The sequence below is a fragment of the Phaeobacter sp. CC-HEC084 genome, assembly GCF_059429255.1.
Genome location: NZ_JCAIJQ010000009.1, coordinates 1,067,505 through 1,242,689, shown reverse-complemented (window position 1 = coordinate 1,242,689; position 175,185 = coordinate 1,067,505). Strand labels below are relative to the sequence as shown.

Genomic DNA, 175,185 nt, shown 5'->3' with positions numbered 1-175,185 from the left:
TAAGGGCCGGAGGGCGCAAGCAGAAATTTTCGATTCCGGGCGGTTTTTTCAAAAAACCTTCATGCGCCCATGTTTTAAGCGATTTGATGGGCCTGAGGCACGATCAGGTGGTGGCTTTTCTGCGGATTACGGGCAGGCGCAGGGCCAGAAGTGTAAGAATCACGGCCAGATAGGCCAGCGGTTCGATCTGAAACCCTTTGACCAACATCACATAGTGCAGCGCCCCAAGGGCAATGGCCGGATACGTCAGGCGATGCAGAATGCGCCAGCGCGGACCGAGTCGGCGCACAGAGGCATTGTTCGATGTCACCGCGAGCGGCAGGAGCAGCACAAAGGCCGCCATGCCGATGCTGATATAGGGACGTTTCAGGATATCAGCGAGAATCTGGGATGGGATCTGCACATCCAGCAGCAGCCACACCAAAAGGTGGCACAGCACATATATAAAGGAGAGGACCCCCAGCGCCCGGCGGAACCGCATCAGGTTCAGCCCGGCGTAACGGCGCAAGGGGGTCACCGCCAGCACCGCCACCAGCAACTTCAGCGCCAGTTCGCCATATTCGTGCTCCAGCGCCTTGACCGGCTCAACACCAAGGCCGCCGGTCAGCCCCAGAAAGAACAGCGCCGGCACCGGCAGGAGGCCCAGAAGATAGACACTCCAAACCGGAACACGGCGCAGCAGCTGGTTCAGGCCATCCATCAGAAGTGTTTGGCCAGATCCATCCCCTCGTAAAGAGAGGCGACCTCTTTTTCATAGCCATTGAACATCAGTGTCGGCTCCCGGCCTGCAAAAAGACCGCCGCCGATACGCCGTTCGGTGGCCTGGCTCCAGCGGGGGTGATCCACCTTTGGGTTCACGTTGCTGTAGAACCCGTATTCGCGGGCATTGGCCATGTTCCAGCTGGTCGGCGGTTCCTGATCCGTCACGGTGATGCGCACCACCGATTTGATCGACTTGAAACCGTATTTCCACGGCACCACCAGACGCAGGGGGGCGCCGTTCTGGTTTGGCAGCGGTTTGCCGAAGATGCCGGTGGCCATCAGGGTCAGCGGATGCATGGCCTCATCAAGGCGCAGGCCCTCGCGGTAGGGCCAGTCCAGAACCCGATAGGCGGTGCCCGGCATTTCCGAGGGGCGATAGAGCGTTTCGAAGGCCACGTATTTCGCCCCTTCCTGCACACCCGCCATATTCAGAAGATCCGCCAGTTCGAATCCGTTCCAGGGCACCACCATCGACCAGGCCTCGACACAGCGGAAGCGGTAGATGCGTTCCTCGATCGTCATCTCACTGAGGATCTGCTGAAAGTCATAGGCGCCGGGCCGGTCAACCAGGCCATCGATCCGGACGCTCCAGGGTTCGGTCGTCATCTGTCCGGCATAGGCTGCGGGATCGCCCTTGCCGGTGCCGAATTCGTAGAAGTTGCAATAGCTGGTCACGTCGTCCCAGCTGTTGGGCTCCAGCGTCTCGGCCTTGGCGCCGCCCGCCAGCGTGCTCAGCCCAAGCCCGGCCATGCCCGCCATGATCTGGCGGCGGTTCCAGAAGGCCGCTTCGGGGGTGATATCAGCCTCGGTCAGGGTATTGGTCCAGCGACGTGCCATTGCGGGCTCCTTTTTTCATGTTCGCTACCAGAGCTAGCGCGGGAGAGGCCACGGACCAAAACATATCCTGTCACGACTCCGCGATAGCACTGTAACCTGGCATGATCTCGTTCATCGGACGGGAGGTGCCATCCCCCTGTACGATGCGCACGTGGCGCCGCCGCAGCTGACGCGGCTCGGCCACCCCCACGGAATGGGCGATGGTTTCGACCTCGTTGATCACCTCGCGGGCAAACCGGGCCACGCGCTTGTCCTTATCCTCGACCACCAGACCCTTTTGCAGGCGCGGATCATGGGTGGTGATACCGGTGGGGCAGGTGTTCTTGTTGCATTTGAGCGCCTGAATGCAGCCAAGGGAAAACATGAAGCCGCGCGCCGAGGTCACGAAATCGGCCCCTGCGGCCAACGCCCAAGCCACATCGCCCGGATTGACCAGCTTACCACTGGCGATCAGGCGGATGCGCTCCTTCATCCCGTATTCATCGCGCAGGTTACAGACCATCGGCAGCGCCTCGCGCACCGACATACCGACCAGATCGATCAGCGGCATGGGGGCTGCGCCGGTGCCACCTTCGCCGCCATCGATGGTGATGAAGTCCGGCGCATCATCCGGGCGCGAGGCGATGTTCATGAACATTTCCCGCATCACCGCTTCGGAGCCGACCACCGTTTTGATCCCGACCGGTTTGCCCGTGACCTCGCGCACATGAGAAATCATGTCGAGAAGGTCATCGAACGTTCCGATCTCGGGGTGGCGGTTGGGAGATATACTCGCCTTGCCTTCGGGGATGCCGCGGATCTCGGCAATCTCGGCGTTGACCTTGGCCGCAGGCAGGATGCCGCCCTTACCCGGTTTGGCCCCTTGCGACAGCTTCAGTTCGAACATCCGCACGTTCGGATGTTCGGCCACCTTGCACAGCTTTTCGTCACTCAGGTTGCCGTGTTCATCGCGCACACCGTATTTCGCGGTGCCGATCTGGAAAACAATGTCGCAGCCGCCCTCAAGGTGAAACGGGCTGAGCCCGCCTTCACCGGTGTTCATCCAGACGCCCGCCTCACGCGCGCCGCGACTGAGCGCCCGGACAGCGGGGCGTGACAGGGCGCCGTAGCTCATCCCGGAAATATTGTAAAAGGAGGGCGCCAGATAGGGCACCCGTGCCCCTGCCCCGATCACCATGGGTTCGGAACTGGCGTATTGGTCATCAAGGGGCGGGAAAGGTGCGTTGACGAAGATCGCCGTGCCCGGCACCGAGGTATTGCGGGTCGAGCCGAAGGCGACCGTGTTTCCCTTGCCCTCACTGGCCCGGCTCACCCAGTCGCGCTGCGCCCGGTTGAACGGCAGTTCTTCGCGATCCATGGCAAAGAAATACTGACGGAAGAATTCGCCTAGCGTGCTGAACAGATGCCGGAAGCGTCCGATGACAGGGTAGTTGCGCCGGATCGCATCCTCGGTCTGAAGCCTGTCCACAAGAAACAGGACCAGCAAAAGCAGCCCGACCGCCCCCAGCGCAAAAACAAATGCAAGCGCCAGGAATTCTATGGCATTCGCCGCAATACCCATGCAAAAACTCCTATGTACCTATATATTCAGTGAGGCGCGCGGCCCAGACACCGCCTGCCCTGCCCCAGACTGAGGGGGAACGCCGGGGCGGGCAAGCGAGCTTTGCTCACAAAAGGGAGATATATCATGAATTTTTTCGCAGCCACCGTTGCCGCCACGGCCACCGCCCTGACCCTCGGCGCCAGCGCCCAGGCCGAAGGCATGGTCAGCTACAAAACCACGCTGTCCTTTGACGACGTGACCTTTGGCCTGGAAAGCGCCATCACCGACCGCGGTCTGGTGGTCGATCACATCAGCCACGTGGGCGATATGCTGGAACGCACCCGCGCCGATGTCGGCTCTGACGTCGTTCTGTTCGAAAAGGCTGACGTCTATTCCTTCTGCTCGGCGCAGCTGTCGCGGCAGGTGATGGAAGCCGACCCGATGAACATCATGTTCTGCCCCTATGACATCTTCGTCGCCCAGATCCCCGGCGAGGAAGAGATCACCATCGGCTTCCGTGCCTTCCCCGAGGGCGAGATGCAGGTGATTCAGGAACTGCTGGACGGCATCGCCCGCGAAGCAATCGAGGAATAAGGCGCGGCCCCGTCGCACACATATATATATGTGTGTGTGCGGTCAGCACAGAGATTGCCCGGGACCGGGATTACCGGTTCCGGGCGGGACGCTGCTGTCGGCGGCCCTCGATAAGTCACTAAATTTCATGCTAAATTAATACCGCGAAAATATCTCTTCTTCATCCCGCCTGCCGGGAAATGCATTGCTGAAGAAGAGGTCCAATGTTTTTCAAATTCAAGTCTGCAGAACGCACACAAGAACAAGACGATTTGCTGGGTACATTGGCAGCCATAGAGAAGACACAAGCAGTCATCGAATTCACACCTGACGGAACGATCCTGCGCGCAAACGAGAATTTTCTCTCTTCCCTCGGCTATACCGAACAGGAAATCACCGGCAAGGCCCACAGAATGCTTGTCTCCGCAGACTATGCCAGTGGCCCTCAGTTCCGGGAGTTGTGGCAGGCGCTTGGACAGGGGCAGCATTTCACCGACCAGTTCCCCATGCGGTCCAAATCAGGCGCCGAAGTCTGGATCCAGGCGACCTTTGCACCGGTTCTGGACGCGGCGGGGCAGGTGCGCAAGATCATCAAGCTGGGCACCGACATCACCTACCGCCGCAAGGCGATCCAGGATATTTCGCACGGGCTGGTCGCACTGCGCGACGGCGCGCTGGATCACCGTATTCCAGTCTCTGACATTCCCGACCTTGGCGCCGTGGCCGGAAATTTCAACGCGGCGGTCACGCAGCTGGAAACGGTCATCTCGGCGGTCAAATCCGTGTCGGAAACTGTAGAGCACGCAGCGACTGGCATCAGCCAGTCTTCGGCAGAACTGTCACAGCGCACTGAAACCCAGGCGGCAACCCTGGAACAGACCGCAGCCGCCATTGAAGAGCTGACCACAACCGTCAAATCCGCTGCGCAGGGCGCGCAGGATGTGGAGCGAATCGTGACAGAGGCGCAGACCACCGCCGAGGGCAGCAGCACCGTCGTGCAGGAAGCCATTGATGCGATGGATCAGATCCGCGCCTCCTCGGAAAAGATCTCAACCATTCTGACCGTCATCGACGACATTTCCTTCCAGACCAGCCTGCTGGCGCTCAACGCTGGGGTCGAAGCCGCCCGGGCAGGCGAAGCAGGCCGTGGCTTTGCCGTGGTTGCCTCCGAGGTGCGGGCGCTGGCGAAACGGTCGACCGATGCCGCCGGAGAGATCAAGCTGCTGATCACCGAAAGCTCGGGCCATGTGGTAACGGGCGTCGATCTGGTCGGCCGCGCCGGCGGGGAGCTGAAATCGATCATCCAAAGCGTCAGCACGATTTCCGGCCACGTCAGCGACATCGCACGGGGAACGCAGGAGCAATCCGCGACCCTGTCCGAAATCAACATGGGCATGGGACAGCTGGACGAAGTCACCCAAAGCAATGCCGCAATGGTTGAAGACGCCTCCGGCGCCAGCCAGATCATGGCCAACAACGCTAAAAACCTGTCACAACAAGTGGCTCAGTTCAGAACCGGCCGCGGTGCCGGAGCCGAACGCCGGACCAACGTGGTGCGGTTCAACGCCGCCCAGCGCAGTCAGGCCCCGGTCGCCACACCTTCGGCGGCTACAATCAACGCGACAGCGCAGTCAGCCACACCAGGGAATGTGGAGACCTGGGAAGATTTCTGAACACCTCCCTGACCACATACTAAAGAAAGGCCCGCCAGAGATGGCGGGCCTTCTGTGTTTCTTCCATCAGGACAGACCGGGTGCTTAGTGCACCACGGCATCGTCCGGCTTGGGCCGGTCGGTGGTTCCGATCCGGTCGCCGATGATCAGACCATCCGCCCCGGCAGAAACCGGTACGGTGTCCCCGTCACGAATATCGCCAGCCAGCAGCAATTCGGCCAGCGGGTTCTGCAAGGCACGCTGGATCACGCGCTTCAGCGGGCGGGCACCGAACACCGGATCATAGCCTTCGTCGGCCAGCCAGGTCTGCGCACCTTCATCCAGTTGCAGGGTGATCTTGCGATCGGCCAGACGCTTCTCAAGCCGCTTGAGCTGGATCTTGACGATGCCGTCCATATCGGCGCGGGCCAGACGGTCAAAGATGATCGTCTCGTCCAGACGGTTCAGGAATTCGGGGCGGAAATGCGCCCGCACCGCATCCATAACGTCGCGCTTGGCATCCGATGCATCGGCGCCTTCGGGCAACTGGCTCAGCGCCTGCGCGCCAAGGTTCGACGTCAGGATGATCAGCGTCTGCTTGAAGTCCACGGTGCGACCCTGACCATCGGTCAGCATACCGTCATCCAGAACCTGCAAGAGCACGTTGAACACATCCGGATGCGCCTTTTCGACCTCGTCGAACAGAACCACCTGATAAGGACGCCGCCGCACGGCCTCGGTCAGCACGCCGCCTTCCTCATATCCGACATAGCCCGGAGGAGCACCGATCAGACGCGCAACCGCGTGTTTCTCCATGAACTCGGACATGTCGATGCGCACCATCGCATTGTCGTCATCAAAGAGGAACTCAGCCACGGCCTTGGTCAGTTCGGTCTTACCGACACCGGTCGGCCCGAGGAACAGGAAGCTGCCCAGCGGACGGTTCTCATCGTTGAGCCCCGCACGTGCCCGGCGCACCGCATTGGCCACCGCCGTCACGGCAGAGTTCTGACCAATCACGCGAGCATGCAGGTCGTCTTCCATCCGCAGCAGTTTCTCGCGCTCACCTTCCAGCATCTTGGAGGTCGGGATCCCGGTCCAGCGCTCGACAACACCGGCGATCTGCTCGGGGCGGACGGCCTCTTCGACCATCAGACCCTGCTGTTCCTTCTCCTCGGCCTCGGCCAGCTGTTTTTCCAGCCCCGGGATGACGCCATAGGACAGTTCACCCGCACGGGCGAGGTTGCCTTCGCGTTTGGCGATATCCAGTTCAGCGCGCGCCTTGTCGAGCTGCTCTTTCAGATCACGGGCGCCGGCCAGCTTGTCACGTTCGGCCTGCCACTGGGCGGTCATCTCTGCGGATTGCTCCTGCAGGTTCGACAGCTCTTTCTGCAGCGTTTCCAAACGATCACGCGAGGCGGCATCGTCTTCCAGCTTCAGCGCCTCTTCCTCGATCTGCATCTGCAGGATCTGGCGGTCAAGCGCGTCCAGCTCTTCGGGCTTGCTGTCCACCTGCATGCGCAGACGGCTGGCAGCTTCGTCCATCAGGTCGATGGCCTTGTCCGGCAGGAAACGGTCGGTGATATAACGATTCGACAGGGTCGCCGCCGCCACCAGGGCCGCATCGGCGATGCGCACACCGTGGTGCAACTCATACTTTTCCTTGATACCGCGCAGGATCGAAATGGTGTCCTCCACCGTCGGTTCAGAGACCATCACAGGCTGGAACCGGCGGGCAAGGGCCGCGTCCTTTTCGACATACTTGCGGTATTCATCCAGAGTGGTTGCGCCGATGCAGTGCAGCTCACCCCGTGCAAGCGCAGGCTTGATCAGGTTGGCCGCATCCATTGCACCATCGGATTTGCCCGCCCCCACAAGAGTGTGCATCTCGTCGATGAACAGGATGATCTCACCGGCGGCTTCAGTCACTTCGGTCAGAACAGCCTTCAGGCGTTCTTCAAACTCACCGCGGTACTTCGCACCGGCGATCAGCGCCCCCATGTCCAGCGCCAGAAGCTGCTTGTCGCGCAGGCTCTCAGGCACATCGCCATTGACGATGCGCAGCGCCATGCCCTCGGCGATGGCAGTCTTACCGACGCCCGGCTCACCGATCAGCACCGGGTTGTTCTTGGTGCGGCGGCTCAGCACCTGCATGGCGCGGCGGATTTCCTCGTCCCGGCCAATGATCGGGTCGATCTTCCCCTCGCGGGCGGCTTCGGTCAGGTCGCGGGCGTATTTCTTCAGCGCGTCATAGCCTTCTTCGGCCGTGGCGCTGTCGGCGGTGCGGCCCTTGCGAATGTCGTTGATCGCCTCGTTCAGCTTCTGGGCAGAAACATTGCCTGCCTCCAGCGCGTCCTTGGCCTTGGATTTCACCATGCAAAGCGCCATCAGGACACGCTCGACCGGGACAAAACTGTCGCCTGCCTTGTCTGCAATCTTGGCGGCTTCATCCAGCACCTTGGCGGTCTGCTGATCCAGATACATCTGGCTGCCGTCGCCGCTGACCTTGGGCAACTTGGCAACAGCCGCATCCGCAGATCCGGCAACCTGGGTGGCATCGCCGCCCGCGCGGGTGATCAGGTTGGCAGCAAGCCCCTGATCGTCATCCATCAAAGCTTTCAAAAGGTGCTCGGGCACCATGCGCTGGTGCTCTTCGCGCAGTGCAATTGTCTGCGCCGCCTGCACGAAACCGCGTGCACGCTCAGTGAACTTGGTCAAGTCCATCTCTCTCTCCTTTTACAAGCGCCCGATCAATATGGCAGCGCCCGCTTTGCGGCACGCCCCGGTCCGGGCCTCACACTCCAATTTGGGAGGTCTCGCCCCCTCTTCAAGAGCATATTGACCGCAAAGAGATGCAAAATCTCTGACCTCAATCAAATTCTCATGGGCAGGCGCTGCGCCAAATGCCTTGTTTTTTAGGCTTTCCCAACCGCCCCGTGCGGATTAGGAAAGCGCAATTCCGCATCCCCTGTCACGTTTTCACAAAACCGGAGACCCGCCATGTCTGCCACTGCCCCGATTGCCGACGACCGCCTGATCGTTGCCATGGACGTTCCCAACGCAATCGAAGGATTGAAACTGGCCGAGCGGCTTGGCGATGCGGTGTCCTTTTACAAGATCGGTCTTGGCATGCTGACCGGCGGCGGGCTGGCGCTGGCGAATGAGATGAAGCAGGAGCTGGGCAAGCGGATCTTCCTCGATATGAAACTGTTCGACATCGGCGCCACGGTGGAAAACGCCGTGCGCGGGCTGGCGCAGTTCGATCTGGATTTCCTGACAGTGCATGGCGACCCCTATGTGGTGCGCGCGGCCAAGGAAGGCGCGGCAGGCAAGGACATGAAGATCCTCGCCGTCACCATCCTGACCTCGCTGGATCGCGATGACCTTGATGGGGCGCTGATCAAACCCGGAGAAATCCGCGATCTGGTGCAGGAGCGTGCAGGAAATGCCTTTGCCGCCGGAGCCGACGGGGTGATCGCCAGCCCGCAGGAAGCCGCCCTGATCCGCGCCCTGCCCGAGGCAGCGGGCAAGCTGATCGTCACCCCCGGCGTGCGCCCGGCCGGTGCGGATCTGGGAGACCAGAAACGCGTTGCCACCCCGGCCAGCGCCATTGCCGATGGCGCCGATCACATCGTTGTCGGTCGCCCGATCTGGAAGGCAGCAGACCCGCGCAAGGCCGCCGAAGACATTCTGTCCGAGCTGCGCAGTCTGTAATTCAGCGAGCCGCATTGCGGCTGAACGCAGTCCCAATAACCGTATCAGGGGTGGCGGTCAGTGCGTCCGTCTTGGCCGCCGCGCCCATCCGGCAAACCTTACCACTGCGGTTTGCCCAATTTTCAGGCAGAATTTGCACGACATGGTCGGCAAAATATTTCCCGCTGAAATTTCCTGAAAACTGCCCTGACCCTACGTCAACCTCATAATATTTAACTAGAATACCAAAACTGGCCTCCCCAGAGCCGCCACACAGCTGTGCCCGGAAAAGCACAGGCTGTGGCAGAGCGTCCATTTCGGGGAAGCGCAAAATTTGCGTCAGGGAGTCGGATCGGCGATTCTGGTCTCAACACTCCCCAGACGAACTCTTCTTCCTGAGGTTCGTCACCTGCCCCCGCCGTTTCGCGCGGGGGATTTTTCTTGAAAAACCTCCACAGCGCCCGACGCTAAGCTCTGGCCTCGCTCAGATAGCCCTGCAGCTGTTCGGCGAAATGCGGCACAGCAAGGGGATGTTCGCAATACTCCCGCGGATCCATCAGAGCCCACCGCTGCCCTTCCGAACCCAATCGGATGTCCGACACCAATCCCGCAGGCTGATGGGAGACAAAGAACCAGACATATCCGCGCGGTCGACTGTAGCGGCGCGACCAGACCAGATCAGACGGGGCCAGTTGCAGCCCGATCTCTTCCTCGGTTTCTCTCAGCGCGCAAACCTCGGGGCTTTCCTCTTGCTCCCGTCCGCCGCCGGGCAGATCCCAATGACCGGGATAGGGAATGTCGGGCTTATCATCGCGCAGGATGACCACGATTTTCTGGCCCAGAAACAAAGCCAGTTTTGCACCTGAAAATGTCATGACATGAACATGGCCCCGCGATGGCCTAAAGACAATATTGCCGGGCCGGAGTAAACTCATCCTGCACCGTTTCAACGAAGCCCCCTACCCGCCTGCCATGCCCGCCTCATCCACATCTTCGCAGTCTTCCGCCCTGTGCCGAGACTGCCTGCGCCAGATCGCACCGCCGCAGCGGCGCCCACTGCGTTGCCCGGCCTGCGGCAGTCCGCGCGTCAAGGTGCATGACGAGCTGTTTTCGCTGACCATCGCCCATATGGATTGCGATGCCTTCTATGCCAGCGTTGAGAAACGCAATGACCCGGCACTGGCCGACAAGCCGGTGATCATCGGCGGCGGGCGGCGCGGGGTGGTCTCCACCGCCTGCTATGTGGCGCGTATCCGCGGCGTCAAATCCGCGATGCCGATGTTTCAGGCGCTGAAGCTCTGCCCCGACGCGGTGGTGATCAAACCCCGGATGCAGGTCTATGCCGAGGTGAGCCGCGCCGTACGCGAAATGATGAACGAGTTGACGCCGGATGTGGAACCGCTGTCACTGGACGAAGCCTTCATGGATCTGTCCGGCACCGAAAAACTGCACGGGGCGCCGCCCGCCGTGATGCTGGCGCGGTTGGTCAAACGCATGAAGGACGAGTTGGGAATCACCGGCTCGATCGGCCTCAGCCACAACAAGTTCCTGGCCAAGGTTGCCTCAGATCTGGACAAGCCGCGCGGATTTTCGGTGATCGGCAAGGCAGAGACCGCAGATTTCCTGCACGACAAACCGGTGCGGCTGATCTGGGGCATTGGTCCTGCGGCGCAGGCTTCGCTGGACAAGGCGGGGATTCGCACTTTTGCCGATCTTCTGCGCTGGGAGCGGCAGGATCTGCACGCCCGCTTCGGCTCGATGGGCGACCGCTTGTGGCATCTGGCCCGGGGCGAGGACCGGCGCCGGGTGTCGGCCAATGCACCGGTGAAATCGATCTCCAAGGAAACAACGTTTTTTGAGGATACAGCCAATACCGAAGTTCTGGACGGCCACCTATGGCGGCTGGCGACGCAGGTCTCGGACCGGGCCAAGGCCAAGGAAAAAGCGGGACGCGTGGTAACGCTGAAACTGAAACGGGCCAATCATTCGGCCCTGACCCGCCGCATCGCCCTGCGCAGCCCCACCCAGATGGCCGATACGATCTATCGCACCGCGCGCGCCCTGTTGGATCAGGTGGGCGATCAGGGTCCCTATCGCCTGCTTGGCTGCGGCATTTCCGATCTGGTGCCCGCCGATCAGGCCGATGTCACCGGCGACCTTCTGGACCCGCAGGCCAGCCAGCGCGCCGGAGCCGAACGGGCCAGCGACGCCATCCGCAAACGGTTTGGAGATGGCGCCATCCTGAAAGGGCGCGCCCTGCGCTAGAATCGGTCCTGCCCGGATCCGCAGCGGTTCTTATTCAGCGGCAAGCGGGCGCTGTTCCTGCACCGAATCTGTCATCGCGGCGATGACACCGCGCAGCGCGTCCTGAAGGATGGCGAAATTGCCATTGGGCCGGATCGTGGCCTCATCCATATAAAGGGAACGGTCGATTTCCACCTGGATCGCGTGCTGATTGCGCGACGGGCGGCCATAGGCCTGGGTGATATAGGCCCCGGCAAAGGGCGCATTGCGGGCCACCCGCAAACCGACACTGGTAAAGGCGGCTTCGACGCGATCAACGATCTCACCCGCCGCCGCAGCCCCAAACCGATCCCCCAGTACCACGTCCGGCATCTGCCCCGACCGGGTGGGCATGGTTTCCAGCGCTTCGTGCGGCATCGAGTGACAATCGATCAGAATCGCATGGCCAAACCCGATATGGGCCTGATCCAGCAATCCCTGCAGCGCCCGATGATAGGGCCGCCAGTAGCTGTCGATGCGCCTGCGGGCCTCGGTCAGGGGCAGTTTACCCCGGTAGATCGCCTGCCCGCCCGCAACGACCCGGGGAATCACCCCCAGTCCCGAGGCCACGCGGGGATTCTGGCCGCGCCGCATCACCCCTTCGATCAGCGCCGGGTCCAACTCCTCCGGAGAGCGGTTCAAATCCAGATAGGCGCGCGGCTTTACCGCTCTTAGGAGCGGCGCACCATATTCAGGCGCTGCAGCAAAAAGCCGGTCGACAAAGGCATCTTCGGAACTGCGGATCCGATGCGGATCGAGAATCGATTGCTCAAGGAACTGCGGCGGGTAATCGGCGCCACTATGAGGCGATGCAAAAACGATTGCTGACCGCAGATTTTGCGGCGACATGACAGAAAATGCTGCGTCGGACATCCCGGCTCCGGCCCCTTAGATCTAAAAACAGCATAGACTGGAAATTTCTGGGGTCAAAAGCTCTTGCACCCCTCCGCGACTCTTATTATAGACCCCTTCACCGGCGCGGCATCCCGCGCCCCGTTTGTTTCTGGGGCAGGATGTTGCAAGGGTTTCATGGGCGATTAGCTCAGCGGTAGAGCACTTCGTTGACATCGAAGGGGTCACAAGTTCGAACCTTGTATCGCCCACCATGAATTCATTGTTTTGGCCCACGGGTCGGAACACCCGCTAACCCAGGCGCTGGTTCGCGCCGCAGAACAGGAGAAGGACCATGAAGGTCAAGAACTCGCTCCGCTCGCTCAAGAACCGGCACCGTGACTGCCGCGTTGTGCGTCGCAAGGGCCGCGTCTACGTGATCAACAAGACCCAGCGCCGCTTCAAAGCGCGTCAGGGCTAAGATCCACCAGACCGGATCTGGGACTGCACGACAGTCACAGCGTATTTTGAAAACCGCATCTTAGGATGCGGTTTTTTGCGTTTTAGCGGCGGCGCTTACCGAAACGAGCCGATACGACCTTGCCCACTGACCCGCAGCCAACCTGTAAATTTTCTCCAAGTAAAATTGTCAGTTTTTGTTTTCTTCCGCTTCGGAATCCTATAATCGACTAAATCAGTCGGAAAGACATACCGAAGCTTGATGGGAGTAACCATGTTGAAAGCGACCACGATACTGGCAGGCGCTCTGGCCGCCACCATTGCAACCTCTGCCGCCGCCGAGGGAGAGGTGAACCTCTATTCCTCGCGCCATTACGACACCGATGAACGCCTTTATTCGGACTTCGAAGAGGCAACCGGCATCCGCATCAACCGGATCGAAGGTAAGGCGGATGAGCTGATTGCCCGCATGCAGGCCGAGGGCGAGAATTCCCCTGCCGATATCCTGCTGACCGTCGACACCTCGCGTCTGGCCCGCGCCAAGGATGCAGGCGTGCTGCAATCCATCGACAGCGACGTGCTGGAGGCGCGCGTGCCCGGTTACCTGCAGGACGCAGACAACCAGTGGTTCGGCTTTTCCCAGCGCGCCCGGATCATCTTCTACGACAAGGCTGACGTGGCCAACCCGCCGCAGACCTACCTTGATCTGGCCGATCCGGCGTACAAGGGGCTGGTCTGTATCCGCTCCTCGACCAACACCTACAACCAGACCCTGCTGGCCTCGATCATCACCCATCAGGGCAGCGATGTTGCCAAATCCTGGGCCGAAGGCGTGGTTGCCAACATGGCGCGTGATCCGCAAGGTGGTGACACCGACCAGCTGCGCGGCATCGTTTCGGGCGAATGCGAAATTTCCGTGGCGAACAGCTATTACTTTGCCCGCTCGATCCGCAAAGACGTCAAAGGCCTCTCCGATTCGCGTGACATGATCGGCTGGATCTTCCCGGCGCAGAACGAACAAGGCGCGCATATGAACCTGTCCGGTGGCGGCGTTGCGGCACATGCCCCGAACCGCGATAACGCGATCAAGTTCCTCGAGTATCTCGCCTCGGATCAGGCGCAGCAATATTTCTCGGCGGGCAACGACGAATACCCGGCCGTGCCGGGCGTGGGCCTCGCCCCCAGCATCGCTGCCCTTGGCCATTTCAAACCCGACGACATCAACCTGTCCGACGTGGCCAAGAACATCCCCGAAGCACAGAAGATCTTTGATGCGGTAGGCTGGAAATAATCCACCTCAGGATGATTCGAATTTTAAAAAAGGCGCGAGGCCCCCTCGCGCCTTTTTGTCCTTTTTGAGAGTCGCAGATGGTCAGAATGTCTCAACTCAAGACCCGGATTTTCAGAATCGGCCATTGCCCGCTCCCAAAATGATCCTTTAGCGCCTTTACGCCTGCAATCCGGCAACTTTGTTGCTGAATTTCTGGACCTGCACCCTACTGCCGCCTATAGATTTGCGGAATTTTCAAGTGAGGGGTTAAAGGCACATGCAGGGTTTCCGGGATATCGCACGACAAGGAACCATGCTGTGAAAAGGGTGCCTGTCACGATTATCAGCGGTTACCTCGGCGCAGGTAAAACCAGCCTCATCAATCGCATCCTCGCCGAGTCGCACGGGCTGGACTTGGCCGTCATCGTCAACGATTTCGGCGCCATCAACATCGACGCCGATCTGATCCGCGATACGGAAAACGGCACCATCGCCCTGACCAATGGTTGCATCTGTTGCACCATGGGAACGGATCTGGCACTGACGCTACGGCAAATCCTGGATCGGCCGGAACAGCCGGGCCATCTGGTGATCGAGGCCAGCGGCATCTCCGATCCAGTCGCCATCGCAAATACCGTCATGGGCGAAAGCGGCTTTAGCTATGCCGGCATTGTCACCGTGGTGGATGGGCTCAATGCCGATACCCTTCTGCAGGATGAAGAGATTGCCCCCCAGGTGCTGCAGCAAATCCGCGCCGCTGACCTGGTTCTGGTCTCCAAATGCGAAGATATTGATGCGGATCTGGCTGACCAATTGAAGGCCGCGGGGGCGCGCACGCCTACGGTTCTGGATGGTGCGCCAGTTTCTGATCTCCTGTTTGACGTCGTGCCCCTGCCCAAAGGCCGCTCCGTGGCCGCGCATCCCGCCTATGCCACTTGGCAACATCAAAGCCGCGACGTTCTGGATCGCCGCGCATTGGGCGACAAACTGGCCAGCCGCCCCGACGGTCTTTACCGCATGAAAGGCTACGTACTGACCACTGGCGGTGCCTATGAGCTGCATATCGTCGGCCGCCATGTCGAAGCCCGTCACTGCGATGCCGACGAAACCCTTCTGGTCGGGCTTGGGCCTGCCGGGCGGATTTCCCCTGAACAAATCGAGGCCTGGTGGACGGGCCAGCCTGACGCTCAGAGCCAGACAGGTGGGCACGCCTAACGGCGGCGTCCAACCTGTCGGCAGATCAGGATCACCGGCAGTAACCCCACCGCCATGATGACCAGCGACGGCACCGCAGCGCCCTCCAGCCGCTCGTCCGAGGCCAGCCGGTAGGCCTGCACCGCCAGCGTATCGTAATTGAATGGCCGCATGATCAGCGTTGCGGGCAGTTCCTTCATCACGTCGACGAAAACGATCAGTAGCGCGGTCAGCAGGCTTGGCGTCAGGATCGGCAGATGCACCCGGCGCAGCATGCCCAGCGGGCTTTGTCCCAGCGACCGGGCAGCCGCATCCATATTGGCGTGTACGGTGGACTGGCCACTCTCATAGGCACCAAGAGCCGCCGCGAGAAACCGCACCATATAGGCGGCCACCAAGAGCCAGATGGATCCGGTGATCAGCAAGCCGGTGCGAATATCAAAGGTCGCCCGCATCCAGGCATCGAGAGCGTTGTCAAAGGCCGCGAAAGGTACCATCAGCCCCACCGCGATCACCCCGCCCGGCACCGCATAGCCCAGCCGTGACATATAGGCCGCGAGTGCAGAACTGCGTCCCGGACGCAGTCGCTGATAAAAGCCAAGGATCACCGCCGCCAGCACGGTGATCACCGCTGCGGTCGAGGCCAGAAGCAAAGAGTTCTGGATGAACCCGATATAACGGCGGCTGAACAGGTCCTGCTCGGATTGCAGCCCCATATTGCACAGGATCACCACCGGCAGCACAAAGCCCAAAACCACCGGAATCGCGCAGAGCACCCAAGCCGCAACGGCGCGCAAACCGGTCAGATCGGCAGGCGGCATTTCAGCGTGATGCTTGCCCGCCTGATGATAGCGCGCCTTGCCGCGGGTGGAGCGTTCCACTACCGCCAGCATCAGCGCAAAGCTGAGAAGGCAGAGCGCCAGCTGCGCCGCCCCGGCGCGATCCGCGAGCGAGAACCAGCTGGTGTAGATCCCTGTGGCAAAGGTCTGCACCCCGAAATAGGACACGGTACCGAAATCGGCGATGGTCTCCATCACCGCCAACAGCACGCCCGAGGCAATCGCCGGCCGCGCCATCGGCAGGCTGACACGCCAGAAGGCCTCCCAGGCACTTTTCCCCAGTGCCCGGGCCGCCAGGAAGGCGCCAGCGCTTTGCTGCAGGAAGGCCGCCCGCGCCAGCAGATAGACATAGGGATAAAGGACGAAGATCAGCATCACCGCCGCCCCACCCGGAGAGCGGATCTCCGGGAACCAGTAATCGCGCGGGCCCCAGCCCGTCACCTGTCGCAGGGTGGTCTGCACGATGCCGGGGTGATCCAGAACAAAGGTATAGGCATAGGCCAGCACATAAGCCGGGAAGGCCAGCGGCAGGACCAACGCGACCTCGAACAGGCGCACGCCAGGAAAACGGGTCATGGTGACAAGCCAGGCCGCCCCGACACCCAGCAACAGGGTTCCAAGTGAGACCAGAACCACCAGCACCACCGTCGTGATCAGGTAGCGTGGCAGCACCGTCCCGGCCAGATGCGCGATGGTATCCGTGCCGCCAACCATCCCCGCCAGCGCCACGGCCAGCATCGGCAGGACGCAAGCCAGCGCCACGACCCAGCCCAGCACGGCAAAGACGCGTGTCCCGGCCTTGCGCCCAAGGCGGCTTCCCTTTGGGGCGTAGTCTGGAGTGTGGCTGGCTTCAGTCATCGGTTGCTCATCGCTTTGGTGGATCCCACTGCGGGTCGGAACACCCCTCTATTTCGATCATTTTTGTCGGAAACTCCAGCAGGAAACTGGCAAGCGCCCTGCCCTGCGGCGAATACGCCCGGCCCCGGTTTCGGATAGAAAAAAGCCGGGCGTCCTTACGGGGCCCGGCTCTCCATGTCTGTGTAAGGCTGCGGATCAGTCGTAGCTGCGCTGATCCTCGATCACCAGCCCGTCCTTGGGCAGGGCACCGGGGGCAACCACTTCGATCTTGCCTTTCAGCTTCAGCACTTCGATCACCGATTTGCCAAACCCGACCTCATCGCCGCCGGTGGCTTCGATCTGAACGGTCATCGCGTCCATTTCGCCGTCACGGGTGGCAATGACGCGCGCCTTGACGATCTCGTCATGCTTGTCGACCAGCGCTGCCACCTGTTCCGGGCGCACGAACATGCCCTTAATCTTGGTGGTCTGATCCGCGCGGCCCATCCAGCCCTTGATCCGCATGTTGGTGCGGCCGCAAGGCGACATCCCGGGCAGAACCGCAGACAGATCGCCAGTGGCAAAACGGATCAGCGGATAATCGGGGTTGAGCGTCGTCACCACGACCTCGCCCACCTCGCCCGGCGCAACAGGGGTGCCCGTGCCGGGTGTCACAATCTCAACGATGACACGCTCGTCAACGATCATGCCTTCCATCGCGGCGCTCTCGTAGGCGATGTTGCCGAGATCAGCCGTTGCATAGCTTTGCAGGCAGGTGATGCCCCGGTCGGCGTATTCCTGACGCAGCGAGGGGAACAGCGCGCCGCCCCCGACCGCCGCCTTGGTATAGCCCAGCTTCACGCCCATGGCATCGGCCTTGTCCAGGATCACCTTGAGGAAATCCGGAGTGCCCGCATAGGCGGTCGCCCCCACATCGCGGGCGGCTGTGACCTGCAATTCGGTCTGACCGGTGCCTGCGGGCAGAACCGCGGCGCCAACGGCGCGGGCGCCGCTTTCGAAGATCATGCCAGCCGGAGTCAGGTGGTAGCCGAAACAGTTTTGCACCACATCGCCAGCGCCAATGCCTGCCGCGTGCAGGAAGCGGCCCATGCGCCACCAGTCATGTTCGCTGCCGCCCGGTTCATAAATCGGACCCGGCGACTGGAAGATATGCGCGAACCCATGCGCCGGTTTCACCGTGAAGCCACCAAAGGGGGCATTCTCGGCCTGGGCGCGGCTCAGCTCGGATTTGCGTAGCACCGGAAGCGCGGCCAGATCCGCAGCCGAGGTGATCGCCGCAGGATCCACATCGGCCAGCGCCGATCCATATCCCGGCGCGGTTTTGGCGCGGGCGATCTGCTCCGGCAGCGCCTTGGCGATATCCGCGGCACGTTCATCCGCCGAGCGGGTTTCAAGAATGTCAAAAAAACTCATGTCCTCATCACCCCGCATCAGCTCAGCCACCGTTTGCGGCGGCGGTAGGACCGCACATCGCGGAAGCTCTTGCGCCCTTCGTCCGACATGCCGAGATAGAATTCCTTCACGTCCGGGTTTTCGCGCAGTTCGGCGGCAGGTCCATCCATCACCACGCGGCCGGATTCCAGGATGTAGCCATAATGCGCAAAGCGCAGCGCCACGTTGGTATTCTGTTCCGCGAGCAGGAAGGTCACGCCTTCGTTTTCGTTGATCGATTTCACGATGCCGAAAATCTGCTCCACCAGCTGCGGCGCCAGACCCATCGAAGGTTCGTCCAGCAGGATGGTTTCCGGGCGGCTCATCAGAGCGCGGCCCATGGCCACCATCTGCTGCTCACCCCCGGAGGTATAGCCAGCCTGGGATTTGCGGCGTTCCTTCAGGCGCGGGAAATAGCTGTAGACCATCTCCAGATCGCGCTGGATATCGCCCTTGCCATCGGCGCGGGTATAGGCGCCGGTCATCAGGTTTTCCTCAACGGTGAGGTGTTCGAAACAATGGCGGCCTTCCATCACCTGGATGACGCCCTTGCGGACCACTTCGGCGGGATCCTGATCGTGCATCACCTCGCCGCGGTATTTGATCGACCCTTTGGTCACTTCACCGCGTTCGGAATGCAGCAGGTTCGAAACCGCCTTCAGTGTCGTTGTCTTGCCGGCGCCATTGCCGCCCAGCAGCGCGGTGATACCGCCTTTTGGAACCTTCAGGCTGACGCCTTTCAGCACGAGGATCACGTGGTTGTAGATCACCTCGATATTGTTGACCTCAAGCAGGGTTTCGGCCTGCACATCGGTGGTGTTTGCTGCGTCGAGCATCAAAGTTTGTCCTCATGCGGTCACGGCCTGTTGCGGCCTGGTCCGGGGCGAGCCGTATTCATTCGCAGGCGCCCGGATCGGTGTCTCTTCGGAGGTGGTGTGGCGGCTGACCGCCACACCGGTTTTGAGTCCGGTCCCGCCCCAAAAGGCGGGACCACGAGCACTATCAGTTGCAGCGCGGTTCGATGTTGTTTTCCGCCGCATAGGAAGCGGAGTCAGCTTCGATCAGCGGCTGGATTACAGCGGTATCGGTCTTCTGGAAGTCCGAGATCAGGCTCCAGGTCTTGGTCTCTGCGTTCCACTGGGTCATGCCGACGAGGCCGGGGCCACCGTGGTTTTCACAGGAAACGTTGAAAGACGGACCGAAGTAGGGCATGCCAAGCGCCGACATACGGGCTTCGGGCATTTCCAGGGCTTCCATGCCATCGCGCATCATCGCCGGGGTGATGTCCTTGGTGCCGTGCATTTCCTGGGCGGTCTTGGCCGCTTCGACAGCCAGCATCGCCGCGTACATGCCACGGTTATAAAGCACATTACCGATCTGATCGCCTGCACCGGCAGCCAGGCCCTTGTCGACAACATATTTCTGCATGTCATCAAACACCGGGAAGTCGCGACCAACGTTGTGGAAGGTCACAGCCTTGTAGCCATTGGCCTTTGCACCGGCGGACAGGACGTCATGCTCGGCACCGGACCACCAAACGCCGATGAAGTTTTCCATCGGGTAGCGGACGTTTGCGGCTTCCTGAATGGCAACCTGGTTCATCACGCCCCAGCCCCACATAACGACATAGTCGGGACGGTCACGGCGGATCTGCAGCCACTGGGACTTCTGCTCCTGACCGGGGTGGTCAACAGGCAGGGTCGACAGTTCGAAACCATGCTTTTTGGACAGCTCTTCCAGGGTGCGGATAGGTTCCTTGCCGTAGGCGGAGTTGTGATACAGCAGGGCGATCTTCTTGCCTTTGATGTCACCACCGTTTTCGTCCAGCAGGTAGGTGATGATACCCGATGCGCCATCCCAGTAGTTTGCCGGGTAGTTGAACACGTTGCCAAAGACCTTGCCGTTGGCAGCCGAGGTCCGGCCATAGCCCATGGTGTGGAGCGGGATGCCGTCAGCAGCGGTTTTGGGGATCAGCTGGTAGGTGATACCGGTGGACAGCGGCTGATACACCAGCGCGCCTTCGCCCTTGGTGGATTCGTAGCATTCCACACCTTTTTCGGTGTTATAGCCGGTCTCGCATTCGATCACCTTCGCCTTGACGCCGCCGATGCCGCCGTCACGCTCGTTCACCAGGGTGAAATAGTCGGCATAGCCATCCGCGAAGGGGATGCCACCTGCGGCGTAGGGGCCGGTGCGGTAGCTCAGCGACGGGAATACGAGATCCGCCATGGCTGGCCCTGCGGCCATCAGCGCGCCCAGCGCCAGAGTGGTCAGTTTAAGTTTCATCGGGTTCATTCCTCCCATTGGTCTCATCCGATTTTTTGATGCGGGGCCCGTGAGTTGGCTCTTGCTGTTGTCCCCGCGATGGTCTGCCGTCCCCGCGTCAGTGCGGGAAGGGCCAGAGTCTCAGTTTTTCTTTGGCAACACGCCACAGCTGCGCCAGCCCGTGCGGTTCTGCGATCAGGAAGAACACGATCAGCCCCCCAACGATCACCAGCTGGAAATGCGCCACGATATCAGTCGGCCAGCCCATCACGTCGACGCCCAGAACCTTCAGTACCACCGGCAGCAGCACCAGGAAGGCCGCGCCCGCGAAGGAGCCGAAGATCGAGCCCAGACCGCCGATGATCACCATGAACAGCACCAGGAACGACTTGTTGATGCCAAAGGCCTCGCCGACCTCAACCGCGCCAAGGTAGACCGAGAAGAACAGCGCCCCGGAGATACCGATCAGGAAGCCGGAGACGGCAAAGGCTGTCAGTTTCGCCTTCAGCGGGTTCACCCCGATGATCTCGGCAGCGATGTCCATGTCGCGGATCGCCATCCAGGTCCGGCCCGTTGTGCCGCGCGTCAGGTTGCGGGCGACGATGGCGCAGAACGTCAGGAAGATCAGGCAGAAGAAATAGGTCGCCCAGGCCGGTGCATTGGGACCGGTGATCACGATGCCAAAGACATCCCGCTCAGGCGCGTTGATCTGGCCCGAGGCTGAGTAGTTGTAGAACCACGGCACACGGTTGAACAGCCAGACCAGGAAGAACTGCGCCGCCAGCGTGGCCACCGCTAGGTAAAAGCCCTTGATGCGCAAGGACGGCAGGCCGAAGGCCACACAAACCAGCGCGGTCACCCCCCCCGCCAAAAGAACATGCACGAACATGCTGACTTCGGGGAAGGCGGTCATGAACTTGTAGACCGCATAGGCACCCACAGCCATGAAACCGCCGGTCCCGAGGCTGACCTGACCGCAATATCCGACCAGAATGTTAAGGCCGATGGCCGCGATCGAATAGATCAGGAATGGCAGCAGGATGGCATTCGCCCAGTAGTCGTTGATGACAAAGGGGATGACCAGAAAGGCCACGGCCAGCACCGCGTAGTAACGATAGCGATCGAACTTGATCGGAAACGTCTGGCTGTCATCCTGGTAAGAGACCTTAAAGTCCCCGGCTTCACGGTAGAACATGCTTCAGATGCTCCCTTTTTCCTGCGCGCGGTTGCGGGCCGCTGCGTCCAGTTGATTTGTCTTCTTCGCGTATCCGCTGGCCTCGGCCAGGCGGGCCAGTCGCAGATAGGCGAGGATCCCTGTGAAAAGACCGACAGCAGCCAGAAGAGCGGAGATCACGACCTGGGTGTCGGAAAAATCTCCGGAGGTCAGCGCCAGATAGCCAAAGGCCCAAAATCCAGACCAGGCGATCACATTGACGATGGCAATGAGCTTTCTCATGCGTCTTTCCTCCCTCTTATGTTGCGTTCAGTCTCTTGCGGCGCGGCCCCATCCCTCCCCGAATGGAACCGGCCTTGATGTCATTGGGCTGCGTCAGACCCTTTCGATGATCTTCTCCCCAAAGAGGCCTTGCGGACGGAACACCAGGAACAGCAGCGCCAGTACGTATGCGAACCAGTTTTCAGTCGCGCCGCCGACCATCGGGCCGATAGCAAATTCAAACAGTTTCTCACCCACACCGATGATCAGGCCGCCGACGATGGCGCCCGGGATCGAGGTGAAACCGCCCAGCATCAGAACCGGCAGCGCCTTCAGCGCGATCAGCGACAGCGAGAACTGCACGCCCGACTTGGTGCCCCACATGATACCTGCGACCAGCGCCACGAACCCGGCAACCGACCAGACCAGAACCCAGATGAAGTTCAGCGAGATACCCACAGACAGCGCCGCCTGGTGATCATCCGCCACGGCGCGCATGGCGCGGCCCTGCTTGGTGTATTGGGCAAAGATCACAAGACCGGTCACCAGCAGCGCCGCCACAACGGTCGCCACGATATCAAGGTTGTCGATGAAGAAGCCGTAGCCAAAGATGTTGTAGGTGGTCTCATCAATCCACAGGTTGATGCCCTGCGGGATGCCCACATCCAGCGTCTTGATCTCGGAGCCCCACATCAGGTCAGCCACGCCTTCCAGGAAGTAGGCCAGACCGATGGTGGCCATGAACAGGATGATCGGCTCCTGCCCGACCAGATGCTTCATCACCAGAACCTGCACCAGCCAGGCCAGCAAAACCATGACCGCCACTGTCAGGATCACCGCCAGGAAGGACGGGATCGTCCAACCGAAATGGGTGATATGGCCGCCGAAGACCGCGTTGATCAGATGCGCAAAGGGCACCTGACCATTCATGATCCCCACCAGGGTCATCGCCGCGAACAGCGCCATGACGCCCTGGGCGTAGTTAAAGATGCCGGATGCCTTGTAGATCAGGACAAATCCGAGCGCGACAAGCGCATAGAGCACGCCGGCCATCAGACCGTTGAGCGTGACTTCCATCGCAAAAATCAGTTGTTCAGGCATGTTTCGCCTCCCTCAAGCCGGTCTGATGGTCAGTCATGCGCAACGCCAAGATAGGCGTCGATCACATCCTGGTTGTTGCGGACTTCGTCCGGCGTGCCATCGCCGATCTTCTTGCCGTAATCCATCACGACCACCCGGTCGGACAGATCCATCACCACGCCCATGTCGTGTTCGATCAGAGCGATCGTGGTGCCGAATTCGTCATTCACATCAAGGATAAAGCGGGACATGTCCTCTTTTTCCTCGACGTTCATGCCAGCCATAGGTTCATCCAGCAGCAGCAGGCTCGGCTCGGCCGCAAGGGCGCGGGCCAGTTCCACCCGTTTCTTCAGACCATAGGGCAGACGCGCCACCGGGGTCTTGCGGATGTGTTGGATTTCCAAAAAGTCGATGACCTTCTCCACCGCTTCGCGGTTCTCGGTCTCTTCCTTCTCGGCCTTGCCCTTCCACAGCGCCTGGCTCAGCAGTCCGGTCTTCATGTAGTTGAGCCGTCCGGTCATCACGTTGTCCAGAACACTCATCCCTTCGAAAAGCGCGATGTTCTGGAAGGTCCGGGCGATACCCTGACGCGCCACCTCGTAGGGGCGCATCTGCGGACGCGGCTTGCCCTGATAGAGAACCTGACCTTCCTGCGGGACGTAGAACCCCGAGATCACGTTCAGCATCGAGGACTTGCCCGCACCGTTGGGGCCGATGATCGCGCGGATCTCACCCTGACGGATGTCGAACGAGATGTCCTTGATCGCCACCACACCGCCGAACCGCAGGGTGATGTTCTTCATTTCCATCACCACGCCGCCAATCTTGCGGCCGTCTTCGGTGACGTATCCTTCTTCCATGTCTTTCACGTGCCCAGCCCCTTTTTCTGGCTGCCTGTCTTTGTCGCGCGGATCATTCTGCGGCCACCTGCTGCGGTGTCACCGGAACCACCTTGGCATCGACGATGCTCAGCGTGGCGCTGATGGCGCCCTTGCGGCCGTCCTCATAGGTAACTTCGGTGGTGGTCGAGACCTGATCCGAGCCGTCATAAAGCGCGGTGATGATGTCGGCGAACTTGTCCTCGACGATGCGGCGACGCACCTTGCGGGTGCGGGTCATCTCACCGTCATCCGCGTCCAGCTCCTTGTGCAGCACGACAAAGCGATGCACCTGACAGCCAGACAGCATTTCGTCGGCGGCAACGGATTTGTTCACCTCTTCCACATGCTCCCGGATGCTCTCCAGAACCTTCGGGTGGCCCGCCAGTTCCTGATAAGAGGCATAGGCGATGTTGTTGCGCTCGGCCCAGTTGCCTACGGCAGTCAGGTCGATGTTGATGAAAGCCACGCAACGATCCTTGCCATTACCAAAGAGCACGGCCTCAAGGATGTCGGGGTAGAACTTCAGTTTGTTCTCGACATATTTCGGAGCAAACATTGCACCGCTGGCCATTTTGCCAACATCCTTGGCCCGGTCGATGATGCGCAGGTGGCCCGTATCGTTTTCGATAAAGCCCGCATCGCCAGTCGCGACCCAGCCTTCAGGATCCTTGGTCGAGGCTGTGGATTCCGCGTTCTTGTAATACTCCACGAAAACGCCGGGCGAGCGGTAGAAGATCTCGCCATTGTCGTCGATGCGGATCTCCACATCCGGCGCCGGAACGCCAACCGTATCGGCCCGCACTTCGCCATCGGGCTGCACGGTGATGAAAACGGTGGCCTCGGTCTGACCATAAAGCTGTTTGAGGTTGATCCCCAGCGAGCGATAGAAATCGAAGATTTCCGGGCCGATGGCTTCACCGGCGGTGTATCCGACACGGATGCGGCCATAGCCAAGGGTATCTTTCAGCGGACCGTAGACCAGAATGTCACCCAGCTTGTACTTCAGCCGGTCCATCAGCCCCACGGGCCTGCCGTCCAGGATGTCGCCGCCGACCTTCTTGGCGTGGGCCAGGAAGTGGTGGAACATCTTGCGCTTCAGCGGACCTGCATCTTCCATCCGGATCATGACGCTGGTCAGCTGACCTTCGAAGACGCGCGGCGGAGCAAAGAAATAAGTCGGACCGATTTCCCGCAGGTCCGTCATCATGGTGTCCTGGCTTTCCGGGCAGTTCACGCAGAAGCCGCACCAGTAGGCCTGACCGATCGAGAAAATGAAGTCCCCAACCCAGGCCATCGGCAGGTAGGAAAGGATGTTCTCGTTGCGGGTCAGCTTATCGAAATCAGCCGAGTTCTTGGCGCTTTCGATCACGTTGCGGTTGGACAGGACAACGCCTTTTGGCTTGCCCGTCGTCCCGGAAGTATAAAGCATCACGCAGGTGCTGTCGTAGGTCAGCTTGGCCTTGCGCGCCTTCAGATCCGGGATCCATTCGTCATAGGCGGCGCGGCCCTGCTCCTGCACGTGGCTGTACTGGTGCAAGGCATGGTGGTCGTATTTCCGCATGCCGCGCGGATCCAGATAGATCACATGCTCCAGCTGGTGCAGCTGCTCCTGAATCTCGATCACCTTGTCGACCTGTTCCTGGTCTTCGGCGATCACATAGCGGGCGCCGCAATGATCCAGCACATAGGCCAGTTCCTCGGCGGCAGAGTCGTTGTAGACCGGCACCGGAATGGCGCCGACGGACTGCGCCGCAACCATCGACCAGTAAAGGTAGGGGCGGTTGCGCCCAATGATGGCGATGAAATCGCCTTCCTTGATGCCTAGGTTGATCAGGCCAAGCGCCAGCGCTTCGATCTCCTTGGCGATTTCCGCCCAGGTCCAGCACTGCCAGATTCCGAATTCCTTTTCCCGGTAAGCCGGCTGATTAGCGAATTCCGTGGCGTTACGTTCAAGCAGCGCCGGCAGAGACAATAGTCCTGCGGCGCCCGACTGCGTCTGAGCCAATTTTATCTCCTCCCTTTCCGGCCTCCCCTGGCCGGATGATCGCTGTTCCGCGATTCTGATCCCGATTAGGACCTGTCTGATGGTAGTGCGTCAACTTTTTCCTGATGTTTTCCCAATTCTTACGAATTGTAACAGGATCACAGGAATGTGTTCCGGCCTGTTTCACATCCCCTCAACCACCGCAGATTTACCGCGACACCGAGACCCGCAAAATGCGCCACGCGCCCTCACGCCGCAGCAGACCACCTCTTTGCCGCGCCGCCGCACAGTGGTAGCCATAGCGCGGGAGAACATATGAAACAGTCAGACAAACAACGCGCCGCTATGACGACCGCCGGGCTCAACCTGATCGCTCAGGCGCTGTCGATCTACGATAGCGATCTGCGGCTGGCAGTTTGCAATCGCCGGTTCAAGGAGATGTTCGCCCTGCCGGACAGGCTGGTAACCCCCGGCGCGCGCTTTGACGAAACCATCCGGTATATCGCCGAAAGCGGCGAATACGGCCCGATCGAGGATATCGACGAATTTGTCGACTCCCGCGTCGAACAAGCGCTTGCCTTTGTTCCACATTATCTGGAACGCACCCGCGCCAACGGGCAGGTGATCTCGATCGAAGGGGCGCCACTTTCGCAGGGGGGCTGGGTGTCGGTCTATACCGATATCACCCGGACAAAACGGGTCGAACTATTGCTGCGGGCCCGGTCCGAGGAAATGTCGGACCGTCTGATCGCCCATACCGAAGAACTGTCGGCAGCAAACCGCGAACTGGCCGCCACTAACAGCGCCTTGGAAGAAGCCAAACGCCAGCTCACCGAGATCGAGGCCCGCACCCGTCTGACGACGGAAATGATGCCGGCCCATATCGCCCACGTGGATGGCGAAGGCTATTACACCTTCACCAACCGGCGGCTCAGCTCGGTCTTTCCGGGCCGTCCCTCGGACATTCTGGGGATGCATATCTCGGATGCGCTGGGGCCATCTGCGTTTGCCCGGATCGAACCACATCTGATGGCGGCCTACAAAGGTGGCAGCCCGGTCTTTGAGTTTACCGAGGAGCACGGCAGCCGCCGCATCCGCGTCGCCTTTACCCCGGACAACAGCGGCGGCGTCTTTATCCTGTCGATGGATGTGACCGAGGAAACCCAGGCCCGCGTCGCCCTGCAACAGGCCCGCCGCCGCGAAATGGCGGCGCAGATGACCTCCGGCCTTGCGCATGACTTTTCCAACCTTCTGACCATCATCCTCGGCATGCAGGGCAAACTGGCCAAGATGGATCTGCACCCCGAAGCGGATGAGCTAATCCAGGGCACCCTTTCAGCGGCACGGCGGGGTGGGCGGCTTCTGAACCGCATCGGGGAAATGACAGGCCAGCGCACCCTGCGCCCGCAGGCCACCGACATGCATGTGCTGCTCAATGAGCTGAAGATCCTCGCCTCGCCCTCGCTGCCGCAGGGCATCGGCCTCAGCATTCTCGACAATACGCCCGACGTGATGCTGCTGCTGGATGCGGGCAAATTGCAGGACGCGCTGCTGAACCTTATTTTCAACGCCCGCGACGCCTGCGGCACCACCGGGCAGATCACCGTCAGCGTCCATGCGGTCGGGGAAACCTGGCTGGAAATCAGCGTCAGCGACACTGGTCCCGGCTTTTCCCCCGAGGCGCTGAAACAGGCGCTGAACCCGTTTTTCACCACCAAGGGCAGCGAAGGCTCGGGCCTGGGTCTGCCGACCGTTTATGACATGGCGAAATCCACAGGCGGCGACATGCGCATCGCCAATACGGTCTCAGGCGCCAGCGTCACCCTGCGCCTGCCCTACCGGCTGGCGCCGGATGCCTCGGGCGGGATCGCGCTGCTCGTCGAAGACAGCGAAAGCCTACGCGCCACCTTTCGCGACATGCTGATCGACCTTGGCTATTCCGTGATTGAGGCCACCAGCGTAGACGAAGCCTCGGCCCTGACCGCTGACATTCCGGACATGGCGCTGGTGCTGTCCGACATCCGGCTGGAAGGTGAGGCCACCGGGATCGATCTGGTCGACCGGCTGGCCGGATCCTCCCTGCCCTGCATCCTGATGACGTCGCTGCCCCCGGGCGATGCCATGCATCGGGAGGCTTTGAAACGCGGGCCTGTTCTGCAAAAACCCTTTACCACGCAGCAGCTGTCGGCGCTGATCACACCGGAGACCCCTTCATGACCGCGCCTCTTGTCACCATTCTGGACGATGAACCCGAAATCCGCCGGATCCTGACCGAGACCCTGGAAGAGGCCGGTTTCCGCACCCAGAGTTTTTCCCGGGCGCGCGAATTCGAAGCTTCCTTGAAACGGGTGACGCCAGATGTCTGCCTCGTTGACCTGTCGCTGCCCGACACCGATGGGCTGACACTTGTGCACAGGCTGGCGCTGGAGCAGGGCGCGGCGGTGATCATCATTTCCGGTCGCGCGCAGGTGCAGGACCGGGTGACCGGGTTGGAGCTGGGCGCTGATGATTACATCACCAAACCCTTTGATCCCACCGAAGTCGTCGCCCGTATCCGCGCCCGTCTGCGCGGCGGCCCCCGCGCCCAGGTGCAAAGCGGGAATTCGGCGCAGTTCTCTGGCTGGACGGCTCATTTCGATCGCTATGTTCTGGAGGATGAAACCGGCGGCGAAACGCCCTTTTCCCATGCCGAGGGCGAAGTGCTGCGGCTGTTTCTGGACAGTCCCAAAAGGCTGATCTCCCGCGCCCAGATGCAAGAGGCGCTTGGCGGCGCAGCCGGGGACAGTTTCGACCGGGCCATGGATGTGCGTGTGTCACGCCTGCGCACCAAATTGCGCGAAGATCCCAAGAACCCACGGCTGATCAAGACCATCTACGGCGCAGGCTATATTTTCCTCGGCGATGTGAACTGGCTCTGAGGCTGATCATCGGCTGTCGGCATCGGGCGGCAGGATGCCCGGAACAAACCAGCGGTGCAAAAGTGATCCCGGCCCGTGCGGGTTCACCATCCTTTCTCTTGCCGACCCGAATCACCGCGATTAGAATCGCCTCATGGCTACCTGTCTTCTCTATCGTGAAACATCATCCCGGCCCTCCCGGTTTTACCGGATCGAACTGGCGATGAACCTGTTTTCCGAGGTCTCTGTCCTTCGGGAATGGGGCGTCGCAGGGCGCGATGGGCAAAGCGTGATCAACATCTATGGCAACCTGCGCGAGGCGTCGGTTGCCGCTGACAGCCACCGCAACCGCATGATCAAACGCGGCTATAACCGCGACGGACTGGCATCGCAGGCCACCGCCGACTGATCACGCAGCACGCTCCGGCGACCCGTAGGCCGCCGGTTTCTGCATTTAATTTCTGTTCACAGGGTCGCGGCCGCCCGGGCCAAAACTTCCAGCCCCAGCGTCAGATCGGCTTCGTCCGTGTCCTCGTCAAAGGCGTGGCTGATGCCGCCGATTGACGGTACAAAGAGCATCCCGGTTGGCATGACCCGCGCCACATTGGCCGCATCGTGCAGCGCCCCCGACGGCATATCACGCCATTGCTGCGGCGCCAGATCTTCGGCCGCCGTGCGTAGGGCCGCCTGAATGCGGTCATCCATGGCAACGGGTTCGATGCCCATCACCGGTCCCATCTCCACCTCCACGTCGCGTTCCGCTGCGATCTCGTCACAGGTCTGACGGATAATCTGTTCCATCTCCAACAGCCGCGCGGCCTCCGCATCACGCCACTGCATGGAGAAGGTCACCCTGCCCGGCACCACCGAAGACGCATTGGGGTGCAGCGCCACATGGCCAAGGGTCCAGACGGTTGCCGGGGTGACGATCTCGGCAAAACGTTCGTTCAGGCGGGTGTTGAAGGCCGAAAGCGCCTGAAAGGCATCCTGCCGCAGATGCATCGGCGTCGTGCCCGCATGGTTCTGACGACCGGTAAAGGTGATCCGCATATCCCGGATGCCAACGATATTGGTGACAACACCGATCTTTTCGCCGGTGGTGTCCAGGGTAGGCCCCTGTTCGATATGCATTTCCAGAAAGCCAGTGAACAGATCCGTCGGCACGGGTTTTTCCGTCCCTTCTTTCATCCGCTGCCGCGCGGCCCGCAGCGTCTGCCCCTCGTTATCGGTCTGCTGATCCGCATCCGCCATCGACAGCCGCCCGGTCCAGACGTCCGATCCGGTCAGAACACCGAAACGCCCCTCTTCATCCTGAAAGCTGACAACGGAAATCGGCGGCCCTCCGGCCTCTTTGCTGGCGCGGGCGATTTCCAAGCCGGCAATGACGCCCAGCGCCCCGTCGAGCCATCCGCCTTCGGGTTGGCTGTCGCTGTGCGAACCGATCAGCAAGGATTTCTCCCCGGCAATGCCAAAAAGATTGCCAAGCCGGTCAAACCGAACCTCAAGCCCCGCTTCCTGCATGCGGCTCGCCAGCCAGCGGCGCGCGGCGATGTCCACCGCGGTATAGGCCGGACGAACCACACCTTTCCCGACCCCGGAGGCCCCGAACGAGCGCAGAGTATGCAGATCCGCCAAGAATCTCTGGGGGTTGATCTTCATTCCGGGTTCTCCCTTGGTCACGGTCTTGTGTACGGCCCGTCAGTTCCAACGGGTGTTAACCTACATCTTCCATCATTTGCGTTATGTCCACATTTTGTTAACCTTTTTCCGGAACGTCGTTCCTGCATTTTTTTCACGCGTGCCAAATCGGCACCCGGTAAATTTCACGCCATCCCTGAAACCTTCCTTCCATGTCGCGGGCTGCTCACCTAAGAGTCAGGCCAAAGATCAGAGGAACGGAAGCGATGTCTCATATCACGCTGATCCGCCACGGGCAGGCAAACACCGAGGCCCGCGACGAGCACAGCTATGACCGGCTCAGCGATCTGGGCCATCAGCAGGCGGCCTGGCTGGGTGAGCATCTGCGCGCCAGCGGCGCCAGCCATCCCCGTATCTATTGCGGCACCCTGACCCGGCACATCGAAACCGCTGCGGGTATGGGATATACCGAAGAGGTGGTGCAGGATCCCCGTCTCAACGAGATGGAGTATTTCACCCTCGCCCAGGCGATGGAGAAACAGCACGGGCTGGCCATCCCGCAGGAACGCGAAGGCTTCATTGCCCACCTGCCGCAGGTGCTGGCCGCCTGGGCAGAAGGTGAAATCGATGATGCCCCCGAAAGCTGGAACGATTTTGAAACCCGCACCCAAGCGGCCCTGTCCGAAATCGCGGCGGGAGAAGGTCCGGCATTGGTGGTGACCTCGGGCGGTCTGATCTCCATGGCGATGCGTCAGGCGATGATGCTCGAAATCACCGGCATGGCCCGGATGGCGCTCGCGATCATGAATACCTCGATGCACCGTCTGTTCCCCATTGGCGGGCACTGGTCGCCGGTACTGTTCAACGCGGTACCCCATCTGGAAACACCCGACCGCCATTTTGCACAGACCCATCTTTGACCGCAGGTTTGACCACCATTTGACCATGGGGCAGACCGCCCGCGACAGAATTGAAGGACGAAACAGATGCAGCTTTATTACGCCCCCGGCACGATCTCGATTGCAGTGGCCATCGCGCTTGAGGAAGCCGGTATCACCTATGAAGCGGTCAAGGTCGATTTTGCCTGCGCCGAGCAGACAAAACCCGCCTATGGGCAGATCAATCCCAAGGGCCGCGTGCCCGCGCTGGCGGTCGAGGGCGGCATCCTGACCGAAACCGGTGCGCTGCTGGACTATATCGCCGATCTTGCACCCGACGCAGACCTGCGCCCCGAAGACCCGGTTCTGAAGGCCCGCATGCGCGAGGTGATGTACTACCTTGCCTCGACCATGCACGTGAACCACGCCCACAAGATGCGCGGCAGCCGTTGGGCCAGTCAGCAATCCTCGTTTGAGGACATGACAGCGAAAGTGCCAGAAACCATGGCCGCCTCTGCCGCCTACATCAGCGAAAACGGCCTTAAAGGGCCCTTTGTGCTGGGTGATGAGATCAGTATCGCCGATTGTTATCTGTTTGTGGTGTGCAGCTGGCTCGAAGGGGACGGGGTTTCGGTTGCGGATTATCCCAAGATCCGGGATTTCATGGCGACAATGGATCAGCGCCCCTCGGTGCGCGCAGTCCGCGCCAAGGGCATGCTTTGATATTTGAGTGAAGGACGACAAGAGAATGACTCATCTCTGGGTACGGGCCGAGCAGCGCCCGAATGAAGAACGGGTCGGGCTGACCCCCGAAGGCGCCAAGGCGCTGATCGATGCAGGCATCAAGGTCACGGTCGAGAAAAGCTCGGTCCGGGCGATCCCCTTGCAGGGCTATGTGGATGCAGGCTGCGATATCGCCGCCGAAAACAGCTGGCCCACGGCCCCGGCAGAGGCAATCATCTTTGGCCTGAAAGAACTTCCCGAGGACGGCACGCCTCTGCCGCACCGCCACATCATGTTCGGCCATGCCTTCAAGGGTCAGCACTCGGGCAAGGCGTTGCTGGAGCGGTTCCGCCAGGGTGGCGGCACGCTTTATGACCTGGAATATCTGGTGGACGAAAGCGGCCGACGGGTTGCGGCCTTTGGCTATTGGGCCGGCTATGCAGGTGCGGCGGTGACGCTGAAATGCTGGGCCGCCCAGCAGCGCGGCGATATCTGCGGCCCGGTTGGTGTCTTCAAAGACAAGGATTCGCTGATTGCCGATCTGTCCTCCGAGCTGTTCGCGCTGAAAGCCCCCCGCCCCACCGCCATCGTGATTGGAGCCCTCGGGCGTGTTGGCACTGGCGCGGCGGATCTGCTGGAGACCATGGGCGTCATCGTTACCAAATGGGACATGGCGGAAACCGCCAATGGCGGTCCCTTCCCGGAAATCCTGGAGCACGATCTGTTCCTCAACTGCATCTTTGCGCGCCCCGGCACGCCTGTGTTTGTACCGCAATCTGCTCTGACCGAGCCGCGCAAGCTGACCGCCATCGGCGATGTCGCTTGCGATCCGGACAGCGATTACAACCCGGTGCCGGTCTATGACCGCGCCACCACCTGGGATGCCCCTGCCCTGCGCGTGGCCAAGGATCCGGTTCTGGACGTGATGGCCATCGACAACCTGCCCTCAATGCTGCCCGCCGAAAGCTCGGTCGATTACGCCGAGCAGCTTTTGCCCTCGCTTCTGACGCTGGGCGATCTCGGCAGCGGTGTCTGGGGCCGGGCCAAAGCAACCTTTGATGAAAACATGGGCAACTGATGGAACTTTACATCGGATATCTGGCCGGCACGATGGGCACGATCTGCTGGATCCCCCAGGCCTGGCGCGCGTGGAGCACGCGGGACACCTCGGGCCTGTCGCTAGCGGCCAACCTGATGTTCCTTCTCACCGTCTCGCTCTGGCTCATCTACGGGCTTATGGTGGGCGACATGCCTTTGATCCTGGCCAACTTCTGTGCCTTGCTGATCGTGATCAGCATCGTTCTGGCCAAACTGAAATACAAATAAGGGAGTACCACTCATGACCATCCACTGGTGCGGAACCGGCCTGTCGGCCATCCCCGGCCTGCGCCGCCTTCTGGAGGCGGGCCATGACGTTGCGGTGTGGAACCGCACCCCCGAAAAGGCGCGCGAAGCGGTGGGCGATCTGACCACCAACATTCACGCCTTTTCCATCGCCAACCTGGCCCAGATGCTGAGCCCGGAGGACGTTGTTGTCTCCATGCTGCCCGGCGACTGGCACGTGGAGCTGGCCGAACTGGCGATCTCCAAAGGCGCGCATTTCGTGTCCTCCTCCTACATTGCGCCGGAAATGCGCGCGCTGGATGACAAGGCGCGCGAAGCAGGCGTGGCCCTGGTGAACGAGGTCGGCCTTGATCCCGGCATCGACCACCTGATGGCCCACGCGCTTGTGCAGGATTACAAGGCATCGGACGCCTATGATGCCGAGAACCACATCAGCTTTATCTCTTACTGCGGTGGCATTCCGAAGACCCCGAACCCGTTCCGCTATAAATTCAGCTGGTCGCCGCTTGGCGTGCTGAAGGCGCTGCGTTCACCCTCGCGGTCGGTGCGGGATTATTCCGAGCTGCGCGTGGACCGGCCATGGGATGCGATCAGCAGCTATGACGCGCCGCTGCCCACCCCGGAAAGCTTTGAGGTCTACCCGAACCGCGACTCGCTGCCCTTCATGGCGCAATACGAGTTCGAAGAGGCCTGGCCGGTGAAGGAATTCGTGCGCGGCACCCTGCGCCTCAACGGCTGGTCCGAGGCCTGGGCCGATGTCTTCAAGGAAGTAGAGACCCTGGAAGGCGAAGCAGGCGATGCCCGCCTGAAAGAGATGTCCGACCAGTTCTGGGACGAAAATGCCTATGACGAAGGTGAAGCGGACCGGGTCGTGCTCTGCGTCAGCCTGAAGGCGGAAAAGGACGGCAAGGTCGTTTGGCACAAGACCTATGTGATGGATGCCTGGGGCGACGAGCGCGGCACCGCCATGGCGCGCCTTGTGTCCTATCCGGTCAGCTTCGCCATCGAGGCGGTGATGAACCGACAGATCCCGGCCGGCGTACACGCCGCCCCCAGCGATCCCAAGCTGATCGAGAAATGGATGGGCGAGATCGGCAAGCTGGCCCAGCATCTGGAAGTCATCAACCACGCAGGCTGAACCAAAACGGCTCTGCCAACACAAAGACCCGCTCAGGCGGGTCTTTATTTTTTGTGAGGCGCCCTTCAGCGACCGATCACATCGTCTTCTATATCCCCGACATCCACACCGATGGCCTCCAGCCCGGCCTCGATATTGTCGGCCAGATGCGGCGTTCCGATAAGGTAATCGGCGGTCGGGGTGGTGGCTTCGCTGCGAGCCGTCGCAAGCGCCTCTGACAGCTCTTCCGCCTCGAAACTGCCGCGACCGATCCACATGATCGCGGTCAGCTCGGCCTGCTCATCGACGCTCATCCGGTCGATAAAGGCGCGCAGCTCCCCTTCGGCCCGGTCCAGTTCCCGGGCCATCATCGCCACCTGGGCGACCTTGCGGGCGGAAATCTCCAACATCGTTCGTCTCCTGCTGTTCGCGGTTCTCCCGGTATCAGACAGCAGTGTCCTCTCCGGGTCTTTGATCTGGGGCAAAGCCGCCTTGTCCCCATCCGAAGATGTCGAGCCCGCTGCTACGCCCGCGCAGATGCACCGGTGGCAGGGCAATCCAGCCGTCGCGCGCGGGCTTTGCTCCGGCGGCGTCAAACAGGGCGGCAGAGGCTATGATCCGGGCATCTTCCTGCCGTGTTAGCTGCTCCAGCCGCGCCGCGATATTCACTGTATCGCCAAAGACGCTGTATTCCAAACGCTCGGCATTGCCGACCACGCCGGAGAAGACCTCGCCCCAGTGCAGGCCGATCCCCGCCTCGACAGGCCCTTCCCCCGCCTCCAGGCGCAAGGCCGTCCAGCGCTGCAGTTCTTCATCCAGCGCCCCGGCGCAATCGAGCGCTCGCTGCGCCCCGTCCTCACCTTCGAACAGGATCATCGCGGCATCGCCGATGTATTTGTCGATCAGCCCCTCGCTGCGCGCCGCCGCCAGCTGCACCCGGCGGCGGAACTCGGTTACATAGGCGCTGACCTCATGCGGATCACGATCTTCGGACCAGCTGGTAAAGCCGCGGATATCGATGAACAGAACCGCCATCTGCTGCCGCTGCCCCTGCCGCAACTCCTCCAGCCCACCGCCCGCCAGCCGCCCGGCCAGCTGCGCCGGCAGGTAGCGGGTCAGGTTGGTGCGCGCCTGCGCCTCGGTGATCGAGCGGTGCAGCAGCAGCCGCATGCGGTAGGCCGCCACCACCAGAACCAGACCGGCCAGACCGATCATCGCGATGCGGATGATATTTGGCGGCATCGCCAGCAGAAAGGTCGCCCGCTCTGCCGCATCGGACGTGACCTGTTCCGGCTGCCACAACACCATCCACCCCAGCCCCACCGCGATCAGTGCCACGGTATAGGCCTGCAGATAGGGATTGAACCGCAGCACGGCAAAGGACAGCACAGCTGGCACCAGCCAGATCGGCGGCAGCAGAAAGGTGACGCCCCCCGGCAAGGCGGTGTTTTCAAGCCCCACCCAGACATTCACCAGCATGAAGGCACAGTCCAGCGTCACGCCGGGCCAGACCATCCAGCCGCGGAACCGGCCACTTTGCGCCAGCCACAGGGTAAACACCCCGACAAGCAAGTAGGAAAACATCGTCGCCAGCGCAAAAAGCCACTGACGGCGCAAATAGTCTTCCACCGTATCAACAGTTTCCCAGACCGTCGCAAAGAACACCCCGAACAGACCCAGCGACACCGCAATCCGCAACAGGGCCACCACCCGTTCGGCATCCACCTCGGCCTGTTTCAGCAGCCCCCGGTCCGGTGTCAGAGACGTCATCTCTCCGGATGCTCCAGCGGCACCACGGTCCCGGTTGGATCCGCCCCCTGGTCGATCTCTTCAAAGTCGAAGTTGTCGAGCCGCTGCGCCCGGCGCCCGGCCTTGTCCGCGCTGATCTTGATCTCGGCAACATCCTTGGCCGCTTGAGTGAAATGCCGGTCCAGATTGCCGACGCGCTCGCCCAGCCGTTCCACATCGCGGTGCAAAAGGCCCAGCTCACTGCGGATGGCCCCCGCCTGTTCGCGCATGCGAGCGTCCTTCAGGATCGCGCGCATGGTGTTCAGCGTCGCCATGCAGGTGGTGGGCGAGACGATCCAGACCTTCGCCGCAAACCCTTCGCGCACCACGCCGGTGAAATTGGCGTGCAGCTCGGCATAGACCGCTTCGGAGGGCAGGAACAGGATCGCACCATCAGCGGTTTCGCCCTCAATGATGTACTTCTCGGATATTGCCCGAATATGCGCCCGCAAGGCCGTTTTCATCTGCCGCGCCGCATAGGCCAGCTCATCCTGGGTTTCGGCCCGGCGCAGTGCCTCATAGGGTTCCAGCGGGAATTTGCTGTCGATCACGATCGGCCCCGGCGGGTTCGGCAGATGCACCAGACAATCGGCGCGCTTGCCGTTGCTGAGCGTCGCCTGCAGCGTATAGGCATCCGCAGGCAGTGCCTTTGAGACGATGTCGTTCAGCTGGATCTCCCCAAAGGCGCCCCGGGTCTGCTTGTTCGACAGAATATCCTGAAGGCTCAGCACATCGCCCGACAGTTTGGTGATATTGTCCTGCGCCTTGTCGATGGTCGCCAGCCGCTCCTGCAGCTGCGTCAGAGAGGTCACCGTGCGTTTGGCGCTGCCGTGCAGGCTTTCCTGCATGCGCTCCTGCATTTCGGCCATAGCGCGGGACTGACGCAGGGCATTGTCGGCCAGCCTATCGTTCATATGCTGCTGCACATCCGTCAGCCGTGCCTCGACCGTCTGCACCATCTGCACCTGCGCGTTGGCCTGCATATCCGACACATGCTGCAAACCGCCGCGCAGCTGCTGTACGGACTGGCCCAGATATTCCATTTGCTGCGCCAAGGGCGCCACCGCCGAGGCCGCCCGCGCCGAAGCGCGCATGGAGAGGAACAGCAGCAGGATCAGCAGCGCCGCAAAGCCGCCCGCCATCAGGGCCAGCGGCCCGACCTGATCCATGGCTGCCAAGGCCTCCTCCACGCTGTCCATCACGTGCGTCCGAACAGACGTTCGATATCCGCCAGTTTCAGCTCCACATAGGTGGGGCGGCCATGGTTGCACTGGCCGGAATGGGGCGTCGCCTCCATTTCCCGCAGTAGCGCATTCATCTCTTCGCCGCGCATCCGCCGCCCGGAACGGATCGAACCATGGCAGGCCACCCGGCTCAGGATCGCCTCCAGCCGCGCCTGCACCAGCTGACTTTCGCCCTGATCGTCCAGCTCATCAAGGATGTCCTTCACCATGGCCTCGGCGTTGACCTCGCCGAGGATCGCGGGGGTTTCCCGCACCGCCACGGCGTTGCCGCCAAAGGCCTCGATGCCAAGACCGAATTTACCCAGCTCATCCGCCACCGCCAGCAAGCGGGCGCAGTCATTGTCGGAGAGTTCGACGATTTCCGGGATCAGCAGCGCCTGCGCCGCGACACCGTTTTCACCCATCTGACGCTTCAGCTTTTCATAGACCAGCCGCTCGTGGGCGGCGTGCTGATCGACGATCACCATGCCATCGGCAGTCTGGGCGATGATGTAGTTTTCATGCACCTGACCGCGCGCTGCGCCCAATGGCAGGGCCTCGGCCTGCGCCTCCTGCACGCCCGGTTCCGCGGGCTGCACGGGCTCTTCGATGGTCTGGCCGCTGAAGGCGCTGCGCATCTCGGCAAAGCCTTCGCTCTGCGGCGGCGGAGAGGGTTGATAAGGCGGCACCGGCACGTAATCCGGGCGCTGCGCGCTATAGGCGGCCGCGCGGGCCCCCATCGAGGGGCGGTCCATCTGGTAGACATGCGGCGCGGACTGCCGGGTGGCCTGTTCCGGGCGCATGGCGCCCAGCGTCGCCCCGGCCACGGTAGTCGATGCACGGTGCCCGGCCTCGGCCAGCGCATGCCGCAGGGCCGAGACGATCAGCCCGCGCGCAAGCCCCGGATCGCGGAAGCGGACCTCGGATTTGGCGGGGTGCACGTTCACATCGACCAGGGTCGGATCGCAATCGATGAACAGCGCCGCCACCGGATGGCGGTCCCGGCTGAGGAAATCGAAATAGGCCGCACGCAGGGCGCCGGTCAGCATCTTGTCCTTCACCGGACGCGTGTTCACAAAGAGGAACTGCGCCACAGCTGCGCCGCGGGAATAAGTCGGCAGCGCCGCGTAGCCATAAAGCCGCAAACCTTCGCGGGTGGCGTCGATCTTCAGCGCGTTTTCGGCAAACTCCCGCCCCAGCACCGAGCCGAGCCGCCCGTGCAGCGCATCGAACAGATCGCCAGACAGGGGATCGGCGCGGAAGGTGACGCGCCCCTCGCCGCCGCCGGACACATCCCGCAGGGTGAAGCCAACAGAGGGTTCGGCCATGGCGAGGCGCTTGATCACATCGCCGATCGCCTGCGCCTCGGCCCGGTCGGTACGCATGAATTTGAGCCGCGCCGGGGTCGCATAGAACAGATCGCGCAGCTCGACCACGGTACCCGCGCGCAGGGCTCCGGGCTTCACCGGCTCCATGCCGCCGCCCGCCACGCGGATCTGCGCCGCATCATTGCCTGCGGCGCGGCTGGTGATCGTGAGGCGCCCTACAGCGCCAAGGCTGGGCAGTGCCTCGCCCCGGAAGCCGAAGGTATGGATGTTGAGCAGGTCCGATCCGTCGATCTTCGAGGTGGCATGGCGCGACAGCGCCAGCGGTAGATCCTCCGGCGTCATGCCACAGCCATCATCGGTGACCCGGATCAGGGTCTTGCCACCATCAGCGATCTCCACCGTGATCCGCGTGGCGCCTGCGTCGATGGCGTTCTCCACCAGTTCCTTCACGGCCGAAGCGGGGCGTTCAATCACCTCACCCGCCGCGATCCGGTTGATGGCGCTGTCCTCCAGCTGCCGGATGACGGGGCGGGAATTGTCGCGGATTTGGGGGTCTGGGCTGCTCATACCGCAAAATTTAGCATGGAGCCCTTCGATTCTGCCACCCGCAAAGCGCGCGAGGCAGCGGCGGATTACCCTCCGGCAGGCGCCCCCGCGCGACGGCGACAAGGGCCGAACCGGGCCGTCACCGCCAGGATCATGCCCGAGACGGCAGCGATCATGCCCGCCGCGCTGACCGCATCCGTACCGCCCAGCCACAGCGGCCCATAGCCCGCCAGAACATAGCCAAGCACCGCCGACAGCACCGCAAAGACGACGCTCCAGCCGACCTGCGCCTCCAGCCGGTTGGTCATCATCCGCGCGGCCGCAGGCGGGCAGATGAACATGGCGATGACGATGATCGACCCCACCGCATCAAAGGCGGCGACCGCCGCCACCGCAGCGGTGACCACCAGCGCCAGTCCCAGCAGATTGGTGCGGATCCCCAGCGTGCGGGCGAAGCCTTCGTCGAAGGTCGAGATTTTCAGCGCCCGCCAGAACAGCGCGATGAAGGCCACCACGCCCAGCAGCGTCAGCCCCATGCGCGGCAACTCCGGTGGCAGATAGCGCAGCGCCTCGGCATCCCAGAGAGAGGACCAGCCGGTAGCATCCAGCCAGATCAGACTTTCGAGGTTACCATAAAGCGCATGTTCCACGTCCAGATGCACGGTGGAGGTATCGGTCTGTTCCAGCAGCAGCACACCGGCGGCAAACATGGTGGTAAAGATCACCCCCATGGCCGCGCCCGGCTCAATCCGGCCCAGACGGCGCACCGCCTCGATCAGGATGACAGCGGTGACGGCTGCGCCCGCCGCGCCCAGCAGCATCGGCCCGGCTGCAATCGCTCCGGTCAGTAGGAAGGCCACCACGATGCCCGGCAACACCACATGGCTGATGGCGTCTCCGATCAGGGCCTGTCGGCGCAGCAGCAGGAAATTGCCCGGCAGCGCGCAGGCCACGGCGGCAAACGTACCGATCAGCAGCGGCGTCAGCGACAGGGGAACGAATTCAGAGCCCATCATCCTGCGGGAACCTCCTGCGGGCCGCCGATGCGGCGGTCGATTTCGCTGATCTGATCGCGGGTCAGCACGGTTTCAATCTCGCGAAGCCCGTCATAGAGCGCGGCGGCGGCCTCATGCGCCAGATCGCTGCGCACCAGTTCCCAGCGTTTTTCGTCGCGCAAGGCCTTGGCGGCGCGGGCGCGCCCCTTGTCGGTGGCCACTCCGTCAGCGCGCACCAGCCCGGCACGGCGCAACAGCCGCAGGGTCAGCGGTTCGTAGATCGGTTGCCCCTGTGCCAGCGCCAGCAATCCCTGCCGCAGATGCACCCGGCGCTGGAACCGCTGGTGGCGCAGCACCGCTGCCAACACGCCGCGCCCGGGCGCAAAAAGCAAGGACAGGGCAAAGAGCACAAAACTGACCAGAACGATGATCGGCCCGGTTGGCAGGTTGGGCGCCGAGGCGGAAATCGCCGCGCCGACATAGGCAGAGACACCGCCTGCCAGCCCCGCATAGACCACGACACGGTCCGACCGCTCGGTCCAGAAACGCGCGGTGACGGCGGGAATGATCAGCAGGGCGACGATCAGGATCAGGCCGACGATCTTTAGCCCCACCACGGTTACAGCCATGACGAGCCCCATCATCAACAGATCGATGCGGTGCACCGGCAGGCCGCGCGCAGCGGCATATTCGGGGTCAAAAGCCACCATCATCATCGGTCGCCGCGTCAGGAGGATCACCAGCAGGGCCGCTGCACTGCCTGCGGCGATGATCATCGCATCGCTGAACAGCATGCCGGCGGTCGATCCCAGAAGGAAGCCCTCAAGCCCCGCCTGCCGTCCAACGCCCAGCGTCTGGATCACCGTCAACAGCACGATCCCCAACCCGAAGAACACAGACAGGACCGCGCCGATGGCTGCATCCTCGGCCAGACGGGTGTTGCGGGTCAGCCAGTTCATGCACCAGAGGCCCAGCGCCGCCGACAGGGCAGACCCCAGCAGCAGCCCCGCCAAGTTGCGCCCGTCACCGCCCAGGAACACCATCACCAAAAAGGCAATGGCAACACCGGGCAGGGTTGCATGGCTGACCGCATCGCTGACCAGCGCCCGTTTGCGCAGGAACAGGAAGGTGCCGGTAATCCCAGCGGCGCCGCCCAAAAGGGCCGCCCCAAGGGAGACCAGCGTGGCGTTGTAGCCCAATTGCAGGAAAAGCGCGTCCATCAACATGGGATCAAACCTTTGCCGCCGCCAGCTGATCGATCTGCGCCGTCGCGAGGCGCCCGCCATAGGCGGCCTGTAGGGTTTCCGCGGTAAAGGCCTCGGCGACCGGGCCTTCGGCAACCTTTCGGGTGTTGATCAGAAAGACATTGTCGAAATATTCCGCGACGGTGGCCAGATCGTGGTGCACCACCACAACCGTCTTACCCGCAGCACGCAGGGATTTCAGGACGGTGATGATGGCCTTTTCTGTCGCGGCATCCACCCCGGCAAAGGGTTCGTCCAGCAGGTACAGGTCCGCATCCTGCGCCAGTGCGCGGGCCAGGAACACCCGCTGCTGCTGGCCACCCGAAAGCTGGCCGATCTGGCGGTCGGCGAAATCGCCCATGCCGACCCGATCCAGACAATCGCGCGCCACGGTCCGGTGATGACCCCGGATCCGGCCCAGCAGCCCCAGTTCTCGATAGAGCCCCATCATTACTACGTCGATGACACGGGTCGGGAAGTCCCAGTCGATGCTGGCGCGCTGCGGCACATAGGCGATGCGGGCGCGCATTGCCTCCAATGGGCGGCCAAAGACCTGCACCCGGCCGGACACCGGCGGCACGATCCCAAGTGCGGATTTCAAAAGGGTCGATTTACCCGCCCCGTTGGGTCCGATGATGGCCGTCATCTTGCCCGGCTCGACCGTCATGTCGACACTGAAGACAGCGGGTTTCTCTCCGTAGGTAACGGTGAGGCCGCGAATGGCCAGCGGGCTGTTTTCCGGGGAAGTCGATGCGATGTCTGCCCCGGCATCGCGCACAAGTTCAACCGTCTGTGTCATGATCAAAGCCCCGCCGACAGTTTGCCATCCATGCCGCGCTCTGGCACATCTGCGCCCAGCGCCCCGGCGATGGTGGTCACGTTGTGGTCCAGCATGCCTAGATAGGTGCCCTCATAGCTGCCATCGGCGCCCATCGCGTCCGAGAACAGCTCGCCCCCGATCTGCACCTCGTGGCCCTGCGCCGCCGCACCTTCGATCAGGGCGCGCATGGAACGGTCCGACACCGAACTTTCGACAAAGACCGCCGAGATTTTGCGCTCAACCAGTAGATCGACCAGTTCACCGATCCGATTCAGCCCCGCTTCGGATTGGGTCGAGATGCCTTGAATGCCCAGCACCTCGAAGCCGAAATCGCGGCCAAAATAGCCAAAGGCATCATGTGCGGTGACCAGCACCCGGTTGTTTTCCGGCACGGTTGCCAGCGTTTTGCTTGCGTAGGCGATCAACCGGTCCAGATCCGCCAGATGTGCCTGAGCATTGGCCGCAAAGATTTGCGCCTCGGCAGGGCGGGCTTCGCTCAGCACCGCAGCGATATCCATCACCACCCGTTTCCACAGGTTCGGCGTCATCCAGACATGCGGATCGAACTTGTTCTCGTAATCGTCATGGGCCCGCAAGAGATCCTTTGGCAGACCTTCGGCCACCGCGACCACATTCCGCTTGCGGGACAGATCGTGCAGGAAGCTTTCCATCTGCGCCTCAAGGTAGAGACCGTGATACAGCACCAGATCCGCCCGGGTCATCGCGACGATATCCGACCGGGTCTGCCGGTAGGCGTGGGGATCGACCCCCGGCCCCATCAGGGCGCGCACCTCAACCGCATCACCGCCGACCTGACGCGCGGCATCCGCGATCATGCCCGTGGTAGCTACGATCTTCAGCGGTGCCTCGGCCACGGCGCGACCCGCCGCAAAGGCCAGTATCAGCGGCAGTACCAGCAACAGCGCAAGCCGCATCAGGCCATTGAGCGAAACTCTCATCCTCGTTCTCCTTCATGCCGGTTTTCAGGCCGGTGTTGAAGGCAATATGAGAACGATTCTCAAAACTGTCAATGTAAATGCGAATTATTCTCAACAAAGAGAGCTGGTTTTTCCAAACGGTCAATTTACTGCACGGAAAGCAGGCGGCTTGCTTGCCAAGATGCCGCACCCGTGCGACTTTCGCGCAGAACTTTGGTGAGGATCCCCGCAATGGAAAGCCACATCTCCGCGCAAAGCACTCAGGCCAATGCCGCGGGCGACGCGCAGCTGCCGCAGGTCGGTGAGCCGCGCAATCCCGGCATGGAGCTGGATCTGGACTGGGCGCTTGGCCTGCAGGCCAATACTTCGGCGATTGAGCGGCGTTGTGCGACGCTGCCCGGACGCCGTAGCGTCAAGAAAGACTATCAGGCTGCGTGGCTGCTGAAGGCGATCACCTGCATCGACCTGACCACGCTTTCCGGCGATGATACCGCGGGGCGGGTGCGCCGCCTGTGCGCCAAGGCGCGCCAGCCAGTGCGCGCGGACATTCTACAGGCGCTTGGCACCCCGGATATCACCACCGGCGCCGTTTGCGTCTACCACGACATGATCGCCCCGGCGGTTACCGCGCTCAAGGGCACCGGTATTCCGGTCGCAGCGGTCTCCACCGGGTTTCCAGCTGGGCTGTCGCCCTTCCATCTGCGCGTTGCCGAGATCGAGGAAAGCGTCAAGGCAGGCGCCCATGAGATCGATATCGTGATCTCGCGCCGCCACGTTCTGAGTGGCAACTGGCAGGCACTCTATGATGAGATGAAAGCCTTCCGCGCCGCTTGCGGCGATGCCCATGTGAAGGCGATCCTCGCCACCGGTGAACTGGGATCCTTGCGCAACGTCGCGCGCGCCTCGATGATCTGCATGATGGCGGGCGCCGATTTCATCAAGACCTCTACCGGCAAAGAAAGCGTCAATGCCACCCTGCCGGTCAGCCTTGTGATGATCCGCGCCATCCGCGACTATCACGAACGCACCGGTTACCGCGTCGGCTATAAACCCGCCGGCGGTATTTCCAAGGCCAAGGATGCGCTGGTCTACCTGTCGCTGATCAAGGAGGAGTTGGGCGACCGCTGGCTGCAGCCCGACCTGTTCCGCTTTGGCGCCTCTTCCCTGCTGGGAGATATCGAACGCCAGCTAGAACACCATGTCACCGGCGCCTATTCCGCGGGCTACCGCCACGCGATGGGCTGAGGAGTGCTGAAATGACCGTGAAAGAGATCTTTGACACCATGAGTTATGGCCCCGCTCCCGAAAGCGCCGCCGAGGCACTCGCCTGGCTTGTCGATCAGGGCGACCGCTTCGGCCATTTCATCAATGGCACCTTCACCGCGCCAGGCGATGGCTTCAACAGCCAGAACCCCGCCACCGGAGAGGTGCTTGCGACCCTGACCCAGGCGACGCAGGCCGACGTGGACACCGCCGTCGCCGCCGCGCGCAGCGCCCAGCCCAAGTGGGAAAAACTGGGCGGGCCGGGTCGCGCCAAATATCTTTATGCCATCGCGCGCCTGCTCCAAAAACACAGCCGCCTGTTTGCCGTGCTTGAAACCATGGACAACGGCAAACCGATCCGCGAAAGCCGGGACATCGATATCCCGCTGGCGCAGCGGCATTTCTACTATCACGCGGGCATGGCCCAGCTGATGGAGAGCGAACTGCCGGACCGCGCCGCCCTTGGGGTCTGCGGTCAGATCATCCCGTGGAATTTCCCACTGTTGATGCTTGCGTGGAAAGTGGCGCCCGCCATTGCCATGGGCAATACCGTGGTGTTGAAACCGGCGGAGTATACTTCTCTCACCGCGCTTCTGTTTGCCGACATCTGCCGTCAGGCGGGCCTGCCGAAGGGTGTTGTGAACATCGTTACCGGCGACGGCGCCGTGGGCGAGATGATCGTGGCCGCCGACGTGGACAAGATCGCCTTTACCGGCTCCACCGCCGTGGGCCGCCGCATCCGCGAAGCCACTGCAGGCAGCGGCAAGGCGCTGACACTCGAACTGGGTGGTAAGTCGCCCTACATCGTCTTTGACGATGCCGACATCGACAGCGCTGTCGAAGGGCTGGTGGATGCGATCTGGTTCAACCAGGGGCAGGTTTGCTGCGCCGGTTCGCGCCTGTTGGTGCAGGAAAGCATCTCGGAACGCTTCCACGCCAAACTGCGCGCCCGCATGGACAAGCTGCGCCTTGGCGATCCGCTGGACAAATGCATCGACGTGGGCGCCGTGGTTGACCCGGTGCAGCTGAAGACGATCACCGATCTGGTCGCCTCAAATGACGCAGGCGCAACCTATCAGGCGCAGGTGGACATGCCCGAGGAAGGCTGTTTCTTCCGCCCAACTCTGATCGAGGGGCTGACCCCCGCCGACCGGCTGATGCAGGAAGAAATCTTTGGCCCTGTGCTGGTCTCCTGCACCTTCCGCACCCCGGCCGAGGCGGTCGAGCTGGCCAACAACACCCGTTACGGGCTTGCCGCAAGTGTCTGGAGCGAGAACGTCAACCTCGCCCTTGATATCGCGCCGAAACTGGCCTGCGGCTTGGTCTGGGTGAATGGCACCAATATGTTCGATGCCGCTGCCGGGTTTGGCGGCGTGCGCGAAAGCGGTTTTGGCCGCGAAGGAGGCTGGGAAGGACTGTCGGCCTATACCAAACCCCGCGGCAAACCCAAGGCGCTGGCGCAGGTCAAAGGCTTCACCGGTCAGGGCAGCGGCGCCGATCCCATCGACCGCACCGCCAAGATGTATATCGGCGGCAAGCAGGCCCGCCCCGACAGCGGTTATTCCCGCGCGGTGCATGACAAATCGGGCGCCATTCTCGGCTATGTCGGCCTTGGCAGCCGCAAGGATGTGCGCAACGCGGTCGAGGCCGCCGCCGGGGCCAAGGGCTGGTCCAAGACCACCAGCCATCTGCGGGCGCAAATCCTCTATTACATCGGAGAGAACCTCTCTGCCCGGGCCGAGGAATTCGCCCATCGCATCGACCACATGACCGGGCGGCGCAGTGGCGCCAAGGAGGTCGAGGCCTCGATCCAGCGCCTTTTCACCGCAGCGGCCTGGGCCGACAAATACGACGGTCAGGTGCATGGCGTACCGATCCGCGGCGTGGCGCTGGCGATGAAGGAACCCGTTGGCGTGATCGGCGCGCTCTGTGCGGATGAGGCGCCGCTTCTGGGGTTGGTCTCGGTGATGGCGCCCGCCATCGCCATGGGCAACCGGGTGGTGCTGACCGCCTCCGAGCCCTTCCCGCTGGCGGCAACTGATTTCTATCAGGTGCTGGACACCTCGGATGTGCCCGCAGGTGTGGTCAATATCCTGACCGGTAGTCATGTCGATCTGGCAGGGCCGCTGGCATCGCATATGAACGTCGATGCGGTCTGGAGCTTTTCCTCCACCGATCTGTCGGCAGAGATCGAAAAGGCGTCCGCCAGCAATCTCAAACGCACATGGGTCAACAATGGCACCGCGCTGGATTGGGACACGGACCACAGCCACCGGTTCCTGGAGGCGGCGACAGAGATCAAGAACATCTGGGTGCCCTACGGCGAATAACGCCGGATAGCATGCCGAAACAAAACGGGCCGGAGATCTCTCTCCGGCCCGTTGTCATTTCAGGGAAAGTGCAAGGCTCAGCCGCCGGTTTTCAATCCATCCGGCCGCCCCACAACCACAAAATGCAGATTGTCCGGTTGCAGCACTTCCGAGGCGACGCGGTTGATCTCTTCCAGAGTGACCGCGTTGATCTTGTCATTGCGGGTGCGCACGTAGTCGATCGGCATGCCGTCCAGCTGCATCCCCACCAGGATAGAGGCAATGCGGCCGTTGCCATCAAAACGCAACGGATAAGCCCCGGTCAGATAGGTCTTGGCATCCTGCAATTCCTTCTCGGTAACGCCTTCCCTTGCCAGACGGCTCCATTCTTCGCGGATCACCGCAACCGCTTCGGCCATCTTGGAATTGGCCGAGGCGAGCGAGCCCATGTAGACAGAGCCCAGATCACGCGGCAGCAGATAGGAATAGACCCCGTAGGTCAGGCCGCGCTTTTCGCGCACTTCGGTCATCAGGCGGCTTTCGAAGGAACCGCCGCCCAGGATCTGGTTCATGATATAGGCCGCAAAGAACCGCGGATCTTCCCGGTCGATCCCCACATGCCCGAACAGCGCAACGGATTGCGGCGTGTCATAGTCGATCACGGTGGTTCCGCCCTCGATCGTGACCGCTGCCGGACCCGGCTGCGGTGCGCCAGTCTCTGGCAGGTCCCCCAGAAGCGTGTCGAGCAAGGCGCCCAGCGCGGCCTCGTCGATATCCCCCACGGCGCTGACAAACAGCCTGTCGCGGGCAAAGACCGCATCATGTGCATCGAACATGTCCTGCCGCGTCAGGGTGGACACGGTATCGATGGTGCCCGAGCCGTCCGAACCATAGGGGTGATCGCCAAAGGCCATCTTGGAAAAGGCACGCCCGGCGATGTCATTGGGGTTCTCAGCGTCCGACCGCAGGCCGGACAGAACCTGCGCTCGCACCCGGTCCAGAGCGTCCTGATCAAACCGTGGCGCCACCAGGGTCTGGTGTAGCAAGTCGATGGCCTTATCCCGGTTCTCGGTCAGGAAGCGGGCAGAGACCGACACCGCCTCCTTATCCGCGTCATAAGAGAAACTGGCCGCAAGGCTTTCAACTGCACGGGCATAGTCCTGCGCCGGCATCTCGCCGGAGCCTTCTTCCAGAAGGCCCGTCATCAGGTTGATGGCGCCACGCTTGCCCGGGGCATCCAGCGAGGTGCCGCCGCGAAACCGCAGCTCAAGCGCGGTGAAGGGAATCGTATGATCCTCGACCAGCCAGGCAGTAATGCCCCCGGGCGAGGTGACTTCCTTGATGCGGATCTCGGCGCTGACCGGCAGCACAGAGATCAGAAGGGCAAAACAGGCGACCAGCCCGGCACGTATCATGGCAAATCCCGTCATTGGGTGACCTCCTCATCTGCGCGCACCATCCAGCCAGTGACCGACGCCTCGGGCTGCAGCACTTCACGGGCGACGGCGATGATTTCATCCGCGGTGACCGATTGCAGGATATGGGGCCACTCCTGCACGTCCTCCACCGTCAACCCGGAGGTCAGCGCCTGACCATAACGATTGGCGATCCCATCCACATTGTCGCGCGCATAGATTTCCGCCGCGCGCAGTTGCAGTTTGATCCGCTCCAGCTGATCGGGGTCGACACCCTCTTCAAGGAAGCGCGCAAAGGTTGCGTCAAGCGCATCCTCAGCCTCCTGCATCCCAACACCCTCGGCCGGGACGACAAGGAAGGAAAAACTGGTCTTGTCCAGCGACACCCCCGAATAGAAGGCACCGGTATAGACCGCCAGCTGCTGATCGAATTGCAGCGCATTGGCCAGATAGGAGGTATTGCCGCCCCCCAGCAGTTCAGCCAGAAGATAAAGTGCCGCCGCCTTTTCCTGCGCGCCGCTGTTGCGTTCCGGCGCCAGATAAGAGCGCTGCACATAGGGCTGTGCCACGCGTGGATCGCGATAGACCATGCGCCGCTCTGCCGTCTGCGGTGGCTCCTGGCTGCGGAACCGTTCCGGCAGGTCGGGGTTCGCCGGGATCACACCGTAGTATTTTTCGGCCAGCTGGCGGACTTCTTCGGGTTCCACATCACCCGAGACCACCAGAATGGCGTTGTTGGGCGCATAGTAAGTTCCGTAAAAGGACAGCGCGTCCTCCCTGTCCAGCGTCTCCATTTCATGGCGCCAGCCGATCACCGGCTGACCATAACGGTGGTTCAGATACTGTGCCGCACTCAGCTGTTCTCGGAACAGGGACCGCGGATCGCTGTCGGTGCGCTGGTTGCGCTCTTCCAGGATCACCTCACGCTCGGTGACGATCTCCTCCTCGCTGAGGCGCAGATTGACCATACGGTCGCTTTCCATCTGCATCATCAGTTCAAGCCGGTCCGCCGCAATGCGCTGAAAATAGGCGGTGTAATCATAGCTGGTGAAAGCATTGTCCCGCCCGCCATTGGCTGCCACCGTCGCCGATAGCTCTCCCGGCTCCATCTTGTCGGTGCCCTTGAACAGAAGGTGCTCCAGAAAATGCGCGACCCCGGACTGACCCGGCGGCTCATCCGCGGATCCGGCGCGGTACCAGACCATATGCTGAACCACTGGCGCGCGGTGATCCTCGATCACCACAACGTCCATGCCATTTTCAAGGGTAAAGGCCGTCACCATGTCCTCAGCCGGTTCTGCAGCGCGCAGCGGCGCGGCAAGAACGGCTGTTACAGCGATGGCGGCCAGTGCGATCCGTCGGATCATGCGGCGTCCTCCAATAGATTTCTCCAAAGACATGCTGCCTCTGTCCGTCACATCCGGGGCCTGTCCGGCTGTGCAAAGACAGCCACCAGCGCACCCGGCATAGTCCTACCCATATTGGGGATGTCTTGACGAACCGCAACCTAAGCCAAGGTCGCAGGGAGACAAGGCGCCCTGTCACGATAGCGAATTGTCAAAATTGTGAACGTGCTAACCCGCCCGGCGGACGGCCATCCAGTCAAGCTGCGCAGCAGAGGCGCGGTTCACTCTCCGCTTGGCGGCGGCGCAGAAGGGGTTGCCACACCCGCGCGGCGGAACTGTTCGGTTGTCTCGAACGGGTCCAGCGTCTGCTTGGCGTAGATCTGCTCATAGCGGTCGACAGGGAACAGGCGGATCCGCCCGGTGATACGCTTTTTCTTCAGGAACTTGGCGTCTTCCTCGGCCAGTTCCTGACGCACCGTTGGCGACACGCCATAGCGGCTGGAGGCGCTGACCAGCGCCAGATCCGAGGAGGAGACACCCTGTCCAGGAACCAGCGCAGAGGGCTTGCCGCCCAGCGCCGCGACCGCATCGGCTTGAGGGGTCGGATCAGCGATATTGCCTGCGCCCGGCGTTGGTTCCGGCAGACTGCTGTAATCTGCGGGCTCGTTCAGCGGCTTGTTCGGTAGCACAAGGAATTCATCCGGCCCGGTCCCGGTCTTGCGAATATCACGCAGACCTTTTTGCGAGCAGCCCGCGACGGCCACCGCGCCTACCAGAACAATCATGCCGAAAGGGATCCGCATTCCCAGTTACTCCTGCCAGTTTCCCTGCGCTTTTAACGCATATTGCACCCGAGGTCACGCGGGCTTTTTTGCGCTCCGGTCGAACAGGATCAGCCCGATGGCACCGGCAAAGATGAACACATCGGCGATATTGAACACGAAGGGATTGTTGATTCCGCAGCAGGACATGTTGAGGAAATCCAGCACATAGCCATAGAGCAGCCGATCCGCGACATTGCCCAGCGCGCCGCCGATCACCAGCCCCGCCGCCAACGCCATCCAGCGCGCGCGGCGATGCGAGCGGCGAATCCAGATGGCCAGCACGGCACAGATCAGCAGCGAGAGGCCGATCAACACCCAGCGCGCCGTATCCTCGCCGCCATCGAACAGGCCAAAGTTAATGCCGGTGTTCTCGCCATAGCGGAAATTCAACAGCGGCGGCAGCACGTCGATGCTCTGGCGCTGGGACAGGCCCATCCAGTGAATCACCAGATATTTGCTGGCCTGATCCAGAAGAAAGGCCCAGAACGCGCCCCAGAACATCATACGCACTGCCATTTTCCGCTTGGTTCCCGCTGATCAGTGACGGAAGTGGCGCATGCCGGTAAAGACCATGGCAAGCCCGGCGTCATTGGCCGCCTTGATCACCTCATCGTCCCGCATCGAACCGCCCGGCTGGATCACGCAGGTGGCGCCAGCAGCCGCAGCCTCCAAGAGGCCGTCGGGGAAGGGGAAGAAGGCATCGGACGCCACGGCAGAGCCTTTGGCCAGGCTTGCATCCAGACCCAGCTCATCCGCCATGCGCTGCGCCTTGGCGGCGGCGACATTGGCGCTGTCCAGACGGCTCATCTGACCGGCGCCGACACCCACGGTGGCGCTGCCTTTGACATAAACGATGGCGTTGGATTTCACGTGTTTGGCCACTTTCCAGGCGAACAGCAGGTCCTGCATCTGCTCATCCGTGGGGGCCTTTTCGGTGACGACTTTCAAATCGTCCATGCCGATGTAACCCACGTCCTTGTCCTGCACCAGAACACCGCCGGAGACCTGTTTGTAGGCGGTGATCGCCTTGCGCGGATCGGGCAACGCGTCGGTCAGCAAGAGGCGCAGGTTCTTCTTGGCGGCAAAGATCTCTTTCGCCTCATCCGAGGCACCCGGTGCGATCACCACCTCGGTGAAGATCTCGGTGATCTTGGCGGCTGTTTCTGCGTCCAGCGGCTGGTTCAGCGCCACGATGCCACCAAAGGCAGAGGTGCGGTCGCAATCGAATGCCTTCTGGTAAGCCTCGGCCAGGGTAGCTCCACGCGCCACACCGCAGGGGTTGGCGTGCTTGATGATGGCGACGGCAGCGGTTTCCGCCGGATCGAACTCGGCCACCAGCTCATAGGCCGCATCGGTGTCGTTGATGTTGTTGTAGGACAGTTCCTTGCCCTGCAACTGCTCTGCGGTGGCCACACCCGGACGGTTCGAACCATCGGTGTAGAAGGCCGCTTTCTGGTGGCTGTTTTCGCCATAGCGCAGAGTCTGCTTCAACTCACCGGCAAAGGCGCGGCGACGCGGTGCTTCCAGCTCCAGCGCACCTGCCATCCAGTTGGAGACAGCAGCGTCATAGGCCGCAGTGCGAGCATAGGCGATCTGCGCCAGACGCTGGCGGAAAACATAAGAGGTCTGACCATCGTTTGCGTCCAGCTCGGCCAGCAGGGCGTCGTAATCTTCGACATCTGTGACTACGTTGACGAACAGGTGGTTCTTGGAGGCCGCGCGGATCATCGCCGGGCCACCGATGTCGATGTTCTCGATCATCTCATCGTAATCCGCACCACGGGCCAGTGCCGCCTCGAACGGGTAGAGGTTCACCACCAGAAGATCGATGGCGCCAATGCCGTGTTCGTTCATCGCCGCCACATGGGCGTCATTGTCGCGCAGCGCCAGCAACCCGCCATGCACCATCGGGTGCAGGGTCTTCACGCGGCCGTCCATCATTTCCGGGAAACCGGTGACGTCCGAGACGTCTTTGACGTCCAGCCCCGCATCGCGCAGCGCCTTAGCGGTGCCGCCGGTGGACAGCAGCTCGACGCCACGCTCGGCCAGCGATTTGCCAAGGTCAATCAGACCGGACTTGTCGGATACGGAAAGCAGCGCACGGCGTACGGGGTGAAGATCGGTCATGGCAGGGCGGTCCTTTGCAGGCTCAATCAAAAATCTCGGGGTCGTCCCGGTTCAGGTCGCGCACGGCTTCGGCAGTTTCCTGTGCCTTGCTGAGCGTCCACCGGACGCGGGTTGCATAGTCGATGACCCGGCCAGATAGAACGATCTGTTTTGACGCACGCGGCTTCAAGCGGGTCTTTTCCAGGTAAACGCCCGGCTCCAGCTTCAATTCGCAGGTGCCGTCATGGCGGAAAACCCAGATTTCGCCGCTCTTGAGCGCCATGGATACCGCCGCGCCGCCCAAGTCAAGGGTTGCATCCACTTCCGGGTGCAGATGCAGGCGGATATCAAAGCCGATCCCGCGTTCTCCATGGCTGTCCAGCGCCTTTGAACAGCGCCGCTCGGCCGCCTCATCCAGCGCTACCAGCATGTCCTCGCCCGCTAGCGCGCGCCCGTCAAAGCCCAGATCCAGCGTGCGCGCATGGGTCAGACCGAATTCGCGCGCGTATCCGTCATGGCCGCCCTGAAACCGGCTGCCATCGCTGAGCTGCTCCAGCTGAATCTGCACGTCGGTGGGGCCGCCAACCAGTTCCTCCTGACCGGTGCCGCGACTGGGCGGTGCCAGCCGGGCGCTGGAATGGCCCTCCAGGCACAGGGTCGAATGCGATGGTGTGGCCCGCCCGGCGCGGCGCCATTCCAGACCAAAGGTTTCCCCAGAGCCGCAATTGACGATCAAAGGCCGCCGCCCCGAGGTCAGTTCAAAGGCAAGGGTGGAGGCATGACCGTTAGCCGAGGCCCGCCCCTGCGGTGGCAAGGCCGCGTCAATCACCACCGAGGTCCGGCGTGCCGACAAGCGAGCATAGCCCATCGCCAACCCTTCGACCGGGCGCGCCGATACGTGGCTGGCCGCCAGCGCATGATCCAGCCAGCCTTCCAGCCCCCGGCCGCCACCGTGGAACCGTGCCAGCCCGCCATCGCTGTGGCGCAGGGTGCGCAGCGTCGGTGCAATCCGCTCAATGGCCGCGGTCTGCGCCGCTGGCACGCTGCGCCCGGCTTCGTGCAAGGCGGCGGCAGTCCAGGTTAGCAGGGTAAAGACCTCCAGCAGTTCTTCGGGATTGCGGGTCGGCAATCCGCCCTGCGCGTCGATCTGCCGGTCGCATTCTGCGCTCAGGGCACGGATGGCGGGATCAGCCAGCGCCTCCTGCCCCTGAAGGGCAAGCCCCGCATAGATCAGCCCCGCCAGCGCCTCGAATCGTGGCAGGCCAGGCGTGGCCCCCTGCCAGCGATGGGCCAGGAACCATGTCTGTTGCGATAGTGAGCGAAAGAAGGCCTCAGATTCCGCACGTTCCTTGCCGTTCAGTAGGAAAATCGCGTGGTTGATCCATCGAATCACGCGCCGTCCCGTCAAATCCGGCGACCAACCGGGTCCCGAGCCGCGCCCATGCGCCTTGATCCAGCCCCAGACCCAGTTCTGCGCCTTGACGCGGGCCTTGATATCGCCGACCGCCGCCAGATCGTCGAGCCAGGCAAAACCGTGCCGCTCGGCGTCAAAGGCGGCGTCCGGCGCCGTCACTTCCCAAAGCCCGGTGGTTGTCGATTCGACCAGATACCCCGCCAGCAGCAGGTTCCCCGCCACCAGCTGCCGCCCGCGGGCAAAGCTGCCAATGGTGCGGGGTTCAGGCTGCGATACGAATCCCGTGGCCGCAGGCTGCTTGCGCGCCCGCAAGGCATATAACCGGTTCAGCAGGCGGGTGCTGCGCCCCGCCATTCTATCGTATCTGGACATGCTCTTTTGCCTCACGCCGTTGGCGTTTTGGGCGCAGCATAACCCGGGGAAGGGTTCAAGTCACCGACGAATGCGACACCCTCCGGCGGCACCGGCGGAATTGCCCCGCCGGGCAGAATCAGTGTGCGTTCTGGTGGGCTAAAGATCAGCCCGCCTTGCGCAAGAGCGCCATGTAAAACCCGTCCATGCTGCCCCGTTCCGCCCAGTAATCCGGACGCAGGCGCAAGCCGCCTTCCTCGGTGATCCAGGCCGGATCGGTGCCCAGACCGTCAAAACACTCACGGTCGGCTGTCATGTCCGGAAACATCTCAAGCGCCTCTTCGACCTGGCATTCGCCCTCATCCGGCAACAGGGAGCAGGTGCAGAACACCATGCGCCCGCCGGGTTTGACCAGATCCCAGGCATGGGCCAGCATCTGCGCCTGCAATTCAATGAGCCCGCCGAATTCGCTGCCATCCTTGGCATGGGGCAGATCCAGGTGGCGCCGGATCGTTCCGGTGGCCGAACAGGGTGCATCCAGCAGCACCGCATCGAATTGCCCGGTCTGCTCCAGTGCATCACCCACAATCAGATCCGCACTCAGCCTGGTGCGGGCAAGGTTTTCGCGTAGGCGCTCCATCCGTCCGGCAGAGGCATCGACGGCGGTCACCTGCGCCCCGGCTGCCGCCATCTGCATGGTCTTGCCGCCCGGTGCGGCGCAAAGATCCAACACCCGTTCGCCGGGCTGCACATCCAGCATCTGCGCGGGCAGCGCTGCGGCTGCATCCTGCACCCACCAGTCCCCGGCCTCATACCCCGGCAAGGCCGAAACCTGACCGGCATCGGACAGGCGCCTCGATCCGGTGGGCAGGAGTTCCCCGCCCAGCGCCGACAGGTCCGCACCGGGTTTGGCGGTGATATCCAGCGGCACGCCTGCAAAATGCGCAGCCTCCATGCCCAGCACCGCCTCAGCGCCCCAGGCCTGCACCAGCGGCTTGCGCAGCCAGTTCGGCAGGCGGGGAATGCGCAGCTTGGCCCATTCCGCAGGCCCCTGATCGGCAACCTTGCGCAGCACCGCGTTGACCATGCCCTTCAGCTGACCGTGGCGGCGGTGTTTCGACACGATGGTCACCATGGCATTGACCACCCCGTGGGCGGCCCCGCCCGAGCACAGCTCGACCGTGCCAAGGCGCAGCGCGTTCATCACCGTCAGCGGCGGTTTCTTTTTCAAGTGCTTCTGCAGGATCCGATCGGCACGCTCCAGGCTGCGTAACACTTCCAACGCCAGCCGCTGGGTGCGGGCGCGGTCCTGCGGCTGCAGTTTTTCAAGGGCGCCCGCCGCAAAACATTCAGCCAGAAGCCGCCCTTCGCCCAGCACCTGATCCAGAAGATAGATCGTGGTTCTGCGGGCCTGCAGCGCATCGGGGGCTTTGTCGGACATCGGGTCTCGGCTTTCTATGGCGGCGTAGAGCCAGCATGGGATCAGAAGGGCTTTGCGTCTCGGCGGCTTGTTCCCGCCGGACAGGGGCGTATATCATGGCCCAAGCATAAAGGAACCCGCGATGAGCGACGAGACCACGCCGGAAGGCCCCGCAGAAAAAGACCTGCCCCCCGCAGCCAAACGCGCCCTGGCCGAAGCCGAAGAGCGCCGCAAGGCCGAAGCTGCCAAGGCACCACCCCCGACCGAGCTTGGCGGACGCGACGGCCCCGACCCCGCCCGCTATGGCGACTGGGAAAAGAAAGGCATCGCCATCGATTTCTAATCGGCAGCGTTCCTTCACCGCCCCCTGTTCAGGTTGGGGCGGCCCCGTGCCAGCTAAAAAGTGACTGCTTAAAGCCCCAGCACGTCGATCATGTCGTATTCACCGGGGGATTTGTCCTGCCCCCACAGCGCCGCCTTTAGCGCGCCACGGGCGAACAGGGCGCGGTCGGTGGCCATGTGGCGCAACACGATGCGCTCTCCGGCACCGGCGAACAGCACGTCATGCTCCCCGACGATGTCACCACCGCGAATCGCGGTGAAGCCGATATCGCCGCGTTTACGCGCACCGGTAATACCGTCGCGGCCCCGGTCCGAGACATCCGCCAGATTGACTCCGCGCCCTTCGGCGGCGGCTTCGCCCAGCATCAGCGCAGTGCCGGAAGGCGCGTCGACCTTGTGGTGATGGTGCGCCTCGATCACCTCGATATCGAAATCCTCGTCCAGCGCAGCGGCGACCTTCTTGGTCAGCTGCACTAGAAGGTTCACGCCCAGGGACATATTGCCCGCACGTACGATCACCGCGTGACGCGCGGCGGGCGCCAGCTGGGCGATCTGTTCATCCGTCATGCCGGTGGTGCCGATCACATGCACGGCGCGGGCCTGTGCAGCAAGGGCGGCAAATTCCAGCGTGGCCTCGGGCGCGGTGAAATCGATCACCGCCTGCGCCTTGGAAAAAGCCTCAAGCGCGTCATCCGTGACGGTGACACCCACAGGTACGCCGCCCATCGCCTCACCCACGTCACGGCCGACCCATTCGTGGCCGCCGCGCTCCACCGCGCCCACAAGGGTCGCCTTGTCGCTGTCCAGAACCGTCTTGATCAGCATCTGCCCCATACGCCCGGATGCTCCGGTAATCACGATTCCCGGTTTATGAGTCATTGGCCCGATCCTTTTCGCTGGCTGGCGCTTCGTTCTTTTGCTGGTTTTGTCCTACCGTCTTGCGCACGTCTTGGCAAAGGGCAGCTTTCGGCATAGATCGAAGATATGGCAAAGAACAAATTCCACGATGGCCCCGGCCCCTCTCAACGTCAGCTGCGCGTCGGCGAACTGATCCGCCGCACCCTGTCCGAGGTGCTGGCGCGCGGTGATGTGCATGACCCCGAACTCAACCGCATGTCGATCACGGTGGGCGAGGTGCGCATTTCACCCGACCTGAAGATCGCCACCGCCTATGTGCTGCCGCTCGGTGGCAAGGGGCAGGACGAGGTGCTGAAGCTGCTGGCCCGCAACAAGGGTGAGCTGCGCCGCATGGCGGGCAAGAAGCTCGGCCTCAAATACGCGCCGGATCTGCGGTTCCAGCTGGATCAGACCTTTGATCAGATGGATGACACCCGCCGGATGCTGAACCAGGACGCGGTGCGCCGCGATATCGACGATTGATCCTGCGGGCGGCAGTTGCGCTTGCCGCCTTTTGCCTGGGGTTGTCGGCCTCGGTCGCCGCAGCCGTCGAATGCCGTGACGCCTCTTATGATGGCAGCCGCTACACCATCTGCGAAGTGGACGCGGGCCAGGAAGAGTTGCGGCTGTTCCTGCGCAATGCGGAGGGGAAACCCTACGGCCATTTTGCCGCCATCGATGCCGACCTCGGCAAAGAGGGAAAGTCCCTCTCCTTTGCCACCAACGCCGGAATGTATCACGCCGACCGCTCTCCGGTGGGGCTTTATGTCGAGGATGGCCAGCAGAAAATGCGGCTTGTCCCCAATGCGGGCCCCGGCAATTTCGGCCTGCTGCCCAATGGTGTCTTCTGCATCAATGAGACCCGCGCCGATGTGATCGAAACGCTGAAATTTCGCGACAGCGGCGCCAGCTGCCGCGATGCCACCCAGTCGGGGCCGATGCTGGTGATCGACGGAGAGCTGCACCCGCGGTTCCTGCCGGATTCGACCTCCTACTACGTGCGCAACGGTGTCGGCACCTCGGCAGACGGGCAGCGCGCGGTCTTTGTCATCTCGCGCAATGCGGTGACGTTTCACCAATTCGGCAGCCTATTCCGCGACTACCTGAAGCTGCCCAATGCGCTGTACTTTGACGGTAATATTTCACGCCTGCACGCACCCCAGATGGGCCGGTCGGATGCCGGTTTCTCGATGGGGCCAGTGGTGGGCGTCGTCGAATAGCCGCCGTGCAGCCCGCCTGAGCATAAACTGGGCATAGAAATGGCGCCACAACAGACCCGGCACAATTGACAGGCTGTTCTGGCTGCGCTACCCCGCGCGCCTCTTTCAGCATCATCGAGGAACAGGCATGGCACGCAAACGCAAGGGGCGCGATATTTCCGGCTGGCTGGTGGTGGACAAGCCCGCAGGGCTGACCTCGACCGCTGTCGTGAACAAGGTGCGCTGGGCGCTTGAGGCCAAGAAGGCCGGCCATGCGGGCACGCTCGACCCCGAGGCGACGGGTGTTCTGGCCGTGGCCCTGGGTGAGGCAACCAAGACGGTTCCCTATATCACCGACGCGCTGAAGGCCTATACCTTTACCGTGCGGCTGGGGCAGGCGACCAACACCGACGATGCCGAAGGCGAGGTGATCGCGACAAGCGACGCGCGCCCTTCCGACGAGGAAATCAAGGCCGCGCTGGGTCAATTCATCGGTGAGATCATGCAGGTGCCGCCGAAATTCTCGGCCGTGAAGATCGACGGGCAGCGTGCCTATAAACTTGCCCGCGATGGCGACGAGGATTTCGAGATCGCCGCCCGCCCTCTGTGGGTCGAGGAACTGGTGCTGGTGGACCGCCCCGATCCCGATCATGTGGTGCTGGAAATGACCTGTGGCAAGGGGGGCTATGTCCGCTCCATCGCGCGCGATTTGGGCGCCGCGCTTGGCTGTCATGGCCATGTGAAGGAGTTGCGCCGGATCTGGTCGGGACCGTTTGACGCCGCCGATGGTCTGTCATTGGCAGAGATCGAACGGATGCAGCGCACCCCAGAGCTCGACACCCATCTGCGCCCGCTGGAGGAAGGTCTGGCCGACCTGCCCGAGCTGAAATGCACGCCCGAGGGCGCCACCCGCCTGCGCAACGGAAACCCTGGCATGGTATTGGCCTCGGATGTGGAGTACGGCGATGAAGCCTGGGCCTCGATTGACGGAAAGGCCGTCGCCGTCGGCATCTACAAGGCGGGTGAGCTGCACCCGAGCCGCGTCTTCAACCAGTAACGCCCGCGCTTGCCCCTCTGGGGGCAGCGTGGCATCCCTGCCCCATGATCACCCGCAGCCATACCAAGGGCGATGCGCCCTCCACCGCCGTCTATTCGGATTGCGAGACCTATCGCTATAGCCTGACCCGCGTCTGGGATCCAAAGGGGGCAAAGGTGATGTTCGTGATGCTGAACCCCTCGACCGCGACCGAGGTACAGAACGACCCGACCATCGAACGCTGCGAAAGACGGGCGCGCACGTTGGGGTTTGGCGGCTTCCGGGCCACCAATATCTTTGCCATCCGCGCCACTGACCCGCGGGTGATGCGGGCCGCCAAGGATCCCGAAGGGCCGGAGAATGAGGCCGCGATCCTGTCCGGCGCAGAGTGGGCCGATCAGATCATCTGCGCCTGGGGCACCCATGGCGCCCACCGCGATCAAGGTCCCCGCATTGAGAATGCGTTAAGGGCGACCGGACAGCCTCTGTTTCACCTTGGCCTCAGCAAACACGGCCATCCGAAACACCCGCTTTACATCGCCTACAGCCAGCAGCCACAACCCTGGGCATGATCCCAAAGGCGCCGACCCCGGTATTATTTCGTTAACCGATGTTCCCGGTTTGTTTTGAGGCAAATCCTTAATTGTGCGAGAGTATACTCAGGGATAGAAATTTGTTGCGTAAGGAGTGGGGCCGATGCTCTGGTTGGCCGGCCTTTTTGGTCTTGTGGCTGTTGGCGGGGCCATGTTTGTGGATTTCAGCGGCGGTGACGACGATCTGAACGACACCGACGACGCGGATGAGGCAGCGGGCGAAGGCTCCGGTGAGGACACCGGAGCCGTCATTGTGCCGCCTTCCGAATTTCTGAACCCCGACGATCCGGACAGCACCGCTACAGATGACGGCTCTGCCAGTGGCAGCGGCGACACCGGGACGTCCACCGATGGCGAAACCGGTGACGGCACCGACAGTGCCACGGATGGGCTCAACCTGTCCGGTACCGAAGAACCCGAACTGCTGACCGGCAGCGATTGGGCCGATATTCTGTTCGGTGGCGATGGCGATGACACGCTTGCGGGTGGCTGGGGACGTGATCTGCTGCATGGTGAAGACGGCGACGATCACATTGCTGGCGAGGATGGCGATGACACGCTGTATGGTCACTTCGGCAATGACATCCTGACCGGCGGCGGCGCCGAGGATGTGGCCCACGGTGGCCAGGGTCACGACGTGCTGAGCGGCGGCGAAGGCAGCGACGCGCTGCATGGCAACGATGGCAATGACACGCTGAGCGGCGGCACCCAGAACGACACGCTGTTCGGTGGCCGGGGCAACGATCTCGTCTGGGGCGCCGATGACGATGACACCAGCGATTTCCTGAACGGGGGCGATGGCGATGACACATTGGTTGCCGGAGCCGGGGATATCGTCACTGCGGGCAGCGGCGCCGATCTGATCATGGCCGGAGATATCGGCGGAGCCCCGGATGGCGACCAGCCCCCTGTCGAACTGGTCGATTATGATCCCGAAGAGGACCAACTCATGGTTCTCTGGTCCCCCGGCAGCGAACCGGAACCGGAGATCACCGTGGAACAGGATCCCGATGCCCCGGACGAGCAGGTAATCCGCGTGAACGGCACCGAGGCCTTGCGCGTGAGTGGTGCCGCGCCGCTATCAGCCTCGGACATTCAACTGGTCGATGTGAACGATCCGACCTTCGCCGACCTGCTGCCCAGCTGACCGATCAGATTGCTGCCTGAACCGGCACGGATAGACGGCTTGCAGGGTTGCGCCTTTGCTTCTCTCGTGATTGTTATGTCATAACATAACATTTGGAGCAAACCATGCAGGATTCTCGCCTTCCCGTCACAGTGCTGTCCGGATTTCTCGGTGCGGGCAAAACCACCTTGCTGAACCGGGTGCTGAACAACCGCGACGGGCGCCGCGTCGCCGTGATTGTCAACGATATGTCAGAGGTGAACATCGACGCCGATCTGGTCCGCGCCAATACGCCCGAGCTGAGCAAGACCGAAGAAACCCTCGTGGAACTGTCCAACGGCTGCATCTGCTGCACCCTGCGCGACGATCTGCTGACCGAGGTACGCCGCCTCGCGGAAACGGGCCGGTACGATTACCTGCTGATCGAATCCACCGGCATATCCGAACCGCTGCCGGTGGCGACCACCTTTGATTTCCGCGATGAGGCTGGCGTCAGCCTGTCCGACGTTGCGCGGCTGGATACCATGGTCACCGTGGTCGATGCGGTGAACCTGCCGGATGACTTCTCCAGCCACGATCAGCTTGGCGACCGGGGTGAGACGATGGGCGAAGCGGATACCCGCAGCCTTGTCCACCTGCTGACCGATCAGATGGAATTTGCCGATGTGGTGATCCTCAACAAGGTGTCCGACGCAGGCCCAGCCCGCACCGATGCCGCGCGCAAGATCATCCGCAGCCTCAACGCCGATGCCCGCATTATCGAGGTGGATCACAGCCAGGTCGCGCCCGACGATATCCTCGATACCCACCTGTTCGATTTTGAAACCGCGCATGAGCACCCGATGTGGGCCAAGGAGCTTTATGGTTTTGCCGACCACACGCCCGAAAGCGATGAATATGATATCCAGTCCTTCGTCTTCCGCGCCCGCGCGCCCTTTGATCCGGTGGCGATCCACCGGGTTCTGAATGCGGATCTGCCCGGCGTGATCCGCGCCAAGGGGCATTTCTGGATTGCCACCCGCCCCGATTGGGTGGCGGAATTCTCGCTTGCCGGTGCCCTGTCCAGCGTTGCGCCGCTGGGGACATGGTGGGCCACAGTTCCCGAAGAACGCAGGCCCACTCATGCCCAGGCGCAGGAATACCTGCAGGCGCATTGGCAGGACCCCTTCGGTGATCGCAGGCAGGAACTGGTATTCATCGGCAGCGGGATCGACTGGCCATCCCTGAAGGCACAGCTGGAGGCCTGCCTGATGGCGGTTCCCGATCTCAATGCGCTGGAGAGGCTGACGGATCTGCCCGATCCTTTCCCACGCTGGCGCCGGGCCTGAACGCCCAAGGGCGAAAAACCGGGAACCGGCGACATCTCCTTTGCTTTTTGCCGCAAAACCGCCTATACGCCCGCATCTGCCGTGGAATCGCGGCGGACTTCTCCATGGGCCTGTGCTGGACGACATCCCGGCCTGCGCCATTTCTCTAACCTTTTCAAAGGAGACCCCGATGTCGATTACTGCTGAAGAAAAAGCACGCCTGATGAAAGAATTCGCAACCAAGGAAGGCGACACCGGTTCGCCCGAAGTCCAGGTTGCCATTCTGACCTCGCGCATCAACACCCTGACCGAGCACTTCAAGACCCACAAGAAAGACAACCACGGTCGTCGTGGTCTGCTGAAGATGGTTGCTCAGCGTCGTAAGCTGCTGGACTACACCAAAGGCAAGGATGAGGCCCGTTACCAGGACCTGATCAAGCGCCTGGGCATCCGCCGCTAAGCGCGACATTTGCATTTCGATGCATGCGCCCGTTCCGAAAGGAGCGGGCGTTTTTTATTGGCGGGAACCGGACGGGATCTGGTCGGTCCACAGCCAGCCCTCGTTTACCGGCTGCCGACCTATGATGTAGGGTTTCACTGCGTGTGAAGCGCGCTCTCCCAGCTCAGACAATGAAAGAGCAGAAATATGGAACACCTGACCTCGGGAAGCTGCTTGGGAAGCTGTTTGTGCGGTGCTGTAAGGTTTCACATCCACGGCGCATTCGAAAGCTTCTTCCTGTGCCACTGCGCGCGCTGCCGCAAGGACAGCGGGTCCGCGCATGCGGCCAATCTGTTTTCCACCCAGGCAGAGATTGAATGGCTAACCGGGCGGGACAGGGTCAAGAGTTTCCAGTTGCCTGAAACACAGCACGTCAAAAGCTTTTGCACCGACTGCGGATCAGCGCTGCCGACGCTTCAGATGGATGGCGCCCTGCTGGTCGTTCCCGCAGGTGCACTGGACAGTGAGATCCCTATCCGGCCCACGGCCCGCATCTGCTACGCCAGCCGCGCGGCCTGGACCGATGCGATTGAGACTGTGAAAACCATCGATGGGCTTCTCGGCTAACCGATCCCCTCCATTCACCTAGCGCAGTAGATCCAGCCGGGACAGGGTCAGCCGTGATTGTCGGCACAGCGCCTCATTCTTGCCGCCACGATAGAAACTGAGGGCAATGACCGCACAATAGAGCGCCCAGCCGCTGGCCCGTACCCACGCGCGGTCCTGCAGTTCCAGCCGGTCGCAAAACGCGGTGCGGGCCGCCGGGGCCACCCAGGTCCAGGCCGCCGCGTAATCGACGGCGGGATCGCCAACTGCCGACAGGCCCCAGTCGATCACCCCCCGCAAGACACCATCCCGGGCAATCAGATTGTCGGCCTTCAGATCCCCGTGCAGCCAGACGGGTCGGTCCTGAACCCCGGCAGCGCAGGCGATTTCCCACAGGCAGCGTGCGCGCGGTGCGTCGATCTCATCTTTGAGGAGGTCGATGGCCCGATGCACCACTTGGGCCAGGTCCTGCAGCGCGACGCCGCGCCGGTTGTTGGACTCCCCCGCAACGGGTGCGCCCTCCGTGTCCGTCCGGTGCAGCGCCGTCAGAAAATCTGCAAGGCTTTGCGCCGCTGCAACCGGGTCCGCAATCTTTGCGGGGTTTGCGAGATCCCCTTCGATCCAGTCGAATATGCCAAAGGGCAGATCATCCCGCAGACAGCCGCGGTGCCGCAGCACCGGAACCGCAAGCGGCAGCCCCTGCAGATGCGGCAGCCAGTCCAACTCCTTGGCCAGATACTGAGTCGCCGACCACCGGCGCGGCACCCTCAGAACCATCTGCTCCCCGATCCGGAGCATGCAATTGTCCGTCCCTGACGATTCGATGCGCCGCCGGGGAAGCCCCGCCCATTGCGGCGCATCGGTCGCAAGGATATCGCCGACCATCGCGTCGCTGATTGCAATGTCATCCGTGTCTTTGCTCATCAGGCGAAGCTAGCCGTCCGATGGCCCCACCGGCAAGGAAAGGGCGCGATCCGGGACCGGGCGTATCGGCAGCTTGCCGCTTCAATTTGATATGTTATTACATACCAAAGCAGCATTTCGAAGGACACCCATGCCACACCCGCGACGCCGCAATCTGGGCGCCACCGGCCTGCCCATCCGCAAACGTACCGGAAATGCGATGACGGAGTATGACCGCTTACCGCCCAGCCTGCGGGCCTGGATGCAAGAGGCCGCCCTGCCGTGGTCGCCGCGCTCTTGCCGCAGCATCTGGATGAAGGTGAAACAGGATGGAGGAACCGACCGGCAGGCCATTGCACGCCTTGCCGCTGTTGAGGCCGCAATGCTGAAACGGGCGGCAGAGGCGTGAACCAGCCTTCCATTGACCTCTGCGCGCTGTTTTTCTTTCATTCTGGGCCAAAGTGATGTAAGGGCCGGGCATCTGAGACGTTGCGCCATGGCCCCGGCGCTCGAAAGAAAGATGGAGGGGGCCGGCGGCAATGGGGCCGCCATGACAACGGGAGACCCGGGATACGCCTGGGAGTGCTCCCACTTAGGATGCTGACATGTTCAACGTTACGAAGAAATCAATGCAGTGGGGCGAGGAAACGCTCACACTGGAAACCGGCAAGGTTGCCCGCCAGGCAGATGGCTCTGTGATTGCCACCCTCGGCGAAACCTCGGTTATGGCAAACGTCACCTTTGCCCGCCAGCAAAAGCCCGGCCAGGACTTCTTTCCCCTGACCGTGCACTACCAGGAAAAATACTACGCCGCGGGTAAAGTGCCCGGCGGCTTCTTCAAGCGTGAGGCCCGCCCCACCGAGAAGGAAACCCTGACCGCCCGTCTGATCGACCGTCCGATCCGCCCGCTGTTCGTCCCCGGCTTCAAGAACGAAGTTCTGGTGATGTGCACCGTGCTGTCCCACGATCTGGTCAATGACCCCGACATCGTCGCAATGATCGCTGCCTCGGCTGCGCTGACCATTTCCGGCGCCCCCTTCATGGGCCCGATCGCCGGCTGCCGCGTTGGTTTCGAGGACGGCGAATACGTCCTGAACCCGACCGTGGACGACATGCAGGACCTGCGCCTGAACCCCGATCAGCGTCTCGACCTGGTTGTTGCCGGCACCAAGAACGCCGTGATGATGGTGGAATCCGAAGCTTACGAGCTGTCCGAAGCAGAAATGCTGGGCGCCGTGAACTTTGCCCACGAGCAGATCCAGCCGGTTCTGGATCTGATCATCTCCCTGGCCGAAGAAGCCGCCAAAGAGCCGTTCGACTTTGCCGCACCGGATTACTCCGAGCTGTATGAAGCGGTCAAAGCCGCTGGCGAAGAGCAGATGCGCGCCGCCTTTGCGATCTCGGACAAGCAGGAGCGCACCGCCGCTGTTGCCGCAGCACGCGAAGCCATCAAGGAAGCGCTGAGCGAAGAACAGCTGGAAGATTCCAACCTCGGTTCTGCTCTGAAGAAACTGGAAGCCGGCATTCTGCGCGGTGACGTTGTCAAAACCGGCAAGCGTATCGACGGCCGCAAGACCGACGAGATCCGCGAAATCGTTTCGGAAACCGGCCTGCTGCCGCGGACCCACGGTTCTGCCCTGTTCACCCGTGGTGAAACCCAGGGTCTGGTCGTGACCACGCTGGGCACCGGCGATGATGAACAGTTCATCGACGCCCTGCACGGCAACTTCAAATCCAACTTCCTGCTGCACTACAACTTCCCGCCCTATTCGGTTGGTGAAGTTGGCCGCGTGGGTGGCCCCGGCCGCCGCGAAATCGGTCACGGCAAGCTGGCATGGCGCGCGCTGCAGGCGGTTCTGCCCGCGGCAACCGACTTCCCCTACACCATCCGGATCGTCTCCGAGATCACCGAATCGAACGGCTCCTCCTCGATGGCGTCGGTCTGCGGTGGTTCGCTGTCGATGATGGACGCAGGCGTTCCGCTGAAAGCACCGGTCGCCGGTGTGGCCATGGGTCTGATCCTCGAAGACGACGGCTCCTACGCAATCCTGTCCGACATCCTGGGTGACGAAGACCACCTCGGCGACATGGACTTCAAGGTTGCGGGTACCGAGAACGGCATCACCTCGCTGCAGATGGACATCAAGGTCGCAGGCATCACGCCCGAGATCATGGAAAAAGCCCTGGCCCAGGCCAAGGACGGCCGGATGCACATCCTTGGTGAGATGTCCAAGGCCCTGTCGGAAACCAACGCGTTCTCCGTCCACGCGCCGCGCATCGAGACCATGAACATCCCGACCGACAAGATCCGTGAAGTGATCGGCTCGGGCGGCAAGGTCATCCGCGAAATCGTGGAAACCTCTGGTGCCAAGGTCGACATCAACGACGACGGCGTGATCAAGATCGCTTCCTCCAACGGTGACGCGATCCAGAAGGCCTATGACATGATCCACGCGATCGTGGCAGAGCCGGAAGAAGGCGCCATCTACAAAGGCAAGGTCGTGAAAATCGTCGATTTCGGCGCCTTCGTGAACTTCTTTGGCAAGCGCGATGGCCTGGTGCACGTCAGCCAGATCGAGAACCGCCGCCTGAACCATCCTTCGGATGTTCTGAAGGAAGGCCAGGAAGTCTGGGTCAAGCTGCTGGGCTTTGACGACCGCGGCAAGGTCCGTCTGTCGATGAAAGTCGTCGATCAGGAAACCGGCGAGCCCGCCGCGCCTGAAAAGAAAGAAGAAGCCGCGGACTGATCCGCAGCCTCGCTTCGAACAAGAAAGGCCCCGCTGGCAACGGCGGGGCCTTTTCTGTCAGCGCCGTTCAAGGAACTGCGGCCTTCCCCCCCGGCGCGTTCCCCGATATGGATCTGACCATGCACACCCTGATCATCCACATGTCCGGCAACAGCAAACGCGGCGCAAATGTCGAACATCTGCTTTATACACTGCCGAATGCCGAGGTGGCAGAAGCGGTGAATGGCCGGACTGCGGTGAGTCACCATGTGCATCCGACGCGTCACGGCGATGTGCATGATCCGCGCTACCCCTTTCCCCTGTCACCCGGAGAGGTCGGCTGCTTCCTGTCACACCGTAGCTGCTGGCAGAGGATCGTGGATGCGGGCTGGGAGTATGCTTTGATCGTCGAGGATGATCTCTCGGTCGATCCGGAGGCATGGCAGACGGCCCTGTCGCTGGTCGAGGCCCACGCGGATGCGGACAGCTTCATCCGCCTGCCCGCCAAACGGCGCGAAAGCCCCGCCATCATTATCGACCAGACGGGCGAGAGCAAACTGTTCCTGCCCCGCGTCATCGGCCTTCAGACCGTCGCGCAGGTGGTGGGGCGCAACGCGGCGGCGAACCTTCTTGCCGCCAGCACCACCATCGACCGGCCTGTCGATACCTTCCTGCAGATGCACTGGATCCACGGGCAGCAGATCCAGACTATCCTGCCCAATGGCGTCAGCGAGCTGACCGAGGCACTAGGCGGATCGACCATCCAGAAAAAGAAACAGGGCAGCAAGCTTGCGCGTGAATTCAAGCGCACGCTTTACCGGGCTCAGGTCGCAGCACGCCCGCAAACTGCCTGAGGGTCCAGCAGACTGGACCTAACCCCGGGACTGTGCGATGAGACACAGCATGACACCCCTTGTTCAGACATTCCCCCTGCCGCGCTGCGCGCGAATTACCGTCCCGGCCTGACAGTCGGGCCGGGTGGTCGAACGCTGAACAACATATGCGCGCCACATAGAACCTGCGCGCGCCTTCAAGGGTTTCTGAAATGTCTCAAACACTTCCGACGCTGCACATGCTGTGCGGCAAGATCGCCTCTGGCAAATCCACTCTCGCCGATCACCTGACGCGCGAAGACAAGGCCGTACGCATTGCCGAGGACCAATGGCTGAACACTCTCTTCCTCGGCGAGATAGAAACCGGGGCCGATTACCTGCGTTGTACCGGGCGGCTACGCGAGACCGTGGCGCCTCATGTCATCGACCTGCTCAACGCAGGGGTTTCCGTGGTGCTGGATTTCGCCGCAAATACGATCCAGCAACGCGCCTGGATGCGCGGCATTCTCGACAGGACTTGTGCAGACCATCAACTGCATGTGCTGGATGTCCCGGATGAAGTCTGCCTTGCCCGGCTGCGTGCGCGAAATGCCAGTGGCGATCATCCGTTCTCGGCAACCGAAGAACAGTTTCACCAGTTCTCGAAACACTTTGCCCTGCCCACGCCGCAGGAAGGGTTCAATATTGTGTTTCACACCACACCCGAAAAGGCACAGCCGACGAAATGACAAAGGGGCCAAACGGCCCCTTTGCTGAACTTCAAAATGGTCTTCCGACTTATTCCGGCGCTTTGGTCTTGCGCAGGTAGGGGAAGATGGTTTCGAACTCACCGAACTTGGCCTTGGCGTCTTCGTTCGACACGGTCGGCGGGATGATCACATCCTGACCCGGCACCCAGTCGGCAGGGGTGGCAACGCCGTGGCCGGTGGTCATCTGCAGACCGTCCAGCGCGCGCAGGATCTCGGCAAAGTTGCGGCCCACCGACATCGGGTAGGTCATCGACAGTTTCAGCTGCTTGTCCGGGCCGATGATGAAGACCGAGCGCACGGTGGCGCTGTCGGCCGGCGTGCGGCCATCGGGCAGGTAGGCTTCGGCGGGCAGCATGTCAAAGGCCTTGGACACGGCGAGCCCTTCGTCCGCGATGATCGGGAAGCCTGCCGGAGTTTTGGCATAGCTTTCAATGTCGCCCTTCCACTTCTTGTGGTCCTCGACACCGTCAACGGACACGCCGATCACCTTGGTGTTGCGCTTGGCCCATTCTTCGGACAGCTGCGCCACGGCACCAAATTCAGTGGTGCAGACCGGGGTGAAATCCTTGGGGTGGGAAAACAGGATCGCCCAGCTGTCCCCGATCCAGTCGTGGAAGGTGATGGTGCCCTGATCGGTCTCGGCGGTGAAATTCGGAACCACATCGTTGATGCGCAAACCCATGACGGTCTCCTCTCTGCGTTCACATTCAGTTTTCAATACGTATCTTGCTACGCAAGGTAATCAATCGCAGCGCAGGTTAAACCCCTGCGGCGTCAAGACCAGCACAAAAGTGCCAATCACCTGCGACAAAACGGAAAACCCTGGGTTTATCCGCGAAAATCCGCCTCACATAATTTGATCAAATTATGTGAATGTGGTCTTGCCCAAGGGTCAAGGCAGTGACACAGTGGCGCGCGAAAGCGCCGGTACAAACTGGCGAAACGTCTGACTTGGGAGATCTGGACATGATCGAGAAACGCGACTTTTACATCAATGGCCAATGGGTTGCTCCTGCGGCAGCCAAGGATCACAATGTCATCGATCCTTCCACCGAAGAACCCTGCGCAGTGATTTCCCTGGGATCCGAAGCCGATACCAATGCCGCCGTTGCCGCTGCCAAGGCCGCCCTGCCCGGCTGGATGGCGACCCCGGTAGAAGAGCGGATCGCGCTGGTGGAAAAGCTGATTGAGGTCTACCAGGCCCGCGGCGAAGATCTGGCGCAGGCGATGTCCACCGAGATGGGCGCCCCGATCGAGATGTCCCGCACCCAGCAGGTTGGCGCCGGCATCTTCCACCTGAAGAATTTTGTGCGCGCGGCCAAGGCGTTTGAATTTGAACGCCCCCTGAGCGACCGCTTCCAGAACGACCGCATCATCTACGAAGCCGTCGGTGTTGCCGCCCTGATCACGCCCTGGAACTGGCCGATGAACCAGATCACCCTCAAGGTGGGCGCCGCGGCCATCGCGGGCTGCACCATGGTTCTGAAGCCTTCCGAGGAAAGCCCGCTGGATGCGATGATCTTTGCCGAACTGATGGACGAGGCAGGTTTCCCCGCCGGTGTCTTCAACCTGGTGAACGGCGATGGCGTCGGCGTCGGCTCGCAGCTGTCGGCGCACCCGGATGTGGACATGGTCTCCTTCACCGGCTCGACCCGCGCAGGCACCGCGATCTCCAAGGCGGCCGCCGACACCCTGAAGAAGGTGCATCTGGAACTGGGCGGCAAAGGCGCCAACGTGATCTTTGACGATGCTGACGAAAAAGCGGTCAAGCGTGGCGTGCTGCACATGATGAACAACACCGGCCAAAGCTGCAACGCGCCTTCGCGGATGCTGGTTCAAAAAGGCATCTACGATCAGGCCGTGGCCACCGCTGCCGAAGTTGCCGCCAAGGTCACCGTCGGCCCGGCGTCCGAGGAAGGTCGCCACATCGGCCCCGTGGTCAATGAAACCCAGTGGAACAAGACTCAGGACCTGATCCAGAAGGGCATCGACGAAGGCGCGCGCCTTGTCGCCGGTGGCACCGGTCGCCCTGAAGGCTTCAACAAGGGCTTTTACGTCAAACCGACCGTCTTTGCCGATGTGAACAACCAGATGACCATCGCCCGTGAAGAGATCTTTGGCCCGGTCCTGTCGATCATCCCCTTCGAGACCGAGGAAGAAGCCGTCGAGATCGCCAACGACACTCCCTATGGTCTGACCAACTACGTGCAGACCCAGGACGGCGCCAAGGCCAACCGTATGGCCCGCGTGCTGCGGTCCGGCATGGTGGAAATGAACGGCCAGTCCCGCTCCCCCGGTGCGCCCTTCGGTGGCATGAAGCAGTCCGGCAACGGTCGTGAAGGCGGTATCTTCGGGATTGAGGATTTCCTGGAAATCAAGGCCGTCGGCGGCTGGTCCACCGACTGATTTTCAACCTCTATAAGACTAAAAAAAGCCGCTCCTATCCGGGGCGGCTTTTCTTTTGCCTGTGCGGTGCACAGGGTCTTGCAGCTCCCCGTTACGCCCAGACCTGATCGGGATCGGGCAGCGGGATAGCGGACAGCAGCTCTTGCGTGTAGGGCGCAGTCGGCGCAGCGAACAGGTCCGCCGTGGCGGCGTTTTCAACGATTTCGCCCTGATAGAGCACCAGAATGCGGCTGCACAGGCGGCGGATCACCGACAGATCGTGGCTGATGAAGGCCAGCGTCAGGCCCAGCTCGCGCACCAATTCTTCGAGCAGGTTCAGCACCTGCGCCTGGCTTGAGACATCCAGCCCCGAGACGATCTCATCCGCGAGGATGAAATCGGGGCGCAGGGCGATGGCTCGGGCGATACCGACGCGCTGACGCTGCCCACCGGACAATTCATGCGGGTAGCGGCTGGCAAAGCTGCGTGGCAGGCCCACCATATCCAGCGCCTCATTCACGCGGGCATCGATCCCCTCCAACCCATGCAGGCGCAAGGGACCGGCGATGATCCCCCCCACCCGGCGGCGCGGGTTGAGCGAGGACAGGGGATCCTGAAAGATCATCTGGAACCGCCGCCGCAGCGGGCGCAGGGCCTCCTCTGACATATGGGTGATGTCTGTCCCCTCAAACGAAATCTGCCCACTGTCCGGTTCAATCAACCGGATCAGCGCCCGCCCCAACGTGGATTTACCGGACCCAGAGCCGCCAACGATGCCCAAAACCTCACCCTTGGGGATCTGGAAGGTCAGCCCCTTGAGGATCTCGATCCGCGGCGCAGGACCCAGCAGTGGCTTGCGCGACATGTCCGGAAAGCTGAGCCGCAGATCCTTCACATCATAGATCACATCACTCATGCCGAGCCCTCCATCTGTCGGTCAAATGCCGCAACCTCTTCCTCCACCGCGCGGATCACCGCATCGGGGACCGGGGTCAGACTGCCGTCCGGATCGGTGTATTTCGGCGTCGCCGCCAATAAGGCCGCCGAATAGGGATGCCCCGGGTTGGCGAAGAAGTCGCGCACCTTGGTGTCCTCGACCACCTTGCCGGAGTAGAGTACGGTCATGGTCTGGCAGACCTTGGAGACCACGCCCAGATCATGGGTCACGAACAACAGCGCGGTACCATGGCGTTGCTGCATGTCCGAGATCAGCCGCAGGATCTGCTTCTGCACGGTGACATCCAGCGCGGTCGTCGGCTCATCCGCGATGATCAGCTTCGGCTCTGCCGCAAAGGCGGAGGCAATGAGGATCCGCTGGCGCATTCCCCCCGACAGCTCGTGCGGGTAGGCGCGCATGACGCGGGCGGGATCGGGTATATGGACCTCTTCCAGCAGCTCCAGCGCCCGGGCCTCGGCGGCCTTGCGCGACCAGCCAAGGATATCCACCAGCCGGTTGGTGATCTGCGGCCCCACCCGGCGCGAAGGGTTGAGCGCGGTCAGCGGATCCTGTGGGATCAGGGCGACCTTGGCGCCAATCCTCTGGCGGCGCGCGCGCGGTGACAGCTGGCCCAGATCCTCGCCTTCCAGGATGATCTGCCCGCCGGTGATTCCCAGCGCCTGCGGCAGGGTGCCCAGCACCGATTTGCCGATCATGGATTTGCCTGCGCCGCTTTCGCCGACAAGGGCGCGGGATTCACCCGCCGCCACATCGAGCGACACACGCCGCAAGATCGGCACATTGCCCCTGAGGCGCACGGTCAGGTCTTGAATGGACAGAAAGCTCATCGCAGCACCGGATCGAAATGGTCCTTCAGACCCTCGCCAAGCTGCGAGAAGCTGAGAACGGTGAAAAACAGGGCGACCAGCGGGAACACCAGCACCCACCAGGCCTGATGGACCGAGGTGCGCCCCTCGGCGATCATCCCGCCCCAGGTCGGCGCATCGGTGGAGATCGACAGGTTTACAAAGCTGAGGATCGCCTCGACGATGATTGCAATGCCCATCTCCAGCGTCAGCAGCGCCACGATGGTCGGCAGCACGTTGGGCAGGATTTCCGTCAGCGCAGTGCCGAACCGGGTGCGCCCCACAACCTGTGCCGAGGCGACGTAATCCATCTTGCCCTGGCTCATCGCTTCGGCCCGGATCACCCGGGCAAAACGGGTCCAGTCAATCACCACGATGGCGATGATAATCGAAGTCATGCCAGTGCCCAGAACCGCGATCAGCAAGATCGCGAACAGAACCGGCGGGAAGGCCATCCAGATGTCCACAAGGCGTGAGATCAACAGATCCGCCCAGCCGCCATAGTAGCCAGCGATCAGGCCCAGCGTGGCCCCAATCAGACAGGTCAGCACCCCGGCGATCAGCGCGACGCTCAGCGCCAGACGGGCGCCGTGCAGAATGCGGCTCAGGACATCGCGGCCCAGGGAATCGGTACCCAGCCAGTAATTTGGATCGGCGCCCGTCTCCCAGAAGGGCGGCATTCGGCCTGCGAACAGATCCTGCGCCAGTGGGTCGTGCGGGCTGATCCAGGGCGCCAGCAGGGCGGCTAGCACCAGGAGGCTGATCCAGCCCCCGGACAGCCACAGGCGCAGGCCCGGTTTGCGGGTATGTGCTCTTGTATCACGCATGGCGGAGCCTCGGGTTCAGGGCGGCATAGGTCATGTCGACGACCAGATTGACCACGGTGAAAATCAGGGCGAACAGGATCACGATCCCCTGGATCAGTGGCAGATCGCGGTTGATCACCGCATCAATGGCCATGTTGCCCAGCCCCTCGTAAGAAAACAGCCGCTCCACGATGACCGTGCCGCCAATCAGAAAGGTGAATTGCACGCCGACCAGGGTCAGCGTCGGCAGAATCGCATTGGGCAGCGCCTCGCGAGTGATGATGCTGGTCTCCGCGTAGCCCTTGGTGCGCGCCAGGGTCACGTAATCCAGATGCATGGTTTCCTTCAGCGACTGTTTCAGCAGCTGCGAGATGATCGCCGCCAGCGGGATCGCCAGCGCCAGCGCGGGCATGAACATATGGGCGACGATATCGGCCCAGACATCAAACCGCAGGCGGATGAAACTTTCCCAGAGATAGAAATTCGACTGGAACTCGAACCCCAGCGAGGGCGACACCCGGCCCGAGATATGAAACAGCGGCCAAAGCACGCCAAAGAGCAGGATCAGCACCAGCCCCCACAGGAAGTCGGGCACCGACAGGGCCATGCCCCCGGCCACATCGATCGCACCTTCGACGCGCGTGCCCCGGTAAAGCGTCGCGGTCAGCGCCATGGTACCGCCCAGGAATACCGCGATTACCAGCGCCATCACTGATAATTCCAACGTGGCGGGCAGACGGCCCAGCACCAGTTCGGACACCGGCTGGCGCAGGGAAATCGAGGTTCCGAAATCCCCCTGAAGCACGCCAGAGGCCCAGATCAGGAATTGTTCGGGGATCGATTTGTCGAACCCGTAAAGCGCCTGAAGCCGCTGGATATCCGCATCGGTGGCCCCCGGCGGCAGCATCATGGCAATCGGATTGCCCGGCACCACGCGGATAACCACAAAGACGATGATCGCCACCCCGACCAGCGTCACCATAGTGGCCGCCAGCCGCGCGATCATTCTGCGCAGGATCTGCATTGTCTACCTTCGTTCTGTGAGGTCGTGAAAAAGGGCTGCGGGGCACCGGCACAATCAGACCGATGCCCCGCAACCAAGGGAGAGAGGGATCAGGCCCGTGTCATCAGATGCGGCAACAGCGCGCCCGAGGCATGCGGCACCACCTTCACCTGATCGCTGTGCAGGATCGGCTGCACATATTGCAGCAGCGGGATCACCAGCGCGTTCTCGGCGATGAAACGGTCCACGTCCTTCCAGCCCGCAATCCGCTTGTCCTCGTCCGATTCACCCCAGAGCGGCAGGATCTTCTGCATAAGCTCCTCACCGTCCCAGACCGAATGCGGCGAGGGGCCGAACATGGCAAAGCCGGTCGAAGTGGTGGGATCACCAATCGAGTTGCCCCAGTTGTAGAAGGCCGCAGGCGCCAATGTATCCGCCGCGCGCAACTCGTAGTGTTTGGCAATCTCGTAGACTTCGATCTCGGCCTCGATACCGACCCGGCGCCACAGGCCAACGATGGCCTGGATGATCTCGTAATCCTTGGGTTTGAACCCGCGGGTGGTCTGGATAGTGAATTTCACCGGATTGTCGGGACCATAGCCAGAGGCCGCCAGCAGCTCCTTGGACTTCTCCGGATCATAGGCGACCTTGATCGTCTCGTCATAGCCCACGTAATCGGGCGTCTGCAGCGTGTCGATCGCCACGCCATAGCCGGACAGCAGCCGGTCGATGATCAGCTGTTTGTCGATGGCATGGGCCATGGCCATGCGCACGTTGGGATCGGTCATCACTTCGATATCGTTGATGAAGATCATGCCGATATCCGACACCGGTGCGGCAGTGCCCATGATGCCCGATTTTTCCTTCAGGCGGTCGAATTCCTCATAGGGCATTTCCAGCGTCACATGGGCGTTGCCCGATTCCACCTCGGCCACGCGGCTGGCGGCATCGGTCACGAACTTGATGGTGACGGATTTGAACTCGGGCGCGCCGCCCCAGTAATTCTCGTTCGCCTTCAGGCGCACGAATGCGTTCCGCTCGAACTTTTCGACCATATAGGGACCGGTGCCCACAGGCGCGGCTTCAAAGCCATCGGCGCCGACTTCCTCGTAGTATTTCTTGGGCAGGATATAGCCGGTGAGGAAGCTCATCCATTTGAAAATCGTCGGCTCATAGGCCAGCACGTCAGCGGTGACGCGGTTCCCCTCGATGGAGAAATTGCCGATCTTGCCCCAAATGAACTGGATCGGGTTGCCGGTCTCGGGGTTGCCCGCGCGTTCAAGCGACCAGACCACGTCTTCGGGGGTCAGGGGATCGCCATTGTGCCAGGTGACGCCTTCGCGCACATCCATCCAGACCTTGGTCTTGTCATCGTTCCAGCCATAATCGGTGATGATCCCCGAGCCGAAGGACAGATCCGGGTTCTGCGGGATGAACAGATCGAACACCGATTGGTAGATGCCCTGAATGGTGGGGTTCACCGCCGAGGGACCAACGGTCGGATCCCAGCTGGGCAGGTTCACGTTATAGGCAATCACCAGCTCTTCGATCCCGGCAGCAAAGCTGGGCAGGCTGGCTCCGGCAAGCGCCACGCTGGCGGCAGTGCTTTGAAGTAACGTTCGTCTTGTCAATTTCATTTTGCTTTTCCCTGTTGGTTGGAAGGCCGACATGTTGTTGTGATTAGGTGCCGGCCAGTTTTTGCCCGAGGAGGTATCCCGCCCCGGCTCCGGTTCCCGCTCCGGGCCAGACAGCCGCCCCGGTGTGATAAAGATCACCGATCGGGGTGGAGCCATCCGCAAACCCGCGCAGGGGCCGGAACATGAAATGCTGGTTGAGCTGGTGACTGCCACAGACCTGATCCCCGCCCACAAGGTTGGGGTTATCGGCCTCCAGCATGGTGGGCGTCACGATATGCTGGCCAAGGATCTTTGCCCTTGTACCGGGCGCATAGGTTTCAAGGATATCGAGCGCGCGCTCTGCCATGGGCTGCGCTGCCTCTGTCCAGTCGGTGGCGGTGATCTGTCCGGCGGCATCGCCCTTGATCTGACCGGGCACCATGCGCACCTGCAACCACAGAACATGTTTGCCCTCGGGCGCGCGACTGGGGTCGATGACGGTGGGCTGACCGCAGACGATCACCGGCTCATCCGGCAACAGCCCCGCCTTGGCCTGCGCATAGGTGCGCGCCATCTGGTCAAGCTCGGGCGCCATATGCACATAGGCAAAGCGTTTCAGACCATCCCCCGCCGCCCAGTCCGGCAGATCCTCCATCGCCAGATGGATCATCATGGTCCCCGGCGCATGGGCGAATTTCTCCATCCCGCGATCATACCGTTTGTCGGCTGTGCCCCCGGTCAGCCGCAGCATCGCGGCAGGGGCGACATTGGCGATCACTGCCCGTTTTGCCTGCACCTGTGTCCCGTCCGACAGCTCGATTCCCGTGGCCCGTCCGCCCGCGTGCAGAATCCGCGACACTTCGGCGCCGCAGGTTACCGATCCGCCGCGCGCCTCGATCATGGCGATCATGGCCTTGATGATGCCATCGGCGCCGCCCTGCCCCAGTACCATGCCAAAGGCCTGATTCACCTGCCCTTCGAGGTAGGGAAACAGCGCACCGCCCGCGATGTCCGGGGCAAAATCCAGATGCATCCCCCAGGCCGCCAGAAGGGCACGCACCTTTGACGATTCGAATGTCTCTTCCAGCCAGCTGCGCGGCGAAGAGGCCAGAAACTGCCCCAGGTCCATTAGCCCGGCAGCGCCCATCTTGCGCCAGGATTTCCAGCCTAAAGATGCAAATGCACGTTTATTGATCGGACTGCCCAGCAAAGCGAACAAAGTTTCAGCACGCTCAGGAAACGCGGCGCTCAACGCCTCCCAGGCTTTTGCATCAGCCGCATTCTCGGCTGCGATTCGCGCCACATTGGCCGCCGCATCATTGCCGATCCCCAACCAGGTCTGATCCGGAAAAACCGAGGCAAAACAATCCGCCGCGGGGGCGAATCCAAGTCCGTGCCCGGCCAATTCCCCGGCATATTTCTGATGAAAGGCGGACCCTGCAAAGAGCGACAGATTCATCGCGGCCCAGTCATGGCGAAAGCCCGGAAGCGTATATTCCCCGGTTTTTACTGCCCCGCCGGGCGTTTCGGCGCGCTCGTATACGGCCACGCTCCAGCCCTTTGCCGCCAGATGCGCAGCACAGGCCAAAGAGTTGTGACCGCTTCCGATTATGACTGCGTCCGGCGCCGCTGACATGGGCAGATTCCTTTATCCTTTACATATTGATATTTGCAAATGCATGTAATTATGTCTAGCATGGATTTGTCATCGCAAAAAGCGGCACCTTCAGACCGCGCACAACACGGGAGGCGATAATGACCGCAACAACCGCATTGGACGGGCTTGGCGCCAAGCTTTTGACCGGGGAAATCGAAGTGGTGGACTGCACCGGGGTTCTGGGGCCGAACACTCCGATCCTGCAGCTGCCGGAAGATTTCGCGAAAAACACACCCAAGGTCGAAATCCACAAGATCAGCGAATACGACGAAGACGGCCCCTTCTTTGCCTGGAACTGGATGAAGCTGGGCGAACACACCGGCACCCACTTTGATGCGCCGCATCACTGGATTACCGGCAAGGATTTCGAAGAAGGCTACACCGACACGCTGGACGTGCAGCGCCTGATCGCGCCGGTGAACGTGCTCGACTTCTCCAAGGAGTGCGGCGAAGATTCCGACTTCCTGCTGACCATCGACCACGTGAAGGCCTGGGAGGCCGAGCACGGCGAGATCAAGGCCGGTGAATGGGTCGTCCTGCGCAGCGACTGGGATCAATACGCCGACGATGAGGCCAAGTTCCTCAACGCTGACGAAACCGGTCCGCACACCCCCGGACCGACCGCCGAGGTGATCCAGTATCTGGTCGACAAGGGCATCGTTGGCTGGGGCAGCCAGTGCATCGGCACCGACGCAGGCATGGCCGGCGGCATGACCCCGCCGTTCCCGGCGCATAACCTGCTGCACGCCAACAACCGCTTTGGTCTGGCCTCGCTGGCCAATCTGGACAAGCTGCCCGCAAAGGGCGCCATCCTGATTGCCGCACCGCTGAAGATCCAGCGCGGCACCGGCAGCCCGATCCGCGCGCTGGCGCTGGTCCCCAAAGGATAAGAGCAGATGGCCGCCGCCCCTCACATCATCATCGGCACCGGGATCAATTCACTGGTCGCCGCAGCGCTGTTGTCCCGCAAGGGCAAACCGGTTCTGATGCTCGAACGCTCGGACCGCATCGGAGGCTGCCTGCGCACCGATGAGATCACGCTGCCCGGGTATTCCCATGATGTAATGGCGGCGACCTTCGTCCTGTTCCTCACCTCGCCCGCCTATGCAGAACTGGCGGGCGATCTGGCGGAACATGGGCTTGAATTCTGTCACACGGACCGTCCCACGGCGGTCCTGCGCCCCAATGGCCGCGCCACCGTGCTGACCATGGACCGCGCGGCCAATATCGCCGCCTTTGACGGGCTCAGCCCCGGCGACGGCGCGCAACATGGCCGCGACGTGGGCGGCATCGAAGCCGACGCCGACTTCCTTTTTGCCTTGCTGGGCGGGCCACTCTGGTCTGCTGGCACCGCGAAACTGCTGGCAAAACAGGCCTGGAAACGCGGCCTTAACGGGCTCAAATCCTGGGTCGGCGCAGCGCTGCAACCGGCGCGCGGCTGGCTGGAAAGCTCTTATGGCTCCGAAGACCTTCAGGCGCTTTGGGCACCCTGGGTCCTGCATTGCGGCCTCACCCCCGAAAGCACTTATTCCGGCCAGATGGGCCGCGTCATCGCCTTTGCGCTAGAGGCCGCCGGGGCGCCGGTGGTCAAAGGTGGCGCCGGGGCTGCCGCCGAAGCCTTTGAACGGCTGATCACCGCCAATGGCGGCGAGATCCGTACCGGCACCGATGTGACGCGTATCCTTACCGAAAACGGCCGCGCCACCGGTGTCGAAACCGCCGACGGAGAGGTCATCCGCGGCGCCTCGGTCATCGCTTCGGTCACGCCGTCGCAACTCTATGGCCGCCTGATGCCGCAGGAAACGGCGCCGGAGGCCGCGAAGAACTACCGCCACGGGCGTGGCAATTTCCAGCTGCACTATGCGCTGGATGCCGTCCCTGAATGGCTCAGCGAGGGGCTGGAAGACGTCGCCCTGATCCATCTTTCGGACGGGGTCGACAGCGTTTCGAAATCTGCCAACGAGGCCGAACGCGGCATGCTGCCGGAAACGCCCACGATCTGCGTGGGCCAGCCCCACCGCATGGATCCAAGCCGATGCCCCGATGGTAAGGCAATCCTGTGGCTGCAGATCCCCGACGCCCCCCGCGTGATCAAAGGCGACGCCGCAAAAGAGATCGACAGTGGACCCGAGTGGGATGAACCCACCCGCGAAGCCTTTGCCGACCGGATCGAGGCGATCCTGTCCCGCCACATCAAGGATTTCGACAAGATCAAACTGGCCCGCCGCGCTTATTCCCCTGCCGATCTTCAGGATCTGAACATGAACCTGGTGGGCGGCGATCCCTATGGCGGATCCTGCACGCTGGACCAGTTCTTTGTCTGGCGCCCCTTCCCGCAATCGGTCAATAACGCCACCGCAGTGAAGGACCTGCATCTGATTGGGGCCGCGACCCACCCCGGACCCGGTCTGGGCGGAGGGTCCGGCTACAACCTTGCAAAAAGGATGGGCGCATGAGCACGGACGACACCACCACGGCCACGGCAGACCAACCGGAGGCGGACACACCGCTGCCCCGTCTGGGCGAAATCGGGCTGGAAAACTTCCCCCCTTACCTGATGAACCGCATCATGGGCCGCTACAACGCATCACTGCGCGAAGAGATGGCGGCACTCGGCCTCAACACGGCCAAGATGCGCGCCCTCGCCGTACTGTCGGTGCTCGATGGGCTGCTGATCCGTGAACTCGCCGTTTATGCGGTGGTCGAACAATCCACGCTGAGCCGGTCGCTGGACAAGCTGGAACAGGACGAGCTGATCATCCGCCGTCCCGACCCCGACGACAGCCGCGCCACCCGGATCTTCATGGCCCCCAAGGGCCGAGAGACGCAGGAAAAGCTCTGGCCGCATATCGCCGAGGCCTATGCCCAAATGTTCACCGGCATCAGTGCCGAAGAGCAGCGTCAGTTCGTGACCACCCTGCAAACCATCCTGCGCAACGTGCGCGTACACCAGATTTAACCTGACCGTCTTCCACGACGGTCCCCCAGAACGATATCCAAGGAGGCGCCAATGGCCGAAAGGTCGTTCAAGGCAGAAGTAGAGCACCTGCGCAAAGGTGCCGGGACCAGCTTTACCGGCGAAGGCATTCTGGCCATCACCAAGGCCCTGCTGGAAAACGGAGTCGGCTATGTCGGCGGTTATCAGGGCGCGCCGATCTCGCACCTGATGGACGTGCTGGCCGATGCCGAGGACCTGCTCGGCGAACTTGGCGTGCGCTACGAGGCAAACGCGTCCGAAGCGGCAGCGGCGGCGATGCTGGCAGCCTCGGTCCATTATCCCATCCGCGGCGCGGTTACCTTCAAGGGATCGGTCGGGGTCAACGTGGCCTCGGATGCGCTGGCCAACCTCGCCTCCTCGGGCGTCACCGGCGGCGCTCTTGTGGTGGTGGGCGAAGACTACGGCGAAGGCTCCTCGATCATGCAGGAGCGGTCCTATGCCTTTGCGATGAAATCGCAGTTCTGGCTCTTGGACCCGCGCCCGAACCTGCCGTCGATCGTGAAATCCGTGGGCGATGGCTTTGGCCTGTCGGAGGCGTCGAACACGCCGGTGATGCTGATGGTGCGGATCCGGTCCTGCCACGTGACCGGCACCTTTGAATGCCGCGACAACCAGCGCCCCGATCTGACCGTGCGCGATGCGTTGGCCAACCCGCAGCGGGATTTCTCCCGCGTTGTGCTGCCGCCGATGTCTTATCAGCATGAACACGACAAGATCGACAACCGCTGGCCCGCCGCCGAGAAATACATTCTCGACAATGGCCTCAACGAACGCTTTGGCCCGAAAGAGGGCAAGGTTGGTCTGATTTGTCTGGGCGGCATGTACAACAGCGTCATCCGCGCCCTGCAACGCCTTGGCCTTGCGGACCTGTCGGGCAACACCGACGTGCCGCTTTACGTGATGAACGTGACCTACCCGCTGGTGCAAAGCGACCTTCTCGATTTCTGCGAGGACAAGGACGCCGTCCTGATGATCGAGGAAGGCCAGCCCGAGTTCATCGAACAGCAGCTTGGCGCCATGCTTTACAAGGCAGGCAGCAGCACCAAGCTTGAAGGCAAGGGCACCTTCCCCAAGGCGGGCGAATATACCGGCCAGGTGATGAAGGACGGCATCGACGATTTCCTGCGCACCTATGCCGCGCACCTGCTGCCCGGACAGGTTCTGGCCCCGAACGAACCGGCGCCCGAAATTCCCGACCTCAGCCAGACCGTGCCGATCCGCCCGCCGGGGTTCTGCACCGGCTGCCCCGAGCGCCCCATCTTTGCCTCGATGAAACTGGTAGAGCAGGAGCTGGGCAAGCATCAGATCTCGGCCGATATCGGCTGCCACCTGTTTGCCGCCCTGCCGCCTTTCGAAATCGGTGGGCAGACCATGGGCTATGGCCTTGGTCCGGCCTCCAACGCGGCCTTTGACGGCGGCGGCGAGAAACGCGCGATCTCGATCCTTGGCGACGGGGGCTTCTGGCACAACGGCCTCAGCTCTTCGATCGGCAACATGGTGTTCAATAAATCGGACAGCGTCGCGATCATCGTCGACAACTACTATTCCGCAGCGACCGGTGGGCAGGACATCCCATCCAGCCGCGCCAAGAACCCCAGCAAGGCGACCAACAACCCGATCACCAAGGCGCTGGAGGGTGCTGGCGTCAAATGGATCCGGCAGATCGACCGCACCTATGATGTCACCCAGATGCGCGCCACCATCCGCGAGGCGCTGACCACCGATTACGATGGGCCAAAGGTGATCGTGGCCTCCTCGGAATGCATGCTGAACCGGCAGCGGCGGGAGAAACCCCAGCGCAATGCCGCGATCAAGGACGGTACCCGCGTCGAGGTGCCCCGCTTTGGCGTGGATGAGGATATCTGCACCGGCGATCACGCCTGTATCCGCCTGTCGGGCTGCCCCTCACTGTCGCTGAAGAAACTGGACGACCCGCTGCGCGACGATCCCGTCGCCCATATCGACCAGACCTGCGTCGGCTGCGGCAACTGCGGCGAGGTCGCTGATGCTGCGATCCTCTGCCCGTCCTTCTACGAGGCCCGCGTGGTGCATAACCCGACCGGCTTTGAACGCTGGACCGCAGGGTTGCGCAACCGGATGATTTCCTGGCTGCAGAACCGCCGCGCAGCGCGACGCCTGACCTTTTCCACCGACCTGAGCGAAGGAGCCGCGTGATGTCCATCGAACTGCCAATCGCATCTGGCGGAGACGCCACCCATCTGGACGGCGTCATCAAGGTCGCGATCCTTGCCGTGGGCGGACAGGGCGGCGGCGTCCTGACCAACTGGATCGAATCCCTGGCCCGCGCCGAAGGCTATTCCGCGCAGGCGACCAGCGTCGCGGGCGTGGCGCAGCGAACCGGCGCCACCATCTATTACATCGAAATGGCGCCTGCATCGGTCGCAACGCCTGTCTTCTCCCTCGCACCGGCGCAGGGCGACATCGACGTGATGATTGCCGCCGAAATGATGGAAGCCGGGCGCGCCATCATGCGCGGCTTTGTCACCCCGGATCGTACCACTCTGATCGCATCGACCCACCGGGCGCTGGCAGTCTCTGAGAAAATGGTGCCGGGTGACGGCATGGCCGATGCCGCCGAAGTGCGCGCCGCCGCCGAAACCGCCGCGCGGCAGCTGGTCATGGCCGATATGGAGCAGGCCGCTGTCGGTGTCGGCTCAGTGATCTCCGCGTCGCTGTTCGGTGCACTGGCCGGATCCGGCGCCCTGCCGTTCAAACGTGCTGCCTTTGAAGAGGCGATCCGCGCGGGAGGTAAGGGCGTCGAGGCCAGCCTGCGTGCCTTTGCCGCCGGATATGATCTGGCCCAGGGCGGGAAAGAGGCCCCGGCTGCAGCCGCCTCCACCCCCGCCGAAGCGCCGAAACCGGCGGGATCCGCCGGAAAGCTACGGGCCTATGGCGCGCTGCTGGACCGGATCAATGCCCTGCCGACTACGGTGCAGGAACTGGCGCTGCCGGGCCTGCGCAAGGTGGTGGATTTTCAGGACATCGCCTATGGCGCCGAATATCTGGACCGGCTCGAAGGCATCCTAGGCCGCGACAGCGCGGACCGGGGCCATGTCCTGTCGCGAGAGGCGGCGAAATACATTGCCAATGCCATGGCCTATGACGATGTGATCCGGGTGGCGGATCTGAAAACCCGCGCCAGCCGGTTCCACCGGATCGAGGATCAGGTTGGTAGCGCTGACAAGCTGATGACCCTGACCGACTACCTGCATCCGCGTGCCGAAGAAATCGCCGGGCTGCTGCCTGCGGGCCTTGGCGCCCGGATCGAGGCCAGCCCGGTCTGGATGAAACGTCTCGACCGGCTGTTCAACAAGGGCCGCCGCATCCGCACCGACCGCTTCCGTGGCTTTGCCCTGCTTTATGTGATGGGCGGCATGCGCGGCTGGCGCCGCAAGAGCCGCCGCCACGCGCTGGAACAGGCGCATCTGGACGACTGGTTGAACCGCGCGATCGGCTATCTGCCCAGCAGCTATGACATGGCGGTGGAAGTGCTGCGCTGTCGGCGCCTGATCAAGGGCTATTCCGACACCCACACACGGGGCCTGTCGAAATTCGACCGGGTTCTGGACGGCGCGCGTCTGGTCGAAACCCGCGACGACGGTCCCGAATGGGTCGCCCGCCTTCGCGAAGCGGCGCTGCAGGACGAAAAAGGTGAAGCCTTGGACGGCGCGCTAAAGACCATCCGCAGCTTTATCTGACCCCTTAAAGACAGAACCTCCCGCGCCCAAAGGCTGCCGTGGCCGTGCCACGACAGCCTTTGCGGCCTTGGGCCCGGCGCCGGACCCAGATCGGATCATCCTATCCCTATCGACCTTCCAATGTGGCTGCGGCACCGATATGCAGGGGTATCGGATCCTCCCCTTTGCAAGGACAGACAGCCGCGATGATCACCGCCCGCCTGCACGGCCGCCTTGGCAATCAGATGTTTCAATACGCCGCCGCCCGCGCGCTGGCCGAGCGCCTTGGCGTGGCTGTCGCTCTCGATAGCCGCGAAGCGGTGCGGCGCGGCGAAGGCGTGTTGACCCGGGTCTTTGATCTCGATCTGACCGACCCCGCACCACTGCCGCCGCTGAAAAAGGAAGCACCGCTGCGCTATGCGCTGTGGCGCGCCTTTGGCTCCGCTCCAACTTTCCGACGCGAACGCGGCCTTGGCTACAACGCCGATTTCGCGACCTGGGGCGATGGCAGCTACCTGCATGGCTACTGGCAAAGCGAGAAATACTTTGCCGCGATCGCCGACCGCATCCGGGCCGATTTCAGCTTCCCGAAGTTCACCAACACGCAGAACGCCGACATGGCCGCCCGCATCCAAGGCAGCAATGCCATCTCACTGCACGTGCGGCGCGGCGATTACGTGGCGCTTGCCGCCCATGTGCTTTGCGATCAGGCCTATTACGAGGCCGCCCTCGCCCGCGTTCTGGAGGGGCTGGAGGGTACGCCAACCGTCTTTGTCTTCTCCGACGATCCGGACTGGGCCAAGGAAAACCTGCCCCTGCCCTGCGAAAAGGTGGTAGTGGATTTCAACGGCCCGGACACCGATTTCGAGGACATGCGGCTGATGACCCTGTGCCAGCACAATATCATCGCCAACAGTTCATTTTCCTGGTGGGCGGCCTGGCTGAACCAGAACCCGGAGAAACGCGTCACCGGTCCGGCGCAGTGGTTCGGAGATCCGAAACTCCACAACCCAGATATCCTGCCGGATAGCTGGCACCGGATCGACGCCTGATCAGAAGGGCGCCTTGGCCCGGAACTTCATCGACTGTTCGCTATCGGGGTGTTTGATCCGCAGCTCTTCGGAATGCAGCATCATGCGGGGGAAATCCCGCGCCGCGCCTTCGGCATACAGCGGATCGCCCAGAATGGCGTGCCCCAGCGACAGCATATGCACCCGCAGCTGGTGCGACCGGCCCGTCTTGGGCGTCAGCCGCACGCGGGTCTCCCCTTCGCCGTATTTCATCACCCGCCAGTCGGTCACCGCAGGTTTACCCGTCTCATGGCAGACCATCTGGCGCGGACGGTTCGGCCAGTCGACGATCAACGGCAGATCCACCGTGCCCGCCTTCGGCTCCAGCCGCCCGGTGACGCGGGCCACATAGACCTTGCGCGTGCTGCGTTTCTCGAACTGCATCGACAGGTGCCGCTGCGCATGGGGCGTCAGCGCAAAGACCATCACCCCCGAGGTATCGCGGTCCAGCCGATGCACAAGCAGCGCCTCGGGAAAGGCAAGCTGCACCCGCGACAACAGGCAATCGGCGAGATGTTCACCCCGGCCCGGCACGCTCAGCAATCCCGCAGGTTTGTTCACCGCAAGGATCTGCGCATCATGATGCAGGATCTCCAGCGGGTCCTGCGGCGGGGTGTAATCGCTCGATACCGTCATGGCCGCCTGCCTACTGCCTTGCTGCCGCCGGAGCAAGTTCCCGCCACGTCCGTCTTGCCCGGCCCGCCGCCGCAAGGGCAGGATCGCATCAACAAAGGGAGAGAGACCATGCATCCAACCATCACCCGCATGCAGGAGGTCGTCGCCAAGGGCGATGAGGCGCTGATCGCAGAGCTGCTGTCCGAGGACGTGAAATTCCTGCCCCCCACCTATTGGAAAACCTGGACCGGCCGCGCGCCGGTGGCGGCGGTGCTGGGCCATGTGGGGCAAGTGTTCTCGGACTTCCGCTATCGCAGGATCATGGGAGAGGGCAACGACTGGGCGCTGGAGTTCCAGTGCAAGATCGGCGAATTCGACGCCGTGGGCGTAGATCTGATAACCTTGGGTGATGACGGGCTGATCGAGACCTTCGAGGTGGTCATGCGCCCGTATAAATCCGTCGGCGCCCTGCGCGATGCGATGAATGCACGGGTGCAGACCGATGCCCGCTTCCTGAAATTCCGTGAGGCACTCAGCTGAAATCCCCCATCTTAGAGCCACATATTGGCAGATAACCCATGATCGCAGCCGACCAGATCCTGCGCCTGCCGCTGCTCCCGCTGTTGATTGCGCAGGGGCTGCACCTCCGGCGCCGGGCCTTGCGGCTGCCTGAGCCGGAGGGAGCGCGACAGGGAACTGCGGGTTCCGGTGCGCCGCTACGGCTGCTGATTGCCGGGGACAGTTCCGCCGCCGGTGTGGGCGCCGCGCATCAGGATCAGGCGCTTGCCGGGCAACTGGTACAGCGGCTGGCACCCCGTTGGCAGGTTAACTGGCGTCTTGAAGCCACCACCGGGCATCGTACGGCAGATACGTTGCAGCGGCTGATGGCCCTGCCCGCGCAGCCCTTTGACGTAGCCGTATTGGCGCTGGGGGTGAACGATGTGACCGGAGCCGTCCCACAAGGGCGGTTTGAACGGCAGCAACGCGATCTGGCACGGCTTCTAACGGATCGCTTTGGTGTGCAAAGAACCCTTGTCTGCGGGGTGCCACAGATGGAGTATTTCCCCGCCCTGCCGCAGCCGCTTGCCTGGGCGCTGGGGTGTCAGGCACGGCGGTTGGATTGCAGGCTTGCAGACCTCTCCGGGCAGATCGACGGGTTTCACCATCTGCCGTTTGAATTGCCCAGTGACCCGGCGCTGGCCGCCGAGGATGGCTATCACCCGAACCCGCACGCCTATGCGCTTTGGGCGGACCGGCTGGCGAAAGAGATAGGAAACCCCTTGATCAGAACCTGATTCAGGTGACCTTCTGCACCTTCGGCTTGCGCCGCATCTGACGGATCAGGGGAATAGAATAGATCACCAGCGCCGCCCAGATCATCGGGAAGGCGATCATGCGGGCGTGGCCGAACTCCTCACCAAAGACAAAGACGGCGACCAGAAAGATCAGCGTCGGCGCGATATATTGCAGGATACCGATGGTCGATAGCCGCAGCAGCTTGGCACCATTGGCGTAGATGATCAGCGGCACCGCCGTCACCACGCCGCACCCCATCAGCAGCAGGCTTTGCCCCCAGCTGATGCCAAAGCTGCCCGTGCCCGTCGCGGTCAGATAGGACAGATAGGCCAGCGCGGGTACCGACAGGATCAGCACCTCCAGAAGGAACCCCTGATTGGGGCCGACCGGCAGCCATTTCTTGAAGAAGGCATAAAACCCCCAGCTGAGCGTCAGGCCGACAGCGGCCCAGGGCAGGCTGCCGGTTTCCACCGTCAGAACCACAACCGCAGCGGCCGCCAAGATAATCGCCAGAAGCTGCGTCCGGCTGGGCCGCTCGCCCAGCAGCAAGGCGCCCAATGCGACACTAAACAAGGGGTTTATGTAATATCCAAGTGCCGCATCCAGCGCGTGATCGGTGGCGATGGACCAGACATAGATGCCCCAGTTCACCGAAATCAACACCGCCGTGATACAGGCCATCAGCAGGGTGCGCGGGCTGCGCAGGGCCGCGCGCAGATCGCCGGTGCGGCGCAGAACGATCAGCAGCGCTCCCGCCAAAGGCACCGACCAGATCACCCGATGGGCCACCACCTCGGCCGCGGGGATGTGCGACACCGCCTTCATGTAGAGCGGCAGGAACCCCCACAGTAGATAGGCCGTAATGGCAAAGGCCAGCCCCTGAGGGGTGTCGACGTTCTCGCGCGTATGGGTGGTCATGGCAGCTCTCCTACGCGGCCTTTATGGCAGCTTTGCAGGCGGAGGGAATGCCCAAAACGCACAGGAATTGATCACGAAACAGATCACGCCGCACTATGGCCTGCATCGTCCCCCAGACGGAAATGTGGCAAATATCCCTGTATCAGAGCCTGTTTCAGACCTTCACCCGCTCCGATTTCGGGTCATACATCGGCTTTAACGAAGCCTCTGCCTGCACCCGTGTCCCCATCACGTCGATCTGGTAAGAAGAGGCCAGAACCTCGGCAGCGCTTTCCCCTTCACACGGCACATAGCCCATGCCGATGGCAGCACCCAACGTATGACCATAGGCACCCGAAGAGAGATAACCGACGATCTCTCCATCGCGCAGCAGGGGTTCGTTGTGATAAAGCAGCGGTTCAGGGTCAGTCAGGCGGAATTGCAGCATCCGGGCCTTTGGGCCGCTCTCCTTGCGCGCGGCAACGGCCGCCTTGCCGATGAAATCTGACTTGTTCAGGTCCACTGCGAATCCCAGCCCCGCGTCGATCACGTGATCCTCACAGGTGATGTCATGGCCGAAGTGGCGAAAGCCCTTCTCGATCCGGCAGCTGTCCATCATATGCATGCCGCAGAGCTTCAGATCCATGTCCCGCCCGGCATCCTGCAGCACCTCGAAAACGTGCCCTGCCATATCGGACGAAACATAGATCTCCCAACCGAGCTCACCGACATAGGACACCCGATGCGCGCGGGCCAGCCCCATGCCGATCTCGATCTCCTGCGCGGTGCCAAAAGGGTTCACCGCGTTGCTGAAATCATTGGGAGAGACCCTCTGCAGCAACTCGCGCGAGCGTGGCCCCATGACCGCCAGGACGCCCTCCCCCGCGGTCACATCGGTAATGGTCACGCGGTAATCCCCGACCAGCCGCCGCATGCGGGTCTCATCCGCCAGCCGGGTCAGGGCAGGCGTCACAACCAAGTATACAGTCTCTGACAGGCGTGTGACTGTCACATCCGCCTCGATTCCGCCGCGCGCGTTCAGGAACTGGGTGTAGACAATCTTGCCCACCGGAACGGACATATTCGCGCCGCAGATTTGGTTCAGGAAACTTTCGGCATCCGGTCCTTCCACACGGATTTTCCCGAAGGAGGACATATCATACGTACCAATGTTTTCGCGCACCGCACGGTGTTCGGCGGCGGAGTTCTGGAACCAGTTCTGCCGCTTCCAGCTATAGCGGTATTCCCGTTCCTGCCCCGCCTCGGCAAACCAGTTGGCGCGCTCCCAGCCCGCCAGTTCGCCAAAGACCGCTCCCGCCTCAGTCAGTTGGTGATGGAAAGGAGAGCGCCGCACCCCGCGCGCGGTTGCCTTTTGCCGGTAGGGGAAGTGGTCGGCATAAAGCAGGCCCAGCGTTTCCTTGGAGCGTTCGAACAGGTAGTGTTTGTTGCCCTGAAAGGGATGCATGCGGGTGATATCCACATCGCCCAGGTCAAAGGGCTTCTCTCCATCCTGCATCCATTGCGCCAGCGCCATGCCCGCGCCACCCGCCGACTGGATCCCGATCGAATTGAATCCCGCAGCGACCCAGACGTTGTCCATCTCGGGCGCCAGTCCCAGGTGATAGGCATCGTCGGGGGTGAAGCTTTCGGGGCCGTTAAAGAAGGTATGAATCCCGGCATCGGCCAGCATCGGCATCCGGTTGCAGGCGGCCTCCAGGATGGGCTCGAAGTGGTCGAAATCCTCGGGCAGCTGGTCGAATTCGAAACTGTCGGGAATGCCCTTCATCCCCCAGGGTTTCGCCTTGGGTTCAAAGGCGCCCAGCATGATCTTGCCCGCGTCTTCCTTGTAATAGGCGCATTCATCCGGCACCCGCAGCACCGGCATCTGGCTGAGCCCCTGGATCGGTTCCGAGACGATGTAGAAATGCTCGCAGGCATGCAGCGGCACGTTGACGCCCGCCATGCGCCCCACCTCATGTCCCCACATGCCAGCGCAGTTCACCACCATGTCACAAGCGATATGCCCTATATCAGAGCCTGAATCGGACACCCAGTCCACTCCCGTCACCCGGCGTCCTTCGCGGGCAATGCCGGTGACCTTGATCCTCTCCTTGACCAGTGCACCGCGCTGGCGGGCACCCTTGGCCAGGGCGAGCGCGATATTCCCCGGATCCGCCTGACCGTCGGTCGGCAGCCAGACACCACCGGTGACGCCATCGAGGTTGATATGGTCGTAGCGCGCTTTCACTTCTGCCGGGGAGAGCTCCTCGACCGGCACGCCAAAGGCACGCGCCATGGCGGCATTTCGGTACAGCTCCTCCAGCCGTTCATCGGTCAGCGCGACCGAGACAGACCCCACCTGCCGCATACCGGTGGCAACGCCGGTTTCTTCCTCCAGCCCAAGGTACAGATCGGCGGAATAGCGCGCCAGCTTCGTCATGTTGGAGGATGCCCGCAATTGCCCGATCAGCCCGGCCGCATGCCATGTGGTGCCAGAGGTCAGCTGTTTGCGCTCCAGCAGGACCACATCCTGCCAGCCGAGTTTCGTCAGGTGATAGGCCACCGAACAGCCCACCACGCCGCCGCCGATGATGACCACGCGGGCCGACTTTGGAAGATCGCTCATCTCATGCTCTCCGAACCGATTTACGGATCAGAGTGGCACAGACTTGCGTCAGAAAATGCATCAAAAACGTCAAACGCGGGAATGTCTTATCCCCGGCCCGTTTTTTCAAACCGGCCTTGGCGCCCCAGAATGCGCACTGTGGGCGGTTTCAGACACCGGGCGGGTGCGGCGCTGTTTGCGCAGGGCAAAGGGGGTGATCCCGAAAACGGATTTGTAGAGCGAGGAAAACCCGTTAGGAAACCCGCAGGCCAGGCCGATCTCACGCACGCTGAGCGTGGTGTTCAGCAGCAAGTTGTTCGCCTTGCTGAGCCGCATTTCCCGATAGAACCCGTTGGGCGTGGTTCCGAAAAACGTCCGGAACTTGCGCTCTAGCGAGCGGTTGGACAGGCCCAGTTCGGTGACGATACCGCGGATTGGCATCGGCTCTTCGATATTGGCCTGCATCAGGCGGATGCAATCGTCCAGATCCCGGTCGCCCGATGTCGTGGGCGCATGACCCGCAAAGGGTTGCAACGAGGCGAAATCGCGGATGTGGTCGTGCAGCAGGATATTGGCCACCGTGACCTGCGCCGCCGCCGAGGTCAGCTGCCCGACCAGGGCCAGAACCACATCAGTAGTGGCGCCCATCCCGGCGCAGGTCACCACCGGACCGTCCTGACGGGCCAGCGCATGGGCACCAAGATCCAGCCCAAGCTGTTCGCGCAGCAGGTCCGAGTTCTCCCAATGGGTGGTGTGCGCCCCCGCCCCGCCGGACTGGCTGCGGATATGGCGGGCGGCGGCTTCGGCCAGCAGATAGACCTGCGCGCCGCGGCTGGTGTAGCTCTGGACCACCCGGCCCAGCGACAGGCCCGGATGCGCCGGATCGGAATTGCCAAGGACAAAGGCAAAATCGGCTTCTGGCTTTGCGGCGAAACACTGGGTTTCGACACTCAACCCCGACCGGCAGGTGATCTGCCCGCCAGAGGCAGAGCGCACCGTCCAGTCGAACAGAGGGCGCGCCAGCACCCGGTTGGCAATGCGCAGCGTGTCGGTGACTGCGGCCATTTCCGTCAGTACGAACCCATCGCAGACCAGAATGTCGAAATGCCAGCCTTGCGATGGTCCTTTCTGCTCTGAAACCTTCCGATCCATTCCGCGCCCCCTCGTTCAGCCAAGGCGCGCTGCGGCCCTAGGCCCGCAGGCGCGCGTTTTCCGGATCCCAGAGCGGTTCATCCTTCTGGACCACGGCCCGGTGCATCTGGCCGTAAATCTCCACCTCCAACTCGGTGCCGGGCGTGGCTAGATCACTGCGCACCATGCCCAGCGCGACAGAAGCGCCGACGCGGTATCCCCAATCGCCCGAGGTGGTCTCGCCCACGATCTCGCCATCCTTCCAGATGCAGGACATATAGGGCGCGTCCGCCTCACCCGCCTCGACAATCAGCGTGACAAACCGTTTGGCCGGGCCATCCTGCGTCTCTGCCGCCAGTACTGCCTTGCCGGGGAAATCATGCGGCTTGTTCAGTCGAATGAACCGGTCGAGGCCCCCTTCGATGGCCGAATAGTCAGTGGATAGGTCGCCCTTCCACGCGCGATACCCCTTCTCGATCCGCAGGGAATTCAGCGCGTACATGCCAAAGGGTTTCGCGCCTGCCGCCAGAACTGCCTCATAAAGCGCGGGAATATCCTCTGGCGCGGCGTGGATTTCCCAGCCCAGCTCCCCGGCAAAGGACACGCGCGCCAACCCGCAGTCGCGTCCGGCAATCCGCGCGCTCTGCACTGAAAGCCACGGCAGCGACAGATCCGCCTCGGTTCCGATGGTGGTGAAGATCTCGCGCGCGGCAGGGCCGGTGACGATCAGAGTCGAGAAATCTTTCGTCCTGTCGCTGAGGGTGATCCATTCCGGCAGGTCATGTGCCAGAACATCGTAATCGTGCCATTGCGCCGTGGCGGCGGTGATCAGCATGTAGTGATCCTCGCCATGCCACATCACGCTCATCTCGGTCAGGATACGGCCGCGGGTATCGGTGAAATAGGCCAGCCCCATACGCCCCGGTCCGGGCAAGCCGCCGGTGATCTTGCCCAAGAGCCAGTCGCGCGCGCCGGGACCCTTGACCTCGAACCGGGAAAATCCGGGCAGATCGAGCACACCACAATGATCGCGCACCGCCTCGCATTCCTCGCGGATGCGCGCCTCCCAGGGACCGGAACGGCCCCAGGTCCGGGTGGCTTCCTCGGAGGTGTCATCGTCGTCTTTCGCGAACCAGTTGGCACGCTCCCAGCCGTTGTAGGCCCCCATCTGACCGCCCAGCGCCTTGACCCTGTCATGAACCGGCGACAGTTTCCGGTCGCGTCCGGCAGGCCATTCGTGGCGGGGGAAGTGCATGGCGTATTCGTGGCCGTAGACCTCCATCCCCTTGTCGACGCAGTACTGGTGGTCGGTGTAATCGGTGTAGCGGCGCGGATCGCAGGACCACATGTCCCATTCGGTCTGCCCATCGACAATCCATTCCGCCAACACCTTGCCCGCGCCGCCGCCCTGCGCGATGCCAAAGGTAAAGACGCAGGCCTCAAAGGCGTTCTTCACGCCCGGCATGGGGCCAAGCAGCGGCAGCCCGTCGGGCGCATAGGGGATCGGCCCGTTGATTACGCGGGAAACGCCCGAGGTCGCCAGCGCAGGCACCCGCTCCATAGCGTCGGTGACGATTTCCTCGATCCGGTCCAAATCGTCGTTCCACAGCTGGAAGGAGAAATCCTCAGGCATGGGATCGGCGTCGGTATCCCAATGGGCGCGGCAGTTCGGTTCATAGGGCCCAAGGTTGAAACCATGTTTTTCCTGCCGCAAGTAGTAGGACACATCCACATCGCGCAGGAGCGGCAGCTTCTTACCGGTCTCCTTGGTATGGGCCTCGATCTCGGGGATTTCCTCGGACAGAAGATACTGGTGGCTCATCACCATCATCGGCACGGTGCGCCCGCCGTAGGGTTTGAACCATTCCCCCACCCGCTGCGCGTAATAGCCGGCCGCATTCACCACGTAATCGCAAGCGATGTCGCCCTTGTCGGTGTGAACGATCCAGCCATCAGCGGTTTGCGTAACGCCGGTTGCCGGACAGAAGCGCAGGATCTTGGCGCCCAGATCACGCGCGCCCTTGGCAAGCGCCTGCGTCACCTGCGCCGGGTCGATGTCGCCGTCATTGGGGTCATACAGCGCACCCGCCAGATCGTGGGTTTCCAGGAAGGGATAGCGCGCCTTGGCCTCTTCCGGGGTCAGGATCTCCATCCCCATGCCCTGATAGCGGCCCATGGCGGCAGCACGCTCAAACTCCTGCATTCGCTCCTTCGTATGAGCCAGACGGATTGATCCGGTCTGGTGGTAGTTCATCGGATAGTCGACCTCATCGCCCAGACGTGCGTACAGCTCTGTCGAATAGCGCTGCATGTTCATAATCGACCAGGAGGTCGAAAAGGTCGGCACATTGCCTGCCGCGTGCCAGGTCGATCCCGCGGTCAGCTCATTCTTTTCCAGCAGCACGCAATCGCTCCAGCCGCGTTTGGCCAGATGATACAGGGACGAGCAGCCGACAACGCCGCCGCCAATGATGACCACGCGGGCCTTTGATGGAAAATCAGACATATCCGCTCCCTGTTGCTGCGGGTGTTATGGTTTCTGCGGCAGCCCGCCGGCGATCTCGTAGTAATCGCCCTTGCTGGCGCAAAAGATGTGCTTTTCGATCTTCAGCCCGCTGGGGTCCTCGACCGCGCCAAGGGCAAAGCTGATCGTGTCCTCGTCGTGGGCCTTCCAGAACAGAAAGGAGCCACAGCGCGCGCAAAAGCCCCGTTCGGCGCCCGCGCTGGCCGCGTACCAGCTGACCGGGCCGTGAAGGATCAACTCGGTTTCCGGCACATAGGCCGAGGTCCAGACACCGCCCGATTGCTTGCGGCACTGGCTGCAATGGCACATCGACGGTCCTTGCGGCGCGGCGGCGGTTTCAAAGCGGATATCACCGCAAAGGCAGGATCCCCGGATCATTGCACGCCCTCCAACTGCGGTGTGCTGCTGGCCCCCAGTAGCACGCCATAGACGATGAAGCAGACCGCCAGCAGGCGGCGGATCCAGACGTTGAACACCGCCTTCAGCGCCGCCTTGCCCATCAACACACCCAATAGGGTGAACCCCGTATAGCTGAGCGTCGTCAGCACCAGTGCCGTGGGCATGATCACCGACATCTGCTCCCAGATCGGCACACCGGGCTGCACGAACTGGGAAAAGGCGGCAAGGTATCCGGCAACGCTTTTGGGGTTGATCGTGGCGACCGCCAGCGCGTGCAGGTAAACATGGCGTGCAGGGCGTTCCACTGCGGGCGTAGGGCGCGTTGCGTTGATCCAACCACGCACGCCAAGAAAGATAAGGAAGCCCGCCCCGATTACCTTGGCCACGAAGAACCCGGTGGGCGAGGCCGCGATTAGCGCCGTCACCCCCAGTGCCGACAGGATCAGAAAGGCGCTGGCCTGCGTCAGGATCGCCAGCACCCCCAGCATCGCCTTGGGCAGGCCCAGCGTCATCCCGTTCGAAATGCAATTCACTGCATTGGGACCGGGCGTGGTGACAAAGACCACCCAGAACAGGGCAAACAGGGTCCAGGCTTCAAAACTCATCAGTCATATCTCATGCTTTAATAAACGGGCGGGGCAATGACCCAGACCGCCACGGCGGGCGCGTCATATGGGTTGGCCCATTGATAGGGTTCGTGGCGGATGCGGAAACTGTCGCCGGGACCGACGGTAAAGGCATGCCCGCCGATCACCAGATCCAGCTGCCCCGAAATCATGTAACCAACCTCTTGAGTGGGGCGGTTGGCCGGGGTCTGCATGCGGGATTGCGGCGCAAAGGTGGAATGCACCATCTCAAAATCATCGGTCAGGTCCGGCGACAGCAGCTCCTCGATCAGACCTTCTTCGCCCGATCCCATGGGGCGGCGGGCACCTGCACGCACCACATAGCCCTGTTCGTCCGCGGGCACGTTGGAATGGGCAAACAGCATGGACATGGGCACGCCCAGACATTGCGCGATCTGGCGCAGATCGGAAATCGACGGTTCGGACAGGTCCCGCTCAACCTGGCTGAGCCAGCCCACCGACCGGTTCAGCCGCGCCGCGATATCGGACAGCGTTAGCCCGCGCGCCTTGCGCAGGGCGCGAATATCCGCGCCAAGGGTCGCTGTCTGCGGGGATAGATCACTCAATGCCGGTTCCGCTTCGTGAAAAAATAAACCTCTTTTTCACGCTGCCTCACATTGCGTGAAATTTCAAAGCATTTTTTCACGAAAGCCGCAGAAAGCCTGTCAGGCGGCAAAGACCTGTTTGAGGATGGTTCCCAGCTGATCCGCATCTTCCTGGGTGAAGGCATCGGGCTGGTCGCTGTCGATGTCAAAGACTCCGATCACCTCGCCCGCCTTGTTCCAGACAGGCAGCACCAGTTCAGACCTGGTGGAGGAGGCACAGGCGATATGGCCGGGGAAGGCCTCGACATCCGGCACCAGCTGCACTTCTCCGCTGCGCGCCGCCGCGCCGCAAACGCCGCGCGAGAACGGGATCTGCAGACAGCCGTGTCCGCCCTGGTAGGGGCCGATTTTCAGCAGCTCGGGCGCCACCACGCGATAAAACCCGGTCCAGTCAAACCGGTCATCGCTGTGATGCACCTCGCAGGCGACGGTGGCCATCAGGGCGACCTCATCGGTTTCGCCCTCGGTCAGGGCGGCGATGGTCTTTGCCAAAGTGGTGTAATCGAGGCTCATCTGGTCGGCTCCCGGGTCAGTCTGTTCTGGTGCTGCTGTATCCCGCGCAGGCGCAGGCGACGCAAGGCCCCCTTCACGCGGCGGTGTCCAGCGCGCCCCGCAACCACTCTGCCGCATCGGATATGGCTTCATCCGCCTGCGGGATCACCTTGGTCAGATTCAGGAAGCCGTGGATCTGCCCCGGATACTGCTTCACCGTGACGGGCACGCCTGCCTGCTCCAGCGCTGCCGCATAGGACAGGCCATCGTCCCACAGGGGATCATGCCCCGCCACCAGCACAAATCCCTGCGGCTGCCCGGCCAGATGGGTCGACATCAGCGGCGATATCTCGGGCGCCAGACGGTCCTGACCTTGGGGAATATATTGATCCATATACCACTGCATCCGCGGCAGCGACAGCAGCGGGTGATCCTGCAAGGCCTGCACCGAGGCCGAGGTAAGCCGCGCATCCACAGCCGGATAGATCAAGAGCTGCGCCCGGGGCAGAGGTTTGCCCGCTTCCGACAGGCTGTGCATCAGGCTGGCCGTCAGATTCGCCCCCGCGCTGTCGCCCCCGACAGCAATGCGCGCCGGATCGATGCCAAGATCCTCCGCCCGCTCTAGCAAGGCCAGATAGGAGGCCAGCACATCATGCGCCGCCGCCGGAAAGGGGTGTTCCGGTGCCAAACGGTAGCTGACTGAAACAACCCGCACTCCGGCCCGCGCCGCCAGTTTCGCACACAGCGCATCATGGGTGTCGATACTGCCCTGTATCCAGCCGCCACCATGCAGATAGATCAGCGTCGGAAGGCTGTGCGCCTCATCGCATTCGGCAGGGACATAGACACGCGCAGGCCGGGGACCATCGCCGCCCGGCAGGGTCATGTCGTTGCGCGTAACCGGCTCCCGGCATGGGGCATCGAATTTTTCCACGAAACCGGCGAGTTGCACTCGGCTTTCCTTGACCGTCGGCTGGACTGCGGGATCGCGCACCAGACCAACCAGATCCGCAACCGCCTGCGCCTTGGGATCGGCCCGCCGTCCATCGACCACGGGCAAGGCCCCACCATAAAGCAGGCGCACCGCGCTCTCGGGCAGCAGCACCCGCAGCAAGGCCCAGATCAACTTTACTTTCTTCATTGGAAATTCCCCGCACTGAAATCACCTGCACCCCGCCAAAATTCACGGCGGAGACAGGGCTACTCTGCGGAGGAGAGGGCAACCGCGCAAGCCACGGCACGCTGCAGGCACATAAAAGGGCAAAGAGGTCGCCCCCTCTGCCCTTCACTCACTGATCCGGGATTAGACCCGTTCGATAGCGATGGCGGTGCCTTCGCCGCCACCGATGCAGATCGCCGCAACACCGCGTTTCAGCCCGCGTTTCTCCAGCGCGTTCAGCAGCGTCACCATGATCCGCGCACCGGAGGCACCGATCGGGTGACCCAGCGCGCAGGCGCCGCCGTTCACATTCACCTTGTCGCGGGAAATGCCCATCTCGTGCATGAAGGCCATGGGCACGACCGCAAAAGCCTCGTTCACTTCCCACAGATCCACATCCTCGACCGACCAGCCGATCTGTTTCAGCAGTTTCTGGGCCGCCGGAACCGGTGCGGTGGTGAACCATCCTGGTGCCTGCGCGTGGCTGGCGTGGCCCATGATCCGCGCCCGCACCGTCAGACCCTTGGCTTCTGCCGCCTCTTCCGAGGCCAGCACAAGCGCCGCCGCCCCGTCCGAAATCGACGAGGCATTCGCTGCGGTCACAGTGCCATCCTTGCGGAAGGCCGGTTTCAGGTTCGGAATCTTTTCCGGGCGGGCCGACTGGGGTTGCTCATCGGTGGTGATGACCTGCTCTCCGCTGCGGGTGTGCAGCGTGACCGAGGTGATCTCATCCGCAAAAGCACCGGTGCGCTCGGCGTCCAGTGCGTTCGACAACGAGGCCAGCGCGTATTGATCCTGCGCTTCGCGGGTGAACTGGAACTTCTCGGCGCAATCCTCGGCGAAGGTGCCCATCAGACGACCCTTGTCATAGGCATCCTCCAGACCGTCGAGGAACATGTGGTCAATGACCTGCCCGTGACCGATCCGCGCACCCCCGCGCATCTTGGGCAGCAGATAGGGCGCATTGCTCATGCTCTCCATACCGCCCGCGATCATCGTGTCGGTGTGGCCAAGAGCGATCTGATCAAAGGCAATCATCGCCGCCTTCATGCCCGATCCGCACATCTTGTTGAGCGTCGTGGCCGGGACCTCTTCGCCCAGACCGCCTGCAAAACCAGCTTGCCGCGCGGGCGCCTGCCCCTGCCCCGCGGGCAGAACGCAGCCCATCAGAACCTCATCGACGGTGTCGGTTCCGGCCCCGGCGAGCGCTGCCTTGATCGCGGCGCCACCCAGTTCGGCAGCAGTCACGCCATCGAAAACGCCCTGGAACCCACCCATGGGGGTGCGCGCCGCTCCGGCAATTACAACGTGTTTCATGAAATTTTCCTCCAATCGTCGAAATTATCCATACAGAATGCTAAGGTTTGAGGTCTAGAGTCAGTGTGAAGTACAGAGAGACCCTCGGGGAACAAACATGAGCATATCCAGTACGGTAACGGACGGTGCGCAGATCGTCACAGTGAATGCGGAGCGCATCGACGCGGCCATCGCGATTCGGTTCAAGGAAGACATGCGCTCTGCCACCGAAAGCGGACCCGACCGCGTGATTCTGGACCTGTCCGAGGTCCAGTTCATCGATTCCAGCGGTCTTGGCGCCATAGTCGCAGCCATGAAACAGCTTGGCAGCGGTCGCCGCCTTGATCTGGCTGGCCCGACCCCGATGGTGGAAAAGGTTTTCCGCCTCACCCGGATGGACACGATTTTCGATCTATATGGCTCGCTGACCGAAGCGATGTCTGAACCCAAAGTCGGCACGTGATTCCGTATATGATCCTCCGCGCAAAGCGAGAAACGAATGGTTGAAACCTTTGCCTGCTCGTTCACGGCAACAGAGCTTGATGCCCGGTCCGGCATTACGCAGGTTGTGAAACGGCTGCGCGGACTGGGCATCCCCGAGTTGCGGGTCGATGAAGTCCAGATCGCGCTGGCCGAAGCCGTGAACAATGTGGTCGAGCACGCTTATGCGGGCAAAACCCCGGGAGACGTGCGGATCCGCTGTTCCCTGGAACCGGAGCGTCTGTGGATCAATATCACCGATGCCGGAGCCCCCTTCCCCGAAGGCGAACTGCCCGAAGGCAAGCCTGCAAATCTGGATGTGGCGCCGGAAGATCTCCCTGAAGGCGGCTTTGGCTGGTTTCTGATCCGGGAGCTGACAAGCGACATCCACTATGAACGCAGCGCCGGCAACAACCAGCTGTCCTTGTGTTTCGAAATTCAGGTGACCCGGGCCTGATCCCATTTTCCGGCCCCCTGTTTTGATCTGGTACCGACCTGTCGATGTACCAGCCGCAGAGCTTTTATTGCTCCAAATCCGTATTTTCTAAAGCGTCCTGCCAATAGCACGCCCAGTGCGCCGAAGGGGTGGCTCCGGACTTCGCCGCAATTGCGCCACACATTTACCCCTAAATCGCCTGAAAAATGTGCTTTCTGTTACATCAGAAGCTTTTGATAGCTGTCCCTGGCGCTACGTTCCACTGCCCCCATCGTGCATGTTGCGCCGGGGAACATCCTCTCCCCTTCCACTGTATGCATGGAAATCTCGGCCACGGTTTTGCACCGCTACCGGAAATGGCCGTCTTTTGTTGCGCCGAACACGCGACAAGCATGGATGCCTTTCGCATTGCCTTCGGCGGCGAAGCCACTAGTGTTTCGCTGCTATTCAAGAGGGAGAGGCATATGCGCGATTTTCAACAACCCGGACGCTCTGCGGTCTTTGCACAGAACGGTATCTGCGCCACATCGCACCCCCTTGCGGCCGGCGCTGCCATCGACATTCTGAAACGCGGCGGCAACGCCATGGATGCGGCCATCGCCGGGGCGGTTCTGCTCGGTATTTGCGAGCCGCAGATGACCGGGATCGGTGGCGATTGCTTTGTGCTTTATACGCGTCCGGGCAGCGATGAAATTCACGCGCTGAACGGGTCCGGCCGGGCACCTGCCGCCGCCAATGCCGCAGATCTGCGCGCCGAAGGGCTGAGCGCCGTGCCGCTGCGCAGCCCGCATGCGGTCACCGTGCCGGGCGCCATCGACGCCTTTTGCCACCTGTCGCAGACCGAAGGCAAACTGGGCCTTGATGCGATCCTGTCCCCCGCAATCCACTATGCCGAAACCGGCGTTCCGGTAGCGCCGCGTGTTGCCTTTGACTGGGCCAATGACGCGGACACCCTGCAGGGCGCGGCCCGCGACAGCTATCTGATCGGGGGCAAGGTCCCGACCGTTGGGCAGATCTTCCGCGCCCCGGGCCAGGCCGAAGTTCTGCGCCGGATCGCCAAGGACGGTCGCGATGCCTTTTACACCGGTGAAATCGCCGAAGACATGGTTGCCGCGCTCAACGCGCTTGGCGGCGTGCACACGGTTGATGATTTCGCCGCTACCGCCTGCATGTCGGTGACGCCGGTTTCCGGCGATTACAAAGGCACCGATCTGGTCGAGCATCCGCCGAACGGTCAGGGTGCGACCGCCATCCTGATGCTGAATATCCTGAAACATTTCGACATCGCGGGCATGGACCCCTTTGGCGCCGAACGCGCCCATATCGAGGCCGAAGCCGCCAAGCTGGCCTATGATGCCCGCAACCGCTTCATCGCCGATGCCGATCACACCACCCGGCTGGACCACATGCTGGCGCCCGAAACCGCGGCCAAACTGGCCGCACTGATCGATCCGAAACGCGCCATGGCCGCCGCCGCCCCGCTGAGCGAGGCCGTGCACAAGGATACGATCTATATCACCGTGGTCGATAAGGACCGCATGGCCGTGTCGCTGATCTACTCGATCTTCCATGGCTTTGGCTCGGGCATCGCCTCGGACAAATTCGGCATCCTGCTGCAGAACCGGGGCGCCGGTTTCACCTTGGAAGAAGGCCACGCCAACGAATTGGGCGGTGGCAAACGGCCGATGCATACGATCATCCCCGGCATGCTGCGCCAGAACGGGCGCGTGACGATGCCTTTCGGTGTGATGGGCGGTGCCTATCAGCCCAATGGCCACGCGCGTTTCGTTTCCAACCTTACCGATTTCGGCATGGAGCCGCAGGCCGCCATGGACGCACCGCGCAGCTTCTCGGACGCAGGTGTCATGAAGGTCGAGCGTGGCTATTCCGACAAGGTGCGCCAAGAGCTGACCGAGATGGGCCACAAGGTGGAGGTCCCCGAAACGGCGATTGGCGGCTCGCAGGGCATCCGCATCCACGATGGCGATTTGCTGGAAGGCGCCAGCGACCCGCGCAAGGATGGCTGCGCGCTCGGCTACTGATCAGGCCTCACCGGTGCTTCGCTGCAGCAAAAGCGCAGCGGGGCACCGGACGCGATCCGGCGATTAGTTCAGCTGGTATTGCAGGGAATAGGCCGCGCCGTCGAATTTGCCGAACATTTCCGAAAGATCCGGATGGCTGATCGGTTCGCCGGAATAATCGGCAACCAGATTCTGCTCGGACACATAGGCCACGTAATAGGTCTGATCGTTTTCGGCCAGCAGATGGTAGAAGGGTTGATCCTTCACCGGCCTGCTTTCTTCGGGAATGGATTCGTACCATTCCTCGGTATTTGCAAAGGCTGGATCGACGTCAAACACCACCCCGCGGAAGGGATGCTTCCGGTGGCGGACGACCTGGCCCAGGTTATATTTTGCGCGCGTTCTCAACATGGTCTTGCTGCCCCCGTCTTTTGTTACTAACGCGGATGCGCGGCAGATGTCCAACTCTTGAGGCAAATTTTCGAGGAAACAGACTGTGAACCTTGCTCTGACAGTGCTTGAAATCGTGGCCCCCGTCTTCCTGCTTGCCGGGGTCGGGTTCGCTTGGGTGCGGCTTGGATTTGAGTATCGGATTCAATTTGTTACCCGTCTGGCCATGACGCTGGCGGTGCCCTGCCTGATCTTCACGGCGCTGATGAAAACCGAGCTGGACAAGGCCGCGATCGGCTGGTTCGTGCTGGCTGCCCTTGCCGGGCATGCGCTGCTGGCATTGGCAGGCGCAGCACTGGTGCGCGTGATGCAGCTGGAGCGGCGCAGCTATCTGGCGCCCTTCATTTTCGGCAATACCGGCAACCTTGGCATTCCGCTGTCGCTCTTTGCCTTTGGCGAGGCGGGCCTTGGCTATGCGGTGGCGATGCTCGCGGTTTCTGCGGTGCTGTCCTTCACCTTTGGCATCTATCTGGTCGCCGGTGAAGGCGGCGGCGGCAAGGCGCTGCGTGAACCGATGGTCTGGGCCACGCTTCTGGGCGCGCTCTTTCTGTGGCAGGGCTGGCAGACGCCGCAATTCCTGACCAATGCGCTGGATCTGATCGGGCAAATGGCAATTCCACTGATGCTGATCACCCTTGGCGTTGCGGTGGCGCGGCTGACACCGGGCAAGACCGGCCTTGCCGTGTTAATGTCGCTGATCAAGGTGACGCTCAGTGCGGCCATCGGCTGGGGGCTGGGGCTGGCATTCGGGCTCGATTACACGGCATTCGGCGTTCTGGTGCTGCAGCTGGCAACGCCCGTGGCGGTGACTTCTTACCTGCTGGCCGAGAAATTCGAAGCCGATGCGCAGGCGGTTGCCGGCATGGTGGTGGTTTCCACGCTGATGTCCGTTGCAGCTCTGCCTCTCCTGCTGTCCCTGCTTCTGGAAATGTGATTTCATCCACAGGCGCAATTCGCTAGACTGCCGCCAAAATAAAAAAGGCAGAGGCAATGAGCAGAATCATCGTCGCCCTGATCCTCCTGTTGGCGGTTGCCTCCTGTGGGGGTGGGTACAAGTCCCCGCCGCGCAATCTTGATAATGCCTGCAGCATTATCAAACAGCGGCCTGAATACCTGAAAGCCTTCCGCGCGACCGAACGGCGCTGGGGTGTTCCCGTGCACGTGCAGATGGCCACGATCTATCACGAGAGCCGTTTTGACGGCGATGCCCGCACGCCGCACAACTATCTTCTGGGCGTCATCCCGATGGGCCGCCAGTCCAGCGCCTATGGCTACAGCCAAGCCCTGGACGGCACCTGGGACGATTACCGGCGCGACACAGGACGCCGTCGGGCCAAGCGCGACCGGATCAAGGATGCCGCGGATTTCATGGGCTGGTACATGAACAAGAGCCGCGAAAAGAACGGCATCGCGCTTTATGATGCGCGCAATCAGTATCTCGCCTATCACGAAGGGCACAGCGGCTATGCCCGCGGCAGCTACCGTGCGAAATCCTGGCTGATGCGGGTGGCGAGCAAGGTGGAATCTCGCTCCTTGATGTATCAGGCGCAACTGGCCACCTGCCGTAAGTTCCGCTGACCCTCCGGGCACGTGCCACAACGAATTGGTTCCCGTCCGGGCTGCCCCAGGGAAACGCTTAGGGGGCACTCCCGCCAGTCTCGAACCCTTCGGTGAAGGGTCCTCCCCCGTTGGGCCCGGCACCGCCTGACGGCGGTGCGACCCGCGCCACGGGCGCCAGTGTTCCACGGAATGTTCAGATATCACCGAGCGCGCCACGCCCTGGCGTGGCGCCCGGCCCAACACCGCCAAGGGGTTCGGGCAAAGCCCGGGCACCTGCGGGGGCGGGAGCATTCAGCTGTATGATCGACGGCCTACCGGCTGCCGAGGTCAGACTCTACAGTAGTCAGCGGGATCCGCTGCCTGCGCCCGTGGTGAAGAGGAAGGAGGATAGCTTGCCCCCGGTTTCCAGAGCGCCCAGAACCACCGTCGTGCGGCCCCCGGCGCTGTCATGCACAACCCATTTGCGCAATTCGACCGGGTCATCGGTGAACATCAGCTCCAGCCCGCCGTATTCGGGGTTCTCCGGGTCCTGCGCCTGAAGGATCGTTGTCGTTCCGTCGAACTGATGGCCCACAACCATATCGGCTTGCCCCAGATCAACAGTTTTGGCCAGGATGATCGACAGCGGCGTACGCTTAAGCGGATAAGTCTCCGGCGGCTGGTTCGATTTCGGATCGTGGATCACCACCGACCCGGCCCCGGCCACCACCGTGGCGCCATTTTCGCCATCATATTCGAACCGCATCCGGCCCGGCCGATGGATATACAGCTTGCCAGTGGACAGCGTGCCATCATCGTTGATCTGGGTAAAACTGGCCTCGGCCGTGGTCAGGGCGTTCAGGTAAGCCGACAGTTCCGACAGGCTCAGCTTCTCTGCCGCCCAGGCAGCAGGGGCACACAGGATCAGCGCCGCGACAAGTGCAATCTGTTTCATGACCCTTAGATAAGCCCTGACTGTGGAAAAGGAAGAGCCACCCGCCACTGCGGGAGGCCTTGCGCACCCATCCGCCGATCTACTGTTCGGGGACCAGGATTTCCCGTTTGCCGACATGGTTCGCCGGAGACACCAGCCCTTCGTCCTCCATCTGCTCAACCAGACGCGCGGCCTTGTTATAGCCAATCGCCAGTTTGCGCTGAATGTAAGAGGTAGAGCACTTGCGGTCCTTGATCACGATCTGCACGGCGGAATCATACAGCGCATCCTCGCCCGTGGTATTGCCACCGGTGGACAGGCCCAGCACCGCGTCGATGTCATCGGCCTTCTCGTCGTCCGGGCCATCCAGAACCGTGCCCACATAGGCGGGCGGGCCGAACTGTTTAAGATGGGTGACGACTTCCTCGACTTCCTCGTCCGAAACAAACGGACCATGGCAGCGGGTGATCTTAGCCCCGCCCGCCATGTAAAGCATGTCACCCATACCCAGCAGCTGCTCGGCGCCCATTTCGCCAAGGATGGTACGGCTGTCGATCTTACCTGTCACCTGGAAGGAAATCCGGGTGGGGAAGTTCGCCTTGATGGTACCGGTGATCACATCGACCGAGGGACGCTGAGTGGCCATGATCAGGTGAATGCCCGAGGCCCTCGCCATCTGCGCCAGACGCTGAATGCAGGCTTCGATTTCCTTGCCAGCCACCATCATCAGGTCGGCCATCTCGTCGACGATCACAACGATATAGGGCAGTGCCTCGGGTGCGAACTCTTCGGTCTCGAACACTGGCTCGCCGGTGTCATCGTCAAACCCGGTCTGCACCGTGCGGGAGAACATCTCACCCTTGGCAAGCGCCTCTTTCACGCGACCATTGTAGCCTGCGATATTGCGCACTCCCATCTTGGACATCTTGCGATAGCGGTCTTCCATCTCGCCCACGACCCATTTCAGGGCGACGACCGCCTTTTTCGGATCGGTCACAACGGGCGACAGAAGATGCGGAATGCCATCATAGACAGAGAGTTCCAACATCTTGGGGTCGATCATGATCAGGCGGCATTCATCCGGTGTCAGCTTGTACAGCAGTGACAGGATCATGGTGTTGATCGCCACCGATTTACCGGATCCGGTGGTACCCGCGATCAATAGGTGCGGCATCTTCGAAAGGTCCGCCACCATGGCGTCGCCACCGATATCCTTGCCCAGCGCCAGCGGCAGGTTCTGGGTGCCATCGCCATAATCGCGGCTCGACAGGATTTCGCGGAAGCTGACCATTTCCCGTTTTTCATTGGGCAGTTCGATGCCGATCACCGAGCGGCCCGGCACGGTCGAAACACGCGCCGACAGGGCCGACATGGAGCGGGCGATATCATCCGCCAGACCGATCACCCGGCTGGCCTTCAGGCCCGGCGCTGGTTCCAGTTCGTACATGGTGACGACGGGGCCGGGACGGACCGAGACGATCTCACCCTTGACGCCATAGTCATCGAGCACCGATTCCAGCATCCGCGCGTTCTCTTCCAGCGCCTCATCGCTCAGATGATGACGCTCGACCGCGGCAGGATTGGCCAACAGCGACAGCGGCGGCAAGTCGAAATCACTGGAATCGTTCTCTTCAAAGGCCAGCCGCGGTTGGGCTTCCGCCTTGGCGCGGGTCGATGGCTCCGGCGCGCGGCGCTGGGGCTGCTCCACAACCACCTTGCGCGGCTCTGCCACCGGGATGGTCAGGCCCTCGGCGGGTTGCTCTGCGCGAGCCGTGATCGCGGGCTCAGCGGTTTCAGCAGGCACGTAGGTCGGCAACTCCTCGGCTGGGACCCGATCGGGCTCCAGATCGGCGCCATATCCGGTGTCTGCTGCAGGCGCCCCAACGGTCGGCGCGGGCGGAACCTGCGACAGCCCGGGGGCGACAGGCACCTCGGCACTGAATTCTGCCGGAGCAGCAGGGGCATGCGCTGCGGTCAGTGGTGGTTCGGGTGGCAGCCCCGCATGGGGCGCGGGATCGGGATTGAAGACCAGCGGCTCAGGGCGGCGACCGCGCCCCTTGGTCAGGGGCAGGTTCGGATCGGGTTCCGGCGGCTGCCCAGCAGCGCGACGCACACGCACGGCATTTGCGATCTTCTGCGAAATCCGGTCATCACCCGGCAGATCCTCATCACTGATCTGCGGTGCGCTCTCGACCAACTCGGGCTGCGGCATCGGCGCATTAGCCAAATCGGGATCAGCGCGGCGGATCAGATTGGGCACCCGAGAGAACAATCCGGTTCTTGTCGGTGCGGCAGGCGCTGCGACCTCGATCGGCGGAGGCGCAGTCACATCGGTTTCGAACATCTGAGGCTCTTCCTCCTCCTGTCCGAACCAGGCCGTATCATCCTCGGCGGCCCTTGCCTGTTCTGCGGCGGCAGCGCGTTTTTCACGATAGGACAGCGCCGCCTGGACACCGCTGGAGGCGCCACGACCCAGAAGGCTGGCAAGCGTGCCATAGGCCAGGATAAGACCGACCAGCAGGAACCGTCCGGCCCGCTGCAGTTCCGCACGCGAAAAGCCGCAGACAAACGTGCCAAGCGCCAGCATGCCAATGGCCATCAGCAGCGACATCAGCTTGACCGCGAAATGCGAACTGATCGGCGCCAGCGTCAGAAGCGCCCCCATCACGGTATCGCCAAACAGACCTCCAAGGCCAAAACTATGAGTGGCGCGCCATTCTGCGCCCGGCACCAGCGTCGCTGCATAGACCGAGCCCACGGCGATCAGAACCGGTGCAAAGACGATCCGCCCTATGACCCGCTCGGCGCCCTGATGCAGCAGGAAGCGAACACCCCAGGCCAGCAGCGTCACCGCGAGGGCCACGCCGCCCCAACCGACAACCATGAACAGCGGCGCCGCCACAGAAGCCCCCATCCGGCCCATCCAGTTCTGAACCGGCGCATCGGTGGAGACCATCCAGTTGGGATCATCCGGCGTATAAGAGCCGATCATCGCGGCGGCCATCAGGCCCAGCCCCAGAAGGGCGATCCCGATCAGTTCCTTACCGCGCTTTTCAATGGCTGCCTGCATGTTGCTGTCAAGCAACGGATCGCGGCTGCGGGTTTGAAATGCCATGCCTACCTCGGTTCCATTTTTCGGCGCCTGCCCCGCTTGTGCCGCGGGATCCTGGCATCCGGTGGTCTATTGATTTTGGCCGCGCGCCCCCAGCCGGGGCCGCGTGGCAGTCGTATCAATACAGACAACTGCGCAGGGTGCTCAGCGCCGTCTGTGTTGCCTCCGCCGGGGCGACCAGCGCCACGCGGATATATCCTTCGCCCGGGTTCTGCCCCGGCGCGCCCTGCGCCAGATAGGCGCCTGGCAGCACCCGCACGCCGGTTTCCTGCCACAGCTTCAGCGCTGCCGCCTCGCCGCCGTCCTTGACCGGTAGCCACAGGAAGAACCCGGCTTCGGGGGACATGTAGCCTTCCAGACCATCAAACACCTGATCGGCGATCTGGTATTTCTCCTGATAGAGCGCACGGTTTTCCTCTACGTGCGCCTCATCGGCCCAGACACGCGCTGCCGCAGCCTGCAACGGGCCGGGCATCGGTGCGCCGCTATAGGCGCGCAGCTGCTTGATGCGGGCAATGCATTCGGGGCCGCCCGCGATCAGACCGGCGCGCAACCCGGGCAGGTTCGAACGTTTCGACAGGGAGTTGAACAGCACCACCCGCTCGGGATCGGCGCCCAGTTCCTGCGCTACGGTCAGCGCGCCTACCGGCGCAGCGTCGCGGTAGATTTCGGAATAGCATTCGTCGGCGAAAATGCGAAAATCATGCTTTTCCGCCAGCCGGATCAGATCGGCCCAGTAGTCGCGCGAGGCCACCGCGCCCTGCGGATTCGCGGGCGAGCAGATATAGGCCACCGCTGTGCGGTCCAGCACCTCGGTCGGCAGGCTGGCGTAATCGGGCAGATGGCCGGTTTCGGCTGTGGCAGGCACGAACACCGGCTCGGCGCCGACGGAAATCGTCGCCACCATGTAAACCTGATAAAACGGATTCGGGATCAGCACCGCAGGGCGGGCGCCATTCTTGGTTTCCGGACACAGGGCCATCGCCGCATTGTAAAGCCCCTCGCGGGTGCCGTTCAGCGCCATCACCTGCCGGTCCGCATCCATCTTCACGCCATAGCGACGCGCGACCCAGTCGGACATTGCGCCGCGCAGTTCCTCGGAGCCTTCGTTTGGCGGGTAATTGTTAAACCCGGCCGCATTCTCCGCGATCACATCCGTGACCCAGGCAGGAAAAGTGTGTTTCGGCTCACCAATGGTCATATGCACCACATCCCCGCCGGGCGTATGGTGGTCAAGCAGCGCCCGCAGACGCGGAAACGCATAGGGCGGCAGGTTCGAAAACCGCTCTGGGAAGTTCATCACAATTGCCTCAGTTTCGGGATCATTCGCGCCCCGTTTGCAGGTAAGGTACAGAGCGTGGGCGCCTGCGTCCAGCCGCATAGGGCACCCACGGTCCAGTTGTGCTTTTGCAACAACGTGCAGCAGCCGTCAGATCAACACAGCGCCGCCTCGACGCTGGCCCCGATCCGCAACAGTGCCTCTTCGCAATCCGGTTGCCCCAATAGCTGCAAGCCGCAGCTGGGTTTACTCGTGGGCAAGGACAGCGCGCAAAGCCCCATCAGGTTGCCGATCCGGGTATTGCGCAGGGTCAGAAGATTGGCCCGGACGTAATACTCATGATCGCTTTGCAGTTGTGCCATGTTCGGCGGCAGAATCGGGCAGGAGGGCGTCAGCACCGCGTCAAAGCCCGCCACCGCCTGATCCCAGACCATCCGGCATTGTTCCAGCTTGGCCCAGGCCGCCACATAATCGGGACCACTGTGCTGACCGCCAGCGCGGAACCGCTCCAGGATTTCGGCAAACATCAAATCCGGGCTCGCCTCGATCACATCCTTCCACAGACCATAAGCCTCTGTGGTATAAAGAATTCCGCTCAGATCCATGGCGTCCTGCAGCTCCGGCACCTCCAGCGGTACGATCTCTGCGCCGGCCGCCTTCAGCTTGCCCAGACACTCCACATGGGCAGCGGCAACCTCAGGCTCCAGATCATCGCGCGCCACGGTGCGCAGATCGGCAAAGCGGCGCCCCTGCAGCGACGGTGGGTTGCGCAGGTCCGGCCCCTTGGTGCCCTCCAGCAGCCCCAGCATCAGGCCCGCATCTTCGACCGAACGCGCCAGCGGACCGACAGTGTCGAACTTCAGGCACAGAGGCACCACGCCCTCTAGGCTAATCCGACCTGCCGTGGTCTTAAGCCCCACAAGATTGTTCCAGGCCGAAGGGATGCGCACCGAACCGCCGGTGTCCGAGCCGATACCGCAGGCCGCCAGACCAAAGGCCACCGAAGCCGCCGCGCCAGAGGACGATCCCCCCGGCGCCGCGCCTTCATCATTGACGCAGGGCGGGGTTTCCTTGACCGGGTTCAGTCCCAGCCCGGAGAAGGCCAGCTCGCTCATGTGGGTTTTGCCCAGGCAAACGGTGCCCATGGCGGTGGCATTGGCCAGAACCCGTGCGTCCTGATCCGGCACCCGGCCTTTGAGCAGGTCCGATCCCGCCTCGGTACCGGTTCCGGCACTGTCGAACAGGTCTTTCCAGCTGATCGGCACTCCATCCAGCGGCGAGCGCCGCAAATCCATCCGCGCCCGCTCGGCCGCGGCTTCCGCTTCGGCCAGGGCGCGCTCATGCGTAACCACGGTATAGATCCGGTCGCGCAGCGGATGCGCGTCAATGGCCTCCAGGTAGCATTTGGTCAGCGCAACAGGATCGATCTCCCCTGCCCCAATGCCGCGCCCCAGATCCGCAGCCGTCATCTTCAGCCAGTCCTGCATCCGCAAAGTCTCCCGTCGCGTGTTCCATATGTTTTGCCGGGGACGGTAACGGCAGCAGCGCTGAGGGACAATCCCGCGCACCTGCAAGACCGGACAATGCGATGGACATTCCGAATGCAAGGCGCATATTGCAGGGCATGAAGAACAGCTCCGATATCCTGATTGTCGGCGGCGGGCTGAACGGCCCTGCCCTGGCCCTGGCGCTGGCCCAGACTGGCCACAGCGTCACCGTCATTGATGCGCTGCCCAAGGTCGCCCTGAAGGACGAAGGCTTCGACGGGCGCGGCTATGCGCTGGCGTTGGCCTCCAAACGTCTGCTCGACCGGATCGGCGTTTGGCAACACGTCGCGGACAATGCGCAGCCGATGCTGGAGATCAAGGCCTCCGACGGACACGCCGGAGAGGGGCCCGCGCCGTTCGTCATCCATTTCGACCATACCGAGATCGAAGACGGGCCGATGGGCTATATGGTCGAGGATCGCTTTCTGCGCCGCGCCTTTCAGCAAGCGATGGAGGACGCACCCCGGATCACCACGGTGAATGGCCGCCGCGTGGTGGCGCAGGCACCGGATCAGAGCGGCGTCACCCTGACGCTGGATGATGGCGCCGAGCTACGCGGTCGCATGCTGGTCGGCTCGGACGGACGCAAAAGCGGCACCGCCGCCCGCGCCGGGATCAAACGCACCGGCTGGGACTACGGCCAGACCGCGCTGGTCTGCGCCATCGACCATGAAAAACCCCACCACGGCATCGCGCATCAGTTCTTCATGCCAGCGGGGCCGCTGGCCATCCTGCCCCTGCCCGGCAACCGCTCCTCCATCGTCTGGAGTGAAAAGACTGAGACTGCGGAGGCCATTCAGGGCCTGAGCGACGCCGATTACATCGCCGCACTGAAACCCCGGTTTGGCGATTTCCTGGGTGAGATTTCTCTTGCGGGCAAGCGCTTTACCTATCCGCTGAACCTGACGCTCGCCAACAGTTTTATCGGGGACCGTATGGCGCTGATCGGCGATGCGGCCCACGGCATGCATCCCATTGCTGGCCAGGGTCTCAACGCCGGGCTGCGCGATGTTGGCGCCCTGGCCGAGGTGCTGACCGAGGCCACCCGGCGCGGCGAGGATATCGGATCATCGCTGGTGCTGGACCGCTATCAGCAGTGGCGCCGCTTTGACACCGCAACGCTGGCGCTGGCGACGGATACCTTCAACAAGCTGTTCTCGAACGACAATCCGCTGCTGCGGCTTGGTCGCGATATCGGCATGGGTCTGGCAGGCGCCGTCCCGGGCCTGCGCCGCGGCTTCATGCGCGAGGCCGCCGGGCTAACCGGCGATCTGCCGCGACTGTTGCAAGGCAAGCCGATCTGAGCCACTCCACCTGATCAGGGCGCAACCGCGCCGCGCGACAGCGCGGCGCCGGACCCAAGGCCGCGCCTTTGTTTTGAAAAAGCCAAAGGACAGGCCGGACGCGGGAGTATCCCGGCTTCGCCTCACTCCAGCGGGCGGGCCTCGTCCACCAACATCACCGGGATCCCATTGCGGATCGGGAAGGCCAGATTGGCAGGTTTGGAAATCAGCTCCTGCGCCGCGGCGTCGTATTCCAGAACTGCATTGGTCACCGGGCAGACCAGCGCCTCCAGCATGCGACGGTCAAAGGCGGGCGCGGCGGTGTGTTCTTCACTCATTGCAGTGGGTCCTCACTTGAACCGCTTCGCAAAGCGAATTCGATCAGGGTGACAAGGGTTTCGCGCCTTGTGGCAAGGCAGGGCGCCTCTAGCAAGGCCTGTTTGTCCTCGGGATCGAAATCCAGCAGCATCGACAGGGAATTGATCAACAGCTCGTCATCGGCCTCCTGCAACGATTCCCAATCCGTCGACAGGCCGCGTGCCGCGAAAAAGCGTTCCAACAGCTCCAGCAGGTCCCCCCGTTCGAACCCGCAATCCGGTTCGCTCCGGCCCAGATCACCCTCAAAGCCGCTCCAATTCACCTCGCAGCGGCGGTAGGGCGTGAAGCCATCGCATTCTTGCACCACCCGGAACCGGGATATCCCGGAGAGGGTGATCAGATAGCGCCCGTCATCGGTTTCGGAAAATTGCGATATGCGCCCGGCACAGCCGATGGCATGCAGCCCCTCGGCATCACCGCTGCGCAGCGGACAGGGCTGTACCATGCCGATCAGCCGCGTGCGCGTCTTCAGCGTGTCTTCCAGCATCTGAAGATAACGCGGTTCGAAGATATGAAGGGGCAGCTTTGACCGGGGCAGCAATAGCGCCCCGGGCAAGGGAAACACGGGAATCGTGTCAGGCAGATCTGCAGGCTTAAACATAGCCTTCAGTTTAGCGCGCAGGTGCCTTTAGGCAAATATCATCGAGCTCAGCTTGCGGCGCCCGTTCAGAACAACCGGATCGTTGGCAGGCAACGCCTCGAAGATGGTGAAGAGCTGCGCCTTGGCCGCGCCGTCGTTCCATTCGCGATCACGGCGGAACAGCTCCAGAAGTTCGGACACCGCCGCCTCGGCATCACCAGCCGCATGCAGAGCCTGCGCCAGATCGAAACGCGCTGCGTGGTCGGCCGGGTCGGCTTCGACCTTGGCGCGCAGATCGGCTACCGGACCGGCATTCTGCGCCTGACGGGCCAGCTCGATCTGGGCCCGAGCCGCTTCTATCTCGGCCGCGTCGGAAATCTCGGCAGGCGCGCCGTTCAGAATTGCCTCGGCCTGATCCAGATCTTCCATCGCGATATGCGCCCGCGCCAGACCACCATAGGCGGCGGCGTTCTTGTCATCCTCGCCCAGAACCGCGGCAAAGGTCTGCGCCGCATCGGCCGCTGCCCCTTCGGCGAGCATTTCCTCAGCCGCCTCCAGCGCCTCACCAAGGCCACCGCCTGCTTCCCCGCCTGCGGCCTCAATCACCTTTTTCAGGAAGGCGTCGATCTCGCTTGGCGGCAGCGCGCCCTGGAACATGTCGATCGGGCGGCCCTGCACAAAGGCCACCACTGTGGGGATTGATTGCAGCGGCAGCCCCTGCTGCGCCAGCGCCTGCGCCAGACGCTGGTTCTGGTCCACATCGATCTTGGCCATGGTGACCGCGCCATTGGCGCGCGTGACAGCCGCCTCCAGCGCCGGACCCAATGTCTTGCAAGGGCCACACCAGGGCGCCCAGAAATCGACGATCACCGGCGCCTGCATCGAGGCCTCGACCACGTCCTGCATAAAGGTCGCTTCTGTGACGTCCTTGATCAGATCACCTGCGGACGTGGGCGCGCCTGCGCCTCCGAGAATATCCATCATGCTCTTGTTCTCCGTTTGGAACTTGCCCCCTATATGGAATCCCAAGGCCAAGAAACCAAGAGAGGAGTTGCCGCGTGCCGATTCCGCGCATCGACATCTTTGCCCTGTCCGAGCGCCTGATGGCTATGGATGACGCTGCCTGGGCCCGTCACGCAAACCCGCTGAGCGTTTATAGCCGGGTGTCGATTCTCCCGCTTATGACCCTCGCGATCTGGTCTCATCTCTGGCTCGGGTGGGGCGCTTTGGCGCCGGTTGCTCTGGTACTGATCTGGACATGGTGGAACCCGCGCGCCTTTGGCCCGCCAGCCACAACCGACAGCTGGGCGGCGCGGGGCACCTTCGGCGAACGGGTCTTTCTGAACCGTGCCAAGGTGCCAATCCCACCGCATCACGCGCAATGGGCCAGGATCCTGACCCTGACCGCCGGGGTGGGCGTTGTTCCGTGGGTTTACGGGGTGTGGCATCTGGACCCAGGTCTGACACTGTTCGGTCTAAGCCTGATGGTCGGCGGAAAACTCTGGTTCTTTGACAGGATGGTCTGGCTATATCAGGACATGCAAGCGCAACGCCCGGAATATGCAAAATGGCTGCACTGATGGCATGCCCTCCCGCGCCCGCAGACGCCCCATGGGGCGCCTTCATGCGGCCTTGGGCCGGGCAGCGCGTTACCGCGCTGCTGTTTCTCCACGACGGTAACGTCTGAACACGGCACCGCGCCGTGCGTCAGCACGGCGCCCGGCCCAACTGCGGCGGGGCAATCAACGATTGCTCCAAAGCAGGCGGGAGCGCCCCCGCCCTGCGCCTAAAGGTCGAAGGTGGCAAAGACCGGTGCGTGATCGCTGGGTTTTTCCCAACCACGGGCGTCCCGCAGAACGCGGCTAGAGTGACCTGCGCTGGAAATGTCGCCCGTCGCCCAGACATGATCCAGACGCCGTCCCTTATCCGCTGCATCCCAGTCCTTTGCCCGGTAGGACCACCAACTATAGAGGCGCCCATCGGGGATGTCCTGCCGGGTGATATCGACCCAGTCGCCTGCATCCTGCGTCTCGGCGAGGTGTTCGACCTCGACCGGGGTGTGGCTGACGATCTTCAGCAGTTTCTTGTGGTCCCAGACATCGTCTTCGCGCGGGGCGATGTTGAGATCGCCGACCAGAATGGATTTTTGCGGCTTTTCGCCGTGGAACCAGTCCCGCATGCCAGTGAGGTAGTCGAGCTTCTGACCGAATTTCTCATTGATCTCGCGGTCGGGTTTGTCGCCGCCGGCCGGGACGTAAAAGTTGTGGATGGTGACGCCATTGTCCAGCTGACCTGCAATATGGCGGGCATGGCCCAAATCGGCAAAATCCATGCTGCCGACCTCGGTGATGGGCATCCGCGACAGGATGGCGACGCCGTTGTACCCCTTCTGCCCTCGCGCGATCATGTGGGTATAGCCAAGCGCGGCAAAGCCCTCCATCGGGATCTTGTCGACCGGGCTCTTGCACTCTTGCAGGCACAGGACATCGGGCGCCTCTTCCTGCAGCAGCTTCAGCACGATCGGCTCGCGCAGGCGGACAGAGTTGATGTTCCAGGTGGCAAGGGTAAAGGGCATTGTGCGTCTCTTTCGTAACAGCGGGTCATGGCAGCGGCTCGGCGCCATTCTTGCCCTTCCGGCCCGTCGGATACCAGAGCCTATTTCCCTAGCTTCCCCCTACCACTCCCGGAAGTCCGCAGACAAAAAAAGGCCGGGCGCAAGGCCCGGCCCAGTCCAACAGGGAGGTGCATATCATGACCCGGATATGCGCGGGATGGGATCAGGGTAAAGATGACTGGCAGACAGATCTTTGATCTGCGTCAACAGCTTTTCCCCGCAGGTTTCAAGCCCCGAACTGTCACAATCCGGTCAGGTCGACAGGCGGTAGCCACCGGATTCCGTTACCAGAATACGGGCATTGGAGGGATCGGGTTCGATCTTCTGGCGCAGGCGATAGATATGGGTTTCCAGCGTATGAGTGGTCACGCCGGCATTATAACCCCAGACCTCGTGCAGCAGCACATCGCGCGCCACCACACCGTCGTTCGACCGGTAGAGGAACTTCAGGATGTTGGTTTCCTTCTCGGTCAGGCGGATCTTGCGGTTGTCCTCTGTCTCCATCAGCTTCATCGCCGGTTTGAAGGTATAGGGACCCAACGCAAAGACGGCGTCTTCGGACTGTTCATGGGTGCGCAGCTGGGCGCGGATCCGAGCCAGCAGCACCGGGAATTTGAACGGCTTGGTCACATAGTCATTGGCACCCGCGTCAAGGCCGAGAATGGTATCGGCGTCGCTGTCATGGCCGGTGAGCATCAGGATCGGTGCTTTGACGCCCTGTTTGCGCAGCAGGCGGCACAGCTCGCGACCATCTGTATCGGGCAGCCCCACGTCGAGGATCACCAGATCATAGAGCGCTTCCTTGGCCCGCTCCATGGCGGCCTGACCGTTCTCTGCTTCGAAGACATCAAAGTCCTCGGTCATGATCAGCTGCTCGCTCAGCGCCTCGCGCAGATCGTCGTCATCGTCTACCAGCAAAATCTTCTTCAGTTGCGCCATGGCGGTGTCCTCCAGTTCGTGTGCAGACAGATGCGGTCAGCATCCCCCAACGACAAGGTATGCTGCAGAAGTTTCACGCCCTCGTGTCCGTCAGACAGGAATTGTTTCACTTCCGTTGCATTTGGGCCTAGGTAAGGGCTGTTATAATGTCACGAACTTCCGGATGGTCGCATGAGCCTGATGCCCACCATGATTGAATTGCTGGCCCGCGCACGGGTCGATTTGCGCATGGGCCTGCCCGTGGTGCTGGAGGGTGGCGACAGCGCGGCGCTGGCGATTGCCGTCGAAAGCCTGACGCCCGAGCGGCTGACGGAGCTTCTGTCCCTTGGCCCGGTGTCGCTGGCGCTGACCGCCCGGCGCGCCGAAACCCTGAAGGCGCGCGCCTATGATGAGGATCTCGCGCGCATCCAAGTCCCCGCTCAGGCCTCCTTGCAGTGGATACAGGCGCTGGCCGATCCCGCCGATGATCTCAATACGCCGATGAAAGGCCCGCTCACCAGCCTGCGCGACGGATCCGCCGATCTGCACCGTCTGGCGATTGCCCTGGTGAAATCAGCGCGGCTGCTGCCTGCGGCGCTACTGGTGCCCGTCAACACGGCCCCCCAATTCGCATCCGAGCACGGGTTGACCCGAATCGCCCTGGCTGCTGCCGAACCGCTGCTCAGCCAAAGCTCACCCCTGCATCCGGTGGCCGCCGCCCGCCTGCCGATGGTCGCTGCCGAGGCGGGCCGGTTACACATCTTCCGCCCCGAAGACGGCGCCGAGGAACATTATGCGGTCGAAATCGGCCGCCCCGACCGCAGCAAACCCGTGCTGGCGCGGCTGCATTCGGCCTGTTTCACAGGCGATGTTCTGGGTTCGCTGAAATGCGACTGCGGACCGCAGCTGCGCGGGGCACTGGCGCAGATGGGAGAAGAAGGCGCAGGCGTGCTGCTCTACCTCAACCAGGAAGGCCGCGGCATTGGCCTGGCTAACAAGATGCGCGCATACAGCCTGCAGGACCAGGGCTTTGACACCGTCGAGGCAAACCACCGGCTGGGGTTCGAGGATGACGAGCGCGATTTCCGCCTTGGCGCTGCGATTCTGAAAGAGATGGGATTCAGCTCCGTTCGGCTGATGACCAACAACCCCAACAAGATTGCCATGATGGAAAAGACCGGCATCGCGGTGGCTGAACGGGTGCCGCTGAAGGTCGGCGAAAACGCCCATAACGCGGGTTATCTCGCGACCAAGGCGGCGAAATCCGGGCATCTCTTGTGATGCCCCCCGCGCTGTCGCCCCGGGATCTGGTTCTGACCCCGCGCGGTCTGCGCTTCATGGGGCGCCTCCTGCCCTGTGACATCGGCAAGGGCGGGCTGACGCGGAGCAAGCGCGAAGGCGACGGCGCCACGCCCGTGGGCGTACATCGCATCGCCGGGATGCTCTACCGTCCGGACCGCATGCTGCCCCCCACGGATTGGGCGGTACCTATCGGGCCGGGGGATCTGTGGTCGGACGATGTGAGGGACCCCGATTACAACCTGATGGTCCGCGCGCCGCACGGTTTCAGCCACGAGCGCCTGCGCCGCGCCGATCCCCTATATGATCTGGTGCTGATCACTGACTGGAACTGGCCCAACGCGGTCAAGGGGCGCGGATCGGCCATCTTTATCCACCAGTGGAGGAGACCCGGTTATCCGACCGAAGGCTGCCTTGCCTTCAGCCGCAGTGATCTTCGCTGGATCGCGCAGCGGCTCCGTCCCGGCAGCCGGGTAATTATTCCGCCGGTTTGACCCGCTCGCCAAAAATCGCCGAGCCGACCCGCACATGGGTAGCGCCAAGCGCGATGGCAGTCTCGAAATCGCTGCTCATGCCCATCGACAGGCCGTCCAGCCCGTTACGCGCGGCGATCTTGGCCAGTAGCGCGAAATGCAGCGCCGGTTCCTCGTCCACCGGGGGAATGCACATCAACCCCTTGATGGGCAGATCCAGCGCCCGGCATTCGGAGATGAAGGCATCCGCATCGGCTGGAAGAATACCGGCCTTCTGCTCTTCCTCGCCGGTGTTGACCTGAATGAACAGATCCGGGCAATGGCCCAGCTCCTGCGCCAGCCGGGCGATGGCCTTGGCCAGCTTGGGCCGGTCCACCGAATGGATGCTGTCAAACAGTTCCATCGCCTGACGGGCCTTGTTGGTTTGCAAAGGGCCGATCAGATGCAGGTCGATCCCGTCGAACTGTTTGGCGAAATCGGGCCATTTCCCAGCCGCCTCCTGCACGCGGTTTTCACCAAAGCAACGGTGGCCTTCTTCCAGCACCGCTTCGACCCGCTCGTTGGGCTGCACCTTGGACACCGCGATCAGATGAACCGAGCCCGGCGCGCGGCCTGCGGCCTCTTCTGCCTTTGCGATGCGTGTCTTGATCTCTTCCAGGGACATGGTCGGCCTCCGAGCGATGAAAGTGCGGTTCGGTCTCGGCGCAGAGAAACACTGTTTGCCGACAAATGTTAAGAGGCAAAAGAAAAGGGCGAGCCTGCAAGCAGGCCCGCCCCCAATTTCACGCTAAGCGTGGTTCAGCTTAGAAGCTGAAGTACACACCAGCTTGGAACTGGTTGTCGTCGTCGGCTTCGTCAACGTAACCGGCAACCACGGTGGCGCCGCCACCCAGGTCGTACTGGTAGTTGATGCCGAAGGAGGTGCCGTCAACGCCGCCGTCACCTTTAACGGTGGACACGGAGCCCGGTGCGTCAGCGGAGTTCACCCAAACCAGAACGTTCGACGCTGCGCCGATGTCCATGTTGCCTTCCAGGGTGAAGCTGTCGACCTGGTCGGTGGAACCGTAGGCCAGTTTCGCGCCGAATGCACCGAAGTTACCGCCAGCAGCAGCAAAGGTGATGTCGTTCAGCGGAACGGAGGAGGACTGCATCGCTGCGGTGACATAGTAGTCGCCGAAGGAGTAAGTCGCCATCACGCCGGTGCGGTCTTCGCCGCCTGCGGAACCGGCAACGGTGCCGCCGTTACGCTGCGAGTAGGACACGTGACCGGTGAAGCCGCCTGCGGAGTACAGAACTTCGATGCCGTTGGAGCCAGCGCCAGCGGAGGAGTACGCGTCCCAGTTGAACACGGTGCCGCCGTTGGTTTTGATGGCAATCTGGTGGAAGCCCATGCCGTTGATGCCGGTACCAGCCGAACGGGTGCCGGTTGCGTACAGACCGGGTGCGTTTTCAACCGCGCCGATGATGTTGCCAACGTTCACGGTCACGCCGTTGTACGACACGCCAAAACGTGCGCCGTTGAATGCGCCGGTGCCGGCAACGCCGTCACGGCTTTCAGCCTGTGCGCGGTAGCGAGCGTTGAATGCAACGCCAGCGTCGGTTTCGGCGGTCATGTCGAACTGCAGGCGCAGACGGCTGGTGATGTTGGTTTTGGAACGGCCAACAACGCGCTCGTTTGCGGAGTTGTAGTCCAGACCGAAACGGCCGTAACCGGACATGCTGACTTCAGCAGCAGCCATGCCCGCGGTTGCGATCAGCGCGGTGGTCGCGAAGAGAACCTTTTTCATAGTTTTTCCCTCGGTTTTCAATTCACATGCCCAAACCGGGGAATCCGGCGTGGGTATGACAAGGGGTTTCGCTCTTTCGGCCCCGGTTTGGCAAGAGCCGCCCATTGGCCGCCGATCATTGTGGCCTGTGCTGGTGCAGCTTTGCCACAGTAGTAAATGCCGCCCCGATTTCGCCGCTCCCGCGCGGCTAAGCCATAGGGACAATATACTTTAATCACCGGCAGACCGCAGCGAGACTGTGACCAAGCGCTGCAACGCCATCTCTCTGTCTTCCGTTGATACCTTAACCTCTGCCGCCCAGCACAGCCGCCGCATAATCTCCTGCAAGGACCTCATCAGGCTGCCCAGGATCCGATTCGATGCATCCCACCCGGATGCTAAAGCCCTTGCTCAGCTTGCTGCCCATGCGATAGGACTGCCTCAAGTCAAAGGCTCCGGGAGCGGCTATGAAACTGCATAAGATATTTCAGGCGACCTTGATCGGCGCATTGTGCCTGAGCGTTGCTGCCTGCGGCGGGCGCGGCAAAGATCGTCCGGCCAACACCAGCGTTGCGCAGGAATTCAACAACGACGTAGACGCCGCAAAGAGCGATAAATCCTCGATCTGGGATGTTTTTGGCGGCAAGCCCGACCAGAAGGTTCAGGTCAACCGCTACCTGTGGAACGCCAGCATTGATGTGCTGAGCTTCCTGCCGGTGCAAAGCGTTGATCCCTTCACCGGCGTCATCATCACCGGCTACGGCACCCCGCCCGGCGGCGGACGCTCCTATCGCGCCACTGTCCATATCAAGGACCCGGCGCTGGACGCGCGCTCGCTCAATGTCTCGCTTCATTCCAAGGGCGGGCCGGTCAGCGCCTCGACAACCCGCGCCGTCGAAGATGCGATTCTGTCCCGCGCGCGCCAGCTGCGCATCGCAGACAAAAAGTTCTGACCCCTCTGCCCTCTGGAAAGCCGCAGAAAACATCAGTATCACCAGCGCCGGGCCCCATCGCCCGGCGTTTTCATTCTAAAGGACCGCATCCATGTCGCGTTACTCTGCCTCTGAGATCGAAGCAAAATGGCAGGAGGCCTGGGAAAAGGCCGGAATCTTCCAGGCCAAACGGACGGCAGACAAGCCGAAGTACTACGTGCTGGAGATGTTTCCCTATCCGTCGGGGAAGCTGCACATGGGGCATGTGCGCAACTACACCATGGGCGACGTGATCGCGCGCTACAAACTTGCAACCGGCCACAACGTACTGCACCCGATGGGGTTCGATGCCTTTGGCATGCCTGCAGAAAACGCCGCCATGGCATCGGGCGGGCACCCCAAGGACTGGACCTACGCCAATATCGACACCATGGTCGAACAAATGCAGCCGCTGGGCCTGTCGCTGGACTGGTCGCGGATGTTCGCCACGTGTGACGAGGAATATTACGGCCAGCAGCAGGCGCTGTTCTTGGATTTCCTGGAAAAGGATCTCGTTTACCGCAAGAACGCCGTGGTGAACTGGGACCCAGTCGACATGACCGTTCTGGCAAATGAACAGGTTGAAAACGGCCGCGGCTGGCGCTCTGGTGCGCTGGTGGAACGGCGCGAGCTGACCCAGTGGTTCTTCAAGATCTCCGACTATTCCGAGGAACTGCTGGACGCCCTTGATGGTCTGGACAACTGGCCCGCCAAGGTGCGCCTGATGCAGGAAAACTGGATCGGCAAATCGCGCGGCCTGCAGTTCTCCTTTGAACGCGCCGACGGTGGTGAGCCGATTGAGGTCTATACCACCCGCCCCGACACGCTGATGGGTGCTTCCTTCGTGGGGATTTCTCCGGACCACCCAATTGCCAAACAGCTTGAGGCCGAAAGCTCCGAACTCGCTGAATTCCTGGCCGAATGCCGCAAGGGCGGAACCACCGCCGAGGCGATTGAGACCGCCCCGAAACTGGGCCGCGACACCGGCATCCGGGTAAAACATCCGCTGAACCCGGAATGGGAACTGCCGGTCTGGATCGCCAACTTCATCCTGATGGATTACGGCACCGGCGCGATCTTTGCTTGCCCGGCGCATGATCAGCGTGACCTCGATTTCTGCCGTAAATACGACCTGCCTGTCACCGACACCTTCCTGGCGCTGGACGATCCCAAGCCGGTCGAAAACGAGGCATTTGTGCCGCCGAAGACCGAAAAGGTGAAATGGATCAACCACTTCGCAGGGCTGGACGTGGCCACCGGTGAAGAGGCGATCAACGCCACCATCGACAAGGCCGAATCCGAAGGCTGGGGCGAAGGCGTCACCAAATTCCGCCTGCGCGACTGGGGTCTCAGCCGCCAGCGCTATTGGGGTTGCCCGATTCCCGTGGTCCATTGCGACGCCTGCGGCGTGGTGCCGGAGAAGAAAGAAAACCTGCCCATCGCCCTGCCCTATGACGAAGACGGCAAGGCCATCGATTTCTCGGTTCCCGGCAACCCGCTGGACCGCCACCCCAGCTGGCGCGACTGTGCCTGCCCGAAATGCGGTAAGCCTGCCCAGCGCGAAACCGACACAATGGATACCTTCGTCGATTCGTCCTGGTATTTCGCCCGCTTCACCGCGCCGCGCGCCGAAACGCCCACGGTGATGGAAGAGGCCGATTACTGGATGAACGTAGACCAGTATATCGGCGGCATTGAACACGCGATTCTGCACCTGCTGTATTCGCGCTTCTTCGCCCGCGCGATGCACATCTGCGGCCACCTGCCGGAGAAATCGAAAGAACCGTTCGACGCGCTCTTTACCCAGGGCATGGTGACCCACGCGATCTACCAGACCAAAGGCGACAATGGCCGCCCGGTCTATCACTACCCCGAAGAGGTCGAGCTGCGCGATGGCAAGGCCTTCCTCAAGGAGACCGGCGCCGAGGTTGAGGTGATTCCCTCGGCCAAAATGTCGAAATCCAAGAACAACGTGGTCGACCCGCTGCACATTATCTCGGCCTTTGGCGCCGATACCGCGCGCTGGTTCGTGCTGTCCGACAGCCCGCCGGAGCGTGATGTGGAATGGACCGCCGCCGGGGCCGAGGCCGCTTACAAGCACCTGAACCGGGTCTGGAACCTGTCCGTGAAGATCGCAGAGATGGACCCGGGTGCGTCCGGCAACGGCGACGAGGATCTTTTGCGCGAGATGCACAAGGCGATCCGCGACGTGACCCTGGGTGTCGAATCCTTCGGCTTCAACGCGGCGATTGCCAAGCTTTACGCCTTTACCAACACACTGGCCAAATCCAAGGCGGGCGCGGCGGCGCAGAAACAGGCGATCATGGCGCTGGCGCAGTTGATGTCGCCGATGACTCCGCACCTGGCCGAGGCCGTCTGGGAAGCGCAGGGCGGCGAAGGTCTGGTGGCCACGGCAGCCTGGCCCGCCGCCGACGAATCGATGCTGGTCGAGGACAGCGTCACCCTGCCAATCCAGATCAACGGCAAACGCCGCGGCGAAATCACCGTCGCCAAAGATCTGGACAAAGCTGAGGTTGAAAAACTCGCGCTAGCGCACGAAGCTGTGCAAAAGGCGCTGAATGGCGGCGCCCCGAAAAAGGTGATCGTCGTGCCGGGTCGTATCGTCAATGTCGTTGCCTGATCCAAGGCATATCCTCGCGCTGCCGCTGGTCCTGTTGCTGGGGCTGGCCGCCTGTGGTTTCACCTCGGTCTATGCGCCGGGGGGCACCGGAGCGGCGCTTTATGGCAAGATCGCCATTCAGTCCCCCGAGGAGATCAAGACCGACAACGAAGTGAACGCCTACCTGCTGGTCCGCAATCTGGAGGAACGGCTTGGCCGCGCCTCTGGCGGCGATTACCGGCTGGACCTGTCGCTGCGCACCCGCAGCGAAGGTCAGGCGATCACCGCGGGCAATGAAACCACCCGCTATTCCATCGTCGGCGTTGCCAGCTACAGCCTGTTCCGCCTGTCCGACGGCGTTATCGTGGCCAGCGGCAGCGAAGATGCCTTTACCGGCTATTCCGCCACCGGATCGACGGTGGAAACCCTGGCCGGGGAACGCGATGCCAATGCGCGGCTGATGCAGATTCTGGCTGACCAGATCACCGCCCGGGTGCTGACCACTGCGGATCTGGCCGCTGCGGCGCCGACTGCGGAATGAAGCTCTCCCCGCGCGACGCCGAGGGCTATTTCAAAAAGCCCGACCCGGACAAGACGGGCCTTTTGATATATGGCGCCGATGCCATGCGGGTGGCGCTGAAACGGCAACAGATGCTGGCGGCCCTGCTGGGCGCCGCGGCTGAGGAAGAAATGCGCCTGACCCGGATGCCCGGCTCCGAATTGCGCAAGGATCCGGCACAGCTTCTGGACGCGGTCAAGGCGGTCGGCTTTTTTCCCGGCCCACGCGCGGTCTTTGTCGAGGAGGCCAACGACAGCGCCGCCCCTGCGATTCTCGCGGCGCTGGAGGACTGGCAACCAGGCGATGCCCAGATCGTCGTCACCGCCGGACAGCTGAAAGCCACATCGAAACTGCGCAAGGGTTTCGAATCGCATCGCAATGCCTATGCCACCGGCATCTATGACGATCCGCCCTCGCGGGCCGAGATCGAGCGGATCCTCTCCGAAGCGCAGATCCGAGATGTGCCTGGCGACAGCATGTCGGCGCTGACCGATATCGCCAATGACATCGGCCCCGGCGATTTCTCCCGCATGATCGAAAAACTGGCGCTCTACAAATACCAGGACAGCAGCCCCCTGAGCCTTGAGGATATCGACGCCGTCGCGCCGCAATCCACCGAAGCCGCACTTGACGATGTGCTGAACGTGGTGGCCGAGGGGCGCAGCGCCGAGATCGGCCCGCTGCTGCGGCGTCTTCAGGCGCAGGGCACCAATGCGGTGACGCTCTGCATCGGGGCGACCCGCCATTTCCGCACGCTTTACACCGTGGCCGCCGATCCCGGTGGTCCGGCGCAGGGCATCGGCCGCCTGCGCCCACCGCTTTATGGCAAGCGCCGCGACCGGGTGCTGCGGCAGGCGCAGGGCTGGGGCGCCGCCAAGCTGCAGACCGCGCTGACCATTCTGACCGATACTGACCTGCAGCTGCGATCAGCCGGGCAGACCGCCCCGGCGCTGGCGCTGATGGAGCGGGCACTGATCCGCTTGGCGATGCTCAGCCGCGCCCGCCAGTAAGGGCCCAAAAGGCCGCAACGTTCTGCGGCCATCGACGGGTGCAGGCAGGCTTCAGCCTTGACGCAAAGACAGCTGCGCGCATCTGATGCGCAGCAAAACCTGAGGGAGAGAAACCTATGTACACCGTGATCGGCAAACCGATGACCCGCGCCTTCCGCGTGATCTGGACGCTCGAAGAACTTGGCCAGCCTTATGATCTGAATACCGCCGCCCCGCACAGCCCGGATATCGTCGCCGTGAACCCCTCGGGCAAGGTTCCGGCCCTGGTCGAAGATGGCGAGGTGATCACCGATTCCACCGCCATCATCACCTATCTGGCGGACAAGCACGGCGCGCTCACCGCGCCCGCAGGGACCATGGCCCGCGCCAAACAGGATGCCGTCACCCATCAGATCCTGGATGAAATCGACGCCGTGCTCTGGACCGCCGCCCGCCATAGCTTTGCCCTGCCCGAAGAGCAGCGCGTGCCCGAAATCAAGGACAGCCTGCGCTGGGAATTCGAGCGCAACATCGCCCGGCTCGAAGCGCGCCTGACCGGCCCCTACCTGATGGGGGACGCGTTCACCATCGCCGATATCATCTGCGTGCATTGCCTGAACTGGGCCTATGGCGCCAAGTTCCCGGTCGAAAGCCGGGCCCTGCTCGACTATTCCAAGACCGTGCGCAGCCGCGACGCCTTTCAGCGCACCGCAGCGCTGGCCAAGTAATCGACCGCGCCACGTCCGGCCCAGCGCCCGGTGGCAAGACAGGCCGTCAGAAGGTAGCCCCCCGTGGGCGCCTCCCAATCCAGCATCTCTCCGGCGCAAAAGGTGCCGGGGGTTTCTTTCAGCATCAGCCCCGCATCCAGCGCCTCGTGGCAGACGCCCCCGGCGGTCGAAATCGCCTCATCCATCGGGCGCAGACCTTGGTGACGCACCGGCAGAGACTTGATCCGCGCCGCAAGCTCTGCGGAATCCTGCGGCAGCGGTCGGGCAAATTCCTGCATCAGCGCGATCTGTGCGGGCGTCAGTTTCAGCGCCTTGCGCAGATAATTGGCAAGGCTCGCCTTGCCACGCGGGCGCGTCAGTCTGCGCGTCACCTCTTCCACGGTCAGATCCGGCAGCAGGTCCAGCGTCAAATCCGCGCCCTCCCGCACCGCCGCGCAAATGGCGTAGATTCCGCCCCCTTCCAAACCGCGAGCAGAGATCACCGCCTCCCCGCGCGAAGACAGCGCCCCCGCGCGCAGCGCAATCCCTTTCAGCGGAACGCCGAAATGCGCCGCCATGTGATCCGACCAATCCACCACTAGCCCGGCATTGGCAGGCTTGAAGGGCGCCAACGCCACACCCCGCGCCGCCAGCAAATCCGCCCAGGCCCCGTCCGAGCCGAGCCGCGCCCAGCTTGCACCGCCCAGCGCCAGAACCGTTGCCCCCGCGCGCAGCCGCACCACCCCTTCGGGCGTCTCAAAACTCAGGCAGTTCCCCTCCCAACCAGTCCAGCGCCAGCGGGTGCGGCGGGCAACGCCCAACTCCTCCAGCCGCGCCAGCCAGGCGCGCAGCAACGGCGAGGCTTTCATTTCCCTGGGAAACACCCGCCCAGTGGAGCCGGTGAACAGATCGCGCCCCAGGCCCCGTGCCCAGTCCTGCACGGCGCCTGCATCAAATGCCCTCACCATGGGTGCAAGCCAGTCCCGCGCGGCACCATAGTGTTCGATCAGGTCCTCGAAGGTTTCATCCTTGGTCAGGTTCAGGCCGGATTTCCCCGCCATCAACAGCTTGCGCGCAAGCGACGGTTTGGCCTCGGCCACCAACACGCGATAGCCTGCGCGCGCCAGTTCCTCAGCCGCCATCAACCCCGCAGGCCCACCGCCGATGACCACCGCATCCCACTGTTCCGATTGCCCCGCCATGAAACTCCGCCTTCCGGCCCTTGCCCGCATCCATCTGCGCCGCATCTAATGCAGTCCAGCCGCAAAGACGAGAGGTCAGGATGCCAGAGCCGAACCCGACACCCATATGTCCCCTCTGCAACCGCCCCATCCCCGCGGACGTTCCGCAAAGCCTGCACCACCTGATCCCGAAACTCAAAGGTGGCAAGGGCGGCCCCACCGTGCTGCTACACCATATCTGCCAACGCGAAATCCACGCAGCCCTGACCGAGGCCGAGCTGGCCCGCGACTATGCCACCATCGACGCGCTGCGCAGCCATCCGCGCCTCGCCGGCTTCATCGCCTGGGTCCGCAAACGCCCACCTGGCTTTTCCTCCCGCGTACCGGGAAAGCGACGCAAGCGTTGATGCGCCCCCGGCTCTGCTCCGGCACCGACAGCGGGTCAAGGCTGGCCGCAGGCCACCCTGCACAGCAGGGGCAAAGCGCCTTGAGGCGGTGACGGTGCCTCTACACTCGATATGGCCCTGTTGAGGCAGTTTCTGCCCTCAAAGGGCCTCTCAGCGAAAAGAAAACGCCGCGCGACAGCGCGGCGCTACGCCCAACGGGACGCGGGGCATATCAATGCCCCAAGGACGGGCGGGAGCCGCCCCTGCCCCTCTTAGCGGCACATCTCCAGAATACCGCGTGCAGTCTCCGGCTTGGCGGCCAGGGCATCGCTCAGCAGGGCGCGGGCGCTCTCCATCAAGGCACCCGGTTCCACGATCCGGTCCACCAGCCCCCAGGCACAGGCCTCTTCCGCCTCGATCTTCTGACCGGCGGCCAGAATCATCTTGGTGCGCGCCGGACCGATCAGCGCCACCATGCGCGCCGGGTCCGAAGGCTGCGGCAGGTAGCCAAGCTTCATCACCGGATAGAAGAATTTTGCCGACGGCACCGCCAGGCGGATATCGCAGGCCAGCACCATGCCGTTAGCGCCCCCGGCCAGCGTGCCGTTCAGCGCCGCGATGGTCAGGCAGGGCAGCGCCGCGATGGCGCCCGACAGCCGCTCCCACAGGGGCGACGTCGCAAGCCCCGCGCGCGCCGCCTCCAGATCGGCGCCCGCGCTAAACACCTTGCCGGTGCCGGTCAGGATAAAGCCTCGCGCCTCGCCCGCGCGTTCAGCGATCTCGGCCAGTTCCGTCAACATCTCACCCGTCAGCGAGTTCGCCTTGTCCGGGCGGTTGATCGTCACCACCCAGAGACCCTCATTCGAAATCTCTAGGTTGATCATATCAGGCCCACCCGGCGGCGGATCGCGTCTTCGCGCAGGGAAATCTCCTGGCCGAGGAAATCATCGGCATCGCTGCCGCACATCCACAACAGCGCCTTGGCGGGCCATTCTGCGGGAATGTGATCTTCCCAATCGAGCTCGCTCACCGGGTTGATGCCGCTGGCCTTGATCTCGCGCTGCATCTGGGTCGCGACGGTGCCCGGCGACAGGCCCATGGCGCGGATGCCGTTGCCGCCTTCCTCCAGGTGCAGGGCGCGAGTCAGCATCGCAGCCCCGGCTTTTGAGGTGCAATAGGCGCTCCAGGCCTCCAGCGGGTTATGCGCAGCGCCGGAACTCACCGTGATGATGGTGCCGCCCCCGGCGGGTTTCATCAGCGGCAGCGCCGCGCGGATGCCGTTGAACACACCCTTGATGTTGATATCGATCAGCTTGCCCCAGGCCGCCGGATCAGCCTCTTCCAGACGCGCGATCGGTTCGATCACCCCGGCGTTGTTGATCAGCACATCAAGGCTGCCGAAATGCTCGTGTGCTTTTTCCAGCGCCGCCGCAACCGCGCTTGGTTCCGCCACATCACAGGCAAAGGCGAGCGCATTTCCGCCGAGTTCCCCGACCAGTTCGCCCAGCGCATCGGTGCTGCGCGCCAGCAGCGCCAGGTTGGCCCCCGCGGCGGCGAAAACCCTTGCTGCATCGGCTCCGATGCCGCGGCTGGCCCCTGTGATGACAACCGTCTTGCCCTGCATATCCATATGATTTCTCTCCAATACCTGTATCGCGACAGAGGTTCCCCTCTGTGGTAAACTCCCTAGGGGGAACGGTCCAGCCCCAGGCCCCTTGACGCCGGTGGCGCCGCGACGGACCATGGTATCTAACGCTTGCTACGAAAGGTTTCACCCATGTCCATTTTTCTCGCGCGCAGCTGTGGCGCCGCTCTTCTTCTGACTGTTTCCGCCCAGGGGGCGCTGGCCGATCTCAGCGCCAAGGACGTCTGGTCCGACTGGAAATCCTACATGACCGGTACCGGTTACGAGGTGACCGCCACCGAAAGCATGTCGGGCGACACGCTGACGGTGTCCGATCTGTCGATGATGATGCCGATCCCCGACGAAGAAGACGTGACCGCCGGGCTCAGCATGCCCGAGATCAAATTCACCGAGAATAGCGACGGAACCGTCAGCATTCTGGTGCCCAAGGAATTTCCGCTGACCGTGCGCGCCAGCGAAGATGATGACAAGCTGACGGTAAATCTGATCATCACCCACGACGGCACGCCGGTGACGGTTTCGGGTGATTCCGAGAACATGACCTATGACTATGCCACCAGCGAGATGACGATGACGCTGGACGGGCTGGAAGCCACTGGCGAGGACATCCCCCAGGATGCGATCCGGGGCACCGTCTCCCTGTCCGACATGGTGACAAAAACCACCATGTCGCTGGCCGGGGTACGCAGCTACGATCAGACCTGGACCGCTTCAGCGCTGAGCTATGATCTTGGCTTCAAGGATCCGGACAGCGAGGATTTCGCCTCCTTCAACGGCGCAATGCAGCAGCTTCAGGCGCATGGCACCAGCACGGTTCCGGCCGATCTGGACAAGAGCGGTGATTTCTCCGCGCTGCTGGCCGCCGGCTTTGGTCTTGATACCGATTTCTCCTACACGAGCGGCACCTCTGCCTTTGCCTTTCAGGATGGCAGCGACAGCCTGACCTTTGACAGCACCTCTGGCGGCGGCAACTTTGGCGTTGCGATGGACGCAAGCAAACTGACCTATGACGTCACGCAAAAGGACATGGCCTTCAACGTCACCGGATCGGACATTCCCTTCCCGCTGGCACTCAGCATGGCCGAGGCCGGTTTCAACATCACCATTCCCCTTGCCAAGTCCGAGGAAGAACAGGACTTCGCGCTTGGCGTGGCGCTGCGCGACTTCGCGGTTCCGGAAATGCTCTGGGGCATGGTCGATCCGGCCGGCGCCCTGCCGCATGATCCGGCCAGCGTCGTGCTGAGCCTTACCGGCAAGGGCAAGGTGTTGTTCGACGTCTTCGATGCCGAAGCCATGGAAAAGGTCGAGGATGGCGAGGTCGCACCGGGTGAGCTGAACGCGGTCACCATCCAGGAGTTGTTGGTCTCGGCAGCGGGTGCCAAGCTGACCGGTACCGGCGATTTCGCCTTCAACAACGATGATTTGACCAGTTTTGACGGCATGCCGGCCCCCTCGGGCGAAGCGAACCTGTCGCTGACCGGCGCCAACACCCTGATGGACAAGCTGATCGAAATGGGCCTGATGAGCGATGATGACGCCATGGGCGCCCGGATGATGATGGGCATGCTGGCTGTTCCCGGCGAAGGCGAAGACACGCTGAACTCGAAGATCGAGATTTCCGAAGACGGCAAGATCCTCGCCAACGGCCAGCGCATCAAATAAGCTGACCCACAGCAAAAACGCTTTACGGGACCGCCTTTGCGCGGTCCCTTTTTCTTGCGGCAATTGTCCCTGCGCCCTTGCAGCAGGGGGTTCCTCTGGCTAGCTCTATGGCGACCCGCAGCAACAGGATGGCCCGAGACGCCCATGACCCAGACCCCCGAGACGCTTTGCCATACCCTGATCGATGCCGCCCGCAAGGCAGGCGCGGATGCTGCCGATGCCATGGCCGCTGCAGGCAGTTCCCTCAGCATCGAGGTGCGCGAGGGCCGGTTGGAGCATGCCGAACGCTCCGAAGGCACCGATCTGGGATTGCGCGTCTTCCTGGGACAGCGTCAGGCGCTGGTCTCCTCCTCCGACAGCCGCCCCGAAACCATTGCCGCCATGGCCGAACGCGCCGTGGCCATGGCCCGCGAGGCACCCGAGGACCCCTATACCGGCCTTGCCGCACCGGATCAGTTGGCGCAGGACTGGGACCTTGCGGCGCTGGATCTGAACGACCCCACCGCCGATCCGGCCCCGGCCGCCCTGCAAGCGGATGCGCTGGCCGCCGAAGCCGCCTGTCAGGCCATCGACGGGATCAGCCAGGTGCAATCCGCAGGCGCGGGCTATGGCCGCAGCTCGGTCTATCTGGCGACCTCGAACGGGTTTTCCGGCGGCTACACCCGCACCGGCCGGTCGATTTCCTGCACCGGCATCGCGGGCACCGGCACCGGGATGGAGCGTGATTACGACGGCGATTCCCGCACCTACCAAAGCGACCTGCGCAGTGCCGAAGAGATCGGTCGCAGCGCCGGGGAACGCACCGTGGCGCGGATGAACGCACGCAGGCCCAAGACCGGCACCTATTCGGTGCTGTTCGACGAACGGATTTCCGCATCGCTGATCGGTCATCTTCTGTCGGCGGTGAATGGCGCTGCCATCGCACGCGGCTCCTCCTGGCTGCAGGACAGTCTGGGACAGCAGGTGCTGCCCACGCATCTGTCGGTGATTGAGGATCCCCACCGCCCCCGCATTGCAGGCTCGCGCCCCTTTGACGGCGAAGGTCTGGCCACCCGCCGCCGCGCCATCGTCGAGGACGGCACCCTGACCGGCTGGACGCTGGATCTGGCCTCGGCCCGCAAACTGGGGATGGAAAGCACCGCAAACGCCGCCCGTGGCATCGGCTCGGTGCCGTCGCCGTCGAACTGGAACGTGGCGCTGACTGAGGGCGATCAAAGCCGCGCCGATCTAATTGCGGGCATGGGGACCGGGCTGCTGGTCACCTCGCTGATCGGCTCAACCATCAATCCCAACACCGGCGATTACTCGCGCGGCGCCTCAGGGTTCTGGATCGAGAACGGTGAAATCGCCTATCCGGTGAACGAATGCACCATCGCGGGCAATCTGCGCGACATGCTGATGCGGATCGTGCCTGCCAATGACGCGCGGAGCTACCTGTCCCGCGTCGTACCATCGCTGCTGGTCGAGGGGATGACGCTTGCCGGCAATTGACGACGCCCAGACAGAAGAACAGGCAAAGGGCCTTACGGACCTCGAACTGCTGATCCGCGCCGCCGAGGCTGCGGGCGAGATCGCCAGCCGCTACAGCGGGCCAACGGCGCGGCGCTGGGACAAGCCCGGCGGTCAGGGTCCGGTGACCGAGGCAGATCTGGCGGTGAATGCGCTGCTGGAAGAGATGCTGCCCGAGGCACGGCCTGACTATGGCTGGCTGTCCGAAGAAACCGAGGACAGCGCCGACCGGCTTACCCGTGACAGCGTCTTCATCATCGACCCCATAGACGGCACCCGCGCCTTTGCCGAAGGCTCACGCACCTGGGCGCACTCCCTCGCGATTGCCACCCGGGGCCGGGTCACCGCCGCGGTGATCTACCTGCCGCAGCGCGGTCTGATGTACACCGCGGCGCAAGGACAGGGAGCTGCCCGGAATGGAACCGCGATCCGCGCCTCCTCGCTGACCGATCTGGCGCTGGCCGAGGTGCTGACCGCGCGGCCCAACCTCGCCGCCGAACATTGGCGGACCCGCAATGCTCCGGGTTTCACCCGCAGCTATCGCCCGTCACTGGCCTATCGCATGGCCAAGGTCGCAGACGGGCGCGCCGGTGCCATGCTGACCCTGCGCCGCAGTTGGGAATGGGACATCGCCGCCGGCGATCTGATCCTGCGCGAGGCTGGCGGGCAGGCGACCGACCGTCTGGGCCAGGACCTGAGGTTCAACAATCCTGTGCCATTGCTCAATGGGGTGGTGGCCGGACCTCCGGCCCTGCATAAGGAGCTGATCGCAGCGCTGGACCCCGACGGCCCCGGCATTGCAAGCTGACCCGGACGTTACGGTCCGACCACACCGGTTGCCCGCGACACGCAGATGAATTTTTGGACGCCCCATATGCCCAGCCGCAGCTCCCACCCCATATCAAGGACGGTTCCCAGCACTGACCTGCCTCCGCGCCCGGAGGGGGAAGTGCTGTGGGTGCATGCGACCAGCACCGAACGCTACATGGCCCTCTGCGATGTCGGAAACCGGCTTAAGACGGCGCGGCCGGATCTGTCGGTTCTCGCCACCTGGGAGCCGGACATGGCGCCCCCGCCCGAGGCCGAAGGCTGCGATATCCCCGCTGGCCACCTGCCCCCTGACAGCCCGACGGATGTGCGCGCCTTTCTGAACCTCTGGCGCCCGGATTTCTGCATCTGGTCCGGCGGACGACTGCGCCGCGTCCTGCTGCGGCACATGCGCGAACAACGGATCGACGCGCTGCTGGTTGATCTGACGGAGAAGGAACTGCCGAGCCGCACCAGCCGTTGGCTGCCCGATCAGCGCCGCCGCATGCTGGATGGCTTCGCTGCGATCCTGACACCCGATGCCGAGGTCCAGAGCCAGTTGCAGCGCACCGGCATTTCGCCGGACAAGCTGCAGATGGCCGGACGTTTGCGGATCTCGACCTCGCCGCCCGGCTGCAACGACGAGGAACTGACAGAGTTGCAAGGGGTGCTTGGCAGCCGTCCCGTCTGGCTGGCGGCGCAAGTGCGCCCGGACGAATTGCCGATGGTGCTGGAGGCACACAGGATCGCTCTGCGGCTGTTGCACCGGCTGATCCTTGTGCTGTCACCAGATAGCTATGGTGGCCTCAATGAATGTCGCGCCGCCCTGAAGGACAGCGGGCTGCAATATGCCGATTGGGACGCCGGGGATGAACCGGACGACTACACGCAGGTTCTGCTGGCGGACAAGGACGACCTTGGCCTCTGGTATCGGCTGGCGCCTGTCTGCCTGATGGCGGGCAGCCTGCACCGGGGCCGCGAGGGTCATTCGCCGCTGGATGCCGCCGCGCTCGGCTCGGCCATTCTGCACGGTCCCGGCACCGTGCGGCATCAGGAGATCTATGCCCAGCTGGCGAATTGCGGTGCTGCCGAATGCATCTACACACCCCAGGAGCTGGCTGAAATGGTGCTGCACCTGTCGGCCCCCGATATGGCGGCGGAAATGGCATTGGCAGGTTGGGAAGCCGTCACAGAGGGCGCAGCGATGACTGATCAGCTGATCGACCGGGTGCAGGATCTGCTCGACCTGAGGGAGGAGCGTAATGCGGCCTCCTGAGTTCTGGAACAAGGCGCCCGGCGCCTTTGATCTGCGCGCCATCCTGCTGGCGCCGCTGGGCCGTCTATATGGCGCGGTGACCCGCTCGCGGCTGGCCAAAGGCACGCCCGAAAAGGTCGGCGTGCCGGTGATCTGCGTCGGCAACCTCAATGCTGGCGGCACCGGCAAGACGCCGACGGTGATCTGGCTGATCGAGACCCTGCGCGCCATGGGGCACGACCCGCATGTGGTCAGCCGCGGCTATGGCGGCACGCTGGTTGGCCCCGAAGAGGTCATTCCCGCCCGCCACAAGGCCTCGCAAACCGGGGATGAGCCGCTGTTGCTGGCCGCCTTTGCCAATGTCTGGGTGGCCCGCGACCGCGCCGCCGGAGCACGCGCCGCTGCGGCTGCCGGGGCGACGGTGATCCTGCTGGACGACGGGTTTCAGAACCCAAGTCTGGCCAAGGATCTGTCGCTGGTGGTGGTGGATGCGGCGCGGGGATTCGGCAATGGCCGCTGCCTGCCCGCCGGGCCGCTGCGCGAACCGGTGGCCGAAGGTCTGGCGCGCGCCGATGCCGTCTTGTCCATCGGCGCTCCTGCGGCGCAGGAGAAGTTCGCCCGCCTCTGGGGCGCGACGCTGAGGGACCTGCCGCATGTCTCGGCCCATCTGGCGCCTTTGCAAACCGGTATGCCCTGGCAGGGTACCCGGGTTCTGGCCTTTGCCGGCATCGGTTATCCGCAGAAATTCTTTGATACATTGCGCACTCTTGGCGCCGATCTGGCCCGAGCCGAGGCGCTGGACGATCACCAGAGCCTGCCAACGGCACTTCTGTCCCGGCTCGAATCCGATGCCAAGGCGCTGAACGCGCAGCTGGTCACCACCGAAAAGGACGCTGTGCGCCTGCCCGCCAATTTCCGCCACAAGGTGATCACCCTGCCGGTGCGGCTTGAGATCGAAGAGGCAGACCCGCTGATTGATCTTCTGAAGCGGGCGGCACCGCCACCGCCCTAACCACGAACAGAAGAGGCCATGTCAGAAAATCGTGTTGGTCGTGTTTGCTGACGAAGAAGACTTTCGCTGGGCTTGACATGTTAGCAGCCGCCGGACGCAAGTCAAAGTTGGTGACTTCAGGAATACACCTATGTATTCAGTTAAATCCCGCCCTTAGTGGCTTCTTCATTATTAATATCAATCAGCATGTAGGACGATTTAGAATGACAAAGAAGGCTGCAAAATTGAGCGACATGGTTTCGTCGTTCGGAGAAAACACACTGCATTGTCCCGCTTGCGACGGGTTCTACCTTCGCCAGGGCCGTACTGAGGTATTCAATCGCAGCGAGGATGAAGGCGAAGGAACTCACGTCACTATTGAGGGTGACAAAGTCCAAACGGATAGGGATCTTACGGGCAACCCTAGCGGTCGCCGCCATGGTCTAACCATCAATTTTACCTGCGAAAACTGCCCTGCCGACGTGCAGATGCACATCTACCAACACAAGGGCAATACGTTCGTTGGAATGGAATATCAGGATGGCGAAACATGACCAAAGTCTGTCCGGCTGGCGATTGCTCGGGCGGCTATTCTGATCGTCAAAGCGATATGAGCGCTGGAATGCTTGAGCAGCTACCAGAGGCACACAGGAAAGCTGTCGGAATACCGAAACGTTGCTCATATTGTGGGTGCGTCTACGACGGTGTTTCCAAGCAGGTTTTTGGCTTCTACGACAACTATAACCTTGGTCAGGGTTGGAAACCTTTCCGTTCTGTTTTGGAGTTTTAGAAGGGAGAATCTCTAGAAAACTTGCAATTCCTCCTTCGGAGAGACTTGAAACGATAGTCGACCTTCAAACGAAGTGCAGCATTCGAGTGTATGACCCCACACCGGACCAACAGGATTGCATATACAACCAAAGAAAAACCCGGCCACCGGGGCCGGGTTTCCATGTACTTGTCTCTGGACCTGATCAGCCGTCCAGTTCGGCGTCGATCAGGGCCTTGAAGGAGTCGTAGGACTGGTTCTCGATCTTCTTGCCGTTCAGCACGAAGGACGGCGTCGCGGTCACGTCATGCTCTTCGGCGTTTTCCTGATACCAGGTCACCAGGGTCTGCGCCTTGGTGCCATCCTGCAGGCAGGCTTCCAGCTGATCGTTCTCAAGCCCGGCGAGGCGACCGATCTTGCGCAGCGCGTCGACGATCTCGGTGGCGCCACCGGCACGGGCCCAGTCGGACTGCTCCTTGAAGATCAGATCGGTCATGCCAAAGAATTTCTCGGGACCGGCGCAGCGCGCGATCATCGAGGCCCAGAGGCCATAGCGGTCAAAGTAGACCTCGCGGTAGATGAACTTCACCTTGCCGGTGTCGATATATTCCTCTTTCAGCTTCTTGTAGGGGCCCGCGTGGAAGTTGGCACAATGCGGGCAGGTGTAAGAAGCGTATTCGATCAGGGTCACCGGCGCGTCCTCGGCGCCCTGCACCATTTCGGTGATGGTCGAGGTATCGACCTCCGCGTCCTGGGCATAGGCGGCCCCGATCAGCGGGTTTTCGGGCAGCCGGTTTTGGCCACTCAGCCCAGAGATGGCATAGGCGCCGGCAGCGACAGCCACCACGGCAAAGACACCAGACATAAGACGGGTCATTCATACCCCTTTCGAATTGTTTTCTGTTTTGTCAGAACGTTGCGCCCCAGCCGTTCCAGCGCGGCGCGCAACTCTTCGTTTCCCACCCCTTCGGCCGCCGCGGCGGCCTCGGATACGGCCTGTGGATCAGGCCGCAGCGGGGTGTTTTCCTTGGGTGCGTATTTGAACGAGACCTGACCGTCGGAAAACCCGATCGGCGCGGTCTGGGTGATCAGCACCTTGGAAATCGCATTGTAGCCATAGACCGCGTTCACCTTTTCGCGCAGCCGTTCCTTCTGCATCTCAAGCATCGGCGCATTGGCCCCGGTGGTCAGCACCGTCAGCGTTGCTCCGAAAGAACTGCGGCCATAGCCAACCTTGACCGGCCGGGCCATTGCCGCCAGATCGGCCCCGACGATCTCTTCCCAATGGGTCAAAAGGCGCGACACCGCAAAGCCCCGACTTTCGCCAGCCTTGCGGATCTGGTCGTTCAAAAGCTTGGAAGTCCGTGCGAACCCGCGTGTGCTGCTGCGCCTGAATGCCATAACTGTGGTTTTGCGTGACTGACCGCCCTATTGTAAAGGGTCCGTTTGCAGGGGCCAGAAAAAGGCAGGAACCGGGAGTAAACTATGCGTGATCTGAATGCGGATCCAGGCGGGCTCAGCCGCGATATCCTGGACTGGTACGACCGGCAGGCGCGGGACATGCCCTGGCGCACCGGCCCGGCAGACCGCGCCGCCGGGGTGCGGCCCGACCCCTATCGTGTCTGGCTGAGCGAGGTGATGTTGCAGCAGACCACCGTGGCCGCCGTGACCGACTATTTTCAGCGCTTCACCGCCCGCTGGCCCCGGGTCGAGGACCTTGCCGCGGCCGAGGATGCCGACGTAATGGCGGAATGGGCGGGCCTTGGCTACTACGCCCGCGCCCGCAACCTGCTGAAATGCGCCCGGGTGGTGGCGCAGGAGCTGGATGGCACTTTTCCCGACAGCTACGAAGCGCTGCTGAAACTGCCGGGGATCGGCCCCTATACGGCGGCGGCCATCGCCTCAATCGCATTCGACCGCCCCGAAACCGTTCTGGATGGCAATGTGGAGCGGGTGATGGCGCGGCTGCATGATATTCACGATCCGCTGCCGGGATCAAAACCGCTGCTGAAGGACCGCGCCGCCGAGCTGACCCCTGAGGTCCGTCCCGGCTGCTATGCACAGGCGGTGATGGATCTGGGCGCCACCATCTGCACCCCGAAATCGCCCGCCTGCGGCATCTGCCCCTGGCGGGAGCCCTGCGCTGCGCGAATCGCAGGCACTGCGCCTGAATTGCCGAAGAAGACCCCAAAGAAAGCCAAGCCCACCCGCTACGGTATCGTCTATCTGGCCCGCAGCAGCGCCGGGGACTGGCTGCTGGAGCGGCGACCGGACAAGGGGCTTTTGGGCGGGATGCTGGGTTGGCCTGGCCCGGAATGGGGCGAGTCGCCCCAGCCTGCGCCGCCGTTTGACGCGGATTGGCAGGATCTCGGCACCGAGGTGCGCCATACCTTCACCCATTTCCACCTGATCCTGCGGGTGATGGTGGCAGAGCTGCCTGAGGGGTTTGCACCCGCCGAGCAACAGGAGATCATCACCCGACACGCGTTCCGTCCTTCGGACCTGCCGACGGTGATGCGCAAGGCCTTTGACCTGTGGCGTGGCGGACAGACCGGCGCGGACTGAGGCCATTCGACCTCTTGGGTTTGGGCCGGACCCGGCTTAGGGTTTTCCCAACGCGCCATACTTTGGGAGTGCTGACGATGATCGCCGCCATGATCCCCCCGGAAACCCTGAGCCGCTGGCAATCGGCCCTGCCGTTCTGGCTGTCCTTCCTGCTGGTGCCGCTGTTGTGGTTTTCCGCTATCATGGGTGGCTGGTGGGTGCTTCTAACGCCGCTGGTGACATGGTATCTCTTTGCCGCGCTCGACGGGGTTTTCGGCCTCAACCTCGACAATGCCGACCCGATGACGCCCGAGGAGGATCTGCGCTGGTACAGCATGCTGACCATCACCTGGGTGCCGATCCAGTTCCTGACGCTGTTTGGCCTGATCTTCTACGTGGCAGGCAGCGAAACGCTGAACGGTCTGGAAAAATTCGGCATCTTCTTTGGCATGGGCGTGGTCAGCGGCACCGTGGGCATAAACTACAGTCACGAACTGATGCACCAGCGCAGCAGGGCGGAACGCTGGCTGGCCGATATCCTGCTGGCGATGGTGCTTTACTCGCATTTCCGCTCCGAACACCTGCTGGTGCATCACCGCTATGTCGGCACGCCACGCGATCCTGTCACGGCGCGCTACAACGAAGGTTTCCACCGCTTTTATCCCCGGGTGCTGCGGCAATGCTGGCAATCCGCTTTCCGCGCCGAAAAGGAAAAACTGGCCAAGAAAGACCGCCCCTGGAGCGATCCGGCCAATCCGTTCTTCCGCTACTGGGCGCTACAGGCGGCCATGCTGGTTCTTGCGGTTCTGCTGGGCGGGTTTGGCGGGCTGGTGCTGTTTTTGGTGCAGGCGGGCGTCGCCATCTGGCAGCTGGAGCTCGTCAATTACGTCGAACACTACGGGCTGACCCGCAAACATCTGGGGGACGGAAAATACGAACCGGTGCGCCCTTGCCATTCCTGGAACGCGGCGCATAAGGCCTCAAACTGGCTGCTGATCAATCTGCAACGCCATTCCGATCACCACTATAAACCTGACCGGCGCTTCCCGCTGCTGCAGAACTATACCGAGGCAGACGCGCCGCAGCTGCCCTATGGCTATCCGGTGATGACGGTGGCGGCGATGATGCCGCCCCTGTGGCGCCGGGTGATGAACCCGCGCGTGCGCCACTGGCGCCAGATGTATTATCCGGAAATCACCGACTGGACGGCCTACAACAAGGCGCGCAACCCGATGCCCCGCTGACGAGGCTGCTGTGGCCGGGGCCACACAGACCCCGGTGCACGCGGCTCAGGAGGCGCGACTGTAGCGGGCGCCTTCGGGTTTATGCGCATCGAAATGGCTGGCGATCAGCCGGGTCAGGGCGCGCCCTTCGGGGCGGATCTCCAGCGCCTTGCCGTCGAGTGTCACCAGATCTCCGAACCGGGCCTGAACGGCGACCAGATCGGGATCGATACTGCGCGACAGATCACCGAATTCCCGTTCCAGCGCCGCGCGGTCGAGACGGAAATCACACATGATCATCTCGATGGCGCGACCACGCAGGTGGTCCTCTTCGCTCATCTCATGGCCCCGCGCCCCGGCGAGCTGCCCCTTTTCGATCCGCTCCACATAGGCAGGGGTCGCAGCGGCGTTCTGCACGTATCCCCCGGCAAAACGCGAAATCGAAGAGGCACCCAACCCGATCAGCGTCGGGCACCGGTCATCGGTATAGCCTTGGAAATTGCGCCGCAGGTGGCCGCTTTTGGCCGCCTTGGCCAAACCGTCCTCGGGCAGAGCAAAATGGTCGATACCAATCGTTTCATAACCAGCGGCGCGGAACTGATCCGCAGCCGCGCAGGCCAGATCATAGCGTTCGGCGTCTCCCGGCAGGGCGGATTCGTCGATCAGCTCCTGACGTTTGGCCATCCAGGGCACATGGGCATAGCCGAACAGCGCGATCCGGTCCGGTGCAAGGCTCAGCACCTTTTCAACCGTATCCTTCAGTCGCGCGGCGTCCTGATGTGGCAGGCCGTAGACCAGATCGGCATTGAGCGAGGTGATCCCCGCCTCCCGCAGATCCTCGACACAGGCGCGCGTCACCCCATAGGGCTGTTCCCGGCCGATGGCGGCCTGCACCTCGGGATTGAAATCCTGAATACCGATACTGGCCCGGTTCATGCCTTCTTCGGCCAGCGCCGCGATCTTGTCCCGGTCCACCAGCGTCGGGTCGATCTCGACCGAGAACTCCCAGTCCGGCGTCGGCGGGAAGACCGCCTTGACTGCCTGAGCCAGCTTGTGGATCAGCGCTGGCGGCAGGATGGTCGGCGTGCCACCGCCCCAGTGCAACCGCCCCATCTGCAGCCCCGCGGGCAGATGCGGCGCGACCAGCTTCAGCTCGGCCTCCAGCGTTTCGACATAGCTTTCCACCGGCTCGGGCCGACGGGTGCCCTGGGTCCGGCAAGCGCAGAACCAGCAGAGCCGCTCGCAGAACGGGATATGTAGATACACCGAAACCGGAACCGCCGGATCAAGCGCATCAAGATGCCCGACCTGTTCCGCCGCACCCACGGCGGAAGAAAAGACCGGAGCGGTCGGGTAGGAGGTGTAGCGGGGCACCCGGCTGTCGAACAGGCCAAGGGCGGCAAGGCGGTCAATCTGTGTCATACCGCCTTTTTGCCGCTCAGGCGCGCGCTGACTTTGCGCAGGATCAAATTGCACGGGAAAAATCACCCACCCGGTCGGCTATTGCAACGGTCCAGCCAGAAAGGCGCCATCAACCGCCTGAATTCGCGGGACATCGGCAGCAGCCATCCCCGCACAAAAATTTTGTGACATTGGGCGCATTTTGAGTTTGACGCCCCGCGCGACTCTGCTTATACGGCCCCTCACCAACCCGTGCCCAGATGGCGGAATTGGTAGACGCGCTAGCTTCAGGTGCTAGTGTCCGTATGGACGTGGAGGTTCGAGTCCTCTTCTGGGCACCATATCACTCTCCTGAAATTGTTGTAGTATCTTGGCCCCGAGCGCCTCTGATCTGTCGCTGTCCGTGATCGGTCCGTGCGGGGCTGCGAGACGGGTTTTCCTGTGCTAGGCATCCATCACGATACCACAGCCCAGCCCGTGACCATCAGGAGCGCCCGAGATGACCGATACCCTGTTTACCCTGCCCGAAACCGCTACGATCCCGGTTCTGGGAGAGGACCGCACCTATCCCATCGGGCGTATCTTCTGCGTCGGGCGCAACTACGCCGCACATGCCGCCGAGATGGGCAATGAGGTCGACCGCGAAGCGCCCTTTTACTTCACCAAATCCGCAGCCAATGCGATTCTGACCGGCGCTACCGTGCCCTACCCGCTTGGCACCTCTGATTTCCACCACGAGATGGAGCTGGCCGTGGCCATCGGCGCGCCGCTGTTCCGCGCCACGCCGGAAGAGGCCCGCACAGCGGTTTATGGCTATGGCAGCGCGCTGGACATGACGCGCCGGGATCTGCAGGGGCAGGCAAAGGACAAACGACGCCCCTGGGATCTGGGCAAGGATCTGGAGCAAGGCACGGTTTTCGCCCCCCTGACCCGCAGCGCTGACTGGGACGGCCCAGCGGGCAAGCGGATCTGGCTTAGCGTCGACGGTGAAATACGTCAGGATGCCAGCCTGGATGAGATGATCTGGTCGGTCGAGGACATCCTCTGCCACTTGTCGGGTTATTACCACCTGCGGCCGGGCGATCTGATCCTCACCGGCACCCCAGCAGGAGTGGGAGCGGTCACAGCCGGACAGTCGATGACTGGCGGAATCGACGGGTTGAGCCAGGTCGAACTGACCCTCAGCGCCGCGGAATAAGATCAAAGGGCCATAGAGCCGCCCCGAAGGTTCGAAACCGTCAAGAATATGTGCGCTGGGTCCATTCCTGATCCCGGCGCCTTGGCCCTATCAATTACAGGGCTGTGCGCAAAGCGTACCACAGTCCTGCGCAGCGATAGGGAGGGTTGCGACCGCAGCGGCAAGGCAGCGATCCGCCGAAATGTCTTTTTTCATGGCTCCTGCGCCAATCAGTGATTGATCTTCACGAAATGAAATGCTCGAATGTATCCGTCACGGCTCAGATGTGAAAATCTTGTAACGTTTTCTAAACGAGTCTGAGCGCTGATTTGGGACCAGCCAATTCATGAGTGAAAAATGCATGATCTGCTGTTGATGGTTACAAATGCACCAAATAGCAGGAGGTCAGCGAAGTTTGTTTTGTGATCCGCAGGGGTGTGGAGGGGACCAAAACAGAAAGAAAATAGGCAATATATTGCAATAATGTTAGTTGCCTGCATTATGTTGCTTGGAAGTAGGGTCAAAGGGAGGAATCACATGACCACTCGCAGAAAGATTCTTGGCGCAGCAGGCGCGGCGGCCATTGCCGCAGTGTGCGCCACATCCGCCTTCGCGCAGGAGGTAACGCTGAAGCTGCACCAATTCCTGCCGGCGCAGGCAAATGTGCCGAAACTGGTTCTGGATGTCTGGGCCGACAACGTTGAGGCCTCCTCGAATGGCCGTATCAAGATCGACCGCTATCCCTCCATGCAGCTGGGCGGCAAGCCGCCGGAACTGATGGACCAGGCCATCGACGGCGTTGCCGACATCGTCTGGACCGTGGTCGGCTACACGCCGGGCCGCTTCCCGTCGACCGAAGTCTTCGAACTGCCCTTCATGATGACCAACGCGCGTGCCACCTCGCACGCTTATTGGGAAATGTTCGAACGCCACATGAAGGACACCGAGTTCAAGGACGTCCACATCCTTGGCACCTGGGTGCACGGCCCCGGTATGATCCACACCACGGATCCGGTTGAAACCCCCGCCGACCTGCAGGGCATGAAGATCCGTGGCGGTTCCCGCTCGGTCAACGCGCTGCTGACCGAACTGGGCGCAACCCCCGTCGGCATGCCGGTTCCCGCGATCCCCGAAGGCCTGTCCAAAGGCGTGATCGACGGCACCACCATCCCGTGGGAAGTCACCACCGCCCTGAAAGTTCCGGAACTGGTCGAAAACCACACCGAATTCACCGGCAAGGCGCTTTATACCCTGACCTTCGTTCTGGCGATGAACAAGGACAAGTATGAAAGCCTGCCCGATGATCTGAAGAAGGCCATCGACGACAACTCCGGTCTGGAGTTCTCCGTCTTCGCCGGCGGCACCCAAGCAGATTCCGACGGCCCGGCCCGCGAATTCGCGCTGGACAACGGCAACAACGTCATCACCCTCAGCCAGGAACAGACCGACGAGTGGCGCGCGCTGGCTCAGCCGATCTACAACAAATGGCTGGCCGACATGACTGAAAAAGGCATCGACGGGCAGGCCCTGCTGGAAGAAGCAACCTACCTGATCGAAAAATACACACCGCAATACGTGAAGTAAGCGGTAGCATAGTCAAAGGGCCGCAGCGCACCCGTGCCGCGGCCCTTTGCGTACTCAGAAAAGGGTAAACACCATGCAAAAGCTCATGATGGGGTTGGCCAGGAAGATGGCCATATTGGGCGGTATGGTCCTCGTTCTCCTGATCATCCTGACCTGCCTTTCGATCATCGGCCGCCTGCTGAACGGCGTGCTGCACGGAAGCCTCATGCAAGGGCTCGCTCCTGCGCTGTCAGACTGGCTGATCAACTACATCGGACCAATCAACGGGGACTTCGAACTGGTAGAGGCCGGCGTGGCATTCGCCATCTTCGCGTTTATCCCACTGTGCCAGATCACATCGGGCCATGCCTCGGTCGACGTGGTGGCAAACGCCTTTCCCGTCAAGGTGAACCGGTTCCTGCGCATGGTGGTCGCGATCCTGTTCGCGGGGGTTCTGACCCTGATCACCGAACGGCTCGGCGCCGGCACGATCGGAAAGTACCACAATGGTGAGACGTCGTTCCTGCTCGAATTTCCTACCTGGTGGGCCTATGCGGCCAGCCTCTTCGCCTCCAGCATGGCAGCTGTGGTGGCGATCTATGTCGCAATCGTGCGCACAACCGAATTTATGACCGGCCGCATTGAGCTGTGGGACGGTGTGGAGGGTGAGCAGTGACAGCTCTTGAAATCGGAATATCCTCATTCCCCATCCTGATGATCCTGATCTTCCTTCGGGTTCCCATCGGGCTTTCGATGTTCCTGGTGGGCCTGGTCGGGTTGATCCTGGTCACCGACGGAACCCAGGTTGCCTTTGGTCGCCTGAAAAGCGAGACCTACTCGACCTTTTCCTCTTATTCTCTGACCATCGTGCCGATGTTCCTGCTGATGGGCCATTTCGCGACGCTGGGCGGCATGTCATCCGCCCTGTTCAAGGCGGCCGCGAGTTTCCTGGGCCACAGGAAAGGCGGCGTCGCCATGGCATCGATCGGGGCTTGCGCCGGCTTTGGCGCGATCTGCGGCTCCTCTCTGGCCACGGCGGCAACCATGGGCCGTGTCGCTCTGCCCGAGCTGAAGGAATACGGCTATGCCGGTGGCTTTTCGACCGCAACACTGGCGGCGGGCGGCACGCTAGGCATCCTGATCCCGCCTTCAGTGGTGCTAGTGATCTATGCCATCCTGACCGAGCAGAATATCGCCAAGCTGTTCCTTGCAGCCTTCATTCCCGGCATCCTCGCCGCGGTTGGATATGTCATCGCGATTTCGATCTATGTGCGCATGTTCCCCAAAAGCGCGGGCACCCGCCCCTCGGTTCCCTGGGCGGAACGGATGGAAAACCTGGTCAAGGTCTGGCCGGTTCTGCTGGTCTTTGGCCTGGTGGTCGGCGGCATCTACGCCGGTTGGTTCACCCCGACCGAGGGTGCAGCCGTAGGCGCATTCGGCACCGGTTTCATCGCCTGGCTGAATGGCGGTCTGAACCGCGAAACCATGGTCGACAGCTTTATCGTCACCGCCCGTTCGACCGCGATGATCTTTTTCATCGTGCTGGGCGCCGGGTTTTATAACGGCTTCCTGGCCCTGACCAAGGTGCCGCAGGAACTGGCAGATTTCGTCGTCAGCCAGGGGCTGAGCCCATGGGTGGTTCTGGCGCTGATCCTGGCCTTCTACCTGGTCTTTGGATGCCTGATGGACAGCCTGTCGATGATTCTGCTGACCATTCCGATCTTCTTCCCGGTGATCTCGGTGATGGACTTTGGCCTGTTGTCCCTGCCCGCGATGCAGGCGGATGCCGCGATGGAGGTGCTGCGCAACGGGGTGCCGGATGGCATGGGGGCTGAAATGCTGGCCTCGATACAGGAAGCCATCGCCAACGGCATGGAACTGACCCGGGAGCAGATGAAGGAACTGGGCATCCGCGTCACCGAAGGCCGCGTCAACCGGATCGAATCGGAATACGTCGCCATCTGGTTCGGCATTCTGGTTCTGATCGTGGTCGAGGTTGGCCTGATCACCCCGCCTGTGGGCATGAACCTGTTCATTATCAACGCGATGGACCGGACCACCCGCATGGTCGACACCTACAAGGCGGTGATGTTCTTTGTGGCATCGGACATCATCCGGGTGATTATCCTGGTCGCCTTCCCGATCATCACGCTGCTGCCGCTGATGCTGCTGCACTGACCATCGGGTCCGACGATCCCTGCAATTTATCCCCCCGTCAGACCACTGGCGGGGGGATTTTTTGTCTGCGAGCCACAAGACCGACCCGCCTCGCACTTGCATCAGCGGAAATATGTGCAAAATAGTGCAGTTTATTGCAGCGATATGTTGCATTATTTTGCGACCGGTGCATTAATCCGTCCCAGATCAAGACTGCGCCGCCGGGGAGGGCCGCGCAGGCCGCCGGAGCGCCCCGCGCCTTCCGCGGCACATCAGGGAGGAGCGAGGATGACACCCAGCGGCAATGCGGCAGGATATTTTGTGGATCGCCACCGGAGCGAGCGCCCGGACAAGGTGGCCTTCCGGGAGGCCGCCGGCGCGCAGCGGCAGCTTACCTATGGCGATCTGGCCGAAAGCTCGGACCGGATGGCAGGCGCCCTGCGCCGGGCGGGCATAGCCCGCGAATCCCGCGCCGCCATGCTGGTGCTGGATCAGATCGAATTCCCGCAGATCTTCTGGGGCGCGCTCAAGGCCGGTGTCGTGCCGGTGCCGCTCAACACCCTGCTGTCCACCTCGGTTTACGAGGTCATCCTGAAAGACAGCCGCGCCACCATCCTGTTTGTCAGCGCCGAACTCTGGCCGGTGGTAGAGCCCGCCGTCGCTGCCTGCCCGGATCTGCAGCGCGTCGTGGTGATCGGCGACGAAACGCCGGAGAGCTGCGACAGTTTCGAGGATTTCCTTGCCGGGGCAGAGCCGATGGAGGCCGTGGCCTGCTGCCCCGATGAAACCGCCTTCTGGCTTTATTCCTCTGGCTCCACCGGGCAACCCAAGGGCGTGCGCCATGTGCATGGGGCGCTGGCTGCCACCGCCGACACCTATGGCGCGCAGGTGCTTCAGGTGGCCGAGGACGATGTAATCTTCTCGGCGGCAAAACTGTTCTTCGCCTATGGGCTGGGCAATGGCATGACCTTCCCGCTGTCGGCGGGCGCCACCACCATCCTGTTCGATGGCCGTCCGACACCGGACTCGGTGCTGTCGATCCTCGATTCAGAAAAGCCAACCCTCTATTGCGGCGTGCCGACGCTTTATGCGGCCACGGTTGCGGCGCTGGAAACCGCCGAGAAACCTGACGCGCCCCTACGCCGCTGCATTTCTGCAGGTGAGGCCCTGCCCGAAGAGGTCGGCCGCAAATGGGAAGACATCTGGGGCGTTGAAATCCTTGATGGTGTCGGCTCGACCGAGATGCTGCATATCTTCCTGTCGAACGCGCCCGGCGATGTGGTCTATGGCACCTCCGGCGTGGCGGTGCCGGGGTACGAACTGCGGCTGGTGGACGAGAACGACGAAGAAGTACCCGCAGGCGGCATCGGCGAACTTCTGGTGCGCGGTGCCTCGGCCGCCGAAGGATACTGGAACCAGCGAGGCAAGAGCCGCAGTACCTTCGAAGGCGAATGGACCCGGACCGGCGACAAATACGAACGTAGCGAGGACGGGCGTTTCATCTACTGTGGCCGTACCGACGATATGTTCAAGGTCTCCGGGATCTGGCTGTCTCCGTTTGAGCTGGAACAGGCGCTGGTCGCCCATCCTGCCGTGCTGGAAGCCGCCGTTGTGCCCGCCCGCGACGAAGAAGGTCTGGAAAAACCCAAGGCCCATATCGTGCTGAAGGACGGGACCGGGAACGACGCCCTGACCGCCGATCTCAAGGCGTTTGTGAAGGAAAAGGTCGGCAAGTGGAAATATCCGCGCTGGATCGTCTATGCCGACGACCTGCCCAAGACGGCAACCGGCAAGATCCAGCGCTTCAAATTGCGGGAGGATGCATGATGGCGTTTGAATGGGGTGGAAGTGGCACGGTCACGGCAGGCGGTGCCAATCTGGAATATGCCTGCCATGGGCCTGCGCCGGATCAGGCGCCAACCCTTGTGCTGCTGCACGAAGGGCTGGGCTGCGTGGCGCTGTGGCGCGATTTCCCCGAAAAACTGGCTGCGGCCACCGGTTGGGGTGTCTTTGTCTATTCCCGTCAGGGCTATGGCCAGTCCGATCCGGTGACCCTGCCCCGGCCGCTCGATTTCATGACCCGCGAGGCCAAGGACGTGCTGCCCGGGTTGCTGGATGCCATCGGGCTGGAGCATGGCGTGCTGATGGGCCACAGCGACGGCGCCACCATCGCGGCGATCTACGGCGGCAGCGTGCTGGATCACCGGGTGCGCGGGCTGATCCTGATGGCCCCGCATTTCTTCACCGAACCGGGCGGCCTTGCGGAAATCGCCAAGGCGAAAGAGGCCTATGACAGCGGCGATCTGAAGGAAAAGCTGGCGAAATACCATAAAGACCCCGATGGCGCCTTCCGCGGATGGAACGATGCCTGGCTCGACGAAGGCTTCCGTGACTGGGACGTTGCAGATGTGATCGACTATCTGCGGGTGCCGGTTCTGGCCATTCAGGGCCGCGAGGACCAATACGGCACCCTCGCCCAGGTCGAGGTGATCGAGGAACGCACCTATTGCCCCTGCGATATGCTGGTGCTGGAGGATTGTCGCCACAGCCCACAACAGGACCAGCCACAAAAGGTCATCGACGCGGTCGCCGAATTCACCAGCCGTCTGGCCCGGATCGAGGCCGCCGAGGTCGAAACCGCCTGACATGGCCCGTTTTCCGGATCCGCCGCACGCCCATATCCCGGGCCAGACGCCCCGGCATCCGGAAGGCACCTTCGATGCGATCTGCGAGACAGCAAGACCGGAACAGCCCCTTGGGGCTGTTTTCGCGTCAGACGCCTGGCGTGCCGGATGTCAGTATTTCCGGACCGGTTATTTCTGGGAAGCACATGAGGTCTGGGAAGCGGTCTGGATGGCCCTGCCTGATCCCTCGGTCGAACGACGACTAGTGCAGGGGATGATCCAGCTCGCGAATGCAGCGCTGAAGCAGAAGATGCAGCGCCCGCGCGCAGTGAAGCGGCTCTGCGATATCGCCGACGCGCAGATGACCGACCTGCCAGGGGCGCTGTGGATCACCGCAGACCTGCAGGAGGATCAGATTCGGGCGCAGCTGCTGGACCTTCGCCGCCAGACCGAGAACACCACAAAAAGTGCACTATAATGCATTGTCAAAGCGGATATTCCGCAATTACACCGCAATATTCTGCATTATTATGCCGAAAAAAGGCACTATTATGCATCTTTTCCTTTGCCAGCCTGCAAAGCTGCGGTAGGTTACTCACAACAGAACTCAGGAGCGCGACATGCCCCAGGCAATCGATTTTCAAACCGACCCTTCGAAGTATCGCCACTGGCGGGTGGAGTATGATGGCCCCATCGCAAACCTCTACATGGATGTGGACGAAGACGGCGGGCTGTTCGACGGCTACCAGCTGAAGCTCAATTCCTACGATCTGGGCGTCGACATCGAGCTGTCCGACGTCGTGCAGCGGATGCGGTTCGAACACCCCGAGGTCAAGGTGGTGATCATGCGCTCGGGCAAGGACAAGGTATTCTGCGCTGGCGCCAATATCCGTATGCTGGGCGGCGCCAGCCACGCCCACAAGGTGAACTTCTGTAAATTCACCAACGAGACCCGCAACACCTACGAGGCCGCCGAAGCGGATTCGGGTCAGAAATACATTGCCGCCGTTCAGGGCGCCTGCGCCGGTGGTGGCTATGAACTGGCCCTCGCCTGCAACTACATCATGCTGACCAATGACAGCGCCTCCTCTGTCGCCCTGCCCGAAGTGCCGCTGCTGGCGGTTCTGCCCGGCACCGGCGGGCTGACCCGCGTCACCGACAAACGCAAGGTGCGCCGCGATCTGGCCGATATCTTCTGCTCGGTCGAAGAAGGCGTCAAAGGCCAGCGCGCCGTTGACTGGCGTCTGGTGGATGAGGTGGTACCGAATTCGAAATTCGCCGACACCGTTGCCCAACGCGCCCAGGAATTTGCTGCTGCCAGCAGTAAGGCAGACGGGCTGACCGGTATCACCCTGGGTCCGATCACCCGCAGCTTTGGCGAAGATTCGATCACCTATACGCTGGTCGAGGTCGAAATCGACCGCAAAGGCGGCCGTGCCACCGTGACCCTGAAAGGCCCCGATGGCGATGCCCCGGCAGATACCGCTGCGCTCCAGGCCGAAGGCGATCAGACCTACCTGCTGCGTCTGGCGCGCGAGCTGGACGATGCCATTCTGCACCTGCGCCTCAATGAACGCGAAGTCGGCACCGTGGTGTTCCAGACCCAAGGTGACGCCGAAAAACTGCTAGCGCATGAGGCGCTGCTGCTGAACAACCGCGATCACTGGCTGGCCAATGAAATCCTGATGTACTGGAAGCGCCTGCTGAAACGCGTCGACATGACCTCGCGCTCGCTGGTGGCCGTGGTCGAGCACGGCTCCTGCTTTGCCGGGCCGCTGGCGGAACTGCTGTGGGCCGTCGACCGCTCCTACATGATGCTGGAGGAATTCGAAGGCGACAATCGCCCGCTGGCCGCCATCACGCTCAGCGAAGGGAACTTTGGCACCTATCCGATGGGCAACGACCTGACGCGGCTTCAGACCCGGTTCCTCGGCACCCCCGAGTCGGTCGAGGCGCTGCGCGATCATATCGGTGAGCCGCTTGAGGCCGATCAGGCCGAAGAGCTGGGCCTTGTGACCTATGCCTTTGACGATATCGACTGGGAGGACGAGGTGCGCATCTTCCTTGAGGAACGCGCCAGCTTCAGCCCCGATGCGATGACCGGCATGGAGGCCAACCTGCGCTTTGCCGGCCCCGAGACGATGGAAACCCGTATCTTTGGCCGCCTGACCGCCTGGCAGAACTGGATCTTCCAGCGCCCCAACGCGGTGGGCAGCGATGGCGCCCTGCAGCGCTACGGCACCGGCCAGCGCGGCGAATACAACATGGAACGCGTGTAACCAGGAAATACAGCGGTAGCCCAAGGCGGCGCCGCGTGACGGAGGAACGATATGCTTGATCTCATCAATGTCAGCTATGACACCCAGATTCCCAACAACGTTGGCCTGTCCAGCGACAAGAAGGTGCTGAAGGCGCTGGAAAAATGGCACCCCGGTTACATCAACTGGTGGAACGACCTGATCCCGCAGAACTTTCAGGAATCGATGGTCTACCTGCGCACCGCGGTTTCGGTCGACCCCAAAGGCTGGGCCAAATTCGACTACGTGAAGATGCCGGAATACCGCTGGGGCGTGCTGCTGGCGCCGCAGGTCGAAGGCCGCACCATTCCCATGGGCGAACACTATGGCGAACCTGCTTGGCAGGAGGTTCCGGGCGAATACCGCAACATGCTGAAGCGCCTGATCGTCATTCAGGGCGATACCGAGCCGGGCTCGGTCGAGCAGCAGCGGTTCCTGGGCCTCACCGCGCCGTCGCTCTATGACATGCGCAACCTGTTCCAGGTCAACGTCGAAGAAGGCCGCCATCTCTGGGCGATGGTCTACCTGCTGCAGAAATACTTTGGCCGCGATGGCCGCGAAGAAGCGAACGAGCTGCTGATCCGCTCCTCCGGCTCCGAAGAGGCGCCGCGGATGCTGGGTGCCTTTAACGAGGAAACACCGGACTGGTTGTCCTTCTTCATGTTCACTTACTTCACCGACCGCGACGGCAAGATGCAGCTGGAATCGCTGGCACAATCGGGCTTTGACCCGCTGTCGCGCACCTGCCGCTTCATGCTGACCGAAGAGGCGCACCACATGTTCGTGGGCGAAACCGGTGTGGGCCGGACCATTCAGGCCACCTGCGAAGCGATGAACAAGGCCGGGATCACCGATCCCTATGACATCAACAAGATCCGCGACCTGGGTGTTATTGACCTGCCCACCATCCAGAAAAAGCTGAACCTGCACTACACGCTGTCGCTGGATCTCTTTGGTCAGGAAGTTTCCACCAACGCCGCCAATGCCTTCAACTCGGGCATCAAGGGGCGTTACATGGAAATGCGCCTGAAAGACGACCACAAGCTGACCAACGACACCTACGTGGTACGCACCGTTAAGGATGGTCAGATCGTCGCCGAAGAGGTCCCCGCCCTGACCGCGATCAACATGCGTCTGCGCGACGACTACGTCAAAGACGCCGCAGGTGGCGTGGGCCGCTGGAACAAGATCATCGAAAAGCACGGTATCGAATTCGAAATGAAGCTGCCGCACGAAGGCTTCCACCGCCAGATCGGCGTATTCTCCGCAGTGCGCTGCGACCCCGAAGGCAACATCATCTCGCAAGAGCAGTGGGACGCCAAGGTCAAGGACTGGCTGCCCAACAAGGAAGACGGTGCCTTTATCCAGTCGCTGATGAAGCCGGTCTACGAGCCGGGCAAATACGCCAGCTGGATTTCGCCGCCAAAGGTCGGCATCGACAACAAGCCGGGCGACTTCGAATACGTGAAACTGCACATGGCATAAGCCACATGGCGAAAAACAGGGTTTAACCCTCTCTTTGTCGGCGCCTGTCACACTGACCGGCAGGCGCCGGAATTCAACAGCCAGACCGGAGGATCCCCAGATGGACATCACCCGCAGCCAAGCTGAAACGCCCAATGCCAACCGTGTGTCGGTTCAGATCAATGGCCTCAAAGGCCCCTGTGTGGGCTGTTCCGACTGTGTCGGCATGTGTCGCGAGCTGATCGATGCGCTGACCGTGCCCGATGCGATCCTCAAAAAAGCGCCGAGAAGCTGAATGACCAACGCCCCCACCGCGCCGCTGAAACAGCATCTGATCGATCCAGAGATCTGCATCCGCTGCTACACCTGCGAAATGACCTGCCCCGAAGAGGCGATCGAACATGACGACATGAATGTCGTGGTCGACGCGGAGAAATGCAATTTTTGCATGGATTGCATCCCGGTCTGCCCGACCGGTTCAATCGACGAATGGCGGGTGGTGAACACCCCCTATTCGGTGGATGAGCAGTTCGAATGGATGGAACTGCCCGAGCAGGAAGAGATTTCCGGCGGCGACGCTGCCGAAGGCGATGTCGAGGCGATGGACGATGCCGTTGCTGCGCTGCTGGCCGATGCCCATGCCGGCGCGGGCGGCAAGGCAACCGCCCCCGCGAGCGCCAGCAAGCCGGTGATCAACATGTACACCCCCGGCAAACCGGCCCGGGTCAAGGTACAGGGCAATTACCGGCTGACCGACAAGGACAGCGACAGCGATGTACGGCACATCATCCTGGATCCGGCGGGCCTGCCCTTTCCGGTGCTCGAAGGCCAAAGCATCGGTATCATCCCCCCCGGCACAGACGCCGAAGGCAAACCGCATCTGCCGCGGCTTTATTCCGTCTCCAGCCCGCGCGACGGCGAACGCCCCGGATACCACAACATCTCGCTGACCGTGAAACGCGAGGAACAGGGCCTGTGCTCCAACTATGTCTGCGACCTTGCTGCGGGCGACGAGGTACAGGTGACGGGGCCCTTCGGCGCCACCTTCCTGCTGCCCTCGGATCCGGCTGCTGACCTCATGATGATCTGCACCGGCACCGGCTCGGCCCCCTTCCGCGCCTTCACCATGCGCCGCCTGCGTGAGGCACCGCATGAGACCGGCAAGATGACCCTGATCTTTGGCGCCCGCCGCCCGGGTGAGCTGCCCTACTTCGGCCCGCTAAAAAAGATCCCCGATACGTTCATGACCAAGCTCTTTGCCTTTTCCCGGCAGGAGGACGCGCCCAAGCAATACGTGCAGGACCGTCTGCGCGAGGAATCCGACCGGGTTGCCGCGCTGATGCAGAACCCGGCGGGCCATATCTATATCTGCGGGCTGAAGGCGATGGAGCAAGGCGTCGAAGAAGCCTTGCGTGATATTGCCCGCTCCCATGGTTTGAACTGGGCCGAACTGCGCGATAAGATGCGCACCGACGGACGTTACCACGTCGAAACCTATTGAGCCGCAGGACAAAACCCAGATGACAGACCAGATCGCCCCCGCCGGACAGGACGCCGGGACGGAGAACTTCGTGCACGAAATCCGCGTCGGCTGGGGCGACTGCGATCCGGCCAAGATCGCCTATACCGGCCGCCTGCCCGCCTTTGCGCTGGAGGCGATCGATGCTTGGTGGGAACATAACCTGGATGGCGATGGCTGGTTCCAGATGGAACTGGACCGCGGCACCGGCACGCCCTTCGTGAACATGAACATCGATTTCCGCTCTCCGGTGACCCCGCGCCATCGGCTGATGTGCGAGGTCTGGCCCTGCAAGCTCGGCACCAAATCGATCACCTTCCGGGTGGATGCACGGCAGGACGGTGTTTTGTGTTTCGAAGGCACCTTTACCTGCGTCTTTATCGATCCGACCAATTTCACCGCCAAGGCGGCACCCCCGGATTACCGCGCCGTGGTCGAACCCCGGTTGCGCCCGGCCTAGGTTCCTATTCCCCGCTCCCGCGCCCCACTGACGTGGGGTCCCGCAAGATAATGCACTCCGCAGCCGCGCCCGTACCGGTTTTCATTTGAACCGGATGCGGCAGCGCCTTAAGTTTGTGCATTATGTTTCATATATCGGCGCCGCATGAGTGAGATCACCAATTTCCGGGGCGAAACCCGGCCCGCGCAGGACAAAAGCGAGATCGACCAGGTCGTTCCCGCCCTGATTTCACGCGTGGGGGAACGGGTCCGCAAGGCACGCGAGCGCAAGGGCATTCCGCGCCGGGTTCTGTCGGACCGTTCGGGTGTGTCACCGCGCTATCTGGCGCAGCTAGAGGCCGGAGAGGGCAATATCTCCATCGGCCTCTTGCAACGGGTGGCCGTGGCGCTGGATCACCGCATCGAATGGCTGATCGGCGAAGAGGATCCCTGGACCTCGGACGCGGTGCGGGTGGCGGATCTTTATCGCGGCGCCACCAGCAGCATCCAGCAGGCGGTTCTGGACCTCTTGGCGCCGCAGACGCCGGAAACCCAGCGCGCCGGGCGCGTCTGTCTGGTGGGTCTGCGCGGCGCAGGCAAATCGACCCTTGGCAGCATGGCGGGCAAGGAGCTTGGTATTCCCTTTGTCGAGCTCAACAGCGAAATCGAAAGCCAGTCCGGCATGCCGGTGTCCGAACTGATGGCGCTTTACGGCCAGGAAGGCTACCGCCAACTGGAGGCGCAGGCGATCAACCGCATCATCGCAACCCATGACAGCCTGATCCTGGCCGTCGCGGGCGGCATCGTCGCCGAACCGGAGACCTACACCAACGTTCTGGCGCATTTTCACACCATATGGATCAAGGCCCGGCCCGATGAACATATGGCGCGGGTGCGGGCACAGGGCGATGAACGCCCGATGGCGGGCAACCCCGAGGCGATGGAACAGCTCCGCTCGATCCTGACCAGCCGCGAGGCCCTGTATGGCAGGTCGCTGGCGCAACTGGACACCTCGGATCAGACCGTGGATCAGTCTCTGGCCAGCCTGATCACCATGGTCCAGGAGCGCGGCTTTACCGGCTGATCCGGATTGCATCCGCAGGCTTGTCTCATATCGGGTCGCGCAACCAATCATCGGCGAAGGCAACGGTTTGCAGCCCGGCGAAGCGCGCCACCCTGTCCAGTTCCGCCTCCAGCCTGCCGATACGCGGCGCTGACCAGCTGACCCCGCGCTCGGGCCAGACGGCGGTGATATTCAGCTGCCCCGCGCCGCGATCCGCTTTCATGTCGATCCGCCCCACCAGACGCTCCCGCTCCATCAGCGGGAAGACGTAGTAACCGTATTTGCGCTTGGGTGCGGGGGTGAAGACCTCGATTCGGTAGTGAAAGCCGAACAGGCGTTCGGCCCGCTTGCGATCCCGCAGGGCCGGGTCAAAGGGGCTCAGCACCCGCATCCGCCCCGGTGCCGGACCCAACGCCTTGGCCTGTTCCACCGTCCCCGGGCGCGCCAGCACCCGGCGCCAGCCACCATCGGCCTGTTCGATCTCGACCTCCTCAAGGGCACCGGATTGCAGCTGCGCCGCTGCCCATTCCTTTGCCTCAGTGGCCGAAGCGGTATCCCAGAAGGCCGCGAGTTCGCCCGAGGTGGCAAAACCCAACCGATCCATCGCGCCATTGCACAGCCAGTCGACCGTCGCCGCCACATCCACAGGCGCGGCGCCCGGGTGCAGGTGTTCGTCGATCACCCGCTCGGTCAGGTCATAGCGTTTCTGAAACCCCTCGCGCCCGACCACCGTCAGCGCGCCGGACCGCCATAGGTATTCCAGCGCGGTCTTGGAGGGATGCCAGTCCCACCAGCCGCCCGATCCCTTCTTCTCGTCCTTGCCGATATCCGATGAGCTGATCGCCCCGTGATCGCGGATATGTTCCAGAACGGTGGCAAACTGCGCCTCGAACCCGTCCCGCCGCCAGTTGCGCCAGCGGCTGCGCAGCAGATCGGCATCGCGCTGAAACCTGAGATGCCAATGGGTGTAATAGGCCATCGGGATCACGGCGGCATCGTGGGTCCAGTGTTCGAACAGTCCCCGATCCGCCTCGTACAGGCGTTTCAGATGGGCGGGGCGATAACTGGGCCTGCGGGAATAGAGGATCACATCATGCGCGCGCGCGACCGTGTTGATACTGTCGAGCTGCACAAACCCGAGCCGCGAAATCAGATCCAGCAGGTCAGCGCCCTTTGATGGGCCGCTCGGCGCCTCCAGCAGCGCGTGCCGGTCCAGAAACAGCCGTCGCGCCGCCCGGTTGCCCAGCCGTGCCCGCGCCATCAGCGCCGTTTCAGCGTATCGCCATAGGCGATGGTCGGGGTCAGGGTCACGTGGCGTTCGATCTCGGCGTCGGGATCTTCCAGCTGCGCGGCAATGATCTCCGCCGCCTTGCGCCCGATTTCCTGACGGCAGGCATCCATGGTGGCCAGCTTGCGCGGCAGCCCCTGCAACAGTTCAACCCCGTTGAAACCCGCAAGACCAATCTGCCCCGGCACGTCGATGCCCTGCTCCAGCAGATACAGCAACCCGCCGGCCCCAATCATGTCATTGGAATAATAAAGAAAATCCAGATCCGGAGAGCGTTCCAGCATTTCCGCCGTCATCTCGCGCCCCTTGGCCAGCGCCGAGCCGCCAGAGTAGAAGGCGCGATCTTCGATCTCGACGCCTTCCTTGGCCAGCGCCTCGGTAAAGCCTTCGAAGCGTTTGCGGGCGCGGTGGTCCAGCGGCATCTTGGTGCCCATGAAGCCGATGTGACGGTAGCCGGCTTTGAGGATCGCCTTGGCCATCTCGCTGCCCGCGCGGCGGTGCGAAATCCCGACCATCGCATCCACCGGCTTGCCATCGGTGTCCATGATCTCGACCACCGGAATGCCCGAAGCATTGAGCATGGCGCGCGCCGCCTCGGTATGTTCCAGCCCGGCGATGATCACCCCCGAGGGCCGCCAGGACAGCATCTCGTAAAGGACCTTTTCCTCTTTTTCCGGCTGATAGTCTGTTACCCCGACGACTGGCTGCAGCTCGGTGTTTTCCAGCACCTTGTTCACCCCGGTCAACACCTCGGGAAAGACCATGTTCGACAGCGAGGGGATGATCACCGCCACCAGATTGACCCGTTTCGACGCCAGCGCGCCGGCGATCTTGTTGGGCACATAGCCCAGTTCCTTGGCCGCGGTCAGAACTTTGGTACGGGTCTTTTCCGACACGTCCCCGCGGTTGCGCAGCACCCGGCTGACGGTCATTTCCGAAACACCTGTGGCTTCCGAGACATCACGAAGGGTGAGCGGGCGCTTGTTGTCGGTGGTCACGGGCGTGGACCTCTTTGATTGTTTCCTGAGCGATGTTAGCGCAGACGGCGATGACAACACAATGGCAACCACGCCGACCTGCCGGATCTGAAAAATACGACCACACAGCCACATAGCATTGTGATGGCAGATGTGATTTGCTATCGCCTGAAACGCGCGGCCCCGTGGCTCAACTGGATAGAGCAGCCCCCTCCTAAGGGGCAGGTTGCAGGTTCGAATCCTGCCGGGGTCGCCAGTGATCAACTATTGGAAGATCATGTTTGGGGTCCGGGTCACAGAACTGGAAAGACGCCGTATTCGGTTGCCCATGTTCTGCCGTTTCGCGTTGGCAACATGTCAGACCAGGCACCGCCACCGACCAGTGTCAGCGGCGGTCAGGTCGTGCCCGCGCACCCGGTTTTCAGGCGGCGTTGGCGTCAAGCTCAGCTTCTTGAGTCGCAAGATAAGCTTCGAACTCCCGGTCCATCCGGCCCTCGGCTCCGCCCACCGCATGAAGCCCAAGCGTGCTGAACCCATCCATGCTGGTCTTCAGTCGACCCGAATCCTCGGCAAGCTTCGATGTGGTTTCATAAACCGCACCCGCCCGGGTGGCGTTATCCAGCGTGGTCTGGCCCAGATCGCTCATGCTGCTGTCGATTTCCTGCAGGCTGAGCGATTGACGAGAGATTACCCCGGAGATTTCCGACATCAGCTGCGAGACGTCGATCACGCCTTGACGAATGCCGGACAGGCTTTGCCCCGTGGCGCGAACCAGATCGCTGCCATCGTTGACGTGGATCGAGCTTTCGGCAATCAGGGCCTTGATCTCGTTCGCGGAATCCGACGCCCGCGCCGCAAGCGAGCGCACCTCGGAGGCAACCACGGCAAATCCGCGCCCGGCCTCTCCGGCGCGGGCCGCCTCGACCCCGGCGTTCAGCGCCAGAAGGTTGGTCTGAAAACTGATATCCTCGATCACATCTACGATTTTGGCGATTTTAGACGAGGACGTTTCGATACGTTCCATCGCTTCGATGGCCCTCTCCACCACAAGACCGCCTTCTTCGGCATCCTTGCGGTTCAAGTCCGAGTGTCGGCTGGCCTTCTCGACCATATGGGTGGCCTCGGTGGTGCCAGCGGAGACATGGCTGACGGCGGCGACGGCCTCTTCCAGGGTGGCCGCCTGCTGTTCAGCGCGCTCTGCCATTTCCCGTGTCAGCTCCGAGGTTGAGCTGATTTTGTCGGCAACCGAATTGGCGCGTGTTGTGGCATCGGAAATGATCCCAGACCAGCGGCCAAGCAGATTGTTGTAAGATTCTCGGATCCCGTCGAACCGTGGCGGAATCCCGTCTTCTTGTCGGATCGGCCTGGTCAGGTTGCCCTTCTCCAGCTCGAAAATACCGGTGGTCAGCACGTCCAGTGCCTTGCTGTGTTCGGCATGCTGCGCCTCGAAATACGAGGCGATCACCCGCTCGCAATCGGCCATCATCAACCGGTTCACCAGTTGTACCTGTTTTGACAGCACCGTCCGGCTGGTCATCCGCTTGCGGACGAGAATATCCATCATATCAGCCCCGGCCGAGGAATAGCCGCCGAGATACTGAATGAAAGGCAGGCGCAACTCGTAGTGGACCCTGCCGACCCGAGCAGCGGAATCAAAATACTCCTGATCGAACCGCCCCGAGAACAGCCGCTGCCAATGCGCCTTCTGGGCCGCTTTGGCGTGGGCAACCACCTTGTCATCGGCAAAGAAACGGCGGGTTTCCTCGCGTTCCAGCACGCGATCATAAAACCGCTCCAGCACCCGGCCGAGGTGTGGCACGAGCAGTTTTTCGGTCTGGGCGATCAGATCCTTGCTATCGGTATCAAGAGAAAACCACTGGAAAAAACTCTGATGACCTGTGGATGACATGTGACGCCCGTACCCTTGTTAAACTTGTGATCTTTCTGCCTTGCAGCATTTGATGACTAGTTAAAGACGTGCGTGAAAGTTACAAGAATACCGACCTAAACCTTTGTGGTGAAATGATTTTAATTCACCATAAATTCGATTATTGAAATCTAAAAAAGAGAGCAGCATACCGCATGCACCCCGCCTTACGCCAAGGGTCCGCATTAAACGGTTCGGAAATGCCCTGAAACGCTCTTCTCTGCTGGCGTAGCTTGACCGAGTCAGCCACAGGTCGCGGTCACGCTCCAGACGCGCATGGACTGATCCAGACCGCGGATATCCTGTCCGTCGTGACAGGTGAACTCATTCAAAAGCTCCGGCGCCTGCCCCTCGGCCATGACCTGCCCGCGTAAATCATCACTCATCACGATCTGCGCCTGCAATCTGCGGGTCATTTCTTCGAGCCGTGCCGCCACGTTGACCGCAGTCCCGATCACCGCATATTCCAGCCGGTTTGCACCGATATCCCCCAGCACGGTCTCGCCATAGTGAATGCCGATACCGGCGCAGATCTCCGGCTCTCCCCGGCGGCGGCGGTCGCGGTTCCAATCCGCCAGCGCCTCTTGCATCGCAATGGCACAGGCCAGCGTATCGGTGGCATCCTGCGGTCCAGCCATCGGGGTGCCAAAGGTCGCCATCAGCCCATCACCCAGATATTTATCGAGCGTCCCCCGATGACGGAAAACCTCGCGCTCCATCCGGGCATGAAAGGCCCGCAGCAACTCGATCACCCGGTGGGGATCCTGCCCCGCGCTCATCCGGGTAAAGCCGACGATGTCGATGAACAACACGCCCACATTCTGGCTGCGCACCTGCTTCAACGGATCGTCGTTCTGCGACAGCTGGTCCACCACATTGGGCGAGAAATAACGCGACAGGTTGGCCCGTTCGCGTTCAAGCCCCGCGTTGTCCATTAGCAACCGGCTGAACCGGCGCGCGGAAATCCCCAGCGTCACCGCCACCAGAAGAAAGACAAAGATCTCCTGAATGCGCAGGGGAATGTTGAAACTGTTCGGATCCATGATCGCCGCCAATTCGGTGCCGGGACCAAAAGCGGCCTGCGTGGCGGCGGTCAGTTCTGGAAATGGGTCCGCAAACCACCACGCCAGGCCCAGTCCAGCGGCCCACATCGCAGAGGTCCAGACCCCGATCGCGATCACCGTGCGCCAGGAAAACGCCAGTGTCCCGCCCGCCAGGATCACAAAGAAATAGAGGAAGTTGTCGATCCTGTACTGCATCGCCAGCGGCAGATCACTGGGGTTGAAGGGATTCGGCGCCACCATGCCCACCGTCATGATCAAGAGGTCCATGAAGATCAGCAACAGCTCAACGCGGGAACGCCCCACCTGTCCATAGCGCTGGATCAGCCAGCCGTTGAGGCACAGCAGCAGCAGAATGCCATGGTAATAAAGCACATCCCAGGTCGGGCTGACGGCAACCAGAAAGACCGAGATGACAGCCATCGCAATCCAGCGCGCCCGCACCGCGAGTTCCAGACCCTCGCGCTTGTGCGCCTCCAGCGCCGCCGCTGCGTATTGGCTGTCCCCCACGGGATCCGCCGCATTGACCGTCTCAGCGGCGCGCATCTGCTGCGCCGCACCCAGAGCCGTATCCGCCATCGTCCGTTCCTTCGTTCCCGATCCGACCATAGGCATCACCCCGGCGGGACGCACCCCCTATCCCGCAGGTAGAACCAAAAAAGCCCCGCCAGATCGGCGGGGCAAGGTGAGGTGCCCGCGCCCCTGACCAAAGGTCGGGGCACAGGCACCAGCGGTGTTGTTTGGTTTTCTCGGTTAGATCAGGCCTGCATTTCCGCGCGGATCTGCTGACGCAGAACATCAATCGGAACGGTTTTGCCATCGCGGCGGAAGCACCAGTAGGTCCATCCATTGCAGGACGGTGCGCCCTCCAGCGCGGCGCCGACCTGATGGATCGAGCCTTTGACCTCGCCGCCGACCAGCGTGCCATCGGCGCGCACCTTGGCCTTGTGCCGCTGGTTCATCGAGAACAGCTCTTCGCCGGGGCGCAGCATACCGCGTTCGACCAGCTGGCCAAAGGGAACACGTGGTTCCGCGCGTTTGCTGGCGGAAACCTGCAGGGCTTCACGGTCGAACTTGCGCACTGCCTTGATGCGTTTTGCTGCCACCTCGCGGTAGGCCTCTTCCTGTTCAATCCCGATGAACTCGCGGCCCAGCATCTTGGCCACGGCACCGGTGGTACCAGTGCCAAAAAAGGGATCAAGCACCACGTCGCCCGGGTTGGTCGAGCCGACCAGGATGCGGTGCAGCAGCGATTCCGGCTTTTGCGTCGGATGCGCCTTGTCGCCATTCTCGTTCTTCAGACGCTCATGCCCGGTGCAGATCGGCAGCACCCAGTCGCTGCGCATCTGGATGCCTTCGTTGAGGGCCTTCAGCGCCTCGTAGTTGAAGGTGTATTTTGCGCCTTCCGACTTCGACGCCCAGATCATCGTCTCGTGGGCGTTGGTATAGCGCTTGCCACGGAAGTTCGGCATCGGGTTGGACTTGCGCCAGATCACATCATTCAGGATCCAGTAGCCCTCGTCCTGCAGCGCCGATCCGACCCGGAAGATGTTGTGGTACGAGCCAATCACCCAGATCGAGCCGTTCGGCTTCAGGATCCGGCGCGCCTCGCGCAGCCAGGCGCGGGTGAAATCGTCATAGACCTTGAAGCTGTCGAACTGATCCCAGTGATCATCGACAGCATCGACCTTGCTGTTGTCGGGGCGATGAAGCTGGCCCTTCAGTTGCAGGTTATAAGGGGGGTCCGCGAAGATCAGATCGACGGAATTTGCCGGGAGTCCGGCCATGACCTCGATGCAATTGCCACCAAGAATCGCGTTTAGAGGGAGCGCCGCGGCGCCCTTCGTCATGGTTTTGTTCATTTGCTCTGCCTCAATAACCACGGCGCATTTTTGCGCTCATTTTGGTTATCCACAGGATGAGTCATCCGGGATTCGAGGTCAATTTGTTTTTTAGAACAGCAGTCTACGGTTCACTCTTGATACAATATCTTGTGGACCGGCTTGAAGGATCTCCGATGATGTGGGGTGACGCCCAATTCCTCCAGCGCCGTGCGGTGCTGTTTCGACGGGTAGCCTGCGTTTTTCTCCCATCCATATCCTGGAAACTGTTGCGCTAAATCCACCATGATCCGATCCCGCGCCTCTTTGGCCACGATCGAGGCCGCCGCGATCGACAGTGATTTGCCGTCTCCCTTGACCACCGCTTCGGCCGGAATCTGCAGCCCGTTGGGGATCATGTTCCCGTCGATCAGCAGGTAATCCGGCTGCGGGTTCAGAGCTGCCACGGCGCGTTCCATCGCCAGATGCGAGGCGCGGAGAATATTAAGGGAATCAATCTCTTCAACGGTGGCATGGGCAATCGCAACCACCCCATTCTCAAAGATCGCCTGCTCCACCGCCTGGCGTTTTTTCGGGCTCAGTTTCTTGGAATCATTCAGCCCCTCGGGAATGCATTCAGGGGTCAGTATGACGGCTGCTGCCGTGACCGGTCCGGCCAATGGCCCCCGGCCCACCTCATCCACTCCGGCGATGATCAGGGACCCGCGGGCGCGGGCGGCGTCTTCAAGGCTGTAATCTGGCTGGTCCATGGATCCGAGAGACCCAAACCAGCGCAGTTTTGCAATCCCGTCACGCCCGACCAAAGGAAAAAGAGGGGCAATGCCCCTCTGAAATCGCCTCTTACTGTTGCGGAAATATCACCGCCCTGCCCGTCACCGGCGCACCAACCGGTAACCTCGGTTCTGCAGGCAGGTCGGCTTGTAACCGCTGCGATGCTTGTGCCCGTTCCAGAAGGTCACCCGGCAGACCTGCGGCAGCGCCGATTCGAACCGGTACCGGCGTTTCAGGCAATTCTGACCAACCAGCGTATGGCTACGGCTGTAGCGCGGGAAGTAGCGCACGCATTGCGCGGGCAGGTCATAACGCGCCACCCGGGGCGGCAGCGGGCGCGATCCATGATGCGGACGGTCGTGGTGGGGGCGCGACCCATGCTGAGGATACCCGTGGCCGTGCGGCGGTGTGGCTGCTGGTGCAGTGTACTGATCCCGATGCCGCGCATCATTGATCGCCGCGCCCAGAATGCCAAGCAGAGCCACCCCTGCCAGCACCTTTGCCACGTCTTCGTCAGCACGGGCAGGCGCGGCGGACATCCCGGTGATGGCCAGCGACAGCGACAGAATCAAGGCGATGAACTTGCGGTGAGATTTGCCCTGGGGGCAGCGGAGGGTGGAATCGGAATAGGTCATATCAAAGCCTTTCATCAGGGGCGCAGGGCGGCATGTCGTTGAATGTTTCGTTGCGGCCAGAAGCCGGTGATCCGACCCTGGATCTAACGCCGCCGGACAGGCAATAACGCCCCCCTGATATCGGATATCAGCCCCGCCAAGACGCTGTTGTTATTGAATATCGGCGCGATCAGGCGCAGGGTTGCGTCATGAAACACATGCTCCTGATCCCCCTCCTGGCTCTTGCCCTGACTGCGGGCGCACCGCAGGCGCAGGCCGCCGATTGCTATGCCGATTACAAGGCCAAGCAGGACAACCCGCTGAAACTGCATTATGGCGTCATCCAGCTGTCCGGCCCCTGCAAGAAGGGCCCGGCCCGCAAGGAAATCACGGCCCGTCTGGCGCCTGCCGGATGGACCCTCTTGAACGTGCTGTCGGTCTTTGGACCCGAAGGCCTGCAACAAAGGAAGGCCAATGCGGGCTCCTATTACCTCCGTTTCTGAAATGCGCGCCGCGGGCGGGCGGGTGGTCGCGTTTGGTATCGTCGCCATCGTGGCGCTGCTGGCGATTGCAGGGACCTGGCTGCTGCTGACCCTGCCCGATGCCAACGCCTTTAACGCCCGTGTCGAACGGGTGTTTGTGGAAAACGATCTGACAACCCAGGCCGAGATCAAGCTGCTGGAGATTCTCGCCCAGTCCGGCACCGCCTTTGCCGATACGCTGGCCAGCTACCGTATGGTGATCTTCGTGCTGCTGGTCTTTGCCGCTGCGATGATGCTGGCGGCGCTGGTGGTGCTGACCATGCTGCTGCTCCTGAACCGGCGCATGGCGCAGATCGAACGCGCCGGCATTCAGGTCAACGAGCTGCTGATCAGCCGCGAGGAAAACACCGTCTATCTCAACAGCATGGGGTTCCGCCTGACCCCGGCAGCGATGGAGACCCTCGCAGCCCTGGCCGAGGCGCGGATGGATGATGATGTCCTGTCGGGCGCTGAAATCGAAGCGGTGATTTCCGGCCGTCACAGCAGCGATTGTGACGAGGCCGCCGGCGCCACCCGGATCAAACGCCTGCGCGATACCCTTGGCAACCAGATGATAAGTGAGCTTCTGGTCAAGAACATCGCCAAACGCGGTTATGTGCTCGCCATTAGCAAGGATGTCATCCGCATGGTATAATGCGCGACAGAGCACCGACATCGTGCGCAACCTGCACATCACCTGTGCGGCATCTGCCGGTTTCGCATCTGGAAACCCGGCAGAGCCCGCCCCATATAGGACCAACTCCAAAGATCGGTTTTTAAAAAGGACAGCCCGGATGAATGTGCACGTTAAGCCCCCCGCCCGGGGATACGGCATTCTGGTCGAACCGCTCAGCGGTCCGGTGCGGGTGTTCCGCAACGGTGTCCTTCTCGCCGAAAGCAGCGCGGCAAAGGTGATGTATGAAACCCGCCTGCCGCCCACCGTCTATTTCCCGCGCGACGATGTGCTGGTGCCCCTGTCCGAACGGGTGGCGCTGCAAACCTTCTGCCCGTTCAAAGGCACCGCCTGCTATCACGATCTGAAGCTTGAGGACGAGCGCGTCGACAATGCGGTCTGGATCTACGAGAACACCCTGCCCGAGGCCGCCGGGATCACCGGCCATGTGGGTTTCGTGCAGGATGATGAAACACAGCTGGATCTGGGGGAGAACACGCTCACCCCGCCCGATTCCGGCAATATCTCCGGCCCGCTGATCGACTGGCTGCTGCGCGAAGCGGCAATGCTGAACACTCCCGAAAGCTTTACCGAGGCGCTGGCGGAAAAGCTGCGCGAACAGGGCGTGCAACTGGCCCGGCTGTCGGTGCTGGCCTGGTCCCTGCACCCGATGATCGCGGGCAAGAACTACGTCTGGAAACGCCGCTCTCCCGAGATCATCGTTACCGCACCCAGCTATGACCTCCTCAGCAAACCGCAGTATCAGAACAGCCCCCTGCGCCATGTCTCGCAGGGGCTTGGCGGTGTGCGCCACCGGCTGCACCGCGATCTGCCCGACGATGCCTTCCCGATCCTTCAGGACCTGCGCAGCGAAGGCGCCACCGATTACGTCGCCATGCCGCTGCCGTTCTCCGACGGGCGCATCAACGTGATGACCGTGGCCAGCGATCACCCCGACGGGTTCACCACCGCCAATCTGGGCCTGATATTTGAATGCAGCGCCGTGATCGCCCGCTATTACGAGGTCTTCATGCAGCGCGAAAACGCGCAATCGCTGCTCGAAACCTATGTCGGCAAACGCTCCGGCGCGCGGGTCCTGGGCGGTGAAATCCGCCGCGGCGACGGAGATGAGATCGACGCCGCCATCATGTTCTGCGATCTGCGCAATTCCACCCGGCTCGAAGAGGACCTGGGCCGCGATGCCTATATCCAGCTACTGAACGGCTTTTTTGAAACCGCCTCTACAATCGTGCATGACAACGGTGGCGAGGTGCTGAAATTCATCGGCGACGCTGTGCTGGCGGTCTTCCCCGCCGATCCACAAAAAAGCTACCGCGCCCGCAGCCAGGCACTGGCCTCGGCCCGCGCCATCGTCGATGCACTGCCGGAACTGGCGCGCGACACCGGGCTGGCGGCACTGCAATGCGCCACCGGCCTCGCCTATGGTTCGGTCACCTATGGCAACGTCGGCTCGCAGGAACGGCTCGATTTCACCGTAATCGGACGCGCCGCCAACGTCGCCGCCCGCCTGGGTGAATATGGCAAGACGCAAGGTCACCAGATCGTGGTCAGCGCCGATGTACTGAAAGACCCCTCCAATGCCATCCCCCTGGGCGAGGTCGAACTGCACAATGTCTCCCGCCCGGTGAACAGCTACGCGATCCCCACTTCCTGACCTGCCCTTCCGGTCCCCACTCTCTGGCGATGGGTCAAGGGCCGCGCTGCGGCCGCGCGCCAGCGCGGTTCACCCTTGAGGCAGCGCCAGAGGGTATGATCCTTGTGTAGGTCCGTTGAGGGCAGATCTGCCCCTCAATGGACCTCTCAGCAATTACACTTGCGCTGTCCAAAGGACAGCGCCCGGCCCAAGGCCGCACAAAGGGGGCTGGCGCAGCCGACCCCCTGCGGGCGCGGGAGTATTCGGCCATTGTTCCAGCACCTTGGCTGTGATTGGATCACCCCATGTACCTATTGACCCAAGACACATGAAACACCCACCAAAGCGGCCACCACAAAGCCCTCCGACAGGGCGAGAGTCGAACGAGATTCCCGGGTGGGTTGCTGTCCTGATACTCACATGGCCAGCCTTTCTTTGGGCCGTTTGCTTCGCATTCATTCAGATCGCAAGTCTGCGCGGTTGCACGATCTGGGCAAAAGGACCGGAAGCCTGCGCAGTCTTGGGCGCTGACATCGGAGGACTGCTCTACAGTATGTTCCTGAGCAGTTCTATTCTGCTGGCTCTCAGCATCTTCTGGGTGCCTATCGGGTTGGTTGTTGTCGGCCTCATTCGCCACCTGCGACGAAAATCGCTCTGATACAAAAGGACATTGCCCCCAGAGCGATTTCCCCACAGAGTCAGCTCAAACCAGCAGCCACAACAGAACGGTCAGCGTCACAAAGGCGAGGCTCGTGGCGGTCAGCATAGCGAGGCTCGCCGCGCCCTCCAGACCCTGCCGCTGGGCCAGCACCGTGTAGATCCCGAACATCGGCATCGCCGCCGACAGGATCACCGCGCTGTGCAACTCTTCCGGCAGCGCCACCAGACCCGCCCATAGCAGCCCCGCCGCCGCGCCAGCCACCAGCGCCGGGTGCAAAAGCAGCTTGCTCGCCGCGATCTGCGCCGCAAGACTGCGGTTGCCGTGCATCGGCAACCCCACCAGCGATCCACCGATCACCACCAGCGACAGCGCCCCGGCCGAGGCCGCCAGCATATCGACAAAACGCAGGAACGGCCCCGGCAGCGTCAGGCCAGCAGCCGAAACCACAAGCCCCAGCGCCAGTGCGATCAGCATCGGCATCTTCGCCATGTTCCACAGGATACCGCGCAGTTTCGGTAGCAGAGGCTGGCCCGGCGTGCTGCCCGCCAGTTCCATCAAGAGCAGGCACGTGGGGATCAGGATCAGGTTCTCGACCAGCAGGTTCAGCGCCAGGATCACCCCGGCCAGATCCGGAAAGGTCAACAGCATGATAGGATAGCCGACAAAGCCGTTGTTGGGGCAGGTCGATCCCATCACCCCCAGCGCCCGGCGACGCGGATCCACGCCGCGCAGGGTGAACAGCACGAAGGAAACCGCGATGGTCGCGACCCCGCCCAGACCATAGGCCAGCACATATCCGGGCTGGAACACTTCGGCAGGGTTGCGCGCTGCCACGGCGGAAAAGATCAGCGCCGGTAGGGCGATGTTCAGCACATAGGCCCCGAACCGGCGCATATCCTCTGGGGTGAACCAGCCTTTCCAGACGATCCCGTAGCCAAGGCCCAGCGCCGCATAGATCGGAAAGGTGATCGACAGGATCGCGCCCATGGCTCTGTGGCCCCTAGCCGATCTTCCCCTGGTTCTCGCCGATCTGTCCGCGGTGCAGCATCAGGTGATCCAGGATCACGCAGGCCATCATCGCCTCGGCCACCGGCACCGCGCGGATACCAACACAGGGGTCATGGCGGCCCTTGGTGATCACCTCGGCTGGGCTGCCATCCTTGCGGATCGACTGGCGCGGCGTCAGGATAGACGAGGTCGGCTTTACCGCGAACCGCACGACAACATCTTGGCCGGTGGAAATCCCGCCCAGGATGCCGCCTGCATGGTTGCTGGAATAGACCGGCTGACCATCGTTGCCCATGAAGATCTCATCGGCGTTTTCCGAGCCTTTAAGACGCGCGGCATTCATGCCTTCACCGATCTCCACCCCCTTAACCGCGTTGATCGACATCATCGCCGCCGCCAGATCGGTATCGAGCTTGCCATAGACCGGCGCGCCGATCCCGGCGGGCACGCCGCGGGCCACCACCTCGATCACCGCGCCGACGGAATCATGCGCCTTGCGCAGCGCCTGCAGGTAGTCTTCCCAATCCTTCACCGCGCCCGCATCGGGGATCCAGAAATCGTTCTGATCGATGGCGTCCCAATCGAACCGTTCCCGGTCGATGCCCATCTCGCCCATGGCGACCATGTAGCCCTTGATCTCCAGCCCCGGCGCCAGCGCCTTGATCGCCTCGCGGGCAACACCGCCCGCTGCAACCCGCGTCGCCGTTTCCCGCGCCGAGGAGCGACCCCCGCCGCGATAATCGCGGTTGCCGTATTTCTGGTAATAGGTGATGTCGGCATGACCGGGGCGGAAGGTCTGGGCGATATCGCCGTAATCCTTGGAGCGCTGGTCGGTGTTCTCGATCATCAGCTGGATCGGCGTGCCGGTGGATTTGCCTTCAAAGACGCCCGACAGGATCTTCACCGCATCCGGTTCGTTGCGCTGGGTCATGTTCTTGTTCTGACCCGGGCGGCGCTTGTCCAGCCACTGCTGAAGCATCTCCGGCTCCAGCGGCACGTTGGGCGGGCAGCCATCGACGGTGGCGCCCAGCGCGGGACCGTGGCTTTCACCCCAGGTGGTGACGCGGAAAAGATGGCCAAAGCTGTTCATCGACATGGGGGCGGTCTCCTTTGCGATCCGTGCTTAGCGGCGGGGCGGGCGTGGCTCAAGTGCAATTGCGCCCCCATTGCCTGTCCCGCGGACGCGGCGGCAAGGCGCTGGTCACCTGTTTCGCGCGCGAAACATCCGCGCCGCCGCCCTCTTTCCTTGTCTTTGCCGCCCCCGGGCCCTAGGTTGCCGCTCACCTCGGGGTGCGTCGCACAAGGGCGCTGAGATCACACCCGTTGAACCTGAACCGGCTAACACCGGCGGAGGGAAGGTTATGGATAAGACCCGTCAACGGCACCACCCTTGCCCATCGCCGCAAAGGAGGATGCCATGAAGTATTCTGTTTTTGCAGCGGGACTGCTCGGCGCATCGGCGGCATTCGCCGAGACGCCCGAATTGACCGTTTACACCTACGACAGCTTTGTCTCGGACTGGGGCCCCGGGCCTGCAGTCGAGACAGCCTTTGAAAAGGTCTGCGGCTGCGATCTGAAACTGGTCGGCGCGGGCGATGGCGCCGCGCTGCTTGCGCGGGTCAAGCTGGAAGGCGACCGTTCCGATGCCGATGTGGTGCTGGGGCTGGATACCAACCTCACCGCCGCCGCCAAGGAAAGCGGCCTGTTTGCGGATCATTCCGTCAGCGCGGAGTTCGATCTGCCCATCGCCTGGGAAGATGCGACCTTTGTTCCTTATGACTGGGGCTATTTCGCCTTTGTCCACAATGCGGATGCCGATGTGCCGGGCGATTTCAAATCGCTGGCCGCCAGCGACACCCGGATCGTGATCCAGGATCCGCGCTCATCCACCCCCGGTCTGGGCCTGTTGATGTGGGTGAAGGCCGCTTACGGGGATGAGGCGACTGCGATCTGGGAAGGTCTTGCCGACAATATCGTCACCGTGACCAAGGGCTGGTCCGAGGCTTACGGCATGTTCCTTGAGGGCGAGGCCGACATGGTGCTCTCCTACACCACCTCCCCCGCCTATCACCTGATCGCTGAAGAGGACGCCAGCAAGGCGGCCGCCTCGTTTGACGAAGGCCATTACATGCAGGTCGAGGTCGCCGGCAAACTCGCCGCCAGCGACCAGCCCGAACTGGCCGATCAGTTCCTGCAGTTCATGGTCACCGATGCCTTCCAGTCCGTCATCCCCACCACCAACTGGATGTATCCGGCGGTCACCCCTGAAGGCGGTCTGCCCAAGGGATTTGAGACACTGATCACCCCGGAGAAATCGCTGCTGCTGCCCGCCGATCAGGCAGCAGAAGTGCGCGACGCAGCGCTGGACGAATGGCGCAACGCGCTCAGCCGTTAAGCCCGGCTGCGGGATATGGCGCCGCCCTGCTGGTGGCGGCGCTGATCCTTGGCACGCTGGCAGCGGTCGCCTTACGCGCCGAACCCGGGCGCGGGCTGGTCACCGCCGATTGGGCGGCGGTGCGGTTCACGCTGGTGCAGGCGAGCCTTTCTGCCCTGTTCAGCGTCGCCCTTGCGGTGCCCGTGGCCCGCGCGCTGGCACGGCGACGCTTTGCCGGGCGCAGCCTGCTGATCGCCCTTTTGGGCGCACCTTTCATCCTGCCGGTGATTGTTGCCATCCTTGGCCTGCTCGCGGTCTTTGGCCGCGCGGGCTGGGTCAGCGATGCGCTAGGACTGTTCGGACTTGAACCCCTCAGCATCTATGGTCTGCACGGTGTTGTGCTGGCCCATGTCTTTTTCAACCTGCCGCTGGCGACGCGGCTGATCCTGCAAGGCTGGCAGGAGATCCCCGCCGAACGTTTTCGTCTGGCCGCGCAACTGGACGCAGACGCGCGCGCCATGTGGCAGCTTTTGGAGGCACCGATGCTGGCCCGCGTGGTGCCCGGCGCGCTGGCTGTTGTCTTTGCCATTTGCCTCTCCAGCTTTGCCGTGGCGCTGACGCTGGGCGGTGGCCCGCGCGCCACCACCATTGAACTGGCGATCTATCAGGCCTTCAGTTTCGATTTCGATCTGGGCCGCGCGGCGCTGTTGTCGGCGGTGCAGCTGCTACTGACCGCGCTGGCGGCCATGATCGCCCTGCGCGCCCCGGTGGGCGAAGGGTTCGGCAGCGGGCTTGACCGAATGCTGCGCCGCTGGGACGGGCGCGGCGCGGTGGCGCGCGGCCTTGATGGCTTCTGGATCCTCTTTGCCGCTTTGTTCCTGCTCCTGCCGCTGCTGGCGGTGGTGCTGTCGGGCCTGCCGGGCGTGCTGACCCTGCCCGCCTCGGTCTGGAAGGCCGCCGGTGCCTCGGTCCTTGTGGCAGGCGCCAGCACCCTGATCCTGCTGGCGCTGGCCCTGCCGATGGCGCTGGCGGCGGCGCTGGGGCGCCCGCTGCCGATGGAGGTCGCCGGACTTCTGGGACTTGCCGCCTCTCCGCTGGTGATCGGCACCGGGCTGTTCATCCTGATCTATCCTGTGGCCAGCCCCTTTGCGCTGGCGCTGCCAGTGACGGCGCTGGTCAATGCGGTGATGGCGCTGCCCTTTGCCATGCGGATCCTGATCCCGGCGGCCCGCGATGTCATCACCCGGCACCGGCGGCTTGCGCTCTCTCTTGATATGACCGGGCGACCCTTTATCCTGTGGGTGGTCCTGCCGCGTATGCGGGCGCAGATCGGATTTGCCGCCGGGCTGGCGGCGGCGCTGTCGATGGGGGACCTTGGGGTTATTGCCCTTTTTGCCGATCCCGAGGTCGCCACCCTGCCCTTGCAAGTCTACCGGCTGATGGGCGCCTACCAGATGCAGGCGGCAGCGGGTGCGGCGCTGGTGCTGCTGTGCCTGTCGATGGGGGCCTTCTGGATCCTGGACCGGGGAGGACGCTGGCATGCTGAAGCTTGAACATATCCGCATCGACAATGGCGGCTTTATCCTGACTGCTGATTTTGCGATTCCCCCCGGCGCGCGGGTTGCGGTTATCGGCCCTTCCGGCGCGGGCAAGACCACCCTCATCGAGGCCGTCGCCGGGTTTCTTCCCCTCTCCGGCGGGCGGATCTTCTGGGGAGAGAGCGATCTGAGCGATCAATTGCCCGGCAAGCGTCCGGTCGCCATGCTGTTTCAGGATGGCAATCTGTTTCCGCATCTGACCGCGGCGCAAAACGTCGGGCTGGGCCTGCAGCCGAACCTGCGACTGAGCGATTCCGAACACGCCCGCGTCGCGCAGGCGCTGGAGCGGGTCGGCCTTTCAGGCATGGAGACGCGCAAACCTGCCGCCCTGTCCGGCGGACAGCAAAGCCGTGTCGCGCTGGCGCGGGTGCTGGTGCAGGGGCGGGATATCCTGCTGCTGGACGAACCCTTCGCGGCACTGGGTCCTGCCTTGAAGGCCGAGATGCTGGATCTGGTGGCGGAACTGGCAACGGAGAGCGGCGCAACGCTGTTGATGGTGAGCCATGACCCCGGCGACGCCCGGCGCATTGCCGATCAGGTGGTGCTGGTGGCCGAGGGGCAGGCTCATCCGCCCCGGCCATCGGCGGATCTTTTGGACAACCCGCCGCCTGCCTTGAAGGCTTATCTGGGGTAGTTTGTTTTCAGAAGGGCAGTTCAGCGTCCGACCGAGGTGGGAGCGGAACGCGCCCGCCGTGGGGGCGGGCGGACGCGTGCCTGCCGCTGAAGCGGCAGGCTGTTGGTCACAAATACGAAGGTTTACGCAGCCTGCGCCAATCCCTTTGCCTGCTCCCGAGTCTTGGTGATCATCAGCGCCGCCTGTGCGGCCTCGCGGCCCTTCTGAACGAAATGGTCGCGGTAGATCGCCATGTGGTGATCGGTTTCCTGGAAATGATGCGGGGTCAGCGAGACGGACAGCACCGGCACGCCGGTGTCCATTCCTGCACGCATCAGCCCGTCCACGACCGCCTGCGCAACGAAATCATGCCGGTAGATGCCGCCATCCACCACGAGCGCGGCGCAGGCCACGGCGGCGTATTGGCCGGTCTTGGCCAGCTCCTGCGCCATCAGCGGCATCTCGAATGCGCCAGGCACGTCAAAAACATCGATCTGCTCGGCCGGGATCAATTCCTGAAATCCTTCGAGCGCGCGATCGACAATATCTGCATGCCAATTGGCCTTGATGAATGCATATCGGGTGTGTGTCATGGTTATCTCCTATAGGTTCGACACGTCACCCAAGGCGATAACGAACGGCAGGAGCCCCGCCCCGAAAAAGGCAGTCCCTGTCGCACGTTCTCTTCCATCCGGACTATAACCGTCGGCTCTGGCCTCTCACCAGATCTGCTTGTCACTCTCCTGACTGCTCCACAGCTTGATCCGAAAACCGGTTCCCACTTTTCTGGCTGTGGACGCGCTTGTCCAAGCCACCGGAACCGATGTTCGTCTCATTGGCTGTGGGGACACGCCCCGAAAAGCCGCTCGCGGGCTGACGGGGACACGCCCCGCATACCGCCGGTGGGGAATTTCGCCCCGCCCTGAGAACAGGCGGAACTTGCCAACAGCGGGCCGGTGTTTCAAGTCTGTTCGCGACGTCAGGAGATCAATATGCACCCCAATCCCATTTATCATGATGCAGACCGCGCGCAGAATCTCGATTTTGCCCGGACGCGCGCCTTTGGCGTGCTGGCGGTTTCCACGGCGGAGGCGCCGCTGATCAGCCATGTTCCATTTTTGCTGAGCGAAGACGGCACCTCTGCCGATCTGCATCTGGTGCGGTCGAACCCGATCACCCGGGTGCTGAAATCCCCGCAGACTGCGCGGCTGGCGGTCAGCGGGCCGGATGGCTATGTCTCGCCCGATTGGTACGGGCTGGCCGATCAGGTGCCGACCTGGAATTACGTGGCTGTGCATCTGACCGGCAGGCTGGAGCAGCGCCCGCAAGATGAACTGCTGGATCTTCTGGACCGGCAATCGGCGTATTACGAGGCGCGGTTGCTGCCAAAACCACCCTGGCACAGCGACAAAATGGAGCCGGAGGCGCTGGAACGGATGATGCGGATGATCGTGCCGGTGCGGCTCAGCATCGAAACGGTGGAGGGCACCTGGAAGCTGAGTCAGAACAAGCCTGAGCCCGCCCGCACGGCGGTCGCGGATCAGATCACCACCGGTTTTGGCGCCGAGCTGGATGATCTGGCCCGGATGATGCGCCCCTGATCCCCGGACTGCCCCGCGCGGGTCGGGGCAGCAATCACAGGGTCTCGACGGCGGCCGCAGCCAGAACCTCGCCGGTGGGGGCACCGGTGGGCGAGCCGCCTTCCGGTTCGTCCGAGATCGCCAGCGTCGCCCCGGCAAA

164 protein-coding genes, 3 tRNA genes and 2 riboswitches (1 of these 169 cut by a window edge) are annotated in these 175,185 nt (G+C 62.4%); of the genes, 86 read left to right on the top strand and 81 right to left on the bottom strand.

Annotated elements, in window-relative coordinates; genetic code table 11:
• Positions 1-103: 103 nt before the first annotated feature.
• The 3 genes from msrQ to AC5SSZ_RS23070 form a co-directional block, all read right to left on the bottom strand.
• Positions 104-700 (bottom strand): protein-methionine-sulfoxide reductase heme-binding subunit MsrQ, encoded by a 597-nt coding sequence (gene msrQ, locus AC5SSZ_RS23080; protein WP_495440310.1) that lies wholly within the window; start codon positions 698-700, stop codon positions 104-106.
• Entirely contained in the window at positions 700-1,599 is a 900-nt protein-coding gene (msrP, locus tag AC5SSZ_RS23075; protein WP_274829817.1) for a protein-methionine-sulfoxide reductase catalytic subunit MsrP, read from the bottom strand. The genes msrQ and msrP overlap by 1 nt, the downstream gene beginning before the upstream one ends.
• Before the next feature lie 70 nt (positions 1,600-1,669).
• A complete protein-coding gene (locus AC5SSZ_RS23070) occupies positions 1,670-3,160 on the bottom strand; it encodes an FMN-binding glutamate synthase family protein (RefSeq protein ID WP_495440306.1) in 1,491 nt (496 codons plus the stop codon).
• A gap of 126 nt (positions 3,161-3,286) precedes the next feature.
• Between AC5SSZ_RS23070 and AC5SSZ_RS23065 the strand changes: the two genes are divergently transcribed.
• Positions 3,287-3,736, top strand: coding sequence for a DUF302 domain-containing protein (locus AC5SSZ_RS23065; RefSeq protein ID WP_368947556.1), 450 nt, complete (start codon positions 3,287-3,289; stop codon positions 3,734-3,736).
• A 203-nt stretch (positions 3,737-3,939) separates the two neighbouring features.
• Positions 3,940-5,388, top strand: a complete 1,449-nt coding sequence (locus tag AC5SSZ_RS23060) for a methyl-accepting chemotaxis protein (protein WP_495440305.1) — start codon at positions 3,940-3,942, stop codon at positions 5,386-5,388.
• An 84-nt stretch (positions 5,389-5,472) separates the two neighbouring features.
• Here the strand turns inward: AC5SSZ_RS23060 and clpB are convergent, their stop codons facing one another.
• Positions 5,473-8,091: an ATP-dependent chaperone ClpB gene (gene clpB / locus AC5SSZ_RS23055; RefSeq protein ID WP_495440303.1), complete on the bottom strand. Its 2,619-nt coding sequence runs from the start codon at positions 8,089-8,091 to the stop codon at positions 5,473-5,475.
• Positions 8,092-8,367: 276 nt separating this feature from the next.
• Here clpB and pyrF point away from each other — a divergent pair, with 276 nt between their 5' ends.
• Positions 8,368-9,081 (top strand): orotidine-5'-phosphate decarboxylase, encoded by a 714-nt coding sequence (pyrF, locus tag AC5SSZ_RS23050; protein WP_274838155.1) that lies wholly within the window; start codon positions 8,368-8,370, stop codon positions 9,079-9,081.
• Position 9,082: 1 nt separating this feature from the next.
• On the opposite strand, the gene AC5SSZ_RS23045 is transcribed toward pyrF, so the two are convergent.
• The gene (locus AC5SSZ_RS23045) at positions 9,083-9,376 is read right to left on the bottom strand and encodes a hypothetical protein (RefSeq protein ID WP_495440301.1); all 294 of its coding nucleotides are present in this window, start codon (positions 9,374-9,376) and stop codon (positions 9,083-9,085) included.
• A 151-nt stretch (positions 9,377-9,527) separates the two neighbouring features.
• Entirely contained in the window at positions 9,528-9,935 is a 408-nt protein-coding gene (locus AC5SSZ_RS23040) for an NUDIX hydrolase (protein WP_495440300.1), read from the bottom strand.
• 97 nt (positions 9,936-10,032) lie between these two features.
• Between AC5SSZ_RS23040 and AC5SSZ_RS23035 the strand changes: the two genes are divergently transcribed.
• The gene (locus tag AC5SSZ_RS23035) at positions 10,033-11,325 is read left to right on the top strand and encodes a DNA polymerase IV (protein ID WP_495440360.1); all 1,293 of its coding nucleotides are present in this window, start codon (positions 10,033-10,035) and stop codon (positions 11,323-11,325) included.
• 30 nt (positions 11,326-11,355) lie between these two features.
• Here the strand turns inward: AC5SSZ_RS23035 and AC5SSZ_RS23030 are convergent, their stop codons facing one another.
• Positions 11,356-12,216, bottom strand: coding sequence for an N-formylglutamate amidohydrolase (locus AC5SSZ_RS23030; protein WP_274833033.1), 861 nt, complete (start codon positions 12,214-12,216; stop codon positions 11,356-11,358).
• Positions 12,217-12,374: 158 nt separating this feature from the next.
• Here AC5SSZ_RS23030 and AC5SSZ_RS23025 point away from each other — a divergent pair.
• The 4 genes from AC5SSZ_RS23025 (at position 12,375) to AC5SSZ_RS23010 (ending at position 15,118) form a co-directional block, all read left to right on the top strand.
• Positions 12,375-12,449, top strand: a tRNA-Val gene (locus tag AC5SSZ_RS23025).
• An 80-nt stretch (positions 12,450-12,529) separates the two neighbouring features.
• Complete coding sequence (gene ykgO, locus AC5SSZ_RS23020) at positions 12,530-12,655, top strand: type B 50S ribosomal protein L36 (protein ID WP_008562923.1); 126 nt, start codon at positions 12,530-12,532, stop codon at positions 12,653-12,655.
• Between the two features lie 252 nt (positions 12,656-12,907).
• Positions 12,908-13,924: a Fe(3+) ABC transporter substrate-binding protein gene (locus AC5SSZ_RS23015; RefSeq protein WP_065271778.1), complete on the top strand. Its 1,017-nt coding sequence runs from the start codon at positions 12,908-12,910 to the stop codon at positions 13,922-13,924.
• A gap of 297 nt (positions 13,925-14,221) precedes the next feature.
• The gene (locus AC5SSZ_RS23010; protein ID WP_274833035.1) at positions 14,222-15,118 is read left to right on the top strand and encodes a CobW family GTP-binding protein; all 897 of its coding nucleotides are present in this window, start codon (positions 14,222-14,224) and stop codon (positions 15,116-15,118) included.
• Here the strand turns inward: AC5SSZ_RS23010 and AC5SSZ_RS23005 are convergent.
• The 9 genes from AC5SSZ_RS23005 to AC5SSZ_RS22965 form a co-directional block, all read right to left on the bottom strand.
• A complete protein-coding gene (locus AC5SSZ_RS23005; RefSeq protein ID WP_065271780.1) occupies positions 15,115-16,794 on the bottom strand; it encodes an ABC transporter permease in 1,680 nt (559 codons plus the stop codon). The two genes, AC5SSZ_RS23010 and AC5SSZ_RS23005, sit on opposite strands and share 4 nt — an antisense overlap.
• A 195-nt stretch (positions 16,795-16,989) precedes the next feature.
• On the bottom strand, positions 16,990-18,207 hold the full coding sequence (locus tag AC5SSZ_RS23000; RefSeq protein ID WP_274835304.1) for a phenylacetate--CoA ligase family protein: 1,218 nt from the start codon (positions 18,205-18,207) through the stop codon (positions 16,990-16,992).
• Between the two features lie 17 nt (positions 18,208-18,224).
• On the bottom strand, positions 18,225-19,061 hold the full coding sequence (locus AC5SSZ_RS22995; RefSeq protein WP_065271781.1) for an ABC transporter ATP-binding protein: 837 nt from the start codon (positions 19,059-19,061) through the stop codon (positions 18,225-18,227).
• A 166-nt stretch (positions 19,062-19,227) separates the two neighbouring features.
• On the bottom strand, positions 19,228-20,511 hold the full coding sequence (locus AC5SSZ_RS22990) for an ABC transporter substrate-binding protein (protein WP_065273619.1): 1,284 nt from the start codon (positions 20,509-20,511) through the stop codon (positions 19,228-19,230).
• Between the two features lie 97 nt (positions 20,512-20,608).
• A complete protein-coding gene (locus AC5SSZ_RS22985) occupies positions 20,609-21,685 on the bottom strand; it encodes a branched-chain amino acid ABC transporter permease (protein ID WP_065271782.1) in 1,077 nt (358 codons plus the stop codon).
• Positions 21,686-21,688: 3 nt separating this feature from the next.
• Positions 21,689-21,946, bottom strand: a complete 258-nt coding sequence (locus AC5SSZ_RS22980) for a hypothetical protein (RefSeq protein WP_065271783.1) — start codon at positions 21,944-21,946, stop codon at positions 21,689-21,691.
• Positions 21,947-22,039: 93 nt separating this feature from the next.
• A complete protein-coding gene (locus tag AC5SSZ_RS22975) occupies positions 22,040-23,026 on the bottom strand; it encodes a branched-chain amino acid ABC transporter permease (protein ID WP_065271784.1) in 987 nt (328 codons plus the stop codon).
• A 29-nt stretch (positions 23,027-23,055) separates the two neighbouring features.
• The gene (locus AC5SSZ_RS22970; protein WP_116560346.1) at positions 23,056-23,865 is read right to left on the bottom strand and encodes an ABC transporter ATP-binding protein; all 810 of its coding nucleotides are present in this window, start codon (positions 23,863-23,865) and stop codon (positions 23,056-23,058) included.
• A gap of 52 nt (positions 23,866-23,917) precedes the next feature.
• On the bottom strand, positions 23,918-25,891 hold the full coding sequence (locus AC5SSZ_RS22965) for an AMP-binding protein (protein WP_274838150.1): 1,974 nt from the start codon (positions 25,889-25,891) through the stop codon (positions 23,918-23,920).
• A 294-nt stretch (positions 25,892-26,185) separates the two neighbouring features.
• On the opposite strand from AC5SSZ_RS22965, the gene AC5SSZ_RS22960 reads away from it, so the two are divergent.
• From AC5SSZ_RS22960 to AC5SSZ_RS22950, 3 genes are all read left to right on the top strand, one after another.
• Complete coding sequence (locus AC5SSZ_RS22960) at positions 26,186-28,087, top strand: hybrid sensor histidine kinase/response regulator (RefSeq protein ID WP_495440295.1); 1,902 nt, start codon at positions 26,186-26,188, stop codon at positions 28,085-28,087.
• Positions 28,084-28,788 carry a response regulator transcription factor gene (locus AC5SSZ_RS22955; RefSeq protein WP_065271788.1) on the top strand — a complete coding sequence of 235 codons (705 nt, stop codon included), beginning with the start codon at positions 28,084-28,086 and terminating at the stop codon, positions 28,786-28,788. The genes AC5SSZ_RS22960 and AC5SSZ_RS22955 overlap by 4 nt, the downstream gene beginning before the upstream one ends.
• Positions 28,789-28,921: 133 nt before the next feature.
• Positions 28,922-29,176 (top strand): WGR domain-containing protein, encoded by a 255-nt coding sequence (locus tag AC5SSZ_RS22950; protein WP_065271789.1) that lies wholly within the window; start codon positions 28,922-28,924, stop codon positions 29,174-29,176.
• A gap of 56 nt (positions 29,177-29,232) precedes the next feature.
• On the opposite strand, the gene AC5SSZ_RS22945 is transcribed toward AC5SSZ_RS22950, so the two are convergent.
• Positions 29,233-30,426 carry a hydantoinase/carbamoylase family amidase gene (locus AC5SSZ_RS22945; protein ID WP_495440294.1) on the bottom strand — a complete coding sequence of 398 codons (1,194 nt, stop codon included), beginning with the start codon at positions 30,424-30,426 and terminating at the stop codon, positions 29,233-29,235.
• Between the two features lie 245 nt (positions 30,427-30,671).
• Here AC5SSZ_RS22945 and AC5SSZ_RS22940 point away from each other — a divergent pair, with 245 nt between their 5' ends.
• The 5 genes from AC5SSZ_RS22940 to AC5SSZ_RS22920 all read left to right on the top strand — a co-directional run bounded on the left by AC5SSZ_RS22940 (position 30,672) and on the right by AC5SSZ_RS22920 (position 34,488).
• The gene (locus tag AC5SSZ_RS22940; RefSeq protein ID WP_495440292.1) at positions 30,672-31,325 is read left to right on the top strand and encodes a histidine phosphatase family protein; all 654 of its coding nucleotides are present in this window, start codon (positions 30,672-30,674) and stop codon (positions 31,323-31,325) included.
• 66 nt (positions 31,326-31,391) lie between these two features.
• Entirely contained in the window at positions 31,392-32,006 is a 615-nt protein-coding gene (locus tag AC5SSZ_RS22935) for a glutathione S-transferase family protein (protein ID WP_495440291.1), read from the top strand.
• Between the two features lie 25 nt (positions 32,007-32,031).
• Complete coding sequence (locus AC5SSZ_RS22930; protein WP_274835298.1) at positions 32,032-33,084, top strand: saccharopine dehydrogenase; 1,053 nt, start codon at positions 32,032-32,034, stop codon at positions 33,082-33,084.
• The gene (locus AC5SSZ_RS22925; RefSeq protein WP_065271793.1) at positions 33,084-33,332 is read left to right on the top strand and encodes a SemiSWEET family sugar transporter; all 249 of its coding nucleotides are present in this window, start codon (positions 33,084-33,086) and stop codon (positions 33,330-33,332) included. The genes AC5SSZ_RS22930 and AC5SSZ_RS22925 overlap by 1 nt, the downstream gene beginning before the upstream one ends.
• Positions 33,333-33,345: 13 nt before the next feature.
• A complete protein-coding gene (locus tag AC5SSZ_RS22920; protein ID WP_495440288.1) occupies positions 33,346-34,488 on the top strand; it encodes a saccharopine dehydrogenase family protein in 1,143 nt (380 codons plus the stop codon).
• A gap of 65 nt (positions 34,489-34,553) precedes the next feature.
• Here the strand turns inward: AC5SSZ_RS22920 and AC5SSZ_RS22915 are convergent, their stop codons facing one another.
• The 8 genes from AC5SSZ_RS22915 to AC5SSZ_RS22880 all read right to left on the bottom strand — a co-directional run bounded on the left by AC5SSZ_RS22915 (position 34,554) and on the right by AC5SSZ_RS22880 (position 43,370).
• A complete protein-coding gene (locus AC5SSZ_RS22915; protein WP_065271795.1) occupies positions 34,554-34,877 on the bottom strand; it encodes a DUF3775 domain-containing protein in 324 nt (107 codons plus the stop codon).
• 34 nt (positions 34,878-34,911) lie between these two features.
• A complete protein-coding gene (locus AC5SSZ_RS22910; protein WP_495440285.1) occupies positions 34,912-36,237 on the bottom strand; it encodes an adenylate/guanylate cyclase domain-containing protein in 1,326 nt (441 codons plus the stop codon).
• Positions 36,234-37,454, bottom strand: coding sequence for a DNA recombination protein RmuC (locus AC5SSZ_RS22905; protein ID WP_495440284.1), 1,221 nt, complete (start codon positions 37,452-37,454; stop codon positions 36,234-36,236). The genes AC5SSZ_RS22910 and AC5SSZ_RS22905 overlap by 4 nt, the downstream gene beginning before the upstream one ends.
• Positions 37,454-39,373 (bottom strand): DNA mismatch repair endonuclease MutL, encoded by a 1,920-nt coding sequence (mutL, locus tag AC5SSZ_RS22900; protein ID WP_495440282.1) that lies wholly within the window; start codon positions 39,371-39,373, stop codon positions 37,454-37,456. Before mutL ends, AC5SSZ_RS22905 begins: the two co-directional genes overlap by 1 nt.
• A gap of 65 nt (positions 39,374-39,438) precedes the next feature.
• Positions 39,439-40,368 (bottom strand): metal ABC transporter permease, encoded by a 930-nt coding sequence (locus AC5SSZ_RS22895; protein ID WP_274829836.1) that lies wholly within the window; start codon positions 40,366-40,368, stop codon positions 39,439-39,441.
• Positions 40,365-41,573, bottom strand: coding sequence for a metal ABC transporter permease (locus AC5SSZ_RS22890; protein ID WP_495440279.1), 1,209 nt, complete (start codon positions 41,571-41,573; stop codon positions 40,365-40,367). Before AC5SSZ_RS22890 ends, AC5SSZ_RS22895 begins: the two co-directional genes overlap by 4 nt.
• Positions 41,574-41,577: 4 nt before the next feature.
• The gene (locus AC5SSZ_RS22885; protein ID WP_274833047.1) at positions 41,578-42,390 is read right to left on the bottom strand and encodes a metal ABC transporter ATP-binding protein; all 813 of its coding nucleotides are present in this window, start codon (positions 42,388-42,390) and stop codon (positions 41,578-41,580) included.
• A 2-nt stretch (positions 42,391-42,392) separates the two neighbouring features.
• Positions 42,393-43,370, bottom strand: coding sequence for a metal ABC transporter solute-binding protein, Zn/Mn family (locus tag AC5SSZ_RS22880; RefSeq protein ID WP_495440278.1), 978 nt, complete (start codon positions 43,368-43,370; stop codon positions 42,393-42,395).
• Between AC5SSZ_RS22880 and AC5SSZ_RS22875 the strand changes: the two genes are divergently transcribed.
• Genes AC5SSZ_RS22875 through AC5SSZ_RS22865 form a run of 3 tightly spaced genes read left to right on the top strand, consistent with a single transcriptional unit; the run spans position 43,354 to position 46,942 of the window.
• On the top strand, positions 43,354-43,569 hold the full coding sequence (locus AC5SSZ_RS22875; RefSeq protein WP_495440276.1) for a hypothetical protein: 216 nt from the start codon (positions 43,354-43,356) through the stop codon (positions 43,567-43,569). The genes AC5SSZ_RS22880 and AC5SSZ_RS22875 overlap by 17 nt on opposite strands.
• Before the next feature lie 11 nt (positions 43,570-43,580).
• On the top strand, positions 43,581-44,594 hold the full coding sequence (gene deoC, locus AC5SSZ_RS22870; protein ID WP_495440275.1) for a deoxyribose-phosphate aldolase: 1,014 nt from the start codon (positions 43,581-43,583) through the stop codon (positions 44,592-44,594).
• 11 nt (positions 44,595-44,605) lie between these two features.
• A complete protein-coding gene (locus tag AC5SSZ_RS22865; RefSeq protein ID WP_495440273.1) occupies positions 44,606-46,942 on the top strand; it encodes an aldehyde dehydrogenase family protein in 2,337 nt (778 codons plus the stop codon).
• A 77-nt stretch (positions 46,943-47,019) separates the two neighbouring features.
• On the opposite strand, the gene AC5SSZ_RS22860 is transcribed toward AC5SSZ_RS22865, so the two are convergent.
• The 7 genes from AC5SSZ_RS22860 to AC5SSZ_RS22830 form a co-directional block, all read right to left on the bottom strand.
• A complete protein-coding gene (locus tag AC5SSZ_RS22860; RefSeq protein ID WP_368947704.1) occupies positions 47,020-48,336 on the bottom strand; it encodes a M16 family metallopeptidase in 1,317 nt (438 codons plus the stop codon).
• An 11-nt stretch (positions 48,337-48,347) separates the two neighbouring features.
• Positions 48,348-49,703, bottom strand: coding sequence for a M16 family metallopeptidase (locus AC5SSZ_RS22855; RefSeq protein WP_274838140.1), 1,356 nt, complete (start codon positions 49,701-49,703; stop codon positions 48,348-48,350).
• 260 nt (positions 49,704-49,963) lie between these two features.
• Complete coding sequence (locus AC5SSZ_RS22850; RefSeq protein WP_065271805.1) at positions 49,964-50,485, bottom strand: DUF3035 domain-containing protein; 522 nt, start codon at positions 50,483-50,485, stop codon at positions 49,964-49,966.
• Positions 50,486-50,539: 54 nt separating this feature from the next.
• Positions 50,540-51,022: a signal peptidase II gene (gene lspA, locus AC5SSZ_RS22845; protein WP_065271806.1), complete on the bottom strand. Its 483-nt coding sequence runs from the start codon at positions 51,020-51,022 to the stop codon at positions 50,540-50,542.
• Positions 51,023-51,043: 21 nt separating this feature from the next.
• Positions 51,044-52,633, bottom strand: coding sequence for a bifunctional phosphoribosylaminoimidazolecarboxamide formyltransferase/IMP cyclohydrolase (purH, locus tag AC5SSZ_RS22840; protein WP_495440270.1), 1,590 nt, complete (start codon positions 52,631-52,633; stop codon positions 51,044-51,046).
• A gap of 22 nt (positions 52,634-52,655) precedes the next feature.
• Positions 52,656-54,398: a heparinase II/III family protein gene (locus AC5SSZ_RS22835; RefSeq protein WP_495440268.1), complete on the bottom strand. Its 1,743-nt coding sequence runs from the start codon at positions 54,396-54,398 to the stop codon at positions 52,656-52,658.
• Positions 54,399-54,543: 145 nt separating this feature from the next.
• Positions 54,544-55,818, bottom strand: coding sequence for an RsmB/NOP family class I SAM-dependent RNA methyltransferase (locus AC5SSZ_RS22830; RefSeq protein WP_495440267.1), 1,275 nt, complete (start codon positions 55,816-55,818; stop codon positions 54,544-54,546).
• 121 nt (positions 55,819-55,939) lie between these two features.
• Between AC5SSZ_RS22830 and AC5SSZ_RS22825 the strand changes: the two genes are divergently transcribed.
• The gene (locus tag AC5SSZ_RS22825; protein WP_065271810.1) at positions 55,940-56,140 is read left to right on the top strand and encodes a DUF1674 domain-containing protein; all 201 of its coding nucleotides are present in this window, start codon (positions 55,940-55,942) and stop codon (positions 56,138-56,140) included.
• A gap of 68 nt (positions 56,141-56,208) precedes the next feature.
• On the opposite strand, the gene dapB is transcribed toward AC5SSZ_RS22825, so the two are convergent.
• Positions 56,209-57,018: a 4-hydroxy-tetrahydrodipicolinate reductase gene (gene dapB / locus AC5SSZ_RS22820; RefSeq protein ID WP_495440265.1), complete on the bottom strand. Its 810-nt coding sequence runs from the start codon at positions 57,016-57,018 to the stop codon at positions 56,209-56,211.
• 105 nt (positions 57,019-57,123) lie between these two features.
• Between dapB and rbfA the strand changes: the two genes are divergently transcribed.
• The 8 genes from rbfA to AC5SSZ_RS22780 all read left to right on the top strand — a co-directional run bounded on the left by rbfA (position 57,124) and on the right by AC5SSZ_RS22780 (position 63,363).
• On the top strand, positions 57,124-57,519 hold the full coding sequence (gene rbfA, locus AC5SSZ_RS22815) for a 30S ribosome-binding factor RbfA (RefSeq protein ID WP_065271812.1): 396 nt from the start codon (positions 57,124-57,126) through the stop codon (positions 57,517-57,519).
• Positions 57,516-58,256, top strand: a complete 741-nt coding sequence (locus tag AC5SSZ_RS22810; protein ID WP_495440263.1) for a phosphodiester glycosidase family protein — start codon at positions 57,516-57,518, stop codon at positions 58,254-58,256. The genes rbfA and AC5SSZ_RS22810 overlap by 4 nt, the downstream gene beginning before the upstream one ends.
• Before the next feature lie 127 nt (positions 58,257-58,383).
• On the top strand, positions 58,384-59,292 hold the full coding sequence (gene truB, locus AC5SSZ_RS22805) for a tRNA pseudouridine(55) synthase TruB (protein WP_495440262.1): 909 nt from the start codon (positions 58,384-58,386) through the stop codon (positions 59,290-59,292).
• Positions 59,293-59,336: 44 nt separating this feature from the next.
• Entirely contained in the window at positions 59,337-59,843 is a 507-nt protein-coding gene (locus AC5SSZ_RS22800) for a DUF1643 domain-containing protein (RefSeq protein ID WP_368947575.1), read from the top strand.
• A 124-nt stretch (positions 59,844-59,967) separates the two neighbouring features.
• Positions 59,968-61,011, top strand: a complete 1,044-nt coding sequence (locus tag AC5SSZ_RS22795) for a calcium-binding protein (RefSeq protein ID WP_495440260.1) — start codon at positions 59,968-59,970, stop codon at positions 61,009-61,011.
• 104 nt (positions 61,012-61,115) lie between these two features.
• Complete coding sequence (locus AC5SSZ_RS22790; protein ID WP_495440259.1) at positions 61,116-62,318, top strand: GTP-binding protein; 1,203 nt, start codon at positions 61,116-61,118, stop codon at positions 62,316-62,318.
• Positions 62,319-62,487: 169 nt separating this feature from the next.
• The gene (gene rpsO, locus AC5SSZ_RS22785; RefSeq protein ID WP_019295116.1) at positions 62,488-62,757 is read left to right on the top strand and encodes a 30S ribosomal protein S15; all 270 of its coding nucleotides are present in this window, start codon (positions 62,488-62,490) and stop codon (positions 62,755-62,757) included.
• 186 nt (positions 62,758-62,943) lie between these two features.
• On the top strand, positions 62,944-63,363 hold the full coding sequence (locus AC5SSZ_RS22780; protein WP_495440257.1) for a GFA family protein: 420 nt from the start codon (positions 62,944-62,946) through the stop codon (positions 63,361-63,363).
• Positions 63,364-63,381: 18 nt separating this feature from the next.
• Here AC5SSZ_RS22780 and AC5SSZ_RS22775 read toward each other — a convergent pair whose 3' ends face one another.
• On the bottom strand, positions 63,382-64,266 hold the full coding sequence (locus AC5SSZ_RS22775) for an aminoglycoside phosphotransferase family protein (RefSeq protein ID WP_495440255.1): 885 nt from the start codon (positions 64,264-64,266) through the stop codon (positions 63,382-63,384).
• A 130-nt stretch (positions 64,267-64,396) separates the two neighbouring features.
• Here AC5SSZ_RS22775 and AC5SSZ_RS22770 point away from each other — a divergent pair, with 130 nt between their 5' ends.
• The 4 genes from AC5SSZ_RS22770 (at position 64,397) to AC5SSZ_RS22755 (ending at position 68,532) form a co-directional block, all read left to right on the top strand.
• Complete coding sequence (locus AC5SSZ_RS22770; protein WP_065271820.1) at positions 64,397-64,654, top strand: DUF6525 family protein; 258 nt, start codon at positions 64,397-64,399, stop codon at positions 64,652-64,654.
• Positions 64,655-64,850: 196 nt separating this feature from the next.
• Positions 64,851-66,992 (top strand): polyribonucleotide nucleotidyltransferase, encoded by a 2,142-nt coding sequence (pnp, locus tag AC5SSZ_RS22765; RefSeq protein WP_274829853.1) that lies wholly within the window; start codon positions 64,851-64,853, stop codon positions 66,990-66,992.
• 119 nt (positions 66,993-67,111) lie between these two features.
• Positions 67,112-67,825: a glycosyltransferase family 25 protein gene (locus AC5SSZ_RS22760; RefSeq protein ID WP_495440252.1), complete on the top strand. Its 714-nt coding sequence runs from the start codon at positions 67,112-67,114 to the stop codon at positions 67,823-67,825.
• A 191-nt stretch (positions 67,826-68,016) separates the two neighbouring features.
• Complete coding sequence (locus AC5SSZ_RS22755) at positions 68,017-68,532, top strand: P-loop nucleotide/nucleoside kinase family protein (protein ID WP_495440250.1); 516 nt, start codon at positions 68,017-68,019, stop codon at positions 68,530-68,532.
• 49 nt (positions 68,533-68,581) lie between these two features.
• Here the strand turns inward: AC5SSZ_RS22755 and AC5SSZ_RS22750 are convergent, their stop codons facing one another.
• On the bottom strand, positions 68,582-69,235 hold the full coding sequence (locus AC5SSZ_RS22750) for a peroxiredoxin (protein ID WP_065271823.1): 654 nt from the start codon (positions 69,233-69,235) through the stop codon (positions 68,582-68,584).
• A 284-nt stretch (positions 69,236-69,519) separates the two neighbouring features.
• Here AC5SSZ_RS22750 and AC5SSZ_RS22745 point away from each other — a divergent pair, with 284 nt between their 5' ends.
• A complete protein-coding gene (locus tag AC5SSZ_RS22745) occupies positions 69,520-70,959 on the top strand; it encodes an aldehyde dehydrogenase family protein (RefSeq protein WP_495440247.1) in 1,440 nt (479 codons plus the stop codon).
• A 91-nt stretch (positions 70,960-71,050) separates the two neighbouring features.
• On the opposite strand, the gene AC5SSZ_RS22740 is transcribed toward AC5SSZ_RS22745, so the two are convergent.
• From AC5SSZ_RS22740 to AC5SSZ_RS22715, 6 genes are all read right to left on the bottom strand, one after another.
• On the bottom strand, positions 71,051-71,854 hold the full coding sequence (locus AC5SSZ_RS22740; protein ID WP_274833060.1) for an ATP-binding cassette domain-containing protein: 804 nt from the start codon (positions 71,852-71,854) through the stop codon (positions 71,051-71,053).
• The gene (locus AC5SSZ_RS22735) at positions 71,851-72,723 is read right to left on the bottom strand and encodes an ABC transporter ATP-binding protein (RefSeq protein ID WP_274835273.1); all 873 of its coding nucleotides are present in this window, start codon (positions 72,721-72,723) and stop codon (positions 71,851-71,853) included. Before AC5SSZ_RS22735 ends, AC5SSZ_RS22740 begins: the two co-directional genes overlap by 4 nt.
• Positions 72,720-73,568, bottom strand: coding sequence for an ABC transporter permease (locus tag AC5SSZ_RS22730; RefSeq protein ID WP_368947585.1), 849 nt, complete (start codon positions 73,566-73,568; stop codon positions 72,720-72,722). The genes AC5SSZ_RS22735 and AC5SSZ_RS22730 overlap by 4 nt, the downstream gene beginning before the upstream one ends.
• Positions 73,561-74,571: an ABC transporter permease gene (locus AC5SSZ_RS22725; RefSeq protein ID WP_495440244.1), complete on the bottom strand. Its 1,011-nt coding sequence runs from the start codon at positions 74,569-74,571 to the stop codon at positions 73,561-73,563. Before AC5SSZ_RS22725 ends, AC5SSZ_RS22730 begins: the two co-directional genes overlap by 8 nt.
• Before the next feature lie 89 nt (positions 74,572-74,660).
• Positions 74,661-76,187, bottom strand: coding sequence for an ABC transporter substrate-binding protein (locus tag AC5SSZ_RS22720; protein ID WP_274829860.1), 1,527 nt, complete (start codon positions 76,185-76,187; stop codon positions 74,661-74,663).
• Between the two features lie 43 nt (positions 76,188-76,230).
• Positions 76,231-77,802 carry a phytoene desaturase family protein gene (locus AC5SSZ_RS22715; RefSeq protein WP_495440242.1) on the bottom strand — a complete coding sequence of 524 codons (1,572 nt, stop codon included), beginning with the start codon at positions 77,800-77,802 and terminating at the stop codon, positions 76,231-76,233.
• A 119-nt stretch (positions 77,803-77,921) separates the two neighbouring features.
• On the opposite strand from AC5SSZ_RS22715, the gene AC5SSZ_RS22710 reads away from it, so the two are divergent.
• The 6 genes from AC5SSZ_RS22710 (at position 77,922) to AC5SSZ_RS22685 (ending at position 85,571) form a co-directional block, all read left to right on the top strand.
• Positions 77,922-78,713, top strand: coding sequence for a cyclase family protein (locus AC5SSZ_RS22710; RefSeq protein ID WP_065271831.1), 792 nt, complete (start codon positions 77,922-77,924; stop codon positions 78,711-78,713).
• A 6-nt stretch (positions 78,714-78,719) separates the two neighbouring features.
• A complete protein-coding gene (locus tag AC5SSZ_RS22705; RefSeq protein ID WP_495440239.1) occupies positions 78,720-80,279 on the top strand; it encodes a phytoene desaturase family protein in 1,560 nt (519 codons plus the stop codon).
• Positions 80,276-80,782, top strand: coding sequence for a MarR family winged helix-turn-helix transcriptional regulator (locus AC5SSZ_RS22700; RefSeq protein WP_065271833.1), 507 nt, complete (start codon positions 80,276-80,278; stop codon positions 80,780-80,782). The genes AC5SSZ_RS22705 and AC5SSZ_RS22700 overlap by 4 nt, the downstream gene beginning before the upstream one ends.
• Before the next feature lie 51 nt (positions 80,783-80,833).
• On the top strand, positions 80,834-82,996 hold the full coding sequence (locus AC5SSZ_RS22695; RefSeq protein ID WP_495440237.1) for a thiamine pyrophosphate-dependent enzyme: 2,163 nt from the start codon (positions 80,834-80,836) through the stop codon (positions 82,994-82,996).
• Positions 82,996-84,540 carry an indolepyruvate oxidoreductase subunit beta family protein gene (locus AC5SSZ_RS22690; protein ID WP_495440235.1) on the top strand — a complete coding sequence of 515 codons (1,545 nt, stop codon included), beginning with the start codon at positions 82,996-82,998 and terminating at the stop codon, positions 84,538-84,540. The genes AC5SSZ_RS22695 and AC5SSZ_RS22690 overlap by 1 nt, the downstream gene beginning before the upstream one ends.
• A gap of 185 nt (positions 84,541-84,725) precedes the next feature.
• Positions 84,726-85,571 (top strand): alpha-1,2-fucosyltransferase, encoded by an 846-nt coding sequence (locus tag AC5SSZ_RS22685; RefSeq protein WP_495440233.1) that lies wholly within the window; start codon positions 84,726-84,728, stop codon positions 85,569-85,571.
• Here AC5SSZ_RS22685 and AC5SSZ_RS22680 read toward each other — a convergent pair whose 3' ends face one another.
• Positions 85,572-86,225: an RluA family pseudouridine synthase gene (locus tag AC5SSZ_RS22680; RefSeq protein WP_065271837.1), complete on the bottom strand. Its 654-nt coding sequence runs from the start codon at positions 86,223-86,225 to the stop codon at positions 85,572-85,574. It lies immediately after the preceding gene.
• 108 nt (positions 86,226-86,333) lie between these two features.
• On the opposite strand from AC5SSZ_RS22680, the gene AC5SSZ_RS22675 reads away from it, so the two are divergent.
• The gene (locus AC5SSZ_RS22675) at positions 86,334-86,744 is read left to right on the top strand and encodes a nuclear transport factor 2 family protein (protein WP_495440229.1); all 411 of its coding nucleotides are present in this window, start codon (positions 86,334-86,336) and stop codon (positions 86,742-86,744) included.
• Between the two features lie 38 nt (positions 86,745-86,782).
• Positions 86,783-87,499 carry an SGNH/GDSL hydrolase family protein gene (locus tag AC5SSZ_RS22670; RefSeq protein WP_495440227.1) on the top strand — a complete coding sequence of 239 codons (717 nt, stop codon included), beginning with the start codon at positions 86,783-86,785 and terminating at the stop codon, positions 87,497-87,499.
• 1 nt (position 87,500) lies between these two features.
• On the opposite strand, the gene rarD is transcribed toward AC5SSZ_RS22670, so the two are convergent.
• The 10 genes from rarD to AC5SSZ_RS22620 form a co-directional block, all read right to left on the bottom strand.
• Positions 87,501-88,418, bottom strand: a complete 918-nt coding sequence (rarD, locus tag AC5SSZ_RS22665; protein ID WP_495440225.1) for an EamA family transporter RarD — start codon at positions 88,416-88,418, stop codon at positions 87,501-87,503.
• 154 nt (positions 88,419-88,572) lie between these two features.
• Positions 88,573-91,023, bottom strand: coding sequence for a GcvT family protein (locus AC5SSZ_RS22660; RefSeq protein WP_495440223.1), 2,451 nt, complete (start codon positions 91,021-91,023; stop codon positions 88,573-88,575).
• Positions 91,024-91,128: 105 nt separating this feature from the next.
• Entirely contained in the window at positions 91,129-92,154 is a 1,026-nt protein-coding gene (locus AC5SSZ_RS22655) for a GlxA family transcriptional regulator (RefSeq protein ID WP_495440220.1), read from the bottom strand.
• Positions 92,155-92,191: 37 nt separating this feature from the next.
• Positions 92,192-94,639, bottom strand: coding sequence for a GcvT family protein (locus AC5SSZ_RS22650; protein WP_495440218.1), 2,448 nt, complete (start codon positions 94,637-94,639; stop codon positions 92,192-92,194).
• Positions 94,640-94,663: 24 nt separating this feature from the next.
• The gene (locus tag AC5SSZ_RS22645; RefSeq protein WP_495440215.1) at positions 94,664-95,035 is read right to left on the bottom strand and encodes a GFA family protein; all 372 of its coding nucleotides are present in this window, start codon (positions 95,033-95,035) and stop codon (positions 94,664-94,666) included.
• On the bottom strand, positions 95,032-95,661 hold the full coding sequence (locus AC5SSZ_RS22640; RefSeq protein ID WP_065271844.1) for a LysE family translocator: 630 nt from the start codon (positions 95,659-95,661) through the stop codon (positions 95,032-95,034). The genes AC5SSZ_RS22645 and AC5SSZ_RS22640 overlap by 4 nt, the downstream gene beginning before the upstream one ends.
• A gap of 17 nt (positions 95,662-95,678) precedes the next feature.
• Complete coding sequence (locus AC5SSZ_RS22635; protein WP_065271846.1) at positions 95,679-96,248, bottom strand: helix-turn-helix domain-containing protein; 570 nt, start codon at positions 96,246-96,248, stop codon at positions 95,679-95,681.
• 99 nt (positions 96,249-96,347) lie between these two features.
• The gene (locus tag AC5SSZ_RS22630; RefSeq protein ID WP_065271847.1) at positions 96,348-96,800 is read right to left on the bottom strand and encodes a GAF domain-containing protein; all 453 of its coding nucleotides are present in this window, start codon (positions 96,798-96,800) and stop codon (positions 96,348-96,350) included.
• A gap of 73 nt (positions 96,801-96,873) precedes the next feature.
• Positions 96,874-97,920 (bottom strand): alpha/beta hydrolase, encoded by a 1,047-nt coding sequence (locus tag AC5SSZ_RS22625; protein WP_274835254.1) that lies wholly within the window; start codon positions 97,918-97,920, stop codon positions 96,874-96,876.
• Positions 97,921-98,082: 162 nt separating this feature from the next.
• Entirely contained in the window at positions 98,083-99,255 is a 1,173-nt protein-coding gene (locus AC5SSZ_RS22620; RefSeq protein ID WP_274833079.1) for a thiolase family protein, read from the bottom strand.
• A 97-nt stretch (positions 99,256-99,352) separates the two neighbouring features.
• Between AC5SSZ_RS22620 and AC5SSZ_RS22615 the strand changes: the two genes are divergently transcribed.
• From AC5SSZ_RS22615 to AC5SSZ_RS22605, 3 genes are all read left to right on the top strand, one after another.
• A complete protein-coding gene (locus AC5SSZ_RS22615; protein ID WP_495440212.1) occupies positions 99,353-99,697 on the top strand; it encodes an STAS domain-containing protein in 345 nt (114 codons plus the stop codon).
• Between the two features lie 36 nt (positions 99,698-99,733).
• Positions 99,734-100,171 carry an ATP-binding protein gene (locus tag AC5SSZ_RS22610; protein ID WP_065271850.1) on the top strand — a complete coding sequence of 146 codons (438 nt, stop codon included), beginning with the start codon at positions 99,734-99,736 and terminating at the stop codon, positions 100,169-100,171.
• 443 nt (positions 100,172-100,614) lie between these two features.
• Entirely contained in the window at positions 100,615-102,192 is a 1,578-nt protein-coding gene (locus AC5SSZ_RS22605) for a gamma-glutamyltransferase family protein (protein WP_274833081.1), read from the top strand.
• 63 nt (positions 102,193-102,255) lie between these two features.
• Here AC5SSZ_RS22605 and hspQ read toward each other — a convergent pair whose 3' ends face one another.
• Complete coding sequence (hspQ, locus tag AC5SSZ_RS22600; RefSeq protein WP_065271851.1) at positions 102,256-102,582, bottom strand: heat shock protein HspQ; 327 nt, start codon at positions 102,580-102,582, stop codon at positions 102,256-102,258.
• Between the two features lie 85 nt (positions 102,583-102,667).
• Here hspQ and AC5SSZ_RS22595 point away from each other — a divergent pair, with 85 nt between their 5' ends.
• Together AC5SSZ_RS22595 and AC5SSZ_RS22590 are read left to right on the top strand one after the other, a co-directional pair.
• Positions 102,668-103,555, top strand: coding sequence for an AEC family transporter (locus tag AC5SSZ_RS22595; RefSeq protein WP_495440208.1), 888 nt, complete (start codon positions 102,668-102,670; stop codon positions 103,553-103,555).
• 56 nt (positions 103,556-103,611) lie between these two features.
• Positions 103,612-104,199: a transglycosylase SLT domain-containing protein gene (locus AC5SSZ_RS22590; protein ID WP_065271853.1), complete on the top strand. Its 588-nt coding sequence runs from the start codon at positions 103,612-103,614 to the stop codon at positions 104,197-104,199.
• Between the two features lie 325 nt (positions 104,200-104,524).
• On the opposite strand, the gene AC5SSZ_RS22585 is transcribed toward AC5SSZ_RS22590, so the two are convergent.
• The 4 genes from AC5SSZ_RS22585 to AC5SSZ_RS22570 all read right to left on the bottom strand — a co-directional run bounded on the left by AC5SSZ_RS22585 (position 104,525) and on the right by AC5SSZ_RS22570 (position 110,972).
• The gene (locus AC5SSZ_RS22585; RefSeq protein ID WP_274833083.1) at positions 104,525-105,115 is read right to left on the bottom strand and encodes a LolA family protein; all 591 of its coding nucleotides are present in this window, start codon (positions 105,113-105,115) and stop codon (positions 104,525-104,527) included.
• Positions 105,116-105,194: 79 nt separating this feature from the next.
• Positions 105,195-108,209: a DNA translocase FtsK 4TM domain-containing protein gene (locus AC5SSZ_RS22580; protein WP_495440206.1), complete on the bottom strand. Its 3,015-nt coding sequence runs from the start codon at positions 108,207-108,209 to the stop codon at positions 105,195-105,197.
• A gap of 115 nt (positions 108,210-108,324) precedes the next feature.
• On the bottom strand, positions 108,325-109,506 hold the full coding sequence (locus AC5SSZ_RS22575) for an aminotransferase class I/II-fold pyridoxal phosphate-dependent enzyme (protein WP_495440204.1): 1,182 nt from the start codon (positions 109,504-109,506) through the stop codon (positions 108,325-108,327).
• Between the two features lie 134 nt (positions 109,507-109,640).
• A complete protein-coding gene (locus AC5SSZ_RS22570; RefSeq protein WP_495440202.1) occupies positions 109,641-110,972 on the bottom strand; it encodes an amidase in 1,332 nt (443 codons plus the stop codon).
• A 137-nt stretch (positions 110,973-111,109) separates the two neighbouring features.
• Between AC5SSZ_RS22570 and AC5SSZ_RS22565 the strand changes: the two genes are divergently transcribed.
• Positions 111,110-112,336, top strand: a complete 1,227-nt coding sequence (locus AC5SSZ_RS22565) for a UbiH/UbiF/VisC/COQ6 family ubiquinone biosynthesis hydroxylase (protein ID WP_495440359.1) — start codon at positions 111,110-111,112, stop codon at positions 112,334-112,336.
• 122 nt (positions 112,337-112,458) lie between these two features.
• Here the strand turns inward: AC5SSZ_RS22565 and AC5SSZ_RS22560 are convergent, their stop codons facing one another.
• The 3 genes from AC5SSZ_RS22560 to AC5SSZ_RS22550 are packed head-to-tail and all read right to left on the bottom strand — an operon-like array spanning position 112,459 to position 114,257.
• Positions 112,459-112,653: a Trm112 family protein gene (locus AC5SSZ_RS22560; protein ID WP_065271858.1), complete on the bottom strand. Its 195-nt coding sequence runs from the start codon at positions 112,651-112,653 to the stop codon at positions 112,459-112,461.
• A complete protein-coding gene (locus AC5SSZ_RS22555; protein WP_065271859.1) occupies positions 112,650-113,294 on the bottom strand; it encodes an LON peptidase substrate-binding domain-containing protein in 645 nt (214 codons plus the stop codon). The genes AC5SSZ_RS22560 and AC5SSZ_RS22555 overlap by 4 nt, the downstream gene beginning before the upstream one ends.
• A 27-nt stretch (positions 113,295-113,321) precedes the next feature.
• Positions 113,322-114,257: a tetratricopeptide repeat protein gene (locus AC5SSZ_RS22550; RefSeq protein WP_495440200.1), complete on the bottom strand. Its 936-nt coding sequence runs from the start codon at positions 114,255-114,257 to the stop codon at positions 113,322-113,324.
• Between the two features lie 74 nt (positions 114,258-114,331).
• Between AC5SSZ_RS22550 and AC5SSZ_RS22545 the strand changes: the two genes are divergently transcribed.
• Positions 114,332-114,853, top strand: a complete 522-nt coding sequence (locus AC5SSZ_RS22545; RefSeq protein ID WP_495440198.1) for a DUF6653 family protein — start codon at positions 114,332-114,334, stop codon at positions 114,851-114,853.
• Between the two features lie 206 nt (positions 114,854-115,059).
• On the opposite strand, the gene AC5SSZ_RS22540 is transcribed toward AC5SSZ_RS22545, so the two are convergent.
• Positions 115,060-115,848 (bottom strand): exodeoxyribonuclease III, encoded by a 789-nt coding sequence (locus AC5SSZ_RS22540; protein WP_065271861.1) that lies wholly within the window; start codon positions 115,846-115,848, stop codon positions 115,060-115,062.
• A gap of 291 nt (positions 115,849-116,139) precedes the next feature.
• Positions 116,140-116,826, bottom strand: coding sequence for a response regulator transcription factor (locus AC5SSZ_RS22535; RefSeq protein ID WP_065271862.1), 687 nt, complete (start codon positions 116,824-116,826; stop codon positions 116,140-116,142).
• A 171-nt stretch (positions 116,827-116,997) separates the two neighbouring features.
• Between AC5SSZ_RS22535 and ribA the strand changes: the two genes are divergently transcribed.
• Together ribA and AC5SSZ_RS22525 are read left to right on the top strand one after the other, a co-directional pair.
• Positions 116,998-118,086, top strand: a complete 1,089-nt coding sequence (gene ribA, locus AC5SSZ_RS22530; RefSeq protein ID WP_274829886.1) for a GTP cyclohydrolase II — start codon at positions 116,998-117,000, stop codon at positions 118,084-118,086.
• Between the two features lie 11 nt (positions 118,087-118,097).
• Positions 118,098-118,598, top strand: coding sequence for a L,D-transpeptidase family protein (locus AC5SSZ_RS22525; RefSeq protein ID WP_495440358.1), 501 nt, complete (start codon positions 118,098-118,100; stop codon positions 118,596-118,598).
• Here the strand turns inward: AC5SSZ_RS22525 and AC5SSZ_RS22520 are convergent.
• Both AC5SSZ_RS22520 and AC5SSZ_RS22515 read right to left on the bottom strand, forming a co-directional pair.
• Positions 118,582-119,241: a YggS family pyridoxal phosphate-dependent enzyme gene (locus AC5SSZ_RS22520; protein WP_495440194.1), complete on the bottom strand. Its 660-nt coding sequence runs from the start codon at positions 119,239-119,241 to the stop codon at positions 118,582-118,584. The two genes, AC5SSZ_RS22525 and AC5SSZ_RS22520, sit on opposite strands and share 17 nt — an antisense overlap.
• Positions 119,242-119,380: 139 nt before the next feature.
• Entirely contained in the window at positions 119,381-120,364 is a 984-nt protein-coding gene (locus AC5SSZ_RS22515; RefSeq protein ID WP_495440192.1) for a porin, read from the bottom strand.
• Between the two features lie 446 nt (positions 120,365-120,810).
• Here AC5SSZ_RS22515 and AC5SSZ_RS22510 point away from each other — a divergent pair, with 446 nt between their 5' ends.
• The 5 genes from AC5SSZ_RS22510 to AC5SSZ_RS22490 all read left to right on the top strand — a co-directional run bounded on the left by AC5SSZ_RS22510 (position 120,811) and on the right by AC5SSZ_RS22490 (position 126,210).
• Positions 120,811-121,296 carry a DUF3576 domain-containing protein gene (locus tag AC5SSZ_RS22510; protein ID WP_274833094.1) on the top strand — a complete coding sequence of 162 codons (486 nt, stop codon included), beginning with the start codon at positions 120,811-120,813 and terminating at the stop codon, positions 121,294-121,296.
• Positions 121,297-121,387: 91 nt separating this feature from the next.
• The gene (leuS, locus tag AC5SSZ_RS22505) at positions 121,388-123,955 is read left to right on the top strand and encodes a leucine--tRNA ligase (protein ID WP_495440189.1); all 2,568 of its coding nucleotides are present in this window, start codon (positions 121,388-121,390) and stop codon (positions 123,953-123,955) included.
• Positions 123,942-124,475, top strand: a complete 534-nt coding sequence (gene lptE / locus AC5SSZ_RS22500) for an LPS assembly lipoprotein LptE (RefSeq protein WP_495440188.1) — start codon at positions 123,942-123,944, stop codon at positions 124,473-124,475. Before leuS ends, lptE begins: the two co-directional genes overlap by 14 nt.
• Positions 124,472-125,503 (top strand): DNA polymerase III subunit delta, encoded by a 1,032-nt coding sequence (gene holA / locus AC5SSZ_RS22495; RefSeq protein ID WP_274829891.1) that lies wholly within the window; start codon positions 124,472-124,474, stop codon positions 125,501-125,503. Before lptE ends, holA begins: the two co-directional genes overlap by 4 nt.
• A gap of 116 nt (positions 125,504-125,619) precedes the next feature.
• Positions 125,620-126,210, top strand: coding sequence for a glutathione S-transferase family protein (locus tag AC5SSZ_RS22490; RefSeq protein ID WP_065271870.1), 591 nt, complete (start codon positions 125,620-125,622; stop codon positions 126,208-126,210).
• Here the strand turns inward: AC5SSZ_RS22490 and AC5SSZ_RS22485 are convergent.
• Positions 126,183-127,391 carry a TIGR03862 family flavoprotein gene (locus AC5SSZ_RS22485; protein WP_495440185.1) on the bottom strand — a complete coding sequence of 403 codons (1,209 nt, stop codon included), beginning with the start codon at positions 127,389-127,391 and terminating at the stop codon, positions 126,183-126,185. The genes AC5SSZ_RS22490 and AC5SSZ_RS22485 overlap by 28 nt on opposite strands.
• A gap of 80 nt (positions 127,392-127,471) precedes the next feature.
• On the opposite strand from AC5SSZ_RS22485, the gene AC5SSZ_RS22480 reads away from it, so the two are divergent.
• Positions 127,472-127,777, top strand: a complete 306-nt coding sequence (locus AC5SSZ_RS22480; RefSeq protein ID WP_495440183.1) for an HNH endonuclease — start codon at positions 127,472-127,474, stop codon at positions 127,775-127,777.
• 251 nt (positions 127,778-128,028) lie between these two features.
• Here the strand turns inward: AC5SSZ_RS22480 and AC5SSZ_RS22475 are convergent, their stop codons facing one another.
• Together AC5SSZ_RS22475 and AC5SSZ_RS22470 are read right to left on the bottom strand one after the other, a co-directional pair.
• Positions 128,029-128,640, bottom strand: a complete 612-nt coding sequence (locus AC5SSZ_RS22475; RefSeq protein WP_495440181.1) for an enoyl-CoA hydratase/isomerase family protein — start codon at positions 128,638-128,640, stop codon at positions 128,029-128,031.
• Positions 128,637-129,386 carry an SDR family oxidoreductase gene (locus tag AC5SSZ_RS22470; RefSeq protein WP_065271874.1) on the bottom strand — a complete coding sequence of 250 codons (750 nt, stop codon included), beginning with the start codon at positions 129,384-129,386 and terminating at the stop codon, positions 128,637-128,639. The genes AC5SSZ_RS22475 and AC5SSZ_RS22470 overlap by 4 nt, the downstream gene beginning before the upstream one ends.
• Positions 129,387-129,533: 147 nt before the next feature.
• Here AC5SSZ_RS22470 and AC5SSZ_RS22465 point away from each other — a divergent pair, with 147 nt between their 5' ends.
• From AC5SSZ_RS22465 to AC5SSZ_RS22440, 6 genes are all read left to right on the top strand, one after another.
• Complete coding sequence (locus tag AC5SSZ_RS22465) at positions 129,534-131,063, top strand: DUF2125 domain-containing protein (protein WP_274829895.1); 1,530 nt, start codon at positions 129,534-129,536, stop codon at positions 131,061-131,063.
• Between the two features lie 144 nt (positions 131,064-131,207).
• On the top strand, positions 131,208-132,554 hold the full coding sequence (locus AC5SSZ_RS22460) for a TldD/PmbA family protein (protein ID WP_495440178.1): 1,347 nt from the start codon (positions 131,208-131,210) through the stop codon (positions 132,552-132,554).
• A complete protein-coding gene (locus AC5SSZ_RS22455) occupies positions 132,541-133,380 on the top strand; it encodes an inositol monophosphatase family protein (protein WP_495440176.1) in 840 nt (279 codons plus the stop codon). Before AC5SSZ_RS22460 ends, AC5SSZ_RS22455 begins: the two co-directional genes overlap by 14 nt.
• A gap of 141 nt (positions 133,381-133,521) precedes the next feature.
• Positions 133,522-134,655, top strand: coding sequence for a 3-deoxy-D-manno-octulosonic acid transferase (locus AC5SSZ_RS22450; protein WP_274833105.1), 1,134 nt, complete (start codon positions 133,522-133,524; stop codon positions 134,653-134,655).
• Positions 134,642-135,646, top strand: coding sequence for a tetraacyldisaccharide 4'-kinase (gene lpxK / locus AC5SSZ_RS22445; RefSeq protein WP_495440174.1), 1,005 nt, complete (start codon positions 134,642-134,644; stop codon positions 135,644-135,646). Before AC5SSZ_RS22450 ends, lpxK begins: the two co-directional genes overlap by 14 nt.
• A gap of 203 nt (positions 135,647-135,849) precedes the next feature.
• The gene (locus tag AC5SSZ_RS22440) at positions 135,850-136,179 is read left to right on the top strand and encodes a hypothetical protein (RefSeq protein WP_368998336.1); all 330 of its coding nucleotides are present in this window, start codon (positions 135,850-135,852) and stop codon (positions 136,177-136,179) included.
• Positions 136,180-136,599: 420 nt separating this feature from the next.
• On the opposite strand, the gene AC5SSZ_RS22435 is transcribed toward AC5SSZ_RS22440, so the two are convergent.
• Together AC5SSZ_RS22435 and AC5SSZ_RS22430 are read right to left on the bottom strand one after the other, a co-directional pair.
• Entirely contained in the window at positions 136,600-137,271 is a 672-nt protein-coding gene (locus AC5SSZ_RS22435) for a DsbA family protein (RefSeq protein WP_495440172.1), read from the bottom strand.
• Positions 137,268-137,795, bottom strand: a complete 528-nt coding sequence (locus tag AC5SSZ_RS22430) for a DUF721 domain-containing protein (protein ID WP_065271881.1) — start codon at positions 137,793-137,795, stop codon at positions 137,268-137,270. The genes AC5SSZ_RS22435 and AC5SSZ_RS22430 overlap by 4 nt, the downstream gene beginning before the upstream one ends.
• A gap of 84 nt (positions 137,796-137,879) precedes the next feature.
• Between AC5SSZ_RS22430 and mutY the strand changes: the two genes are divergently transcribed.
• Positions 137,880-138,959: an A/G-specific adenine glycosylase gene (gene mutY / locus AC5SSZ_RS22425; protein WP_495440170.1), complete on the top strand. Its 1,080-nt coding sequence runs from the start codon at positions 137,880-137,882 to the stop codon at positions 138,957-138,959.
• Positions 138,960-139,048: 89 nt separating this feature from the next.
• Positions 139,049-140,182 (top strand): alkane 1-monooxygenase, encoded by a 1,134-nt coding sequence (locus AC5SSZ_RS22420; protein ID WP_495440356.1) that lies wholly within the window; start codon positions 139,049-139,051, stop codon positions 140,180-140,182.
• A gap of 45 nt (positions 140,183-140,227) precedes the next feature.
• Here AC5SSZ_RS22420 and hemN read toward each other — a convergent pair whose 3' ends face one another.
• Positions 140,228-141,583 carry an oxygen-independent coproporphyrinogen III oxidase gene (gene hemN / locus AC5SSZ_RS22415; RefSeq protein ID WP_495440168.1) on the bottom strand — a complete coding sequence of 452 codons (1,356 nt, stop codon included), beginning with the start codon at positions 141,581-141,583 and terminating at the stop codon, positions 140,228-140,230.
• 233 nt (positions 141,584-141,816) lie between these two features.
• Between hemN and AC5SSZ_RS22410 the strand changes: the two genes are divergently transcribed.
• The 14 genes from AC5SSZ_RS22410 (at position 141,817) to AC5SSZ_RS22345 (ending at position 155,885) form a co-directional block, all read left to right on the top strand.
• Positions 141,817-141,903, top strand: a tRNA-Leu gene (locus AC5SSZ_RS22410).
• A gap of 158 nt (positions 141,904-142,061) precedes the next feature.
• On the top strand, positions 142,062-142,760 hold the full coding sequence (locus AC5SSZ_RS22405; protein WP_274838101.1) for a fumarylacetoacetate hydrolase family protein: 699 nt from the start codon (positions 142,062-142,064) through the stop codon (positions 142,758-142,760).
• A 516-nt stretch (positions 142,761-143,276) separates the two neighbouring features.
• Positions 143,277-144,323 carry a TRAP transporter substrate-binding protein gene (locus tag AC5SSZ_RS22400; RefSeq protein WP_065271885.1) on the top strand — a complete coding sequence of 349 codons (1,047 nt, stop codon included), beginning with the start codon at positions 143,277-143,279 and terminating at the stop codon, positions 144,321-144,323.
• Positions 144,324-144,396: 73 nt separating this feature from the next.
• Positions 144,397-144,978 carry a TRAP transporter small permease gene (locus AC5SSZ_RS22395; RefSeq protein WP_495440165.1) on the top strand — a complete coding sequence of 194 codons (582 nt, stop codon included), beginning with the start codon at positions 144,397-144,399 and terminating at the stop codon, positions 144,976-144,978.
• Complete coding sequence (locus AC5SSZ_RS22390) at positions 144,975-146,480, top strand: TRAP transporter large permease (RefSeq protein ID WP_495440163.1); 1,506 nt, start codon at positions 144,975-144,977, stop codon at positions 146,478-146,480. Before AC5SSZ_RS22395 ends, AC5SSZ_RS22390 begins: the two co-directional genes overlap by 4 nt.
• Before the next feature lie 267 nt (positions 146,481-146,747).
• Positions 146,748-148,286: a benzoate-CoA ligase family protein gene (locus AC5SSZ_RS22385; protein WP_495440161.1), complete on the top strand. Its 1,539-nt coding sequence runs from the start codon at positions 146,748-146,750 to the stop codon at positions 148,284-148,286.
• A complete protein-coding gene (locus AC5SSZ_RS22380; RefSeq protein ID WP_495440159.1) occupies positions 148,283-149,104 on the top strand; it encodes an alpha/beta fold hydrolase in 822 nt (273 codons plus the stop codon). The genes AC5SSZ_RS22385 and AC5SSZ_RS22380 overlap by 4 nt, the downstream gene beginning before the upstream one ends.
• A gap of 1 nt (position 149,105) precedes the next feature.
• Positions 149,106-149,561 carry a DUF309 domain-containing protein gene (locus AC5SSZ_RS22375; RefSeq protein WP_495440157.1) on the top strand — a complete coding sequence of 152 codons (456 nt, stop codon included), beginning with the start codon at positions 149,106-149,108 and terminating at the stop codon, positions 149,559-149,561.
• 142 nt (positions 149,562-149,703) lie between these two features.
• A complete protein-coding gene (boxC, locus tag AC5SSZ_RS22370) occupies positions 149,704-151,362 on the top strand; it encodes a 2,3-epoxybenzoyl-CoA dihydrolase (RefSeq protein WP_065271890.1) in 1,659 nt (552 codons plus the stop codon).
• Positions 151,363-151,413: 51 nt separating this feature from the next.
• Positions 151,414-152,865: a benzoyl-CoA 2,3-epoxidase subunit BoxB gene (gene boxB / locus AC5SSZ_RS22365; RefSeq protein WP_065271891.1), complete on the top strand. Its 1,452-nt coding sequence runs from the start codon at positions 151,414-151,416 to the stop codon at positions 152,863-152,865.
• Positions 152,866-152,965: 100 nt separating this feature from the next.
• On the top strand, positions 152,966-153,139 hold the full coding sequence (locus AC5SSZ_RS22360) for a hypothetical protein (RefSeq protein ID WP_165832684.1): 174 nt from the start codon (positions 152,966-152,968) through the stop codon (positions 153,137-153,139).
• Complete coding sequence (gene boxA, locus AC5SSZ_RS22355) at positions 153,140-154,345, top strand: benzoyl-CoA 2,3-epoxidase subunit BoxA (protein WP_274835225.1); 1,206 nt, start codon at positions 153,140-153,142, stop codon at positions 154,343-154,345.
• Between the two features lie 19 nt (positions 154,346-154,364).
• Positions 154,365-154,823 carry an acyl-CoA thioesterase gene (locus AC5SSZ_RS22350; protein WP_065271893.1) on the top strand — a complete coding sequence of 153 codons (459 nt, stop codon included), beginning with the start codon at positions 154,365-154,367 and terminating at the stop codon, positions 154,821-154,823.
• Between the two features lie 144 nt (positions 154,824-154,967).
• Positions 154,968-155,885, top strand: a complete 918-nt coding sequence (locus AC5SSZ_RS22345; RefSeq protein WP_274867921.1) for a helix-turn-helix transcriptional regulator — start codon at positions 154,968-154,970, stop codon at positions 155,883-155,885.
• Between the two features lie 25 nt (positions 155,886-155,910).
• On the opposite strand, the gene AC5SSZ_RS22340 is transcribed toward AC5SSZ_RS22345, so the two are convergent.
• Positions 155,911-157,125, bottom strand: a complete 1,215-nt coding sequence (locus tag AC5SSZ_RS22340) for a winged helix-turn-helix domain-containing protein (RefSeq protein ID WP_495440153.1) — start codon at positions 157,123-157,125, stop codon at positions 155,911-155,913.
• Positions 157,125-158,150 (bottom strand): LacI family DNA-binding transcriptional regulator, encoded by a 1,026-nt coding sequence (locus AC5SSZ_RS22335; protein ID WP_065271896.1) that lies wholly within the window; start codon positions 158,148-158,150, stop codon positions 157,125-157,127. The genes AC5SSZ_RS22340 and AC5SSZ_RS22335 overlap by 1 nt, the downstream gene beginning before the upstream one ends.
• Positions 158,151-158,308: 158 nt before the next feature.
• Here AC5SSZ_RS22335 and AC5SSZ_RS22330 point away from each other — a divergent pair.
• A tRNA-Arg gene (locus tag AC5SSZ_RS22330) sits at positions 158,309-158,385 on the top strand.
• 165 nt (positions 158,386-158,550) lie between these two features.
• Here AC5SSZ_RS22330 and AC5SSZ_RS22325 read toward each other — a convergent pair.
• The 5 genes from AC5SSZ_RS22325 to AC5SSZ_RS22305 form a co-directional block, all read right to left on the bottom strand.
• The gene (locus AC5SSZ_RS22325) at positions 158,551-160,038 is read right to left on the bottom strand and encodes a methyl-accepting chemotaxis protein (protein ID WP_495440151.1); all 1,488 of its coding nucleotides are present in this window, start codon (positions 160,036-160,038) and stop codon (positions 158,551-158,553) included.
• Between the two features lie 260 nt (positions 160,039-160,298).
• Entirely contained in the window at positions 160,299-161,696 is a 1,398-nt protein-coding gene (locus AC5SSZ_RS22320) for an adenylate/guanylate cyclase domain-containing protein (protein WP_495440150.1), read from the bottom strand.
• A gap of 179 nt (positions 161,697-161,875) precedes the next feature.
• Complete coding sequence (locus tag AC5SSZ_RS22315) at positions 161,876-162,979, bottom strand: site-specific DNA-methyltransferase (RefSeq protein WP_065271899.1); 1,104 nt, start codon at positions 162,977-162,979, stop codon at positions 161,876-161,878.
• 110 nt (positions 162,980-163,089) lie between these two features.
• Positions 163,090-163,707 carry a ribonuclease HII gene (rnhB, locus tag AC5SSZ_RS22310; protein WP_495440149.1) on the bottom strand — a complete coding sequence of 206 codons (618 nt, stop codon included), beginning with the start codon at positions 163,705-163,707 and terminating at the stop codon, positions 163,090-163,092.
• A 123-nt stretch (positions 163,708-163,830) separates the two neighbouring features.
• The gene (locus AC5SSZ_RS22305) at positions 163,831-164,364 is read right to left on the bottom strand and encodes a hypothetical protein (RefSeq protein WP_495440147.1); all 534 of its coding nucleotides are present in this window, start codon (positions 164,362-164,364) and stop codon (positions 163,831-163,833) included.
• A gap of 188 nt (positions 164,365-164,552) precedes the next feature.
• Here AC5SSZ_RS22305 and AC5SSZ_RS22300 point away from each other — a divergent pair, with 188 nt between their 5' ends.
• From AC5SSZ_RS22300 to AC5SSZ_RS22290, 3 genes are all read left to right on the top strand, one after another.
• Entirely contained in the window at positions 164,553-164,846 is a 294-nt protein-coding gene (locus AC5SSZ_RS22300) for a hypothetical protein (RefSeq protein ID WP_274833117.1), read from the top strand.
• The gene (locus tag AC5SSZ_RS22295; RefSeq protein WP_065271902.1) at positions 164,818-165,519 is read left to right on the top strand and encodes a winged helix-turn-helix domain-containing protein; all 702 of its coding nucleotides are present in this window, start codon (positions 164,818-164,820) and stop codon (positions 165,517-165,519) included. Before AC5SSZ_RS22300 ends, AC5SSZ_RS22295 begins: the two co-directional genes overlap by 29 nt.
• Before the next feature lie 139 nt (positions 165,520-165,658).
• A complete protein-coding gene (locus tag AC5SSZ_RS22290; protein WP_274829926.1) occupies positions 165,659-167,212 on the top strand; it encodes a DUF427 domain-containing protein in 1,554 nt (517 codons plus the stop codon).
• Between the two features lie 682 nt (positions 167,213-167,894).
• Here AC5SSZ_RS22290 and AC5SSZ_RS22285 read toward each other — a convergent pair.
• Positions 167,895-168,839 carry an AEC family transporter gene (locus tag AC5SSZ_RS22285; protein WP_495440145.1) on the bottom strand — a complete coding sequence of 315 codons (945 nt, stop codon included), beginning with the start codon at positions 168,837-168,839 and terminating at the stop codon, positions 167,895-167,897.
• Positions 168,840-168,852: 13 nt separating this feature from the next.
• Positions 168,853-169,956, bottom strand: a complete 1,104-nt coding sequence (gene aroC, locus AC5SSZ_RS22280; protein ID WP_495440142.1) for a chorismate synthase — start codon at positions 169,954-169,956, stop codon at positions 168,853-168,855.
• Positions 169,957-170,136: 180 nt separating this feature from the next.
• A riboswitch (TPP riboswitch) is annotated at positions 170,137-170,233 on the top strand.
• Positions 170,234-170,277: 44 nt separating this feature from the next.
• Here aroC and thiB point away from each other — a divergent pair.
• From thiB to AC5SSZ_RS22265, 3 genes are read left to right on the top strand one after another with little or no spacing between them, the layout of a single operon-like run.
• The gene (thiB, locus tag AC5SSZ_RS22275) at positions 170,278-171,255 is read left to right on the top strand and encodes a thiamine ABC transporter substrate binding subunit (protein ID WP_495440140.1); all 978 of its coding nucleotides are present in this window, start codon (positions 170,278-170,280) and stop codon (positions 171,253-171,255) included.
• Positions 171,231-172,787, top strand: coding sequence for an ABC transporter permease family protein (locus tag AC5SSZ_RS22270; RefSeq protein ID WP_495440138.1), 1,557 nt, complete (start codon positions 171,231-171,233; stop codon positions 172,785-172,787). The genes thiB and AC5SSZ_RS22270 overlap by 25 nt, the downstream gene beginning before the upstream one ends.
• Positions 172,774-173,466: a thiamine ABC transporter ATP-binding protein gene (locus tag AC5SSZ_RS22265; protein ID WP_495440136.1), complete on the top strand. Its 693-nt coding sequence runs from the start codon at positions 172,774-172,776 to the stop codon at positions 173,464-173,466. Before AC5SSZ_RS22270 ends, AC5SSZ_RS22265 begins: the two co-directional genes overlap by 14 nt.
• A 122-nt stretch (positions 173,467-173,588) precedes the next feature.
• On the opposite strand, the gene AC5SSZ_RS22260 is transcribed toward AC5SSZ_RS22265, so the two are convergent.
• Positions 173,589-174,038, bottom strand: a complete 450-nt coding sequence (locus tag AC5SSZ_RS22260) for a 6,7-dimethyl-8-ribityllumazine synthase (protein WP_065271908.1) — start codon at positions 174,036-174,038, stop codon at positions 173,589-173,591.
• Positions 174,039-174,120: 82 nt separating this feature from the next.
• A riboswitch (FMN riboswitch) is annotated at positions 174,121-174,379 on the bottom strand.
• Positions 174,380-174,437: 58 nt separating this feature from the next.
• Here AC5SSZ_RS22260 and AC5SSZ_RS22255 point away from each other — a divergent pair.
• Positions 174,438-175,046 carry an FMN-binding negative transcriptional regulator gene (locus AC5SSZ_RS22255; RefSeq protein WP_495440134.1) on the top strand — a complete coding sequence of 203 codons (609 nt, stop codon included), beginning with the start codon at positions 174,438-174,440 and terminating at the stop codon, positions 175,044-175,046.
• A 34-nt stretch (positions 175,047-175,080) separates the two neighbouring features.
• Here the strand turns inward: AC5SSZ_RS22255 and AC5SSZ_RS22250 are convergent, their stop codons facing one another.
• A protein-coding gene (locus AC5SSZ_RS22250) for an anti-sigma factor (RefSeq protein ID WP_274833126.1) crosses the window boundary here: on the bottom strand, positions 175,081-175,185 show its end. 621 nt of this gene lie beyond the right edge of the window; the window shows 105 of its 726 coding nt (coding positions 622-726); its start codon lies off the right edge, out of view — the gene reads right to left on this strand; its stop codon occupies positions 175,081-175,083.

What these genes read in the sequence shown, in the direction of transcription:
- msrQ (WP_495440310.1), bottom strand. Translation starts at nt 700, where the DNA reads ATGGATGGCCTGAACCAGCTGCTGCGCCGTGTTCCGGTTTGGAGTGTC.
- msrP (WP_274829817.1), bottom strand. Translation starts at nt 1,599, where the DNA reads ATGGCACGTCGCTGGACCAATACCCTGACCGAGGCTGATATCACCCCC.
- AC5SSZ_RS23070 (WP_495440306.1), bottom strand. Translation starts at nt 3,160, where the DNA reads ATGGGTATTGCGGCGAATGCCATAGAATTCCTGGCGCTTGCATTTGTT.
- AC5SSZ_RS23065 (WP_368947556.1), top strand. Translation starts at nt 3,287, where the DNA reads ATGAATTTTTTCGCAGCCACCGTTGCCGCCACGGCCACCGCCCTGACC.
- AC5SSZ_RS23060 (WP_495440305.1), top strand. Translation starts at nt 3,940, where the DNA reads ATGTTTTTCAAATTCAAGTCTGCAGAACGCACACAAGAACAAGACGAT.
- clpB (WP_495440303.1), bottom strand. Translation starts at nt 8,091, where the DNA reads ATGGACTTGACCAAGTTCACTGAGCGTGCACGCGGTTTCGTGCAGGCG.
- pyrF (WP_274838155.1), top strand. Translation starts at nt 8,368, where the DNA reads ATGTCTGCCACTGCCCCGATTGCCGACGACCGCCTGATCGTTGCCATG.
- AC5SSZ_RS23045 (WP_495440301.1), bottom strand. Translation starts at nt 9,376, where the DNA reads ATGGACGCTCTGCCACAGCCTGTGCTTTTCCGGGCACAGCTGTGTGGC.
- AC5SSZ_RS23040 (WP_495440300.1), bottom strand. Translation starts at nt 9,935, where the DNA reads ATGACATTTTCAGGTGCAAAACTGGCTTTGTTTCTGGGCCAGAAAATC.
- AC5SSZ_RS23035 (WP_495440360.1), top strand. Translation starts at nt 10,033, where the DNA reads ATGCCCGCCTCATCCACATCTTCGCAGTCTTCCGCCCTGTGCCGAGAC.
- AC5SSZ_RS23030 (WP_274833033.1), bottom strand. Translation starts at nt 12,216, where the DNA reads ATGTCCGACGCAGCATTTTCTGTCATGTCGCCGCAAAATCTGCGGTCA.
- ykgO (WP_008562923.1), top strand. Translation starts at nt 12,530, where the DNA reads ATGAAGGTCAAGAACTCGCTCCGCTCGCTCAAGAACCGGCACCGTGAC.
- AC5SSZ_RS23015 (WP_065271778.1), top strand. Translation starts at nt 12,908, where the DNA reads ATGTTGAAAGCGACCACGATACTGGCAGGCGCTCTGGCCGCCACCATT.
- AC5SSZ_RS23005 (WP_065271780.1), bottom strand. Translation starts at nt 16,794, where the DNA reads ATGACTGAAGCCAGCCACACTCCAGACTACGCCCCAAAGGGAAGCCGC.
- AC5SSZ_RS23000 (WP_274835304.1), bottom strand. Translation starts at nt 18,207, where the DNA reads ATGAGTTTTTTTGACATTCTTGAAACCCGCTCGGCGGATGAACGTGCC.
- AC5SSZ_RS22995 (WP_065271781.1), bottom strand. Translation starts at nt 19,061, where the DNA reads ATGCTCGACGCAGCAAACACCACCGATGTGCAGGCCGAAACCCTGCTT.
- AC5SSZ_RS22990 (WP_065273619.1), bottom strand. Translation starts at nt 20,511, where the DNA reads ATGAAACTTAAACTGACCACTCTGGCGCTGGGCGCGCTGATGGCCGCA.
- AC5SSZ_RS22985 (WP_065271782.1), bottom strand. Translation starts at nt 21,685, where the DNA reads ATGTTCTACCGTGAAGCCGGGGACTTTAAGGTCTCTTACCAGGATGAC.
- AC5SSZ_RS22980 (WP_065271783.1), bottom strand. Translation starts at nt 21,946, where the DNA reads ATGAGAAAGCTCATTGCCATCGTCAATGTGATCGCCTGGTCTGGATTT.
- AC5SSZ_RS22975 (WP_065271784.1), bottom strand. Translation starts at nt 23,026, where the DNA reads ATGCCTGAACAACTGATTTTTGCGATGGAAGTCACGCTCAACGGTCTG.
- AC5SSZ_RS22970 (WP_116560346.1), bottom strand. Translation starts at nt 23,865, where the DNA reads ATGGAAGAAGGATACGTCACCGAAGACGGCCGCAAGATTGGCGGCGTG.
- AC5SSZ_RS22960 (WP_495440295.1), top strand. Translation starts at nt 26,186, where the DNA reads ATGAAACAGTCAGACAAACAACGCGCCGCTATGACGACCGCCGGGCTC.
- AC5SSZ_RS22955 (WP_065271788.1), top strand. Translation starts at nt 28,084, where the DNA reads ATGACCGCGCCTCTTGTCACCATTCTGGACGATGAACCCGAAATCCGC.
- AC5SSZ_RS22950 (WP_065271789.1), top strand. Translation starts at nt 28,922, where the DNA reads ATGGCTACCTGTCTTCTCTATCGTGAAACATCATCCCGGCCCTCCCGG.
- AC5SSZ_RS22945 (WP_495440294.1), bottom strand. Translation starts at nt 30,426, where the DNA reads ATGAAGATCAACCCCCAGAGATTCTTGGCGGATCTGCATACTCTGCGC.
- AC5SSZ_RS22940 (WP_495440292.1), top strand. Translation starts at nt 30,672, where the DNA reads ATGTCTCATATCACGCTGATCCGCCACGGGCAGGCAAACACCGAGGCC.
- AC5SSZ_RS22935 (WP_495440291.1), top strand. Translation starts at nt 31,392, where the DNA reads ATGCAGCTTTATTACGCCCCCGGCACGATCTCGATTGCAGTGGCCATC.
- AC5SSZ_RS22930 (WP_274835298.1), top strand. Translation starts at nt 32,032, where the DNA reads ATGACTCATCTCTGGGTACGGGCCGAGCAGCGCCCGAATGAAGAACGG.
- AC5SSZ_RS22925 (WP_065271793.1), top strand. Translation starts at nt 33,084, where the DNA reads ATGGAACTTTACATCGGATATCTGGCCGGCACGATGGGCACGATCTGC.
- AC5SSZ_RS22920 (WP_495440288.1), top strand. Translation starts at nt 33,346, where the DNA reads ATGACCATCCACTGGTGCGGAACCGGCCTGTCGGCCATCCCCGGCCTG.
- AC5SSZ_RS22915 (WP_065271795.1), bottom strand. Translation starts at nt 34,877, where the DNA reads ATGTTGGAGATTTCCGCCCGCAAGGTCGCCCAGGTGGCGATGATGGCC.
- AC5SSZ_RS22910 (WP_495440285.1), bottom strand. Translation starts at nt 36,237, where the DNA reads ATGACGTCTCTGACACCGGACCGGGGGCTGCTGAAACAGGCCGAGGTG.
- AC5SSZ_RS22905 (WP_495440284.1), bottom strand. Translation starts at nt 37,454, where the DNA reads ATGGACAGCGTGGAGGAGGCCTTGGCAGCCATGGATCAGGTCGGGCCG.
- mutL (WP_495440282.1), bottom strand. Translation starts at nt 39,373, where the DNA reads ATGAGCAGCCCAGACCCCCAAATCCGCGACAATTCCCGCCCCGTCATC.
- AC5SSZ_RS22895 (WP_274829836.1), bottom strand. Translation starts at nt 40,368, where the DNA reads ATGATGGGCTCTGAATTCGTTCCCCTGTCGCTGACGCCGCTGCTGATC.
- AC5SSZ_RS22890 (WP_495440279.1), bottom strand. Translation starts at nt 41,573, where the DNA reads ATGTTGATGGACGCGCTTTTCCTGCAATTGGGCTACAACGCCACGCTG.
- AC5SSZ_RS22885 (WP_274833047.1), bottom strand. Translation starts at nt 42,390, where the DNA reads ATGACACAGACGGTTGAACTTGTGCGCGATGCCGGGGCAGACATCGCA.
- AC5SSZ_RS22880 (WP_495440278.1), bottom strand. Translation starts at nt 43,370, where the DNA reads ATGAGAGTTTCGCTCAATGGCCTGATGCGGCTTGCGCTGTTGCTGGTA.
- deoC (WP_495440275.1), top strand. Translation starts at nt 43,581, where the DNA reads ATGGAAAGCCACATCTCCGCGCAAAGCACTCAGGCCAATGCCGCGGGC.
- AC5SSZ_RS22865 (WP_495440273.1), top strand. Translation starts at nt 44,606, where the DNA reads ATGACCGTGAAAGAGATCTTTGACACCATGAGTTATGGCCCCGCTCCC.
- AC5SSZ_RS22860 (WP_368947704.1), bottom strand. Translation starts at nt 48,336, where the DNA reads ATGATACGTGCCGGGCTGGTCGCCTGTTTTGCCCTTCTGATCTCTGTG.
- AC5SSZ_RS22855 (WP_274838140.1), bottom strand. Translation starts at nt 49,703, where the DNA reads ATGATCCGACGGATCGCACTGGCCGCCATCGCTGTAACAGCCGTTCTT.
- AC5SSZ_RS22850 (WP_065271805.1), bottom strand. Translation starts at nt 50,485, where the DNA reads ATGCGGATCCCTTTCGGCATGATTGTTCTGGTAGGCGCGGTGGCCGTC.
- lspA (WP_065271806.1), bottom strand. Translation starts at nt 51,022, where the DNA reads ATGGCAGTGCGTATGATGTTCTGGGGCGCGTTCTGGGCCTTTCTTCTG.
- purH (WP_495440270.1), bottom strand. Translation starts at nt 52,633, where the DNA reads ATGACCGATCTTCACCCCGTACGCCGTGCGCTGCTTTCCGTATCCGAC.
- AC5SSZ_RS22835 (WP_495440268.1), bottom strand. Translation starts at nt 54,398, where the DNA reads ATGTCCAGATACGATAGAATGGCGGGGCGCAGCACCCGCCTGCTGAAC.
- AC5SSZ_RS22830 (WP_495440267.1), bottom strand. Translation starts at nt 55,818, where the DNA reads ATGTCCGACAAAGCCCCCGATGCGCTGCAGGCCCGCAGAACCACGATC.
- AC5SSZ_RS22825 (WP_065271810.1), top strand. Translation starts at nt 55,940, where the DNA reads ATGAGCGACGAGACCACGCCGGAAGGCCCCGCAGAAAAAGACCTGCCC.
- dapB (WP_495440265.1), bottom strand. Translation starts at nt 57,018, where the DNA reads ATGACTCATAAACCGGGAATCGTGATTACCGGAGCATCCGGGCGTATG.
- rbfA (WP_065271812.1), top strand. Translation starts at nt 57,124, where the DNA reads ATGGCAAAGAACAAATTCCACGATGGCCCCGGCCCCTCTCAACGTCAG.
- truB (WP_495440262.1), top strand. Translation starts at nt 58,384, where the DNA reads ATGGCACGCAAACGCAAGGGGCGCGATATTTCCGGCTGGCTGGTGGTG.
- AC5SSZ_RS22800 (WP_368947575.1), top strand. Translation starts at nt 59,337, where the DNA reads ATGATCACCCGCAGCCATACCAAGGGCGATGCGCCCTCCACCGCCGTC.
- AC5SSZ_RS22795 (WP_495440260.1), top strand. Translation starts at nt 59,968, where the DNA reads ATGCTCTGGTTGGCCGGCCTTTTTGGTCTTGTGGCTGTTGGCGGGGCC.
- AC5SSZ_RS22790 (WP_495440259.1), top strand. Translation starts at nt 61,116, where the DNA reads ATGCAGGATTCTCGCCTTCCCGTCACAGTGCTGTCCGGATTTCTCGGT.
- rpsO (WP_019295116.1), top strand. Translation starts at nt 62,488, where the DNA reads ATGTCGATTACTGCTGAAGAAAAAGCACGCCTGATGAAAGAATTCGCA.
- AC5SSZ_RS22780 (WP_495440257.1), top strand. Translation starts at nt 62,944, where the DNA reads ATGGAACACCTGACCTCGGGAAGCTGCTTGGGAAGCTGTTTGTGCGGT.
- AC5SSZ_RS22775 (WP_495440255.1), bottom strand. Translation starts at nt 64,266, where the DNA reads ATGAGCAAAGACACGGATGACATTGCAATCAGCGACGCGATGGTCGGC.
- AC5SSZ_RS22770 (WP_065271820.1), top strand. Translation starts at nt 64,397, where the DNA reads ATGCCACACCCGCGACGCCGCAATCTGGGCGCCACCGGCCTGCCCATC.
- pnp (WP_274829853.1), top strand. Translation starts at nt 64,851, where the DNA reads ATGTTCAACGTTACGAAGAAATCAATGCAGTGGGGCGAGGAAACGCTC.
- AC5SSZ_RS22760 (WP_495440252.1), top strand. Translation starts at nt 67,112, where the DNA reads ATGCACACCCTGATCATCCACATGTCCGGCAACAGCAAACGCGGCGCA.
- AC5SSZ_RS22755 (WP_495440250.1), top strand. Translation starts at nt 68,017, where the DNA reads ATGTCTCAAACACTTCCGACGCTGCACATGCTGTGCGGCAAGATCGCC.
- AC5SSZ_RS22750 (WP_065271823.1), bottom strand. Translation starts at nt 69,235, where the DNA reads ATGGGTTTGCGCATCAACGATGTGGTTCCGAATTTCACCGCCGAGACC.
- AC5SSZ_RS22745 (WP_495440247.1), top strand. Translation starts at nt 69,520, where the DNA reads ATGATCGAGAAACGCGACTTTTACATCAATGGCCAATGGGTTGCTCCT.
- AC5SSZ_RS22740 (WP_274833060.1), bottom strand. Translation starts at nt 71,854, where the DNA reads ATGAGTGATGTGATCTATGATGTGAAGGATCTGCGGCTCAGCTTTCCG.
- AC5SSZ_RS22735 (WP_274835273.1), bottom strand. Translation starts at nt 72,723, where the DNA reads ATGAGCTTTCTGTCCATTCAAGACCTGACCGTGCGCCTCAGGGGCAAT.
- AC5SSZ_RS22730 (WP_368947585.1), bottom strand. Translation starts at nt 73,568, where the DNA reads ATGCGTGATACAAGAGCACATACCCGCAAACCGGGCCTGCGCCTGTGG.
- AC5SSZ_RS22725 (WP_495440244.1), bottom strand. Translation starts at nt 74,571, where the DNA reads ATGCAGATCCTGCGCAGAATGATCGCGCGGCTGGCGGCCACTATGGTG.
- AC5SSZ_RS22720 (WP_274829860.1), bottom strand. Translation starts at nt 76,187, where the DNA reads ATGAAATTGACAAGACGAACGTTACTTCAAAGCACTGCCGCCAGCGTG.
- AC5SSZ_RS22715 (WP_495440242.1), bottom strand. Translation starts at nt 77,802, where the DNA reads ATGTCAGCGGCGCCGGACGCAGTCATAATCGGAAGCGGTCACAACTCT.
- AC5SSZ_RS22710 (WP_065271831.1), top strand. Translation starts at nt 77,922, where the DNA reads ATGACCGCAACAACCGCATTGGACGGGCTTGGCGCCAAGCTTTTGACC.
- AC5SSZ_RS22705 (WP_495440239.1), top strand. Translation starts at nt 78,720, where the DNA reads ATGGCCGCCGCCCCTCACATCATCATCGGCACCGGGATCAATTCACTG.
- AC5SSZ_RS22700 (WP_065271833.1), top strand. Translation starts at nt 80,276, where the DNA reads ATGAGCACGGACGACACCACCACGGCCACGGCAGACCAACCGGAGGCG.
- AC5SSZ_RS22695 (WP_495440237.1), top strand. Translation starts at nt 80,834, where the DNA reads ATGGCCGAAAGGTCGTTCAAGGCAGAAGTAGAGCACCTGCGCAAAGGT.
- AC5SSZ_RS22690 (WP_495440235.1), top strand. Translation starts at nt 82,996, where the DNA reads ATGTCCATCGAACTGCCAATCGCATCTGGCGGAGACGCCACCCATCTG.
- AC5SSZ_RS22685 (WP_495440233.1), top strand. Translation starts at nt 84,726, where the DNA reads ATGATCACCGCCCGCCTGCACGGCCGCCTTGGCAATCAGATGTTTCAA.
- AC5SSZ_RS22680 (WP_065271837.1), bottom strand. Translation starts at nt 86,225, where the DNA reads ATGACGGTATCGAGCGATTACACCCCGCCGCAGGACCCGCTGGAGATC.
- AC5SSZ_RS22675 (WP_495440229.1), top strand. Translation starts at nt 86,334, where the DNA reads ATGCATCCAACCATCACCCGCATGCAGGAGGTCGTCGCCAAGGGCGAT.
- AC5SSZ_RS22670 (WP_495440227.1), top strand. Translation starts at nt 86,783, where the DNA reads ATGATCGCAGCCGACCAGATCCTGCGCCTGCCGCTGCTCCCGCTGTTG.
- rarD (WP_495440225.1), bottom strand. Translation starts at nt 88,418, where the DNA reads ATGACCACCCATACGCGCGAGAACGTCGACACCCCTCAGGGGCTGGCC.
- AC5SSZ_RS22660 (WP_495440223.1), bottom strand. Translation starts at nt 91,023, where the DNA reads ATGAGCGATCTTCCAAAGTCGGCCCGCGTGGTCATCATCGGCGGCGGC.
- AC5SSZ_RS22655 (WP_495440220.1), bottom strand. Translation starts at nt 92,154, where the DNA reads ATGGATCGGAAGGTTTCAGAGCAGAAAGGACCATCGCAAGGCTGGCAT.
- AC5SSZ_RS22650 (WP_495440218.1), bottom strand. Translation starts at nt 94,639, where the DNA reads ATGTCTGATTTTCCATCAAAGGCCCGCGTGGTCATCATTGGCGGCGGC.
- AC5SSZ_RS22645 (WP_495440215.1), bottom strand. Translation starts at nt 95,035, where the DNA reads ATGATCCGGGGATCCTGCCTTTGCGGTGATATCCGCTTTGAAACCGCC.
- AC5SSZ_RS22640 (WP_065271844.1), bottom strand. Translation starts at nt 95,661, where the DNA reads ATGAGTTTTGAAGCCTGGACCCTGTTTGCCCTGTTCTGGGTGGTCTTT.
- AC5SSZ_RS22630 (WP_065271847.1), bottom strand. Translation starts at nt 96,800, where the DNA reads ATGAGCCTCGATTACACCACTTTGGCAAAGACCATCGCCGCCCTGACC.
- AC5SSZ_RS22625 (WP_274835254.1), bottom strand. Translation starts at nt 97,920, where the DNA reads ATGAAGAAAGTAAAGTTGATCTGGGCCTTGCTGCGGGTGCTGCTGCCC.
- AC5SSZ_RS22620 (WP_274833079.1), bottom strand. Translation starts at nt 99,255, where the DNA reads ATGAAACACGTTGTAATTGCCGGAGCGGCGCGCACCCCCATGGGTGGG.
- AC5SSZ_RS22615 (WP_495440212.1), top strand. Translation starts at nt 99,353, where the DNA reads ATGAGCATATCCAGTACGGTAACGGACGGTGCGCAGATCGTCACAGTG.
- AC5SSZ_RS22610 (WP_065271850.1), top strand. Translation starts at nt 99,734, where the DNA reads ATGGTTGAAACCTTTGCCTGCTCGTTCACGGCAACAGAGCTTGATGCC.
- AC5SSZ_RS22605 (WP_274833081.1), top strand. Translation starts at nt 100,615, where the DNA reads ATGCGCGATTTTCAACAACCCGGACGCTCTGCGGTCTTTGCACAGAAC.
- hspQ (WP_065271851.1), bottom strand. Translation starts at nt 102,582, where the DNA reads ATGTTGAGAACGCGCGCAAAATATAACCTGGGCCAGGTCGTCCGCCAC.
- AC5SSZ_RS22590 (WP_065271853.1), top strand. Translation starts at nt 103,612, where the DNA reads ATGAGCAGAATCATCGTCGCCCTGATCCTCCTGTTGGCGGTTGCCTCC.
- AC5SSZ_RS22585 (WP_274833083.1), bottom strand. Translation starts at nt 105,115, where the DNA reads ATGAAACAGATTGCACTTGTCGCGGCGCTGATCCTGTGTGCCCCTGCT.
- AC5SSZ_RS22580 (WP_495440206.1), bottom strand. Translation starts at nt 108,209, where the DNA reads ATGGCATTTCAAACCCGCAGCCGCGATCCGTTGCTTGACAGCAACATG.
- AC5SSZ_RS22575 (WP_495440204.1), bottom strand. Translation starts at nt 109,506, where the DNA reads ATGAACTTCCCAGAGCGGTTTTCGAACCTGCCGCCCTATGCGTTTCCG.
- AC5SSZ_RS22570 (WP_495440202.1), bottom strand. Translation starts at nt 110,972, where the DNA reads ATGCAGGACTGGCTGAAGATGACGGCTGCGGATCTGGGGCGCGGCATT.
- AC5SSZ_RS22565 (WP_495440359.1), top strand. Translation starts at nt 111,110, where the DNA reads ATGAAGAACAGCTCCGATATCCTGATTGTCGGCGGCGGGCTGAACGGC.
- AC5SSZ_RS22560 (WP_065271858.1), bottom strand. Translation starts at nt 112,653, where the DNA reads ATGAGTGAAGAACACACCGCCGCGCCCGCCTTTGACCGTCGCATGCTG.
- AC5SSZ_RS22555 (WP_065271859.1), bottom strand. Translation starts at nt 113,294, where the DNA reads ATGTTTAAGCCTGCAGATCTGCCTGACACGATTCCCGTGTTTCCCTTG.
- AC5SSZ_RS22550 (WP_495440200.1), bottom strand. Translation starts at nt 114,257, where the DNA reads ATGATGGATATTCTCGGAGGCGCAGGCGCGCCCACGTCCGCAGGTGAT.
- AC5SSZ_RS22540 (WP_065271861.1), bottom strand. Translation starts at nt 115,848, where the DNA reads ATGCCCTTTACCCTTGCCACCTGGAACATCAACTCTGTCCGCCTGCGC.
- AC5SSZ_RS22535 (WP_065271862.1), bottom strand. Translation starts at nt 116,826, where the DNA reads ATGGCGCAACTGAAGAAGATTTTGCTGGTAGACGATGACGACGATCTG.
- ribA (WP_274829886.1), top strand. Translation starts at nt 116,998, where the DNA reads ATGAGCCTGATGCCCACCATGATTGAATTGCTGGCCCGCGCACGGGTC.
- AC5SSZ_RS22520 (WP_495440194.1), bottom strand. Translation starts at nt 119,241, where the DNA reads ATGTCCCTGGAAGAGATCAAGACACGCATCGCAAAGGCAGAAGAGGCC.
- AC5SSZ_RS22515 (WP_495440192.1), bottom strand. Translation starts at nt 120,364, where the DNA reads ATGAAAAAGGTTCTCTTCGCGACCACCGCGCTGATCGCAACCGCGGGC.
- AC5SSZ_RS22510 (WP_274833094.1), top strand. Translation starts at nt 120,811, where the DNA reads ATGAAACTGCATAAGATATTTCAGGCGACCTTGATCGGCGCATTGTGC.
- leuS (WP_495440189.1), top strand. Translation starts at nt 121,388, where the DNA reads ATGTCGCGTTACTCTGCCTCTGAGATCGAAGCAAAATGGCAGGAGGCC.
- lptE (WP_495440188.1), top strand. Translation starts at nt 123,942, where the DNA reads ATGTCGTTGCCTGATCCAAGGCATATCCTCGCGCTGCCGCTGGTCCTG.
- holA (WP_274829891.1), top strand. Translation starts at nt 124,472, where the DNA reads ATGAAGCTCTCCCCGCGCGACGCCGAGGGCTATTTCAAAAAGCCCGAC.
- AC5SSZ_RS22490 (WP_065271870.1), top strand. Translation starts at nt 125,620, where the DNA reads ATGTACACCGTGATCGGCAAACCGATGACCCGCGCCTTCCGCGTGATC.
- AC5SSZ_RS22485 (WP_495440185.1), bottom strand. Translation starts at nt 127,391, where the DNA reads ATGGCGGGGCAATCGGAACAGTGGGATGCGGTGGTCATCGGCGGTGGG.
- AC5SSZ_RS22480 (WP_495440183.1), top strand. Translation starts at nt 127,472, where the DNA reads ATGCCAGAGCCGAACCCGACACCCATATGTCCCCTCTGCAACCGCCCC.
- AC5SSZ_RS22475 (WP_495440181.1), bottom strand. Translation starts at nt 128,640, where the DNA reads ATGATCAACCTAGAGATTTCGAATGAGGGTCTCTGGGTGGTGACGATC.
- AC5SSZ_RS22470 (WP_065271874.1), bottom strand. Translation starts at nt 129,386, where the DNA reads ATGGATATGCAGGGCAAGACGGTTGTCATCACAGGGGCCAGCCGCGGC.
- AC5SSZ_RS22465 (WP_274829895.1), top strand. Translation starts at nt 129,534, where the DNA reads ATGTCCATTTTTCTCGCGCGCAGCTGTGGCGCCGCTCTTCTTCTGACT.
- AC5SSZ_RS22460 (WP_495440178.1), top strand. Translation starts at nt 131,208, where the DNA reads ATGACCCAGACCCCCGAGACGCTTTGCCATACCCTGATCGATGCCGCC.
- lpxK (WP_495440174.1), top strand. Translation starts at nt 134,642, where the DNA reads ATGCGGCCTCCTGAGTTCTGGAACAAGGCGCCCGGCGCCTTTGATCTG.
- AC5SSZ_RS22440 (WP_368998336.1), top strand. Translation starts at nt 135,850, where the DNA reads ATGACAAAGAAGGCTGCAAAATTGAGCGACATGGTTTCGTCGTTCGGA.
- AC5SSZ_RS22435 (WP_495440172.1), bottom strand. Translation starts at nt 137,271, where the DNA reads ATGACCCGTCTTATGTCTGGTGTCTTTGCCGTGGTGGCTGTCGCTGCC.
- AC5SSZ_RS22430 (WP_065271881.1), bottom strand. Translation starts at nt 137,795, where the DNA reads ATGGCATTCAGGCGCAGCAGCACACGCGGGTTCGCACGGACTTCCAAG.
- mutY (WP_495440170.1), top strand. Translation starts at nt 137,880, where the DNA reads ATGCGTGATCTGAATGCGGATCCAGGCGGGCTCAGCCGCGATATCCTG.
- AC5SSZ_RS22420 (WP_495440356.1), top strand. Translation starts at nt 139,049, where the DNA reads ATGATCCCCCCGGAAACCCTGAGCCGCTGGCAATCGGCCCTGCCGTTC.
- hemN (WP_495440168.1), bottom strand. Translation starts at nt 141,583, where the DNA reads ATGACACAGATTGACCGCCTTGCCGCCCTTGGCCTGTTCGACAGCCGG.
- AC5SSZ_RS22405 (WP_274838101.1), top strand. Translation starts at nt 142,062, where the DNA reads ATGACCGATACCCTGTTTACCCTGCCCGAAACCGCTACGATCCCGGTT.
- AC5SSZ_RS22400 (WP_065271885.1), top strand. Translation starts at nt 143,277, where the DNA reads ATGACCACTCGCAGAAAGATTCTTGGCGCAGCAGGCGCGGCGGCCATT.
- AC5SSZ_RS22395 (WP_495440165.1), top strand. Translation starts at nt 144,397, where the DNA reads ATGCAAAAGCTCATGATGGGGTTGGCCAGGAAGATGGCCATATTGGGC.
- AC5SSZ_RS22385 (WP_495440161.1), top strand. Translation starts at nt 146,748, where the DNA reads ATGACACCCAGCGGCAATGCGGCAGGATATTTTGTGGATCGCCACCGG.
- AC5SSZ_RS22380 (WP_495440159.1), top strand. Translation starts at nt 148,283, where the DNA reads ATGATGGCGTTTGAATGGGGTGGAAGTGGCACGGTCACGGCAGGCGGT.
- AC5SSZ_RS22375 (WP_495440157.1), top strand. Translation starts at nt 149,106, where the DNA reads ATGGCCCGTTTTCCGGATCCGCCGCACGCCCATATCCCGGGCCAGACG.
- boxC (WP_065271890.1), top strand. Translation starts at nt 149,704, where the DNA reads ATGCCCCAGGCAATCGATTTTCAAACCGACCCTTCGAAGTATCGCCAC.
- boxB (WP_065271891.1), top strand. Translation starts at nt 151,414, where the DNA reads ATGCTTGATCTCATCAATGTCAGCTATGACACCCAGATTCCCAACAAC.
- AC5SSZ_RS22360 (WP_165832684.1), top strand. Translation starts at nt 152,966, where the DNA reads ATGGACATCACCCGCAGCCAAGCTGAAACGCCCAATGCCAACCGTGTG.
- boxA (WP_274835225.1), top strand. Translation starts at nt 153,140, where the DNA reads ATGACCAACGCCCCCACCGCGCCGCTGAAACAGCATCTGATCGATCCA.
- AC5SSZ_RS22350 (WP_065271893.1), top strand. Translation starts at nt 154,365, where the DNA reads ATGACAGACCAGATCGCCCCCGCCGGACAGGACGCCGGGACGGAGAAC.
- AC5SSZ_RS22345 (WP_274867921.1), top strand. Translation starts at nt 154,968, where the DNA reads ATGAGTGAGATCACCAATTTCCGGGGCGAAACCCGGCCCGCGCAGGAC.
- AC5SSZ_RS22340 (WP_495440153.1), bottom strand. Translation starts at nt 157,125, where the DNA reads ATGGCGCGGGCACGGCTGGGCAACCGGGCGGCGCGACGGCTGTTTCTG.
- AC5SSZ_RS22325 (WP_495440151.1), bottom strand. Translation starts at nt 160,038, where the DNA reads ATGTCATCCACAGGTCATCAGAGTTTTTTCCAGTGGTTTTCTCTTGAT.
- AC5SSZ_RS22320 (WP_495440150.1), bottom strand. Translation starts at nt 161,696, where the DNA reads ATGGCGGATACGGCTCTGGGTGCGGCGCAGCAGATGCGCGCCGCTGAG.
- AC5SSZ_RS22315 (WP_065271899.1), bottom strand. Translation starts at nt 162,979, where the DNA reads ATGAACAAAACCATGACGAAGGGCGCCGCGGCGCTCCCTCTAAACGCG.
- rnhB (WP_495440149.1), bottom strand. Translation starts at nt 163,707, where the DNA reads ATGGACCAGCCAGATTACAGCCTTGAAGACGCCGCCCGCGCCCGCGGG.
- AC5SSZ_RS22305 (WP_495440147.1), bottom strand. Translation starts at nt 164,364, where the DNA reads ATGACCTATTCCGATTCCACCCTCCGCTGCCCCCAGGGCAAATCTCAC.
- AC5SSZ_RS22300 (WP_274833117.1), top strand. Translation starts at nt 164,553, where the DNA reads ATGAAACACATGCTCCTGATCCCCCTCCTGGCTCTTGCCCTGACTGCG.
- AC5SSZ_RS22295 (WP_065271902.1), top strand. Translation starts at nt 164,818, where the DNA reads ATGCGGGCTCCTATTACCTCCGTTTCTGAAATGCGCGCCGCGGGCGGG.
- AC5SSZ_RS22290 (WP_274829926.1), top strand. Translation starts at nt 165,659, where the DNA reads ATGAATGTGCACGTTAAGCCCCCCGCCCGGGGATACGGCATTCTGGTC.
- AC5SSZ_RS22285 (WP_495440145.1), bottom strand. Translation starts at nt 168,839, where the DNA reads ATGGGCGCGATCCTGTCGATCACCTTTCCGATCTATGCGGCGCTGGGC.
- aroC (WP_495440142.1), bottom strand. Translation starts at nt 169,956, where the DNA reads ATGTCGATGAACAGCTTTGGCCATCTTTTCCGCGTCACCACCTGGGGT.
- thiB (WP_495440140.1), top strand. Translation starts at nt 170,278, where the DNA reads ATGAAGTATTCTGTTTTTGCAGCGGGACTGCTCGGCGCATCGGCGGCA.
- AC5SSZ_RS22270 (WP_495440138.1), top strand. Translation starts at nt 171,231, where the DNA reads ATGGCGCAACGCGCTCAGCCGTTAAGCCCGGCTGCGGGATATGGCGCC.
- AC5SSZ_RS22265 (WP_495440136.1), top strand. Translation starts at nt 172,774, where the DNA reads ATGCTGAAGCTTGAACATATCCGCATCGACAATGGCGGCTTTATCCTG.
- AC5SSZ_RS22260 (WP_065271908.1), bottom strand. Translation starts at nt 174,038, where the DNA reads ATGACACACACCCGATATGCATTCATCAAGGCCAATTGGCATGCAGAT.
- AC5SSZ_RS22255 (WP_495440134.1), top strand. Translation starts at nt 174,438, where the DNA reads ATGCACCCCAATCCCATTTATCATGATGCAGACCGCGCGCAGAATCTC.